Raw genomic sequence first — 226,791 nt, forward strand, 5'->3', positions numbered from 1 at the left:
TGCCGGCACTATGCGCGGCTCGCTATTGGCTGATTATCGCAATCTGTGGCTTCCGTCCGACATGACCGATCTCGATCTGACTTATCTCAGCATTGGCCGCCCCACCATCCACCATGCCAGCGGGACCGCGATGGTGGCGAAACCGGCGGCGCGTAAGGTCGAGCGCTCGATCGCGGCCGGTTCTTCCGCAGGCTGAGCAGCATGTCCAAGAACGAACAAGCCGCAGCATCGCGCGGCACGATGAAGGCCGCTGTCGTGACCGGCGCCGGCCAGATGCAGGTGGATCAGGTCGCCATCCCCGAGCCGAAGGTCGGCGAGATCCTCATCCGGCTGGAGGGTACAGGCGTCTGCGCATCCAATCTCGGCCCTTGGAGCGGTCCGGACTGGATGCAGTTTCCGACCGAACCCGGCGGTCTCGGCCATGAAGGCTGGGGCGTGGTCGAAGCGCTTGGCGCGGACGTCACTGGCTTTGCCGTCGGTGACCGCGTGGCCGCGCTGTCGCAGCACGCTTATGCCGCCTACGACACGGTGCCGGCCGAGATGGCAGTTCATTTGCCGGATTCGCTTTCCGGACAACCATTCCCAGGCGAGCCGCTGGGCTGCGCCATGAACATCTTCCGCCGTGCTGAGATCGAGGCCGGGCAGACGGTGGCGATCATCGGCATCGGCTTTCTTGGCGCATTGCTGACGCAGCTGGCTTCCAAGGCCGGCGCGCGCGTCATTGCCATCTCGCGCAGACCGTTCTCGCTGGAGTTCGCAAAAGCGATGGGGGCGGCCGAGGTAATTCCTATGGAGGATCATTGGGCGATCATCGAACAGGTGAAGCAGCTGACGGATGGCCGTTTCTGCGACCGCGCGATCGAGGCCGTCGGGAAGCAGTGGCCACTTGATTTAGCCGGCGAATTAACGATGGAGCGCGGCCGCTTGATTGTCGCAGGGTATCATCAGGATGGACCCCGTCAGGTCAACATGCAGATGTGGAACTGGCGCGGGCTGGACGTGATCAATGCGCATGAGCGCGATCCCGCGATCTATATGCGCGGCATGCGCGAGGCGGTGGATGCGGTGGTCAGCGGCCGCCTCGATCCGACGCCGCTTTATACGCATACCTATCCCCTCGAAGAGCTCGGCACGGCGCTGAACGCGACACGCGACCGTCCGGAAGGCTTCCTCAAGGCACTGGTGGTGCCGCGATGAATGCTGCCAAGCAACGCGTCGGCTTCCTTGGCGTCGGCTGGATTGGCCGGCAACGGATGCAGGGGATCATTGATACGGGCGTCGTTGAGGTTGTGGCCCTCGCTGATCCTTCGCCGGAGATGACGGACGAAGCCGCCAAGCTCGTGCCAGGAGCCGCCATCGGCGCTATGCTGGACGACGTGCTGGCGCAGGATCTCGACGGGCTGGTGATCGCCACGCCCAGCGCCTTGCATGCGGATCAATCCATTGCGGCGCTGAAGGCCGGCGTCGCCGTGTTCTGCCAGAAGCCGCTTGGGCGTTCAGCCCGCGAAGTGCAGGCGGTGATCGATGCGGCGCGGGATGCCGATCGGCTGCTTGGCGTCGACTTCTCCTATCGCTTCACCGCCGGCGTTCAGGCGATCCGAGAACTGGTGCAAGGCGGCGAACTCGGCGACATCCGCGCGATCGATCTCACCTTCCACAACGCCTACGGTCCGGGTAAGCCGTGGTTTTATGACCGCAGTCTCTCCGGTGGCGGCTGTTTGATCGATCTCGGCGTGCACCTCATCGATCTGGCGCTTTGGGTGCTCGACTTTCCTGAGGTCAGCGACGTTAGCGGGCATCTTCTGTCCGACGGCAAGCTGCTCCATGCCAACCCGGAAGCCGTCGAGGATTACGCCGTGGCTTCGTTCCGCTTGGGCACCAGCACGATCGTGCGGATTGCCTGTTCGTGGCAATTGCAGGCGGGGCAGGAAGCGGTGATTTCGGCTGCGTTCTATGGTGCGCAAGGTGGGGCGGAACTGCGTAACGTCGACGGCTCGTTCTATGATTTCACGGCCAAACGCTTCCGCGGCACATCGAGCGAGACGCTGGTGTCGCCGCCTGACGAGTGGGGCGTACGAGCGGCTCAGGATTGGGCGGAGCGGCTTGCGCGCAGCAAAAGCTTCGACCACCAAGCCGAGCGGATCGTGGATGTGTCCAGGGTTCTCGACCGCATCTACGGCATCACATGAAAAAGGAGCGCGCTGCGCTCCCTTTTCTTTGTAGCTCGCTGCCCGGATCAAACCAGAGCGGGCATAGGGGCCGGTGTCGGCTCGCTGCGCTTGGAGGCGCCGGCGTAGCGGCGTGTCATGGCCGCGCAGAATTCGGCGAACTCTTCCGGCACCTGCGGCGCGCTGGAATGATGCGGGGCGATGCCGCGATGTTCGGGCGTGAAGCAGTAGGTCACCGTCACGTCGAAATCGGCGAGCGCTTCCATCTGCTTGTCGAACCAGTCGAGCGCGTTGGGGCGGAAGCTGTCAGCCCAGGAAATACCGGTGCGCAGATAGGTCACGCCCAGACGCTTCATCCAGGCCACGGCGTCTTCCAGGCGGTGGTCATGATAATGGAACCACTGCACGACGCCCATGTCAGGCGTGAGCTCGGCAAAAGCTTCAGCGGCTGGCTTCGGTGTGCCGTCCTGGCGCAGAAGGCCCATGTAGAAGTGGCGGTAGTAGGAGGAGCCCTCCGCTTCGCGATGACGCGTGGTCGCTTCCCATTCGCGCGGCAGATCGTAGAGCGAATACCAGTGAATGCGCGGCGCCTGACCTTTAAGAAGCTCGGCCGTGCGCTTGATGCCCCAATGCTGCACTTCCTCGGCGCCAAAGGTCGAGATGCCGACCTCGCTGACCCAAACCGGCAAATGGGTCAGCGCCCGAATTTCCTGCACCTTCTGCGGCCATTCGCCGATCTGCCACAGGTTCCAGTCGAGCGGGAAACCGTGCACGGCAACCGCGTCGACATGGTCGAGCACGCCAAAATCCTTCATTCGGTTGATGAAGATCGGATCGATCGGCGAGATGCCGCCCAGCACGCGTGTCAGGCCCGGCGCTTCGGCGGCGATCGCCTGGCCTGCGAGCTTGGCCATGTCAGCAAATTTCGACCAATCCGGATCGACTTCGGGATCCCAATGCGACTTGTTGTTGGGTTCGTTCCAGATCATCGCCGCTTCGATCACGCGCGGTCTCCTTTTGCGGGGTACACCGCTTCTGCGCCATAAGGGCGATCAGTCGTGCGGCAGATATAAACTTCCTGTTCCGGATGCGCCTCGATCCGAAAACCGGCGCTGCGCAGCATGGCTTCCATGCCGGCGCGGTTGGGCACCCACCAGTTGGTGGGATCATCAGCATAGCGATGCTCGATAAAAGACATGTGCGGAAAAGCGGGATCGTCGAACAGCTTGGTGTTCTCGAAAGGATAGTTTTCCGCCACCTCGGCCACATCCTTGCTGCCGCGCTGCATGGATTGAAACACCAGCAGATCATCGGCAACATGCTCGCGGATCAGGTCGAGCGCGAGCAGTGGGTGGCGCAGATGATAGAGCACGCCCATGAACAGCACGACATCGAACTTTTCGCCGAGCTTGCCGACATCATAAACCGACAGCTGACGGAACTCGATATCGGCGCCCTCGACCTCGGCCACGAAGCGCGCCTGCGCCAGATAGGCGTCGTCGAAATCGACACCCAACACGCGCTCAGCGCCGCGGCGTTTCATTTCGAGCGAGTAGAAGCCGCCATTGCAGCCAATATCGAGCACCGTCTTGCCGGTCAGATCGGCCGGGATCGCATCGGCGAACTTGCGGAATTTCTGTCGGGGATAATTTCCCAGGAAATGATCGGGCGCCGTCAGTTGTCCCTGAAGATCGATATTGTGAAACCAAGGGCCGAGCTCTCTGATGCGGCCCTCTATTTCGCTGCTTGAAAGCGACAAACCCAATCTCCTTTTCGCGCCTGTTTCACTCAAGAAAAGGCTAGGCGCTTCATTTTAGGTGGCAAGTTCGCCTCATGCGATCGTCTCGTTCAGCCATAGAAGCCTGGCACCCCAATCCCCCCATACGATCGGGGTGATGGAGGCTGGGCTGATATCAAAGCGATGGACATGGCCAAGCGGCAGATCCAGCACGTGGCAAACAACGGCTTTGATGATGTCGGCGTGGGTGACGAGCACCACCGCACCGTCTGCGCGGAGGGACGCCGCGTCAGACAAAGCCGCAACCGCCCGCGCTTGAACCTCGCTCATGCTTTCGCCGCCGGCCGTTCTCGCCGTTCCGCGCTGCTCGTTCCATTGAACCCAGGCAGGGTCGCAGTTGAGCGCGTCCCAGGTCTTGCCAGACCAGGCATCGCCAAAATCGATCTCGTCCAGCCGCTCGTCGGTCCTAACGGTCAAACCATAGGCCAACGCTACGGCTGAAGCCGTTTCCTGCGTGCGCTCGCGCGGGCTGGCGATCACCGCATCGAAGCGCTCGCGACCCATGCGCTGTCCCAGACGCTCTGCCTGCGCCCTGCCCTCCACGCCCAGCCGGATACCGGGGGTGCGACCGGCTAGAAAACTGCCGACATTGTCATGCGCGGCATGACGGACGAGGAAGATCGTCGTGGTCACTGGGGCGAACCGGCTGCTGATCCAGCTCCGGCAGGCTCATTCTCACCGCCGATGAAGGCAAGCGTGCGCTCGCGTGCCTCGGCATCCGTGAACTGCTGCGGCGGCGACTTCATGAAGTAGCTGGACGGCCCCGTCAGCGTGCCGCCGATGCCGCGATCCATCGCGAGCTTGGCGCAACGCACGGCATCGATCACCACGCCGGCGGAATTGGGCGAATCCCACACTTCCAGCTTGAGCTCGGCATTGAGTGGAACGCCGCCGAAAGTGGTGCCTTCCAGACGGATATAGGCCCATTTACGATCGGTGAGCCATGGCACGTGGTCGCTGGGGCCGACGTGAACATTGCCGGGTTCGAGCGGCACGTCGATCTGGCTGGTGACGGCTTGGGTCTTGGAAATCTTCTTCGATTCCAGCCGCTCCCGCTCCAGCATGTTGAGGAAGTCGGTGTTGCCGCCGAAATTCAGCTGGTATGTGCGGTCCAGCCTCACGCCGCGCTCGCGGAACAGATTGGCCAGCATGCGGTGCACGATTGTGGCGCCCACCTGGCTCTTGATGTCGTCGCCGATGATCGGCACGCCCTTGTCGGCAAAACGCTGCTGCCAATCCGGCTGCGAGGCGATGAAGACGGGGATGCAGTTGACCAGCGCGACGCCGGCTTCCAGCGCCTGCTCGGCATAGAACTCGCTGGCCTTCTGCGAGCCGACCGGCAGATAGGACACCAGAACGTCGGCGCCGCTCTGGCGCAGGATTTCCGCCACGTCGACAACAGGTTCGGACGACTCTGTGACCGTGTCTTCGAGATAACGGCCGATCCCATCCATGGTCGGGCCACGCTGAACCGTTACGCCGGTTTTTTCGACGCCGGCAAACTTGAATGTGTTGTTGGGCTCCGCGAAAATCGCATCCGAAACGTCCCGGCCGACCTTGGTGTCCGCGACATCAAAGGCGCAGCAAATCTCCACATCGCCGACATGGTATCCCCCGAGGTCGACATTCATCAGGCCAGGAACGGGTTCGTTGCCGCTCGCTTCACGATAATAGTTCAGACCCTGAACGAGAGAGGACGCACAATTGCCGACGCCGACGATTGCGACACGGACTTTTCTGGAACCCATACAATTCCCGATCACCGGAGCTAAGTACATGGCTCAACATTGTAGGGCCCTGGATTGTTCCTTCCAGCCGCCCAGCAAATCGCACTGACATTGCCCGTCACGATGAGACGGCAGAAGGCTTGACCATGTGGGTTTATGGCGACGCGCAACGAGCCGGCAAAACGCATGATCTGGCAGCGCGGATCGCCGGGACGCTCGATCATCTGGGAGATTGCCCTCAAGGGATCGTGCGTCATGCCGAGATCGTCACGGCCTTCGTGGATGCGTCGGAACTCATCCAGGGTTTGATCGATGCTGCGTTCCACGAACGCGGCTTCGATGCCGAAACGCCGGAGCAGGAGCGACTGACCGGGCTGCTGTTCGACCTCGCCAAGCTCGTGGAAAGCAGCTGGCGAACGGGCTTTGTTGAACAGGATGTGCCAGCCGCACTTGTCAGCGCGATGGCAGATTTCGCGCGTGATCAACCTGGTGAAGTCACCACGCGCAGTGCGGAAGGCTACAGCATCTATGCGCTTTATCCGGAAACCTACCTGGAGGCGGCTCGTGCCTCTGGCCTGGGTGCCGACACGATCGTCATCGGTATCCGCAGCATAGGGCTCAGCCTGTCATGCCTCGTGGCTGCGGCAATGAATGCGCAAGCGCCGATCAGCCTGCGACCGGTGGGTGATCCGTTTGCGCGTAGGATCGAGGCCGATCCGCAGCTTCTCCAAGCCGTGCTCGCTCGTGGAGAAGCGCCGATCGCGATCGTGGATGAAGGGCCGGGCCTGTCGGGCAGTTCGTTTTTCGCGGTGGCGGACTGGCTGGAAGGTGGCGGAGTTGAGCGCGATCGCCTCCACTTCTTTCCCAGTCACGGCGGCGAGCCGGGCGGACAAGCGTCTGCGGATCATCGCAAACGCTGGCGCGCCGCGTCGCGTCATACGGGCGATTTTGACGAGACCCTTCTGCACGAAGGCAGGCTTCAAGAATGGATCACCGACCTCCTCGGGCCGCTCGATTGCCCGTTGCAGGATCTTTCCTGGGGCAACTGGAAAGGGGAAGGCGATAGGTCACCGGTAGATGCGCGACTGGAGCGACGGAAGTGCCTGGCGCATACGTCTGACGGATCGTTCCTGCTAAAATTTGCTGGTCTGGGATCAGAAGGGCAGCGGAAGTTCGATGTGGCGGAAACGCTCTTCGCGGCTGGTTTCGCCGTTGAACCGATCGCAACCCTGCACGGCATGATCGTCGAGCGATGGATCGACAGCGAGCCCCTCACCGACCGCTACGACCGCGCGGGCCTACTAGACACACTCGGACGCTACCTTGCCTTGCGCGCGACTTTGCCCGCGCATAACGAAGGGGCTTCTTTGACCCTGCTGGCGGACGTGGCTGCTTTCAATGCAGGCCAAGCTTTCGGTGAGGAGGCGGCCGAAAGTGTCCGACGTCTGACGAAAGATGCGGCCACCATGCAGCGGCTGGTTCATCCGGTCGATGCGGACAATCGTTTGCATCAATGGGAATGGCGGGTGACCGCTGATGGTCAGCTTATCAAGACGGATGCGCTTGACCACAGCAGTGCGCATGATCTTGTCGGATGTCAGGACATCGCCTGGGACCTTGCCGGCGCGATCGTCGAACATCATCTGACGGTGGAGGAAAGCAGCTTTCTTGCCAGCCAGGTCGGCAGCCTGAGTAAACGGGAGATAGAATGCGACCTCGTCGATCTGCTTGTGCCCTGCTATCTCGGCTTTCAAACCGGCTTGTGGAGCATGGCACTCGATGCGGCGTCTGACGATCGAAAGCCCGCGCTTCGCCATCTGCTCGAGCGCTACAAGCTGCGCCTGCGGTCACTGAAGTAGCAGTGCGCAACAAAAAAGGCCGCCCAGCGGACGGCCTCTTTTTAGTTCTGCCGGTCGATCAGAATACCGGGCAACCGCGGTCGCGGCCGAAGGTGATGGTGCGGCGGTCGCCACGACGGTCAGTGCCTCGCACCTTGATGGTACGACGGCCGGCATCGACGACACGCGCCCGGCGCAGACCCATGCGGTCAGCCTTGTCGAGGGCACGGCCTTCCGTGCAGCCACGCTCATCGCGGCGATCATCGCGGCGGTGATCACGACGCTCGATGACGCGCGGGCCGGACTGGCCGAGCTGGATACGCACATCCTGCGCCTGAGCGGGAACGGTGACCGTGAACAAGCCTGCGAACAAAGCGCCGGCCAAAGAAGCGGAGATAATCTTGCGCATAGTCTCTTCCTTATTCGAGCGCCCGAAGCGCTGGATGGATCAACAACGCCGAACCGGGCGAAGTGTTCACAGGCATGTGAAAGATCGTGTCACGCTTGTTGTGGGGCTGAAACAATGGCTTGAAACAAGCCGTTCAACGATCAGCCGAGATCCACGGGCGTCTTGGTCTGCAAACCGGGCTCGCGCGGATCGGTTGGCCGCACCACCATGCGATGGACCTTGGGCGGTTCGGTGCCGGCATGAAGCGCACGCACCGCATCATAGATGATCGCGTCGGCATGGGTGCGGCGCTGGTTGTGCCGGACGTAATCGTTCCAGGTAGGTACGTGGTAGGTCTCGATCCACTGCTCGGGATGCTGCGTGTCGCGCAACAGCTCCCAATGCCTGCCGCCATCCCGGCGGATGATGCGGCGGCGCTCATGCATGAGGTTCAGGAACCGCTCCGTATAGGTTTCGGGGATGATGTGCTCGATCATGATCGCCATCGGTCCGCTGCGTCCCTGAAGATCCAGCGCGAGATTGGGCATTTTCCAGCGGTTAAGCGGCTCGAGATTGTCTCGGGAAAGATTGGGCAGGGGCAAGCGCAGACCGACGGCCGCTCCCACGAGCATCACCACCACTGCCGATACAAGCGCGAACGACATGCCCTGGCTCTCGGCCAGCAGGCCCCACGCCCAGCTGCCCAGCGCCATGCCGCCGAAGGTGGCCGTCTGGTAGAGCGCCAGCGCGCGGCCGAGCACCCAGCGCGGTGTCGCAAGCTGGACGGTGACGTTGAACATCGACAGCGCCAGAACCCAACAGGCTCCGCCGATCAGCATGCCGAGCGCCACAAGCACTTCATTGCCGCCATAGGCGATCAAGGTTGCGCAGATCGCAAAGCCGATGAAGGAGCCGCGCGCAATGTTCTCGTTGGAGGTCATCTGCCGCACCTTGCCCCCGAGAAAAGCGCCGCCGACGGCACCGATGCCGTAGCAACCGAGCAGAAGGCCATAAAGCAGCGGACCGCCGCTGGGCAGATCGCGCGCCACGATCGGCAACAGCGCCAGCACGATGATCGCGGTGAAACCGAACAGAAAGCCGCGCAGCAGCACCTTCTCGATCTGCGGCGACATCGCGACATAGCGCAGGCCAGAAAACATCGCGCTGATCAGCGGCTCGCGCGGCAGGGTGCGCGGCGGGGTTTCCAGCTTCCAGCGTGAGATCACGAACAAAAGCGGCAGATAGCTGAACGCGTTCACCGCAAAAGCGGCCACCGCGCCGGCCGTAGCCACTATGATACCGCCGATCGCGGGGCCGACGCTGCGGGTAAGATTGAAGTTGACGCTGTTGAGCGCCACGGCATGCGGCAGGTCGCTGCGCGGCACCATTTCGCCCACGGAAGCCTGCCAGGACGGGTTGTTCAAAGCCGTGCCGCAGCCGATCAGAAAGGTGAAGCCGAGCAGCAGCCACGGCGTCATCCAGCCGAGATAGGTGAACAGCGCCAGAAACAGCGACACGACGAGCATAAAGGACTGCGCGGTCAGCATCACGCGGCGGCGATTGAAGTTGTCGGCCACCGCGCCTGAAGCCAGCGAAAAGATCATCACCGGCAGCGTGGTGGACGCCTGAACCAGAGCAATCATGTCGGCCGACGGCGCAATCGAGGTCATCAGCCAGGCCGCGCCCACCGACTGGATCAGCCCGCCAAGATTGGAAGCAAGGCTTGCGATCCAGACCATGCGGAAGATCGGGGACCGGAACGGAGACAAAGGCGAGCTTGGCAGCACCACGGGTTTTGCGGTTTCAACCTGGGCGCTGGTCGACGGTTCGACGCTGCTGCCTGTTGCTCGATCAGTCACACTACTTCCTCATGCGCTCGGCGCACTTAAAACCGCATCCGTGCTTCGGGCTACCTGTCACCTTTTGCCGGGAAAGCAAGTTCTTCCACAAGAGGCAGCTCAGCTGAAAACAGCTGTGCCAGGTCCCTCGTCAACGAAGCAAATTTCCTACTTTCTTGGCCAGAAAGAGGCCGTGAGTTCTCGTGCCGTCTGCAAAATCGTGCCGCGTGGCTCGGGATCGCCTTCCACGATCGCGCCCATGAAATTGCGCGCCTGTTCGAAGGTGATGTGCGGCGGGATCGGTCCGACATTGGGATCGGTGACCATGTCGAGCACGAAGGGCTTATTGGACGCGAGCGCTTCTTCCCAGGCCGGTCCGACCTCTTCAGGCCGCTCGACGCGGCGGCCGCCCAGGCCGATCAGCTTGGCGACTTCGGCATAAGGCACGTCGGGCAAGGTCTGGCTCGGCTCCCACTTCGGATCACCCGACTGAACGCGCTCTTCCCACGAGACGTAAGCGAGATCGCGATTGTTGAGTGCCATGACGATCAGGCGCGGGTCAGACCAGCGCTGCCAATATTTGGCGATCGTGATCAGCTCGGACATGCCGTTCATCTGCATCGCCCCGTCGCCCACGAGTGCGATCACCGGACGATCGGGATGAGCGAACTTGGCGGCGATTGCATAAGGCACTGCACAGCCCATCGTGGCCAGCATGCCGGACACCGACCCCATCATATCCTCGCGGAACTTCAGGTTGCGCGCATACCAGACGGAGGTCGTGCCGCTGTCGGCCACAACCACGCTGCGATCGGGCAGGCGTTCCGACAATTCGTGCACGACGCGCTGAGGATTGATGGGGTTGGCCTCGACCATGGCCGCTTCACGAGTTTGCGCCCAGGCTTCAGCCGTGGCGGCGCGGATCTTGTCTTGCCAGCTGCGATCCTGCTTGTGGTCGAGAAGCGGCAGCAGCGCTTCCAGCGTGGCGCGCGCATCGCTGAGGAGATTGACCTCCATCGGGTAGCGCAGGCCGAGCATGCCAGCCGAGATGTCGATCTGCACGCCGCGCGCCTGGCCCGGCTTGGGCAGGAACTCGGTATAAGGGAAGCCTGAGCCGACCATCAACAGCGTGTCGCATTCCTGCATCATCGTCCAGCTGGCCTTGGTGCCGAGCAGGCCGATCGATCCCGTGCAGAACGGAACGTCATCGGACAAAACGGCTTTGCCGAGCAGCGCCTTGGCCACGCCCGCGCCAAGCTTTTCGGCAACCGCCAGAACTTCTTCGCCAGCGCCAAGCGCGCCCGCGCCCACCAGCATGGCGACCTTGTTGCCGGCATTGAGGATGTCGGCGGCGCGACGCAGTTCCGCCTGATCCGGCACCACTGGCGAAAGGTCGATGCCGGGACCGGAATGGGTCATGCCGTGCGCCATCGCCGGCTGTTTCATGGGCTCCATCTGCAGATCGTTCGGCAGGATCACGCAAGTGACCTTCCGATCCGCCTTAGCGATGCGGTAAGCGCGGTCAATGAGATGCGGCACCTGTTCCGGCGTGAAGGCCGTCGCGACAAAGGCGCTGGCGACATCCTTGAAGAGGGATTGCAGGTCCATGTCCTGCTGGTAGTGCGATGCAATCGCGCTGCGAGCCTGCTGCCCAACCAAGGCCACGACAGGCTGGTGGTCGCCTTTGGCATCGTAAAGGCCGTTCAACAGATGGATCGCGCCAGGTCCAGAGGTCGCGATGCAGACGCCTACCTCTCCGGTGAACTTCGCCGTTGCAGTTGCCATCAAGCCGGCCATTTCCTCGTGCCGCACTTGCACGAAGTCGATGGCACCTTCCGTTCGCGCCAGAGCGCCGATCAAGCCGCCGATGCCGTCGCCTGGGTAGCCGAAAACGCGCCGAACGCCCCATGACTGCAAGCGCTTCCAGATAAAATCGGCAACGGTTTCGGCCATGGGAGCGCTCCTTTGATCGGGCGAGCTTGATTGTACAGCCAGCTTGGGCGGTGTTTGTGGCTAACCCAAAAGCTGCGCCGCTGTTCCATCAGCAACGAGGCATGTTCAGGCGGTTCGGTAAAGTTTTGCGTGATCGGGAACAGGTGTCCGCGCTGAGGCTTAGCCACCCGCCATCTCACACAAGATTGGAGACACTGATGACATCCGACAACGCCGATCGCTCCCGGCGTCTTCTTGTCGGCGGCATGTCCGCCGGCCTCGTCACGGCTTTCGCCAGCCGCGCAAGTGCCCAGGAAGGCGGCGCAGCTGCCAAGCCCGCAGCGGCAGCGGCTTCAACGCCGGCTGAAGCCTTGCAAGACCCCACGACGAAGTACCCCAAGCCGCCCTTCCCTGCACAAACGCAGGAGTGGCCAGGCCTTGCCAGCAAGATGGATCCGAAGCCGGATCATGGCGAGGAAAGCTACAAGGGTTCCGGACGGCTTGCCGGCCGCAAGGCGCTAATTACGGGTGGCGATTCCGGCATGGGCCGTGCCGCGGCAATTGCCTATGCCCGTGAGGGCGCTGATGTCGCCATCAACTACCTGCCGCAGGAAGAATCGGACGCCAAGGAAGTGGTCGCCCTGATCGAAGCGGAAGGCCGCAAGGCGGTCGCTATCCCGGGTGATCTGCGCGATCGCGACTTCTGCAACAAGCTGGTGGAAGATGCCGCGCGCGAACTCGGTGGCCTCGACATTCTCGTCAACAATGCCGGTCGCCAGCAGGCCAAGGAATCCTTGCTCGACATTTCCGACGAGTGGTTCGACTGGACCTTCAAGACCAATGTTTACGCCATGTTCTGGCTGACGAAGGCGGCTCTGCCGCATCTGAAGCCGGGCTCGTCCATCATCGTGACGACGTCGGTGCAGGCTTATGATCCGAGCGAGAACCTCGTCGACTATGCAATGACAAAGGCCTGCGGCCAGAGCTTCACCAAGAGCATGGCCAAGCAGCTGGCGCCGAAGGGCATTCGCGTGAATGGTGTGGCGCCAGGTCCGGTGTGGACGCCGTTGCAGCCTAGCGGCGGGCAGTTGCCGGAAGACATTCCGCAATTTGGCGCCGACGCACCACTGGGGCGCGCCGGTCATCCGGCCGAGCTTGCAGGCATTTATGTGCTGCTTGCGTCGAACGAAAACAGCTTCGCGACCGGCCAGGTGTATGGTGCCGTGGGCGGACATGGTGGTCCATAACCGCTACTTGGCAGCACAAAACAGCTATATGGCAGCCCAAAACGAAGGGAGCGCCGAGCATCGGCGCTCCTTTTCAGCCATTTGGCGACGCGATAAACGCAGCCCTCGGTGACGAGCGTCACGCGGCAGAATCCAGCAGCGATTTCACGAGGTCCAATCGCCCGGAACCGGGCTCGGATGGCTTGGCAAGAATCAAGCGATCTGCGCGACGCGAGATGTCGTCCCCCTTCAGCAAGGATTTCCATCGCCCTTCGTTCGGCGTCTTGCGGAAACTGATTGCGGTGGCTTTCGGACCGGCATCGACGCGCGCGATGCCACGGTAGCGGGCGAGCAGTTTCAGCCGCGTCAGGTCGAGCAAAGTGGTGACGGCTTCCGGCGGTTCGCCGAAGCGGTCGGCGATCTCTTCGGCAAAGGCGTCGAGTTCGTCGGCGCGCGTGATGCGCTGGAGGCGGGCATAGAGGTTGAGGCGGATCGTGGCTTCCGGCACATAGTCCTGCGGGATCGATCCCGCCATTTCCAGATTGATCTCCGGCTCGGTGCGATCGCCCGCCGCATCGCCGCGCGCGGCATCCACGGCTTGTGCGAGAAGACGCTGATACAAACTAACACCAATCAGCTTCATATGGCCGGCCTGTTCCTCGCCCATGAGATCACCAGCACCGCGCAGGTCTAGATCCCTGGCGCTGATGGCCAGGCCCGAGCCGAGGCGGTCGAAGGCAACCAGCGTCGAGAGACGGGAACGGGTGGCATCCGGAACTTGCTTGTCGGCTTCGGTGAGGAGATAGGTCACACCCTGAGTCCTGCCGCGACCGACGCGGCCGCGCAGCTGGTGGAGCTGGGCCAGGCCGAAGCGGTCGGCGCGCCAGACGATCATCGTGTTTGCGCGCGGTACGTCGAGACCGCTTTCGATGATGTTGGTGGATAGCAGAATGTCGCCATCACCGCCGGCAAAGCCGACCATGATCTCGTCCATGGCCTTAGCGTCCATCTTGCCGTGAGCCACGCGCAGATCGAGCTTGGGCACCAGGGTCTTGAGCAAGCCCTCGATCTCACCGAGATCCTCGATGCGGGGCGCGACGAAGAAGCTCTGGCCGCCGCGCCGCTTTTCGCGGATCAGCGCGGTCTTGAGCGAAGCCGCATCATAAGGCGCGAGGAAGGTTCGGATCGGACGGCGACGCGCCGGGGGGCTCGCCAGCACGCTGACATCCTGCACGCCGACCATCGCGGATTGCAGCGTGCGCGGAATGGGCGTCGCGCTCATGGTCAGCGTATGAAGGGCGGGTGCGAGAGAGCGCATCTGTTGCTTCAGCTTGGCACCGAAGCGATGTTCCTCATCGATCACCAGCAAGCCAAGATCTTTGAAGCCGACATCTTCCGCAACCACGGCCTGGGTGGCGACGACGATGCCGATCTCGCCTGATTTCAAGCCGTCCTTCACGGCGTCCATTTCCGCCCCGGCCGTAATACGGGAGAGATGGCCGACCTTGATGCCGCTTTCGGCAAAGCGGCGTTGAAACACCTCGAAATGCTGGCGCACCAGAACGGTGGTCGGCGCGATCATCGCGACCTGCTTGCCGGCGAGCGCCACGGCAGCTGCGGCGCGCAGGGCGATCTCCGTTTTGCCGAAACCGACATCGCCGCAGATCAGCCGGTTCATCACTTTGCCGGATTCCAGATCGTCCAGCACCGCCTCGATCGCCGCCGCCTGATCCGGCGTTTCGGGATAAGGGAAGCGTGACGCAAACTTGGCGTAAGCCGCACGCGGCGGCTTGATCTCTTCGGCGTTTTCTTCGGCGCGCGCCTTGGCGGCCGCGATCAGGTCGGCTGCCGCCTTGTCGATTTCGAGGCTGACAACGGCGCGACGCTTCAGCCAGGCATCCGTGTTGAGACGGTCGAGCTTCACGACCTCGGCTTCCGCGCCATAGCGCCAGATGCGGCCAAACTCCTCGACCGGGGACAGAACCGATGCTTCGCCGTGATATTCCAGCCGAACCGCGTCGCACTCGGCGCCATTAACGGTCACGCTTTCCAGCGCGCGCAAGATGCCAACGCCGCGATCTTCGTGGATCACGACATCGCCGACGCGCAGTTCCGGTTCCGAAAGGAGATCCTCGGTGGTGGCTTCGCTGTCGCTCAGCCGCGCGCCGAACAGGTCCGGGGCCGCGATAACCGTGATGTTGTTGTTTTCATCGATGAAGCCTGCATGAAGGTCGAACGAGCCTGTCAGCACACTGCCTTCCGGCGCATCGAGTGCTTCCTGCCAGCTGTCGACGCTGGTCACCTTGCCTTCGATGTTGCGCACCAGAATGCGCGACAGCCGCTTCAACTCGGTGGCAACGCCGGTTACCAGCACGCGCTTGTTTGCCTCGACCTGCTCCTTGACGAAGCGGCCGAACGCCTTTTGCGGCTGGCTTTCCAGGGTGAAGCGCCGCACGGGTTCGACGGCGCCAACATCGATCACAACCGGCTTGCGACTCTTGAGCGTTTTCTTCCAGGTCTTGGCGTCGAGGTAATAGGTGTCGCCGCCCCGCGTCTTGCCTTCACCGAATTCGCGGCGAGCCTGACGCGCATCGTCGATCAGGTCGAGGGCGGTGACGGCACGCTCTTCGGCTTCTTCCGACAGGCTGACGGCAAAGTCTGGCAGACGGTCAAACAGCGTGCCCATTTCGCCGTAAAGGGCTGACATGCGCGCTTCCATGCACTGGATGGACGCAGCATCGGCACTGTCTTCGTCGGCGGGGACTACCGCCTCACTGGCCGCGCCGATGGTAATGGTTTCGATCGAGTCGTCGGTGCGCTGCGTGGTCGGATCATAGGTGCGGATATCCTCGACTACCTCACCGTCGCCGAGGATGATGCGGACCGGAAAGGCGTCGGAGGCTGGGAAGATGTCGACGACATCGCCGAGCAATGCGGCTTCGCCCGCTTCATCGACGCGGTCGTCCAGGATGTAGCCGGTGCGGCTCAGGAAAGCGCCCAGCGCCTCGCGATCGAGCGTCTCGCCCGAGGTGATCGAGAAGCTGGCATCGAGCACGACTTCAGCTGGCGGCAGGCTTTGCAAGGTGGCTTCCGGCGAGGTCACCACCAGCCGGCGCCTGCCCGGCTCCGCATCGATTGCAGCCAGCACCGCCATGCGCCGCCCCATGCAGTCGCGCTGCGGCGGGGTGCGATCATAGGGCAGACAATCCCAGGGCGGCAGAACCAGCACCTCGATTGCGGGATCGAAGCAGCGCAGGGCCCGCGCGAGCTCGTCGGCATCGCGCTCGCTGCGCGCTATGTGAATGAGGCCGGGTGCATCGAGCTCGGCAAAAAAGGAAAGCAGGTGCGCCGCGACGGCAGCTGCCGGGGCATGGCGAACAACAAGATCGGTCGGCATCGGTAACGCGCCTGGAACAAGCTGCGGATCGGTGTCAGCCGCGGCTAAACGAGATGGCATGGAAGATCCTCAAGAAAAGCAGCATCCAAACCCGGTCGCCTTTGAACCGTTCCGGGCCAGCCAATAGCGTCCTGACAAACCTTGTCCGGGATGAGCCTGTTCCCCTTGAAGGCCCATCCGTGCGGTGACGGTTTGCCGCGCCGGTGAAATTTGGAAAATCTGACCGATTTCGGCGACTTTCGTCTAAGGACGTTCTCTTTGATGGAGGTTCCGCGAACCCGCGTTCCTCGACTTAAATGCTAGAAAACAAGTAGCTATACGCTCCAGATTTCGGACTACCTTGTGACCCTGAACCCCGCTTCCCATCCGCCTGCCTACCCCTCTGCCACGCCGCCCGCTTTGATCCAGCTGCGCGAGGTGGAAAAGACCTATGGCGGCCGTGCCGGCTCGAATGCTGTCACCGCACTGCATACGATCACCCTCGACGTGCCGAAAGGCGCGATCCTCGGCGTGATCGGACGGTCGGGCGCAGGTAAATCGACCTTGATCCGGCTGGTGAACGGGTTGGAACAGCCGACGCGTGGCCAGGTGATCGTGGACGGCGTCGAGATGTCGGCGCTGGATGAGCGCGCTCTGCGCCATGAGCGCCGCGCGATCGGCATGATCTTCCAGCATTTCAACCTGCTGGCGCGCCGAACCGCCTTCGACAATGTCGCCCTTCCGCTGGAGATCGCGGGCGCGAGCCGCGCCGAGATCAAGGCACGCGTCATGCCGCTGCTCGACCTCGTCGGTCTGGCCGACAAGGCGCGGCGTTATCCCGCCGAACTATCGGGCGGCCAGAAGCAGCGTGTCGGCATTGCGCGCGCTCTGGCGACCAACCCCAAGGTGCTGCTTTCGGATGAAGCAACCTCGGCGCTCGATCCTGAAACCACCGAACAGATCCTGACGCTGCTGCGCCGGGTCAATGCCGAGCTCGACCTGACGATCCTTCTGATCACGCATGAAATGTCGGTGATCAAGTCGGTGACGGACCGCGTCGCGGTGATCGATGGCGGGCGCATCGTGGAAGAAGGACCGACCTTCGACCTATTCACGCGGCCGCAGCATCCCACCACACGCTCCTTCGTGTCCTCCATCACCGGCAACGAGCTGCCCGCGCATCTGGCCAGCCGTTTGAGTGCCAAGCCACTGGCCGGAAGCCAGGTGCTGGTGCGCCTCACTTTCACCGGCGGCGATGCCAGCCAGCCCTTCCTGTCGGTGCTGACGCGCAAACTCGACATCGATCTCGGCATCATCCAGGGCAATGTCGATTATATCGGCGGCCATCCGTTCGGCACGCTGGTGGTCAGCACGCCGGCCGATCAGAACTGCCTGCAGGCGCTGACGGATGCGTCGCGCGACCTCGGCCTTCATGTGGAGGTGCTCGGCTATGTGGCCTGACGTCTTTTCCCCGCAGATCCTGAATCTGCTGATCTCCTCCTTCGGCCAAACGCTGTGGATGGTGGGCGTGTCCGGTTTGATCGGCTCGCTGATCGGCATTCCGCTCGGCGTGTTTCTGGCAACCAGCCGGTCCGGCGAGTTGTTTGCCGCACCCTGGGTCAACAGCGTGCTCGGCTTGATCGTGAATGCTGCGCGCTCGACACCCTTCATCATCCTCGTGGTGGCCATCGTGCCGCTGACGCGCTTTCTCGCGGGCACCTCGATCGGCACCAAGGCCGCGATCGTGCCGCTGACGATTGCCGCCGCGCCCTTTATCGCCCGCGTGATCGAGGGCGCCATTCGCGGTGTCGACCAAGGCCTGATCGAAGCCGCGCGGTCCATGGGCGCAACGCCGCTGCAGATCGTGCGCAAGGTTTTGCTGCCGGAAGCCCTGCCTGCGATCACGCTCGCCCTGACGCTGACCGTAGTCAGCTTAATCGGCTATTCGGCGATGGTGGGTGCGGTTGGCGGCGGCGGCCTCGGCGATCTCGGCATTCGTTTCGGTTACCAGCGCTTCATGCCCGACGTCATGCTGACGGTGGTGCTGGTGCTGATCATCCTCGTGCAGGGCGTGCAAAGCCTTGGCGATTTTCTTGCGCGGCGCTTCGACAAGCGTTCGCGGTTCTAAACCCTCCCAACCAAGGATCCATCGAAATGACGCTCAAAACCCTCATTGCCGGCCTGGCGCTTGGCCTCAGCCTGACCGCCGCTGCATCGGCCGAAACGATCAAGATCGGTGTGACGCCCGGACCGCATGCCCAGATTCTGGAAGCCGTGAAACCGCTTCTGGCGCCCAAGGGCATCGATCTCGAAATCATCGAGTTCTCGGATTACATCGTGCCGAACGAAGCGCTGTCTTCGGGCGAGTTGAACGCCAACTCCTTCCAGCACCAGCCTTACCTGGACAATCAGGTGAAGGATCGCGGCTACAAGATCGAGTCGGTTGCCACCACGGTGAACTTCCCGATCGGCGTGTATTCCAACAAGGTCAAGAAGATCGCCGACCTGCCCGATGGCGCTTCGGTTGCGATCCCCAACGACCCGACCAATGGAGGCCGCGTTCTACTGCTTCTAGCCGATGACGGCGTCATCAAGCTCAAGGACGGCGTGGGCACCACCGCCAGCATCGCCGACATCACCGAGAACCCGAAGAACCTGAAGATCGTCGAAATCGACGCCGCCCAGCTGCCGCGCGCTCTGCCGGACGTCGATGCCGCCGGCATCAACACCAACTATGCCGAACAGGCCGGCCTCGACCCGGTGAAGGATCCGATCCTGCGCGAAAGCCCGAAGGGTCCTTATGTCAACGTGATTGCGGTTCGCAGCGAAGACAAGGACAAGCCCTGGGTGAAGGAGCTGGTCGCCGCTTATCATTCGGCCGAGATCAAGGACTTTGTCGAGAAGACCTTCAAGGGCTCGGTTCTCGCCAGCTGGTAAAACCAGCCTGCCTTTGAGTGCTTGGCAAGCTCATGCCTTCTCTTGGGATGCATGAGCTTGTCCCTTCTAGGTATCGGTGCCGTCGTCTCCCGTTACCATTTTCGATGGCTCTTCCGATGTAAGCCGGTTTTCGCCGAGCTTCACGCCGCTCAGCCTCGCATTGAAGATCCGGCCGGCCAGCGCAGCGATCGCTTCGGCCGCCCGGGGCAGCGGCATTCCGTGTTCGCGGATGTTGGAAATACAATTGCGGCTCGCGTCCGGCGTGCCGCAAACGGGCGCATAGGTCAGGTAGGCGCCGAGACTGTCGGCGGCGGACAGGCCCGGACGCTCTCCGATCAGCGTGATGGTGACGCGGGCACCCAGGGTTTCGCCGATCGCATCGCCGAGTGCCACTCTGGCGCGGCGTGCCATCACGATCGGCGCCAGGGACAAGCCGGCCGACTGCAGCCTTTGGACAAGACTGGCTACAAGAGCCGCCGCGTTGAGGTTGATTGCCGTCGCCGACAGCCCATCCGCAATGATGATCACCACGTCAAAGCGCCCGCTTCGATCGGCTAGGGTCTGGCGGGAAGCAGGTGCAAGCAGGCGGCCTTTGTCGGGTCGGCGCACGTAATCGGCACGATCGACGGCCTGGCTCTCCACGGTGACGATCGGCAGGCCGAGCGGTTCGAGATGCGCCAACAGCGTGTCCTCGTCGACCTGCGACCAGACGGCGGCGCGTGCCCGCGCATGATCGAGTTGGAACCGTTGTTCATGCGCCGTCGGCGTGCTGGACCCGGCTCGCCCCAGCGCAATGCGCGCCTGCGTCAGGTCAGCGAAATCGGCGAGCTCCGTTTGTGCAGGCTCGGAAGCGGGATGGGCGGTGAGTTTGCTCATGCGGCAGCATCCGCGCTGGTCCGCATCGCTTCGATCAGCGCGGGCGGCATGTGGTCTCTCAACCGGCCCGCTTCATCCGCGAGGCCGACGTCAACCATCCAGGCCTCGAATTCGGGTGCCGGCCGCAAGCCCAGCGTTTCGCGGGCGAAGATCCCGTCGTGATGTGACAGCGACTGGTAGTTCAGCATGATGTCATCGGCGCCCGGTACGGTGATGACGAAGTTGACGCCGGCCGCGCAGAGCAGCGTCAACAGCGTATCCATGTCTTCCTGGTCGGCATCGCAATGGTTGGTGTAACAGACATCCACCCCCATCGGCAGGCCAAGCAGCTTGCCGCAGAAATGGTCCTCAAGCCCGGCGCGGATGATCTGCTTGCCGTTGAAGAGATATTCCGGGCCGATAAAACCGACGACGGTATTGACCATAAAGGGATCAAAGGCGCGCGCGACAGCATAGGCGCGCGCTTCCATGGTCTGCTGATCGACACTGAAATGCCCGTCAGACGACAAGGCCGAGCCCTGCCCTGTCTCGAAATACATGACGTTGCGGCCAATCGTGCCGCGATTCAGCGACAAGGCCGCGTCCTGCGCTTCGCGCAGCATCTCCAGACTGACGCCAAAGCCGTCATTGGCCTTTTGCGAGCCGGCGACGGACTGGAAAACGAGATCCACGGGAGCGCGCTTTTCCATCGCCCGCAAGGCGACCGATACGTGACCAAGACAGCAGGTCTGGGTGGGGATGGACAGGCGCTGGCGCAGGTCATCGAGCAGCGTCACGATGCGCATGTAATCAGCAAGACCGTCGGTCGCGGGATTGACGCCGATCACCGCATCGCCCGATCCCATCATCAGACCGTCAACGGCCGACAGGGCGATACCGAACGAATCGTCGGTGGGATGATTGGGCTGATTGCGCAAGGACAGTCGCCCCGGCAGGCCAAGCGTATTGCGAAAGCGGGTGACGACGCGCCGCTTGGCGGCCACCGCAATCAGGTCCTTGACCCGCATGATCTTGGAAACGGCCGCGACCATCTCCGGCGTCAGCCCGTAAGTCACGGCTTCCAACTCGGTCTGACCAACCGACGATGACAGCAGCCATTCGCGGAATGCCCCGACGGTCAGGCTGGCGACAGGTGAAAAGGCGTCGGGGTCATGCTGCCTGGCGATCAGCTCCGACACATCGTCATGCTCGCCATCGATCAGCTGCTGTTCAAGGAAAGCGCGCAAAGGCAGATCGGCCAGCGCCATCTGAGCAGCGAGCCGTTCAATCGGTCCGTCTGCCGCGATGCCTGCAAGCTCATCACCCGAGCGCTGCGGCGTCGCCTTCGCCATCAGTTCGGCAAGCGTGCTGAACCTGTAAACCGTCTGGTCGATCACGGCACGATAGGACATGGAAAGCCCGCCACAGTCTGGTTGACGCCGAACATCGCCGCCGCCGACGATGCGACAGGCTGCCTATACATCAACCCGCCGACGCGGTTCCATCAAGCTATCAGCGGCTTTCTCGGCGAAGAAATCGGATATCAACCGCAAGACATCGCCCTGCGCGCGCAAAATGCATCCAGGCGTGCGGAACCAAGGGAGCTGGTTTGGACAGGTGATCATCATGGAGGAAATGGTGCCGCTTGCGTGACTCGAACACGCGACCCCCGCATTACGAATGCGATGCTCTACCAACTGAGCTAAAGCGGCGTCGCCAAGCGGACGGAAGATGTCTCAAAGCGATCGTGCGCGGCTCATAGCTGGATTGGAGGCTGAGATCAAGCGAAAGCGTGCGAGGCTCTCGTTCACGCGATGTCGATGGGTGAGGCGGTGCGCGGCGAGGTGTTGCGTCCTATGTGACGGGTCAACGGCGCAGCTATCTGGTTTGGAGTTTTTCATGGCAGGACGATCCTCTTTCGGCTTTCTCGGCCGGTTCGGGCGCTCGGCCGATCTGCGCGCCTTCGACGAGGGCTTGCGGCGCTGCGATGTGCATCCCGCGCAAGTGGTGGATGGCGTGAAGCTCGCGGCCGTTCGGCTGGTGCAAAAGCACGGAAAGGCCGACAGCCTGCCGGACCGGGCCTATGAGGATGCCGCAGCACTCGTCGCTTTCACCGTCTTAGGCGAAGGGCGGATGGCTGAATTGTTGGGGCAAGATCTGGCGGAAACGCTGGCCGCGCGTGTCGAGCGGGCGGCGGACTGTCCGGATGGGCTCGATGCCGAACTCATCCTGCTGGCGCTGCACACGGGACTGGTTGCGCCCCATGTGGCTGATGCGTTCGGCCTGTCGATCGACGAAGGCTGACAGGTCCAGTCATCAGGCATTCGTGCGCGGGTTGCAGGATCGTGGCACAGCTGCGATTGAACCCGTTGCCGCTCTGCGTTAACGATTCGAACACGGCAAGGCTCAAGAGGACCCGGTGGACACACTCGAACGCGCCATTCGATCAGCGCTCGAAAAGGGCGATGCTGGGGATCGTGCATACCGAGAAAAGGTGTACCAATCCGCCTTCGCGGCGCTCGAACGCGCCTTGAACAATCCCAACGTGTCGGAAGAAAGTGCATTGGCGCGCCGTTCCAGCCTGCAGCAAACCATCGCCCGCGTGGAAGGCGAGCATCTTGCCGTGTCCCGGCCAGTGCCGGTTCAACCTCAGGACGAACGGCGTGTCGCACCTGAGGCTCCGCGCGTCCAAGCGCGCAACGAAGCGCCGCGCGTTGCGGAACCCGACCTACGCGCCGAACCGCGCCATCCTCCGCAGGCTCGCCCTTATCCGACCGAGCGCCGTGAGCCGGTTCTCGGCGGCGAACACCGTGCGCCGGTGCTGGACGAGTACCGGATTGACGCCGATCTCGATGAAACGGTGCGGGGCGAGCCGCGCAGCGTGCGGCGCAAGCGCCGGCCGTTTGCCATGCTGTTCGTGGCCATCACCGCTCTTGCCTTGATCGCGCTTGCCGCCTGGTGGGTGGTGGGCAGCGGCCTCCTTATTCCCGCGGAACAACGCGACGGTTCGGTGCCGAACCCCTCGCCGGTTCGCGAAGCCGAAGGGTTCAATCCCGCCGCCGGCACTGCGCCTGGCAACACGGGGGCGCCACGGCTTGGCGCCGAGGCCGCCGATCCCAACGCGATCGCGCTCTTTACGCCGGGCGAACAGGACGACTTCACCACGCCCAGCGATGCGGTTGCCGAGTTAACGGGCGAAGGCGAGGCCCGCGCGCTGCGCATCCATTCCGGCCGCTCCGGTTCGGCCATCGCCTTCAACGTGCCGCAGGACGTGTTGAAGCAGTTGGCGGGGCGGCGCGCTTTGTTCGTGGTGGAAGCGCAGGCGGAAGACGGCGAGGCCACCCAGATTTCGATCAGTTGTTCCTTCGGAGAACTGGGCGATTGCGGCGGGCGGCGGCGCTTCGACCTGACCGGCGAGCGCGGCGACGTGATCTTCGATGTCGATCTGCCGACGGTGGAGCCGGGATCCGATGGCACGATCGCCATCGTCAGCGATGTCTCCAACAACGGCAAGGCCGTGGACATCTATTCGATCCGCGTGTCTGGAAATTAAAAGCGGCTAAGCGTCCAGCATCGACTGCAGCGTTTCGATACGGTCAGCTTCTGCCGTCGGCTTGTCCCAGCGCAGGCGATTGATGCGGGGAAAGCGCATGGCGACGCCGGATTTGTGGCGGGTCGAGCGGTTGAGGCCTTCGAAGGCGACCTCGAACACCAGACCGGTGGTGCGGTCCGCGCGCACGGAGCGCACCGGGCCGAAGCGGTCGATCGTGTTGTCGCGCACAAATTTGTCGATCTGCTTCAACTCCTCGTCGGTGAAGCCGAAATAGGCCTTGCCGACCGGCACGAGCTCGGGCGCATCTTCCGGGCCGGACCAGACGCCGAACGTGTAATCGGAATAGAAGCTGGAGCGCTTGCCGTGGCCGCGCTGCGCATACATCAGAACGGCATCAACCGTGTAGGGATCGCGCTTCCACTTGAACCACGGACCTTTCGGTCGGCCGGGCACATAAGTTGAATCCCACCGCTTCACCATCACACCCTCGATAATGGGATGCGGCGGATGCTTGCGCATCTCGTCGAGCTGCGCCCAGCTGTCGAAGGACACAAAGCGGGATACGTCGAAGCGGGCGGGATCGAGCGTGGAAACAAAGGCCTTGAGATGCTTGCGGCGCTCGACGAAGGTAAGGCCGCGCAGGTCCTCTTCGCCGCGCTGAAGAATGTCGTAGACCCGCACGAAGACCGGAAATTCCGCCTGGACCTTGGGCGAAACGCTCTTGCGATTGAGCCGCTGTTGCAGATCGGAAAAGGTGGCGGTTCTGCCTTGCGGGTCGCCGACCAGCAATTCGCCGTCGATCACGCCATCGAAGGTGACGGCCTGCATCAGGTCGGGGAAGGAGCCGCTGATATCGTCGCCGGTGCGCGAATACATGCGATAGGTGCCGTTGTTGGCAACGACCTGAACGCGGATGCCGTCCCATTTCCATTCGGCCGCGTAATCCGACGGTTCAAGCTTGGTATGGTCGGTGTCGCCCATCGGCGTCGACAGCATGACCGGCCGGAACAAAGCCTGTGCCTGCGGCACCGGCTTGTCCGCCGTGCCTTCCAGCCAGGCAAACAAATCCGCGTAAGGCGCATGCAACCCGTGCCACAGCTCCTCGATCTCGTTGACCGGCTTGCTCCCGAAATCCGCGAGCGCCTGTTTGGCAAGGCGGGCCGACACGCCGATGCGCAACGTGCCGGTGACGAGCTTGAGGATCGCAAAGCGCTCGGAAGCGGCGGAATGATCCAGCAGATCGGTCAGCACCTTACCCGCATCGGAGCGGCTGACGGCCATCAGCCGTGCCGCCACATCCGCCAGACGCAGTTCGGTGCCTGCGCCGTCGTCGCCGGTCGGCCAAACCAGGCTGATCGTTTCGGCGAGATCGCCGACATAATCATAGGAATAGCCGAACAGAACAGGGTCCATACGCTCGCTCATCAGCGCCCGCAGCAGCGCCGGCTTCACGGCGGGAAAATCGAGGTCACCGATCAAGGCAGCAAGCGCCAGACCACGATCGGGATCGGGTGCGGCGCGGAAATAATCCACCATCAGCTGGAGCTTGCGGTTGCGCGACGGCGTAAGCACGAGACGGTCGAGGAGTTCGGCGAAGGCCCTCATTCCGACTCGTCCTCATAGCCCACGAGATGCAGCGGCTGGGCGCGCAGCTGCTTGAGCTCGCAATACCGCACCAGCGCTTCCTCGCGGCCGTGCGTGACCCAGATCTCACCCGCGCCCACTTCGTCGATCGTGTCGCACAGCTCGTCCCAGTCGCAATGGTCGGAGATGATCAGCGGCAGTTCGACGCCGCGCTGGCGGGCGCGCTGGCGCACCTGCATCCAGCCGGATGCGAAGGCTGCAACCGGATCAGCGAAGCGACGCGCCCAGCGATCCGCGAAGGACGACGGTGTGCCGACCACGATGGCGCCGGCGAAATCGGTCTTGGCGCCTTTTTCCAGCGTCGCAGGCTTCAGCTCGCCGAGATCGATGCCTTGCGTCTGGTAATAATCGCACAGCTTCTGCAGCGCGCCGTGGATAAAGATCGGCCGATCATAGCCGGCGTCGCGCAGTTCCTTGATGACGCGCTGCGCCTTGCCCAGCGCGTAAGCGCCGACCATGTGGGTACGGTCGGGGAATTGCGATACCGAACGCAGCAGCTTGGCTACTTCCGCCTTTGAATCCGGGTGGCGGAACACCGGCAAGCCGAAGGTCGCTTCGGTGATGAAGATATCGCAGGGCACCAGTTCGAACGCCTGGCAGCTCGGATCATGACGGCGCTTGTAGTCGCCCGATGCCACAATGCGCAGTCCGCCACATTCCACCGCGATCTGTGCCGAGCCAAGAACATGGCCGGCCGGATGAAAGGTCACCGTGCAATCGCCGAAGCTGATCGGTTTACCCCATTCGGCCGCCTGACTGCTTTGTGCGAAAGTGGCGCCATAGCGGATCGCCATGATGTCGAGCGTTTGCTGCGTGGCGAGCACGGCCGTGTTGCCGGGGCGCGCATGATCGGCATGGCCATGCGTAATCAGCGCGCGCGCAACCGGGCGCACCGGATCGATGAAGAAATCGCCGGGCGGGCAGTAAAGGCCTTCGGGGCGGGGATGAAGCAGGTCTTGGCCGCGCATGGTCTTCTAGATAGGTGCGCGAGCCCAAGCGGGAAGTCTGCCTTGCGCAGGCTCTTGCCAAGGGCCGGTTCTGGCGTCATACGCGTCCACCTTCTCCCTTTTCAACGCGGTGGCCGATGGCCTTTACGACCCTGTCTTCTGGACTGTCCTCCGGCGACTTTCTTGCCGACCGCCGCGCGGACTATGCCGAAATGCTGGCGGAAGGCAGTGACTGGACCGCCGCCGCGGAGCTGATGACAGGGGCTCTGGAGATCGCACCGAACTGGGCCGCCGGCTGGTTTCGCCTCGGTGAGCTGCGCGAGAAGGCAGACGACACGGCGGGCGCGGAACAAGCCTGGCGCGAGGCCCTGCGCTTGGAACCGACCGACCGCTTCGGCGCCACACTGAAGCTTGCTTTGCTGGGCGCCACTCCTATTCCCGAGACACCACCGGCCGACTTCGTGGAAGCCTTGTTCGACGATTATGCCGACCGTTTCGATCATGCGCTGGTCGACAAGCTCGGCTACCGCGTGCCCGAACTGCTGGAAGCTGCCCTCCACGCAACCGGTCGCACCCACTTCGACAAGGCGGTCGACCTCGGCTGCGGCACAGGCCTGATGGGCGAAAGGCTGCGGCCGCTTTGCGGCGGTCTGGAAGGCATCGACCTTTCAGCCGAAATGCTGCGCAAGGCCGACGCTCGCAGCGTGTATGACCGGCTGATCAAGGGCGACATCGCGGAACTGGACATCGCACCGAGCATCGACCTCGTCACGGCGGCCGACGTCTTCATGTATGTTGGCACGCTGGAAGCCGTGTTCGCCAAAGTGGCCGCGATGCTGGAAACCAGCGGGCTATTCGCCTTTTCGGTGGAAGCGTCCGATGGCGACGATCTCGTGCTGCGCGAATCCCGCCGCTATGCGCATGGGCGGGCCTATGTGGAGCGGGAATTGGCGAGAGCGGGGTTTGTGCTGGTGTCGCTAACGGAGGACACGATCAGGAGGGATCGCGGCGAGGCGATCAGGGGGCTGGTGGTGGTGGCGGCGAGACCGACTTGAAATATCCGATAGAACGCGTACCATATTTATGTACACAATGATTTTGAGTGCTTATGGAATTCGAATGGGATGAAAACAAGCGTGATGAGACATTGCAGTCTCGACGCGTTGACATCCTTTATGCTGCCGGCATCTTCGAAGGAGATGTGGTCACCAGCGTAGATCAGCGGTCCGATTATGGAGAGGTCCGACTGATTTCAGTAGGTATGATCGAGGACGAGTGTTTCGTTGTGCTTCATACGCAGCGTGGCCACGTCACCCGGCTGATCACTGCCTGGAAAGGAGGGCGAAATGCCCGAAGAAAATATCAAGCGTGCTACCCTGGCAGAACTCACCAGGATGAGAAAGGCGGGTGAACTCTACTACTCGCCCGATGCGCCGGAAGGCGAAGACCTTGGCCCGGAATTTTGGGCAAACGCGAAAATCGTACAACCATCCTCCCGGTCTGTGCATCTGCGGCTTGATCAGGAGGTCTTCGACTTCTTTTACAAGCAGGCGGCCGGCAAGGGTCATTTGACCAAGATGCAGAATGTGCTGCGGGCCTATGTGGCTGCTCAAAAAGGTGCTCGGTAGCGCCGCTTGCCTTTGCCACCTGAGAGTTGGCGCAGTGCCTTTCACCGCCCTATCTTGATGGTGTGACAAAGCTCATCCTCCCTCCTTCCCCCGACACCACCCTGCCCGCCCGGCTACCGGAACCGTTTCTACGATGGTTCGGCAAGAAGGGGTGGGCGCCGCGGCCGCATCAGGTGGATTTGCTGGGGCGGGCGCAGGCGGGAAAGTCGGTGCTGCTGATTGCGCCGACCGGTGCGGGCAAGACGCTGGCGGGGTTTTTGCCGAGCCTGACGGACCTGGCGGAACGGCCGAAGAAGAAGCCGGGTGAAGCGCATCGCGGCGTGCATACGCTGTATATCAGCCCGCTGAAGGCGCTCGCGGTGGACATCGAGCGCAACCTGACCACGCCCGTCAATGAAATTGGCCTTAAGGTTACGCTGGAAACGCGAACGGGCGACACGCCGGCATCGAAGCGCCAGCGTCAAAAACTATCGCCGCCCGATATTCTTCTCACCACCCCCGAACAGCTGGCCCTGCTGATCGCCAGCAACGAGCCTGAGCGCTTCTTTGCCGATCTTCGCTATGTCGTGCTCGATGAGTTGCATGCGCTCGTCACCTCCAAGCGCGGGCATCTTCTTGCGCTGGGTCTTGCGCGACTGCGCAGCTTTTGCCCTGATCTGCAGGTCATCGGCCTGTCCGCAACGGTTGCCGAACCCGACGAGCTTCGCCGCTGGCTGGTGAGCCAGGCGGAACCCGGCGCTATGTCGGACCTCATCACGGTCGATGGCGGCGCCAAGCCTGACATTTCCATCCTGAAGTCGGAAGAGCGCGTGCCGTGGGCGGGCCATACGAGCCGCTACGCCATTCCGGAAATTTATCAGGCGGTCAAGGATCACAAGACGACGCTGTTATTCGTCAACACACGCTTCCAGGCCGAACTGCTGTTTTCGGAACTGTGGCGCGTCAACGAGGATACGCTGCCGATCGCGCTCCATCATGGCTCGCTGGATGTCGGCCAGCGCCGTCGCGTCGAAAAGGCGATGGAAGCGAATGCGCTGCGGGCGATCGTCGCGACCTCGACGCTCGATCTCGGGATCGATTGGGGCGATGTCGATCTCGTCGTGCATGTCGGCGCGCCCAAGGGTGCCAGCCGATTGGCACAACGCATCGGCCGTTCCAATCACCGCATGGATGAACCCTCCAAGGCGATCCTCATTCCCGCCAACCGGTTCGAAGTGCTGGAATGCGAGGCCGCGCTGGAAGCCAACTATCTCGGCGCGCAAGACACGCCGCCGCTCCTCTCAGGTGCGATCGATGTGTTGGCGCAGCATGTGCTGGGAACGGCCTGCGGTTCACCCTTCCATCCCGACGCGCTTTATGCCGAGGTGCGCACGGCAGCACCTTATGCCGACCTCGACCGCACCACCTTCGATCGCATCATCGATTTCGTCGCCACAGGCGGTTATGCGCTGCGGGCCTATGAGCGCTATGCCAAGATCCGCAAGACCAAGGAGGGTCTCTGGCGCATCAGCCATCCGCGCTATGCGCAGCAATATCGCCTGAATGTCGGCACGATCGTCGAGGCGCCGTCGCTCAACATTCGCTATGTAGGCAAAGGTCGCGGCACAGCTTCGCGTGGCGGCATGACACTGGGCAAGATCGAGGAAAGCTTCCTTGAACAGCTCGAATATCATGACACGTTCATGTTCGCCGGCAAGATTCTGCGCTTCGAAGGCATTCGCGACAATGAGTGCTTCGTGTCGAACGCGCCGGATTCAGAACCGAAAGTTCCTTACTGGGGCGGCTCGAAGTTTCCGCTGACCACCTATCTCGCCGAGGTTGTGCGCGGCATGCTGGCCGATCCGGAGCGCTGGAAGGCATTGCCAAGCCAAGTGGCTGACTGGCTGCGCATGCAGGCCGACAGGTCCGTCCTACCCAATCCCCACGATCTGCTGGTGGAAACATTTCCGCGCGGCAACCGCTTCTACATGGTGGCCTATCCGTTCGAGGGCAGGCTCGCGCATCAGACGCTCGGCATGCTCTTGACCAAGCGACTGGAGCGCGCCCGTCTTCATCCCCTAGGCTTCGTGGCGACTGATTATTCGCTGGCAGTCTGGGGTATGGAAGACATGGGACATGCCTTCAAAACGGGAAAGCATCGTCTTTCGGACCTGTTCGACGAAGACATGCTGGGCGACGATCTCGAAGAGTGGCTGAATTCCTCTTATCTCCTCAAGCGCACGTTCCGGAACTGTTCGGTGATTGCGGGGCTGATCGAAAAGCGCTTTCCAGGACAGGAAAAGACCGGAAAGCAGGTCACCGTCTCGGCCGACCTCATTTACGACGTCTTGCGCTCTCACGAGCCGGATCACATCCTCCTGCAGGCGACCCGTCAGGATGCCGCAGCGGGACTGCTCGACATTCGCCGCTTGAGCGAAATGCTTGGGCGCATCCGGGGTCGAATCATGCATAAGGATCTTCAGCGGATTTCGCCGCTGGCAGTGCCGATCATGATGGAGATCGGCAAAGAGCGCGTTCATGGCGATGTTCATGATGCTCTGCTCGCCGAAGCCGAAGACAGCCTCATGGTTGAAGAGGCGATGGGACCGAATTGGACACAAACGCACGAGACATGATGCCGCTTGGCATTAACGGACGCATTCGCATCGCCGGGCGAGAAGCGCTGTGCGACCGCTCGGGCGCGCTCTGGTTCGCCGATCATTCTCTCCTTGTCGTTTCCGACCTCCACCTTGAGAAGGGTTCAGCCTTTGCCCGGCGCGGCTCGTTCCTGCCGCCTTACGATACGGCCACAACCCTTCTGCGTCTCGCCGTCGCGATTGAGCAGTACCAGCCGAAAGTGGTGGTCAGCCTTGGCGACAGTTTCCACGATGGCTGGGGCTCCGAGCGCATGCCGGATCCTTTCCGCGCTCAACTTGCCGATCTGCAGAAGGGTCGCGACTGGTACTGGATCACCGGCAATCACGATCCCGACGCGCCGAAGGGGGTTTGCGGCGAGAGTGTCACTGAGATTGCGCTGGCCGGCCTTATCTTCCGTCATGAACCAACGCTTGTCTCGATCGCGGGCGAGATCGCCGGCCATCTGCATCCCGGCGCGCGCATCGTACAGCGCGGCCGCTCCGTGCGCCGCCGCTGTTTTGCCGGTGATGGCCGTCGGCTGGTGATGCCCGCCTTTGGCGCCTTTACCGGCACGCTCAACGTGCTCGACCGCGCTTACCGCAACCTGTTCGACTGGTCGAGTTTTCGCGCTCACATGATGGGCGATGCGCGCATCTACACGATCGCGCCGACCAATCTGCATCCGGGTTGATCAGCCCACGGCTCGTCGCGATCTAGGCGCGTACCCGAACGGGTCCTCAGTCCCGATTGAAGATCATGCGGCCGAGCCAGCCGGTGATGATCGCGAGGGCGACGGCAAAGATGCCGTAAAACAGACTGTATTCGTGTGCTGCCTGGAAGATCGACTGTTCCACGCCCGACTTTTGGATCGCCAGCTGCGCCGAGGTTTCGCGGATAAACAACCCGTTCTTGAATAGAAAGGCGCGGGCGCGATGCGTGCCGATCGGCACATTGGGCGCGAGCTCCAGCGTGGCGCGGAACAGGTTGGGCGACAGGAACTGCACGCCGCCGATCAGCTCGGAGTAAAGCCCGGTCATCTGCTTGCGCTCACGCAAGGCTGCGGTGAATTCCTCGATCGTCTGCGGATCGTCGTCGCGATCTTTCGGCTGCAGATACATATAGGCGCTGCCGAGCGAGAGCCGTCCATAGGTCGAGGGCTGCGCCATGTCCTGCAGCGCGCGCGTCGTCGACACTGAGTAGGAGATCGGCACGTTCACGAAGGTCTCGGACTGGGTGTTGATCCACATGCCGAGCACGCGATCCTTGCGGCGCACCACCACCGGCCGCGCAGGTCCTTCCAGCACGACAACCACATCATAGCGGTTCTGCCGCGCGATCTGCGGATCGACGTCGTTCAAGGCGCCGAAGATGGTAAGATCGGTACCGGAAAAATCCGTGGTGATGGTGATCCGGTCGGTCGACAGGCCGATCTGGATCGACTCGTTGTATTGCGGCGCGGCCTGTTCGGCTTCGGGTTGCGGCTCGCTCTGGGCGAGCGCCGGTCCGACCAGCGCCAGCAGGATCATGACGGGAAGGAACATGCGCTTCATCGCTCAGAACTCCCCGAGAGGCCCGAGCGAATACAGATTGTCCGGCTGGACGAAGAGGTCGAAGGCAAGCCGGAGTGCGACGGATACGACCATCAGCGCCAAGAGCAGCCGCAGCTGTTCGCCGCGCAGCTTCTGGCCGGCCTTTGCGCCATATTGCGCGCCGGCCACGCCGCCGATCATCAGCAGAAAGGCCAGCACGACATCCACGGTCTGGTTGGTGGCGGCATGGACGATGGTGGTGAAGGCGGCGGTGAAGATGATCTGGAACAGCGAGGTGCCGACAACGACATTGGTCGGCACTTTCAGAAGATAGATCAGCGCCGGCACCATGATAAATCCGCCCCCGACACCCATGATGGCCGCCAGAAAGCCGATGCCGGCGCCCAGCGCCAGAACTGGAATGACGCTGACGAACAGCTTGGAGGTGCGAAACCGCATCTTCAGCGGCAGCTTGTGGATCCAGTGATGCTGGCCGGCCCGCTTGAGCGACACCGCGCCGCCGCGCGATTTGCGTAGCGTGTTGACGCTTTCCACCAGCATCAGGCCGCCGACCGCACCCAGGAACACGACGTAAAGCAGCGAAATGAACAGGTCCAACTGGCCAAGCGCGCGCAGCCAGGCAAACACGACGATGCCCAGGCTGGAGCCGGCGATACCGCCGAGCAGCAGCACGAAGCCGAGCTTGAAATCAAGCGTGCGGCGCTTGAAGTGCGCCAGCGCGCCCGACATTGAGGAGGCGATGACCTGATTGGCGCCGGTCGCCACCGCGATGGCCGGAGGGATATTGTAGAAGATCAACAGCGGCGTGATGAGAAAGCCGCCGCCCACGCCGAACAAACCGGAAAGAAAGCCGACGGCAGCGCCCATGATCAGGACAACGAGGCCGTTGACCGACATTTCGGCTATGGGGAGATAGATGTTCACCCCGTCACACTCAGCTTCTCACCCGTTGAAATAAAAGCGGTCCCGGCAAAGCGGGACCGCAATTTCGTTCAACGCGAATATAGTGGATAAAGCAAGGCGAGATGTTCGTGTTGCGACGCGGTTAGCCACGCGGACGGCGAAGACGCTTACTTCTTCGCCAACAGCGCGCGCACCAGAGGCTCGTTGACCTCGCCGTCCGCCGTCAGTCCATTGGCTTTCTGGAAGGCGATGATCGCGGTCTTGGTCTTCCCGCCCATCAGCCCGTCCGGCTGGCCGGCATCGAAGCCGTTCTTGTTCAGAATGAGCTGAATGTTACGCACGGCCTGCTTCATGTCGATGCTGGCGGTGACGTCGTTGCTTTCCTGCCATTCCGGCGGAACGGTGACATCGTTGGCCGCGGGATCGGCCGGCTTGGCGCGCCACAATTCGGTGTCGGCGCGGGCGCGGGTGAGTTCCTCGGGCTTCATGGCCTTGGCGATTTCATCGCGCTTGGCTTCGGCATCCTTGTCGCCGGATTTGGCCACGAGGGCAAACCACTTGTAGGAAGCTTCAAGGTCCTGGGTCATGCCGACGCCCTTGGCGGCCAGAATGCCCAGATTGAACTGGCTGTCCTTGATGCCGCGCTCGGCCGCTTCCGTGAACCAGCGAACCGCCGCCTTATTGTCGGTCGTGCCATCGGCGCCCATGGCATAAAGCACGGCCAGATTGTGCATGGCGCTGGCGTTGCCCTGCGCGGCACTTTTCTCGTAAAGCGCCTTGGCTTTGGTCAGGTCGCGTTCGACGCCGACGCCCTTTTCGTAGAAATTGCCGATGCGGTACTGGGCGGGCGCAAAGCCACGGTCTGCGGCGCGCACATACCAGTCGGCGGCCGACTTCATGTCCGGTTCGCCGTTGCGGCCCTCCGCATAGCGGGTGCCGATTTCGAAGAATGCCTTGATGTCGCCGGCCTGGGCCGCTTCGCGCAGCGCGACCGGCCCTGCGTTGAGCGGCACGGAGCCGATTTCAAGTGCGGTAGAGGCTTGAATATTCCCTTCCACCGTCGGTCGAACGATGGCCGAGGCAACCGGGTCTTGTGGTTGGGCCGAGGCGACGACCGCAGGCTCGGCTTCCCATCCTTCGGACGCGGTTCTTTCGGGAGCGATCGGCTCGGGATCGGACGCTTCGCCTGTTCCCGGCTCTTGGGCCACGTCTGCTTCGAGTGGAGTTGTGGCCTGCGTCGGCTTGGATGCGGTGTCGGCAGGCGTCCGGCTTACGCTATTTGCAACACCGGGCAGCGCCTGTTCAGCAACAGGAGCGGGTTGTTCTGAAGCGGGCGTCGTCTGGCGGGCTGGTTCGGCCGTATCGGGTGCAGCCGGTGCGCTCGGCGCAGCCGCGATCATCGGCGCAGAGGCTTCATTGCGTGCGGGCTCGTTGGAGGCGACGAACAGTGAGGGTTCGTCTGCCAGGAAGGCGCGCGTCAGCTGGAAGCCGCCTACGCCCACCACCATCGCGGCAGTGGCCATCAGCACGGTTTTGCGGCGCAGACCGAGGATGCGGCCGATCTTGCCGCGCCCGGAAGCGTCCTCGGCATTGCTGCCGGTCTTCTTGCCATTGGCTTCGGCGGCAGCGGCTTGTGCTGCGCGGCGTGCGGCGGCGATGAAGTCCGATTTCGCGGTTTCCGCTTCGTCCTTGGTGTCAGCCGGTCCGCGCTCGTCGCGCACCCGCTTCATGATGGTGTTGAGATCCGGCGCGCCGCTGCCGGGTTCGAGCGGCTGGTTGGCAATGCGTGGATCGAGCGGCTGGTCGAGCGACGGGAAATCCGGCTCTTCGACGACCGGCTTGGCCGGAACCGGCTGTTCGGTGATCTCCGGCTGCTTGTCCTTGCGGTTGCGCAAGGCGCGGGTGAAACCGCCGAGCTTCGAAGCACGGACCTGCGCGTCGTCGATTTCGCTCGCGGGATCGCCCGCCAAAGGCTTGTTCTGCGTGTCGCGCTGGCCGAACGGCACCTCGGCTATGGAAAGATCGTCGAGCGCGTAGGGATCGAACGCGTCATCCGCGGCGATCGAGGGCGCGTCCGCCACGATGGGCTTGGGCGCCGGTCGGGCCTGCTCGCCTTGCTCCATCATGCTCAAACGGTCGACGATCTTGATCAGCGTGTCATGGATCGCTTCGAACGTCTTGGAATTGCGCTCGTCGGACTGGCGCGTCAGCACTTCAAGCGAACGCAACTCGCCCGACAGGCTGGCGACCGCCTGACTGTCGCCTTCGCGTTCGGCGAGTTCACGCACGGCGTCGGCAGCGGCATTGCGCGCGGCTTCAATCAGCGCATCATGCTGGCCGGCGATCGAGCGCTCGATCTGGTCGAAGCGCGGCGCGAAATTCTCGAGCTCAGGCAGAACCCGTGGCGGATTGGACAAGCGCACGGAGAGTTCGGCAACCTGCGCTTCCAAACGGCCGATTACGGCTTCATCGACCGACGAGACCTGACGCGCGGACGTATCCAGCCGGGATGCGATGTCGCCCAAACGCAGTTCGAGTTCGCGGATCGTAGCGGCTTCCGGACCATAAGCGACGCGCTCGTCGAGGCGGGCCGCGAGTGCGGCGAAGCGCTCATCCATGACCGACAGGATTTCGCCGCGATCGCTGGGCTTTTCGGCCTGAACGTCGAGACGCTGGACGATGGTGTCGAGGCGCGTTTCCATGTCGCGCAGCAGCTTGTTGCCCTGCTCGGTGGAATCGGCCTGACGCCGGTCGAGCGCATCCGACAAAACGGCGAAGCGGTGTTCCAGCCCATCGAAGATGGTGGATACGTCTGGCGCTGCCGGTTCCTTTTCCAACCGCTCGGCGATCTGCCCAAGCTGCTGACCGAGACGCTCCACCGCCTTTTCCGGCAGGGCGGCACGGGCTGCGAGCTCATCGACACGGGTCGAAAGGGCCGCGATCTGGCCGAGCACCTCATGCGCCGGGCGCTCGTCGATCAATTCCTCGATCTGCGAGGCCAGTGAGGCCATGCGCGCTTCGATGCGCTGGAAGGGGGCCGGGTCGAAGCTCGAGTTGACGGGTGCGTGGCTGAGCGAAGCGGCGATGGCGCGCGAAATCTCGTCGAGACGCTCGGCGATCATCTCGAAGGTTTGTTCGCTTTGCGCATCCTGCTTGCGGGCAAAATGATCCAGCGCGCCGGCCAGCGTGCGCACCTTGTCTTCCAGGGTGCGGATGGACAGCGATTCCGGCAGAACGTCGACCGCGGCTGCGATCTGCTCCAGGCGGTGCGTCAGGGCATCGATGGCGGCATCGTCACGTGGCTGCGGCGACTGGGCTGCGACGCGCTCTTCGAAGCGCGACATGCGGTCATCAAAGGCGTCCCAGCGATTGCCGACGGCACGCAGCGTGTCTTCGCGGGCAAGCGCTCCAATCGAATTCTTGACCTGATCGAGTTCGAGGCGAAGCAGGGAAACATTCTTGTCGTCGCTGCGGTGAGACAGATCGGCGATCGCGCCGGATAGCCGCTCGACTTCGCCCAGCAGTGTTTCGCTGGAACCGCTGCCGCGCTGGGCTTCGGTGCCCAGGCGATGCACTTCGCTGCGCAGCGTGTCGAATTCACGCGTGAGAGACGCGGCCATCTGCTGGCGCATGTCTTCGCGCAACGCCTGCAACTCGGCCGCGATCTGGCCCACGGCCGCGACATTGTCGCCTTCCCGTCGCGTGCGTTCGAGGTCGCGCGCAACGGATTGAAGGGCCGTGCGCGGCGCGGGGCGGTCGCTGCGCATTTCGCGGGAAAGGTTCGGGCGTGGCTCGAAGGATGATTCGGCGCGCTGCTCGGCGCGTACGGAGGTGTGCGACGGGGCTTGCAGATTCGGCCCGCGTTCGGCGTGGCTCACCGATCGTGCGAGTTCGGTTGCTTCGCGGCGGCGCAGATTGGCAAAGGGCGAAGGGCGCTCCAGCTGGGTTTCCAGCGCTTCCAGGGTGCGTGTCAGCTCGTCGAGCGACGAAGTTCCGCGGCGTTGCCGCCCGGAATTCAAAGTCTCGAGGTAAGATCGCCTGCTGGTCATCGAAACCGCCCGCCGCCGCTGAAACTGGTGTGCCACCGCGCATGGTAAACACGAGGAGGATTGCCGGGACCTTGCGTGACCGCGTGGCTGGTGCGGAACTTTCGGTTCGATCCGGGCTTCAACAAGCACCCGGAAACACGCCGTGAAGAGATTCGGTACGAGCGGTTCACGAAACGCCGACATCCGTAAAGGTCTCAGGAGGTGGTAAAGAACGCGTTAACCATGTTGAATCGCTGATCTTTCCCGCCAAATGCATAGCAGCCCTGTTTTCATCTGCGTTGCATGTCCGTGGGGAAGGCCTATATAGGCGGGTATCAGGACCGCCCCCACATCGGCATCAGAAACACGCGTATCCAGCAGAAGCCTGTCGGAACGATGCCGCACGGTTTTGCCCGCGAACCCACAGCAAGAAGAACAAAAACAATGGCTTATCATTTCAACCGCGCTCCCGCGGAGAAAGAGTCTCACATCGACATGTCGAGCCCTGACGAAGCGGCGAGCATGGAGGAAGACGCCCGCCGTATCGGCGATCTGGCCAAGGAATACGGCGTTTCCCTGCGCACGCTCCGCTTCTACGAAGACAAGGGACTGCTAACGCCCGAACGCGTCGGAAGCACGCGGCTTTATCATCGCCGCGATGTCAGCCGGCTGGAATTGATTCTGCTCGGCCGTAAGGTTGGTTTCTCCTTGCGCGAAGTGAAGCAACTGATGGATCTTTACGATCCGAATGGCACCAATATCCGCCAGTTCAAGGCCGTGGTGGATCGCTCCACCCGTCAGCTCGGCCGCTTGGAAAAGCAGCGCGCCGAACTTGATTCGGCCATCGAAGCCATCAGCGATCTGATTTCGACCACGAAGGACAAGCTGGCTTCGATCCCGACAGGCAAGCCGAACTGATCCACCCCGTGCACTTTGACTTTGACGTTTACGCAAACGTCAAAGTTTGATAGTCGATCCTCCAAGCGCCGGTCCCCCGCCCGGCGTTTTCGTGTTGAATGCGCTGAAGCGCCCTCCGCTTCGCGCTTGACCTGGAGGACAGCATGCCCGTTTTCCGCGCGCCCGTTGAAGATACCCGCTTCATCCTGAACGAGGTTCTCCGGCTCGATCGCTTTAGCAATCTGAATGGCTTCGCCGATGCCTCCCCCGATGTGGTAGATGCGATCCTGGATGAAGGCGCCAAGCTTTCCGAAGGCGTACTCCAGCCGCTCAACCGCATCGGCGACACCGAAGGCTGCGCGCGTGCGGCCGACGGTTCGGTAACCACGCCGAAGGGCTTCAAGCAGGGCTTCGACCAGTATCGCCAGGGCGGCTGGATGGGTTTGGCGGTGCCGGAAGAGTTCGGCGGCCAAGGTCTCCCCTACACGCTGCATACCGCCGTTGCCGAATATATGTCGGCCGCCAACATGGCGCTGATGATGTATCCCGGCCTGACGCAAGGGGCGATTGCGGCCATCGTCGCACATGGCTCGGACGAGCAGAAGCAGCTTTATCTGCCCAAGATGGTGGATGGCACCTGGACCGGCACGATGAACCTGACCGAACCGCATTGCGGCACGGATCTCGGCCTGTTGCGCACCAAGGCGGTTCCATCAGGCGATGGCACCTACAGGATTTCCGGCCAGAAGATCTTCATCTCGGCCGGCGAGCACGACATGGCCGAAAACATCATCCATCTGGTGATCGCCCGCATCGAGGGCGCGCCGGAAGGCGTGAAGGGCATTTCGCTCTTCATCGTGCCGAAGTTCAAGCTCACCGCCGATGGCGGCGTGGGCGAGCGCAACACCGTGTCCTGCGGCTCGCTTGAAGAAAAGATGGGCATCCACGGCAATGCCACCTGCGTCATGAACTATGACGAGGCGGAAGGCTTTCTGATCGGCGCCGAGAACGGTGGTCTGAAGGCCATGTTCGTGATGATGAACGAGGCGCGCCTGGGTGTCGCCTTGCAGGGTCTGGCCGTCGGCGAAGCGGCTTACCAGAACGCTGTGTCTTATGCCCGTGAGCGCATTCAGGGCCGTTCGCTGTCGGGTGCCAAGGCGCCGGACAGACAAGCCGACCCGATCATCGTTCATCCCGACATTCGCCGCACGCTGCTGACCATCCGCGCCTTTACCGAAGGCGGACGGGCGCTGCAGCTCTGGACCGCCCTGCAATCCGATCTCGCCGCGCGCGCGGGCGATGAGAAGGAGCGGCAGGCGGCCGATGACCTGCTCGGTTTGATGACGCCGGTGGTCAAGGGCGTGCTCACCGACAAGGGTTTCGACCACGCTGTTGCCGCGCAGCAGGTGTTCGGCGGCCATGGCTATATCGAAGAACATGGCATGAGCCAGTTCGTGCGCGACGCCCGTATCGCCATGATCTATGAGGGCGCCAATGGCATCCAGGCGCTCGATCTCGTCGGCCGCAAGCTCGCGCTGAATAGCGGCCGCGCCGTGCAGGCCTTCTTCAAGGAGGTGGGCGCCTTCTGCGAGGACAACCGCGGCGACGAGGCCCTGGCGCCCTTCACTAAGGCGCTGAAGAAGGGCCTAAACGACCTTCAGGCGGCCACGATGTGGCTGGTGCAGAACGCGATGCAGAAGCCTGATAATGCGGGTGCGGCGTCCACCGACTACATGCACCTCTTCGGCCTCGTTGCGATCGGCTATATGTGGGGCCAGATGGCCAAGGCCGCGCAAACCAAGATTGCCGATGGATCGGGCGACACGGCGTTCTATGAGACCAAGCTGGTTACCGCCCGCTTCTTCATGGAACGCGCAATGCCGGAAACCGCAACACGCCTTGCGCGCATCTCGGCCGGCGCCGATACTCTGATGGCTTTGCCGGCGGAGGCGTTCTGATCGCGCCATTGCCCGCGCAACCTAACACTTGATAGGCTGCACCGGGCGACCCCATATCCGCCGACGAGACTGAAGGAAGGAGGATCCGATGTCGAACCCCGCTGCCATTCTCGGTTTACCCAAGCCGCAATGGGCGCGTGACGATGTCGAGATGCTTTATGACATGTCGGTGCGGTTCCTCGGCGAGGAAATCGCCCCGCACTACGATAGGTTCGAGAAAAACGAGATCGTCGACAAGGATGCGTGGCGCAAGGCGGGTGCTGCCGGTCTGCTCTGCGCCTCGATGCCGGAAGAGTACGGCGGCGCGGGCGGCACTTACGCGCATGAAAGCGCGATTGCGGAAGCGATCGGCCATGTCGGCGTGGATGGCTTCGGCATCGCGCTGCATAACGCGATCGTCGCGCCTTACATCCTGCATTACGGCTCGGAAGAGCAGAAGCAGCGCTGGCTGCCAAGGATGGCGACCGGCGAGCTGATCGGCGCGATCGCCATGACCGAGCCCGGCGCCGGTTCCGATTTGCAGGGCGTGAAGACCACGGCGCAGAAGACCGGCAACCAGTATACGCTCAACGGCTCTAAGACCTTCATCACCAACGGCCAGAACGCCAATCTGATTATCGTCGTCGCCAAGACCGACCCGTCGCAGGGCGCCAAGGGCACGTCGCTGATCGTGGTGGAAACGGACGAGGTCGAGAGCGGCTTTGAGCGCGGGCGCAACTTGGACAAGGTGGGCCTCAAGGCCAACGACACGTCGGAACTCTTCTTCAACGATGTGCGCGTGCCCACCTCAAACCTGCTTGGTGCCGACGAGGGCCAGGGCTTCATCCAGTTAATGCAGCAGCTCGGCCAGGAGCGGCTTCTGATCGGCGCGCAATCCATCGCCATGATCGAGCGCGCGCTCACCGTGACCATCGACTACGTCAAGGAACGCAAGGCCTTCGGCAAGGCGATTCTCGACTTCCAGAACACCCAGTTCAAGCTGGCGGAACTCAAGACCGAAGCCACCGTCGGCCGCGTCTTCTATAATGACTGCGTGCAGCGCCATATCGACAGCGGGATCGACGCCACCACCGCCTCCATGGCGAAGTATTGGCTGAGCGACCTGCAATGCAAGATCGTGGATGAATGCCTGCAGCTGCATGGCGGCTATGGCTACATGAACGAATATCCGATCGCGCGCATGTTCCGCGACGCGAGGGTGCAGCGCATTTATGGCGGCACCAATGAGATCATGAAGCTTTTGATTGCGCGGAGTCTGTGACCATGTCGACCCACACAGCCACCATCCGCTGGCGCCAGGACGAGGACGATCATTTCTCGCTGGGTCGCTATACGCGCGTGCATGAGATCAGCTTCGATGGCGGCACCACGATCCAGGCGTCGGGCGCGCCCGGCAATGTGCCGGCACAGTTCTCCAGCGAAAACTCGGTCGATCCCGAAGAACTCTTCGTCGCCTCCTTGTCGTCCTGCCACATGCTGTGGTTCCTCGATCTGGCGCGGCGCGCCGGCGTCGAAATCCTGTCTTATGAGGATCAGGCCGAGGGCGTAATGGAGAAGGACGCCGAGGGTCGCACATCCATCACAAGGGTGACGTTGCGCCCGCGCGTCGATGGCACTGCCGCGCCCGAAAAGCTCGCCGAGTTGCACAAACAAGCGCATGACGCTTGTTTCATCGCCAATTCCGTCAAGACGGCCGTGACCGTCGAACCCGCTTCCTAAAGGAGACATCGATCATGGCCGACGCCTATATCTATGACGCCGTTCGCACCCCGCGCGGGCGCGGCAAGAAAGACGGCTCGCTGCATGAAGTGCCGGCCGTGCGGCTCGGCGCGCGGATGCTGGAAGCCGTGCGTGACCGCAACGGACTGGACACCGCCCAGGTCGACGACATCATCTTCGGTTGCGTCGATCCCGTCGGCGAAGCCGGTTCGGTGATCCCGCGCTCGGCCGCTTTCGAAGCCGGCTACGACATCAAGGCGCCGGGCATGCAGATTTCGCGCTTCTGCGCATCGGGTCTCGACGCCATCAATCTGGGCGCGGCCAAGATCGCGCAGGGAGCCGATGACATCGTGATCGCCGGCGGCGTGGAATCCATGTCGCGCGTCGGCATGGGCATGTCGGGCGGCGCCTGGTTCATGGATCCCTCCGTCGGCCTGCCCGCCTGGTTTATGCCGCAGGGCGTGTCCGCCGACCTGATCGCCACGCGCTACGGCTTTTCGCGCGACGATGTGGACGCTTATGCGGTGGAAAGCCAAAAGCGCGCGGCGAAGGCCTGGGAAGATGGCCGCTTCAAGAACTCCGTCATTCCGGTCAAGGACCAGAACGGCATGACCATCCTCGACCATGACGAGCATATGCGGCCGACCACCGACATGCAGTCACTGGCTTCGCTCAACCCGTCCTTCGTCATGCCCGGCGAAATGGGCGGCTTCGATGCGGTGGCCGTTCAGCGTTATCCGGAACTCGAGGGCATCAACCACGTCCACCATGCCGGCAATTCCTCCGGCATCGTGGATGGCGCGGCCGCCGTGCTGCTCGGCTCCAAAAAGGCCGGCAAGGCGATGGGCGTGAAGCCCCGCGCCCGCATCCGTGCTTTCTCCAACATCGGTTCGGAGCCTGCGATGATGCTGACTGGCCCGGTCGACGTGACCGAAAAGCTGCTCAAGCGCGCCGGCATGAAGCTGTCGGACATCGACCTGTTCGAGCTCAACGAAGCCTTCGCTGCCGTGGTGCTCCGTTATATGCAGGCCTTCGACATCGACCACAAAGACATCAACGTAAATGGCGGCGCGATTGCCATGGGCCATCCGCTGGGTGCCACCGGCGCGATGATCTTGGGCACGTTGCTCGACGAAATGGAACGCCGCGACGTCAATGTCGGCCTCGTCACCCTGTGCATCGGCGCCGGCATGGGCACCGCCACCATCATCGAGCGCGTGTAAGCTCCGATGTTGGCACCCAACAGCACGGCCCTTATCCTGGTCGATGTGCAACAAGCCTTCGTGCAGTGGGAAGCGCAGGGACTGCGCCGCAACAATCCGGATGCGGTTTCCAATATCGCGAAGCTGCTGACGGCTTTCCGCGCCCGGGGCATGCCGGTCTTCCACATCCGCCACGCTTCTACGGAAGCAGACTCCGCGCTTCGGCCCGATCGTCCGGGCTTCGAGCCGATCGAGGTCGCGCGGGAGCATCCCGGCGAAGCCGTGATCGTCAAGCACGTCAACGCGTCCTTCATCGGCACCGATCTCGAAGAACAGTTGCGGGATGGCGGGATCAAGACTCTGGTTATCGCCGGCATCACGACCAACCATTGCGTGGAAACGACTACCCGCATGGGCGGCAATCTGGGCTTCGACGCACGGCTCGTGAGCGATGCCTATTACACATTCGACCGCATCGGCTTCGATGGCGCGCCCGAAAGCGCCGAGACGATCCATGCCATGACCCTCTCCAACCTCAGCGGCGAATTCGCCACAATCGAAACCACGGATACAGTGTTGGCCGCGCTGATCAGCGTAGCGGCGTGAGGAGCATCCGATGACCTACACCAACTTCACCGTTGAAACCGATGCCGAGGGCCTGGCGCTCGTTACCTGGGACATGCCGGATCGCTCGATGAACGTCTTCACCGAAGACGCGCTGCGCGAGCTTGACGCCATCATTGATGACGTCACCAAAGATGAGGCAATCAAGGGCGCGGTGTTCACGTCGGGCAAGGAGACCTTCTCCGGCGGCGCCGACCTCACCATGCTCAAAGGCATGACGGCCGAGTTCGCGCGCCTTGAGGCTGAGGATAAGGACAAGGCGGTCGCCTTCCTGTACGACCGCGCCGGCGCGATGAGCCGCATCTTCCGCAAGTTGGAAACCTCCGGCAAGCCTTGGGTGTCTGCCATCAACGGCACCTGCATGGGCGGCGCGTTCGAGCTGTCCTTGGCGTGCCACGGCCGTGTTGCAGCCGACTCCGATGCTGTAAAAATGGCGCTGCCGGAAGTGAAGGTCGGCATCTTCCCCGGTGCCGGCGGCACCCAGCGCGTGCCGCGCCTTGCCAACACGCAGGACGCGTTGCAGATGCTGACTTCGGGCCAGACGCTGGCGCCGAAAAAGGCAAAGAGCATGGGCCTGATTACGGAAATCGCCGCGCCCGATGCGCTGGTCGCCGTGGCCAAGAGCCTGATAAAGAACGGCCTCAAGCCGGTTCAGCTTTGGGACGAGAAGGGCTTCAAGTTGCCGGGCGGTCCGGTCTATTCCGCCGCCGGTGCGAACCTCTGGCCGCCGGCGATTGCGATTGCGCGGCGCGAAACTTCCGGCAACTATCCGGCGGTGATGGCGATCCTCAAGAGCGTGTATGAGGGCCTGCTGGTGCCCTTCGACACGGCGCTGCGCATCGAGCTGCGCTACTTCGTTGAGATCATGCAGACCACCGAAGCGGCGATGATGATCCGCTCGCTTTTCGTGTCCTTGCAGGAGCTGAACAAGGGCGCGCGGCGGCCGGCCGGCCAGCCAGAAACCAAGTTCACCAAGATCGGCGTGCTCGGTGCCGGCTTCATGGGCGCGGGCATCGCCTATGTCACGGCCAAGGCCGGCATTCCCGTGGTGCTTGTCGACCGCGACATGGACGCCGCCAACAAGGGCAAGGCACATTCGGAAAGTCTGGTCGACGGCCAGATCAAGAAGGGTCGCGCCACGGCCGAGGACAAGGGCAAGCTCCTGTCCCTCATCACGCCAACCGCCGATTATGCCGACCTCAAGGGTTGCGACCTGATCGTCGAAGCCGTGTTCGAGGATTCGGAAATCAAGAAGGGCGTGACGACCCAGGCGGAAGCCGTGATCGCCAAGGACGCGATCTTTGCGTCCAACACATCGACCATACCGATCACCGGTCTTGCCAAGAACTCGAAGCGGCCGGCCAACTTCATCGGCATCCACTTCTTCTCGCCGGTGGACAAGATGATGCTGGTGGAGATCATTCTCGGCAAGAAGACCGAGGACAAGGCAATTGCGGTGGCGATGGACTTCGTGCGCGCCATCAAGAAGACGCCGATCGTGGTCAACGACACACGCGGCTTCTACGTCAATCGCTGCGTGCTGCGTTACATGTCGGAAGCCTACAAGATGCTGATCGAGGGCATCCCGGCGCCGATGATCGAAAACGCCGCCAAGCTCGCCGGCATGCCGGTTGGACCCTTGGCGCTGACCGACGAGACGGCGGTCGACCTCGCGCAGAAGATCATGAAGCAGACGGTGCGCGATCTCGGCGAAAAGGCCGTCGATCCGGCCCAGCTCGACCTCATCAACACGATGGTCGACAAGCATGATCGCAAGGGCCGCAAGAACGGCAAGGGCTTCTATGATTATCCCGCCAAGCCCGCGAAGAAGTCGCTCTGGCCGGGTCTCAAGGATCTTTACAAGCAGAAGAAGCCTGAGGACGTCGACATCGAGGAGGTCAAGCAGCGCCTCTTGGTGACGATCGCGCTTGAAGCCGCCCGCGTCATGGAAGAAGGCATCGTGGTGGATCCGCGCGAAGCCGATGTCGGCTCCATCCTTGCTTTCGGCTTCGCGCCTTATACGGGCGGCGCTCTGTCTTATATCGACGGCATGGGCGTGAAGACCTTCGTGAAGCTCGCAAAAACCCTGCAGAAGAAATACGGCGCGGACTTCAAGGCGCCGAAGCTGTTGCAGGACATGGCCGACAAGGGCGAAACCTTCTACGAGCGGTTCGATCCCTACAACACCACGCCGCCGCAGAAGCAGGCGGCGTAAGGGGCTGAGCGATGTATGTCTGGGCGCGGCTAGCGCGGACGCTGGCCTCGTCCAACAAACGGGGTCCTTACCGGATGGGCGGCGAAAGCCGCCTCCGTTTCCGCTGTCTGCCATCCGACATCGACTTCAACCTGCATCTCAACAATGCCCGCTACATGATGCTGGCCGATGTCGGCCGCCTCGACATCTTCAATCGCAGCGGGTTGATCCAACTTGCCCGCGAGCGCGGCTGGGCGCCCATGCTCGGCAGCTTGCAGACCGTGTTCGTGCGCGAGATCAGGCTGTGGAAGCGCTTCGAACTTGTGTCCACTCTGGAAACCTGGGCCGACACGCAGATCATCGGACGCCATCGCTTCGTGATCGACGGCGATGTGACCGCCGCTATCGTGCTGACCACCGGTGGCATCTATGACGCAAGAGGCCGCGCTTTCGTGCCGATCCAGGATGCGGTCGCAGCGCTCGGCATCGACGCCACACCGCGTGAGCCGACGGAGGCTGAAGCGATCTTCATGGCCTCGCATACCGGTTTGCGGGCGATCGCCAAGTCGGGCGGCTGAGCGCGCAACGGACTGGACAAGCGCCGCCGACGCACTTACAACGAATCAGGACTTTTTTCCTCTTATCGGCAATGAGCAGAGCCATGCTCTCGCATGAAAAAGTATGGGCGGCGATCGATGCGCTGGCGGCGCGCCATGCGCTGTCGGCGTCCGGCCTAGCGAAGAAGGCGGGACTCGATTCCACCGCCTTCAACAAGTCAAAACGGCAGTCCGTCGATGGCCGGCCGCGCTGGCCTTCCACCGAGTCGCTCGCCAAGATCATGGCCGCGACTGGGTCGTCTTTGGACGAGTTCATGGGGTTCATCACGAAGACGGCCGACGTAGCCGCGACAAAACATAAGCCGGCTAAAGGCGTTCCATTAGTCGGATTCGCACAAGCGGGCGCGGGCGGCTACTTCACGGATGCGGGCTTTCCCGTTGGCCAAGGCTGGGAAACGGTTGAGGCGCCTGCGATCGTGCCGGAAGGTGGCTATGCTCTGGAGGTGCAAGGCGATTCCATGCTGCCGCTGTATCGCCACGGCGACCGGCTCATCGTCGATCCCAATGCAACGGCTCGCAAAGGGGACCGCGTGGTGGTGAAAACCACCGGCGGCGAGGTGACGGCCAAGATCCTGGTGCGCCGCACTCCCGACCTGGTGGAACTGCATTCGCTCAATCCCGAGCATCCTGACCGCACGATACCACTCAACGATGTCGAGTGGATTGCGCGTATCGTCTGGGCCAGCCAGTAGATCATGCAGCGGCGGCTCAGCACCACCGGTTTTACCGCACTTGTCGGCGGCGGGCTGATCTTGTTCTGCGCCGCGATCTTTGCGTCCGGCCTTCATATCAAGGCGCGTGAGGCATCGCCATCCGTGACCATGGAAGACGTGCCCTTCATGCCCGACCCGGCACTCGACGATGACGATGCTGCCGCCATGTCGGAAGCTGCCGGCATCGAGAGCCCGCCGGATGATGGCGGCGCGGTGTTGCCGCTCGAGCCGGAAACCGTGCCTGAGCAGCCCTCGCAAGCGGCGTCCGCGCCGGCTGCTGCCAACAATCCCGTTCCCGATGGATGGAAGCCAAAGCTGCTTTATCGCCCGACCGCCAGTGCTGCCGGCCGCATCGAAGCGCAGGGCTACCAGATCGCGATCAGCGGCATAGAGCCGGTGGATCCCGGCGAAAGCTGCGGTGAAGGCGCTAATGCCTGGCCCTGCGGAACCGCCGCGCGCACCCAGTTTCGCCAGCTGCTGCGCGGCCGCGCGCTGACCTGCACCGTGCCTGATGCGGCACCCGCCGAGCCGGTTGAAACGGCCTGCAGCGTCGGCGGCGAGGATGTCGGCACCTGGCTGGTTGCGCAAGGCTGGGCGCGGGCCAGCGAAGGTGGCGCGCTGGCTGATGCGGGCGATCAAGCGCGTGATGCCGGTCGCGGTATCTATGGCAGCAAGCCGGTTCTGCCGGCGATCGAGGTCAACACGCCGTCCGGCCTCGAACTCGCCGTGCCGCCCTCTGCGCCCAGCATCATCGCGCCAGCGCCCCAGGCCCAAGCGCCAGCGATCACCGATGATCGCGGCGCGTTTCCGCCCGCCCCGAGTTTGCCGGTCCAGTAAGTCCTCGCTTACTTCAACTCGCCTGCGAGTGCCTTGGCGATCAGCGCGCGCGTTTCTTCGATGCCGTAAAGTGCAGCAAACGAGCCGAAGCGCGGGCCGCGTTCCTGGCCGATCAGCACCTGATAGATCATCGCAAAGAAGGCGACCGATACGCCCGGCCCGCCTTCCGGGCTCTTCTTGGCATGATCCTGATAGCGCTCGATGCGGCGCGCGACGTTGAGCGCGGCGTTCTGGATCGCCTCGCCATCTGAACCCGCCGGCAGTTGACCGAGTGTGTCGGAAAGCGCAGCCAGCGCCTCACGCTCGACCTCGTCGGCAGCGCGGAAGGTTTTGGTCGGCTTCACGAAATCGTCGAAGTAGCGGATGGCGTAGCCGGTCAGCCGGTCGAGTTCCGGATGCGTCTCAGCTGTTACACCTGGCGCATAGCGCGAGATGAAGCCCCACAGCACATCCTTGTTCTGCGCGTTGGAAGCACTGACGAGATTGAGCAGCAGCGCAAACGGCACCGGCAGTTCAACCTCCGGCGGGCTGCCGCTGTGGATATGCCAGACGGGATTGTCGAGCTGCGCCTTGGCATCCTGCCGGCGATAGGCGGACAGATAGGTGTAATACTCGTCCACCGCCTTCGGGATGACGTCGAAGTACAATCGCTTCGCCGTGCGCGGCTTCTGGAACATGTAGAGCGACAGGCTTTCGGTTGGCGCGTAAGCCAGCCACTCGTCGATGGTGATGCCGTTGCCCTTGGACTTCGAGATCTTCTCGCCGTTCTCATCAAGAAACAGCTCGTACACGAAATGCTCCGGCGGCCGCCCTCCCAGGATGGAGCAGATGCGGTCATAGATCACCTGGTTGGTCTGGTGATCCTTGCCGAACATTTCGAAATCGACGTCGAGAGCTGCCCAGCGCATGCCAAAGTCCGGCTTCCATTGCAGCTTCACCCGTCCGCCGGTGATCGGCAGCGTGATTTCCTCGCCGTCCTCGTCGTCGAAGGTGATGGTGCCTTCTTTCGAGTCCACGTTCTTCATCGGCACGTAAAGCACGCGGCCGGACTTCGGCGAGATCGGCAGGAACGGGCTGTAGGTCGCCTGGCGCTCGGCACCGAGTGTCGGCAGCATCACCCTCATGATCTGGTCATAGCGCTCGGCAGCGAGGCGCAGCATCGCGTCGAAGCGGCCCTGCTTGTAGTATTCGGTCGCACTGGCGAAGGTGTAGTCGAAGCCGAAGGTGTCGAGGAAGCGCCGGAGCATCGCATTGTTGTGGTGCCCGAAGCTCTCGTAATCGCCGCCGAACGGGTTCGGCACCGAAGTCAACGGCTTGTGCAGATGCGGCTCGAGGAAGGCGCGATCCGGCACATTGTCCGGGATCTTGCGCATGCCGTCCATATCGTCGGAAAAGCACAGCAGCTTCGTTGCCACCTTGTTTTCGGTCAGCACATGAAAGGCGTGGCGCACCATCGTGGTGCGCGCGACTTCGCCGAACGTGCCGATATGCGGCAGACCGGACGGGCCGTAGCCCGTTTCAAACAGGATGGTTTGGGGGAGATCGCGCCCTTCATAGCGCTTGATGATCTTTTTCGCTTCCTCGAACGGCCAGGCTTTGCTCACGCCCGCGGCTTCCAGAACCTCGGGAGAAAGCTGCATGGACGTTGGCAAAGCGGAAGACATGGTGTTGATCCCTGGGAAGTGAGCGGAATGGGCCGTTGAACGGGCGGAAACCGCGACGTCCTTCGCTTAAGCGGCCTAAGCGCCAGCGTCAATCCAAGGTTTAGGCCGCGGCTTTTCAGCCATCGCGTTCAGAAGAAGCTGACGGGGAAGTAGCGCAGATAAAGCTCGGCGAAGATGCCCTTGGTGCCGATCTCGTGCAGCGCATAATCCAACGCCTGCGTGAGTTCGGGACGGTCGACGGGCACGCCGATCGCGAGGCCCTGTCCGAGATATTCGGGCGCCAGATAAGGACCACCAACAAAGGCGCAGCAATCGCCGGCCTCGCTTTCGGTGAGCCAGAAGCTCATGCGCATGCCGTCGCCGAAAGCGAGATCGATCATGCCGGTCTGCACCGCGGCGAGCATGGCGTCGAAATCGTCGAAGCTTTGTGCGGTGGCGTCGGGAAAATAATCGCGCAGCATACGCTCATGCGCGGAGTTGGCGATCACGCCAATGGTCTTGCCGGTGAGCGCGGCGCGCGTCGTTTCCGGCGCATCGCCTTGGCGCCCGACGAAGCGGGCCGGGAAGCTGAGGTAAGGCCGCGAGAACGCATACATCTCGCGGTTCTCACTATTAACCGCCAGACCCGACAACAGCGCCTCGCCCTCGCCATCAGCCAGCGCCTTCGCATGTTCGTTCCAGGGCAGCGCCTGGATCTGGCAGCGATCGGTGATGGCCAGTTGAGCGCAGATGGCGCGGGCGAGATCGACATGGAAGCCGCTCAACCGTCCGGATGCATCGATAAAGGAAAAGGGCGGAAAGTCGGTGGTGGTGATGAAGCGCAGCCGCTTCAACTCGCCCAGATCGGGCTTCACCAGCCGCTCGCGCGTGTCCCAGAAGCTGGGAATCACCGGATCGCCTTTTGCCGGTGCGGGCAAGAGCGGGAGAGCCGAAGCCACGAGCAGAAGGCAGGAAGCCAGATGGCGGCGCATGGGGAACTCCGGGCGGCGCGGCGAAGATGGCCGAGGGGTGCCCGCTCCCGCGCTGGCTGTCAATCGCGCGCTGAGTCTTGGTCGATCGGATCGAAAGCGAACACGAAGATCGAAGCCGACAGGCTGCCGCCGACATCGACCCGCACCCGGCTCGGCAGAAGCACGGCATCAAGTGCCTTCAGCTCGACCTTCTCGCCTCCTGTCACCAAGTCGATCTCACCCTCGTGGCAAAGCAGCATCGTCAGGTCGGCGTCGAGATCGCCGAGATCGTCAAGCGTGCCCCGGCGCACCGTATGGCGGAAGGCGCCGCGCCGGGTCATGACGTTGAGGTCGGTGATCGGCCCGTTGATCAGCCTGGCGCTCGTATGCGTGTCGGCCGGAAACGAGAACGGCTCACTGTCGCGGTCGAGGCGGACTTCCTTCAAACCGGACACGGCGAGCTCGATCCCCTCGCCCTGCAACACGCTCAACGTCCGGTCGATGTCGGGAAAAGTCGAGAATGGTCCGTCCTCCACGACATCGGCCATGGATACGCGCCACGCAAAGTCGTCGAGCCCTGCATTAGGAGGAAAGACCGCGATTTCCGTGGTTTCTCCTTTGCCGTTCTTCCAGGGCATGCGGCGGTAATCGGCGGCGCGTAGGATTTTCATGGCACGGAAACTAGCCGAGGATCCCCGGCAGGTTCAATCCATGCTCCCTGGCGCAGTCGATCGCCTCGTCATAGCCGGCATCGGCATGGCGCATCACGCCGGTGGCCGGATCGTTCCAAAGAACGCGCTCCAGCCGGCGATCGGCGTCTTCCGTGCCGTCACACACGATCACCATGCCGGAATGCTGCGAAAAGCCCATGCCGACGCCGCCGCCGTGATGCAAGGACACCCAGGTCGCGCCCGAAGCGGTGTTCAGCAGCGCGTTCAACAGCGGCCAATCGGACACCGCATCTGAGCCGTCCTTCATGGCTTCCGTTTCGCGGTTGGGCGACGCAACCGAGCCGGAATCGAGGTGATCGCGGCCGATCACCACCGGCGCCTTCAGCTCGCCGTTGCGCACCATTTCGTTGAAGGCGAGGCCGAGGCGGTGGCGATCGCCCAAGCCCACCCAGCAGATGCGCGCGGGCAGACCCTGGAAGTGGATGCGCTCGCGCGCCATGTCCAGCCAGTTGTGGAGATGGTGGTTGCCGGGCGTCAGCTCCTTCACCTTGGCATCGGTCTTGTAGATGTCTTCCGGATCGCCCGAGAGTGCTGCCCAGCGGAACGGCCCTATGCCGCGGCAAAACAGCGGCCGGATGTAAGCCGGCACGAAGCCTGGGAAGTCGAAGGCATTCACGACACCTTCTTCCAGCGCCATCTGGCGGATGTTGTTGCCGTAATCGACGGTCGGCACGCCCATCTTCCAGAATTCGAGCATGGCGCGCACATGGGTGGCCATCGATTCCTTGGCAGCATGTTCCACCGCTTTGGGGTCGCACTCGCGCTTGTTCTCCCATTCAGCCAGCGTCCAGCCCTTCGGCAGATAGCCGTTGATCGGGTCATGCGCCGAGGTCTGGTCGGTCACCGCATCGGGGCGCACGCCGCGGCGCACCAGTTCGGGGAAGATGTCGGCGGCATTGCCGAGCAGGCCGACGGATACGGCCTTCTTCGCCTTCACCGCTTCGTCGATGATCGCCAGCGCTTCGTCCAAATCCTGCGCCTGCCGGTCGAGATAACCGGTCTTCAAGCGCATTTCGATGCGGCTCGGCTGGCATTCCACGGCCAGACACGAAGCGCCGGCCATGGTTGCGGCCAGCGGCTGCGCGCCACCCATGCCGCCGAGGCCGGCGGTCAGGATCCAGCGGCCGGACAGGTCGCCATTATAATGCTGGCGGCCCATCTCCACGAAGGTCTCGTAGGTGCCCTGCACGATGCCCTGGCTGCCGATATAGATCCAGGACCCGGCGGTCATCTGGCCGTACATGGCCAAACCCTTCTTATCCAGCTCGTGGAAATGGTCCCAGGTCGCCCAATGCGGCACGAGGTTGGAGTTGGCGATCAGAACGCGCGGCGCATCCTTGTGCGTCTGGAACACGCCAACCGGCTTGCCGGACTGAACCAGCAGCGTCTGGTCATCTTCCAGCGTCTTCAGCGCCGCCACGATGCGATCAAAACTTTCCCAATCGCGCGCGGCACGGCCGATACCGCCATAAACCACGAGCTCGCCCGGCTTCTCGGCAACGCCTGGATCGAGGTTGTTCATCAGCATGCGCAAGGGCGCTTCGGTGAGCCAGCTCTTGGCGGAAAGCTCAGTGCCGGTGGCGGCGCGGATGACGCGCTGGTTGTCGATACGGGTGGTCATTTGGAAGCTCCGGTCTTGGCCCAGTCGAGCGCGGTTTGGAGGATGGTTTTCAGGGTTTCGCGGATCGGCGCGGCGTAGTCGGGATCAAACGGCACCGGCCAGTTGTCCGGCGTGCCCTTGGCCTCAGGCTCGCGCAGATAGCCGCGATTGGACAGTTCCATCTGGAGGCCATGCACACCGTGGTCCGGCTGGCCGTGATGGCGGGTAATATAGCCGCCCTTGAAGCGGCCATTCACGACGTAGCTTTCGCCGGTATTCGCGAGGATCTCCGCGACTTTCGTTTCCAACTCGGGATCGGCGGCCTTGCCATCATTGGTGCCAAGGTTGAACACCGGCAGCGTGCCTTCGAACAAGCGCGGCAGAACCGAGCGGATCGAATGACAATCATAGATCACCACTCGATGGTTGTGCCGACCCAAGCGCTCCAGCTCGGACGCGAGTGCTGCGTGAAAGGGCGCATGATAGGTTTCGAGCCGCCGCGCGACTTCCGCCGCATCCGGTTCACGGCCGGGCTTGTAGAGCGGGTCGCCGTCGAAGGTTTCGCGCGGGCAAAGATCGGTCGTGGTCTGGCCGGGATAAAGCGAGACGCCGGACGGGGCGCGATTGACGTCGATCACCGAACGCGAAATCGCGGTGTGAACGATCGTGGCGTCCAACTCCCTGGCGAAGTCGTAAAGCTGGTCGATCCACCAGTCGGTGTCGCGCTGCGCCAGCCAGGGCGAGACGAAATCATCATCCAAGCCGGCGAGGCTGGTCCCCGTATGCGGAAAGCTGACAAGAAGCGGCTCCTGGCCGCGGCGGATGGTGAGCCAGTCGCTCATGCGCTTACTCCCGGCAAGGACACGGTTGCCGCTGCTTCCACCACCGCACCGGAGCGCACCAGCCTATTGGCGGCTTCCATGTCGGGATAGAAGTGGCGGTCGTCATCGAGGTGCGGCACCTGCGCGCGCAGCAGCGTGCGGACGGCTTCCAACGGGGTGCTGGAAGCGAGCGGCTGGTGGAAGTCGCAGCCCTGAGCGGCGGCCAGAAGCTCGATGCCGATCACCGCCGTCGCATTCTCCACCATGCTTATCAGACGACGGGCGCCGTGGGCGGCCATCGACACGTGATCTTCCTGATTGGCGGAGGTCGGGATGGAATCGACGCTGGCCGGATAGGCCTTCTGCTTGTTTTCCGAAACGAGTGCGGCCGCCGTCACCTGCGGGATCATGAAGCCGGAGTTGAGGCCGGGCTTCGGCGTCAAAAAGGCCGGCATGCCAGACAAAGCGGGATCGACCAACATGGCGATGCGGCGCTCGGCGATCGAGCCGATTTCGCAAACGGCCAGCGCAATCATATCGGCTGCGAACGCCACCGGCTCGGCGTGGAAGTTGCCGCCCGATAGCGCGGTGTCGTCTTCAACGAAGATCAGCGGATTGTCGGACACGCCGTTGGCTTCGGTTTCGAGCGTATCGGCGGCCTTGCGCAGCACGTCAAGGGCAGCGCCCATCACCTGTGGCTGGCAGCGCAGGCAATAGGGGTCCTGCACACGCTCGTCGCCATGACGATGCGACTCGCGGATCGCACTGCCCTCCATCAGAGCGCGCAGGGCATCCGCCGTTTCGATCTGGCCGCGATGCTTGCGCAAGGCATGGATGCGGTGATCGAAGGGCGCATCCGAGCCACGGGCCGCGTCGGTCGACAGCGCGCCGGTGACCAGCGCGGTCTGGAACAGCGTCTCGGCTTCAAACAGGCCAGCCAGCGCATAGGCCGTGGAAAATTGGGTGCCGTTGAGGAGCGCGAGCCCCTCCTTGGCGCCGAGTACCGCCGGCTTCAAACCAGCGGCTTCCAGCGCCTGCGTCGCGGGCAAGTGGTTCTCGCCCTGCCAGATCTCACCGACGCCGATCATCGCCGCCGTCATATGCGACAGCGGCGCCAGATCGCCGGACGCACCGACCGAGCCCTGCGCCGGCACGACAGGAACCACATTTCTCGCCAGCATGGCTTCGAGCAGTTCCAGCGTCTTCAGCTGCACGCCGGACGCGCCCTGCGCCAGGCTCGCCAGCTTCAGCGCCATCATCAGCCGCGTGACAGCCACCGGCATCGGCGCGCCGGTTCCGGCGGAATGGCTCAGCACGATGTTGCGCTGGAGCGTCGCCAGATCGGCATCGGGGATGCGCACGGAAGCCAGCTTTCCGAAGCCGGTGTTGATGCCGTAGACAGGCTCTCCTTTGGCCAGAATGCGGGCGATCGCATCCGCGCTGGCCTGAACCTTCGGCTTGCAGGCCGGATCAAGCGCGACATCGGCGCCGCGCCAGATGGCGCGCCAGTCGGCCAGCGAGGCGGAGCCGGGAAGGATGGTGATGCTAGGCATGATGGTGCTCCGGGAACAGCGCGGACGGGGCAAGCCCCCCACCCCTTACCCCTCCCCTCAAGGGGGAGGGGAATTCTGAGATGTGGACGCTTGATGAGAGGGCATTACGGGCCAGCACAACGGCACGCGCATCCCTTACAATGAAGAGGAACGCGTCGGCGCTAGGCGGGAATGCAGTAGAAGGGAGCGCAGCGCGGACGTCCCCCTCCCCCTTGAGGGGAGGGATAAAGGGTGGGGGTAACACCATTGCCACCATCACCAGCCCCGCCAAACCCGCGCATGCAGCGGATTGAACCCGATGCGATAAACCAGTTCGGCCGGACGCTCGATGTCCCAGATCGCCAAGTCCGCCCACTTGTCGGTTTCCAGCGTTCCCACCTCGTCCTGCAGCCCCAGCGCCTGGGCAGCATGGCGGGTGACGCCAGCAATGCATTCCTCGACGGTCATCGAAAACAAGGTCGCGCCCATGTTCATGGTGAGCAGCAGCGAGGTCAGCGGCGAGGTGCCGGGATTGGAGTCGGTCGCCAGCGCCATCGGCACGTTGAACCGGCGGAACAGATCGATCGGCGGCTTTTTCGTTTCGCGAATGAAGTAGAACGCGCCAGGCAGGATCGTGGCCACCGTGCCGCTCCGGCTCATCGCCTCCGCGCCAAGTGCACTCGTATGTTCGAGATGGTCGGCCGACAAAGCGCCGTAGCGTGCGGCGAGCGCCGCACCATCTAGATCGCTGAGCTGGTCGGCATGCAGTTTGACCGGCAGGCCGAGCGCCTTTGCAGCATCGAACACCCGGGCGATCTGCTCGGGCGAAAAGGCGATGCCCTCGCAAAAGCCATCCACCGCATCGGCCAGACCATCGCGCGCAATCGCCGGCAGCATTTCGGATGCGACTTTCTCGATATAAGCGTCTTTGTCGCCCCCTGCTTCCACCGGCAAGGCATGAGCGCCGAGGAAGGTCGTGCGCACCGAAACCTTGCGCTCGGATGCCAGCCGGCGCGCCGCGCGCAGCGACTTGGCCTCGCTCTCACCATCGAGCCCGTAGCCCGACTTCACCTCGATTGTCGTGACGCCTTCCGCCAGCAACGCATCCAGCCGCGGCAGCGTTTCCTTGACCAACTGATCCTCGGAGGCCGCCCGCACGCCGCGCACCGACGACACGATGCCGCCGCCGGCCTTGGCGACCTCTTCATAGCTCGCGCCGGCCAGCCGCATCTCGAACTCGTTTGCGCGGTTGCCGGCATAAACCAGATGGGTGTGGCAATCGATGAGGCCCGGCGTGATCCAGCGGCCTTCGCAGTCGATCACCTGCGCGTCGCCAAGCCCCGTTGGCAGATCAGCTTCCGTGCCGGCATGCACGATCCGGCCATCCACGGCCGCAACCGCGCCGCTTTCGATCTCGCCCAAGCCGCCGAGATCAAGTCGCAATGTCGCGAGCCGAGCGTTGCGCCAGATGGTCGGTCGAGCGGCAGATCCGGCCATGATCACACTTCCCCGTCGGATGTTTGTTATGTATAGACATAATGAACAGACAGGCGCAGGCTTGGCAAGTGAGAAAACGAGATGTCAGTGATGACCACGATCCATGCTAGCCAAGCGCTGCTTTCCACCGGCTGGACCGATGATGTCAGGCTGAGCCTCGAAGGTGGGCGCATCACCAAGCTGGAAACCGGCGTTGACCGCCAAGCCGGCGACGAGCGCCACGCCATCCTCCTGCCGGCCATGCCAAACGTTCATAGCCACGCATTCCAGCGCGGCATGGCAGGTCTGGCCGAGGTGCGCGGGCCGGGCGCAGACAGTTTCTGGTCTTGGCGCGAGGTCATGTACCGCTTCGCGCTGACTATGACGCCCGAGGATGTCGAGGCCGTCGCCGCCCAGCTTTACGTCGAGATGCTGGAATCGGGCTTCGGTCGCGTCGGCGAGTTTCATTATCTGCACCACCAGCCGGACGGGCAGCCTAATGCCGATATCGGCGAGCTTGCCGCACGCATCGCGTCGGCCGCGAGCGAGACCGGCATCGCACTGACGCTGCTGCCCGTCTTCTACGCCCATTCCGGTTTTGGCGGCGGAGCGCCCAACGAAGGCCAGCGGCGCTTTATTAACACCCGCGATCAGTTCGCCGCCCTGCTGGAACGCTGCGAAACGCTTACGGACGCCCTGCCGAACGGCGTCACCGGCCTCGCACCGCACAGCCTGCGCGCCGTGACACCGGACGAACTCGACTGGCTGGCCACCCTGCGTCCGGACAAGCCCATCCACATCCACATCGCCGAACAGGTGAAGGAGGTGGAGGATTGTCTGGACTGGTCGAACCAGCGACCAGTGGAATGGCTGCTCGATCATCACGCCGTGGCCGACCGCTGGTGCCTGATCCACGCCACGCACATGACACCAGCCGAGACTCAAGCCTTTGCCAAGACCGGCGCGGTGGCTGGCCTGTGCCCGATCACCGAAGCTAATCTCGGCGACGGCATCTTCGAGGGCGTAGATTTTGCCGAAGCTGGCGGCGCGATTGCGATCGGCTCGGATTCCAACATCGAGATCGGCGTCGGGGCAGAGCTGCGGGCCATGGAATACGCACAGCGCCTGAAACATCGCGGTCGCAACATGCTGGTCGAGCCCGGCAAGTCCAACGGTGCGGCGCTGTTCAACCGCTCGCTGGATGGCGGCGCGCAGGCACTCGGCGTCCAAGGCGGCCTCCAGGAAGGTGCTGCGGCCGATTTCGTCAGCCTGCAGGCCGATGATGTCGCGCTGGCCGGCCGCGATGGCGATGCCATCCTCGATGCCTGGATCTTCTCCGGTCGTCCGCTCGTGGATTGCGTCTGGGTCAACGGCACCAAGCAGGTCGAAGCCGGCCGCCATGCCAAGCGCGAGGCCATCGCCCAGCGCTTCACCCGCACCATCGAGCGGCTGCTGTCCTGATGGAAAACCGTGCCATCCCGCTTCATCGCCGGATCCGCGCGGCGATCGAAGACAAAATCCTGTCGGGCGGCTGGCCGCCCGGCACGCGCATTCCCGCCGAAACCGAACTCGCCGCGACCTATAACTGCGCCCGCATGACCGTGAACAAGGCGCTGACCGAACTCGCCGCCGACGGGCTGATCGAGCGGCGCCGCAAATCCGGCAGCGTGGTAAAACGGCCCGTCCTGCAATCCGCCGTGCTGGAAATCCACGATATCAAGGCGGAAGTGGAAGCCGCGGGCTTCGCCTATCGCTACCGGGTGGAAAGGCAAAAGGTCCGCGAGGCCACCCGCGCCGACTGCGATCGGCTGCAACTGGATGCACCTGTGCCGGTTCTGGCCCTTACCTGCCTGCATCTGGCCGACAACCGCCCCTTCTGCTGGGAAGACCGCGTGATCAGCTTGTCCGCCGTGCCGCAGGCGCAGGACGCCAGCTTCGATCATCAATCGCCCGGCGCCTGGCTGATCGACGAAGTGCCCTGGAGTGCCGCCGAGCACCGCATCAGCGCGGTTGCCGCCGACGCCTCCCTTTCCGCCCTCGAACTCACCCCCAGCACCCCCTGCCTCGCCATCGAGCGCCGAACTTGGAACGCCGACAAGCCGGTTACCCATGTCCGCCTGATCTATCCCGGCGACGCTCATGCACTGGTGGCGCGCTTTGCGCCTTCTAAAGCCGGCTAATGATCAGGTTCTTCTAGCCATCGCTGGGTGGCTCAGCTACCCTCGTGGAGCTTGTTGAGCGGGAGGCTTTCATGAAGCGGTCGAGGGTTAATGCTATTCTGCGCGAGGGCGAAGCGTTTATTCGCTCGTTCAACTTTGCGATGCCGCCTTTCGCGTCGTGGTCGCCGCGTGAGCTTGTCGAGCGCTGGCCGGCTGGCATTGTCGATGCGCGGCTGGGATGGGACATCACCGATTATGGTCAGGGCCGGTTCGACCAGATGGGCCTGTTTCTGTTTACCGTCCGCAACGGCCGCGCCGAGGATCTGACGCGCGGCACCGGCATGCTTTATGCCGAAAAGATCATGATTTCGCGCCGCGACCAGCTTTCCCCCATGCACCGCCATGTCGTGAAGGCCGAGGACATCATCAATCGCGGCGGCGGCAAGCTGGTGATCGAGCTGTTCGCGGGCGCGCCGGATGGCTCTATCGACCGCGAAGCCGACGTCACCGTGCCGACCGACGGCGTATTGCGCACCTTCAAGCCCGGCGGCAAGCTCGTGCTCGAACCCGGCGAAAGCGTCACGCTGATGCCCGGCGTCTGGCATGCCTTCTGGGGTGAAGGCGCGGATGTGCTGATCGGCGAAGTGTCGACGGTGAACGACGATCTCACCGACAACATCTTTGCCGAACCGATCGGGCGCTTTTCCACGATCGAGGAAGACGAAGAGCCTTATCGCCTCCTGGTTTCCGATTACGATGCGGCACTTGGCAGCCCGGCCTAAGACCATGGGCTAGGCTTGCCAGATCGCATCCGAACGCGATTTAGTAGTCTCGTAAACAACAAGCGGCCGACAGAGCCGCCGGGGAACGAGAGACTGCATGGCGATCAAGGCTGCGATCCACCACCTCACGCATTACCGCTACGACCGGCCGGTCACGCTGGGACCGCAGATCATAAGGCTGAGACCGGCGCCGCATTCGCGCACAAGGGTGATCTCGCATTCCCTGAAGGTTTCGCCGGACAACCACTTCGTCAACCTGCAACAGGACCCTTACGGCAACTGGCAGGCACGCTTCGTGTTTCCCGAGCCGGTGCGCGAGCTGAAGATCGAGGTTGCTGTCGTCGCCGACATGACGGTCTACAACCCGTTCGACTTCTTCGTGGAGCCGGAAGCCGAGAGCGTCCCCTTCACCTATCCCTCCGACATTGTGGAAGACCTGTCGATCTACCGCACGCCGGAGGCAGCAGGGCCGAAGCTGCAGGCGTTCCTTGACACGATCGAGCGCGAGGCGCCGTCCACCGTCAACTTCCTGGTCGATCTCAACACCCGCATTTCGCGCGAAATCGCTTATCTCATCCGCATGGAAGCCGGCGTGCAAACGCCGGAGGAAACGCTGGAAAAGGCATCCGGCTCCTGCCGCGATTCCTCCTGGCTTCTCGTCCAGGTGCTGCGCCATCTCGGTTTTGCAGCCCGCTTCGTGTCCGGCTATCTCGTTCAGTTGAAGCCGGATCTCGTGTCGCTGGATGGACCGGCGGGTACCGCGGTCGACTTCACCGACCTGCACGCCTGGTGTGAAGTTTACCTTCCTGGCGCCGGTTGGATCGGCTTCGACCCGACGTCCGGCCTGCTCACCGGCGAAAGCCACATTCCGCTCGCCGCCACGCCGCATTACCGCAACGCAGCACCCATCAGCGGTTTGGCGAGCTTTGCTGAAGTCGATTTCGCCTTCGACATGCGCGTTGACCGCGTGGCCGAACATGCGCGCATCACCAAGCCCTTCTCCGACGAAGCCTGGGCCGAACTCGACGCGCTCGGCCACGCCATCGACGCCGAATTGCAAGCGGAGGACGTGCGCCTTACCATGGGCGGCGAGCCGACCTTTGTGTCGATCGACGACTTCGAATCGGCGGAATGGAACACGGCTGCCGTCGGCCCCACCAAGCGCGACAAGGCCGACCAGCTGATCCGCCGTTTGCGCGAAAAGTTCGCGCCGGGCGGCTTCCTCCATTACGGCCAGGGCAAGTGGTATCCCGGCGAAACCCTGCCGCGTTGGACCTTTTCGCTTTACTGGCGCAAGGACGGCGAGGCCATCTGGACCGATCCCGACCTCATCGCCACCGAAACAGCCCAAACCAAGGCCGGCCCCCGCGAAGCGGAAGCGCTTACTGCCGCCATCGCCGAACATCTCGATCTGCCGACTGACGCGGTCGCGCCCGCTTATGAAGACCCGGCAGAATGGGTTCTGCGCGAGGGCAACCTTCCTCGCAATGTCGATCCCAATAATTCGGAACTCGCCGATGCCGAAGCGCGCAATCGCATGGCGCGCGTCTTCGAGCGCGGTTTGAACAAGCCGTCCGGCTACGTCCTGCCGGTGCAGCGCTGGAACGCGCAGGCATCCGGCCATCGCTGGCAGACGGAAAAATGGAAGACGCGGCGCGGCAAGCTGTTCCTGGTGCCGGGTGACTCACCGGTCGGCTATCGCCTGCCCTTGAGCGCGTTGGAACACATCCCGCCAGCGCGTTTCCCATTCATCGTGCCGACCGATCCCTCCATCGACCGCGTGCCCTTGCCGCCGCGCAGCGCCCTTTCTGCACCCGCTTCGCAGAACCAACAGGGCGATGACCGCAATCTGCCGGAAGCCTCGTTCGAGGCAGGCACCACGACACAGAACCAGATTGAGCAGACCGCCTCCACCATTGAAGGCGTCGTGCGTACGGCGATCTCGGTGGAACCGCGCGATGGCCGTCTTTGCGTCTTCATGCCGCCAGTGGAAGCGCTTGAGGATTATCTCGAACTGATCGCCGCGGCCGAGGAGGCCGCGAAGAAGGTCGGCCTGCCCGTTCATATCGAAGGCTACGCCCCGCCGCAGGACCCCCGTCTGGAAGTGATCCGGGTGGCGCCCGATCCGGGCGTCATCGAGGTCAACATCCATCCGGCCGCGAACTGGCAGGACTGCGTCGACACTACTACCAAGCTTTACGAGGAAGCGCGGCAGACACGGCTCGGCGCCGACAAGTTCATGATCGACGGCCGCCACACCGGCACCGGCGGCGGCAACCATGTCGTGGTGGGCGGCGCAACGCCGATGGACAGCCCGTTCCTACGCCGGCCCGATCTGCTGAAGAGCCTGGTGCTGTATTGGCAGCGCCACCCCGCTTTGTCGTACCTGTTTTCAGGCCTGTTCATTGGCCCGACCAGCCAGGCGCCGCGCGTCGATGAAGCCCGCCACGATGCGCTGTACGAACTGGAAACCGCACTCGCCCAAGTGCCGAAGCCCGGCGAAGGTCTGGCGCCCGCGCCCTGGCTGGTGGACCGTCTGTTCCGCAACCTGCTGGTGGATGTCACCGGCAACACGCATCGCTCCGAAATCTGCATCGACAAGCTGTTTTCGCCCGATGGTCCGACCGGCCGGCTCGGCCTCGTTGAGTTCCGCGGCTTCGAGATGCCGCCCAGCCCCCGCATGAGCCTTGCCCAGCAATTGCTGGTGCGCGCCATCATTGCCCGTCTGTGGAAAGGGCCGCTCGACGGCAATTTCGTGCGCTGGGGCACCGCCCTGCATGACCGCTTCATGCTGCCGCATTATGTCTGGGCCGATTTCCGCGACGTGCTGGCCGATCTCACCCGCCATGGTTTTCCGGTCAAAGCCGAATGGTTCGAAGCCCTGCTCGAGTTCCGCTTCCCCTTCTGCGGCGAGGTGGAAACCGAAGGCCTGCGCCTCGAAATCCGGCAAGCGCTGGAGCCGTGGAACGTACTTGGAGAGACCGGCGCGATCGGCGGCACGGTGCGTTATGTCGACTCCTCGGTTGAACGCGTGCAGGTGCGCGCCGAAGGCTTCAACCCCGAGCGCCACGGCGTGCTGTGCAACGGCCGCGCTTTGCCTCTGCAGCCAACGGAAACGAACGGCACCTTCGTCGCCGGCGTGCGCTTCAAGGCCTGGCAGCCATCATCCGGCCTGCACCCCACACGCCCGGTGGATGCGCCGCTCACTTTCGACATCTTCGACCGCTGGTCAGGCCGCGCGATCGGTGGCTGCGTCTATCATGTCGCGCATCCCGGCGGGCGCAACTACGACACCTTCCCGGTCAACACCAACGAGGCCGAAGCACGCCGCCTTGCCCGCTTCATCCCCTATGGTCACACGCCGGGTTCGACCACGTTCCGGCCCGAACAACCGTCGCGTGAATTCCCGCACACGCTCGACTTACGCCGTCCGGCTGATATCTAAGCTTTTCCAGCAGAAGTGCGCAGCGGTTTTGCGTCCGGAAATGCTTGGAAATACAGGGGCTAGTGCATTGATGGTGAGACTTTTCCCGCGATCAGTGCTCTATCAGGCGGCATGACCACCGCCACGCTTAAAGCCAGCCCCAGACCGGGGCTTGCACGCTCTTATCGCCCATTTCCTGGCGTCTTTGACGAGATGATGGCGGCGGATGGAACCGTGCGCCCGGCGTGGCAGCCGCTGATGGACGCGCTGAACGGTCTCAAGGCAGACGAGATCAGCCGCCGCTTTGCAAGGGCCGACCGCTATCTCAGCGATGCCGGCGTGTTCTACCGGCTTTACAACGGCGGGGGCGCGACCGAGCGTCAGTGGCCTTTGTCGCATCTGCCGCTGATCCTCGACGAAGCGGAATGGCAGGCCATCGCTGCAGGCCTTGTCCAACGCGCCGACCTGTTGGAAGCGCTGTGCGCCGACATCTATGGCGACAACCGCATGGTGGCGGAGGGCCTGTTGCCGCCCGAACTGATCGCCGACAATCCCGAATGGCTGCGCCCGATGGTCGGCCACACGCCGTCAGGCGGCCACTTCCTCCACTTCGTGGGCTTCGAGCTCGGCCGCGACCGTGACGGACGTTGGCGCGTTCTCGGCGACCGCACGCAGGCGCCATCGGGTGCTGGCTTCGCGCTGGAAAACCGCGTCGCCATCACCCGTGCTTTCGGCGATACGCATAGCGCGATGAACGTGCATCGCTTAGCCGGCTTCTTCCGTGATTTCCGTGAGCATCTGTCCGGCTTGCGCCGCAGCGCGGATGAAGCGATCGCCATCATCACGCCTGGCCCGCTCAACGACACCTATTTCGAACACGCCTATATCGCCCGCTATCTCGGTTTCCCCCTTCTCGAAGGCGAAGACCTTGCGGTGGTGGATGGCAAGGTCAATGTGCGCACCGTATCGGGCTTAAAACCGCTCGGCGTGCTTTGGCGCCGCCTCGATGCGGCCTTCACCGATCCGCTGGAGTTCCGTGCCGATTCGCGCATCGGCACGCCGGGTCTGGCCGGCGCCTTGCGCGACAAGCAAGCCGCCATGGTCAACGCGCTTGGCTCCGGCATTTTGGAAACGCGCGCCCTGCTCGCTTTCCTGCCGGCTCTTGCCGAACGCCTAGTGGGGGAAGACCTGAAGCTTCCCAACATCGCGACGTGGTGGTGCGGTCAGCCGGCGGAAGCCAATTTCGTGCGAGAGCGCTTTGACGATCTCCTGATCGGCTCCGCCTTCGCCACCGGCCTTCCAGTCGAGGATGGCATCACGAAGCTCGGCGCTGCCATGACACCGACGACCCGTCAGGCCGCCTTGCGCGATCTGGCTTCGAACGGCAAAAGCACAGTCGGTCAGGAAGCTATCGCGCTCTCCACCATGCCGGTCAACCTGCGCAGCCGCCTGGTGCCGCGCCCAGTGGTTTTGCGTGTGTATGCGGCGCGAACGGCCGATGGCTGGACGATCATGCCCGGCGGTCTGGCGCGCATTGCCCAAACCACCGATCCCGCGGCAATCGCCCTGCAGCGCGGCGGCCGCGTGGCCGATGTCTGGGTGACGAGCCCGAAGCCCGTCGATCAGGTCACCCTGATGAGCCGCGAAGGCGACGAGGTCGTGCGCACGCCGCAGGGCCTGCTGCCCTCGCGCACCGCCGACAACCTGTTCTGGCTCGGCCGCTACGTCGAGCGCGCCGAAGACACGGTACGCATCTTGCGCGCCTACAACAGCCGCCTCGCCGAGCGCCCTGATGACCGCTCCGGTCTTCTTGCGATGACCGCAGGCTATCTCAAGCCTCTTGGCACCGATCCCACGCGCGGCATTCCAGTTTCGCTTGTGGATGCGATCGACGATGTCCAGCACACGGCAGCGCGCGTGCGCGACCGCTTTTCGCCCGATGGCTGGCTGGCTCTGCGCGATTTGTCCAAGGCGGTAGGTCAGTTCGCGCCCAAGATCCAGCCCGGCGACGATGCGGCGCGCGCCATGACCGTGATCCTGCGCAAGCTCACCGGCTTTTCCGGCCTGGTGCATGAAAACATGGTGCGCTTCACCGGCTGGCGCTTCCTGGAAATTGGCCGCCGCCTTGAACGCGCAATCCAGATGGCGCGCCTGATCGACACCTTTGCCGACAGGGACGCACCCGACGGCGCGCTCGATATGCTGCTGGAGATCGGCGACAGCACCATCACCCATCGCCGTCGTTATTCCATGACCTTCCGCGCACTGTCTCATATCGACCTTCTTGCGCTCGATCCGCTCAATCCTCGCTCGATCCTGTTCCAGCTGGCCGAGTTGAAAGCGCAGATCGAACTTCTGCCGCCACGTGGCGAAACCTCCGCCCGTTCGCCGTTGCGCCTCGAAGCCCTGCGCCTGCACACTTCGCTGGCCGTACGCGAACCCGCCGCAGTCGACCGCGCCGTGCTGGACACGCTGCGCAGCGATCTCGCCGGCCTGTCGAACCTCCTCACCGCGACCTATTTCCGCTGATGCTTTACGACATCCGTCTCAGCCTGCGTTATGATTATGGCTACCCCGTCGCCGGCGGACGCCATCTGCTGCGCGTCACGCCGCCTACCCTGCCCGGCATCCAGACGGTGACCGCCAATTCCCTATCGGTTTCGCCGGAACCCGGAGAGCGCCGCGACGCCACCGACTTCTTCGGCAATGCAAGCACGGCGCTCGGCTTCAACAAGCCGCATGACGATCTCGAGCTCGTCATGCGTGCGCGGGTCAAGGTGGAGCGCAAGACTGCGGCCTTCGACATGTCGCCCGACATCGAAGGACTGGCCGGGGAAGTCGCCGCTGTGCGCTCGCTCGGCGCCCACTCACCGCACCATTTTCGCAGCCAGACCGAGCGGCTGCCCCACGTGCCCGACATCGCCGCCTATGCGCAAGCGAGCCGCTCACCCGGCCGCTCGGTGCGCGCCATTATCGAAGATCTCGGCCGCCGCATCTACAGCGACTTCGCCTATGATCCCGATGCCACGCGCGTGGACACGCCCATCACGGAAGCCTTCGCGCTCAAACGCGGCGTGTGCCAGGACTTCGCCCACATCATGATCGCCGCCTGTCATACGCTCGGCATCCCCGCCGGCTATGTCAGCGGCTTCATCCGCACCATCCCGCCGGAAGGTCAGGAGCGGCTCGAAGGCGCTGACGCCATGCATGCCTGGGTGCGTGCCTGGTGCGGCCGCGAAGCCGGTTGGGTGGAGTTCGACCCAACCAACGACATGGCGGCGTCCGACGACCACATCATCGTCGCCACGGGGCGGGATTACCGCGACGTGTCTCCCATCATCGGCGTGCTGCAAGCCGGCGGCCGTCACAAGACTGACCAGAGCGTGGATGTGAAGCCGGTAACGGAAGGCTGAACGCGCTTCTGGCAGAAGCGGTGGAAATCCTCTTGGGTAGATTCACTCTGCCTAGGGATCGCCTAAAGATTGCGCCGCATCGCCTCCCAGCTAAATTTTGCCGCAAGGGTTGCGATTTTTCCCGTTTGGCCCTAGGTGAAGCGCATCTGTCGACCGTGTTGGATTCTTGTGGGTCCTGTTCCGGTCGCCTAGCCCGGAAAATTCGACCAAAAAGACCAAGGGGTCAGTCATTGCAGGTTCTCGTCCGTGACAACAATGTGGAGCAGGCGCTCCGCGTTCTGAAGAAGAAATTGCAGCGCGAAGGCGTGTTCCGCGAGATGAAGGCGCGCCGCTCCTTCGAGAAGCCGTCCGAGCGCCGTGCGCGCGAAAAGGCTGAAGCCGTGAGCCGCAGCCGCAAGGCCGCTCGCAAGCTCGCCCAGCGCGAAGGCCTGATTGCAGCGCCGAAGAAGAAGCTCCGCGAGCCCCGTCCGGGCCAGGGCGGTGCAGGCCAGGGTGCAGCACCGAGCGCCGGCCGCGCATAACGCGCTTCGTATCGTTGAATTGAAAACCGCGCCGTTGGATATCCAGCGGCGCGGTTTTTCTGCGTCTTCAGCGTCACAACAATCTGATCGCGCTCGCTCATCCGCTGTGATCGGCGCTCCTTCCACGCAAGCCACTCACCCCAAAAGCAAAAACCGCGCCGTTGGATCTCCCACGGCGCGGTTTTATTGCTTGGCTATGACCGGCGACTTCAGCCGATCACGAAGTCGAACAGCAGCTTCACGTTCAACAGCGCGATGATGATCGCGATCAGGTAGGCGCAGACGGACAACCAGCGCGGCGCCACCAGCGCGCCCATCTTGGTCTTGTCGGCTGTAAACATCACCAGCGGAAACACCGCAAATGACAGCTGCAGGCTGAGCACGACCTGGGTCAGGATCAGCAGTTCGGCCGTGCCCGCTTCGCCATACCACACCGTGACCAGAGCCGCCGGAACGATCGCGATGGCGCGCGTGATCAGGCGGCGCAGCCAGGGTGCGAATTTCAGTTGGAGAAAGCCTTCCATCACGATCTGACCGGCAATTGTCGCCGTCACCGTCGAGTTCAAGCCGCAGCATAAGAGCGCGATACCGAACAGGGTCGGCGCCAGCGCTGCTCCAAGCACCGGGTTCAGCAACGCATGGGCTTCGCCCAATTCGGCCACGTCGGTTCGACCGGTTGCATGAAACGCCGCTGCTGCCAGGATCAGGATCGACGCGTTGATCAACAGCGCGAACATCAAGGCGACCGTGGAATCAATCGTGGCAAAGCGGATCGCCTGCCGCTTCTCGGGCAACGTGTCGCCATAAGCGCGGGTCTGCACGATGCCGGAATGCAGATACAGATTATGCGGCATCACGGTCGCACCGAGAATGCCTAGCGCGAGGTAGAGCATTTCTGGGTTGGTCACGATCTCGGTGGTCGGCGCAAAGCCGCGGATCACCTCGCCCCAATTCGGGTCGGCCATGGCGATCTGAATCCCGAAACACACGGCGATGACGCCCAGCAGCGCGATGATAAAGGCTTCGACCCAGCGGAAGCCGAGCTTCTGCAGATACAGGATCAGGAACACGTCGAGCGCGGTGATGACGACACCAATTTCGAGCGGGATGCCGAAGATCAGGTTGAGGCCGATCGCCGTGCCGATCACTTCCGCGATGTCGGTGGCGATGATGGCGATTTCGGCCAGCGCCCAGAGCGTGAAGGCGACCGAGCGCGGAAAGGCATCGCGACAGGCCTGTGCGAGATCGCGACCGGAAGCGATGGCGAGACGCGCGCAGAGCGATTGCAGCACGATCGCCATGATGTTGGACACCAGCGCTACCGTCAGCAGCGTGTAACCGAACTTCGATCCGCCGGCGAGCGACGTCGCCCAGTTGCCGGGGTCCATGTAGCCGACCGCAACAAGATAGCCGGGACCAATGAACGCGAAGGCTCGTTTCCAGATCGGGCCATGCCGTCTGACAGGCACGCTGCCGTGAACATCGGAAAGCGAAAGCTCGCCGCCGGATTTGCGCCAGCCGGTTGCCGTGTTGGGTGCGTCCATGGAAGGTCTTCCAGTCAGAAGTGCCGTATTGCACTCCATCTAGATCAGGCCTTGCCATCCGTCAATGCAGTTGCAAATCATTTGCAAGAAGAGGCCAGATGACAATTTTTGCAACTGGCGTCGGAGTACCGCATAATGGCGGCATGACTGAAGCAGTGATTCACAAGCGGGACTATGAAGGCGAGTTGAAACGCGCCGGCGTGCGGTTGACCCGGCCGCGACGCGTCATAGTCGGCCTGCTCACGCAAACGGAGGATCATCCCGATGCGCTGGAGATCTTCCGCCGCGCTTCCGCGATCGATCCGAGCATTTCACTGTCGACGGTTTATCGCACGATGAAGCTGCTCGAAGGCCTCGGCGCCATCCACCGCCACGCCTTCGAAGGCGGCCCGTCCCGCTTCGAACAGGCGGGTGGCGATCACCACGACCACCTGATCGATCTCGACACGGGTGATGTCATCGAGTTCAAGTCGGAGCGGATCGAAGCCCTGCAGGCAGAAATCGCCGAGCGTCTCGGCTACGACATCGTGCATCACCGGCTCGAGCTTTACGGAAGAAAGCGGGGGTAGCAGTAGGCCACGGGCGGCTGAAACGACACCTTCCAAAACCTTCGATAGTAGTTAAGCGGGTAGAAGAGCGCCGGCGATTGGCTGCAAGGTCCTCTTAGGAAGGCTCGACAAGCTTGGGTCGAAAGCCGAACACTCACCCACCACGCCTGCGGGGCCGATGTCTGCGGTCTGCGGCATCAACCATTGCCGATCCAATCGCACCTAAGCCATGATGCACAAGGAGAATAATGCACCATGGTCCGTTCGCTTCCCCCGCTTCCGGCGCTTCGTGTTTTCGAGGCCGCGGCACGCCACCTCAGCTTCACCCGCGCTGCCGACGAACTGGGTATGACTCAGGCGGCCGTGAGCTACCAAATCAAGGTTTTGGAAGAGCGGATTGGCGCCGCCCTTTTCGTTCGAACCGGGCGAGCGGTCGAGCTTACGGTGGCAGCGCATATGTTGGCGGGTGAGACAACGCTGGCCTTCGACCGGATCGCTGCGGCCTATGGAGAAGTCCGAGGCGCAACCGCCAGCGTCCTGTCGATCAGCGCCATCCCTACCTTTGCGAGCCTGTGGCTGGCGCGCCATCTCGGCGAGTTTCAGGTGGCTCATCCTTCAATTGCGGTTCAACTCGCCTGCTCGCGAGATGTCGTCGACTTCGCACGTGACCCAGTCGACGCCGCTTTGCGGGCTGGCGACGGTAATTGGCCCGGTCTGTGTACCCATCTGCTCATTCGCGGCGACTTCTCGCCGATGCTCAGCCCAGCACTTCTGGAGCGCATCGGCCGCCCGCTTGAGGAGCCGGCCGATCTTCTGAACTATCCGCTCGTCGATTCAGACTATCCATGGTGGGATCTGTGGTTTGAAAGCGTTGGCGTGAGCCGGAAAAAGGCGATCGATCCGAATGGCTCCAAGTTGAGCAGCCAGGACCTTGAAGCGATCGCTGCTGTGGCAGGTCATGGCATCGCGATGCTGACACCCTTCTTTTACCGTGACCAAATAGCAAACGGCGCGCTTATCCAACCTTTCAGGCATCTCTACCCGATCAATCGTGCCTACTATCTTGTGTACCCGGAGTCGCGCCGCAACGTACCAAAGGTTCGCCTCTTCCGAGACTGGATCCTTTCCCACTTTCCTGAACCTTCGGCTTCAAAGTAAGCGGAAGGGGTGATGAACTTGCAGGAAGGACAATCTTTGGACCGGATTGCACGATGGCAAACCTGCTTGCTCATATACGCATAGCTCCTGCCCGATGCGGCTGGTTGACGCGGCCGTGTTGATGACCAACATCCGCTAACTCCGACCTCGACCCTTGCTGGCGTCCCCATTGCTGGCGTCCCTTGGCCGGAAACATAGGAGACAGCCATGGAAGCGGAAATCGGCCTGATCGGGCTCGGAACAATGGGCTCCAATCTCGCCCTCAACATTGCCGAAAAAGGTCACGACATCGCGGTGTTCAACCGCACGACGTCCAAGACCGGCGCATTCTTCGAAGCGGCCGGCGAGCTTCGCTCCAACATCATTCCCTGCACCAGCCTTGAAGAATTCGTCCAGGCGATCCGCCCGCCGCGCCCCATCATCCTGATGATCAATGCCGGCCAGCCGGTGGACGACCAGATCGAGGCGCTGAAGCCACTGCTGTCGCACGACGATATCGTGATCGATGCCGGCAACGCCAATTTCCGCGACACGATGCGCCGCAATGGCGTGCTCGATGGAACCGGCTTGAACTTCATCGGCATGGGCGTGTCCGGCGGTGAGGTCGGCGCGCGGCACGGGCCTTCGATCATGGTGGGCGGCGCGGAAGCCTCCTACAAGCGCATCGAACAGGTGCTGCTCGACATTTCCGCCCAGTATGAGGGGCAGGCTTGCTGCGCCTGGCTCGGCGAAAACGGCGCCGGTCATTTCGTGAAGACCATCCATAACGGCATCGAATATGCCGACATGCAGATGATCGCCGAAATCTACGGCATCATGCGCGATGGCCTGGGCATGGCGCCGAAGGACACGGCGCCGGTGTTTGCGGGCTGGAACGAAGGCCGGCTGAACTCCTACCTGATCGAGATCACAGCCGCCGTGCTCGACACCGAAGATGCCGAGACCGGCAAGCCGATCGTCGACATCATCCTCGACCGTGCCGGCCAAAAGGGTACCGGCCGCTGGTCGGCCATCGAAGCGCAGCAGCTCGGCATCCCCGCCACCGGCATCGAAGCGGCGGTGGCCGCCCGCAGCCTGTCGGCGCTGAAGGACGAACGCGAGGCCGCCGAAAAGGCTTACGGCTCGCTCGGTGAGGCGCTAAAGCGCGATGCCGCCCTGCTTGAAGATCTGGAACTGGCGCTGCTGGCCGGCAAAATCGCAGCCTATGCGCAGGGTTTTGCGGTGATGAGCGGCGCGTCCGCGGATTACAATTGGAACCTGCCCTTGCCGGAGATCGCCCGGATCTGGCGCGCGGGCTGCATCATCCGCTCGCAGTTCCTGTCCACGATCGCGGATGCATTTGAAGGCGCGGACAAGGAAACCAACCTTCTGGTCGTGCCGGCCTTCGTCGAGATGATGCGCGAAGCGCAGGCCGGTTTGCGCCGGGTCGTCGCCCGCGCCGCTGCCGCCGGATTGCCCGTCCCGGCACTCTCTTCGGCTTTGTCTTACTTCGACATGTATCGTCAGGGTCGCGGCACGGCCAACCTGATCCAGGGCCAGCGCGATTATTTCGGCGCCCATTCCTTCGAGCGTATCGACAAGCCCGGCGCCTTCCACGGACCTTGGGGCATCAGCGCAATTTAATTGCGCGGGGCATCGGCGCGATTTAAGGACCGCCCGGCTGGTCAATGCCGGACAAACGGCTACATGCGTGATCGACCGCTGGGAGATCGCGCATGACCTACAAGCCCGCTGAGACGCGTTACGACGCCATGATCTACAACCGGTGCGGCCGCTCCGGTTTGAAGCTGCCGGCCATTTCGCTGGGCCTGTGGCACAATTTTGGTGAGGACACGCCGCACCAGACCAAGCGCGCGATCTGCCAGCAGGCTTTTGATCTCGGCATCACCCATTTCGATCTCGCCAACAATTACGGCCCGCCGCCCGGTTCAGCTGAAACCGCGTTCGGCGAGATCCTGCGCACCGACTTCGCAGGCTTCCGCGACGAGCTGATCATTTCCTCCAAAGCCGGCTGGGACATGTGGCCCGGACCCTACGGCAATCTCGGCAGCCGCAAATATCTGCTGGCCAGCCTCGACCAGAGCCTCGCCCGCATGGGTCTCGATTACGTCGACATCTTTTATTCGCACCGCTTCGATCCCGACACGCCCTTGGAAGAAACGATGGGCGCGCTCGATCAGGCCGTGCGCTCCGGCAAGGCGCTTTATGCCGGCATCTCGTCCTACAACTCCAAGCGTACGCATGAAGCAGTCGCTATTCTGCGCGATCTCGGTACGCCCTTGCTGATCCATCAGCCCGCTTATTCCATGCTGAACCGCTGGGTGGAGGATGACGGGCTGCTGGATACGTTGGACGATGTCGGCGCCGGCTCGATCGTGTTCACGCCGCTGGCGCAAGGCATGCTGACGGACAAATATATCTCCGGCAAAGCCGAAGGCGGGCGGGCGACCCAAGGCAAGTCGCTCAATCCCAACACGCTGAGCGAAGAGAACCTCGCACATATCCGCGCGCTCAACGAGATCGCCCAGCGTCGAGGCCAGACGCTGGCGCAGATGGCGCTGGCCTGGGTGCTGCGCGGCGGCCGCGTCACGTCCGCACTGATCGGCGCCAGCCGGCCCGAACAGGTCGTCGACTGCGTCGGCGCGCTCGGCAATCTCGACTTTACCGCCGATGAACTGGCCGAGATCGACCGCTATGCGGTGGATGCCGGCATCAACCTTTGGGCAAAGTCGGCCGAGCTTTAAGCACTCGCCTTGGGCGACACGTAGATCCGCGTCAGGCTGCGCATGGGAATGGCGATTGCCATGCGCAGCCCGTCCGGTGCGAAGGTCGGGATCAGCGTCCCGCCCATCTGCGCATTGACGCTCAGCGCCATCAGCTTGGTGCCGAAGCCCGACGGCGTGGTGCGTTCCGCCACAACCGGCCCGCCGCTTTCGATCCAGTCCATGTGGTAGGTTTCGCTGTCCTGATCGACACGCGTTTCCAGCGTGATCGATCCGGTGTTGTTGGCGAGCGCCCCGTATTTCGCGGCATTGGTCGCCAGCTCGTGGAACAGCAGCGCCAGCGGCGTTGCGGCGCGGTCGTCGATCGGCACATCCTCGCCGCGGAAGATCAGCCGGGTTGCATCCGTGCGGTAAGGCGAAAGCAGGTCGGCCACCAACGCATGCATCGTAGTATCCACGCCGGCCACGCGCGACACATGGCTGTGCGGCCGCACGAAATCATGCGCGCGCCCAAGGGCTGCAATGCGCTGGCGCAACTCGCCGACAACCGGTGCCATTTCCGGATATTCGCGGCCCGACAAGGATACCAGTCCAGTCAACACCGCAAAGATGTTCTTGATACGATGGCTGAGTTCCTGCGCGACGATCTCGCGTTCTACCGCCGCGATCTTGCTTTCATGAATGTCGGTGCAGGTGCCGAACCAGCGCATGATCGTGCCGTCGGCTTCCCGGATCGGCAAAGCGCGCCCGAGCGTCCAGCGATATTGCCCGGAGCGATGGCGCAGCCGGTATTCGATCTCGTAGGGGTCGCCGGTCGCCAGGCAATGGCGCCATTGTTCCCAGGCGCGCTCCTGGTCCTCGGGATGGAACACGCCGTTCCACTCCTCGCCATCCGTCGAGCCTTCCGGCATGCCGGTGAACTCGTACCAGCGCGCGTTGTAATAATCGTGGTAGCCGTCGGGGCGCGTCGACCACACCATCTGCGGCATCGTATCGGCAATGGCGCGAAACCGCGCTTCGCTGTCGATCAGCGCCATTTCCGTCGATTTGCGCTCGGTAATGTCGACCGTGACACCCGGCAGCCGCTCTGCCTTCCCGTCCTCGCCCGGGAACACCCGACCGACTGCCAGCACCCAGCGCTCGATGCCCTGGCGGTCCTGAACGCGATATTCCACGCGCACTGGGCCAAGCTCCTGGATGGCACCGTCGATTGCCTGTTGGAGGAGCGGCCGGTCAGCGGCATTCACGCCGGCAGTGAAATCGCCAAGCGGTGCGCCGCGCGCGGCTGCTGCGGGATCGACGCCATAAAGCTCGGCAAAGTTGCGGTTGGCGACAACTTGATCCCTGCGGATATCCCAGTCCCAGGTGCCGACAATGCCGGCTGCATCGAGCGCAAAGGACATGGTTTCGCGACTGGCGGCGAGCTGCTGCTCGGCTTCCACCCGCTCGGTGATCTCATTGACCATCACAAGGCCGCCAAGCACCTCGCCGGAGCGTTCGGTGATCGGGATATATTCCAGGTCGAGCCAGAGATCCTTCAACTCGCCAGTGCGGTTGAGCTGGAGCTTCATGCCCTTGTAGCCGAAGGTCTCGCCCTGGCTCAGCCGCCGGACATTCTCCCGGTTGAAGTCGGCGATTTCCGGAAACGCGTCCGCGGCAGGAATGCCAATCAGGCTCTTGTAACGCGGCCCGGCAAAGGCGGCATAAGCGTCGTTGAAGATCAGCAGGCCTTCGGGCCCGATCAGCAGCACCATCGGCGTGTCGGAAGACAACATCAGGCGCACCGTGGTGCCGATCGTTTCCGGCCATGTTCCAATCGGGCCCAAGCTCGTTGTCGACCAATCGAAACGGTCGATCAGGTCATGCATGAAGCTGGTTGCGAGATGCTGCGGCAGCTTGGTGCGGTCGTTGGCGATGATGCGGTTATGCATGAAGTCTCATCGAACGGGTTGCGGCTTCGGGCTCAAAAGGATCATGCGCGAGAGCCACGCCGTCCGGGGTCACGATGAACGCCCAAGCGGGTGTCGCGTTCCGGCAGGCAATTGCCGCGTTTTCCTCCTTCTGATCCTCCTCCTGCCACAGGATAGAGCCGGCTGTGCGAAAGTCCCGTCTCCATTTGGAAAAAGCCGCACGAAACCCTATATATTCATGACATTCAGGAGCGATTCGCCACACGAATTTGCGATGCGCGCATTGCGCCGAGTTCCGACGGCCCCGAAGCGGAAGTATGCATGTCTGACCAGCCCGAAACAAACGGCGTCACAGCCGAATATGGCGCCGATTCCATCAAGGTCCTGAAGGGCCTGGATGCCGTGCGCAAACGGCCGGGCATGTATATCGGCGACACCGATGACGGCTCGGGCCTGCATCACATGGTTTATGAGGTCGTGGATAACGCGATCGACGAGGCACTGGCCGGTCATGCCACGCTGGTCACCGTAACGCTGAACGCGGATGGCTCCTGCACGGTCACCGACAACGGCCGCGGTATCCCGACCGACATGCATGAGGAAGGCGTTTCGGCCGCCGAAGTCATCATGACCCAGCTTCATGCCGGCGGTAAGTTCGATCAGAACTCCTATAAGGTCTCTGGCGGTCTGCACGGCGTTGGCGTTTCGGTGGTCAACGCGCTTTCGGTCTGGCTGAAGCTCAAGGTCCGCCGCAAGGGCAAGATCCACGACATCAGCTTCACCCATGGCGTGGCCGATGCGCCGCTGGAAGTGACCGGTGACGCTGGCGACGAGACCGGCACGGAAGTCACCTTCCTGCCCTCGTCCGAAACCTTCACCATGGTGGAGTTCGATTACAACACGCTGGAACACCGGTTGCGCGAACTCGCCTTCCTGAATTCCGGCGTCCGGATTCTGCTGACCGACCGTCGTCCGGCCGACGTGAAAACCACCGAGCTGATTTACGAAGGCGGTCTGGAAGAGTTCGTCAAATATCTCGACCGCGCCAAGAAGGCGCTGATCCCCGCGCCGATCGCCATCAAGGCCGAGCGCGACGGCATCACGGTGGAAGTCGCGATGTGGTGGAACGACAGCTACCACGAAAACGTGCTGTGCTTCACCAACAACATTCCGCAGCGCGATGGCGGCACGCACCTAGCCGGCTTCCGTGGCGCGCTGACGCGCCAGGTGACCGGCTATGGCGACAGTTCCGGTCTGACCAAGAAGGAAAAGGTTTCGCTCACTGGCGACGATTGCCGCGAAGGCTTGACCGCCGTGCTTTCCGTCAAGGTGCCGGATCCGAAATTCTCATCGCAGACCAAAGACAAGCTGGTTTCCTCGGAAGTGCGCCCGGTGGTGGAAAGTCTCGTCAACGAAGCGCTCGGCACTTGGCTGGAAGAGCATCCGACCGAAGGCAAGGTGCTGATCGACAAGGTGATCCAGGCTGCGGCAGCGCGTGAAGCGGCCCGCAAGGCGCGCGAAATGACGCGCAAGAGCACTCTGTCGATCACGTCGCTTCCGGGCAAGCTGGCCGACTGCCAGGAGCGCGATCCCGCCAAGTCCGAAATCTTCATCGTCGAGGGTGACTCGGCAGGCGGTTCGGCCAAGGGTGGCCGTTCGCGCCAGAACCAGGCGATCCTGCCCCTGCGCGGCAAGATCCTCAATGTCGAGCGCGCCCGCTTCGACCGCATGCTGTCGTCCGAAATGATCGGCACGATGATCACCGCGCTGGGCACCGGCATCGGCAAGGACGAGTTCAACGCCGACAAGCTGCGTTATCACAAGATCATCATCATGACGGACGCCGACGTCGACGGCGCCCACATCCGCACCCTGCTCTTGACCTTCTTCTTCCGCCAGATGCCGGAACTGATCGAGCGCGGTCATCTCTACATCGCCCAGCCGCCGCTCTACAAAGTCACGCGCGGCAAGAGCTCGCAATATATTAAGGATCAGCCGGCCTTTGAGGACTACCTGATCGACAACGGTCTGGACGAAGCGACGCTGAACCTCGGTTCCGGCGAAGTGCGTGCCGGCGGCGATCTCGACTCCGTCGTGCATGACGCCTTGCAGGTGCGCGGCCTCATCAACGGTCTGCATTCCCGCTACAATCGCATGGTGGTTGAACAAGCAGCGATTGCGGGTGCCTTGAAGCCGGAACTGCTGGACGATCTCGGCCGCGCCAACGCGCTGGCCGAAGATGTCGCCAAGCGCCTCGATGCCGTTTCGGAAGAAACCGAACGCGGCTGGACCGGCCGCACCAACCCGTCCAACGAAGGCACCGGCGGTTTCGTCTTCGAGCGAACCGTGCGCGGCGTGAAGGAAGCAGCCGTGCTCGACGCCGGCCTGCTAAGCTCGGCCGATGCCCGCGCCATGGATCGCTTCGCCGAGCGTCTCGGCGAGATCTACAAGACCCCGCCGGTTCTGCGCCGCAAGGACATCAACGAGATGATCAGCGGCCCGCTGCATCTCCTCGACGTCGTGTTTGCATCCGGTCGCAAGGGCCTGACCATGCAGCGTTACAAGGGCTTGGGCGAAATGAACGCCGAGCAGCTGTGGGAAACCACGCTCGACCCGAACGTCCGCTCGCTGCTCCAGGTCAAGGTCAACGACGCCACCGACGCCGACTCCCTCTTCGCCCGCCTGATGGGCGACGACGTCGAACCCCGCCGCGACTTCATCCAGGACAACGCCCTGTCGGTGGCGAATCTGGACGTTTGATCTGGCTGCCGATCTCGATCTCAGCTTCTTCGCGCGCCCGGCTTTGCTGGTCGCGCCGGAACTGATCGGCTGCGTCTTCGGCGTCGGCGAGACCGCCGGCATCATCGTTGAAACGGAAGCCTATGAGCCGGACGATCCGGCGTCGCATTCCTTTCGCGGCCAGACTCTGCGCAACAAGGCGATGTTCGGGGCACCCGGCACCGCTTACATCTATCGCTCCTATGGCATTCATTGGTGCTTCAACATCACGTGCCTGCCCGGGAGCGCGGTGTTGCTGCGCGCGATCGAGCCCACTGAGGGTCTTCACCTCATGCGCGAGCGGCGCGGGATGGAGGCGGTGCGGCTGCTATGCTCGGGGCCCGGCAAGCTGTGCCAGGCGCTGGGCATCGACATCACGCTCGACGGTTTGGCTCTCGATGAAGCTCCCTTCACCTTCCGCCATCATGCGCCGACGGATTCGCTCATAGCCGGACCGCGCATAGGCATCACCAAGGCGGCCGAGCAACCCTGGCGCTTTGGCCTGAAGGGCTCGCCCTTCCTCAGCAAACGATTCTAGGGTTTCCCGCAACATCTTGGAACGATTCAACTTCTCCGTCTTTCTAGAAGGAAGACGCGTAGGAGTTTAGGCACGTGGCACCGCGGGCAAACTGGAAAGGCTTCCTCAAGGTCGGAGCGCTGAGCTGCCCGGTAGCGCTTTATACGGCGGTCTCCACCTCCGAGCGCATCGCCTTCCACACCCTCAACCGCAAGACCGGCAACCGCGTCCATCGCGAGTTCATCGATGCCGAGACCGGCAAACCGGTGGAGAAAGACGACCAGATCAAAGGGTACGAGGTCAATCAGGGCGACTACATCACGCTGGAACCGGACGAGGTCGCAAGTGCGGTGCCAGACAGCGACAAGACGCTCGCCGTCGAAGCGTTCGTCACCTGCAGCGACATTGACGATGTTTACCTCGACCGCCCCTATTACCTCGCCCCGGCCGACAAGGGCGCGCAGGAGGCCTTTGCCCTGATCCGCGAAGGCCTCGCCAAGTCCAAGTCTGCAGCCTTTGCCAACACCGTGTTGTTCCGCCGCGTCCGCAACCTCCTGATCCGCCCGCATAATGACGGCTTGATCGCGACAACGCTCAACTTTGACTACGAGGTGCGGTCTGCGAAGGAAGCCTTTGCAGATATGTCGGACACCAAGATCGCGGGCGAGATGCTCGATCTTGCCAAGCACATCATCAACACCAAGTCCGGCAAGTTCGACCCCAAGAGCTTTGACGACCGCTACGAGTCTGCCCTCGCCGAACTGGTAAAGGCCAAGATGGAAGGTCGCGACTTCAAGGCCGCCAAGCCGAAGGCGCCCGCCAAGGTGGTCGATCTCATGGACGCCCTGCGCCGCAGCGCCGAAGGTGCTGGCGCCAAGGCCGCGCCCAAGAAGACTGCCGCCAAGAAAGCCCCTGCCCGCAAACCTGCTGCGGCCAAGCGTGCCAAGGCTGAACCGCAGCGCAAGGCGTCCTGATCATGGCGCTCGAGGACTATCACAGCAAGCGCAACTTCGACCAAACCGCCGAACCGCGCGGCGGCAAGGTCAAGAAAGCGTCTGGCAACAGCTTCTGCATCCAGAAGCACGATGCGACCCGCCTGCATTACGACTTCCGCCTCGAACTCGACGGCGTGCTGAAAAGCTGGGCGGTGACGCGGGGTCCGAGCCTCGACACATCCGAGAAGCGCCTGGCCGTCCAGACCGAAGACCATCCGCTGGAATATGGCGACTTCGAAGGCACGATCCCGAAAGGCGAGTATGGCGGTGGGACGGTTCTACTTTGGGACCGTGGAACCTGGAAGCCGACTTACGATCCGCACAAAGGTCTCGCCAAGGGTCATCTCGAATTCGAGTTGGAAGGCGAGAAATTGTCCGGCCGATGGCACCTCGTGAAGATGCCGCGACGGGCCCGCGAGAAGCGGGACAACTGGTTGTTGATCAAAGCTGATGATGCTTTCGCCAGGTCGGCGGACGAGGGCGACATCCTCGAAGAGCGGGAAAAATCGGTAAAAACCGGGAGAAATCTGGACGAAATCGCCCGGGAAATGCCGGGATGGTCTTCCAAAACGGGAAAAATAGAGCGCAGAATTCCCGAAAAATCCGCCTCTCTGAAGCCAAAGCGGACACGTTCCACGAAGACAACGGAGCCATCGAGCACGCCTTCGATCAAAGGCGGAAAGCAGGCCGAACTCCCCGACTTCATCCCGCCGGGTTTGGCGACGCTGGTTGCGAAGGCACCGAGTGGAAAGCGCTGGATCCACGAGATCAAGTTCGACGGGTATCGTCTGCAAGCGCGGATCGATCACGGCGAGGTCAAGCTGATGACCCGCACCGGGCTCGACTGGACGGCCAAGTTCGGCGCGGCTGTAGTGGATGCTCTGAAAGCCTTGCCTGCCGAAACGGCCCTGCTCGATGGCGAGCTGGTAGTGGAAACGCAGAGCGGCACGTCGGATTTCTCGGCGCTGCAGGCAGATCTCAGCGAAGGCAAAAGCGACCGCTTCATCTATTATGCCTTTGATCTCATGCACTTGGACGGTCAGGACCTGACCGGCGCCAAGCTGATCGATCGCAAGGCTGAGCTTGAACGGATCGTCGGCTCGGAAGGCGGCGTGGTGCGCTATTCCAGCCACTTCACCGTGGAAGGCGAGGTGGTGAAGGCGCATGCGTGCAAGCTCAATCTCGAAGGCGTGATCTCCAAGATCGCGGATGATCCTTATCCTGCCGGACGCTCGAAAAGCTGGGTCAAATCAAAGTGTTCCAGCCGCCAGGAGTTCGTCATCGCCGGTTATGTCTCGTCTACCGTGGACAAGCGAATGATCGGCTCGTTGGTGCTCGGTGTTTATGAGGATGGCGACTTGCAGCATATCGGTCGCGTCGGAACGGGTTATAGCCGCAAGGTGGCGGGCGAATTGTTCAAAAGGCTCGATGCGCTGAAGATTGCCAAGAGCCCTTTCTCCGCCAAGCTGCCGGCGGAAGCGCGGCGTGACGTGGTGTTCGTGGAGCCGCAGCTTGTCGCCGAGATCGAGTTCCGCGGCTGGACCGGCGATCACAATCTGCGCCACGCCTCGTTCCGCGGTTTGCGCGAAGACAAGCCTGCGGCGGAGGTCGTCAAAGAGGAACCGATCGCGACTGTAAAGGCCGAGGAAACAACGGCTTCCCGCAAGCCTGCCGCGCTTCCTTCCAGTGTGAAGCTGACCCATCCCGAGCGCATCTATTGGCCCGAAGACGGCGTCACCAAAGAAGGCCTTGCCAACTACTACGCGGAAGTCTGGCGATCCATGGCGCCCTTCGTGCTGAACCGTCCGCTGGCCTTGCTGCGTTGCCCCGACACGATCCACGGCCAATGCTTCTTCCAGAAGCATGTCTGGCGCGGCGCCAACAAGGCGATCAAGCTGTTCAAGGATCCGAAGGATGGAGCCGACGAAGAACCGCTGGTGATGATCGACGGGCTGGATGGATTGATCGGACTGGTTCAGGCCGGCGCTCTGGAAATCCATCCCTGGGGCTCGACCGTCGAGGCACTGGAACAGCCGGATACGATCATCATGGATCTCGATCCCGGCGAAGGCGTGAGTTGGGAGCGGATCTGCGATGGTGCGCGCGCGATCAAGGAGCGGTTTGAGGCGGTTGGCCTGGCAGCCTTCGTGAAAACGTCTGGCGGCAAGGGCCTGCATGTCGTGTCGCCGCTGACGCCCAAGGCCGACTGGGACACGGTGAAGGCTTTTACCAAGCAGATGGCGGAAGCCATGGCGGCTGACAGTCCGGACGATTATGTCTCGGTGATCACCAAGTCCAAGCGCACCAACAAGATCCTGGTGGATTATTTGCGCAACGGCCGCAACGCCACGGCGGTAGCCGCTTATTCCTCGCGCGCAAGGACCGGTGCGGCGGTGTCGATGCCGATCGAGTGGGATGAGCTGGGACCGGAGATCAGCCCGGCCGGATTCACGGTCGAGAACGCGCCTGATCATGTCGCCAACCGAAAGCGGGATCCGTGGGGCGACTTCCTGAGTGCCGCGCGTCCGCTGCCGGCCACCAAGAAAAAGGCCAAGAAGCGCTAGCTTTCAGCGCTTCTTGGCCGGCTTCTTTTCGCCTTCGGCTTCCAGGCTCTTCTTCAGCGCGTCCATGATGGAGATGACGTTGGAACCGGATTCCTGCGGTTGCTCCGCCTTCTTCTTAGGCTTTGCCTTGCGGCCCTTCTTCTTGGCTTCGATGATGTCGAGCAGCTTGTCCTGCACGGGGTCTTCGGCGAATTTCGGCGTCCAGTCCTGGGTGCGCTCGCCGATGACCTTCTTGATCATCGTCAGTTCCTTGGTATCGACCTTCTTCTCGCCGATACCGCCGAAGTAAGCGTCTTCGTCGCGCACTTCGTCGCCGTAATGCAGGGTCCACAAGATGATGCCCTTGTCGCGGGCTTCCAGCATCACGGCGCGTTCGCGGCGATACATGACCAGGCGGGAAATGCCGACCTTGCCGGTTTCGGCCATGGCATCGCGGATGACGGAAAAGGCTTCTTCGCCGACCTCGTCATCGGGCACAAGGAAATGCGGCTTGTCGTAATAGATCCAGCCGATGTCCTCCTTCGGCACGAAGGTCTCGATGTCGATGGTGCGGGTGGAATCCAGCGCAACCGCATCGATCTCGTCATCTTCCAGCATGACGTAATCGTCTTCGCCGCGCGGATAGCCCTTCACCTCGTCTTCGTCCGCAACCGGCTTGTTGGTGACAGCATCGACATATTGCGTGGTGATGCGGTTGCCGGTCTGGCGATTGAGCGTGTGGAACTTGACCTTGGCGTTCTCGGTCGTGGCCGGCGTCATCGCCACCGGGCAGGTGACGAGCGAGAGCTTGAGATAGCCCTTCCAGAACGAACGCGGCGCCATGGTTGAACTCCAGACATGAACAACAAGGACATGAGTAACTCTGGGCAAGAACTAGCTGGCTTTGTTGCGGTTCCCTCAGCGCCATGGCGATCCGCAGCTAGGCGCAAAGCTCCCGACGACTGCGGCAGTTTGTGCGTTGACCTTCCCCTTACTGGAAACCTTAGCCTCCGCTGATCATCAACCCTGCCCGCGAAGGTTCGCCCATGAAAACGCTTCCTCTTTCCCTTGCCGCTCTCGGCCTCTTTTCGCTGTCCGGTCTTGCCATAGCTCAGGATCATTCCGGTCACGGCGCGCACATGTCGGGCCATGAAGGCCACACGATGAGCGAAGCGAGTGACGCCGATGCAGCCCCGTCCACGAAGGCATTCGAGGAGGCCAATGCGGCGATGCACGAGGCCATGGCGATCGACTTCACGGGCAATCCCGATGTGGACTTCGTGCGCTCGATGATCCCACATCATGAAGGGGCTGTGGCCATGGCAAAGGTCCAGCTGCAATACGGCAAAGATCCGGAACTGCGGAAGCTCGCCGAGGAAGTCGTGGCGGCGCAGGAACCGGAAATTGCGGCCATGAAAGCATGGCTGGCAAAGAACGCGAAGTAAGGTCGCGAACTACACTGCTGTTCTTGTTTTGTGCTGAATTCCCAGAGACTTATGGTGAATTCAGCATTTAAGTAAAATTTTACGCTGCCCCGCGCAAACTATGACTTGTCCGGCTTTTGCTGGAACCGTTCGAAAGTCATCGAGTTTCCCGAGTGTCAGGAGTAGCGGAATGATGACGCAGGCAAACACAAAGAAGGGCGTTGAGGTAGCGGGCGCTGCCAATCTGAGGCGGCAGATCCGCACAGAAACCAACAGCCGTTTTCTGCACAATCTCCCCGCCTTCAAGACGGAGCGCACGCTGCCGGACGATCTTGAAGTGCTGCTCGACCGCCTCGATCAGGCCGATCGTATGCGCCGCCTGAGCTAAGTTCGATTGCTGGCGGAAGCGACCCGCCGCCAGGAATAGCCGGCGCCTTTTTCTTCCGGCACAACGGCGGGCTGGTAGCGTTGCTCAATGCCGCCGACCCGTCCTTCGGCCAGACGCTTCAAGGCCGTGGGGTTCGACACTTCGAACTCGGTGAAGCCCAGCCGCAGCATATGCGGGACCTGATCGATCAGCACATCGCCCGTGGCGCGCAACACGCCTTCGAAATCATATCGAGCACGCAGCAGTTCCGCCTTAGAGAAGCTGCGGCCATCGCTGAACGCCGGGAACGACAGCGCCACAAGCTTCAGATCGGGCAGGAACGGCACGAGATCGTCCAGCGGCTCGCCGGGCTGAACGGAGACACCGAGGCGGCCCCGCAGGGAGGCACGGCGCTCCTCATCGAGATTGAGGAAGGTCAGCAGCGGCAGGATCACACCGGTATTGGTGTCGTCTGCTGCTCCGACATCGTCGCCATGGATCCAGGTGTCGTCATCGCGGAACCCTTGCGGGGTCCACAAACGCCAGGCCGGCTTTTCTGGGGCAGTCGCGTCGGTCATGTCAGTTCCGGAAGCAAGCGGTCAGAGCGTCGAAGAGGTCAGGGACGCATCGAGGCCGGAGAGGTGAATACCACATTCGGTCTTGGCCTGCCCTGCCCAGCGGCCCGAGCGCGGGTCTTCGCCGGGCGCCACAGGCTGGGTGCAAGGAAAGCAGCCGATCGACAGGTAGCCGTAGGCAACCAGCGGGTTCTCGCGCAAAGCATGGGCGCGCATATACGCGGCCTGGTCAGACGTGGTCCAGCTTGCCAGCGGATTGATGCGCACGCGGCTGCCGACGGCCTCAAACACGGGGATCGCGTTGCGGGTGGAGGCCTGATGGCGCTTGCGGCCGGTCAGCCAGGCCTTGAAGGGCGCAACACCCCGCGCCATCGGCTCGACCTTGCGGACATCGCAGCATGCGTCGGTGCTGGTCTTGTGAAGCAGGCCGGTGGGATCTTCGGCGGCGAGGCGGGTTTCGTCCGGCTGGACGATCTGCAGGTTGCTGAGGCCGAGATCGGCAGCAAGCGCATCGCGATATTGCAGGGTCTCGCCGAAGTGATGGCCGGTATCGAGAAAAAGCACCGGAACCGATGGATCAACGGTGGCGACGATGTGCAGGAGCGCAGCCGAATCCGCGCCGAAGGACGAAACAGCGGCCAGGCCATCCAGACCGAAGCGGTCGAGCGCGACCTGGATGATTTCTTCCGGCTCCAAACGACCGTAGCGGCTTTCCAGTTCGGCGGCGACGGCGAGCGCCGAAACGGCCTCGTCGCGCTGGCCAGCCTCACGCTGCTTTTGCGTCAGCTCCATAAAGGGCCTCCTTGAAGGGTGCGGAGCCGACCCGACGATAAGCATCCAGGAAGCGCTCCGACGGATCGGTGCGCAGGCCGAGATAGGTGTCGACGATGGTTTCCACGGCGTCGGTGACATCTTCCGGCGCAAAGCCGCGGCCGATGATCTCGCCGATCGACGTATGCTCGTCGCCCGAGCCACCCAGCGTGATCTGGTACAGCTCGGCGCCTTTCTTTTCCACGCCGAGAATGCCGATATGGCCGACATGATGATGGCCGCAGGCATTGATGCAGCCGGAAATCTTGAGCTTCAGCTCGCCGATCTCGCGCTGACGCTCGAGCGAGGCGAAGCGGCGGGAAACATCCTGAGCAACGGGAATCGAGCGGGCATTGGCGAGCGCGCAATAATCGAGGCCGGGGCAGGCGATGATGTCCGAGATCAGGTTGGAGTTGGCGGTCGCCAGACCGATCTCGACCAGCGCATCGAACACCGCCTTGAGATCGGCGCGGGCCACATGCGGCAGGATCAGGTTCTGCTCGTGGCTGACGCGCAGCTCATCAAAGGCGTAGCGCTCTACGATATCGGCCACCGCATCCATCTGCGCGTCGGTTGCGTCGCCGGGAATCTCACCGATGCCCTTCAACGAAATGGTGACGGCGGCATAATCGGGATTGTGATGGGTGATGACGTTCTGGTTGAGCCAGGCTGCGAAATCGCGGCTGTCGAGCTGCGACTGCTTGAGGATCGCCTCGCCTTCAGGACGGGCGACCAGCTCCGGCGGCGCGAAGTAGGTCTCGATGGCGCGGATGTCGCTTTCGGGCAGTTTCAGCTCGGTGTCGCGCAGGGCATCGAACTCGGCTTCGACCTGGCGGGTCAGCTCTTCCGTGCCGGTTTCATGCACGAGGATCTTGATGCGCGCCTTGTATTTGTTGTCGCGGCGGCCGTGCAGATTATACACGCGCATCACGGCGGTGATGTAGGACAGGAGGTCCTTTTCGGGCAGGAAGTCGCGGATCTTCTTGGCGATAATCGGCGTGCGGCCCTGACCGCCGCCGACATAAACGGCAAAGCCGAGTTCACCAGCTTCGTTCTTCTTCAAATGCAGGCCGATGTCGTGGACCTGGATCGCGGCGCGGTCGCGGGTCGAGCCGGTCACGGCAATCTTGAACTTGCGCGGCAGGAACGAGAATTCCGGATGCACCGACGACCATTGGCGCAGGATCTCGGCATAAGGACGGGGATCGGCGACCTCGTCGGCGGCCGCACCAGCGAAGTGGTCGGCAGTGACATTGCGGATGCAGTTTCCGGAGGTTTGGATCGCATGCATCTCGACGGTGGCGAGATCGCGCAGGATCGCCGGCATATCGGCCAGCGCCGGCCAGTTGAACTGGATGTTCTGGCGCGTGGTGAAGTGGCCGTAGCCCTTGTCATAGGTGCGCGCGACATGGGCGAGCATGCGCAACTGCTTCGACGACAGCGTGCCGTAGGGGATCGCGACGCGCAGCATATAAGCGTGGAGTTGCAGGTAAACGCCATTCATCAACCGCAGCGGCTTGAAGGCATCTTCGCTGATCTCACCGGCAAGGCGGCGCTGAACCTGGTCGCTGAACTCGGCGACTCGGTTGTTCACGAAGGACTGGTCGAACTCGTCGTAACGATACATGGCAGCGCGCTTTCGTGTGCGATCAGGCGGCATTCGCGCCGAAGCGCGCGGCCTTGCCGAACTGGAGATGCGTGGTCGGGCCGTTGGCGCGGATCTGTTCGCGCAGGCGGTTCGGGCGGATCGCGCCATCGACCAGCGCGACGTCGATCAGGTTGACGTCCACGACCTCGTTATTGGCGAGCGCGGCCTTGCCGGCGGCGTCCAGCCTGGCTTCGGTTTCCGCGTCAGATGCGCGCTCGGCCAGCTGGATATTCTCGACCCAGCTATTGTCGGCCGCCAGCCATACGGCTTCGCCATCAACAAGGCGGTTCGCGGTCAGGATCTTCATATCAGGTCCTTGATCGTCACGCCGCGACCGGCGCCGGGATATGGGCGCTGAGCGGGGTGGATTTGTTGAAGTTCGCACCGGCGACCGCATCGCCGATGATGGTCATCACGGGACCAGTCAGATCGGTTCGCGCCTGCAGGGACGGGAGGTCGGCGAGCGTGCCGTGGAACATGCGGCGTGCCGACTGGCTGGCGTTTTCTACGACAGCGACGGCCGTGTCGGAAGCCAGACCGGCGGCGATCAAGCGTTCGGCGACATCCGCGGCGATGGAGCGGCCCATGTAAACGGCGACGGTCGCGCCGCTGATGGCGAGCTTGGCCCAATCGGGCAGCACCTTGCCGCGCAGATCGTGGCCGGTGGTGAAGACGATCGAGGAGGACACGCCGCGCAGGGTCAGCGGCAGTTCGAAATCGGCAGCGGCGGCAAAAGCGGAGGTGACGCCCGGCACGACTTCATAGGACACGCCGGCATCGCGCATCGCCTGCATTTCCTCGCCCGCGCGGCCGAAGATCAGCGGATCACCGCATTTCAGCCGCACGACGCGCTTGCCGCCTTTCGCCAGTTCGACAAGCAGATCGTTGATCTCACCCTGGCTCTTGGAATGGCAGCCCTTGCGCTTGCCCGCGGCGATGCGCTCGGCATCGCGGCGGCCCATGGCAACCACGGCTTCCGGCACCAGCGCATCATGCACGATCACGTCGGCCTGCATAAGAAGGCGCTGGGCGCGCAGGGTAAGCAGGTCCTCGGCACCCGGTCCGGCGCCGACCAATGCAACATGGCCGGCTGTTTCGCGGCGCTCGGAAATGAGCGAGTCAACGGCGGCATGGGACGCATCGACTTGGTTGCGCTCCATGAGCTTGGCAGGCTTGCCTTCGAAGAAGTCGGACCAGAACCGGCGGCGGGCGTTGCCCTTGGGCACGACGCGCTCGACGCGGTGACGGTAGCTTGCCGCCATTGTCGCCAGACGGCCGAGCGAGGGCGGCAGCAGGGCGTCGATCTTGGCGCGGATAATCTGCGCCAGCACGGGGCCGGCGCCTTCGGTGCCGATGGCCACGGCGACGGGCGCGCGGTTGATCAAAGCGGGCGTGAAGAAGTCGCAGAGATCCGGGCGATCCACGGCGTTGACCGGCACGCCGAGTGCGCGCGCAAGATCAACCACGGCTCGGTCAGCCTCTTCCTCGCCGGTCGCCGCGAACACCACGACGGCATCGCGCAGGTGATCGGCGGTCGGCTGAAGCGCCAGATGCCTGACGGAGTTTTGTGCGATCCAGGCGCCAAAAATGGCTTCGAGATGAGGCGCGATGATCAGAAGCTCGGCGCTCGACTGCACCATCAAACGGGCTTTCGCAAAAGCCTCATCCCCGCCGCCGGCGATCACCACGCAACGGCCGGCGACCTTCAGGAAAAAGGGGAAGGCATTCAGCTTTGTCGATTGGCTGGCAAAAGGCATGGCTTGGACTGCGCTGTTGATCTCTTATCATGCCAAACGAGCGATCGAGATTGAAGGAACGGCCAGGCGGTGAAATCGGATAATGTGGCAGTTCTTTCTAGACACAAGGCGTTTCGCGCAAACTTCATCCAGAAACCAGGCATAGCTTCTTAGGTGAGCGGAACTTCATACTCCAAAGGCGGCTTGTTGGAATAAATATGCCGCGTGCAGGCATGTTGATGGCATGTCGTTGCTCAGCCAGCCACCAAGCGGTCAGCTGGCACGCTGGAAGTCAGCCGAAGCCTGGCGTCAACTCAAGCCACGATCGATCAGACGTGCTGACCGCCGTTGATGTGGATTTCCGAGCCGGTGACGTAAGATGCCTGGCCGGAACACAGGAAGAAGATGATATCCGCCACTTCCGCCGTGGTGCCGAGACGGCGCATCGGGATCTGCTCGACGATCTTGTCGGTGCCCGGCGACAGGATCGAGGTGTCGATTTCGCCCGGTGCGATTGCGTTGACACGGATGCCATGCGGGCCGAAGTCGGCAGCCATTTCGCGCGTCAGCGAGCCAAGGGCGGCCTTCGAAGTCGCATAGGCCGTGCCGGCGAAGGGATGGACGCGGCTGCCGGCGATGGAGCTGACATTGACGATCGAGCCCTTTGCCGCCGACAATTCGCGAAACAGGCCGCGCGCCAGCATGATCGGCGCGAAGAAGTTGACCTGGAACACGTCGCGCCAAACATGCATCGGCGTTTCGATAGAGTTCATCCGCGCCCCGTCTTTCAGCTTGGGCGAGATGGCGGCGTTGTTGACGAGGGCGTGAAGCTCACCGCCATTGTCTTCCAGACGGTGACGGATTTCGGCCACTGCGCTGCCGACATCCTCGGGATCGCTGAGGTCGATCTTGATGTGATCCTCGGGCCCAGACGGCCAAGGGCAATCTTCCGAGAAATCCTGACGCGAGCAGGTGATGACCCGCCAGCCTTCGCGCGAAAAGCGCTTCACGGTGGCATGGCCGATGCCGCGGCTCGCGCCGGTCAGCACAAGGGTCTTACGGGTGTCATTCTCGGCCATGAACGGAATCTCCAGCAGGCGCTATGTAGCGAATGACTGATCGTATTGCGAGATGGCGCAGTGCGGCTTCCGCATGAACCTTCGTCGCAGACCTCACTTGCCGAGAATGATCGACAGGATGCTCTTGCTGGAAGCCGTTCCGCCCACCTCTGCCTGCGGCCGACGGATCGCACCGGTTGCCGGGTTTTCCTGATCGTCGGCCCGCACGCTGACGGGCTGAGTGGCCGGCTGCGATGGCGGCATCGGCAAAGCCGGTTGCTGTTGTTCAGGCGCGGCCGGGTCCTCGGACGAGCTGATGATGGCATCAAGCTGCGGCTGGGCACGGTAGAACTCGACGCCCGGCAGCTTGACCGGCTGCAGGCCTTCGTGGGCTGCGGCCATGAAGTCGTGCCAGGCTATGGTGGCCAGCGAGCCGCCGGTCGCGTTCTTCATCGGCGACCCGTTGTCATTGCCGAACCACACGCCCGTGGTGAGATTGGCGGTGTAGCCGACGAACCAGGCGTCACGCGAGTTCTGCGTCGTGCCGGTCTTACCCGCGGCCGGCCAGCCGAAGCCTGCGCGCTTGCCGGTGCCGGCTTCGATGGTGCGCGACATCATGGAATTCATCATGCCGACGATATCGGCGCGCACCACACGCGGCGTGTCGGTGGCGCGGAAGTCGTAGAGCACCTCGCCCTTGGGCGTGGTGATGCGCTTGACGACATGAAGGTCGGCCTTGAAGCCGCCATTGGCATAGGGAACGTAAGCCGCCGTCAGTTCGAGCGGCGTGACGTCTGACGTGCCGAGCGCGATGGAGGCGTTGCGGTCGAGCTTGGAGTTGATGCCCATGCGGTGCGCGACTTCGATGACATTGTCGACGCCAGCTTCACGGGCGAGCTGCGCGGCTACCGAATTCAGCGACTTCGACAGGGCTTCGGTGAGCGTGACGCGGCCGAAATACTTGCCGTCATAGTTTTCCGGCTTCCATTTACCGATCGTGATCGGCGCATCGTTGCGCACGGAATCCGGCCGGGCACCCTGTTCCAGAGCGGCCTGATAAACGAAGGGCTTGAAGGCCGAACCGGGTTGACGCCGTGCGGCGGAGGCGCGGTCGAACTGGCTCGTGGCATAATCGCGGCCGCCGACCATGGCGCGGATCGCGCCGGAATTGTCGATCGACACCAGCGCGCCCTGGCTGACCTTGTTCTTGGCGCCGTTCTCATCGATCAGCGTGCGGATCGAGAGTTCGGCGAAATGCTGCAGCGTCTGGTCGATCGTGGTTTCCACCACGATGTCGCTGTTCACTTCGCCGACCAGTTCGGGCAGCGCATCCATGACGCGGTCGGCGACGTAGTTTTCCGAGCCGGTCCAATAAGAGGCAGCGCGCGCGGCCGGCGTGCTTATGGCGGTGGCCAGTTCCTTGTCGGCAATGACGCCCTGATCGCGCATGGCGGTGAGCACGACCTGGGCACGGTCTTCGGCCGCTTGCGGATCACGCGCCGGCGACAAACGCGACGGCGCTTTCAGCAGGCCGGCGAGCAAGGCTGCCTGCGAAAGGCTCACATCCTTTGCCGACACGCCGAAATATCGACGCGACGCGGCTTCCACGCCATAGGAACCGGAGCCGAAATAGACCCGGTTGAGATACATTTCGAGGATCTCGTCCTTGGTGTGTTCATGCTCCAGCCAAAGGGCCAGCATGACTTCCTGCACCTTGCGCTCCAACGTGCGCTCGGGCTTGAGGAACAGGTTCTTGGCGAGCTGCTGCGTCAGCGTGGAGCCGCCTTGCGCGACCCGGCCGCGCACGAGGTTCTGGAACACCGCGCGTCCCAGACCCAGCGGATCGACGCCGAAATGCTGGTAGAAACGTCGATCCTCGATCGCCACCACCGCTTGCGGAATATAGGGCGACATTCGGCTAAGACTGACCGCCTCGCCGCCGGTGGCGCCGCGATTGGCGATCAGCATGCCATCCACGGCAACGATCTTCACATTGGGCGGACGGTCCGGGATTTCCCAGGTCGTGGCGCTGGGCATGCGCGCGGCATAATAGGCCATGAGGCCGACACCGGCGATGCCGCCCCACAGGCACAGAACGAGGCCCCAATAGATGGCGCGGCCAAACAGGCCGAGGCCGCCGCGACGACGTTTCGCACCGCGTGCGGATTTCCCGCGCGGCTCGGCCGCATTCTTGGCTCCTCTGGCTTTGGCTTTGGCAGGACGGACGATGCGGTCATCCGAACTCACCGACAGCCCGTCACCGCTAGACGGCGCGCCAAAGCTCGGTTCGATCCGTTTGCCGCCCCCACGTTTTGCCGCCATGCCTACACGCCCCCAAAGTCCTTGCCGTGCTCAACGGCGTCGCTGCAGGGTAAATGCGGCGCCTTTAGGGGCGGTTAACCCTCCCGCGATGTGAGGCCTGGCGCGGGCTGCCCCTTAATCGCCCCTTCAGGGCCTTCGCTTAAGCAGGAAGCTGTCATGGAGGAAGCGCTGGAAATGGCGGCTACGGGGACGGAGCGGGTCGACTGGGTCGATACGGCAAAGGGCCTGTGCATCATCTTCGTGGTGATGGTGCATGCGGTGCTGGGCGTGGAACTGGCGGCCGGCGAGCAAGGCTGGATGCATCACGTCGTAACCTGGGCACGGCCTTTCCGCATGCCCGACTTCTTCATGATTTCAGGGCTGTTTCTCAGCCTCACCATCGACCGGCCGTGGCGGCGTTATCTCGACCGCAAGGTCGTGCACTTCGCCTATTTCTACGTGCTGTGGCTCGCGATTCAGTTTGCCTTCAAGGCGCCGGGCATGGCGATGGAAGAAGGCGCGGGTTCCGCGCTAACCAACTTCCTCCTGTCCTTCGTGCAGCCCTTCGGCACGCTGTGGTTCATCTATGTGCTGCCGATCTTCTTCGTGGTCGCGCGCTTGCTGAAGGGCGTGCCGGTGGCGATCGTGCTGCTCGCCGCGGCAGTGCTCGAAATCCTGCCGATCTATACGGGCTGGCTGGTGCTGGACGAGTTCTGCTCGCGCTTCGTGTATTTCTATGCCGGCTATGCGCTGGCGCCGTGGATCTTTGCGCTGGCCGACAAGGTGCGGGCAAAGCCGGCCACGGTGCTGGGCTTCCTAGCGGTCTGGGCGGGAATGGAAGCCGTGCTTGTTTTCACACCGGTGCCGGCTCGCCTTTATCCGCTCGTGGCGCATGAGATCGGGCATACCGGTGCGATCGGCGGGGTGGCCGAACTGCCGGTGGTGAGCTTGATCCTTGGCTTCCTGGGTGCCTGTGCCGTGGCGGCGGTGGGTACGCTGTTGTCGCGGCTGGCGGTGATGCGCTGGCTGACCTGGCTCGGCGCCCACTCGATCGTGGTTTATCTCGCCTTCTTCCTGCCGATGGCGACAACGCGGGCCGTGCTGTTGAAGCTCGGCGTTATCGGCGATGTCGGCACGATGGGCGTGCTGGTCACCGCAGCCGGCGTCCTTGGCCCGGTGATCCTGTATCTGCTTGTGCAGTGGAGCGGCTTCGGCCGCTGGCTGTTCAAGCGGCCGGCCTGGGCTTCGATCGAGCACACCTCCGCAAAGGCGGAGCGCCCGATCGCTGTGGCGGAATAAGCTCGCTCAGGAGTGGGAGAAGATGTCCTGCTCTTCCCAGCCCATCAGATCGAGCTTGGCGCGGACGGGAAGGAACTGGAAGCAGGCCGCGGCCTCACCCGTCCGGTTTTCACGCGCGAGCCGTCCCGCCAGCACATCGCGCAGGCGGTGGAGGTAAAGCACGTCCGACGCGGCATAATCGAGCTGTTCGGGTGACAGTTCGGGCGCGCCCCAGTCGGACGACTGCTGCTGCTTGGAAATGCCGACGCCGAGCAGCTCGTTGCAGATGTCCTTGAGCCCATGCCGATCCGTGTAGGTGCGGGTCAGGCGCGAGGCGATCTTGGTGCAGAACACCGGCTCCGGCATCACACCGAAGGCATGATAAAGCACGGCGAGGTCGAAGCGGCCGAAGTGGAACAGCTTGGTGATGGCGGCATCGCCAAGCAGCTTCACGAGGTTGGGCGCTTGCTTCTGGCCGGCCGCGATCTGGATTACATCGGCCGTGCCGTCGCCCGGCGAAATCTGCACTACGCAAAGGCGGTCGCGATGCGGGTTGAGGCCAAGCGTCTCGGTGTCGATCGCAACGGCGTCGACCTGGTAGTGCTCGAGATCCGGCAGGTCGCCCTGGTGGAAGCGGATGGTGGGCTTGGTGTTCATTTGGCAAGCGCGTCCAGGATACGGGCCCAGGATCGCTGGCCCTTGCGGAAGGATTCGACGTCGTATTTTTCGTTCGGCGAATGGATGCGGTCGTCTGAAAGGCCGAAGCCGACCAGCAAAGATTCCATGCCGAGATAGGTCTGGAAGTCGCCGACGATGGGGATCGAGCCGCCCATGGCGATCATCACGGCAGGCTTGGGCCATTCGTCCGAAAGTGCTGCCTGCGCCTTCGACAGGAAGGGCGCGTCGTAAGACAGCTGGATGGCCGGCGAGCCGCCATGTTCCTTGCCCCATTCGGCACGGCAATCGGCCGGCAGACGTTCTTCCACGAAAGCGTGGAACGCCTCGCGGATCTTTTGCGGGTCCTGCTTGTGGACGAGGCGGAAAGACACCTTGGAAGACGCCTGCGCCGGAATCACCGTCTTGAAGCCGGGACCGGTATAGCCGCCGGTGATGCCGTTGAACTCGGCGGTTGGGCGCGCCCAAACCAGCTCCAACACGGAACGGCCCTGCTCACCGGATGGCTGCGACAGGCCAATCGGCGACAACATGCTTTCAGCCGTCTCGCCGAGATTTTCCCAGCTCTTCAGGATCTCGGTTGGGGTTTCTTCCACGCCGTCATAAAAGCCGGGAATGGTGACGCGGCCGGTCTCGTCATGCATGTCGGCGAAGATCTTCGCCAGAACGCGGATCGGGTTGGCAGCGGCACCGCCGTAAGAACCGGAATGCAGGTCGCGATTGGCGGCGTGGATGGTCAGTTCTTCGCCAACCAGACCACGAAGACCGGTCGAGATCGCCGGCGTTTCGCGGTCCCACATGCCGGTATCGCAAACCAGGGCAAAGTCGGCCTTGAGCTCTTGCTTGTATTCTTCGAGGAACGGTTTCAGCGACGGCGAGCCGCTTTCTTCCTCGCCCTCGAACAGGATGGAGATGCGGCAGGGAAGCTGATCATGCGCTGCCTTATAGGCGCGGCAGGCTTCCACGAAGGTCATGATCTGCCCCTTGTCATCGGACGATCCGCGCGCGCGGATCACCTTGACGCCGGTTTCGTCCGTATCAATCGCCGGATCAAACGGATCACGGTCCCACAAATTCAGCGGATCGACCGGCTGTACGTCGTAATGGCCGTAGAACAGGACGTGCGGGCTGCCGGCCGGGCCGTCATGATGAGCGACGACCATCGGATGGCCGGGCGTGTCGCGGACACTCGCCTCGAAGCCGATGGCGGTGAGGTCTGCCACCAGCCATTCGGCGGCCTTGCGGCATTCGGCGGAAAAGGACGGATCGGTGGAGATCGACTGGATGCGCAGGAGATCGAACAGGCGATCGAGGCTGGTGTCGAAATTGCTGTCGAGAGAATCGAGAACGGGGGCGAGCGTGGCCAAGAAACGGCTCCGATGCTTTTGGAAAGTGCGGCGAACCTAGTGGATCGAACCCGCAAAGCAAAGGTGGCAGATCGCCTCAAAGAAGCGGCCACCGTGGTGGAGGGGGAAACCACGGTGGCCGTATCAGAATGCGGCAGCCCGGAGAGGGGGATGAGGCTACCGCATTTAATCCGGTTGGAGGCGGGGGACGGGCCTTGGCCGGATCCGGCAACGTTGTGCCGACCCGCTGTATTTGTGATGCACAAGGTGTCCAATCAAGGGCAGCAAGATTACATCTTCGTAACGTCGTCGTTACTTATGATGAGAGCGGTTGAACTGCTTTGCAGCTGCTTGCGAACCAACAACGCGGCCGCGCGTTCACCCGCTGAGCGAAGCGGAGTTTACCCATGAAACCCGAACAAGCGAAGCCAGCCGATCCGAGCCGTACCGGGCCTGCAGTGGATGACGAAGATCCCGACAAGAGCCCGATGGCGCCGGGCGTGATGCCGACCGGGCCGGCGCAGCCTTTCGATGTCGAGCATGTCGAAAGCGATCGCGCCAAGAGCCAGGGCCCGCGCCTCGGCGAGGGTTCCAGCTCATAGGCTTTGGCAGGATCGGTTGCCGGTGTTCTGGCGTGACTTCGCGATGGACAGGGTTCGCGCCCGGCGGTAGGCGTTAGCCCATGAAAAAAGGCGATCATCTCTTTCTCGTCGACGGCTCCGGCTACATCTTCCGCGCTTATCATGCGCTGCCGCCGCTTACCCGCAAGTCCGACGGGCTGCCGGTGGGTGCGGTATCCGGCTTCTGCAACATGCTGTGGAAGCTGGTTCGCGATGCGCGCGATACCGATGTCGGCATCGTGCCGACGCATTTCGCCGTCATTTTCGATTATTCCTCGAAGACGTTCCGCAACGAGCTGTTTTCCGAATACAAGGCCAACCGCTCCGCGCCGCCGGACGATTTGATCCCGCAATTCGGTCTGATCCGTCAGGCGACGCGCGCCTTCGACCTGCCCTGCATCGAGATGGAAGGCTTCGAGGCCGACGACATCATCGCAACCTATTGCCGGATGGCCTGTGAGGCCGGCGCAGACACAACGATCGTCTCGTCCGACAAGGATCTGATGCAGCTGGTCGGCGCGTCCGTGCAGATGTACGATCCGATGAAGGACAAGCAGATCGGCGTGGCCGAGGTCATCGAGAAATGGGGCGTACCACCTGAAAAGATGATCGACCTGCAGGCGCTGACCGGCGATTCCGTCGACAACGTGCCAGGTGTGCCGGGCATCGGACCGAAAACGGCAGCGCAGCTCCTGGAAGAGTTCGGCGATCTCGACACGCTGCTGGCGCGTGCTTCCGAGATCAAGCAGAACAAGCGCCGCGAAACCATCATCGCCAATGCCGACAATGCCCGCGTTTCACGCGAACTGGTGAAGCTGCGCAATGATGCGCCCTTGCCCGAGACGCTGGATGAACTGACGCTTCGGCCAGTCAACGGTCCGATGCTGATCTCCTATCTCAAGGCCATGGAGTTCACCTCGCTGACGCGCCGCGTGGCGGAAACCACCGGCACGGACGCCAATGCGATCACGGCCGGCACGGTGACGCTGGAGGGTTTTGAGACCGCGCATGGGCCGGACCTCGACGCCAAGCCGGCCGCAGCATCGACCAACGCAAAAGCGGACACCGGTGCAGCTTCGGGCCAAAAGACGCCGGCTGCTCTTGCCGAACGCCGAGCGCAGGCTGGCGCCGGGCAGACGATCGACCTTTCCGCCTATCGCACCATCCGCGACCAGGCCGGGCTCGATACGCTGATCGCGGAAGCCTATGCGGCCGGTGTCGTCGGCTTCGATCTGCAGATGACCTCGATCGACCCGATGCTGGCGGAGATTACCGGCATCACGCTCGGCACTGGCGCCGGCCAGGCCGGTTACATCCCCGCCGGGCACAAAGCGCAGGACAGTGATCTGCTCGGCTCGGGCCGGATGGATGGCCAACTTTCGCTTGAGGCGGCACTAGAGGCGCTCGGGCCGCTTTTGTCCGATCCGTCGGTGCTGAAGGTTGGCCATAATCTCAAGGCCGAATATCTTCTCCTGTCGCGCCACAACATTGCGCTGGAAGCCTTCGACGACATCATGCTGATGTCCTATGTGCTCGATGCCGGTTCTGGCAACCACACGCTGGATGCGCTGGCGCAGCGCTGGCTCGGCCATGCCGCCACGACGGTCAAGGACCTGCTTGGTTCGGGCCGCTCCGGCATCAGCTTCGACCGGCTGGAACTCGAACGCGCGACGCAGGCCGCCGGCGAGCAGGCCGATCTGTCCTTGAGGCTGTGGTCGATCCTCAAGCCGCGACTGGTCGCGGAAGGTCTCGTTTCGATTTATGAGCGGCTCGAACGCCCATTGGTTTCCACGCTGGCGCGGATGGAAAGCCGGGGCATCGCGATCGACCGCCAGATGCTGTCGCGCCTGTCCGGCGAATTGGCGCAAAAGGCCGCCGGTCTCGAAGACGAGATCTACAAGGCCGCCGGCGAGAGTTTTACCATCGGCTCGCCCAAGCAGCTTGGCGACATCCTGTTCGGCAAGCTTGGGCTTCCAGGCGGCGCCAAAACCAAGACCGGCCAGTGGTCGACCTCTGCCCAGGTGCTGGAAGAACTGGCAGCTGAAGGGCACGATCTGCCGCGCAAGATCGTCGATTGGCGCCAGCTGACCAAGCTGAAATCGACCTATACCGACGCCCTGCCCGGTTATGTGCATCCCGAAACGCGGCGCGTGCACACCTCCTATTCGATGGCGTCGACCTCAACCGGCCGTTTGTCGTCGACCGAGCCGAACCTGCAGAACATCCCCATCCGCACGGCGGAAGGGCGCAAGATTCGCACGGCCTTTATCGCCGAAGAGGGCAACCGCCTGATCTCGGCCGACTACAGCCAGATCGAGCTGCGCATCCTCGCCCATGTCGCGGATATTCCGCAGTTGAAGGCGGCCTTCGCAAATGGGGACGACATTCATGCCATCACTGCGTCCGAAATGTTCGGCGTGCCGGTGGAAGGCATGCCGCGCGATGTGCGAAGCCGGGCCAAGGCGATCAATTTCGGCATCGTCTATGGCATCTCGGCCTTTGGGCTGGCCAACCAGCTGTCGATCCCTCGGGAAGAAGCCGGCGCTTACATCAAGCGCTATTTTGAGCGCTTCCCCGGCATCCGCGACTACATGGACGCCACGAAGGCCTTCTGCCGCGACAAGGGTTATGTCGAGACGATCTTCGGCCGCCGCGCACATTATCCTGATATCCGCGCATCCAATCCCTCGATCCGCGCCAACTCGGAGCGCGCGGCCATCAATGCGCCGATCCAGGGTTCGGCGGCCGATATCATCCGCCGTGCGATGGTGAAAATGGATGGTGCGTTGGAAGCAGCAGGGCTGGGCGGTGTCCGCATGCTCCTGCAGGTACATGACGAATTGGTGTTCGAAGCAGCCGAAGGGGATGTCGAGAAGGCCATTCCCATCATCCGCAAGGTGATGGAAGACGCGGCAATGCCGGCCGTCGCGCTATCTGTGCCGCTACAGGTCGATGCGCGCGCAGCCCATAACTGGGATGAGGCGCACTAAAGCAATTCCAGAAAAAAGTAAGAAGCGGTTTTGCGTCCGGAAAATTGCGTCTAACTAAAGAGCTGCAGCATTTTCGGCGATCCTTCTTTCGCCGGAAATGCTCTAGGCCTGCATCACTGCCTGGGCGCCGTAATTTTGGTTGCAGCTGAAGAGCTGCAGCCGCTTCGGCGGCTGGGCCTGCGCCTTGCGATGGCACGCGGTTGCGTATTCGATAGCCTGCTTCAGTTCATCGTCCGCACAGGGCTTGGACAAAACGCCAAGCGTGCCCGGAATACCCTCGCCAAGCTGCGACGGATTGGCAGTCATGAAAAGAACGGTGATGCCGTGTTTTTCGGCCAGTGCACGGCCGATCTCGGGGCCGGTCGCACCATCACGGAGATTCAGGTCGACAAGGGCGACTTCGGCTTCGGCAGCCAGCTTGAGAGCTGTTTCGCTATCAGCCGCGATACCGACAGGCTTGTAACCGAGTTCTTCAACGACATGCTCGATCTCGATTGCGACGAAAATCTCGTCCTCAACCACAAGTACCTTGCATGCCATTTCGGTCGTCATCCCTATCGCACGGTCCCCAACTCGGGAGTTCGGCTTTGGTTGCAGCATACGTAAACTTTTTTAACAACAGGCTTGAGCGACGCCGCGTAAAGCCGGCTGCGGCAAAGGCAACCGTCCCTCACGCATTGAGGACCTGGTTTGTCGCGCCCATATCATCGGCATGACCGGAGTTCGTTCCATGGATGCCAAGCCCTCTCCTTTCGTGCCGCCAGCGCCGAAGCCGCGCACCGTGCCCCCGTCGACCTTGCAGATGATCGGCATCGTGTACCGCAACCCGTTGGAACTGTGGGGTGAGCCGTCCTACAACGAGCCCTGGATCAGCGTGTCGGGCGTCGGCGGGCCGCTCCTGATTGCCAACGATCCCGGTCTGATCCGCCATGTGCTGGTGGACAATGCCAAGAACTACAAGATGGCGACAGTGCGCCAGAACATCCTGCGGCCGATCCTGCGCGACGGACTGCTGACGGCTGAAGGCGCGGTATGGAAGCGCTCGCGCAAGGCCATGGCGCCGGTGTTCACACCGCGTCACAACAAGAATTTCGCGCAGCCGATGCTGAAATGCTCGGTCCACTTTGCCGAGAAGTATGCCGAACAGAGCGCGCCGGTGGATGTCGCACGCGACATGACCACCCTGACCTACGAGATCCTGGCCGAAACGCTGTTTTCAGGCGAGATCGCCGGTGAGCCGGGTTCGTTCGAAACGCAGATCGACCGCTTGTTCGAAACGATGGGTCGCGTCGATCCGCTGGATCTGCTGCGCGCGCCAAAATGGCTGCCACGTTTCACGCAGATCCGCGGCCGCAAAGCGATGGCGTATTTCCGCCAGATCGTGGCAGACACGATGGATCTGAGACGAAAGCGCATGCAGCGAACGCCCGACGACGTGCCGGAAGATTTTCTCACCCTGCTTCTGCGCGCGGAAGGTCCGGACGGGCTGACGCGCAGCGAGGTCGAAGACAATATCATCACCTTTATCGGTGCCGGCCACGAGACCACGGCACGCGCGCTCGGCTGGACGCTGTATTGCCTCGCCAATGCGCCTTGGGAGCGCGAGAAGATCGAGGCCGAGATTGACCAGGTGGTGGCGACGGTGCCCGATCCGGTCGACTGGTTGGACGCGATGCCGCTGACACGCGCGGCCTTTGAGGAAGCGATGCGGCTTTATCCGCCGGCACCCTCGCTCAACCGCGAGCCGATCGAGGACGACCGTTACGGCGATCTCGTGATCAAAAAGGGCACGCAAGTTCTGATGATGCCGTGGACCGTGCATCGCCACCGCAAGTTCTGGGATCAGCCGGATGCCTTCATGCCGGAGCGCTTTCATCCCGAGAACCGCGACAGAATAGACCGCTACCAGTATTTGCCGTTCGGCGGCGGCCCGCGCACCTGTATCGGCGCGAGCTTTGCCATGCAGGAAGCAGCGATTGCACTGGGCGTGCTGATGTCGCGCTACCAGTTCAACACGACCGCGCAGACCAACCCCTGGCCGGTGCAGAAGCTGACGACGCAGCCGGAAGGCGGGTTGTGGATGACGGTGACGAAGCGGGGTTAGCGGTGGGCGCGGCTAGTTCCGTGCCTGGTAGATGTTCGGCACATGGATCGGCCAGCGCCAGGGAAGCACGGCCACCATGTCGAAGCGCAGGGACAGGCGGGCGTAGTCCGGCTGTCTGGCGAGCCACAGATCGGCGGCGGCTTCGATGCGGCGCTGGGCCGACGGGCTGATCGCGTCCATGGCCTGAGACAAGTTTGCGCGCGCTTTGACCTCAACGATCAGCACCAAGTTACCTCGTCGAGCGATGAGGTCGATCTCTCCGCCTTTGGTGCGATAGCGGCGCGCGACAATACGGTAGCCTTTCAGCATCAGCGCCAAAGCGGCCAGCCCTTCGCTGGTATGGCCGCGCTTGTAAGCCTTGAGCTTGGCCTTGGCCGGCGTTTTCAAGCTTGCGCGTCCTTCAGGGCCAGCAAGCGCTTATAGAGGTCGCCCTTTGCAAGCCCGGTTTGCTTGGCCGCTTCCCCGGCAGCTTTGGCCGTCGACATCTCCCCGGCAAGCGAAAGCAGCAGGGCGTCGACGTCGGCTTCTTGCGGGGTGTCGGGCGCGATCGGCGGAGCGACGCAGATGACGATCTCGCCCTTTGGTGTGTCGGCCTCTGCATAATGCGCGGCTAGTTCGGCGAGCGTTCCCCGTCTTACTTCCTCGAAGGTCTTGGTCAGTTCGCGTGAGACGGTTGATTGGCGGTCGGCGCCGAGTTCATCGGCCATAGCAGCCAAGCTGACGGCGAGACGGCGCGGTGATTCATAGAAAATCAGCGTGCCCGGGATGGCTTTCACCTCGTTCAAGCGGGTGCGCTTTGCGCCATCTTTCGACGAAAGGAAGCCGGCAAAAAAAAATGAATCCGTGGCAAGGCCGGATACTGCGAGGGCCGATAGGACCGCCGATGCGCCGGGGATCGGGACGACGCGCAAGCCTGCTTCCGCCATCGCGCCGACCAGGCGATAGCCGGGATCGGAGATCAGCGGCGTGCCGGCATCGCTGACAAGCGCGACGCTCTTGCCGCTTGCAATCGCTTCAACGAGGCGCGGTGTCGCCTCGCTTTCATTGTGCTCGTGATACGCGAAAGCGCGGCGGCGGATGCCGTAGCGGTCCAGCAGCACGCGCGTAACGCGGGTGTCTTCGCAGGCGAGGATGTCGGCGGCAGCCAGAGTTTCCAGCGCGCGCAAGGTGATGTCGCCAAGGTTGCCGATCGGCGTCGACACGATATACAGCGCGGGCTCGAGCGGACGGGTCGGCATGGCGGTCTGGCCGATCATGAAGCTCTTCGGCGCTTCCACTTCGTCCTGCACGGCGTGTTCCTTCAGGGTCATTTCAGCCCGAGCTTTGACACGGCGCGCGCAAGCTTGCAAAGTCCCGCGCGATTTTTAAGAGCCGGCATCAAGGCCGGAAAGGATTGTTGTGACGCGTTTGTTGTTCCGTCAACTTGGAATGCTTTTCGGGCTCGGCCTGCTCAGCGCCTGCCAGACCAATGTCCCGGCGGGTTTGCCGAGCCAGACCGCGGTGCAGGCGCCTGCCGATGTTCAGGTGCCAACGCAAAGCGCGCTGCCGCAGGCCAATGGCGAGGTGCTGGGTCAGGGATCGGTGCGCGTCGCGCTTCTTCTGCCCCTGTCTGCCGAGGGCACGAGCGCGCAGGTCGGGCGCGAGTTCCGCAATGCGGCGGCGCTTGCGATGGAAGATGTGGGCGCCAACACGCTGCAGCTGGTGATCAAGGACACCGGCCGGGATGCGACGCGCGTGCAGGCAGCGGCCAGCGAAGCCGTGCTGGAAGGCTCGTCCCTGGTGCTCGGCCCGATCTTTGCAGCTGATGTTTCGGCAGCTGCCGGCGTGACGCGGCCGGCAGGCAAGACGATGATTGCCTTTTCTTCCGACCGCAACGTCGCGGGCTCGCGCGTTTACCTGAACTCCTTCCTCCCCGGCGGCGTGGTGACACGCACCGTGTCTTACGCTTCGCAGAACGGGGTTCGTTCGGTTCTCGGCTTCTTCGCCAACGGTCCGGCCGGCGACATCGCGGAACAGGCGGCGCGTGCGGCGATCCAGGCCAATGGCGGCGTGATGGCGGCTTCAGTGCGCTATGACGGCAACGAGGCGTCGATCCAGCAGGCTGCGGCCGCTGCCGTTCCGGTTCTGATGCAGGCTGACGGCATTCTCATTCCCGAAGGCGGGCCGACGCCGACGGCGATCCTCGGCGCATTGCGCTCCAATGGCGGCGATCTTACGGGCAAGCGCCTGCTCGGCACCGGTCAATGGACGACGGCGAACCTGAGCGATCCGGCACTGCAAGGCGCTTGGTTTGCCGATAGCGACCAGCAGCGGCTGACGGCTTTCAAGGCGCGTTACCAGGGCAAGTTCGGAACCGCACCCACGGCCAATGCAGCGCTTGCCTATGACACGGTCGTGATGGCCGGCAGCGTGGTCAAACGCTTCGGCCCAGCGGCCTTCGCCAACAGCGTGATCGAGGCTGACTCTGGCTATGCCGGTTATGCCGGTGTGTTCCGCTTCGAGCCGGATGGTACGACACAGCGCGGCTACGCTATCTATGAAGTCAGCGCCGGCGGTGCGACCCGCGTCGTCAACCCTTCGCCAAGGAGCTTCAGCGGCAGCTAGTCAGCCATCATTGCGCCATAACGCTGCTTAAGAAATTTCCCGTCTGCCCAAGAAGAAGGCGGAACATGCAAGCGCTTTAAGCGTTTACGCGGGTCGGGAGAGTGTCATGAGCAAGCTGCAGGTTCAAAACAGTTTCGAGCCTTATTATGCTGGCCGGAACACGGATGTTTCCAAGTGGACGGTTCGCAAGAAGACCGGTGACCGGATTGACCGTGTCAAGGTCGAGCATGGTGCGGACGATGAATCCGCGGTGACCTCGCGCGAAGCCACCAACCGAGCCTGATCGATCTACTGCGCGAGATCGGCGACCAGCGCATCCAGCACGCTCATGCCGGCGGGCGTGGCGCGCAGACGGCTGTTGCCGATCGATTCCACCAGACCTTGCCCTTGCAGGAAGCTGAGGCGTTCCGGCTCGAAGCCGCGACCGGCCAGCGCCTCATAGCGATGCACTTCGATGCCTTCGCGCAGGCGCAGGCCCATCAGCAGAAGCTCGTCGGCTTCTTCCCAGGGCGTGAGTTGCTCGCCTGACGTGACGCCGGTGCCGTTCTGCTCGACGGCGGCCAGCCAGTTCTCAGGGTGGCGCTCGGCAATGGTGACGATCCGCTGACGGCCTTCCACGAAGCGGCCATGGGCGCCCGGCCCGACACCGACATATTCGCCATAGCGCCAGTAGGTCAGGTTGTGCCGGCTTTCAGCGCCTGGAACGGCGTGGTTCGAGACTTCATAGGCCGGAAGCCCAGCCTGCTCCGTGACCACCTGCGTCAGTTCATAGAGATCGGCCGCGTGATCGGGATCGGGGATGGCGAACTTCTTGGCGCGATGCAGCGCATAGAACGGCGTGCCTTCTTCGATGGTCAGCTGGTAAAGCGATAGATGGTCGGCGGCATAGCCGATCGCCTCGCGCAACTCCGCTTCCCAGGCATCCAGCGTCTGGTTGGGCCGGGCATAGATCAGGTCGAAAGACAGGCGCGGAAAAATCTCGCGCGCCAGTTCGATGGCGCCCAGCGCATCGGCGACATTGTGCATGCGGCCGAGGAAGCGCAGATCGGTGTTGTTCAGAGCTTGAACGCCGAGCGAGACGCGATTGACGCCCGCTGCGCGGTAGCCCCGGAACCGCTCGGCTTCAACGGAGGTGGGGTTGGCTTCCAGCGTGATCTCGATACCGTCCGGCACAGTCCAGTTCGCGGCCACCGCATCAAGTACGGCACCCACCGTTTCCGGCTTCATCAGCGAGGGCGTGCCGCCCCCTAGGAAGATCGAGGTGACTTCGCGCGGGCCGGTGCGCTGGCGCATTCCGGCCATCTCGCGCCTAAATGCCTCGGCGAAGCGTTCCTGGTCCACCGGCTGGTGGCGGACATGGCTGTTGAAGTCGCAATACGGGCATTTGGCCGCGCAAAATGGCCAATGAAGGTAAACGCCGAAACCCGGCGAGCCGTCGTCGCGCTTCACTCAGCCGAGACCACTGGAACAACGCCCAGCCGGGCGTGGGCAAATTTCTGGAAAGCGCGGGCACGATGCGACAAGGCATCGGCCTGTCCCGGCTTCCAGCCGTGCTTTTCCTCTGCGGTCATTTCACCGAAGCTGAGCTCGAAACCATTCGGCACGAACACCGGATCATAACCGAAGCCGGTATCACCACGCGGCGGCCAGATCAGCTTTCCTTCGGCTTCGCCCCGGTAATATTCCGCTTCGCCATCGGGGAAAGCCAGGCAGATCACGGCCACGAAACGGCCCGTCCGCTTGTCAGGATCGCTGGCGTCCACCGCCTGCAACCGATCCTCGACCTTGCGCATGGCCAGGCCGAAGTCACGCGTTCCATCCTCGGTTTCCGCCCAGTTGGCGGTGTAAACACCGGGCTCGCCACCCAGCGCATCGACGCACAGGCCGGAATCGTCGGACATCGCCGGCAGGCCGGTAGCCTTGGCGGCAGCGAGTGCCTTGATCAGGGCGTTCTGCTCGAAGGTCGTGCCGGTTTCATCCGGCTCGGGCAGGTTGTAATCGGCGGCCGATTTCGCTTCGAGACCAAAGGGCGCGATGAGATCGGCAAATTCACGCAGCTTGCCCGCATTGTGGCTGGCCACCACGATGCGGTTGCCGATCGGGCGCAAGGTGTCGGCCATCAGGTAACTCCCCAAATCTCCGGGTTTGCGAATTCCAGCGAGTTGCCCGCCGGATCGCGGAGATAAATCGAGCGTCCGCCTTCCGGCCAGGCGAACTCGCTTTCGATAGCGATGCCAGCTCGGCGCAGCCGCTCCTTCCAAGCGTCGATCTCAGCTTCCGAAGCGCGGAAGCAGAGATGCCCCGGCCCCTTCGCGCCATGCGGCGGTATGGGAAAGCGGGAGTCGGGCGCCGGCGGCTCGATCGTGGCATCCGGATTGAAAAGGAGCAGCACGCCCTCCCCGCAGCGCAAAAAGACGTGGCGGCCTTCCACCTTGCGGATCACCGACAGCCCGAGCACACCCGTATAGAATGCTTCCGCCGCGTCGAGATCATCGACGTAGAGAGCAGATTCCAGGATGGCGGCGGGCTGCATCGGTCTGCCTCAGCCGATCGCCATCTGCTGCAGGCTGACGAGGCGGGCGATGCCAGTCTTGGCAAGGCCCATCAACGCGCTGAACTCTTCTTCCGAGAAAGGCGCTCCTTCGGCCGTGCCCTGGATCTCGACGATGCCGCCCTTGCCGGTCATCACGAAATTGGCGTCGGTCTGAGCAGCCGAGTCTTCGAGGTAATCGAGGTCGATTACCGGCTGGCCCTCATAGATGCCGCAAGAAATCGCCGCGACATGATCCTTCAGCACCTTGTTGACGCTGATCATCTTGCGCGCTTCCATCCAGGACAGGCACTGATGCAGCGCCACGAAACCGCCGGTAATGGCCGCCGTGCGCGTGCCGCCATCGGCCTGGATAACATCGCAATCCACCGTGATCTGCACTTCGCCGAGGGCTGCCATATCCACCACCGAGCGCAGCGAACGGCCGATCAGGCGCTGAATTTCCTGCGTGCGGCCACCCTGCTTGCCGGCCGCTGCTTCACGGCGCATGCGGTCACCCGTGGCACGCGGCAGCATGCCATACTCCGCCGTCACCCAGCCCTTGCCGGTGTTGCGCATCCAGCCTGGCACGCGCTCTTCAAGGCTTGCCGTGCACAGCACATGCGTGTCGCCGAACTTGACGAGGCAGGAGCCCTCCGCATGCTTGGACACGCCACGCTCAAAAGAGATGGCGCGCATTTCATCGGGCTGGCGCTTGGAAGGTCGCATGCAAAGGTCCGGTCATGACTGGAGAACTGAGTTGCCGGCTTGTAACGGTGCCAGCGCCGCCTTGCAAAGAAAAAGGCGGCCTTGGCCGCTTATCCCGGGAGTTGCAGCGATCATCGCTGTTGTGCCGTTGCCGCTTCGCCATATATTTCGTGGATCATGATCCCGACCATCCATAGCGCAGCTTTCAAGCGATGACCTTTCCGCTGACCGATCCGGCATTGGCCGCGCTCGATGCGCGCTCGCGCGACATCTTCCGGCTGATCGTCGATGCTTACATGCGCGACGGCGAGCCGCTGGGGTCGCGCAACCTGTCGCGCATGCTGCCGGTGAACCTGTCGGCTGCCACCGTGCGCAATGTGATGAGCGACCTCGAACATCTCGGCCTCATCTATTCGCCGCACACTTCCGCCGGCCGTTTGCCGACGCAGCGCGGCCTCCGCTTCTTCGTCGACGCCTTCATGGAGCTGGGCGATCTTGGCGAAGACGAACGCCGCGTGATCGACGCGCAGGTGAAGGCATCGGGTGCGGGCTCCAGCGTGGAAACCATGCTGACCGAAGCCAGCCAGATGCTGTCCGGCATGTCGCGCGGGGCCGGCCTTGTGGTGGCGGCAAAGAGCGAAATTGCCCTGAAGCACGTCGAATTCATCCAGTTGGAGCCGACCAAGGCGCTGGCGATCCTCGTGTCGCAAGGGGGCGAGGTCGAAAACCGCATTCTCGATCTGCCGGCGGGCATCGCGCCGTCGCAGTTGCAGGAAGCCTCCAACTTCCTCAACGCCCATATACGCGGACGCACGATTTCCGAGGCGCGCTCCGACATCGCCCGTCTCGTGGAAGAAACCAGGGGAGCACTGGACGCGCTGTCGCAGGATCTGGTGACGCGCGGTCTCGCGGTTTGGGCGGGGTCCGAAGGCGGCTTGCCGGCAAGACTGATCGTGCGCGGGCGCGCCAACCTGCTCGACAACCTCAACGCGGCCGCCGACATCGAGTTGTTGAAGCACCTGTTCGAGGATCTCGAAGCGCAGGAAGGTCTGGTGCAGTTGCTCGACCTTGCCGACGAGGGTTCGGGCGTGCGCATCTTCATTGGTTCGGAAAACAAGCTGTTTTCCTTGTCCGGCTCTTCGCTGGTTGTGGCACCCTATCGCGACAAGGATTCGCGGGTGATCGGCGCGCTTGGGGTAATCGGGCCGACGCGGCTGAACTATGCGCGCATCGTGCCGATGGTGGATTACACCGCGCAACTGATTAGCCGCATGCTGCGCTAAGAAACCCGCGACCATCACATGCACTTGATTTTAGCGGTCCGGCACTCGATATCGGGCGCAAATCACAACTCGCAAATATTACGAACGACGGGATGAGCCATGACTGACGAGGCAAACCAGAATCGCGAACCGGAAGAGGCCGAAGCCCCCGCTGTTGAAGCGCCTGAATTTGCTGCCGACACCGAAGCTTTCCTGCGCTTGGCTGCGGAAAACGAAGAGCTGAAAGACCGCTCGCTTCGCATCGCTGCCGAAATGGAAAATCTGCGCCGCCGCACCGCGCGTGACGTGGCTGATGGGCGGACTTATGCCGTAACCAACTTCGCCCGAGACATGCTGGCCGTCTCCGACAATCTGCGCCGTGCGCTGGACGCCATTCCCGCCGATGCGTTGGAAAGCGGCGATGCCGGCTTCAAGGCCCTGGCCGAGGGCGTCGAGATGACCGAGCGCGCCATGCTTTCGACGCTTGAGCGTCACGGCGTGAAGAAGCTCGAGCCACAGGGCGAGAAGTTCGACCCGAACTTCCACCAGGCGATGTTCGAAGTGCCGAACCCGGACGTGCCGAACAACACGGTCGTGCAGGTCGTTCAGAGCGGCTATGTGATTGGTGACCGCGTGCTGCGCCCGGCCATGGTGGGCGTGGCGAAGGGTGGTCCAAAGGAAATGCCGGCCGAGCCTGCCGCCGCCGCGCCGCAAGCCGACACGCAAGCCTAAAGCCGCGTCCTCATTAAACCCGGCGCCGTTCCTTGCGCGTCGGGTCGCCTGATCGTTCGGGGGAACGGTTTATGGATCTTATCCAGGTGCTGGATTATGCCGGCGTGGCTGTTTTTGCCGCGACCGGCGCTTTGGCTGCGTCACGCAAGGAACTCGACCTGATCGGGTTCCTGTTTCTCGCCGCCCTAACCGGTGTCGGCGGCGGCACGGTGCGCGATGTGATCCTCGGACTTCCGGTGTTCTGGATCGTGCAGCCGCTTTACATGATCATCTGCGCCGGCGTGGCGCTGCTGACCTACTTGACCGCTCACCTCGTGGAATCCCGTTACAAGCTCCTTTTGTGGCTCGATGCGCTGGGGTTGAGCGCTTATTGCGTGCTTGGCGCGTTCAAGGGCTTGGCCAGCACCGGCTCGATCACCGTGGCCATCATCATGGGCATGCTGACGGCGGCCTTCGGCGGCATCATGCGCGACACGCTGGCTGGCGAGCCTTCCGTGCTGCTGCGGCCGGAAATATATGTTTCGGCGGCCATGGCGGGGGCGGTTGTTTATACGCTTGTCGCGACACTTGGACTGCCGACCACCGCCGCTGCCCTGCTCGGCATGGGCACAGCCTTCCTGATCCGGGCGGGCGCGATCCGGTTTGGCTGGACCATTCCGACCTATCGCTCACGGCCGGGACGACGGCCCGAAGACATCCAGTAGCTTACAGCAATCCGGCTTCGCGCGCGGCATTGCCCAGGTTCTTGTGCGGGCGCGGCCCGACCTGCTGGATCACCAGCCCGGCGGCCAGCGAACCGAGATTGCCACAGGTCGGCAGATCGCGGCCTGCCGTATAGCCGAACAAGAAACCGGCCGCGTAAAGATCTCCGGCGCCCGTCGTATCCACAAGCTCTGCGATCTCGATCGCCTTCACGGCGACCGTGTCCGCACCCCGCACGATCACCGACCCCTGTTCGGAACGCGTGACGGCCGCTAGCTTGCAGTCGCGGCGTACCGCGTCGAGAGCGGCCTCGAATGAGGCGGTCTGGTAGAGCGACTTCAGCTCGCTTTCATTGGCAAATACGATGTCGACCGTGCCCGAGCGCATCAGATCGAGGAACTCGTCGCGATAGCGATCGACGCAGAACGGGTCGGACAGCGTCATCGCGACTTCGTTGCCCGCGGCATGCGCCAGGCGAGCCGTTTCGCGGATGGCATCCTTAGCGAGCGGCGGGTCCCACAGATAGCCCTCGAAATACGTGACCTTGGCGCCTTCGGCTTTCTCCGGTTCCACGTCATCGGGCCCGAGCTCGACGCAGGCGCCGAGATAGGTGTTCATCGAGCGCTCGCCATCCTCCGTTACGAAGATCATGGATCGCGCCGTCGGCGTTTCGCCACTCAGGGGCTTGGTGTCGAAGGCAACCCCTTGGGCGCGGATGTCATGGGTGAAGATCCGGCCGAGATGATCGTCCCGCACCTTGCCGAAATAGGCCGAGCGCGCGCCGAAGCTGGCAATACCGGCCGCAGTATTGCCGGCGCTGCCGCCCGAGGCTTCGATTGCCGGTCCCATGCGGCTGTAAAGCAGTTCGGCGCGCTCCGCGTCGATCAGGTTCATCGCGCCCTTGATGATACCGTTCTCGACCAGGAAATCGTCTTCGCAGCGGGCAATGATGTCGACAATCGCGTTGCCGATGCAAAGTACGTCGTACTGGGTCATGAAAACTGAGGGTCCGGTCGATCGAAAAACAGAAGACCGGAGCGATCCTCAGGTCCGGTTCCGTTTAACGCGGGTGATGCGCATTGCCTAGCTTGGCCGCGCATCTTATCTGCGGAGCGACTTGGATCAGGAGCTTTCCACATCATGATCATCGACAGCGCGCGCGCAGCCGCCGGTCATCTGTTCAGCGCCCCGTTCCGTGCCGTGCTGTTCAAGTCGCTGGGCTTGAGCATCCTCGTGCTGATCGCGCTATGGTTCGGCCTGACGCGGTTGTTCGACTGGATGGCGCTGCCGCTGCTCGAAGGCCTGTTCACCGGCGCGCCTGCCTGGGGCGAATGGGTCGGCTTCTTCACCGCCATCCTGGCCGGCCTTGCCGTTGCCGCCGGGCTGGCGCTGCTGATTGCACCGGTCACGGCCCTGATCGCCGGGTTGTTCATCGACGACGTTGCGGAACGCGTCGAGCAAATCGACTTTCCCCAGGACGCACCCGGCCGCGCCATGCCGATCGTTCAGGGCGCCTGGTTGTCGATCAAGTTTTTCGGCGTGGTGATCCTCGGCAACCTGCTGGCTCTCGCGCTGCTGCTTATACCCGGCGTCAACATCGTCGCCTTCTTCGTGGTCAACGCCTATCTGCTCAGCCGCGAATTCTTCGAGTTCGCCGCCATGCGCTTTCGGCCCGAGGCGGAAGCCAAGGCGCTGCGCCGCAAACATGCCGCGACCGTGTTTACCGCCGGTCTGGTGATCGCCGGCCTTTTGGCCGTGCCGCTGCTCAACCTGCTGACGCCGCTGTTTGCCGCCGCCATGATGGTGCATCTGCATAAGCGCATTTCCCAACGCGAGCAGTTGCCAGTCCGCTAGCGATCCGCCGCGATTTCGGCCTGAACGGGGTCAAGCACCTCGATCGGCACCAAAGGTGCGGGAATGTCCGTCGTCTTCTCGTCGGCCTTGCACAGGTCGGCGATCACACAGGCCGGACATTCCGGCTTGCGCGCCTTGCAGACATAGCGACCATGTAGGATCAGCCAGTGATGGGCGTGGCGCAGATAGTGTTCGGGAATGACCCGGACGAGCTTGTCCTCGACCTCTTCCGGCGTCTTGCCCGGCGCAAATTTCAGACGGTTGCCGAGCCGGAACAGGTGTGTATCCACGGCCATGGTGAGCTGACCGAAGGCTGAGTTCAGCACGACATTGGCGGTTTTGCGGCCGACGCCCGGCAGTGCGACCAGCGCCTCGCGCGTATCCGGCACCTCACCGTTGTGGTCGCGCAGCAGGGCTTCCGATAGCAGCGCGACATTCTTGGCCTTGGCCCGCCAGAGGCCGATGGTGCGGATGTATTCGGCAATCCTGGCTTCGCCCAAAGCAGCCATCTTGGCCGGCGTGTCGGCCACCGCAAACAAGGCACGCGTCGCCTTGTTGACACCGGCGTCGGTGGCTTGTGCCGAGAGCACCACGGCAACGAGCAAAGTGAACGCGTTGACGTGCTCCAGCTCACCTTTGGGCTCCGGCCGCTGCACGGCAAAGCGGCGGAAGATCTCCTCTATCTCGGCTTCCGCGTAGGGTGACTTCCAGCGCGGCTTGGCGCGCTTTACGCCCTTCGCCACGGGCTTGCCGGTCAACTTTTTTGGCGCAGGCGCGTTGCCAGCAATTTCAGGCTTGGGCTTTGTCATCGGCTCTCTATAATCCCCGCAATGGCCGAGACCAACGCTGCCGACACGCCAATCTTCCGCGCCTTGTTGACGCCGCATCGCTCACTGGGGCCGCGCGGTTTTCGCGTGCTGATGGGCATCATGGTCGCGGGAAGCCTGATCTGCGGTCTGTTCTGCATAGCGATCGGCGCTTGGCCGATCTTCGGCTTCTTCGGCCTCGATGTCCTCATCCTCTACATCGCCTTCAAGCTGAATTATCGCTCGGGCCGCGCGCGCGAAGAAGTTTCGGTGTCGCGCACCTCGCTCGATATCCGGCAGGTCGCGCCCTCGGGCCTAGCGCGCGAACACCACTTCAACCCGTTCTGGGCGCGCTTTGCCGTGTCGCGGCATGAGGAGATCGGCATCACGCGCATGGACGTGGAAGCACAAGGGCAGCAGGTGCAGATCGGCAGCTTCCTCAATCCCGACGATCGCGAAAGCTTCGCGAAGGCCTTTGGGCGCGCGCTGGCAACGGCAAAGGCCGGCTGATCAACGCAACAGGAAACCCGCCGCCAGCGGATCGTCCGCTTCGACGCTGAAGCGCGCCGTGCCCGAATAGAAGGCTCGCCCCGATACCCGGGCCACCACGGCATCGAATTCGCCGAGTTTCTCGCGTCTCACGACTGCGCCGGTGAAGTCCGCGCCCGTAATGCTGCGGAAGGTTCGCATTTCATCCTGTGGCAAAGGCTTCTTGGCATGCATGGCGGCAAGACGAGCCGTAACGCCCGACCCCGTCGGCGAGCGATCGACCTGGGCATCGGCAAAGACACAGACATTGGTGGAGGGCCGTGTCGATCCATCACCGCCATCCGTCAGGATCGAGCCGTACAGGAAAGCGAGGTCGGCGTGATCGGGATGTGAAAGCGGCACTGCGATCTTGGCGGCTTCGGTCAGGGCTGTCGCGGCATCCACGAAGTCGCGGATGCGCGAGCGGCCGAATTCCAGATCGAACTGGCCGGCATCGGCAAGCGCATAGAAGGCGCCGCCGTAAGCGATGTCGCAGGTGATCGCCCCATAGCCCGGCACCTCGACCGTCTGGTCTGCGGCAAACAGAAAAGCCGGAACGCTCTCGAACGAAACCGCGCCCGCCTTGCCATCCGCCACTTCGACATGCGCGACCACCATGCCGCACGGACATTCGATGTTCACGACGGTGACCGGCTCGACGGCTTCCACCAGCCCCTGATCAACGGCATAACGGCCCAGCGCGATCACCGCATGGCCGCACATGGTGGAATAGCCTTCATTGTGCATGAAGAGCACGGCAAGATCGGCGCCGGGCAGGTTCGGCTCAACCAGAAGCGCGCCATACATATCGAAATGACCGCGCGGCTCGAACATTAGCATGCGCCGGTAGTCATCGAGCCGATCGCGGACATAGGCGCGTTTCTCGAGGATCGTCCCGGATGGGATCGGCGGATAGCCTGATGTGATGATCCGAACCGGCTCGCCGCCGGTATGCATGTCGACGACGTCGATGGCGTTGAAAGGCATTGTCATGCCCTAGACTGAGGCCGATGTCCGGCGATCGTCAAGAGGGCGTTCATCCCACGAAAAAGGCCGGCGCCATTTGGACGCCGGCCCTGAATTCGAAAGCGGCGCGGCTGCTCTTGCAAGCGCCGGCGCCGCTTCCGTCAGCTGCGGAACCTGATCCGCTACTCCGCAGCCGACCTCTGCGCCACGCCGCCTTCGACAGCCTCGATGATGGTCGAGACGAAGGAGTCCAGATCGTCCGGCTTGCGCGCGGTGATCAGGTTTCCGTCCTGAACCGTCATCTTGTCTTCCCAGTTGGCGCCGGCATTGATCATGTCGGTCTTGATCGACTTGTAGGAGGTCGCGCGCTTGCCCTTCACCAGGCCGGCTTCGATCAACAGCCACGGCGCATGGCAGATCGCCGCAAGCGGCTTGCCCGTGCCATAAAAGCTCTTGATGAAGTCGACGGCCGACTTTTCGGCGCGCAACGTGTCGGGATTGATCTGACCGCCCGGCAGAACAAGGGCGTCATATTGGTCCGGAGCGACCTCAATCAGAGTCTTGTCGACGGGGACCTTGCTGCCCCAGTCCTTCTCATCCCAGCCCTTGATCTCGCCTGCTTCCAGCGAGACCACATCAACCGCTGCGCCAGCGCCACGCAATTTCTTCAGCGGCACTTCCAGTTCCGACTGTTCGAAGCCGTCGGTGGCGAGAATGGCGATGCGTGCCTGTTTTATCGAAGGCATGACAAATCTCCTGCTTAGGCGGCACGAATATCGGGCATGCGCCCGCTTCCGTGCTCGGGTTTTGCTCCCTCAACGCACCGGAAAAAGATTCGTTCACCGCATTTTGCAGGAGGATGCTGACCTTTGTCAGGCGCCGGTGGAGCCGAAGCCGCCTGTTCCGCGTGCGGTCGTGCCAGTCGCCTCGCGCAGTTCGAAGCGTGCCTGCACAACGGGCGCAACAACCATCTGCGCGATGCGCATGCCGCGCGTGATGGCGAAATCATCCTGGCCAAGATTGATCAGCAGCACTTGGATCTCGCCACGATAATCGCTGTCGATCGTGCCGGGCGTGTTCAAGCAGGTGATGCCATGCTTGAGCGCAAGACCCGAACGCGGCCGGATCTGCCCCTCGAAACCGTCCGGCAGTTCCATGATGAAACCGGTTGGGATCAAGGACCGACGTCCCGGCGTGAGGATGATGCGGGCATCGGCATGAACCGCCGCACGCAAATCCATGCCGGCAGCACCCGCCGTTTCGTAAGCAGGGATCTTGAGGTCTTCGCCATGGGTCAAGCGAACGAGGCCAATGGTGGGGATGGCGGAAAGTGTTGTCATGGAGCGGCGCCATAGCCGATCCAACGGTCCACGCCAAGCCAGGGTCGACTTTCCCTCGCGTGATCGCTATATGCGCGCAACCGAACGGATTCCCTTGTCATGCCAGAACCCATCCAGGAGGCGGTTGCCCGCCGCCGCACTTTCGCGATTATTGCGCATCCCGACGCCGGCAAAACCACGCTGACCGAAAAGCTGCTGCTGTTCGGCGGCGCCATTCAGCTTGCCGGTGAGGTGAAGGCCAAGAAGGACAAGATCCAGACGCGCTCCGACTGGATGAAGATCGAGCGCGAGCGCGGCATCTCCGTCGTCACTTCGGTGATGACCTTCGAATATGGCGACAACGTCTACAATCTGCTCGACACGCCGGGCCACGAGGACTTCGCCGACGATACCTATCGCACGCTGTCGGCCGTCGACAGCGCGGTGATGGTGATCGACGCCGCGAAAGGTATCGAACCGCGTACGCTAAAACTGTTCGAAGTCTGCCGTTTGCGCGACATTCCGATCGTCACCTTCGTCAACAAGATGGACCGCGAAGCGCGCAACACGTTCGAGATCCTGGACGAGATCGAGCAGAAGCTCGCGCTGGATACCGCGCCGATGACCTGGCCGATCGGCCAGGGCAAGACGTTTTCGGGCACGTATCACCTGTCGGAAAACGCCATGCGTCGCTCCGACACGGAAGCCGAGCGCACCAAGGTCAACGGGCCGAACTCGGCACATGTCGCCGGCTTGTTGCCGGAAAACGAGCGTGACACGCTGATCGAGGAACTGGAACTGGCGCGCGAGGCCTGCCGCCCGTTCGACATGAAGGCGTTTCGCGAAGGGCATCTGACGCCGGTTTATTTCGGCTCGGCGCTACGCAATTACGGCGTGCGCGATCTGATCGAGGCGCTTGGCGAGTTCGCTCCGCCGCCGCGCGCGCAGGAAGGCGACAGCCGCACCGTGCAGGCGACGGAAGAGAAGATGACGTCTTTCGTCTTCAAGATCCAGGCCAACATGGACCCGAACCATCGTGACCGCATCGCCTTTGTGCGGGTGTGCTCGGGCACGCTTCAGCGCGGCATGAAGGCCAAGCTGGTGCGCACCGGCAAGCCGATGTCGCTCACCGCGCCGCAATTCTTCTTCGCCCGTTCGCGCATCACCGCCGACGAGGCCTATGCCGGCGACGTGGTGGGTATCCCCAACCACGGCACGCTGCGCATCGGCGATACGCTGACCGAGGGCGAGGAAATCCTGTTCCGCGGCGTGCCGAACTTCGCGCCGGAAATCCTGCGCCGTGTTCGTCTTGGCGATGCGATGAAGGCCAAGAAGCTCAAGGAAGCCCTGCAGCAGATGGCGGAAGAAGGCGTGGTGCAGCTGTTTTCGCCCGAAGACGGCTCGCCGGCCATCGTCGGCGTGGTGGGCGCGCTGCAGCTCGACGTTCTCAAGGAGCGCCTGTCGGTGGAATATACGCTGCCGGTCGACTTCGAGATCGCGCGCTTTTCCGTGTGCCGCTGGATCTCGGCCGACAGTCCGGTGGAACTCAACCGCTTCATCGAGGCGCATCGCGGCGATATTGCCAGGGATCTCGACGACGACCCCGTTTTTCTCGCCCAGCACGAATTCGGTCTCAACTACGAGGCGGAACGCTGGAAGGCGATCAAGTTCGACGCCATCAAGGATTACCAGGTGCGCGAAGCGGCTTGAGCGCCGCAGCACCCAAACGAAAGCGACTAACCCATGACTGATTTCCCCGGCGTGCTCGCGCCTCTTGCGCAAGCATTGACCGAGCGCGGCTATTCCGCCCTCACCCCCGTGCAGGATGCTGTGTTGGCCCTCGAACCGGCCGGCGCAGACGCCCTTGTTTCGGCTCAGACCGGCTCCGGCAAGACGGTGGCCTTCGGCCTGGCCCTGGCGCCGACACTGTTGGAAGATGCCGAGCGCTTCGACGAGCCATCCCAGCCGCTGGCACTCGCCATTGCACCGACGCGCGAACTGGCCTTGCAGGTCAAGCGCGAGCTGGAATGGCTGTACGCCAAGACCGGCGCCGTGGTCGTTTCCTGCGTCGGCGGTATGGATATGCGCTCCGAGCGCCGTGCGCTGGATCGCGGCTGCCATATCGTTGTCGGCACGCCCGGCCGTTTGCGCGACCATATCACCCGCCATGGGCTCGATATGAGCGAACTGCGCGCCGTCGTGCTCGATGAAGCCGACGAGATGCTCGACCTCGGTTTCCGCGAAGATCTCGAATTCATCCTGGGCTCCGCACCTGCCGATCGCCGCACCCTGATGTTCTCGGCAACCGTGTCGCGCCCGATCGCCGAACTCGCCAAAAGCTACCAGCGCGATGCGGTCCGTCTCGCAACCACGTCTGAGCGGACGCAGCATGTCGACATCGAATATCGGGCGCTGACCGTGGCGCAGGCCGATCGTGAAAACGCGATCATCAACGTTCTGCGCTATTATGAAGCGCCGAATGCCCTCGTGTTCTGCTCGACCCGCGCGGCGGTGAACCATCTGACCGCGCGCTTCAACAATCGCGGCTTCTCGGTTGTCGCCATGTCCGGCGAACTCAGCCAGAACGAGCGCACCCATGCGCTGCAGGCCATGCGCGACGGCCGCGCCCGCGTCTGTATCGCGACCGACGTTGCCGCGCGCGGTATCGATCTGCCCGGCCTGGAACTCGTGATCCACGCCGATACGCCGACCAACCGCGAAACGCTGCTGCACCGCAGCGGCCGTACGGGTCGTGCTGGTCGCAAGGGCGTGTCGGTGCTGATCGTGCCGCAGTCCGGGCGCAAGCGCGTCGAGCGGCTGCTGAGTTCGGCCAATGTCCAGGCCAACTGGGCGCGTCCGCCATCGGCCGACGAAGTTCTGGCGCGCGACAATGAGCGCATCCTCCAAGACCCGGTCTTCACCGAGCCGCTGAGCGAGGACGAGACGCCCTTCGTCACCGAACTGCTCGCAAAGCATGGCGCCGAGGCGATTGCCGCAGCCTATGTCCGCACCTTCCGCGCCAAGAATTCGGCACCGGAAGATTTGATGGAAATCGCCGTCACCGGCGCGCCTGTTCCGTCCGAAAAGCGCGTTGAGCGCCGCGACGAGTTTGGTGAAAGCATCTGGATCTCGCTGTCGGTTGGCCGCAAGCAGAATGCCGAGCCGCGCTGGCTGATCCCGATGCTGTGCAAGGCCGGCAAGCTGTCGAAAAGCGATATCGGCCAAATCAAGCTGCAACAGGACGAGAGCCTGGTTCAGCTGGAGGCGCAGGCCGGTAACCGCTTCCTGCAAGCGCTGGGCAATCGCACGCTGGAACGCGGCATCACCGCTCGCGCCATCGAGGGCACGCCGGACTTCGGCGCGCCATCGGGCGGTTACGACAAGCCTCGCGGGCCGAAGAAGCCGCATCGCGGCCAAGGTCCTAAGCCGGAAGGTAACTGGAGCAAGCCCGCCGGCAAAAAGCCTTATGCCAAGAAGGAAGGCGGCTTCGACAAGCCGTGGGCTGACAAAGGACCGAGGAAGAGCAAGCCCTTCGGCGACAAGCCTCATGCGCCCGGCGGCAAGAAGTCCAAGCGCAAGCCGGACTGAGTTCGCCTAGACCTCGATGCCGTCGCCTGCTTCGATCAGCGAATGGAAGGCGATGCCATCGCGCGCCAGGAACTTGGCATAAGTCTGATGCCGCGCCTTGATGAAGAAGTCGCGGCAATAGCCTTCATGAACGCCAAGCACCGCCTTCGGCTTCAGGTCGCGGGCGAACGCATAAGCGCTTGTTTCGGTCAGGAAGGGCGCGGTGACCGGCAGGATCAGCAGGTCCATGCCCTTGTAATCAGCCAGCCGCGGATCGAAGGAATCGACGACATGCAGGATGCGGTCGTCGATTACGAAGGCCGTCACTTCCGGCAGGCTGTCGTCCAGAATATCCTCATGCTTGACGGTTATCGCCTCGAAGCCGATCGCACCGAGTGAGAAGCGGTCGCCGTCGCCGATCACCCGCGCTACCACCATACCCTCTTCCGCAAGCCTGGCGGCGACCTCAGCGTTGCCCGTAACCTCCGCCCCGCTCAGCCGCACGATCGCCTTCAAGGCGGCGACATCGAGATGATCGGGATGCGTGTGGGTGATCAGGATCTGCCTGACATCCTCGAAGTCGGCGACATTCACGCGGTCTTCGATAAAGGACAGGAAGCCCGGATCGATCAGGACCTTCGTGCCGTCCTTTTCCAGAACCAGACAGGAATGAATGAATTTGCGGATCAACATGCGACCTCCGGGGGTTAGGACCAGAGCGCTCTCACGAAGCAGCGCGCCCATACCTATCTAAGGTGACACCTAGCGCGGAACCGGGAAGCGACGATGACTCTGCCCTTCGACAATTCTTATGCCCGTTTGCCCGAGCGCTTTTTCGCGCCGTTTCAGCCAAGCACGGTGTCGGCGCCGCTTCTGATTCAGCTCAACGAGCCGCTGGCGCGTGAACTCAGGCTTGATGCCGAATGGCTGAAAAGCCCGGATGGCTTGCAGATGCTGGCCGGCAACAGCTTTCCGGAAGGCGCGCAGCCCATTGCCATGGCTTACGCCGGCCACCAGTTCGGGCAGTTCTCACCGCAGCTGGGTGATGGCCGCGCCACCTTGCTGGGCGAAGTGGTCGATATCAAAGGCCGCCGCCGCGACATCCAGCTGAAGGGATCAGGTCCGACACCGTTTTCGCGGCGCGGTGATGGTCGTGCGGCGATCGGGCCGGTTTTGCGCGAATATATTGTCAGCGAGGCTATGGCCGCGATGGGCATTCCCACGACGCGCGCGCTGGCCGCTGTATCGACCGGCGATCCGGTTTATCGCGAAACCGTGCTGCCGGGTGCCGTGTTGACCCGCGTCGGGGCGAGCCATATCCGCGTCGGCACGTTCCAGTTCTTTGCCGCGCGCAGCGACGAGGAAGCGGTAAAGCTGCTCGCCGATCATGCCATTGTGCGCCATTACCCGGATGCGGCAGAGGCTGAAAGCCCCTATCGCGCGTTGCTGGAAGCCGTGATCGCGGCGCAGGCCTCATTGGTTGCGCGATGGATGGGCGTTGGCTTCATCCATGGCGTGATGAACACCGACAATATGGCAATCTCCGGCGAAACGATCGATTACGGCCCGTGCGCCTTTCTCGATACCTATGATCCCGCCAAGGTGTTTTCCTCGATCGACCAGTTCGGTCGCTACGCCTATGCCAATCAGCCCGGCATCGCTCAGTGGAACCTGGCGCGGCTCGCCGAAGCGCTCTTGCCACTCCTGCATGAGAACCGAGACGAAGGCGTGAAGATCGCGCAAGAGTTGATTGCCGGTTTCCGCGCTCATTTCGAGCAAGCCTATATGGCCGTTCTGCGCGCGAAATTCGGACTGCTGACGGAAGAAGAGGCAGACGGCGACCTGATGCAGGGCTTCCTCGACCGGATGGCGGAAGGCGGTGCGGATTTCACCCGCACCTTCCGCGCCCTGAATGCTGCGTTTGGCGATCCGGAACAAGATCGCGATGTGCGTGCCGAATTCATCGACCCGATGCTCTACGAGACTTGGGCACCGGACTGGCGCGCGCGTCTCGCCCGCGAGCCGGGACAGGATGGCGCGCCTTCTGAGCTGATGCGGCTGGCCAATCCCGCCTTCATCCCGCGCAACCACCGCATTGAGGAAGCGATCAGGGCGGCGATTGAAAATGCCGACTTCACGCTGTTCCACCGCCTCAACACCGTCTTGGCGCGGCCCTTCGACGATCAGCCGGAGCAGGCTGATCTTGCGATTGCACCGCATCCGGATCAGCGGGTCATGCGCACCTTCTGCGGCACGTGATCAGCCGAGCACACGGCGGGTAAGATCGATCAACAGGCGCGGCAGGATGTCGAAGCCATAGGGCACATGGATGCGCTCGAGCGGCGTGTGATAATCGCGGCCCCATGGTCCGAGATTGATGGTCGGAACACCTGCAACGCCGCCTTGGTCTGGCCAGCGAATGCCGGCCTTCCACATCGGGGTGTTGGCGGCAACGACTGCCAGATCCGCCTCGTCGGCTTCGCCAAAGAAGCTCATGTCGGAAATGCCGGCAAAATGGCCGGTGGTTTGGAGCGAAACGCCATATTTGCTTTGTGCCGCCTTAGCGAGCGCTTCCGCTGCCTGATGCAGCTTGCGTGCCGCCGGTGCCTCAGACAGGTTGGTGGGAAGATAGGGTATCGAGCCGAAGCCCAGCACGATTGCCGGGCCTGAAAACCCGCTCAGCATCCAGGTGCGTTCCGTCAAGCGGCGGCATTGTTCGGGCAAGGACAAAGCGCTTGCCGCCAACTCACCAGCGAACTGTTCGATCAGGGAGGCGTGGTTGGGATCGACCGCGACCGCTTTTTTCAGCAGCGTTTCATAGCGGTAAAGGGTAATTCGCCGATCGAGAACAGTCTCGCGATCCTGGCTTCGGGTTCCGGCCAGCCGCTTCTTCAGACCTTCGAGAAACGTGTCTGCGGCTTCGCGGCAAAGCGCCTCGAAGCTGTTCATCACCGTTTCGGGCGAGCGGCGATAGCTCAGCACGTTGAAACTCGCAAAGGCTGTGCCTGGCGTGGTCACGTCATAGCCGGGCTTGCCGTCGCTGAGGCTGAGCAGGCTCGGCAAGGTTCCCGGCGTTTCACCCGCGCTATCATCGGTGAGTTCCGGCGCCCATTCCACCCGCGCCGCGATCGCACCTGCCAGGGCAGCGGCATTGATGCCAGCCAGCGGAAAGCCGCTATGAGCGGGAACGCCGACGACATAAGCAGTCGGCAGCACCTTGCCGATCGTACCCAGTGCGATCACCCGCCCGCGATGACCATCTTCGCTATCGTCCGAAATCGCATCCAGATTGACCGCACCGACGAGATCCAGATTCTTGTCTCGCGCAATCTGCGGCAGCATCGCAGCGGCAGCGCGCGCGCCGACCGAGTTCACCTCTTCATCCGGAACGGCCAGAAACAGAAGGTTGCCGCTGCGGTTCTGGTCGGCAGCGTAATCCGCACAAACAGCGAGGCCTGCTGCAAGCCCGGCCTTCATGTCGAGGAGCCCACGGCCAGGCATGAAATCGCCGCTTGCAAGATCCGCCTTTGCGCGCTGCTCGGCTGCGGTGTGGGCGGCGGTTTCCAGCCGCAATTTCAACCGCTCGGCAAGGGCATCAGGCTGGGTGGCCAGCGGACGCAGTTCGCCATAATCCTCGATGCTCACCGTATCGAAATGGCCGGTCAGGATCAGCGTTTCGCGCCCGCTGCCGCGCAGCAGCATGGCGACGCAATGCCGACCATCCCCTTCTCGAACCGGGAAGCTCCAGCATTCTGCACCACCAAAAGCCGGATCGGCGGCCAGCGCATCGCGCAGCCAAGGTCCGAGTGCTGCTTCGCCCGCACCGCCGCTGACACTCTCGATCTCCGTCAGCGCCAGCGCCCACTGGCGCGTGATCGCGGCTGTTTGTTCCCGTCCAAGCACCATGTCGTCCCTCCGTTCAGCCAGCTTGGAAGGCGCCGTGATCCAAGGCAAGCGGCATTTGGTAAAACCTCAAGAATGCGGACACACTATCTACAAACAGATGTTGACGTTCTAGTCATATGTTGTAAATGGCTTGCGGGGACACGATTGAACCCGCCTTGCTGAAGGATACAAGCGGATCGATGGACGACCTTGGCGCGCAGGAACAGGCCGTTCTCCAACTGATTACGGCGAACCCATTCCTTGGTCAGCAGGAGATCGCCACCTCGCTCGGTCTGGCTCGCTCCACCGTGGCCGCGCATATCGCTGCGCTGGTGAACAAGGGCTATGTTCTCGGTCGCGGCTATGTTCTGCCGGCCTCGCAACGCATGGTCTGTCTGGGCGGCGCTGTGTTCGACCGCAAATATCACGCCAAGCGTCCGCTGATCTTCGAGACCTCCAATCCCGTCAACAGTCATCGCTCCTTCGGCGGCGTCGCGCGCAACGTTGCGGAGAACCTGGCGCGGCTTGGCGTGGATCTGGGCTTCGTGTCGATCGTTGGCGATGACGAAACCGGCCGCGCCCTGACGCGCCACCTCGCCGATCTCGGCGCCGATGTCAGCCAGGTCATCACGACTTCCGAACGTCCCACCGCCGAATATGCCGCCATCCTCGGCGTCGAAAACGAGCTGGTGCTCGGCATCGCCGATATGGACGTGTTCGACCTGTTCTCATCCGCGCATCTCGACCGTATCTGGCCGCATCTCGCTTCGGCGGCCTGGGTGTTCATGGACTGCAACATGCCGGCCGCGACGATTTGTACGCTGCTGGAACGCAAGGCCGGCGCGCGCTTCAAACTGGCAGTGGATACGGTGTCGACCCCGAAGGCGGCGCGGCTGCCGAAGGATCTGTCCGGCATCGACCTGCTGTTCACCAACTACGACGAGGCGAACACGCTGTTGGGCCTCACAGACGACGCCCGGTTGCAGCCACGCGATGCTGCAGAAGCCCTGCAGAGCGCTGGTGTCGGCGAGGTGATCGTGACCATGGGTGCGCAAGGCTATGCGGTGGCGACAAGCGCCGGTGTCGAGATGATGCAGCCTGTGCCGGCCCAGCCCGTTGATGTCACCGGCGCGGGTGACGCCATGATCGCCGGCACGCTCTACCGCGTTCTAGCCGGCGATCCCCTCCCGCTTGCCGCCCGAACCGGCGCCCTGCTCGCGAGCCTCACCACCGAGAGCGAAGCCAGTGTTCGCCCCGACCTTTCCGCCCGCTTCCTCGAGGCCGGCATGCACCGCGTTTCCGCTTGAGGTGAATGAACCAGCGGGACCAACAAAGAAGGCAGATCTCATGAAAGACCTCATCAAGCTCAGCGCGGAAGTGGCCGATGCCCTCCAAGCCGGCGCACCGATCGTGGCGCTGGAATCCACCATCATCACCCACGGCATGCCTTATCCCGCCAATCTGGAAATGGCGCGCGGCGTGGAAGCGCTGATCCGTGCTGAGGGCGCAATTCCCGCCACCATCGCCGTGATCGACGGCGAGTTGCGCGTCGGATTGGACGATGCCGACCTGGAAGCGCTGGCGCAGGCCACGACCGTCGTGAAGGCGTCCGGCCGCGATCTCGCCGCCGTGATGGTGCGCAAGCAGACGGCGGGCACCACCGTTTCGGCCACGATGCGGCTGGCCGAACTCGCCGGCATCGAAATCTTCGCGACCGGCGGTGTCGGCGGCGTGCATCGCGGCGCCGAACAGAGCTTTGACATTTCGGCCGACCTCACCGAACTCGGCCAGACCGGCACAACGGTGGTCTGCGCCGGCGTCAAGTCGATCCTGGATATCCCGAAGACGCTGGAAGTGCTGGAAACCCAGCGTGTGCCAGTCATCGCCTACGGGTCCGACGACTTCCCCGCCTTCTTCACCCGTTCCAGCGGCTTGAAGGCCGATCATCGCCTCGACTCCGTGGAGGAGATCGCTCAGGCCATGATCCTGCACCGCGCCCTGGGCTCTCAGACCGGCATCCTGATCGCCAATCCCATTCCAGAAGCTGATGCGCTCGATCCGTCCTTCATCGACGGCACGATCGATGATGCGGTTGCGGAAGCCGATGCAAGCGGCGTGACCCGCAAGGAGCTGACACCGTTCCTGCTCGCCAAGATCAACGAGCTCTCGGAAGGCCGCAGCTTGAAGGCCAACATCGCGCTCGTGCGGAACAATGCGGCAATTGCGGCGAAAATTGCGGTCGCTCACGCCCGTTTTCGAGCTGAAAAGGGCTGATTGAGCTGGTATTTCCGGCCGGAATGACCGGAAAAAATCCGAGAAATTTCGGTTACGCACAATTAACAATTGCGGCGGACCGCCGCCGCAATCTCGCTAGAGGTGCCACCCGCACAGCTAGCCATCTAAGCGGCTCCGGGTGCAAACCTCGCATCTGCATCACGCCGGTCGCCTCGACTTGCAGGCCAAGAAATCGAGGCGACAACAACTTGTCGCTCAAGTCGAGATGGCGAAAGGCAGAATAAAGATCACTCGATAGATACTTTTACAAACCAGCAGCTACGTTGATGATCAAAGCCCTCTATACTGCAAGAAAGGCCATCCTCATCATCATGGTAGCCGGCCTGAAATTTGTTCACTGTCCATGAGTCAACCCGTTCAAGCTTTACCTTTATAACAAATTCACACGCATTGATTCAAAGTGTGACAGCGCGTGATCGGAACCGAACGCGCCGCCGCCACTTTTCACCGGCAATTCACCTCCCGTCCGACCAACGGGAATTCCCCAAACGATGAAGAAGACCGTCCTTGCCAGCATGATGCTGGTTACCGGCCTTTGCCTGCCCACGATCGCCAATGCCCAATGTGGTGGCGCCTCGTGGTATGCTCTGACATCCAAGACCGCTTCCGGCGAGCGCATGAATGCCGCGGCCATGACAGCCGCCCATCGCAGCCTGCCTTTCGGCACCAAGATCAAGGTCACCAACAGCTCAAACGGCAAGGCCGTGGTTGTTCGGATCAATGATCGCGGTCCCTTCATCAAGGGTCGCATGCTCGACCTCTCGAAGGCCGCAGCCGGCAAACTCGGCTTCATCGGCAAGGGTCACACCAAGATCTGCATCGAAAAGGCTTGATACGTCCCAGCGAAGCTGCGGATAGTCGAGCTATCTCGCCGGCTGTCTTTTCTCCTCGATCGCCCACCGACAGCTGTGAACTTCAGGGGGCCACCCTGTAGATATCAAGCTTGCCGTTGGCCGCCTTGGTTGGCTGCAGCCAGGCTGGCGCCGCTTTGCGCTCCAGCTCGGCGGCCAGGCTTTCGGGTGCCCTGGTGACGAGCGATGCGGATTCCGGGTTACCGGAACACCACACAACCAGCGTGACACCGGAGCCCTGCAGCATGGTGCGTGCGGCTTCCGGCTCGGCCATCAACGCTTGCAGCGCGAGGCGATTGCCGTCGTGGTTGCGATGATACGGCCCCGCAAACGCGCTGTGCTTTGTGTATAAGAGAATGGCGGAACCGAGGTTCGTGGGCGCAAGCACCCTACCCGTCGGTTCCTGCACCAGTCCGGCATAATCGCGATTGTCGTAACAGGAGGTCGAGTTGTCCGGCATCATCGCCGAGGCCTCGCCCTTGATGGCGCTAAGCGCGGCATTGATGCCGACGCTGAGCGCAATCCAGCTGACGATAAACGATCCGATCCAGCTTCCGGCCATGACCAACATATGCCGCGTCGTCGGCATAGCGCTTGCTTTGCGTTGTGCATCGGCAATCCAGGATGCAAGCGCGATGGCGGTCAGCGGGAACACGAATAGCGAGCCCCGGACCTGCCAGAGCGTCACAAGATAGGCCGCGAGCAGCATGGCCAGCATAAACAGGTCCGTCCGGCGCGGTTGGCGCCGGAGCCGACCAAGCAGCACGGCGATCCCAAGCAGGGGGTAAGCGTAATAGGTCACCAGTTCCGCCGGCTTGTTCTGCAAGAGATCCCAAGCCGATTGCGCCTCGGAAACGCCTGCCAACCAATTCGCCTTCAGCCACGGATCGACCATGGCATAGGGATCGGCAAGGCATTGTGGAAAGGCGAACACCAGCAAACTAGCGGCTGCAGCGCCTAGAACCGCCAACGCAACAGCACGCCTTATTATGGTGCGTGCCACGGGCTTGATCGCAGCGATCGCGGCGAGACCGAAGCCGGCAAGCGTCGCCAAGGTCCATTGAACGACGGAAAAGGCGTCGCAGGCCGACTGCATCCAACTGGAAGCCGGTATTGTGGCAACGAAGACGGCGCCGGCGATAATGGCAAAGCCCGGCCCAAAGCCCATTGCCGTCGGGACCTCGTCTTCCCCGCGCCAAAGAAACGCAAGGGCAGCGCATAGCCCTCCAACCGCGACATAGGGCGCGGTCTCCATGCCGATCGCCAGCATCAGCGCAGCCGACGCGCCGGCACCCGCCGCCGGCCACAAACTTTGCTGGCTTCCGACAAGTCCAGCCAGCATCGCCAGCGTCAGGGTCAGTTGGGCATTGTGGTGATCCAGCGCGCCGGGCGCGAAGATGCCGACGTAATAGAGGCTGGTCGTGGCAATCACGGCAGCCGGCAACAAAGCGGCATCGCCCGCCAGGCGTCGGGCAACAAACAGGATTGAACTCAGCGCCGCAAAGAATAGCAACAAGGGCCAGACCGTTGCCGCGATGTGCTCGGCGCGCTCGGGCCCAGCGCCCAGTGCGGTACCAAGCCAGATAAGGGCGGCAATCGGCGCATCGATGAGCCGCGACCAATGCATAACAAAGCCGCCGGCCAAGCCCATGCGAAGCTGATGCAGGTCGAACCAGCCTTGCCCGCCAAGCAGGTCGCGCACCTCGACGAGGCGCAACATGCTGTCATTGTCGCCGCGCCCAACATAAAGCGTGGAGAAGCCGGAGCTGGCATAAAGGAGAAGGAGCACAAACGTGGCGAGTGCCGCCGCTGCAAAAATGAGTTTAGGCCCCGCCGTGGTCGATGCCGGGGATGGTTGAGCGACCGAAGACGTGATGGTCATACGAAAGCGCTTACTCTCACCTGCATAGGCCTTAAACGTTGTTTTCGGAGCCCGGTGGCTTCGCGCGCAAGGCGGGAATTTCCAGTACGCCGAGTAGAAAGGCGGAGAAGAAGACCTGGAAGGCAGTGGCGATCAGCATCAATCCAAGAAGCACGACACGCGGGATACTAGGATCATTGAGCGGTCCAAAACTCATCGCCGCCCATGATCCAAATGCCGAACCAAACAAGGTAAGACCCACGAGGAGACATGCCCCTGCCCCCAAAGCCAAACGATCGGTGCTGATATGAGCCTTCAACCAGCGCGACGCCGCATTCGGCGGGAGAAGGCCGATGCGGTCGGCGTACAGGCGTGACAGCATTCCAAACGTAACAAGTTGCACCCCGGTGACGACCATGAAGCACGCGGCCATGAACGTGTTCAGATCAAGCGTCAGGCTGTTGCTGAGCTGAACCGGACCTGCCGACAGCCCAGCCGTCAGCGTCAGACCCACAGCGCAGAGAAGCAAGCCAGGTATGACGAACAACCAGCGCGGGTTGTACATCAGCAGGAATTTCAGGTGGCGCCAGCCGTCGCGCCAGGTTTTCAGATGCGGGCCACGGCTTCTACCATCCGGTTTCAGCGTAGTCGGCACTTCGGCAATCGTCAGGCCAGCCAAGGCACTGCGCACCACCATTTCGCTGGCAAATTCCATGCCGGTCGTACGCAGGTCCAGCTTGCGGATACTATCCGCTCTGAAACCGCGCAGCCCGCAATGGAAATCCCTTGCTTTCACATGGAAGAAGACACGACCGAGCAGACTGAGGACCGAGTTGCCGAGGTAACGGTGCAGGAACGGCATGGCGCCCGGCTCGATCCCGCCCTTAAAGCGGTTCCCCATGACGAGATCGGCGCCGCCGCCGCGTAGCGCCTCAACGAAGGGATCAAGGGTACCGAAATCATAGCTGTCATCGGCGTCGCCCATGATGATGTAACGCCCGTGCGCTGCGGCAATGCCGCCAAGAAGTGCTGCGCCATACCCCTTCTGCGAGACAGGAACGACGCGCGCGCCCAATCCTGATGCGATGTCCTGCGATCCATCCGTACTGCCATTATCAGCGATCACGATCTCGCCGACCACACCGCTGCGATCGAGGTAGGCTTTTGCCTTGTTGATGCAGGCAGCCAGTGTTTCCGCCTCGTTAAGGCAAGGCATCAGAACCGTCAGTTCGATGGCGCCTCCCTGGAGGCGACTGGCTTGCGTGACTGCATTCATCTGGCCACTCCGAGCTGTGCTGAGGCAGCACAAGCAAACACAACACTGCGCCCGATCGGTCGCGTCACGGTTGTAGCGCAGCAAAGCTTCGAGCGCGTTAACGCATCGGGCTGTTCTGTGGCAGCTGCACTTGTGCTGGATTGGCAGGCCGGGTGGAAAGGTCTAGAGCTTGCCCCACCTTCCCGCCCTGCCTCCGGAGTTCGAACCGATGTCCCTGAAGATCGCCGTCCAGATGGATCATGTGTCCACCGTGCAGATCGCCGGAGACACCAGTTTTGCGCTTTCGCTGGAAGCGCAGCAGCGGGGCCATCAGCTGTTCCATTACACGCCGGACCGGCTTTCGCTCAGCGATGGTAAGGTTGTCGCGCGGGTGGAGGCGATGAAGCTTGCGGACGAAAAGGGCCGGCATTTCGAGCTTGGCGAGCCGGTCCGCACCGACTTGTCAGAAATGGACGTGATCCTGCTGCGCCAGGATCCGCCCTTCGACATGAACTACATCACGACGACCCACATCCTGGAGCGCATCCATCCCGGCACGTTGGTGGTCAACGATCCGGCTTGGGTGCGCAACAGCCCGGAAAAGATCTTCGTGACAGAGTTCGCAGATCTCATGCCGGAAACCCTGATCACCAAGGATCCCATGGAGGTCGCCGACTTCCGCCGCAAGCATGGCGACATCATCGTGAAGCCGCTTTACGGCAATGGCGGCGCCGGCATCTTCCATCTGCTCGAGGCCGACCGCAATTTGGCGTCCTTGCTTGAGATGTTCGGGCAGATATTCCGCGAACCCTATATCGTGCAACGCTATCTCAAGGATGTGCGCAAGGGCGACAAGCGCATCATCCTGATCGACGGCGAGCCGGTCGGTGCCATCAACCGCGTTCCATCGGACACGGACTCGCGCTCAAACATGCATGTTGGAGGTCGCGCTGAGAAAACCGAGCTGACCGATCGCGAACGCGAGATCTGTGCGCGGATCGGGCCGGCTTTGCGCGAGCGCGGTTTTATCCTGGTCGGCATCGATGTCATAGGCGACTACATGACGGAGATCAACGTGACGTCGCCGACCGGCATCCGCGAAGTCAAACGCTTTGGCGGCCAAGACATCGCCGGTTTGTTCTGGGACGTGGTGGAAGCCAAACGCCGCTAAGCCACATCGGCGACGCGCTTTGTTCTGGACGCACAACCTCCTGCAACCAAAATACATCTTATTGGCTTGATTGTTCCCTTCTTGTTCTTGATTTGAGCTTGTTCTTGTGCTTTCCTTGACTTAAGGGAAGCACATTGAAGCAGGGGCATGCGGCGCCCCTCGGGAAGCAGGGGCACATGGTTTCGCGCGTAAGAACGGTCGCCTTCCAGGGCGTGGAAGCTGTGCCCGTGGATGTTCAGGTGATGATCGCGCCCGGCAAGATGGGCATGCAGATTGTCGGTTTGCCGGACAAGGCGGTGGCGGAAAGCCGTGAGCGGGTGCAGGCCGCGCTGCATGCCTCCGGCCTATCGATGCCGCCGAAGAAGGTCACGATCAATCTGGCACCGGCCGACCTTCCGAAAGAGGGCAGCCACTACGATCTGCCCATCGCGCTGGGGCTGATGGCCGCGCTTGGCGCCATTCCGGCCGAAGCGCTAGGCGCTTTCGTGGTTCTGGGCGAACTCTCGCTCGATGGCACGATCACACCCGTTGCCGGAGCATTACCGGCTGCGATCGGTGCACATGCCGACAATAAGGGGCTGATTTGCCCGCATGGCTGCGGCCCGGAAGCGGCCTGGGCGGGTTCGGACATCGAGATCCTGGCACCGCGCAGTCTGATCGCGCTGGCCAATCACTTCCGGGGAACGCAGCTCCTGTCGCGACCCGAAGCGCGCATCCGCCCGCCCGCTTTGTCCACGCTTGATCTGGCTGACATCAAGGGCCAGGAAACCGCCAAGCGCGCGCTGGAAGTCGCTGCGGCCGGCGGGCACAACCTTCTTATGGTCGGGCCGCCCGGATCGGGCAAATCGATGCTTGCGCAGCGCATTCCCTCGATCCTGCCACCACTGCATCCACGCGAGCTTCTCGAAGTCTCCATGATCGCGTCCATCGCAGGCGAGCTTGCGGATGGTCAGTTGACAGATCGCCGACCATTTCGCGCTCCGCATCATTCCGCATCCATGGCGGCAATGGTGGGCGGCGGCTTGCGGGTGCGACCGGGCGAAGCGTCCATGGCGCATCACGGCATCCTGTTCCTCGATGAGTTCCCAGAATTCTCGCCCGCCGTGCTGGACTCGCTGCGCCAGCCGCTGGAAAGCGGGGAGTGCGTCATCGCGCGCGCCAACAACCGGGTCAGCTATCCCGCTCGCGTGCAACTGGTGGCCGCTATGAATCCATGCCGCTGCGGCATGGCCGGCGAGCCAGGTTTCCAGTGTGCGAGAGGCCCACGCTGCCAGAGCGATTATCAGGCGCGGATCTCCGGGCCGCTGCTCGACCGTATCGATCTGCGCATCAACGTGCCGGCCGTCTCCGCCGCTGATCTGATCCGCCCATCGGCAGGCGCGGAAACGAGTGCCAGCGTGGCGGTGCGGGTTGCGCGCGCCCGCGAGATCCAGCAAGCGCGCTTTGCAGCGCTTGGGCAAAGCTCGACCACCACCAACGCGCATTGCGCAGCCTCCATCGTCGATACGATCGCGGCCCTGGATGCGCGTGGCAGTTCCCTGCTGCGGGACGCGAGCGAGAAGCTGCAGTTTTCGGCCCGCGCCTACCACAGGGTTTTGCGGGTGGCGCGCACGCTGGCGGATCTTGAGGGGTCGGACGCGGTCAACCGCATTCATCTGGCCGAGGCCATTTCCTACCGGATGGCCGGAGAAGGCCAGATGCGGGCCGCTGCCTGAGGAAATCGGCGGCGCTTGGCTCGTCCTAGCCGCGCTGACGGCGCGGAAGAGGAGTGTCTCGTTCGGTTGCTCGATCAGCCAAGCCTAGGGCCGGCCGAAGCGCTAGAGCGGCCTAACTTGCGCGCAAAAAGAAGGAGCTGTGCAAGCACAGCTCCTCAAGGCCTCACCCAAGCTTGCTTAATTCGTCGTGGAGCGCACCGCACCCACCAACGGCGACGTGCTGCCGCCGCGAATGCTGTTCCAGCGCCCGGAATGGTTTTCGGCCTGCCGTTTGAGAAAACGGTAGCCGGTCTGTTCCCAGGCGAGAACCTGATCGTTCAGGTTGTCGAGGATGTAATCGCCATGATCGGTGCGGACCGTCAGCACGGCATGGCCTTCGCCGTCCGGCTTGCGCACCACGGTCATCAGCAGGTTTGCGGAGGAAATCCCGCGCTGCATCAGAACCCGACGCTTTTGCAGGGCGAAATCCTCGCAATCACCGCGCTGGCCGCCTTCGCTGGGATAGGCCCACCATTCCTGACGCCCGTAAAGGTCATTGTCGCTGACCGGCTCGACGCTGCGATTGACGGTCTGGTTGACCCGAGCGATCAGGCCAAAGGTAGCGTCTGTCAAAGCGACGGGCTTCACATTGCTGCTGCGAATGGCGCAGTCGCCAGGATAGCGCTTGCAGAATTCGTAGTGACCGATGGGCTGCGAGGTGATGCCGCCCACGTCCATTGCGGCTGCCTTGGCCTGCCCCCCGGCCGACACTGAAACCGCTGAAAACACAAGAGCGCCTGCCAGCAGGATCGCCTGTGTCCATCCGCGCGCGACCTTCATGGTGCCCTCGCCCCGCTTCCCCTCGTTAAGGAAAAATTAAGAGGAGTTACCAGGAAGAGTCAATTCACAGGGTCAAGAAGCTTCTTCTTTTGGTTAAAGGCGCGAAGCTTTCCCTGGGATAACGCGGAAAATTAGGCCTGGGCTGATCGTGCGATCTAGCTATCCTGGCTATGAACGACCTGCGGTTTAGCTCTACCGGCTGATGGTCCGCCGTAAGCGCGCATGAAGTCGACGATACGGGGTACGATCTCGGCGCGGAAGCGCGAGCCGTTGAAGACGCCGTAGTGTCCAACGGTTGGCTGCACGTAGTGGCTCTTCTTCTCCGAAGCCAGGTTCGTGCAGAGGTCATGCGCGGCCTGCGTTTGACCGAGACCCGAAATGTCGTCGTTCTCGCCTTCGATCGTCAGCAGCGCGGTGTTGCGGATGGCGGACGGGTCGACGCGGGTGCCGCGATGTTTCATCGTCCCCTTCGGCAGGCGATGTTCGATGAAGACGGTTTCCACCGTTTGCAGGTAGAACTCAGCCGTAAGATCCATGACGGCCAGGTACTCGTCATAGAAATCGCGGTGCTTTTCCGCTGAATCGCCGTCGTTCTTCACCAGGTGCATGAAGAAGTCCTTATGCGCGCCGATATGGCGGTCGAGGTTCATGCTCATGAAGCCGGTGAGCTGCAGAAAGCCGGGATACACATCGCGCATGAAGCCGGGTTCGGGGAACGGCACCTGCATGATGACATTGCTGCGGAACCAGTCGAGATCATGCTCGGCGGCGAGGTTGTTGACGGCCGTCGGATTGCGGCGGGTGTCGATCGGACCACCCATCAGGGTCATGCTGGCCGGAGCAAACGGGTCGCCGCGCTGTTCCATGATGGCGACGGCCGCGAGCACGGGAACGGAGGGCTGGCAGACGGCCATGACATGCGTGTCTGGACCAAGTTCATGCAGCATTTCAATGACATAGTCGATGTAATCATCAAGGTCGAAGCGCCCTTCGGACTGCGGCACCATGCGGGCGTCGGTCCAGTCCGTGATGTAGACTTCGGCATGGCTCATCATGGATTCCACCGTGCCGCGCAACAGCGTAGCGTAGTGGCCGGACATGGGGGCAACGATCAGCAGCTTGGGGTCGGGAGCACGTTCGGCGGGCAGGTCGCGCTCGAAATGTATCAATTTACAGAAGGGCTTAGCCCAAACAATCTTTTCTGTGACGGCAACGGTTTGGGTGCCGACTTTCGCGGTGGGAAGATCGAAGGCAGGCTTGCCGTATTGGCGGGTGGTGCGCTCGAATAGCTCGGCGCTGGCAGCGATCGTGCGGCCGAAAACCGTTTCGGTAAAAGGGTTTAGCGGATTGGTGTAGAGCGTGCGGACAGCCTCGGCCACAGCACGCGACGGCTGGAGGGCCGCATGCTGCAAAGCATAGAACTGATAGAACATGAGGTTTCCTAGTCGCGACACGGCTCACCCGAGCCTGAGAAAGGCGTCAGGATAAACTAGGACTCACAATGCTGCGTTGCAATAGGGGTGCGTGACAGCGCAAAACGGGCATATGGCAGCACAAAATACCCGAATTAAGTGGCTGCGCCCTCCACAATGATCATCTCAGCGTCGGCGCATTCCTGTCGGATCGCCTTGGCCGCTTGATACTCGGGCGAGTCGTAACATTGGCGCGCGATATCCACCGTTTCGAATTCGATGACGACATTTCGTCCACGGGCCTTACCCTCGAGTTCGGTCACTTCGCCGCCGCGTGCGAGGAACTTTGCGCCGTAGCGTTCGAAGGCCGGCTTGGCAGTGGAAACGTAATCCTTGTAGCGTTCAGGGTCGCGGACATCGACGCGCGCAATCCAGTATCCTTTAGCCATGATCTCCTCCTTCAGGCTTGCATGTCGGCCAGAATGGCAAGTGCTGCTGCTTTGCGATCGGCAGCTTTCACGATCGGGCGGCCGACCACAAGATGAGTGGCGCCTGAACGCAGAGCGTCGGCCGGGGTCATCACACGCTTCTGGTCGCCGTGATCGGACCCGGCGGGGCGAATGCCTGGGGTCACGATCGCGAGATCGGGTCCCACGACGTCGCGCACGCTGGCGGCTTCAGCCGCCGAACAGACGATGCCGCCCATGCCGGCCTGGCGGGCCTGTTCGGCGCGGCGCAGAACGAGCGCTTGCGGGTCGATGTCGTAGCCGGCTTCGCGCAGATCCTCGGCGTCCATGGAGGTGAGGACGGTGACGCCGAGCAGGCAGAGATCGGTGCCGCGGGCAGCTTCCACGGCCGCACGCATGGCCTTCGGATAGGCGTGCAGGGTCAGCATGGAAGCGCCGATGCCGAGTACGCTTTCCACGCCTTTGGCAACGGTGTTGTCGATGTCGAGCAGCTTGAGGTCGAGGAAGACCTGCTTGCCGTCCCGAACCAGTTCACGCGCGAGATCGAGCCCGCCGGCAAAGGCCAGCTGATAGCCGATCTTGTAGAAGGATACGGTGTCGCCGAGTTCGCTGACGACGGCGGACGCGATCGCCAAATCCGGCACGTCGAGCCCTACGATCAGCCGGTCGCGCGCATTGGTCATGGTTCCACTCTCTTCGACAATTGGATCGCGCGTTCTATTAAAACGCGGCAGGTGGTTTCCATTTGCCTGCTCGAGCGCTCATCGACAAGGGCGCCGTTCTCGTCGAACGCCTTGGACGCATGGGCGATGGAGCATTGCGGCGTGATGACTTCGGCACCCACCGCCATGAGGACGGCGCGCAGGTGATACAGACCGCGCATGCCGGCGAAGGCGCTGTCGGAGGAGGAGCAGAGCGCGACCGCCTTGTCGCTGAACGGACGGACGTCGCGGTTGCCGTCGCGGCGGATGCGGCTGACCCAATCCAGTGCGTTTTTCAGGAGCGGCGGGATCGAGGCATTGTATTCGGGGCTGGCGATCAGCAGACCATCATGGGCAAGGATCTGCCGTCCGAGCTGAAGGGCGGGATGCGGAATGCCCTTCTCGCGCTCCAGGTCTTCATCCATCAACGGTAGCGGATAATCGCCGAGCGAGATGCGCGTGACCTCTGCGCCGGCCAGCGCCAGTTCACGCTGCGCCACATCGGCGGTCTTGCCGCTGAAAGCGCCGGTCCGAACGGAGCCGGCGAAAACCAGGATGCGCGGGATCAGCATTGCGCCTTGGCTCAGATCTTCCAGGGCCGGCGATAGATCCAGAGCTGCGCGGGTGGAATGTTGCGCAGCATGAAGTCGAAATGCTCGACCGTGTAATTGCCCTTGCCGGGCGGTACCGGCGACAGCGTGCCATAGGTGATCTGCACGATCGGGCGACCGGCCGGCATGCGATCGAGCAGGTTTTCGACATAGCGGATGCGCTGCGGGACCTTGAAGCTCAGCAGGGGAACGGCCGAGATGATGCTGTCGAAGCTGGTATTGGCTTTGTCGCCCAGCGTCTTGTCGAGGTCGAAGGCGTCGCCATGGATGACGTTCACGTCCGGATACTGGGCGCGCAGATGCGAAACGAAATCCTCCGAATATTCGATCGACCAGAGATCGGCGGGCTTCACGCCGCGTGCCAGGATCGCCTTGGTGATGACGCCGGTGCCTGGCCCGAGTTCGAGGACCGGCAGGCCGGAGGCCGGCTGCACGACGGAGGCCATGCGCTTTGCGGTGAAGGAACTGGTGGGAATGATCGCGCCGACGGCTTTCGGCTTGTCGATCCAGCCCTTGAAGAACTTGAGTTCCTCGTCGAACCGCTCGGTGATCGACTTCTTCCTACCAGCACCAACCATGCAGTCGTCCTTCCCAATCCAACTGCGCCAGATAAATGTCAGATTGCGGCGTTTTCAATGCCGCAACGTCATGACTGCATTCCTCAGTCTCCGAAGGACTCAAAGAAGTCCTTCATGCGGGAAAAGAAGCCGCTGGAATTGGGCGAGTTTTCCTTTGAGGACAGCTGCTCGAACTCTTCCAGCAACTCGCGCTGGCGGCGCGTGAGGTTCTGCGGCGTTTCAATGTCGACCTGGATGTAGAGGTCACCCACCGTCGCCTGGCGCAGCACCGGCATGCCCTTTGAGCGCAGCCGGAACTGGCGTCCGTTCTGCGTGCCTTCCGGCACTTTGACGCGGGTCTGCGTGCCATCCAGCGTGGTCACCTCGAACTGGCCGCCAAGGGCTGCCGTAGTCATCGAGATTGGCACCTTGCAGTAGAGATCGGCGCCGTCGCGCTGGAAGAACTCGTGCGGCTTGACCGACAGGAAGATGTAGAGATCGCCGGCCGGGCCGCCGCGCATGCCGGCCTCGCCCTCGCCCGACAAGCGGATGCGGGTGCCGTCTTCAATGCCGGCCGGAATGTTGACCGACAGCGAGCGCTCTTCGGTGAGACGGCCCTGTCCCGCGCATTTCGGGCACGGATCCTTGATGATCTGGCCGCGACCCTGACATTGCGGGCAGGTGCGCTCGACCGAGAAGAAGCCTTGTGCTGCGCGCACACGACCGGTGCCCGAGCACATTGAGCAGGTGACGGGCTGCGTACCAGGCTTGGCGCCGCTGCCGCCGCATTCGTCACAAGTGATGGAAGACGGAACCCGAACCTCGGCGGTCTTGCCCGTAAAGGCTTCGCCGAGCGAGATTTCCATGTTGTAGCGAAGATCGCTGCCGCGCTCGCGGCCATTGGCGGAGCGACGCTGGCGACCGCCGCCCATCATCTCGCCGAAAATGTCTTCGAAAATATCCGAGAATCCGCCAGCCGAACTGAACCCACCACCGCGACCGCCGCCCATGCCGTTTTCAAAGGCTGCATGGCCGAAGCGATCATAGGCCGCGCGCTTTTGCGGGTCCTTCAGGCACTCATAGGCTTCGCCGATTTCCTTGAACTTGCGTTCGGCTTCCGCGTCCCCCGGATTGCGGTCGGGATGGTACTGCATCGCGAGTTTGCGGAAGGCTGATTTCAGCTCTTTCTCATCGGCGCCCTTTTGGACGCCGAGCATCTCGTAGTAATCGGCCTTGCTCATATCGCGCTGTCGGGACCCTGGGATTGATGTGTCGGAGGGCGAAATCGCCGGAGCGGGTTCGGCTTCAAGTAATGAAGCACGGCCCGCTATGCCATAGCGGCATCCACACACCCATCATTTTTTATCAATTGATGATCGGCTCAGCTCAGGCCGAGCCTGCTTCCGTCAAGACAAAGCCCGGCGCTTTGCGGCACCGGGCTTCGTTTCACGTGAGTCGTGCAGAAGCTCGCGATCAGGCGGTCTTCTTCTTGTCGTCTTCGTCGATCTCTTCGAAGTCGGCATCCACCACGTCTTCACCAGCCTTGCGGGCATCAGCCTGAGCGTCCGCTTCCGCGGCTTCAGACTGGCTGGCCTCGTACATGGCCTGGCCGAGCTTCATCGACACTTCAGCCAGAGCATTGCTCTTGGCCTTGATGTCTTCGGCATCGTCGCCTTCAACAGCGGTCTTCAGCGCGGCGATAGCATCGGCGATTGCGGTGCGATCGGCTTCCGAAACCTTATCGCCATACTCGGCCAGCGACTTCTCGGACGAGTGAATCAGACCTTCAGCCTGGTTCTTGGCTTCAACCGCAGCACGACGCTTCTTGTCGGCATCGGCATTGGCCTCGGCGTCCTTCACCATTTTCTCGATATCGGCATCCGACAAACCGCCGGAAGCCTGGATGCGGATCTGGTGCTCCTTGCCGGTGCCCTTATCCTTGGCCGACACGTTGACGATGCCGTTGGCGTCGATGTCGAAGGTCACTTCGATCTGCGGCACGCCGCGCGGTGCCGGCGGAATGCCGACGAGATCGAACTGGCCCAGCGCCTTGTTGTCGGCAGCCATTTCACGCTCGCCCTGGAACACCCGGATCGTCACGGCGCCCTGGTTGTCCTCGGCGGTCGAGAAGACCTGGCTCTTCTTGGTCGGGATCGTGGTGTTGCGATCGATCAGGCGGGTGAACACGCCACCCAGCGTTTCAATGCCGAGCGACAGCGGGGTCACGTCGAGCAGCAGCACGTCCTTGACGTCGCCCTGAAGAACGCCAGCCTGGATGGCGGCGCCGAGTGCGACGACCTCATCCGGATTCACGCCCTTATGCGGCTCCTTGCCGAAGAACTGCTTCACGATCTCCTGGATCTTGGGCATGCGGGTCATGCCGCCGACCAGAACCACTTCGTCGATCTCGCCAGCCTTGAGCGACGCATCCTTGAGGGCGGCCTTGCAGGGCTCGATCGTGCGCTGAACGAGATCGTCCACCAGTTGCTCGAACTTCGAGCGGGTGAGCTTCATCGTCAGATGCTTCGGGCCGGAAGCATCCGCGGTGATGAAGGGCAGGTTGATCTCGGTCTGCTGAGCCGAAGACAGCTCGATCTTGGCCTTTTCAGCGGCCTCCTTGAGGCGCTGAAGAGCGAGCTTGTCGTTCTTCAGGTCGATGCCCTGTTCCTTCTTGAACTCGGCAGCGAGGTATTCGACCAGACGCAGGTCGAAATCTTCACCGCCAAGGAAGGTGTCGCCGTTGGTCGACTTCACTTCGAACACGCCGTCGCCGATTTCCAGCACGGAGATATCGAAGGTGCCGCCGCCAAGATCGTAAACGGCGATGGTCTTGCCGTCCTTTTTGTCCAGGCCATAGGCAAGAGCAGCTGCGGTCGGCTCGTTGATAATGCGCAGGACTTCAAGACCGGCGATCTTGCCGGCATCCTTGGTTGCCTGACGCTGCGCGTCGTTGAAGTAGGCGGGAACGGTGATAACGGCCTTCTCGACCTTTTCGCCGAGATAAGATTCAGCCGTTTCCTTCATCTTCTGAAGGATCATGGCCGAGATCTGAGCCGGCGACTGCTTGTTGCCGCGCGTCTCGACCCAGGCATCGCCATTGTCGCCCTTGGCGATCGTGTAGGGAACGAGGCCCTGGTCCTTCTTGGTCACCGGATCATCGAAGCGGCGGCCGATCAGGCGCTTCACTGCGAAGATGGTGTTTTCCGGATTGGTGACGCCCTGACGCTTGGCCGGCTGGCCAACGAGGCGCTCGTCGGAATCGGTGAAAGCGACGATAGACGGCGTGGTGCGCGCGCCTTCCGCATTCTCGATGACCTTCGCATCCTTGCCGTCCATGACGGCGACGCAGGAATTGGTCGTTCCCAGATCGATACCAATGACTTTAGCCATGTTGTCTCTCCATTTAGCGAACAGCGATGGGACCCGGAAACGGCGTTCCCTTTGCTGCCCCTGTCACACGAAATTCCCCGGTCAGGGTTCGATCACGAACCCGTCACCGTGGCGTTGCGGCGTATATAAGAAGGGCAGTTTTTGCGCGCAAGTCGAGTGTGCGCCGCGATTGTATCTTTATGACACGATCAAACGCAGGCGCGCCGACCTCGTCAGCTGACGGCGTAGCGCAGATGGACGACGCCGTTGTCGAGCTGCTCGCAGGCTTTGAGCGACAGCTGCACCTTGCCAGCGAGGCCATCCGCGCCGGCATCGATGAAGGCTTGGCGCTCCGGGTTGCCATCCACGGCCGGTGCAATCAGCAGGCTGATTTCGTCAACCAGACCAGCTGCAAGGAACGATCCGTTAATGCCGGCACCGCCTTCCAACAGCAGGTGCTTGATGCCGAGTTCGCGGTTCAGCACTCCGAGCGCTTCGGCCAAGTCGATGTCGGACTGTTCGGCAACGATATAGGAGACGCCGTCGCTGGCGAGTTCGGCCAGATGGGTGTCGGGCACATCGGCGCCGAGGAGAACCACGACATGGTCGCCGCCGACATCCGGCTTGTCGAAATGGAGCTTACCGGAGCGATCGAGTGCGATGGCGTAGGTGTCGGCTTCGCGTTTGGCGAAGTGGAACGGACGCTCGACCTGACCGGCTTCAGCGGGCAGGTGGGCCTGCGCCTTGCTCATTTCGGCCATGGTGACACGGCCGACGATCCAGGCATCGCCGTTCAGTTGATCGTGGATCGTCTCGTAGGCACCGGTCCAATCGCTACGCTCCCCGTCCGGGCTTTCCGTCCAGCGGCTGGGGTGAAGGCGTCCGTCGATGGAGGACACCATTAGGCAGGTCACATGCGGCTTCATACGCGGGTTCCTTGCTGTTGTCGTGGGATGCGGCTCAGGCGGACCTGCCGAGATAATCGTCGTCCGCGACCTTGTGCAGCCAAGACACGGAAGCGCCGTCCTTGACCTCGGCGATCGCGATATGGGTCATCGCGCAATCGGGTGAAGCGCCATGCCAATGCACCTCATCGGGCGCAAAAAACACGATGTCACCGGGGCGGATCTCTTCGACCGGACCGCCTTCTCGTTGAGCGCGGCCGAGACCTGAGACAACCAGAAGTGTTTGGCCGAGGGGATGGGTGTGCCAGGCGGTGCGCGCGCCGGGTTCGAATGTCACGGTTGCGCTGTTTAATCCGCCGCTGCCGGTGAAGGGTGCGTCGAGACGCACCCTTCCCGTGAAATACTCCTCCGGGCCCTTCTTCGAAGGCACGATTCCGCTGCGCTTGATCTCCACGGTTAAATCCTTTCCCGGCTGCGAGCCAATAAGCTCTTCAGCCGGGGAGATAGGATCAACCGTCGCGGAAACCAGTTTTCAGCCGCGCAGCACGCCGCCGGTCTGCTTGCTGACATTGGCGACGATCTTGGCGGCGAGCGCCTCGAAGTCCTCTTCGGTGAGCGTCTTGTCGGTCGGCTGGATCGCCACTTCGATCGCCACCGACTTCTTGCCATCCCCGAGCGAGGCGCCTTCGAAGATGTCGAAGACGGACACGCCAGTGATCAGCTTCTTGTCCGCGCCGAGTGCTGCCTTGGTGAGCGAACCGGCTTCCACCGTGCGATCCACCACGAAGGCGAAATCGCGTTTTACGGCCTGGAAGTTGGACAGTTCCAGCTTCGGCTTGGTGCGGGTCGGCTTCTGCTTTGCTTCCGGGATCGCGTCCACGAAGATCTCAAAGCCGGCAAGCGGGCCTGAAGCGTCGAGGAGATCGAGCGTGTCGGGGTGGAACTCGCCGAAGGTGCCGAGCACGGTCTTCGGGCCGAGCTTGATCGTGCCTGAGCGGCCCGGATGATACCATGAGGGACCGCCAGCCTCGACCTGCAGCTTGTCGACCGGTGCCCCGCAGGCTTCGAGGGCCGCGAACGCATCGGCCTTGGCGTCGAACACGCCGACGGACTTGGCAGTACCGGACCAATGACGGCCGGCGCCTTCCAGCGTCGCGGTGCCGCGGCGGATGCCGGCTGCCACGCGGCGCTGCTTGTCCGGCGTGTTGCCTTCATAGGTGCCGGACACCTCGAACAAAGCCACATCACCGATGCCACGATCGGCATTGCGCTGCGCGGCGGCAATCAGGCCGGGCAACAACGACGGGCGCATGTCAGACATATCGGCAGCAATCGGATTGGCGAGCTTCAGGCCGATCTCGCCGCCGCCGAATGCCTTGGCCTGCGCTTCCGGAATGAAGGACCAGGTGATCGCTTCCATCATGCCACGCACGGCCAGCGCACGACGGGCGTTGCGGGTGCGGATCTGCAGCGTGGTGAGGATGCGGCCGTTCACGGCATCCAGGCTCGCCAGCGGGGTGGAGGCGATCTTGTCGACGCCCACCATGCGCATGACTTCTTCCACGAGGTCGGCCTTGCCGTCCACATCCGGGCGCCAGGAGGGCACGGTGACATCGACGACATAGCCGGCGCCGTTGATGCCGAAGCCCAGGCGCTGGAGGATTTCGAGGCTCTGCTCGCCCGGCACATCAAGGCCGGTCAGCCGCTTCACTTCCGTGACCGGGAAGGTGATGAGCTTGGGCGTATAACCGGCATAACCGACGACACGGCTTTCCGTCGGCTGGCCGCCGCAGAGATCAAGCACGAGTTCGGTGGCGCGCTCAAGACCCGGCACCATATATTCGGGATCCACGCCGCGCTCGAAGCGATAGCGCGCATCGGTGATGATTCCCAACGAGCGGCCGGTGCGGGCGATGTTCAGCGGCTCCCACAGCGCAGACTCAATCAGCACGTCGGTGGTGTTTTCATCGCAGCCAGAATGCTCGCCGCCCATGACGCCGGCGATAGATTCGACGCCGTTTTCATCCCCGATGACGCAGATTTCCGGGTTCAGCTTGTAATCGCGCCCGTCCAGCGCCAGCACGGTCTCGCCTTCTGCCGCGCGGCGCACGGTAAGGTTGCCCTTCACCTTGGCGGCGTCGAAGACGTGCAGCGGGCGGCCCTGATCGAAGGTCATGTAGTTGGTGATGTCGACCAGCGCATTGATGGGGCGCAGGCCGATGCTGAGTAGACGCTGCTGCATCCACTTGGGCGACGGGCCGTTCTTGACGCCACGCACCAGCCTCAGCGCGAAGCCGGGGCAAAGCGACGGCGTATCAGCGAAATCAAGGCTGACATCGACCGGGCACTCGCCCGAGGCTTCGAAGGCAGGTGAGGCCGGCACCTTGAGCGTGCCGAGGCCGGATGCCGCAAGATCCCTGGCAATGCCGTAAACGCCGGTGGCGTCGGGATGGTTGGGCGTCAGGTTGATGTCGATGACGGGATCGTCGAGGTGGGCCCAGCTCGCATAAGACTGACCGACCGGCGCGTCCTCCGGCAGTTCGATGATGCCGTTATGCTCGTCGGAGAGTTCCAACTCGCGCTCCGAGCACATCATGCCGCGGCTTTCGACACCGCGAATGTTGCCGACCGACAGGGTCACGTCGATGCCGGGCACATAGGTGCCGGGCGCGGCGAAAGCACCAACGAGGCCGGCACGGGCATTGGGCGCACCGCAAACCACCTGGATCGGAGCGCCCTGCCCGACGTCCACAGAGAGGACCTGCAGCTTGTCGGCATCGGGATGACGCTCAGCGGTCAAAACCCTGGCGATCGTAAACGGGCGCAGGCCAGCCTTGTCATCGACGGATTCGACTTCAAGACCGATGGCGGTCAGCCGCTCGACGATCTGTTCGAGCGAGGCGTCGGTTTCCAGATGGTCTTTCAGCCAGGATAAAGTGAGCTTCATTCAATCAATCCTCGTCCCGCATCTTCGCCCATTTCAGGCCGGCATCGCCGGAGCTGGCTCCGACCCAGGCGCGCGATTTTGGCGCGGCGTCCACCAGAAACTCGACCGCATCATCGCCGTCGCCGGAGGCTTTGCGGTAGCCGACGATCTTGCCCTGCCGATAGGAGGGCTGGGCCTTGGAAACATGCAGAGCGAGATAAGCGCCCGCCGTCAGGCTCTGGTCGACATTGGCTTCCGGAACGGTCCATGATCCCGTCCAGAACCGGCCGTCGCCGAGATCGATGACGCCGTAATCCCTCTCGCCCACAAAGTGGTAGCCACTGACCACCATGTTGGTGCGCGACGGGCTCGTGCCTGCGCCGATGCGCGCAGTCGAGCGCGCGGATGCGCGGGTCGTGCTGGTGCTTCTGCTGGCACCGATCGCCGGCTTGCGCTCGGCAAGATCAAGATCGCACATCGCGATGAGATCGTCGGCACGCAGACGCACGGCATTCTCGCGGATGATCTCGACCTTCTTCTTGTCGAGCGCCGCCAGGGCTTCAGGCGTGAATTTGTGTTTAACCGGAGTAGCCAAGATAATTCCTTAAGAGCTCAAGCCGCCGAACAAGGTCGGCATGTCGAGCGGGCGGAAGCCGTAGTGCTGGAGCCAGCGGACGTCGGCGTCGAAGAAGGCACGCAGATCCGGCATGCCGTATTTCAGCATGGCGATGCGGTCGATGCCCATGCCCCAGGCAAAGCCCTGATACTCGTCTGGATCGAGACCACCGGCACGCAGGACGTTTGGGTGAACCATGCCGCAACCCAGGATCTCCATCCAGTCATTGCCTTCGCCGAAGCGCACTTCGCCCGGACGCGAGCGGTCGCACTGGATGTCGACTTCCATCGACGGCTCGGTGAAGGGGAAGAAGCTGGGGCGGAAGCGCATGGTGACCGAGGGCACTTCGAAGAAGGCCTTGCAGAACTCTTCAAGCACCCATTTAAGGTTGCCAATATTGGCGGATTTGTCGACCACCAGACCTTCGACCTGATGGAACATCGGCGAATGGGTGGCGTCGGAATCCTGGCGATAGGTCTTGCCGGGAATGACGATGCGGATCGGCGGCTTCTGCATTTCCATCGTGCGGATCTGCACCGGCGAAGTGTGGGTGCGCAGCAGCTTGCGCTCGCCGTTTTCATCCGGCTGGAAAAAGAAGGTGTCGTGCATTTCGCGTGCCGGATGACCTTCGGGGAAATTCAGCGCCGTGAAGTTGTAGTAGTCGCTTTCGACATCCGGCCCTTCGGCAATCGAGAAGCCGAGATCGCCGAAAATCGCGGCAATCTCGTCAATCACCTGGCTGATCGGATGGATGCGACCGCGTTCGGCCGGCGACTGGCGCACAGGCAGGGTCACATCGAGCTTTTCCGATGCGAGACGGGCCGCAACGGCAACCTGGCGCAGTTCGGCCTTGCGGGCGGCGAGCGCTTCGGTGACCCGGTTCTTCAAGCCGTTGATGGCAGGTCCCTGAACCTGACGCTCTTCGGCCGACATCTTGCCGAGCGTTTTCAGCAGTTCCGAGATCGAGCCCTTCTTGCCGAGTGCTGCGACCCGGACATTTTCCAGCGCGGCTTCGTCGGATGCCGCTGCGATGTCGGCGACGACGCCGCTTTCGAGAGTTTCCAGATCGTTGCTCATCTCAGGCTCATGCTGCGACGGTGGTTGTCGCGTTTCGACATAAGAAAAACCCGCGCCAGCCCTGCCAGCGCGGGTTTCCCAAATCAGAATAGAATGTGCTTGGGAAGCGCTAGCAGTTAAGCAACAGCGCGTTCAAAAGCACCCGGCGTGGTGTCCTTGAGGTATTCCAGCGCAACCTTGGCCTTTTCGACCAGAGCAGCGAAGGCCACCGGCTCATGGATCGCCATGTCCGACAGGATCTTGCGATCGATCTCGATGCCAGCCTTGTTCAGACCGTCGATGAAACGGCCATAGGTCAGGCCATGCTCGCGGGTGGCGGCATTGATACGCTGAACCCACAGGGCGCGGAAGTTGCGCTTGCGATTCTTGCGATCGCGGTAAGCATATTGCAGCGACTTTTCGACTGCCTGCTTGGCGATGCGGATGGTGTTCTTGCGACGGCCATAGAAGCCCTTGGCGGCGTCCAGAACCTTCTTGTGCTTGGCGTGGGACGTTACGCCCCGTTTGACACGTGCCATGTCATGATCTCCTTAAAACGCGCTGTTTTTTGTTCGCCTCGGTCCTAATCCGAAAAGTCTGCAACTTTTCGGGGCCGAGCCTGCCGACGACTTAGAGGCCGTTCGGGAGGAAATTCGTGATGACCTTCTTGGCATCCGGTTCAGCAAGAACCATCGTGCCGCGGGCATCGCGAATGAACTTGTTGGAGCGCTTGATCATGCCGTGGCGCTTGCCAGCAGCAGCTGCCAGCACCTTGCCGGTGCCAGTGATCTTGAACCGCTTCTTTGCAGCGGACTTGGTCTTCATCTTGGGCATTTTGCTTTATACTCCGTTCTTATTGCGCCAATCGGCGCTCTTATCGGTTCGAGCCTTGGTTGAAGACCGGTGGCTCAAACAGCATTGAGAGCCGCCACGGCATGCCCTGCCGGACGGCTCCTTTAACGGGGCGCTCTGTAACAGCAAGAACGCCTGAGCGCAAGCACCGCGCTTAATCAGGGGACCCGGAAAAGAACCGGGATCCACCCGCTGGCCTGCGCGATTTCGATGAATTCGAAGAACGGGATGGATGCGAAGAAAACCAGGCCGTCGATCAGGGTGTTGTTGAGGATCTTCGGCCGAAACGTCACAGTTTCCTGATCGCGATAGATCAGGGGATTGGGAAAAAAGCGCGGCACGCGCGCCAGGTAGTCGGTATACGGCGCACCCAGAACGCAGGTGAGATAACGCTCCTCGCGCCTGGCAACGACATGGAAGGATACCGCGCAGATCACGCCGCAAGCCAAGGCCACCAGAAGGCTGCCGGTTTGCGCCCCGACACCGAGGGCAGCTATGCTCGAGAAGAAATAGAGCGGATTGCGGGTGACCGAATAGGGTCCGGTTTCAACAACCGACTTCGATTTATGGCCATCGATATAGAGGATCGACCACAAACGCCCGGCGATGCCAACCAGCATCAGGGCCAGGCCATAGGCCTCGATCTGCTCATGCCAGATTTCCGGCTGGCTCGATGCGCTGAACACCAGCAGCAAACAGATCAGCAGGATCATGCAGCCCAGAACCATACGGCGCGCCGACTGATAGCGCGCCATGGACTGGGAATTTTCATTGCTCATGATGAAGACGTCCGGACCAGCGGTTGAACCGCTGATCCGCCGCTTCAATCATGGCTATCTCGGGGCGAGAACCATCATCATCTGACGGCCTTCGAGCTTCGGCTCGGCCTCGACCTTGGCGATGGTCTCCGTTTCCGCCTTGACGCGGTTCAGGAGGGCCATGCCGAGTTCCATATGCGCCATTTCGCGACCGCGGAAGCGCAGGGTCAGCTTGACCTTGTCGCCTTCCTCGAAGAAGCGGTGAACGGCGCGCATCTTCACGTCATAATCATGCGTGTCGATGTTGGGACGCATCTTGATCTCCTTGATCTCGATGGTCTTCTGATTCTTGCGCGCTTCGGCAGCCTTCTTCTGGCTGGCATATTTCAGCTTGCCGAGATCGAGGATCTTGCAGACCGGCGGCTCGGCATTGGGGGAAATTTCCACGAGATCAAGCCCAGCCTGCTCGGCGATCTCAAGCGCTTCCTGAATAGAGACGTTGCCGCGATTGGCGCCCGTGTCGTCGATCAGCTGGACACGCGGAACCCGGATATCCCGGTTGGACCGTGGGCCGTCCTTGGTTGCCGGCGCGGCTTTGAATGGTCTGCGAATGGTCGTACTCTCCTGACTATTGAACGGACAGATGGATATCGGCTTGCCGCCATACCAGACACGCGGCACAACACGATGTGGGGGAATGTCGTTCACCCGCACGATGTGTCAATAGCATGCCAGCGGGCGAAAATCACCTGCTGCGATCAGAAACCTGTTTTTCAGCCGTCCAGCCGAACAAGCAGTTCAATGAAGGATTGATGGATGGGCGAAACGGGAGAGATGGCGGCAGCCACCGGTGAGGTCGCGGGCAGGCTCGATGTGGGTGATGTAAGCATCGCCTATCGTCACGCCAAGGGCGCCGCGCCGGGCTTGATGTGGCTGGGCGGCTATCGCTCCGACATGACCGGCACGAAGGCAGAGGTTCTTGCGGCTTACGCGGCCGAACAGGGGCTGCAATTTACAAGGCACGATTATTCCGGTCATGGCGCTTCCGGTGGAGCGTTCGCTGATGGCACGATTTCGCTGTGGCTCGAACAGTCACTGGCCGTGATGGATCAGATCACCGAAGGTCCGCAGATCCTGGTCGGCTCCTCCATGGGCGGCTGGATCGCGCTGCGCATGGTGCAGGAAATGAACAAGCGCGGCGACAAAGGCCGCATCGCCGGCTTGCTGCTGATTGCGCCGGCGCCCGATTTCACGGCTGAACTGATGCAGCCGCTTTTGACCAAGAAACAGAAGCAGCAAATCGAAACGCTCGGCTATCTGGAAGAGGTATCGCAATATTCCGACCAGCCCAACATCTATACGCGCGCGCTGTTCGAGGACGGCGAGCGGAACCGCGTGCTGACCGGGCTGATCGACACGCATTGCCCGGTGACGATCCTGCAAGGGATGGCGGATCCCGATGTGCCGCACAGCCACGCGCTGAAGCTCGTCGAGCATCTGCCGGCCGACAATGTCACGTTGTCGCTGATCCCCGATGGCGATCACCGTTTGTCGCGGCCGCAGGATCTCGATCTCATCACCCGCAGCGTTTCCAGCCTGGTTGAACAGGTTCGGTAGGGAAAACCGCATGCGCCTGTCGATTCCGGTTTCGGGCTTTGTTGCGGCGATCGTCGGCTTCGGCGGTACGCTGGCACTGGTGATCGCGGCAGCGCAGGCCGTGGGCGCGAACCAGGCGCAGATGGCGAGTGCGGTCACGGCGCTCTGCCTGGCGATGGCGCTTGAAACCGCGGTTCTGTCCTGGCGCTTTCGCATGCCGATCGTGACGGCCTGGTCGACACCGGGTGCGGCGCTGATTGCCGCCAGCACCGGCTTTACGATCAACGAGGCGGTGGGCGCCTTTCTGCTCACCGCGCTGCTTCTGATCGCGACCGGCCTGTTCAAGCCGCTGACGAGGCTGATCGCGCGCATTCCGGCTTCCATTGCATCCGGCATGCTGGCCGGCATCGTGGTTGGTCTGGTGACACGCGCCTTTGCGGCCATTCCAACGGACCCGGTCTTTATTCTCGGTTTGATCGCCGTGTTTTTCCTGGTGCGCTTGTGGAACCCGGCGATGTCCGTGCTGGCGATCCTGGTTGGCGGCAGTCTGCTCGCCTTTTTTACCGGACGCGTCGGCGTTTTGCCCACGCCTGAACTTTCGACCCTGACGCTGATTGCGCCTGCATTCTCATGGCAGGCGGCGATCGGCATTTCCTTGCCGCTTTATCTCGTGACCATGGCCTCGCAGAACCTGTCCGGTGTCGCAGTCTTGCGCGCGGCCGGCTACGAGCCCCCAGCCGGCCCGGCTATCGCCGCCACCGGTCTGATGTCGCTGCTGACGGCACCATTCGGCGCGCTGACGACCTGCCTTGCCGCCATCTCGGCTGCGATCTGCACAGGAGCCGATGTTCATCCCGATCCGGCCGAGCGCTGGAAGACCGGTCTGTTCTACGCACTGTCTTATCTGGTCTTCGCGATCTTTGGTGCGTCTCTGGTGGCGCTGTTTGCCGTGCTGCCGACGAGCTTCATTGCGCTTGTCGCCGGCCTGGCGCTGCTTGCTTCGCTGGCCAACGCGCTGACCATCGCGATGCGCGAGGAAGGGCATCGCACCGCTGCCATCACCGCGTTTGCCGTGACGGCTTCCGGGCTCGTTCTGGGCGGGATTGGGGCGGCGTTCTGGGGGCTCCTTGCCGGGCTGATCGTGCACGGGCTCGAAACTTGGAAAAGTACATGGAAGATCTGATACTTATTAGGTTTTCAACAAAGCTGTCTTGTATTGCCTGAAATGCTCTCCCATCTGTTTTTCAAGCAGCCGATGTCGGTTGTTTCCTAACTGAAGGAACGCAAGCAAATGCACACGACTGCACTGATCCGACCGGCTTGGACGCCGGCGACCATTGCGCTCATGGTAGTCGGCTTCGTGGTCTTTTGGCCTCTCGGCCTGGCCATGCTGGCCTACATCCTGTGGGGCGACCGGCTTGACGGTTTCAAGCGCACGATGAACGGCGAAGGCTGGTTCAAGAACTGCTCGGCCAAGCGGTCGAGTCATTTCGGCGGCGGCTTCAACTCGACCGGCAATGTGGCATTCGACGATTGGCGTTCGGCTGAGCTGACGCGCCTCGAAGAAGAGCGCCGCAAGCTGGACGAAGCACGCGACGAATTCGACGCCTATGTCCGCGAACTGCGCCGCGCCAAGGACCAGGACGAGTTCGACCGTTTCATGAACAACCGCAAGAGCCGTCCGGCTTCGAGCGAAGGTTCGACGGAGATCCGCGATCCGGGCGTCTGATCCCGCCCCGATCAACCAAACCATGGAACGGCGCCTTTCGAGGCGCCGTTTTTTATGCGCCGCGCCTTCTTCATTGTCCGCGAATCGCGCTAGCTCACCGCATGGGTCTTCTTTCCGCCTTTTCCCGTCCGCGCAAACCGGCCATCGCGCCGCCAGTGGATCGTGCGTTCACGGTGGCGGGGCGCACCTTGCCGCTCAAGATCGTTCAGAACCAGCGCTCGACGCGGCTGACGCTGCGCATCGATGTCGGCGGACGCGGGCTTCGGGTCACCACGCCGCCCGGCATCTCCCAGCGCGACGTCGACCGCTTCATCGAGCGCCATACCGGCTGGCTGGAAACGCGGCTGGCGAAGTATCCCGACCGGCCGGCAGTGCGCGCTGGCGTGCGCATCCCCATCCGCGGCGTGCCGCATCTCATCCTGCACGAGACCGGCAAACGCGGCTCTGTTTCGATCGGTGACGTTGATGGCAGCCCGGTTCTGCACGTGCACGGCGATGAGCAGCATCTGCCCCGCCGGATCAGCGACTTCCTGAAGCGCGAAGCCAAGCGCGATATCGAGGCGCTGGTGGCCAAGCATACGGAAACCGTCGGCCGCAAGGCGAAGTCGATCCGCTTCAAGGACACGACGAGCCGTTGGGGCTCCTGCACGGCAGATGGCGGCCTGTCCTTTTCGTGGCGCATCATGATGGCGCCGCCTGCCGTGATCGACTACCTCGTGGCGCATGAGGTCGCGCATCTCAAGGAAATGAACCACGGGCCGCACTTCTGGGCGCTGTGCAAGGCGCTTTGCCCCGAGACCGAGCGCTGCAAGGCCTGGCTGAAGAAGAATGGCGGCGCTTTGCAGGCGATTGCATTTGAATAGACGGGGTCTCGCCGCTATCTCCTTTCCCATGGACATCAAGATCTGCGGGCTCTCGACGCCCGAAACCGTCAATGCCGCGCTGGACGGCGGAGCGAGCCATATCGGCTTCATCTTCTTCACGAAGAGCCCGCGCAATGTGTCGGCCGAGACCGCTGGTGCGTTGCGGCAGGCGGCGCGTGGGCGGGCGCAGGCTGTTGTCGTCACGGTCAACGCGGATGATGACGCGCTGGACGACATCGTGTCTGCCGTCGAGCCGGATGTGTTGCAACTGCATGGCAGCGAAACGCCGGAGCGCGTGTCAGCAGTGAAAGCGCGCTATGGTTTGCCGGTCATGAAGGCGCTGTCGATCTCGACGGCCGACGATCTTGTGCGCGCACAGAGTTTTGCCGGCATTGCCGATCGCCTCCTGTTCGATGCCAAGCCGCCCAAGGGTGCGGAGCTTCCGGGCGGCAATGGCATCACGTTCGATTGGTCGCTGCTCGCAACCCTTGACGGTTCGCTGCCTTACATGCTTTCCGGAGGGCTCAACGCGTCGAATGTCGGCGACGCCTTGGCGCGCGTTCATCCATCCGGACTGGACATCTCGTCGGGTGTCGAGAGCGCGCCGGGCATCAAGGATGTCGCGCTGATCAAAGCTTTCTTTGCAGCCATCCGCAGCGCTCAACAGCGCGCGGCTTGAACTCAATCTTTCAGGAGGACGGCATGAACAAGCCGATCGAGCCGAATTCCTTCCGCACAGGACCAGACGAACAGGGCATGTTCGGCATTTTCGGCGGCCGCTTCGTCGCGGAAACGCTGATGCCGCTGATCCTCGACCTGCAACAGCATTGGGACGAGGCCAAGACCGATCCGGAATTCCAGGCCGAGCTGAAGTCGCTCTCTACCTATTATGCGGGCCGGCCCTCCAAACTGTATTTTGCCGAAGGTTTGACGCGGCATCTCGGCGGCGCCAAGATCTATCTAAAGCGCGAAGACCTGAACCACACCGGCTCGCACAAGATCAACAACTGCCTTGGCCAGATTCTGCTCGCCAAGCGCATGGGCAAGACGCGAATTATCGCCGAAACCGGCGCCGGCCAGCACGGCGTGGCGTCGGCCACCGTTTCGGCGCGCTTCAACCTGCCCTGCGTCGTTTACATGGGCGCCACCGATGTGGAGCGGCAGAAGCCGAACGTGTTCCGCATGAAGCTGCTCGGTGCGCAGGTCAATCCGGTATCGGCCGGCCACGGCACGCTGAAGGACGCCATGAACGAGGCCCTGCGCGATTGGGTCACGAATGTTCATGATACCTATTATCTGATCGGCACCGCCGCCGGCCCGCACCCCTATCCGGAAATGGTGCGCGACTTCCAGGCCGTGATCGGCACGGAAGCGCGTGAGCAGATCCAGGAACAGGAAGGCCGTTTGCCGGATGCGATCATCGCCGCCGTCGGTGGCGGTTCCAACGCGATCGGCCTGTTTCACCCCTTCCTCGATGATCGCGACGTGCGCATCATCGGCGTGGAAGCCGGCGGACGCGGGCTCGACGGCGTCGAGCATTGCGCCTCCATGAGCGCCGGTCAGCCCGGCGTTCTGCATGGCAACCGCACCTATCTCCTGCAGGACAAGGACGGCCAGATCATCGAAGGCCATTCGATCTCGGCTGGCCTCGATTATCCCGGCGTCGGCCCCGAGCACAGCTTCCTGCGCGACACCAAGCGCGTCGAATATATGCCGATCCTCGACGACGAGGCGCTGGAAGCCTTCCAGCTCACCACTCGCGTCGAAGGCATCATCCCGGCGCTGGAATCCGCCCACGCCATTGCCCAGGCCGTGAAGCTCGCGCCCACCATGGGCAAGGACCAGGTCATCATCGTCAACCTGTCCGGCCGCGGCGATAAGGACGTGCATACGGTTGCCGGCATGATGGGCATGGAGATCTGAGGCTTACATTGGCGCGGGTTCATGGCCTGTGCTAGCCTGCGATGCCTGTGTTGAAGGAGTGCGAAATGGGTGAAGTCCCGCTTTCACTGCACATTGAGGCCGAAACCTATCGCCGCCTCGAAGAGGAAGCGCAGCGGCAGGATGTGTCACCTGCACACATCGCCGAGCAGGCGCTCACTTGGTATCTCGAAAGCCGTAAGCATCAGCGCCAGCTCCTAAGCGAGCATGCGGCAGAAGCAAACGCCGTCCTCTCGTAGATGCTCCTGAACGGATAACCATACAGAAATATTGCGCGTCTTCGATGGTCGCGCTAACCCAGCGAGACTTGAGGCTGAAGGAGCCGACGAAACGTGACCGCCTACATCGACAAGCCCATGCGTCATGTCGATGACGGCAACATGACGCTGGATACCTACCGCCCGCGCCGCGCCCGGTTTCAGGAGGTGATGCGGGTCGGCTCGATGTCCATCAAGGTCAACGCGATCTGCGCCGATGGCAAAGCGATCGACGATGGGGTTCTGAACAAGGCGAAAGCCCGTATTATAGACGCCGAGCCGGAGATGATGCGAACGCCGCAACTGGGTGCGGGCTTCGCGATCCTGCATGAAGGTGAGGAAGGGCGCTGGCTGCTGCTTCATTGGTGGCTCGGAGGCGGCATCTGTGCCCGAAAACTTTGGCGCGCCGATCTGGCTCCCGATGCGGAATTCGAAGATGCCCCGCCTCATCTGTTTGCCTGCGTTTGGGAATTGGCGATTATCGATTTCGAGCGATGCGCCTGGACGGAAACAGCGATGTCGCACAAACCCGTTTCGGACTATATCGCGAGACGATTTTCCGGAGAGACTGTATGACCACCCGCATCGACGCCCGCTTCGCCAAGCTGAAGGACGAAGGCCGTCCCGCGCTTGTGACCTATTTCATGGGCGGTGATCCGGATTACGCGACATCGCTCAAGATCATGAAGGCGATGCCAGGGGCGGGCACGGATGTGATCGAGCTCGGCATGCCGTTTTCCGATCCGATGGCCGATGGTCCCGCGATCCAGGCAGCAGGTTTGCGCTCGTTGAAGGGCGGCCAGACGCTCGCCAAGACGGTGCAGATGGTGCGCGACTTCCGGGTGGACGACAATGAAACACCCATCGTGATGATGGGCTATTACAACCCGATCTATATCTACGGCGTTGAGCGCTTTCTCCAGGAGGCCGGCGAAGTCGGTGTCGATGGGTTGATCGTGGTCGATCTGCCGCCGGAAATGGACGAGGAGCTTTGCGTTCCAGCCCTTCGCGCGGGCATTAACTTCATCCGCCTGGCGACGCCCACCACCGACGAGAAGCGCCTGCCGAAGGTGCTCGAGAACACGTCCGGCTTTGTATATTACGTGTCAATGAACGGTATTACCGGGTCGGCGCTCGCCAATACCGGCGATGTGACGGAAGCGGTGAAGCGCATCAAGAGCCATACGGATCTGCCGGTTTGCGTCGGCTTCGGCGTCAAGACGGCCGAGCAGGCGCGGGTGATCGGCGCTTCGGCCGATGGCGTTGTGGTCGGCACGGCGATCGTCAATGCGGTCGCCAATGTGCTTGGACCGGACGGCCAGATGACGGCCGATCCCGCGGATGCCGTTGCCACCCTGATCAGCGGCCTTGCACAAGGAGTGCGGCAGGCGCGCCTTGCCCATGCCGGCTGATCGCCCCATTTTGTTTGCTCAGATAACGGAGAGCCAGCCATGAACTGGATCACCAACTACGTTCGCCCGAAGATCAACTCCATGCTCGGCCGGCGCGACATGCCGGAAAACCTCTGGATCAAGGATCCGGATTCCGGCGAGATGATCTTCCACAAGGACCTGGAAGAAAATCAGTTCGTGGTGCCGTCGTCGGGCCACCACATGAAGATCAAGGGCAAGGAGCGCCTGCGCTTCCTGTTCGATGAAGGCCATTACGACACCCTGGAGAACCCCAAGGTCGCCGTGGATCCGCTGCGTTTCCGCGACGAGAAGCGCTACATCGACCGCCTCAAGGAAAACCGTGCCAAGACCGGCATGGAAGACACGATCATCAATGCCACCGGTGAGATCGATGGCCTGCCGATCGCAGTCACCGTTCAGGATTTCTCCTTCATGGGCGGATCGCTTGGCATGGCCGCGGGCGACGCGATCATTCGCGGCTTTGAAAACGCGGTCGAGAAGAAGCTGCCGCTGGTGCTGTTTGCGGCGTCCGGCGGGGCGCGCATGCAGGAAGGCATCCTGTCCCTGATGCAGCTGGCGCGCACCACGGTGGCCGTGGACCGGCTGAAGGAAGCCGGCCTGCCTTACATCGTCGTGCTGACCAACCCGACAACCGGCGGTGTGACCGCTTCCTATGCTATGCTGGGTGACATCCATATTGCCGAACCCGGCGCCTTGATCGGCTTTGCCGGACCACGGGTGATCGAGCAGACCATTCGCGAAAAGCTGCCAGAGGGGTTCCAGCGCGCGGAATACCTGATGGAACACGGCATGGTGGACATGGTGGTGTCGCGCCTCGAACTGAAGGCGACGCTTGCCCGCCTGCTGCGGCTTTTAATGAAGCAGCCGCCGGGTGCGCTAATCGACCCTGAAGCCTTGCCGCCAGTGGCGAGCGACGAAGCGCCTGTTCCGGCGCACGCTTGACGATCAGACCGGCTTCCGCATGAGCGCCGCCACACAGGAAAGTCAGGCTGCCCGCGCGATCGAGCGGCTGATGACGCTTCATCCCAAGGGCTTCGACCTGTCCTTGGACCGGGTCACGCGCCTGCTCGAGCGGCTCGGCAATCCGCAGGATCATGTGCCGCCGGTGATCCATATCGCCGGCACCAATGGCAAGGGCTCCTGCGCGGCCTTTTCGCGCGCGCTTCTGGAAGCGGATGGGCGGATCGTGCACGTGCATACGTCCCCGCATCTCGTGAACTGGCATGAGCGCTATCGTCTAGGCGCGCCCGGCGGCGGCAGGCTGGTCGATGACGATGTGCTGACCGACGCGATCAACCGCGTTGCGGACGCCAACAATGGCGAAACGATCACCGTCTTCGAGATCCTGACGGCGGTGATGTTCGTGCTGTTTTCCGAGCATCCCGCCGACGTCGCGATCGTCGAAGTGGGATTGGGCGGGCGGTTCGACGCCACCAACGTGATCAAGCGCCCGGCGACCAGCGTGATCATGCCGGTGTCGCTCGACCATGAAGCCTATCTCGGAGACCGGGCCGAGCTGATCGCGGCGGAAAAGGCCGGTATCATCAAGCGGGGCGCGCCGGTGGTGATCGGTGCGCAGGAAAGCGAAGCCGCGCGCGAGGTGCTGGAATCGACCGCCGAGCGGCTTGGTGCACCGGCCGCCATCTATGGTCAGGACTTCTTTGCTTTCGAGGAAAACGGCCGGATGATCTATCAGGACGACACCGGCCTGATGGATCTGACCCGACCAAAACTGCCGGGCCGCCACCAATACGCCAATGCCGCCGCAGCCATTGCCGCCGTGCGGGCTGCCGGTTTCAACGTGACGCCCGACATCGCTGACCGCGCGCTGGAAGCTGTTTCTTGGCCCGGCCGCATGCAGAAGCTGACAACAGGCAGGCTGGTGGAACTCGCACCGGTTGGGGCCGAAATCTGGCTCGACGGCGGGCATAATCCCGGTGCCGGCGCGGTGATCGCGGAAGCCCTGGCGGATCAGGAAGACCGCAACCCGCGTCCGTTGTTCCTGATTGCCGGTATGATCAACACCAAGGATCAAACCAACTATTTCCGAGCGTTCAAGGGCATGGTGCGCCATGTCTTCACCGTGCCCGTCGCTTCGAGCGAAGCCGGCGTGCCGAATGACGAGCTGGCGGTACGCGCGGAAGAAGCCGGCTTGTCGGCCGAGCCGATCGCATCGGTGGGCAATGCGCTCAGCCTGTTGCGCGAAACCTGGGACGACACGGAAGTGGCGCCGCGCATCCTGATCGGCGGATCGCTTTACCTTGCCGGTCAGGTGCTGGCGGAAAACGGCACGCCGCCAGCTTGAGCTCTTCTAGGGGGCGTCAGACTTTGCGGACTGTCGCCGTTTCAGACTCAGGTGGAACACCTACCACCTTCTGGCGGTGGAAGATGAACAGGCCAGCTATGATGATGACGGCCGAGCCGATCAGAATCTGGCTGTCGGGCACATCGCCGAAGAAGATCCAGCCCATCATAATCGCCCAAAGCAGCAATGTATATTGCAAAGGCGCCAGCAGGGCCGCGGACGCGAGCTTGAGCGAGCGCGTCATCATCATGTGTGCAATGCAGGACACAACGCCGAGCATCAGCAGCGCGTAGAGGTTCGGCAGGTCGGGCATTTTCCACGCTCCTATCGACAGAACAGCGCCGATCAACAACGAGCCTATAAACTGCCAGGTGACGAGTACACTGTCGGATGTGGTCCGCAAGAGCCGGCTAAGGATCAACGTCAAGGCGAGCGACAGGCTACCGAGCAGCCCGAAGAGTGAGGGCCAGGTCAAGGACGCACTCGATGGGCGAAGCACGATGATCACGCCGATGAAGCCCACAAAAATCGCGCACCAGCGCCTCCATCCAACCCGCTCGCCAAGCAGAAAATGCGACAGCGCGGCGACATAGATCGGCCCGGCCATGTAGAAAGTCATGACGTCGGCCAGCGGCAGATAAGCGACGGCGGCGTAGAAGAACCCGGTGTCGGCCGCAGCAAAAATAACGCGCAGGACCTGGAGCATCGGCCGCTCGGGATAAAGCAGCGCGGACATGCCGCCGCGACGCGTCATCAGGGGGCCGAGAACAATGAAGGCGCCGATCGAACGCACCAGCAGGATCTGGCCGACGGAAAAGCTCGCCACCAGCCATTTGCCCATGGCGTCGTTGAGCGAGAACATGAACAGGCCGACCAGCATGATGATCACGCCGGCTGCTGCCGTGTTCGATGAAGTCAGCCGCCTGCTCAACGCGCTCATGGTCGTTTCCTCATGAAAAAAGCCCGGCTTGTTTGCCGGGCTTTCGCATAGTCTGATAGAAAATGTCAGACGTTGCCGTTGATCCAGGACGACAAAGCAGTCTTGGGCGCGGCGCCGACCTTCATGTCGGCCACTTCGCCGGCCTTGAACATCATGAGCGTGGGGATCGAGCGGACGCCGAACTGGGCGGCCAGTTCCGGGTTCTCGTCGATGTTGAGCTTGGCGATCTTCACCTTGCCGCCCATCTCCTGCGAAATCTCTTCCAGCGCGGGCGCAATCATCTTGCACGGGCCGCACCATTCCGCCCAGAAGTCGACAACGACCGGCTCGTTGGACTGGAGCACGTCGGCATCGAAATTGTTCTTGTCGACCTTGACGGTAGCCATTGCGAAAGTCCTTCAGATGTTGATGGGCCCGCTCAAAGGGGAGGATGCAGCGAGCCGTTCGGGCGAGATGTGGGCCTTTGGGTTAACGGCGTCAAGCGTGTTGCGTTGATGCTCTGTTCAATCCCGCCAATGCTGCATTCAGGCGCTCGGCCGGCAGCGCAATTAGGCGCGGCGCTTCGGTGAAAAGCAGTGCGGCTTCGATTCGACGACCGGGATAGAGATCAGCGAGAAGGGCTCGGTAAAGCGCGAGCTGCAGGATGTAGGTGTCGGGGACGGCGTCGAGATCAGCAGGCGGTGGGCGGTTGGTCTTGTAATCGAGGATCAGCACGCCTTCGCCTGTGACGGCTAGCCGGTCGATCGTTCCGGCAATGGCACGCGGCGTGCCGCCGAGGTCCAGCGTGCCCATGACGGAGACTTCCGCGCGCGAGCCCGGAGCAAACAGGCAGCCGAAGCGCTCGTCGTCCAGCACGGCGAAGACGGAACGCAATGCGGCTTCCCGTTCGTTCGGCTGCCATGCCGCACCGATGCGGTTCAGGTAGCGCTCCGCTGCAGCAGGGCGCTCCTCCGGCTGCATGTCCGGCAGGATCTGAAGCAGACGGTGGATGGCGTTGCCGCGCGCGATGGCGAAGGAGGGTTCGAGCTGCTGATCGAGCACAGGCGAGCGCGGCGTCGGCGCATCCGCTGCCGTCGTTTCGATCAACGCCGCAGCCCGCGACGGTGCCAGCGGCCTCGGCAGTCGCGGGGCGGAGGGAGCCTTGCCACGCAGGAAGGCGGGGAAGGCCGGCGGCTGGATCGCGGCGGCTTGTGTGGCTTCCTTCAACAGGACGGGCTGCTTCGTCACCTGATAATGCAGCACGGAGCCGCGATCGTCCGGCAAGGCGGTTACGGTCGTTTCCGGCTGATCTTCCAGCCCTTCGCGCACCATGGTGAGCCAGGTCGGGTTGGTCGGGCCGCGCTTGCCATGATAGCCGCAGACAATGAGCTGGTCCTCGGCGCGCGTCATGCCGACATAAAGCAGGCGGCGATATTCGTCCTCGGCCTTGTCCTTCAGTTGCGCTTCGATCGCGGCGGCAACGCTGTTGTTCAGGTCCTTGCCGGCGCGCCACAGAAAGCGTTTGCGGCGGGCGCGATCCGGCGTCTCGTAAGCCAGCAGGCGCGGCAGATGGCTGGCGATGAAGGGCTCGCCGCCGCTGTCCACCAGAAACACGATCGGTGCTTCCAGGCCCTTGGCGGCATGCACCGTCATGATGCGGATCTCGTTGCGCGTTTGGTCCATCTCGCGCTTGATGTCCGGGCCGGACTGGTCGAGCAGCGACAAGACACTTTCGAGATCGGGCGGCCCGGCGCGCTCGGCGCCCAGCAGGAAGTTCAGGAACTCGTCCAGGATTTCGCCGGCTTCATGGCCCAACCGCGAGATCATCTTTTGCCGGATTCCATCACGACCCAGTACGGCGGCATAGAACTCGAAGGCCGGTTTGAAGCCGGCTTCGTTGCGCCAGGTGGTGAGCTGGTCGAGCACGGATTTCAGGATCAGGTCGTCGCCGGCCGCTCGCCGTAGACTTTGGTAGAGCGACACGCCGTCCGGACGGCCATGCGAGAGCGCGAACAACGTTTCCTCGTCCAGCCCCAAGATCGGGCTTTTCAGCAGAGCGGCGAGAGACAGGTCGTCTTCCGGCTGTAGCACGACGCGGCCGAGCGCCACCAGATCCTGCACCGCGATGTGGCCGGGCAGGCTGAGACGATCGGCGCCCGCTACATCGATCCGGCGATTCTTCAGCGCGCGCGACAGCGCGTGAATGAAGCTGTCGCGCTTGCGCACCAGCACCATGACGTCGCCGGGGCGGATCGGGCGGCCCTTGCCGGGCAGGATCGTGTTGTTTTTCAGCCAGCCATCGACACGGGTCGCGATCTGTTCGGCCACCTGAACGGCGGGTGCGGAGGCATGGTCGATGGCGATCGTCCAGTCGTCCGGTTCCTCGACGCTGGTCGCGCCGACGAAGGGCCAGGCTTCCACCGAACCGGGCTCGATCCGGATCGCCTTGTGCTCGAAGGCCACGCCATCCTGCGTCAGCCCGCGCCGGCGCTCAGCCGTCGAGAAAACGAGATCGACGGCGGACAGAACGTCCCAGGTCGAGCGGAAGGAGCGTTGCAGCTTTACGGTTTCGAAGCGCTTTTCGGCCCCTTCGACATGCGTCTTGAACGCACGCCGATTGAGATCGAAGCTTTCCGGCTCCGCGCCCTGGAAGGAGTAGATCGACTGCTTCTCGTCGCCCACGGCGAAGATGGTGCGTTCGGCCTCTGCCCGCGCCCCTTCGCCGACGAAGAACTCGCCGGACAAAGCGCGGATTACCTCCCACTGTTGCGGGCTCGTATCCTGCGCCTCGTCCACCAGAATGTGGTCGATGCCCTGATCCAGCCGATAGCGCACCCAGGGACCGGCGTCCGAGCGGGCAAGCAGCGCGATGGTGCGGCGGATCAGGTCCTCGAAATCAAGGAAGCCGCCGGCATGTTTGAGGCGCGAATAGTTGCCGATCAGGCGGTCGGCAATGGTGAGCGCGGCCTGTGTCGCCCTGAGCATCTCCAGGAGCGCGATGCGGTCGCGGCAGGCGACCAGCGCTTCGGCTAGCCGAGTGAATTCCTCGGCGAAGTCGGGGAAGAGCGCGACCACCTCTTTCGCCGCGATCTGGCCGGGCTTGCGCGGCTCGCCAGATGCAGTGAGGAAAAGCTTGGAAAGCAGCACGAAACAGTCAGATGGCTCAGCCTTGCAGACCGCGCTCAGACCGGCAGCGAAATCCGCCGCGCGGACCTTATTCGCCGCACATTGGGCGACCGTCTCGGCCAGAGCGGCATCGAAGTAAGCGTCGGGCCACAAGGCTTCGCTCAGCGTCTCGGCCGTCTCATCCGTACCGAAACCATGCTCGGCCAGGAGGTCGCCGACATCCAGATCGGTGATCGCGGCTTGCAGGTCATCGCGCTTGGCGACGATCTCGTCCAGCAGCCGGTCGAGCCCGCTCTCGCCGCCGCGCTGGAGAACGGTCGCAAAGGCATCGGCCAGATCCGGTTCGTTGCGGGTGCCGAGCAGCAGTTCGCGCCGCGCCTGCGCCAGGAGTGCGGTGGCCGCCTGACCTTCCAGCAGCTCGAAATGGCCGGCGATGTTGGCTTCCAGCGGAAACTGATGCAGCAGCGCTTCGCAGAAGGCGTGGATGGTCTGGATCTTCAGCCCGCCCGGCGTTTCCAGCGCCTGCGCAAACAGCCGCCGCGCCCGCCTGACCGTACCGGCATTGGCGCTGCCTTCGATAGCGGCGATTTCCTTGGCGAGCGACGCATCATCCAGCATCGTCCAGCGACCGAGATCGCGGAAAATGCGGTTCGCCATATTGGCGGCGGCGGCCTTGGTGTAGGTCAGGCAAAGGATGCGCGAGGGATCGGTGCCGGACAAAAGCAGCCGCACCACGCGCTGCGACAGCACATGCGTCTTGCCCGAACCGGCATGGGCCGACACCCAAACGGAGATACCGGGGTCGGACGCCAGCTTCTGGTCGCGCAGCGTGTCTTCGGGAACGATGAAGCGCGCGCTCATTCCTCGCCCCCCTCGCCGCTTTCCGCACCCGCCGACCATTCGAGCACGCGCGCGAGATGGTCGTAATCGCCTGACGTTTCGGTTTCGCGGAAGGGCAGCGCACGGGACAGGTAGCCGCTGTGGGGATCGGCATAATGCTTGATGAGCGTTTCCAGCCGCGCCCAGGCGTCTTCCGCCAGATCGGCGGCGCTGCGCAGGGAGGCGTTGGCGCCCTTGATTTCCAGGATCGACTCCGGCTCCACCGCGCCGTTCGGCTTAAGGCGGATGTAAGCGAGTTCGGCGGGCTCGGCCTTGTCCAGATCGGCAAAGGCGCCGCGCCGCAGAAGAGCGGCTTCCAGCGCAAGCTGCGGCGCGACTAGCATATGCGCCTGCCGCTTGGAGGGCGAAGAACCGGTCTTGTAGTCGAGAATATCGGCCATGCCGCCGGGCAGCAGGTCAATGCGGTCGGCGCGTCCGCCGAGTGTCACGCTGGTGCTGCCGACCGTGGTGCCGCCTGCTACCAGCTCGGAATGGCGCGTGGGGTGCTTTTCGGCCTGCTCCTGTTCCCAGGCGATGATGTTGACGGCCATCGCCTCGAAGCGCGGCCACCAGACGACGCGGAGATCATCCGGCAGCGCCGCTTCGTCGAACGCTGCGTTGCCGATCCCGATCAGTCGGTCGAGCGCGTCAGGTGCGTGCGGATCGATCCTGGCTGCCGTAAAACCGTGCAGGATGTCGTGGAAGAGATTGCCGCGCTCGGCCACGCTCGGGTCGCGCAGCACTTCATCGAGCGGCTGAAGTTTCAGCACGCGCTTGGCATAGATCGCGTAAGGATCGCGACGCAGCGTTTCGATCTCGGTGACGGAAAAGTGCTTCGGGCGCGCAGGAAGGGGCGGCTTCGGATTGGGGCGGGGCGCGAAGGGCACGTCCTGTCGCTCGTCCAGCTTCTGCGCCCAGCCAAGCAGGATGCGTCCGCGCGCGCGCGCGGTTTCCGCGACCTCTTCGCCAAGGAAAGTCGTCAGCCGTTGCAGCCAGCGCGAGGGCACGGCGGGCGCGTCGCCGGAGCGGGCGGCACGCGACAGGATCACCCGCTCGCCGCCCAGCGCCATCATGAAATCATGCGCTGCCTGGCCGATGCGCCGTTCCGGCGGTTCCAGTGACAGGCCGCTCTTCATGCCGCGCGACAGGAAGCGATCCGGCTCGGCGCGACGCGGCCAGGTGCCTTCGTTAAGCCCGCCGACCACCAGAAGGTCGACCGTTTGCAGCCGTGCTTCGAGCGCGCCCCAGATCGCAATGCGGCCATCGCCGGCAATCGACGGCTTAACCGCTTCCGGCGCGATCAGCGCATCCAACACGCCCGGCCACTCGCCGGCCAAGATTTCGTAGCCGGCTTGTGTGCCGATCAGCGCGCGCAGGAAATCGGCGATGCCTGCTCCGGCGTCGCCTGCATAAAGCTCGGTCAGCGAGCCGTCGGCGGAGCGGCCGAGCGCTTCCAGCACCTCGACGGAGATCCGCGCCGCCGTCTCCGTGGCGAAGCGGCCGCCTTCGCGCAGCGCCACCAGCGGCACCAATGCTTGTTCGAGCGCGACCAAGACGCTGCGGGCGGCCTCGAGCTTGGCACCGTCGATGCGCGGCAGCCAGAAGGGTTTGCGCTCAGACGCACCGAGGTCGGAGAAACGGTCTTCGAACAGGGTGGCGAGCGTCGCGATGTCCGGTCGGCCAGTGCCGCCGCGCAACGCGACCAGCTCGATCATCTCTGCCGCGCGCCGCACGGTGGTGCGTTCCAGCCCGAGCGACAGCAACGGGTGTTTCAGCAGAGACAGGATCGCGACGGGATCGCCAGGCGAAAACACCGCGCGCACAGCCTGCAACAGAAGCGTTGCGGGTGGCGTCTTGAACAGGGGCGTACCGCCGGAGTCATCGGCCGTGATGCCGAAGCGGCGCAGTTCCGCGCTCACCCGGCGTGCCAAAATGCGGTCGCCGGTGACCAACGCGGCTGTCTGGCCGGGCTCCTCGATGGCCTGGCGCAGCGCGATCGCGATTGCCAGCGCCTCGTCGCGCTCGGTGGGCGCATCCAGCAGGGTGACGCCGGCGAAGGCGGCATCGAGATCGCTCTGGCTATAGGCGCTGCGGTGCTCGGCCCAGGCATCGGTCGTGTCGGCCGGGCGCAGCGCTTCGGACAGGGCCGCGAGACGCAGCGTGCGGTGAGCCGGCGCATCGGCGATCGCTTCGACATCACCGCGCAGCACGCGCAGGTGCGCGATCAGCTTGCGCAGCTGGTATTGCGGATGGCCGTAGACGCTGGGGTCTTCAGCCGATCGGCCGATCGCGTTCCACGCCGCATTGTCCAGGCTCTGGTCGAGGCCGGGAAGCACGATCGCTCCGTTCGGTAAGCGCGCGATGACACTTAGAAGCTCGGCGGTTGCGGGGATCGAACCGGTGGATCCGGCGACGATCACCGGACCGGCGGGCGGATTGCGTTGCAGGCGGGCGGCCTCAGTGCGGATCAGGGCGTTGCGATGGGCGGCGGGATTGCTGCGGCCCAGTTCAGCCAGCATCGCCGGCCATTGCTCGGAAACGATCGACAAAAAGGCCAGCGTCACCTGCCACCAGTTGGCGAGGCCTTCCGGCACGAGGTCGCCGAGCTTCGACCAGTCGGCGCCTTCCGTTTCGATCTCGTCCATAAGGTCGGTGAGATCGCGCGCCAGCCACAGCGCATCGGCGGACGAGGCCGGCACCACGACGTCCTCGCCGTACAACGCGGCAAGGTGGCCGGGCAGGCGCTCGATCCAGCGGCGCACAAGCGGAGCGAGATGCAGCAGGCGGTCGAGCGCGGCGACCGGCGGATCAAGATCGACAGTGGAATGATCCGCGCTTTCGAAAAGGACGCGGTCTTCCTCGAACTCGCCAAGCGGGCGGATGGTGGGCAGGATCGAGGCGCGGCCCTCGCCCATTTCCACGAACAGGCTGCGCAATTCGCGCGCGGCACGGCGGGTCGGCACGAAGATCGTGGTGGCGGACAGCGCCAGCGGATCATCGCCGCGCCAGTTCGCCTCCTCGTGGAAGCGCCCGCTGCGGACAGCTTCAACCAGCGTGGGCAGAAACGGCAGGCCGGCGGGAATGTTGAAGACGCGCGGCCCGGCGGCGCGCGGCGTCATTGCGCCTGCTGCCGCCATGCAGCAACGGTGGCTTCGGCGGGAGCGATCGCGTCCGGCGTGCCGACGGTGATCCAGCGCCCGCGCATGACCATGCCATGAAGGCGGCCGTCAGTGATGGCGCGGTCGAAATAGGCGTTGAGCGAATGCGGGGTGGCTTCCGCGCCGGCGAAGATGCGGGGGTGGACGATGCCGGCGCCGGCATAAACGAGGCCGGCCGGATCCTTGGCGCGTGCTAGTTGCCCTTCCCCATCGATGAGGAAATCGGTCGAACCAGAATGGCCGGTTACATCATCCATGGAAGCCAACATCAGCAGGATATCCATCCGCGCTTCGTCCCACAGCCCAGCCAGACGGGACAGGCTTGAGGGCTGTTGGTCCAGCCAAAACGTGTCGGCATTGAGGATATAGAAGGGCTTTTCCCCAAGCTGCGGCAGCGCGTTGACGATGCCGCCGGCGGAATCCAGCAGTTCGGTGCGTTCGTCGGAGATCGTGATGCGCGGCGATTGGCGCGAGGCCACATGCGCCTCGATCAGGTCGGCAAGATAATGCACGTTGACGACGGCCCGCTCGACGCCCTCGGCCTGCAGCGCGTTCAGCCCCCAATCGAGCAGCGTCTTGCCGGCCACCGGCACCAACGGCTTGGGGATCGTGTCGGTAATCGGCCGCATACGCTTGCCGAGACCGGCGGCGAGCACCATGGCCGTGCGGGGTGTTTCACCTTGCATCGGCAGGTGCCAGAATGCCGTTGTCCTCGACGAAGCGGCGGACGGGATCAAGCGCGGGATGCGCAATCGCGCGCGCGAAATAGCTGCGGATGCGCGGCAGGTGCTTGAGATAGACCGGCTTGCTGTCGCGCTCGTTCAACCGCACGAAAATGCCGAGGATTTTGGCGTTGCGTTGCGCGGCCATGATCGCATAGGCACGCTCGAAGCCTTCCACGTCGAAGGTGCCTTGAGCCTTTCGCGCGGCGACGTAGGCAGCCTTGGTCCATGCTTCCAGCGCCGGATCGATGTCGACTCGGGCGTCCATGGCGAGCGAGGCGACGTCGTAGGCAGATGGGCCGATCAAGGCGTCCTGGAAGTCGATCACGCCGATGCGGTTCAAGCCGCTTTCTTCAGGGCGCCAGATCAGGTTCGGGGAATGGTAATCGCGGATCACGAGATGCTTTTCGGCCGTGTCCAGCTGGTCGCAGACTTGGTTCCAGGCGGCGCCATAGGCAGCGCGCAGAGTGTCCGAAGCCGGCTTGCCGGTGAAATAAGGCAGATACCAGTCGCTCAACAGCTCGGCTTCGATCGTGAGGGCATCGCGATCATAGGCGGGCACGACGTAGGTGCCGCCGCCGACCGGCAGCGTGGCAGGGAACGGCTGAGCATGGAAGGCGGCGAGCACCTCGGCGGCGAGGTGGTAGCGCTCGGCGACCGGCTTACCATCATCGAGAAAATTGCCGTGGCCGAGATGCTCGATCAACAGCAGGCCCTGGTCGAGATCCTCCGCATGGATCGCCGGCGCGGCCAGGCCACGCTGCCGCAAGGCATTGCCGATCGCCACGAAAGGCGTGACGCTTTCGGCGAGATGGGCGATCTGGCTGTAGGGCTTGTTGTTGCGGATCGGCGGACCGTCCGGGCGCTTCGGCGCGTCCATCAGGATGCGGATCGGCGTGTCGGGCTGCGTGATCGTTTCGTAAGCGCGGGTTGACGCATCACCGAACATGAAAATGCGGTCGGCTTCCCCTTGCCCTGCTTCCGCGAGAAAGTCGCGAATGGCGAGAGAGCGCTGGATGCGCGCCAACGTGAAAGCAGGTCCGTCGAACGTAATCCGGCGGCCCTTACCGGATGGCTCGATCGTAACGGCCACAGGATTGCCCGGCAGATTGCCCTCCGCACGCTCCGGCCATTCCACCAGCACCACACCACGTTCGGCCGCTTCATCAAGGCCGAGTTCGTCGAGTTCATCAGGCGAGCCAATGCGGTAAAGATCGGCATGGAGAACGGGCAGCCGCGCTTGGTACTCCTGCACCAGCGTGAAGGTCGGGCTCGGCACATCAAGGTCGGGATTACCAGCCAATGCACAGATCATCGCCCGTGCCAATGTCGACTTGCCCGCGCCAAGATCGCCCGACAGCGCCAGCACGTCGCCGGCTTTCAGCGCCAACGCGAGATCGGCGCCCAGCCTGCTCATCGCGGTTTCGCCATCCACCTGCAAGGTGATGTTTTCAGAGGTCACTCGGCCGCCTCGCGCATGCGGGCCGGGCGGCTGGGAAAACGGCAGATCACGGTGGTGCCGCGGTCGCGGCCGGTTTCAATGTCGATCACGCCGCCATGCAGCTCGACGAAGCTCTTCACGATGGAAAGGCCAAGGCCGGCGCCGCGTCGGCGGCCGCCATTGGCACGCGGTTCGAAACGGCGAAAGACGGTGTCCAGCACATCGTCCGGCATGCCGGGGCCGTCGTCATGCACGCTGAACACCACGCTGTCGGCTTCTTCGACACAGGCCAGCGTCACGGTCGAGCCTTCCGGCGCGAAGTTGCCGGCATTGCTCAGGAGATTGACCAGAATCTGTTTGATGCGGTGCTCGTCGGCCAAAAGCGTGCGTGGCGCATGCGTGAGGTCGGCGCGCAGCGCGATCGCATGTTCCTTGAGCCGATCCTCCACCAGCTCCACCGCCGCCTGCACCGTTTCGGCAACCGGCACTTCCGCGATGTCGAGTGCGACCATGCCGGCATCCACCGTCGCGAGGTCGAGGATATCGTTGACGATGGTAAGCAGCACCGAGGACGACGAGCCAATATGGTCTAGGTAATCGCGCTGCTTTTCGTTCAACGGTCCGGTGGTCGGCTGTGTCAGGAGTTCGGTGAAGCCGATGATATTGGTAAGTGGCGACCGCAACTCGTAAGAGACGTGCTGCACGAAGTCGTTTTTCAGCTGCTCGGAGCGAAGGAGGGCCTCGTTCTTGTCGGTCAGCGCACGCTCGATATTGGCGCTGTCGGTGACATCGACGAAGGTAATCATCGACTGACCATTCGGCAGATGGATCAGCGCATGGCGCAGGATCGTGCCGGACAGAAGCTCGACCTGTCCCTGGCGATCGCGGCGCTCCTCGTCGAAGCCGGTCACGGACGCGACGAAGTCGTTCCAGGGATTGTCTGAGGTGCGGGCGTCAGCCGCTTCGCGCAGCACCGCGATATGTGTGCCGGGGGCGGCGAGATCGGTGGGGAGAGCCCAAAGCTGATGAAAGGCGGGATTGGACAGGCGCACGCGCCCGTCAGGGCCGAACACCGCGACGCCTTCCGCTAGATTGTCGAGCGTTTCGCCCTGCACGCGCACGGCCGTGCGGTAGCGGCTTTCGAGATCGATCTGTTCGGTGAGGTTTTCGAACACCCAGGTTGCGCCGCCGCGCGGCTGCGGATTGCCGACGACGCGCAGCGTGCGGCCATCCGGCAGATACCACTGGTCGGCGATCGGCTCGACGGCGCGGTAGGCCGAAAGCACGTTTTCCTTCCAGCGGCGCCATTCCGGCTGTTCGGCGAGCTTGCGCTCAGAGCGCAGCCGGTCGAGCATCAAGGCGTGGTCCGGCGCGCTTTCCAGGAAGCCGAGATCGAGATCCCACAGCCGCTGGAAGGCCTGGTTGAAGAAGCGCAGTTTCTGATCGGCGTCGAAGATCGCGATCGCCGTGTTGATCTGGTCGAGCGTGTCGGAATGGCTTTTCACCGTGCGCTCGTGCTCAGCGCGCATGGCCTCGATCTCGCTGACGTCGCAGGCGATGCCGGCCGAACCCTGCGGTGTCGCAGCGTCGGTCACGGCCACCATGCGGCGGTCGCCACCGATCACGGTGGAGACGGTCTGCTGGAAGGCGCGGCCTTGCGCGACTTCCGCCGCAATCGCCGAGCGCACCGGTGTACCGAGCAGTTCGCGACTTTCGCGCACGGCGGTGGCAGCATCTGAGGCGTCGACTGCTTTGGCGTAGGCGCGGTTCACCCACTGCATGCGGCCGCCCGCATCGCGCAGCCAGAACGGCAGGTTGAGCGTATCGAGCAAGGTCAAGAGGGCTGTGCGCTCACCTTCCAGACGCTGGTGCTCCAGCCGAAGGGCGGCATGGGAACGCTGCGCCTGGGTGAGCGAGGTAAAGCGCAGCAGCGCCAGGCTCGGCGAGCGGCGCCCCTGAACGTCCAGCAGCGCGCCGTTCTGCGTTTCCACCGCGAGATCGAATGGCGTCGCGTGATCGCGCAAACCGGACACGGCATGATCGAGTGCTGCGGCGGAGCGTGGCGTCAGCCAGCGGCCGAACGCCAGAAAGGCGGCGCGTTCTTCCGGCGCGCCGGCCTCAGTCGGCAGGCCGCCGACCAGATCCGGACGCTTGCCTTCGGTGTCCCACACCACGATGCGCTGGTCGCGCATGTTGAGCAGCGCATCGGCGCGCTGGGCCTGGGTGCCGAGCTCGGCGACACGAGTGCGCAACTCGACATTTTCGGCAGCCGTGCGGCCGCGCTCGCGGATCAGCCAAACGGCGGAAATCATGGCGGCAAACAGAATGCCGCAAAAGGTGGCGAACTGGATGACTTCCGGCGTGCTCATTGAAAAGCCGGGGCTTTGCGCCAAAGCAGGCGTGGCTGCGAGAAGCGCGACAGAAGCGGATCCCGTTGCAAGCACCGTTAAACGGCGGCCTGCACGCAACAAGCCGGCAAGCGCTTTGCCGCACTTGGAATCGAGCATCCCCGCTTGAAGCGGGTCGTTGGATGGCATGTCTTGTAACCCTCTCGCCGCCTGCCAAGACCGCCTGGCTGCGATACCGGGTGGGCTCTAAGCCCCGCGCCCCAGCGTCCGATATCGCGAATCATGACACTGTACAGACATCACGATTCTGCGGGAAGAATCCCGCCGCGAAAAAGTGAGGCGCGGCGAAAAGTCAATCGCCGCGCCTCAATATCTTGTGGTTATTAACTGAGTTATCAGTAGCGGTAGTGTTCGGCCTTATACGGTCCCTGTGGCGTCACGCCGATATAAGCGGCCTGTTCGTCCGAGAGCGTCGTGAGCTTTGCGCCGAGCTTGTCCAAGTGCAGACGGGCGACCTTCTCGTCCAAGTGCTTGGGCAGCGTGTAAACTTCGTTGCGGTAGTCCGACCCCTTCGTCCAAAGCTCGATCTGCGCCAGCACCTGGTTGGTGAAGGATGCCGACATCACGAAGGATGGATGACCGGTCGCGTTGCCGAGATTGAGCAAACGGCCTTCCGACAGGAGGATCAGCCGCTTGCCATCGGGGAATTCGACCATGTCGACCTGCGGCTTCACATTGGTCCATTTCAGGTAGCGCAGCGCTGCGACCTGGATCTCGTTGTCGAAGTGGCCGATATTGCCGACGATCGTCATGTCCTTCATCAGGCGCATGTGGTCGAGGGTGATGACGTCCTTGTTGCCGGTTGTAGTGATCACGATGTCGGCGGTCGGTGCGGCATCTTCCAGCGTGACGACTTCATAGCCGTCCATCGCGGCTTGCAAGGCGCAGATCGGATCGACTTCCGTGACCTTTACGCGGGCACCGGCGCCGCGCAGCGACGCGGACGAGCCTTTGCCGACATCGCCATAGCCGCAGACAACCGCGACTTTGCCGGCCATCATCACGTCGGTGCCGCGACGAATCCCATCCACCAGCGACTCCTTGCAGCCATACTTGTTGTCGAACTTCGACTTGGTAACGCTGTCATTGACGTTGATGGCCGGGAACGGCAGGAGGCCGCGCTTCTGCAGCTGGTAGAGCCGGTTCACGCCCGTCGTGGTTTCCTCGCTGACGCCCTTCAGGGCGTCGCGCGTGCGGGTGAAGAAGCCAGGCGATGACGCCATGCGGGTCTTGATCTGCGCGAAGAGGATTTCCTCTTCTTCGTTGCCCGGATTGGACAGCACGTCCTCGCCGGCCTCGGCCCGCGCGCCGATCAGGATATACATCGTAGCGTCGCCGCCATCGTCGAGGATGAGGTTGCTCGGCTGGCCATCCGGCCACTGGAAGATCTGGTCAGTGTAGCGCCAGTAGTCCCCGAGCGTTTCGCCCTTGATCGCGAAAACCGGCGTGCCGGTCGCGGCGATCGCGGCAGCCGCATGATCCTGCGTGGAGAAGATGTTGCAGGAGGCCCAGCGCACTTCGGCGCCAACGGCCTGCAGCGTTTCGATCAGCACCGCGGTTTGCACCGTCATATGGAGCGAACCGGAAATGCGCGCGCCCTTCAACGGCTTGGAGGTGCCGAACTCTTCGCGCGTGGCCATCAGGCCGGGCATCTCGGTTTCGGCTATGTCGAGTTCCTTGCGGCCCCAGTCCGCGAGGTTGATGTCGGCAATAATATAATCGGTGGTCATGAAGCTTCCTTCCGGAGGGCAGCAGCGCGCGAGACGAGGGATCTGCCCGCGCAAAAAGATGCCGCTGTCCTATCAGAGGAAGTACCGTTCGACAACATACACATAAAGACGTCTTTATGTCGTTATGAAGCTTAGTGCTCCTCGCCGAAGCGGTCGGCGATCAGTGCTTCAAGCGCAGCGATCACTTCCGCCGCATCGTCGCCCTTGGCGCTGACACGGATTGAGCAACCGGGGCTGGCTGCCAGCATCATCAGGCCCATGATGGAGGTGCCGCCGACGCTCACTCCGTCCTTTTCCACCCGCACATCCGCATTGAAGCTGCCGGCAACCTGCACGAATTTGGCGGAAGCGCGGGCATGCAGGCCACGCTGGTTGACGATGGTGAGTTCTCTGGAAAGCGCGGCGTTCTGGGTTGGGCTCATTTACAGGTCAGCAGCTGGCTGGCGACGTTGATGTATTTGCGGCCGGCCATCTGGGCGTAATCCAGAGCCTGCTGCATGGAATGGGTGACGCGCACGCTGGTGAGCTTGATCAGCATCGGCAGGTTGGTTCCGGCAATCACTTCCACCCGTCCCGTTTCCATCACGGAAATAGCGAGGTTGGAGGGCGTGCCGCCGAACATGTCGGTCAGGATGATCACACCCTTGCCAGTATCGACCTCGGCCACCGCATCCACGATGTCTTGCCGCCGCTGTTCCATATTGTCGTCCGCACCGATGCACACAGTCATGAACTGTGTTTGCGCGCCGACGACATGTTCGACGGCTAAGCGGAATTCTTCGGCCAGGCGACCGTGCGTCACCAGCACGAGTCCGATCATTCTTGAGCGACTCCCGTCAGATCCGCCTGATAGTGGATGGCGGCCGCGCCTTCGCAGGTGCGGGACGGCCATCTTGTCGAGCCCGATCCCGTTGACAAGCCATTATCTGCGCTTTGCATGGTCACAATGCCGCAGTTTGCGCCTCAGACCGGTAAATTTCCAGGCAAAACTTTGTCACCGAGGATTTTGAGCAACGGCGTAACGGCGGTTTCCGTGCTGCGCTGCGGCAGGTTCAGCAAAGGCAGGGTCACCTGCTCGAGCTCGACAGTGCGCCCTTCCACCATCCGCTCGATGGTTTCCGCCGCCACTAGATCGACCACCCAATCCACTTGAGCCCTTCCTTCAAAGACCATTGGCATGGGACCAAGCGGCGGCAGTTCCGCCAGGCCGGCAAGCGGCTGCGGCACCCATCCGATCAGCCTTCCATGATGGTGTTCGAGATAGACCTGGTCGTCCGCCACCAGGCGCGCGAAGACGCCAAGTTGTCGGCCAGCCGCAATGAGCGCCAAGGCGAGCGTGCTTTTGCCGGCGCCCGACGCGCCGCGGATCAGGACACCCTTGTCGCCGACAACAACCAGAGTGCCATGATGATTGGCGGCCACCCTGCTGATCAGCTTTCAGCCGGCAGGCTGACCACGAAGCGCGCGCCTTGGTAATCGTCGGGCTCGGGCCCAATGATGTTCTCCGCGCTCAGCGTGCCGCCATGCGCTTCCACAATCTGCCGGCTGATCGACAGGCCCAGCCCGGAATTCTGACCGAAGGCTTCGCTCGACGGGCGGTCGGTGTAAAAGCGCTCGAAGATGCGCTCGATATCTTCCACCCGGATGCCCGGCCCATTGTCCGACACGGTGATCACGAAGCGCTTGTTCTGTCGCGCAAGATTGATGTCGATCGCCCCGCCCTCATCCGGCACGAAGGATCGCGCATTCTCGATCAGGTTGGTCAGCACCTGGCCCAGGCGCAGGTCATGGCCGATCACATGGTAGGCCTTCACACCCTGCGGCAGCTTCTCGGCCGTAAAGCTGATCGCCACCGGCTTCTTGTGCCGTCCAGGCTCGGCCGAGATCGCGACGATGTCGGTAATCAGTTTCTTCAGATCGACCTTGGCCGCATCGTCGCGCGCCAGTTCGGCATCAAGGCGCGAGGCATCGGAAATGTCAGTGATCAGGCGGTCGAGGCGCCGCACGTCGTGCTGGATCACCTCCATCAGGCGATCACGCGCTTCCGGCTTCTTGGCGAGCGGCAGCGTTTCGACTGCGCTGCGCAAGCTCGTTAGCGGGTTCTTCAGCTCATGCGCGACATCGGCCGCGAAACTCTCGATCGCCTCAATGCGGGCATAAAGGGCGTTGGTCATGTCGCGCACGGCAATCGACAGGTTGCCGATCTCGTCGCCGCGATCGGAAAAATCCGGAATTTCTTCGCGCGTCGAAGAGCCCCGGCGCACGCGCACGGCGGCGGCAGCCAAACGGCGCAACGGCTGGGCGATGGTGGATGCGAGCAGCATCGACAGGATGGCGACGACAAGTGCTGCCACGCCGAACACGCGGTAGATCGCCTTGCGCTCTTCAGCGACGATCTTGTCGATATCGCCGCCCTGCGTCGACAGCATCAGCACGCCAAGCACAGCGCGAAAACGCTGCACGGGCACGGCGACCGAGACAACCAGTTCGCCCTGCTCGCCGGAACGCACGGTGGTGGACGGACCTCCGTTCAAGGCGTTCATGACTTCCGGAAAGGCCGTGCCGCTGCCGCCGGGCGCTTCCTTGTAAACGGGAAGATCGGTGCGGCGGAAAAAGCTGATCACATAATCTTCCGCCTGTTCGAACCAGTTCGACTCTTCGGTGACCGGCGGAAGGTTGTAGCGCAGGATCTGGCCGCGCGAATAAAGCCGGCTGGAATCCAAAAGCAGATTGGCGTCGCGATCATAGATGCGCGCCCGCGTTTTCGTTGGCGAGATCAGGCGCCGCAGCAGCGGTGCAACGCGCTCGGGATTGATCGGGAAGTCCAGGCTGTCGAGCTGGTCGGCGCCCGGTGCCACGCTTTCACCAGCCTGCAACTCCAGCAGCGCTTCCGGATCGATGCTGATGGAATCCGTGTCGACCGTTGCCGAGGCTGCCACGGCGCTGGCGATGATCTCGCCCTGCGTCATCAGGCTTTCGACCTTGGCGTCGATCAGCCCGTCGCGGAACTGGTTGAGATAGGAGATGCCGACAACCAGCACGCCGAGGGCTGCCAGGTTCAGGATCAGGATGCGGCGCGTGAGGCTAGAAAAGACGTAATGGCCGAGGAAGCGCTGCAGGGTGCGGTTGAAGCGGCTCCAACCGATGCGCAAGCGCCGGCGCGATTGGCGCAGCGGGGCGCCAACCGTTTTGACGAAACCGGTATTCGGCTCGTCCAGTTGCGTCATTGCGGATCCCCGCTCTGAATTGGATTACGCCTCCTTGAAGCGATATCCGACGCCATACAGCGTTTCGATCATCTCGAAGTCGTCATCGACCTGCTTGAACTTCTTGCGCAACCGCTTGATGTGGCTGTCGATGGTGCGGTCGTCGACATAGACCTGCTCATCATAGGCCGAATCCATCAGAGCATCGCGGCTTTTCACGACGCCCGGACGCTGCGCCAGGGAATGCAGGATCAAAAATTCAGTCACTGTCAGCGTCACCGGCTCGCCCTTCCAGGTGCAGGTATGGCGCTCCTGGTCCATAACGAGCTGGCCGCGCTCCAACGAACGCGCTGCTTTCTCCGGCGATTTGCCCGGCAGGTCCTTGGCGCTGACGCGGCGCAGAACGGCGCGTACGCGCTCCACCAGAAGGCGCTGCGAAAACGGTTTGCGGATGAAATCGTCGGCGCCCATCTTGAGACCGAACAGCTCGTCGATCTCGTCATCCTTCGAAGTGAGAAAAATGACTGGGAGATCGGTTTTCTGCCGCAAACGGCGCAGCAGTTCCATGCCATCCATGCGCGGCATCTTGATATCGAGGATTGCGAGATTCGGCGGACGCGCCGCCAGACCTTCGAGCGCGGAAGCGCCATCGGTGTAGGTCTCGACGCGGTAGCCTTCGGACTCCAGTGCGATCGACACGGAAGTCAGGATATTGCGGTCGTCGTCGACCAAAGCGATCGTAGCCATCTCCGGCTGCTCCCTCATAGGCTAGACTGTCCCTTTCCAGTCGCAGGAGCGCGCTGTCTGGAGGACAAATTGGGTACAAAATGTGGCAACCCGGCTCCTTCCGTAACGTCTGGCTGCTGCCAAGGCAAGCGGAGCCGGGCATCAGACAGGTGCGACGAAAACACGTTCGCTTGCCCCGCAAGATAGTCAGCAACCAACCTCATACAACCGATTTAGGTAAGTTTTAAATTCTTTAAATCGATTAATGATTTGATATTGCTAGGCTTTTCTGATTTCCGAACAAAGATGAGCGAAGGCTTAGATTTTGTCCCCGTTACTGCTTTGGAGGCGTAATGAACGAGACCGGTACGCGCAATCCGCAACATGGACTGCCCGAAAGCGGGCTGCGGAACCCCGGCCATGTCTTTTACAATCTCGGCGCGGCTGAGCTCGCCGAGCTTGCCATCCAGCGCAACGAAGCCCGCTTTACGGCTCACGGCGCACTGGTCGCCGACACCGGTGAGCACACCGGCCGCTCGCCCAAGGACAAGTTCGTGGTGCGCGACGCCGACACCGAAGCGCATGTCTGGTGGGACAACAACAAGCCTATCAGCCGCGAGCAGTTCGAACATCTTCACCGCGACTTCCTTACCCATGCCGAAGGCCTCGATCTGTTCGTTCAGGATCTCGAAGGCGGCGCCGACCCCGTGCATCGCCTGCCCACGCGCGTGATCACCGAATATGCCTGGCATTCCCTGTTCATCCGCAACCTGCTGATCCGGCCGACCGCCGAGGAGGTTGCCAGTTTCGTGCCGGGTCTCACGATCATCGACCTACCCTCCTTCAAGGCCGATCCGGCGCGCCATGGTGCGCGCACCGAAACGATCATCGCGGTCGACTTCACCAACATGATCGTTCTGATCGGCGGCACGTCCTATGCCGGCGAGATGAAGAAGTCGGTTTTCACGGCGCTGAACTACCTGCTGCCCGCCAAGGGCGTGATGCCGATGCATTGCTCGGCCAATGAAAGCCACGAAGGCGAGACCGCCGTGTTCTTCGGCCTATCGGGCACCGGCAAGACCACGCTGTCGGCCGATCCTTCGCGCATCCTGATCGGCGACGACGAGCATGGCTGGGGCCCGGATGGCGTCTTCAATTTCGAGGGCGGCTGTTACGCCAAGACGATCCGACTTTCAGAAGAGGCCGAGCCGGAGATCTTCTCAACCACCCGCCGCTTCGGCACGGTGCTGGAAAATGTCGTGCTCGACCAAAACCGCATGCCGGATTTCGACGACGGTTCGCGCACGGAAAACACGCGCTGCGCTTATCCGCTCGACTTCATCCCGAATGCGAGCAAGACCGGCCGCGGCCATCACCCCAAGAACATCATCATGCTGACGGCCGACGCATTCGGCGTGATGCCGCCCATCGCCAAGCTGACGCCGGCGCAGGCCATGTATCATTTCCTATCCGGCTACACCGCCAAGGTGGCCGGCACGGAAAAGGGCGTGAACGAGCCGGAAGCGACCTTCTCCACCTGCTTCGGCGCCCCCTTCATGCCGCGCCATCCGAGCGAATACGGCAACCTGCTGCGCGAGCTGATCGCCGAGCATGATGTGGATTGCTGGCTGGTCAACACCGGCTGGACCGGCGGCGCCTTCGGTGTCGGCAAGCGCATGCCGATCAAGGCGACGCGCGCGCTGCTTAGCTGTGCTCTCGATGGCTCCCTGCACAATGCCGAGTTCCGCACCGATGCAAATTTCGGCTTCGCGGTTCCGGTAGCGGTCAACGGCGTCGACAGCGCGATCCTCGACCCGCGCTCCACCTGGGCCGACAAGACAGCCTATGACAAGCAGGCGCGCCGGCTGGCGGGCATGTTCATCGATAACTTCGCCAAGTTCGAAGACCATGTCGACGGCGCCGTGCGCGAAGCAGCACCCCGCGTTGCCGAAGCGGCCGAATAAACCGCTCCGCTGCAGTAGACACAAAGGCCCGGCATCAAACCGGGCCTTTTCTTTTTGCGCGTGCCGCTGCATCTGAATTGATATGAGCGACGAGCGCATCCCCATCGGCCACGGCCTCAGCATCGATCCCGACACGTTGTCGGAAGTGTTCATCCGTGCGAGCGGCCCCGGCGGCCAGAACGTCAACAAGGTCGCGACGGCCGTTCAGCTGCGCTTCGACCTCCTCGCTTCCGAGCTACCGGAAGCGGTGCAGGCACGTGCGCTGCGCTTAGCCGGACAGCGCGGCACGAAAGACGGCGAGATCCTGATCGAAGCCAACCGCTTCCGCACCCAGGAGCGCAACCGCGCCGATGCCCGCGAGCGGCTGGTTGACCTCCTCACCAAAGCCGCCGACCCCCCGCCCCCGCCGCGCAAGAAGACGCGGCCGACGAAGGGCTCGGTGGAACGCCGCCTGAAAGCCAAGGCCGGCCGATCCACGGTCAAGCGCATGCGCGGCCGCATAGGGGACGATTGATGGCGAACCAACCTCCTCCCGGCTTCCGCCATTTGCCTGGCTACCTGAACCTTGAAGCACAGAAGGCCCTCCTCGACGAGATCCGCACCATCGTCGCCGCCGCCCCGCTCTACCAACCCGCCATGCCGCGAACCGGTAAGCCGCTCAGCGTGCGCATGACCAATTGCGGTTCGCTCGGCTGGGTCACCGACAGGGAACACGGCTACCGCTACCAGCCCCGCCACCCCCTGACGAACGAACCCTGGCCGCCAATCCCCCAGCGCCTGCTCAACCTCTGGAACACCCTCGCCGACTACCCACACGAGCCGGAAGCCTGCCTCATCAACTTCTACTCAGCCGACGCAAAAATGGGCTTGCACCAAGACAAGGACGAAGCCGACCTAGACGCGCCCGTCCTGTCCGTCTCGCTTGGCGACACCTGCCTCTTCCGCATCGGCGGCACAACACGCGAAGCCGGCACCGGCTCCTTCAAACTCGCCAGCGGCGATGTGGTGGTCCTCGGCGGGACCAGCCGCCTCGCCTTCCACGGCGTCGACCGCATCTATCCCGGCACCTCGACGCTGCTGAAGAACGGCGGGCGGGTCAATCTGACGCTGCGGCGGGTGATGAAGGGGTGATTGTTAAGATCATCCGCATTTCTTAGCGGAATCGAGACTCTTTGCACGCAAGATGGATTTCGTCATGCGGATCGAGTCAGATGAATGTACGCCGTGGTGCGGCCAACACAGGGTCCTTCTTCAGCAGTCTTGTTGCCTATGCTTTAGCGGACAAGTGGCTCTATCTTGCCATAGCTGCCTACAGCCTTGCCGGATCGCTTTTCCTGCTTCACGTCGGCCTGTTCGACTGGGCGTCATTCGGCATCTATCCAGGCAAATGGTTCTTCCTTTTCGCGGTCTTCATGCCGATCGTCACTGTCTTGTGGGATGCGGCAACCATCATCCACCGCTTCAATCATCGGCGCAGGCTGGTGTTTCGCCGCGTGTTTTCGCAAGGGCGCCTTGCTTACATGGGTGCCGGTATTCTCTGCCTTATGGCACTGAGCCTGTTTCAATCGGTTTTCACGGCCGTAAAGACCGCCTTTCCGATTATCGAAGGCGGCTTTCCCTATGATGCTACGCACGCAGCTCTTGATCGCTTGATCCACTTCAACACCGATCCCTGGCGTATTCTCCAGCCGCTTCTCGGCTTCGATACAATGCGTCTTTTGATCGAGTGGAACTACAACGTCTTGTGGTTCGTGATCTGCTTCGCCGTCTTGTTCTTCATGATGACCTCTCCAAAAGCAGCTGGAATGCGGACGCGCTACTTCCTGTGCTTCTGTCTGGTTTGGACAATCATCGGCACGCTTCTGGCTGGCTTCTTTCTTTCAGCGGACCCTGCCTATTACGGCTTTGTCACAGGCGATGCCGATCGTTTCGCGGATCAACTCGCGCTCTTGGCGCGAAGCGGCGATAGTGCCCACTCGGCCACAGCATATCAGCATTACCTTTGGACGGTTTATACCCAGAAAAGTCTCGGCTTCGGATCAGGCATATCCGCCTTTCCGAGCGTTCATGTCGGACTAATAACGTTGACGGCGCTCTTTCTCGCAGAATTCAACCGGAAGCTTGCCATCCCGCTCGTCGCTTATGTCGCCTTCGTCATGCTTAGTTCGGTGTACCTTGGCTGGCATTACGCAATTGATGGCTATGTTTCTGCGGCAGTAACGCTGTTGATCTATGCGGGCGTGAATAAGGCTTCGGAATTGATCGAAACTCGGCGCATGGGTCAGCGCCCCGATCTTGCCCCGGACGCGGCGAGCACTGCGCCGGCCTGATCAAATCTTCCGCAGCGCAACTTCCTCGATCAGGTGATCCGCGCCTTTGCGCAAGATCAGATCTGCCCTCGGCCGCGTCGGCAGGATGTTGTCCTGGAGGTTGCGCAGGTTGATGTTCTGCCACAGGCCTTCGGCGATGCCGCGTGCTGCCTCCTCGGTCACTTCCGCATATTTGTGGAAGAAGCTCTCCGGATTGGTGAAAGCGGTCTGGCGCAGGCGCATGAAGCGGTTGATGTACCAGCGGTGGATCAGCGCTTCGTCGGCGTCGATATAGATCGAGAAGTCGAAGAAGTCGGACACGAAGGGCACCGCCTTGCCGTCGCGCGGCAGGTCGCGCGATTGCAGGACGTTGATGCCCTCGAAGATCAGGATGTCCGGGCGGTCGACTTCCACAAAGGCGTCGGGCAGCACGTCGTAGGTCAGGTGCGAGTAGACCGGCGCGTGGACGTTGCGCTGGCCTGATTTGATGCTGGACAGGAACCGCAGCAGCTTACCGAAATCATAGCTTTCGGGAAAACCCTTGCGCTCCATCAGGTTGTCGCGCCGAAGCACCGCGTTGGGCAACAGAAAGCCGTCGGTGGTGACGAGATCGACCTTTGGGCTTGATGGCCAGCGCGCCAACAGCTCCTTCAGCACACGCGCCGTGGTGGATTTGCCCACCGCGACCGAACCGGCGATACCGATGATATAGGGCGTCTTGCCCACGCCATCGCCGTTAAAGAAGGCTTGGCGCTGGCGGTAAAGCAGCTGGCTTGCTTCCACATGGGCCGACAACAGGCGCGACAGCGAGAGGTAAATGCGCCGGACTTCGTTGAGGTCGATCGGATCGTTCAGCGAGCGCAGCCGCTGGACTTCGTCTTCATCCAGCGTCAGCGGCGTGTCGGCGCGAAAATGCGCCCATTCTTCGGCTGAAAAGAAACGATAGGGCGAATAGCGTTCCGCCTCGCTCAGAAGCTCCGCCAGCTGGATGGATGGGGCAGCTTCCGCGATCGTCATGCGACGCTCCGTGCCGCCTTTTCGGCGAGGCCGGATTGCGCGGTGCGGCGCTCGAGTTCGGCCATGACATCGCTCAGCGGTATGTCGGCCACGGCCAGCACGACCAGCCAATGGTAAAGCAGGTCGGCGCTTTCCGAAACGAGCGCCGCCTTGTCCGACCCGACCGCGGCGATCACGGTTTCCATCGCCTCCTCGCCGAACTTCTTGGCCGCCCGCTCCATGCCGGCCTGGTAGAGCTTGGCCGTCCAGGAATCCGAGGCGCCCGATCGCGCGCGGGTCGCGACGATCGTTTCAAGGTCGGCGAGTGTAAAGTCGCTCATGGCAAATCCCCGTTTAGAGGTCAGCCGGATCGAGACGCACGGCCAAGCCGGCTTTTGCCATGTGCGCTTTGGCTTCGGCAATCGAAAACGTTCCGAAGTGGAAGATCGAGGCGGCCAACACCGCGCCTGCATGCCCGTCGCGAATGCCATCCACGAGGTGGTCCAGCGTGCCGACGCCGCCGGACGCAATCACCGGCGCGCGTACGGCATCGGCAATCGTGCGCGTGAGGGCGATGTCGTAGCCGGCCTTGGTGCCGTCGCGGTCCATGGAAGTCAGCAGGATTTCGCCTGCGCCGAGATCCACGACTTTGCGCGCGAATTCTACGGCGTCGAGGCCGGTCCGTCTGCGGCCGCCATGGGTGAAGATTTCCCAGCGGTCTGTCTCGCCGCTGGCTGACACTTTCTTCGCGTCGATCGCCACCACGATGCACTGGTTGCCGAACTTGTCGGCGGCTTCCGCCACGAAATCCGGGTTCTTCACCGCCGCCGTGTTGATCGACACCTTATCTGCGCCGGCCAACAGGAGCTTGCGAATATCGCCAACCGCCCGCACGCCGCCACCCACCGTCAGCGGCATGAAACAATGTTCGGCCGTTCTCGCAACAATGTCGAAGATCGTGTCGCGATTGTCTGAAGATGCAGTGATATCCAGAAAGCAGAGCTCGTCCGCGCCGGCCGCATCATAGGCCTTTGCAGCTTCCACCGGGTCACCGGCATCGATCAGATCGACGAAGTTGACGCCCTTGACGACACGGCCGTCCTTGACGTCGAGGCAGGGAATGATGCGGGCTTTGAGGGTCATGGGCGTGATCTGCTTCGGCGATAGAAGATAACGCCTGCCGCAATGCACCAGATAAGAAGGAAGATCAAACCGAGAGGCACGGTGTAGATGAGGAAGAAGCCCATCAAGGCCAGCACAGTCAACGGCCCGCCGAAATCCACTCCAGCAATGACGCAGGGCGCGGTCCCGGCTTCATTGATGGCACAGCCGAGCGGCATTGCGACGGCGGCTGCAAGCAAGGTTCCAAGCAACGGCCCGGCGGCAAAGAGCAGGATCGCGAAAAGGGCACCGAACAGCCTGCGGACTGGTGAGCGGGTATCAGGCGGCAATGTCACGCGCGTGCCCGGTACCGGCGGAAGAGATGGATCAGGGCAACCGCCAGCCAGACCACCAGCAGGAACAAGCCTGTCGGCACGGTGATCAGCATGAACCAGCCCATCACGCCGAACTGGTAGAGCGTTTCGCCGTAATCAGTGCCGTTGATCACACAGGGATGGATCGACCCTTCGTCCAGCTGGCAGCCATGGGCGCTGGCGATCGATCCGGCTGTAAGGGCGGAAATGATGGGTGCAGCTGCAAAGAGCAGGATCGCAACCAAGGAAAACAGGAACCAGAAGATCGTCCAAGCCTTGCTGCGCCCTGCTGCCATGTTCAGGTCCGGCCTACGCCTGAACTGCCAAGGATCGCCAGCGCTTCAGCCGGATCGATGCGGCCATCATAAAGGGCGCGGCCGGAAATCGCGCCTTCGAGCTTGGCGGCGTCCGGCTGGGTCATGCGGCGAATGTCGTCCAACGAGGCAAGGCCCCCTGACGCAATAACCGGGATCGAAACAGCCTCGGCTAGCGCAATCGTCGCATCCCAATTGATGCCGGCCAGCACCCCATCGCGGTCGATATCGGTATAGATAATGGCCGCGACACCCGCGCCCTCGAACTTGCGAGCGAGTTCGATCACCTCCAGCGAAGAGGCTTCCGCCCAGCCTTCCACCGCAACCTTGCCGCCCTTGGCGTCGATGCCGACGGCGATCTTGCCCGGAAACCGCTGGCACGCTTCGCGCACAAGATCCGGATCGCGCACGGCCACTGTGCCTAGGATGACGCGTGCCAGGCCCTTGTCCAGCCAGGCGTCGATTTGTGCCAAGGTGCGGATGCCACCGCCGAGCTGAACCGGGTTGGTCGTAGCTTGAAGGATCGCCTCGACCGCCGCGCCATTGCGGCTTTCGCCAGCAAAGGCGCCGTCGAGATCGACGACATGCAGCCACTCGAAACCCTGCTCCTGGAAAGCGCGTGCCTGATCTGCCGGGTCTTCATTATAGACCGTCGCACTGGCCATCTTGCCCAGCTTCAAGCGAACGCAACGACCTTCCTTGAGGTCGATGGCGGGGAATAGGATCATGGCTTCCACTTCAGGAAATTGCCGACAAGAGCCAACCCAAGCGTCTGGCTCTTTTCGGGATGGAACTGCGTGCCGGCCATGTTATCGCGCGCGACGATCGCCGTGACTGCGCCGCCGTAGTCGGTGGTAGCGACGAGCTGGTCATCGCGGGCGGTGGCCAGGTGGTAGGAATGCACGAAATAAGCGTGCAGGCCTGCCTCGCCGGTCTGGATATCAGCTAATAGCGGATGCTGATGTTTCACGTGAATCGTGTTCCAGCCGATATGCGGGATCTTCAGGGTCGGATCGGATGGCGTCATCTCAACCACTTCACCGGCGATCCAGCCCAGCCCTTGCGTGACCGTCTTTTCCAGTCCGCGCTCGGCCATCAGTTGCATGCCGACGCAGATGCCGATGAAGGGCTTTCCACCTCTTAGCACCGTTTCTTCCAGCACCTCGACCATCCCCGGAACCGCGTCGAGGCCAGCGCGGCAGTCGGCATAAGCGCCGACGCCCGGCAGCACGATGCGATCGGCGCTTCGTACGACCTCTGCGTTGTCCGTCAGGGTAATTTCAGCATCGATGCCGCTTTCCCGCGCAGCACGCTCGAAGGCTTTGGTCGCCGAATGCAGGTTGCCGGAGCCGTAGTCGATGATCGCGACGCGCATCAGCGTTTCCATGGAAAGGTGGTGGTAGCCGTCTGCATAGACGCGCGAAGAGTCGGCCGGACGGCGTTCGTCCGCTGCGGCCAAGGCGTGTCCTCAAGCACGACATCGCGCTCGTCCGCCGAAGCGGCGTAACGCAATTCGGCCTCTCGGCTGTTGACCGCTTCCACCGGACCCCAAACGCGCCAGCCACAACGGCGCATGGCATTGATGCGGAGGTTGCGGGCTTCGAGGCCGAAGTAGAGCTGGGTCAGCAGCGACAAGGAAAGCCCAAGCAGAGGATGGCCGCCGAACTGCGTTGCAAGAGCGCCAGCCGCCACCATCAGCGCAAGCGCCGCCAGCGCCTCGATCCAAAGCCAATGGAACAGCAGCCAGACCACCGGCAGCAGGAAGGCCCAGAAGGAGAAGCCATCGCGCACCAAGACGGCGCGGTCCTGCGCTTGGGACAGGTCGGACACATCGGGTTCGAGGACGACGAAAACGGCCATATCAGCCCTTCAGCGAACCCTTGGTGGACGGAACGATGCCGGCCTGGCGCGGATCGGCTTCGGTCGCCGCCCGCAAGACGCGCGCCACTGCCTTGAAGCAGGTTTCTGCGATATGGTGCGAGTTAGCGCCATAGTGGTTGGTGATATGCAGTGTGATCCCAGCATTTTGCGCCAAAGCGTGGAAGAACTCCCTGAACAGCTCGGTGTCGAACGTGCCGATCTTCTGCGAGGGGAACTGGACGTTCCAGATGAGGTAGGGCCGCCCCGAAACATCCACTGCCGCGCGGGTCAGCGTTTCGTCCATCGCGAGATCGAGCGAGGCATAGCGGGTGATGCCGCGACGGTCGCCCAAGGCCTTATCGAGCGCCTGACCGATCGCGATGCCGACATCTTCCACCGTATGGTGGTCGTCGATATGCAGATCGCCGTCGGCCTTGATGTTCATGTCGATCAGCGAATGGCGCGATAGCTGTTCCAGCATGTGGTCGAAGAAGCCGACCCCGGTGGCGATATCGAACTGGCCGGTGCCGTCGACCGAAAGCGACACGGCGATCGCGGTTTCCTTGGTCTTGCGCTCGACGCTTGCGCTACGCTGTGCCTCGGCCATGAGTGTGGTCCTGCTTCACTGTGTATGCGCTCCATAACAGCCGCCTCCACCCGTGACCAGAACCGGGCTTTGCAAATGCGGGCGCAGCTTCATACATAGCCGGCGAGACCAAAGGGGTTTGCATGATCGCCAGATACGGATCGTGCGAGCCGCCAATCCGGAGTTTTCCATGCCAAACGAAATCATCATGCACGGCACGACCATCGTCACCGTGCGCAAGGGCAACAAGGTCGTGATCGCCGGCGACGGGCAGGTCAGCCTTGGCCAGACCGTCATGAAGGGCAACGCCAAGAAGGTGCGCCGGCTCGGCAAGGGCAATGTGATCGCGGGCTTTGCGGGCGCCACCGCCGACGCCTTCACGCTGCTGGAGCGCCTGGAAGCCAAGCTCGAACAATATCCCGACCAGCTGACGCGCGCCTGCGTCGATCTCGCCAAGGACTGGCGCACCGATCGCTATCTGCGCCGGCTGGAAGCCATGATGCTGGTGGCCGACAAGAACGTGTCGCTGGCACTCACCGGCACCGGCGACGTGCTGGAGCCCGAGCACGGCGTCATGGCGATCGGCTCCGGCGGCAATTATGCGCTTGCCGCGGCGCGCGCTTTGTTTGACACCGATCAGGATGCCGAAGCCATCGCGCGCAAGGCCATGCAGATCGCGGGCGAAATCTGCGTTTACACCAACAACAGCGTAATCCTGGAGAGCGTCGATCTTGACTGATCCCGAAGCCACCTACGACCTCCGCCCGGTTGTTCCGGAAGATCTGCCGCTTCTGGAAAGCTGGCTGCGCCAGCCGCATGCCCTGGAATGGTGGGGCGACGACGTGACGGGCTCGCTGGAAGAAATCATCGAGGCGGCCGAAGGCGTCGATACCGAGCCGTTGATCGTGGAGCTCGACGGCACGCCGATCGCCTATCTCGAGATCTATGATCCGCATCTCGAAGACGACCATCCCTACCAGGATCAGCCCTTCGGCACGCTGGGCCTCGATCTTACCATCGGCGATCCGGCCTTGCTCGGCCAGGGTCACGGCACGGCTATTCTCACCCAAGTCAGCGACCAGTTGTTTGAAGAAGGCGCGCCGCAGCTGATCGTCGATCCGCATCCGGATAATGCCAGAGCGATCCGCGCCTCGGCGAAAGCAGGCTTTGAAGAGATCGGACGCCGGACCTCCGTGGAAGGCGCCGTTGTGCTGATGGCGCGGATTTCCGACGTGGATGCCGACATGCAGGATGGTAGCTGACGAACAGGCTCCAGCCATGCCATGAAGGACGTTCTAGTTCTTCGGCATCTGGAGCCATGATGACCACGCAGATCGCGAACCCCCTGCCTCGTTCCGCCTGGAAAACGGGTGTGCTCCTCGTTCTGGGCCTGATCGTCATCCAGGCGATCACCCTTTACGCCATGGGGCGCGTGCCGATCTGCGAGTGCGGATATGTCAAGCTGTGGCATGGCGTGGTGAACAGTTCGGAGAATTCGCAGCATCTTTCGGACTGGTACACCTTCTCCCACATCATCCACGGCTTCCTGTTCTATGCGCTGATGCGCTTCCTGTTTCCGCGCGCTTCGCTCGGCACAAGGCTGGCACTGGCAGCCGGTCTGGAGATTGCCTGGGAGATCGTGGAAAACACCAACTGGGTCATCAACCGCTACCGCGAAGGCACCATCTCGCTGGATTATGACGGCGACTCCATCATCAACTCGGTGATGGATACGGTGTTCATGGTCGTAGGCTTCGTGATGGCCTGGCGGCTGCCGGTCTGGACGACGATCACACTCGCCATCATCGCGGAGCTGGTGGTCGGCACTCTGATCCGGGATAATCTCACCCTCAACGTCCTGATGCTGGTTTATCCCCTTGAAGCGGTGAAAGCCTGGCAAGGCGCGCTCTGAACCATGGCGACGGCGAACGACACGCGCCCGGCTTCGATCAGCCTCGAAACCCTTGATGCCGCCCTTGCCTCCGGCGTCATCTCGCTTGATCAGCGTGAGCGCCTGCTCGCGATGGAAGCCGGGCCGGAGAGCGTGGCCACGGCCGGAGGCGACGAGGAAAACCTGCGTCTCATCGGTGGCGGCAACGACCTGTTCGTGACAGTCGGCACCGTGCTGCTCACGGCTGGCTTCTACTTCGTTCTCAACACGATGCTTGTTGGGCGTCCTCTGTGGATCGCTGCCGCCCTTGCCGCCTTCGCCTGGCTCGTTGCGGAAGTGGTGACGCGCCAGCACCGCATGAAGCTGTCGTCGACCGTCCTCGCTTTGGTCTTCGCGGCGTCCGGCACCGTTTTGCTGGTCCTGCTCGTGCAGGCCATTCTCGATATTCAGCTGCCGGATTCCCTTTGGGAGTTGATCGCCATGCGCGGGCCGGTTTCCCAGGCGGGCTATGCCGTGCTTGGCGGCATCATCCTTGCTGCCATCCTTTACTTCTGGCGCTTCCGTGTTCCCATTCTCGCCGGCGTGGTGGCGATCGCGGCAACGCTGCTCGCCTTCTTCCAGACAGCACTGTTCCTTTACGACGGCGTCACCCAGGGCACGGTTGCACCTCCCAGCCTGCAGGACGGGCCCGAACTCGTGCGAGCCGCCCTCTACATGCCGCTGGTTTGCGGTCTGATCATCTTCGCCACGGCTGTGGCGCTCGATCTTCATGACCGTGAGCGCCGCACGATCTGGTCCGATTGTGCGTTCTGGCTGCATGTCGTGTCCGCACCGATGCTGGTGCATCCACTCTTCATCATGGCAACGGGCCAAGACATCGCCTTCGGCCGCATCGAGCCGGGTGCGGACGCCACCGTCATGCTCGCCATCCTCATCATCGGCTTCGTTTATGTGGCACTCGCCATCGACCGCCGCTCGCTGCTGGTTCCGACGCTGGCCTACTTCGGCACGCTCGGCATCTATTACCTCGTGAACTCGGCCGCCAACACCACGGGCGTACCGCCTTTCGCGCTGATCCTGCTGGTGGTCGGTGCGCTGGTGATCCTGTTCGGCGCGGGCTGGCAGCGCATCCGGCGCTTGATCATCGGTTCCACCCTCCCCACATCCGTGCTCAGCAAACTCCCTCCTTTCAGAATTTAAGCATCCTCCATGACCAATTTTTCTCCCCGCGAGATCGTTTCCGAGCTCGACCGCTTCATCATCGGCCAGAAGGACGCTAAGCGCGCCGTGGCCATCGCCCTGCGCAACCGCTGGCGCCGTCAGCAGCTCGAAGGCTCGATGCGCGAAGAGGTGATGCCGAAGAACATCCTGATGATCGGGCCGACCGGGGTCGGCAAGACCGAGATTTCGCGTCGCCTGGCCAAGCTCGCCGGCGCGCCCTTTATCAAGGTGGAAGCCACCAAGTTCACCGAAGTCGGCTATGTCGGCCGCGATGTCGAGCAGATCATCCGCGATCTCGTTGAAGTCGCCATCGGCTTGCAGCGCGAAAAGATGCGCGAAAACGTCAAGGCGCGCGCCCATGTCAACGCCGAGGAACGCGTGCTGGAAGCCCTTGTCGGCAAGACCGCCAGCCCGGCGACCCGTGACAGCTTCCGCAAGAAGCTGCGCGACGGCGAGATGGACGACAAGGAAATCGAGATCGAGGTGGCCGATACCGGCGCACCCGGTGGTTTCGAGGTTCCGGGCATGCCCAATATCGGCGTTCTCAACATCAACGACCTGATGTCGAAGATGGGTGGCGGCCGCACCAAGACGCGCCGTACGACCGTGAAGGAAAGCTACGATTTCCTGATCAATGACGAGAGCGACAAGCTGCTCGACCAGGAAGAAGTCACCCAGCGCGCCATCGAGTCCACCCAGAACGACGGCATCGTCTTCCTGGACGAGATCGACAAGGTGGCCGGCAGCGACAGCCGCACCGGTCCTTCGCGTGAAGGCGTGCAGCGCGATCTGCTGCCGCTGGTGGAAGGCACCACGGTTGCGACCAAGTACGGGCCGGTAAAGACCGACCATATCCTGTTCATCGCATCCGGCGCTTTCCATGTCGCCAAGCCGTCGGACCTGCTGCCGGAATTGCAGGGCCGCCTGCCGATCCGCGTCGAGTTGCGGGCTTTGGAAAAGGACGACTTCCGCCGCATCCTCACCGAAACGGAAGCCAGCCTCATCAAGCAGTATATTGCCCTGATGAACACGGAAGGCGTGGCCCTCGACTTCACCGACGACGCAATCGACCAGCTGGCAGGCATTGCCGTCGACCTCAATGCCACTGTCGAGAATATCGGCGCACGCCGGTTGTCGACCGTCATGGAACGCGTGCTGGACGAGATCTCCTATACCGCGCCGGATCAGGGTGGCACGTCGCTCACCATCGATGCGGAATATGTGAAGAAGCACGTCGGCGATCTTGCCAAGAACACCGACCTGTCGCGCTTCATTCTTTGATTTGGCAGGGCCGGTTCTCAACCGGCCCTTTCCTTTTTGGCGAGCCTGATGCAAAGGCTCAGCTGATCAACAGGCCTGATACCGGGGAATGAGCATGCCCATGCGCCGCTTCTGCATTGTTATGCTCAGCCTTCTTCTTGCCACGCCCGCTTTCGCCATCACGCAAGTGCCTCCTGGCAACCGCAATGCCGAACAGCCCGGCGTGCCCGGTGGTTCGGCCCGGCGCACGGCAGCGCTCAGCACGACCTATGAGAACAAGTATCGCAAGGTCCTGAAGCTGCTTCAGACCGACAAGGCTCTGCGGACCAAGATCATCCAGACCGCACGTGCCTATGGCATTGCGCCCATCCATATCGCCGGCGCGATCGTTGGCGAGCATACCTACAATGTCGATGCCTATGACCGGCTACAGACCTATTACGTGAAGGCGACGTCTTATCTGGGCTCGAGCTTTGCCTTCAAATATGACGGCGAAACGGTGGATCGCTTCGTACAGCGTCCGGAGTTTGCATCGTGCGAGTCCGTGCAGGAAAGCTATGCACTTTGGACCTGCCGCGAGCGCGTGTGGAATGCCAAGTTCGCCGGCAAAAGCGTGGACGGAACGAAGTTCCCCAGCGATCGATTCGGAGCCGTTTTCTTTCAGCCTTTTTATGCTGGTCAAACCTTCGGCCTGGGGCAACTCAATCCGCTGACCGCCTTGCAGATGAGCGACCTGGTTCATCGCGTCTCAGGCTTCCCGAAGCTCGATGCGGCAGACCCGGCCAAGGTTTATGAGACGATCATGGATCCCGACAAGACGCTGCCTTACGTCGCGGCGACGCTGAAGAAGTCGATCGATGCCTATCGCCGCGTCGGCTTCGACATCTCGAACAATCCCGGCATCACCGCCACGCTCTACAATATCGGCCAGCCGGAAGCGCGGGCTTCTGCGTTGAAGGCGGAAAATGCGCAGCGTCGTGCGCGCGGTGAAGCCGAACGCTTGCCGGAAGAGAACTATTACGGCTGGCTGGTCAACGACCGGATCGCCGATCTCCAAGTGCTGTTCTAGGGCGTCGTTCGACGCTCCTATTATGGCAAACCGCTTATTCCTGCTTCGAAGCGGCCTTCGCCGGCTGATCGATCACTGCCTGCATTGCCGCGATCTGCTCCGGAGACAGGTGCCGGATGCGTTCGGCTAAGCGGTTGGCGAGAGCGGTCGCTTCTGGCGCGAGGTTCACCGTGTCGACGACCACGCGCGGGTCTGAAATTTCGGCCAGCCGTTGCAGGTCTTCCGCTTCATCCCAGATCACGTTGAAATAGCCGATGATCTTCTGGATCATCGCCCAGGTCGGTTTGCCGCGACGGCCGTGTTCGAGGGCTGACAGGTAGGAGGCGGAGACGCCGAGTGCGGCGGCCATGGCCTTCTGCTCGACTCCGCGCGCTTGCCTGAGTTGCCGAAGCTTGGCGCCGAACGGCGTCATGAAGTACGCCGCCGCAACCGCACATAAAGCGCGCCAGTTCCGCCATGATGGCGCGCGGCATCATGATATCCGCTGACCAGTACACGGAATGGCGGCGTCGCGAACCATGCCGGCACGGCGCGCTTCAAAATTCCCTCGCTGCCGAAGGACGCGCCCTTGCCCGTCACCACCAACACATGGCGGCGGTCATGGGCGTAGGCTTGATGCAGGAAGCCGAGCAGCATGGAATGCGCTTCGCTCTGGGTCAGGCCGTGCAGATCGATCTTGCCGTCGATGACCACTCTGCCCTTCGCAATCTTGTCGCGAGTCGGGCGATCGATGGTCTGACGAGGAGCGGTCATCGTGACGGTCGGCCGTTTGACCTCGGGTGCTCGGTCGAGGTCGGCGGCAAAGCGATCGGCGGAATTTACTTTGCTTTCAGTGAGTTGCGCGTCCTTGATCGGCGCCGACTCCAGCGGAAGCGCTTTGCCCTTCAGCGGGGTCGTGGTCACTGCCACGGTGTGCCAGAGGATGCGGTCTTCTTCGGTGAGCTGCTTGCCGCGCTTCATGAGCCGAACCGCTCCGCCGCCGGTGTCGGGATGAGGATGGTGAAATGCGCTAAGTGTTTGATGACGCCAGCGATTTCGCCGGCTGCATCGCCGGAGCCAATGAACAGATCGCCGCGAGCGGGACCGAGGATGGCGGAGCCGGTATCCTGAGCAATCATCAATCTTGCCAAGGGCTTGCCGGCTTCCGTCAGGTCGGGAGCCTGGATGAAGAACGGCGTTCCGAAAGTATGGATCAGGCGGTCGACCGCAAGCGAGCGGCCAGGGGTCAGCGGGACTTTGGCGGCAGCGATTGGACCGAGTTCGGGGTCGTCCACCGGGGCTTCGCGGAAGAAGATGAAGGAGCGATTTTGGTGCAAAATCTCGGAAAGTCGCTCCGGTTTTTCCTGAAACCAGCTGCGAATCTTCCGGATTGTCACCTCGGAACGGGAAATTTCTCTCGTTTCGACGAGGACTTTTCCGGGTCCCGTGAAAGGATGACCGGTCTTGGCCGCGTAGGTGACGCGCTGCTCACCGTCGGAAAATTGCAACCGTGCTGCACCCTGCACGTGGATAAGAAAAAGCGCGAACCGGTCTTCCAGCCACGCCATTTCCAATCCGCGACCATCCAGCGCTCCGTGCTCGATTTCCGCACGGTTGAAATATTCGACGATGCCTGCATCGGTCTGGCGGCCGAAGGCGAAGGTGGGGTCCATCTCAACGGGACGGTTTCCGTCGTCGAGATCGACCAGATCGTCGGGCCGTCGCAGGATGGGATAGCGGAAGGTTTCAGTTTGATGGCGTGACGCCTGGACGATCGGCTCGTAATAGCCCGTTACGAAACCGGCCTCGCCGGAAGAAGGCTGAATGCTGAACGGGACGAAGTGGGTTTCGAAGAAGGTGCGTGCGGCACCTTCATCAGCATCATTCAACGCAAGGACTACGTTGTAAGCCGGCGCAAAGTCGGCGGGCGTGAGACCGAGGCTTCCGGTCCGGTATGGCTTTGTCTGAGCATGAGATGCGGAGCGCCGAAAGGCGCTGAGCGCTTCAACAAACGTGTCCGCAGCCCATCCGCCGAGATTGGCGAAATCCGTGCGCTGAAGATGAGCGGCAGGTTGCATGGTCGGGCACGAAAACCGGCGCGCCGATTAGTCTTCGGCTTCGGTCGCAACCAGCTTCCAGTTCGGATCACGCGAACGCGTATCGCGGGCAAAGGTCCAGACGTCCTTGACCTCAGCCACAGCTTCCGGATCGCCATCGATGACTTCGCCGGCCGCATCGCGCGTGGCCGAGATCAACTCACTGATAATGCGCAGGGTGACATGGGCCTCCGAGCCCTTCATTTCCGCGCCGACGACATCGGCCTTGTTGATGCCGACGAAAGATGACTGAACCTTTTCGTTGCGCTTTTCACGCTCGGTTATGGCGGCAACGAAGCCGTCATAGACTTCCTTGGAAAGAAGGTTTTTCAACGCCTTGCGATCGCCTTCAGCAAAGGCGGTCACGATCATTTCATAAGCCATCTTGGCGCCATCAACGAAACCGCCGGCTTCAAAGGATGGATCGGCGTCGCGGATCGTGCGCAAGCCGGTGTTGACCTCACTGCCGGGCGTGGTCAGCGCATCAATGGCGGCATAGTTTTCGGCAGCAGTCTCGGCGGCCGGCTTCTGCTTGCGGGGAAGGGAAACAACGTTCTCCGAACCTTGTGCCGGATCAGCACTGCGCTTGCGCGCGGCGGTATAAGGATCGAACGGCGGGCGCTCGTTGCCGGTGCGGCGTCCGAGCACGTTGCGCAGCTGGTAGAAAATCACGGCAGCCGCGACGATGAAGAGGATCGTGCCCAGATCGAAATATTCCATCGCTGACGCCTGTCGGCTCCTGTTCTCACGCGTCGGCCTGACGCCGAACGCTCATCTCACCGGATGCTGTCCCACATCCATTCCTTCCTTTCCATATAGAATGCGCTGCGGCATCATTCAAATTCCCGAGGGGAGTTCCCATCTGTTCGGGATCATCCCGCCCGGGATGGTAACCTTGTCCTTGAGCAAAAGGGTCGACGCCACAGTGCGCCTGTCCATTATTCCCCTGATCTTCCTCGGCTACATCCTTCTGGAAATTGCCGTCTTCATTCTCGTTGGCGACGCAATCGGCGTATTGCCGACATTGGGCCTCATTCTTCTGTCCGGCGTGGTCGGCGTCGGCTTGATGCGCGTGCAGGGCTTCGGCGTCATCGCCCGCATCCGCTCAGAACAGGCAGCCGGACGGGTTCCCGGACGCGAAGTGCTGCATGGCTTCATGATCCTGCTGGCTGGCATTCTGCTTTTGCTGCCCGGCTTCGTCACGGATGTGCTGGGCCTGCTGCTGTTCATTCCGGCGGTGCGCGACGGCGCCTGGAACCTCCTCAAGAACCGCCTGACTGTCGTCACCAATGTCCGCGGCTTTCGCGGGCGTCGCGCGCCGGCCGACCGGGTGGTGGATCTGGATGACGCCGACTTTCACCGCACCGACCAGCGCGCACCGGATGCCAAGCCAGGCTCGAGCCCCTGGATCAGGCACGAGGATCCTCGCGACTGAACGTGCCGCCGCGCTTGTCACCCAAACGGCAATCATGGTAGCCACGCGCCACATGCTAAAGCGGGTGTGTGATCGCCCGAGCTCGTTAGGGAAATGATATGTCCGACAAGCCTTTCGCGCCGACCGGTGCTCCTGCCAATGGCGCTGCAGCGCCTTCGCTGAACATCCTGACGCAGTATGTGAAGGATCTGTCCTTCGAAAATCCAGGCGCCCCGAACTCGCTGCGCGGACGCAGCCAGTCGCCGAACATCGGCATCAACGTGAATGTCGGCGCCAACCCAATCGGCGAGCATGAATATGACGTCACCCTGACCCTGTCGGCCAAGGCCGGCGAGGACAAGGAAGTGCTGTTCAACGTGGAACTGGTTTATGGCGGCGTGTTCCGCATCGAGGGTTTCCCGCAGGAGCACATGCTGCCGGTGCTGTTTATCGAATGCCCGCGCCTGCTGTTCCCCTTCGCGCGCCAGATCCTGGCCGACGCCACGCGCAATGGCGGCTTCCCGCCGCTGATGCTCGATCCGATCGATTTCGGTCAGATGTTCCAGCAGAAGATGGCCGAGGAACAGGCCAAGAGCAAAATCCAGGTCAGCTAGTGCCGTTCGGCACGCCACTGATAGATACAAGAAAGCCCGCATCGTAGCGGGCTTTTTCATGTCGTTCGAAGTGCAGGAGATCATGCACCGGGAAGCGTGCTCCAGATCGCCTTTTCGCCAAGGCTGGCCACGAGGGCGGCATGGGCGGCACGTTCTTCGTCACTGAGCCGCGGCGTGAGCGCCCTTGGGCGCGGCATGGTTTCGATGACGATGGTTGTTTCCGAATAGCCACCGCCGTTCGACAAGGACACTTCGAAGCCAAGCGCGGCCTGCTTGCCGCCGATCAGCTCGATATAGACTTCGGCCAACAGTTCTGAATCGAGCAGCGCGCCGTGTTTGGTGCGGCGTGTGTTGTCGATGCCGTATCGACGGCACAGGGCATCGAGCGAGTTCGGCCCCATGGGATGCTTGCGCTTAGCCATGGCCAGCGTGTCCACCACGCGGATCGGCTCAACCGGCGGGTGGCCGAGACGCGCAAACTCCGCATTGATGAAGTTGATATCGAAGGTGGCATTATGCGCCACCAGCTTGGCACCTTCGATGAAAGACAGGAACTCGTCGCAGATATGCGGGAAATGCGGCTTGTCGGCGAGATGCTCGACGGTGATGCCATGCACGGCAAGCGCTTCGGGATGGATCTCGCGACCCTGCGGATTAATGTAAAAGTGGATCGTACGACCGGTCGGAAAGCGATTATCGAGCTCGATGCCGCCGATTTCGATCACCCGGTCTTCGCGATGATCGAGGCCGGTGGTTTCGGTATCGAAGATGATTTCACGCATCGATTCGGATCCGTTTTCTTTCGTTCACTTGTTAACGCAGCCACGTGTTCAGCGAGAAGTGCCAAGCGCTGTCGCTTTGCCGAGGTCTTTCAGGATCGCCTGCACGGCAGCACGCGCAGGCTCGAGACCGGCACCCGTGTCGACGACGTAATCGGCGCGTCGACGCTTTTCAGCATCCGGCAGCTGCTTCGCCAGAATAGACGCAAACTTGTCTTCCGTCATGTTCGGACGTGACAAAACCCGTTCACGTTGGATGTCGGGTGAAGCACTGACCACGACGATCTTGTGGACCCGATCTTCGCCATGGGTTTCGAACAGCAGGGGGATGTCGAGCACGACGACCGGTGTTCCCGCCTTTCGATGGGTGTCCAGGAAGTTTTCGCTTTCAGCCCGCACCAGCGGATGGATGATGGCTTCCAGCCGCTTGAGCTCAGGCGGATTGTTGAGCACCGCAGCGGCCAGTCTGGTTCGGTCGACAACGCCATCCACGACGGTTCCGGGAAAGGCCGCGTCGATCAGCGGCACGGCCTTGCCGGCATAAAGACGATGCACGGTTTCATCGGAATCATGAACCGGCACGCCCTCGTCGCGAAACATCTGGGCTGTCGTGGATTTGCCCATGCCGATGGAGCCGGTGAGGCCAAGAATGATCATGCGGCTTTTTCCACATCGGCGGCGATGAGGTCATAAAGCGCCTGATCGACCGTCGGACGATTTCCGAACCAGCGTTCGAAGCCGGGAACAGCCTGATGCAGAAGCATGCCGAGCCCATCGACCGTGCGCAAACCACGCTGTTTGGCTTCTCGCAACAACGGCGTTTGCAGCGGCACGTAAACGATGTCGGAAATGACGGCGGTTTTCGGTAGGCGGTCGAGATCGAGCACCGGGCCGGGTGTTCCCTTCATGCCCAGCGAGGTCGTGTTGACCACAAGGCCGGCATCTTCCAGCAGACCGTCAGTTTCATCCTCGCCATGGGCAGACACGCCGTTGCCGAAATGATCGGCGAGAGTCTGAGCTCGTGCAACAGTTCGATTGACCACGCGGATCGCCGGCACCTTGCGTGTTTGCAGGGCATGGATGATGGCCCGTGCGGCACCACCTGCACCGAGCACGACGGCTGCCTCGCATTCATACCAGCCGGGCGCTTGCGCATCCATGTTGGCGGCGTAGCCGTAAGCATCGGTGTTGCCGCCCCACAGCGTTTCGCCATCCATCCACAGTGTGTTGACGGCGCCGATGGCTTCGGCCGCTTCATCGCGCCGGTCAACCAGCTGGAACGCGGCTTCCTTGTGGGGAATGGTGACATTGCCGCCAACAAAGGCGCCGGCGCGCAGCTGCGCGATGAAGGTGCCGAAGGTCTCGGGGGCGACTTCGACGCGTTCGTAAGAGCCGGGAAGGCCGAGCGCCTTAAGCCAATGATTGTGGATCATCGGCGAGCGAGAATGGGCGATCGGAAACCCGCAAACAAAAGCTTTGGGATCAGCCATCGATAGCCCCCTGCTCCCGCAAAGCGCCGAGGAGTGGCAGAAGCGGCAGGCCGACGATGGTGAAATGATCGCCTTCGATCTTTTCGAACAGCTGAATGCCCTCGCCTTCGATCTGGTAGGCGCCAACGCTTTGCAGAGCCTTGGCTCCGACATGGCTGAGATGGCGACCGATGAAAGCCGGATCAAGCTTGCGCATCGTCATGCGCGCCACCGAAACGGTGCGCCAAATGGGAACGCCGGCGCGCGCGATCACCACCGCGCTGTTCAGCTCATGGGTCTTGCCCGACAAGGCCAGGAGATGCCGACGCGCGCCTTCCATGTCGGCCGGCTTGTGAAAAACCTCGTCGTCAAGGGAAAGGGTCTGGTCGGCACCGATGACGACGGCATCCGGATGATTTTCGCTGACGGACACGGCCTTGGCTTCAGCCAGAATGTCGGCGACTTCGGCGGGGGCGACACCGGTATCTTTCAGCGTGGCATCGACAGCGCGTTCATCGATATCCGAGGGAACGGCGTCGACGGTGAGACCCGCGTCGCGCAACATCTTCAGGCGAAACGGGCTGGTGGAAGCGAGAATGATCTGGGTCACGGCTAAGTCCTGAGTTCCGGGCGGGCTATCGGTTCTTGCCGCGCAAGGCAACTATGGCGGCCGCCGTCTCTTCAATCGACCGCCGGCTGACATCGATCATCGGCCAGCCATGCCGGCCGCAGATCTGGCGGGCATAAGCGAGCTCGGCCGAAATCTGCGAGCGGTCCGTATAAGAAGAAATGTCGAAGCTTGGCGTGGAGCCGAGCAGGCGGTTTTCGCGAACCTGCGAAATGCGTTCGGCCGACGCGATCAGGCCGACGATCAGCGGCTTGGTGGCAGCAGCCAGGCTGTAAGGCATCGGCACGCCCAACACGATCGGGATGTTGACGGTCTTGATGCCGCGATTGGCGAGATAAATGCTGGTCGGCGTTTTCGACGTACGGGAAATGCCAATGAGGACGATATCCGCATCGTTCATATCCGGCGGCAACTGGCCGTCATCATGCTCCATGGTGAAGTTCAGCGCATCGATGCGGCGGAAATAATCGGCATCCAGCACGTGCTGCGCGCCAACGCGGCGTCCGGCTGGCGTTCCGAGGTAAGACTGGAACACGGTCAGCACCGGTTCCAGCACCGACACGTAAGGCAGCCCCATGGCAGCACAGCGCGCATCAATGATCGCCGCCAGTTCCTGATCCACCATGGTGTAGAGGATAATGCCGGGCTCGGCCTCAATCTCTTCCAGCACCTTTTCGACCTGCTTGGTCGTGCGGATCAGCGGATAGATGTGCTCGATGGCGCGCGCATCCTTGTATTGCGAGGCAGCCGCTCGACCCGCCGCAAGGAGAGTCTCGCCGGTCGCATCAGAAATCAGATGCAAATGGAAGTAGCTTTGCGGCTTGCTCACACTCTTTAGCCTGTCCTGTGGGGTTCTGTGGAAAAGGCGGGACGGTTCAAAGGCCTGTGGAAGACGGGCCGGGATAGCAGCCGATTTGTCCACAATTCACGACGGTTCGGCAATGGTTTCGTGACGGCTGGGGAGATCGGGGAGGCCAGGAGGTTGTTCAACGGCGTCATTCCTGGCAGTCTCATTTTTGAAGCCCGCAAGCACCTGATCTGAAATGGTCTTTTCGGGTTATCCCCGCGATTGACATCGTCTCCGCCTTCCTGTCCCGCGATCCACCGGCAGTGACGCATCGACGCGGGAACTGTGGGTAATGTTGAACTCCCGTTACGAACAGAGTCATAGAAACAAAAGACTCTTAGATAAGAAATCTTCTTTATTAGGGATGGCAGGAATGGAAGCGCCGCGACGCGTGGTAGTCGAGGTACTGAAGGGTTCGACTGCCTTTCCGCCTCCGATCTGGATGATGCGCCAGGCAGGCCGCTATCTTCCCGAATACCGAGAGCTGCGCCAGAAGGCAGGGAGCTTCCTCGATCTCTGCTACAATCCCGACTTTGCCGTGGAAGTGACGCTCCAGCCGATCCGCCGCTTTGGCTTCGATGCATCGATCCTGTTTTCCGACATCCTCGTCGTGCCGCATGCGCTGGGCCGCGACCTGCGCTTCGAGGAAGGCCGCGGGCCGCTGATGACGCCGATCCAGCCGGACGAGATCGCAGGCCTCGATGGCTCGCGCTTCCACGACCACCTCGTGCCCGTCTACGAGACCGTTCGGCGCCTGCGCGGTGCCCTGCCGCCTGAAACCACGCTGATCGGCTTCTGCGGAGCTCCCTGGACGATTGCGACCTATATGATCGCCGGACATGGCACGACCGATCAGGCCCCGGCGCGATTGTTCTCGTTCCAGTATCCCGATCTGTTCGAGCAGATGTTGAACACGGTCGCCGATCATTCCGCCGAATATCTCATCCGCCAGATCGAAGAAGGCGCGGATGTCGTGCAGATCTTCGATTCCTGGTCAGGCGTGCTGGACGAAGCTTCGTTCGAGCGCTGGTGCGTGAAGCCGGTGGCGCGGATTGTTGCGAAAGTGCGGGCGCGTTTCCCGGATGTGCCGATCATCGGTTTCCCGAAAGGGGCTGGCACGCTGTATGAGCAATACCGGCAAAAGACCGGCGTTACCGCGCTCGGCCTCGACTGGTCTGTCCCGCTCAGCCAGGCGGCCGGCCTGCAGCGCGACGGCGCCGTTCAGGGTAATCTCGATCCGATGCGACTTGTGGCCGGCGGTGAGGCGCTGCGTGAGGGCGTTGCAGCCATTTTCCAGCAACTCGGCTCTGGTCCGCTGATCTTCAATCTCGGCCACGGCATCACGCCGCAAACGCCGATCCCCCATGTTCAGGCCATGGTGGATCAGGTGCGCGCGGCGGGCGCGTAAGCAGGATTTTTCGTCATGCGCGCGATCGTTTCAATTGTTGTTCTGGTTGTGGGTGCCGCGCTTCTGTTCGCGGTCGCCGGCGACGGGTTCTACCCTTGGGCCAAGGCGATCCATGTGATGGCAGTCATTTCCTGGATGGCCGGGATGTTCTACCTGCCGCGGCTGTTCGTGTATCATGCGGACACCGGTACCGGCACGCCGCAGTCCGAAACCTTCAAGATCATGGAACGGCGTTTGCTGCGGGCGATCATCAACCCCGCGATGATCGTGACCTGGATCTTCGGCCTTTGGCTCGCCTGGTACGGCTTTGCGTTTTCCGGCGGCTGGCTGCATGCCAAGATCACGTTGGTGCTGATCCTGTCGGCCCTGCACGGCTATCTCACCACTGCGCAGCGGCGGTTCGAAGAGGACCGCAACGTCCATCCTTCCCGTCATTGGCGCATCGTCAACGAGATCCCAACCGTTCTGATGGTGCTGATCGTGATCCTGGTGATCGTGAAGCCGTTCTAGGACAGCAGGAAACCAGTCAGACCATCTTGCGTGAAGGGCCAGACACAGCTATGTGGAGGCCCTCCCTCCTTTGTAAGCGCCGATTGTTCTCCGTTCGGCGCCGCAGGCTGCATTCCACTGAAAGCGCCGGCCCTTCACTCCCCCTATCTGATCCCCCACTAGGTTCCCCATGCAGGAAATGAAACTCCAGGAGCTCAAGAGCAAGAAGCCGGCGGAACTCGTCGCTTTTGCTGAAACGCTCGAAGTCGAGAATGCCAGCGTTCTGCGCAAGCAAGAGCTGATGTTCGCCATTCTGAAGAAGCTCGCGGCGCAGGAAGTCGAGATCATCGGCGAAGGCGTGGTGGAAGTTCTGCAGGACGGCTTCGGCTTTCTGCGCTCCGCCAATGCCAACTATCTTCCAGGTCCGGACGATATTTACATCTCGCCTTCGCAAATCCGCCGCTTCTCCTTGAAGACCGGCGATACGGTTGAAGGGCCGATCCGCAGTCCGAAGGAAGGCGAACGTTACTTCGCGCTCCTCAAGGTTAGCACGATCAATTTCGACGATCCGGAAAAGATCCGGCACAAGATCCACTTCGACAACCTGACGCCGCTTTATCCCAACCAGCGGTTGAAGATGGAGATCGACAATCCGACGACGAAAGATATTTCGCCGCGCGTGATCGATCTGGTGGCCCCGATCGGCAAGGGCCAGCGCGCTCTCATCACCGCGCCGCCGCGCACGGGTAAGACCGTGCTGATGCAGAACATTGCCCATTCTATCACGACCAATCATCCGGAATGCTACCTGATCGTTCTTCTGATCGATGAGCGGCCGGAAGAAGTGACGGACATGCAGCGTTCGGTAAAGGGCGAGGTTGTGTCCTCCACCTTTGATGAACCGGCGGTGCGCCACGTTCAGGTCGCTGAGATCGTTATCGAAAAAGCTAAGCGCCTGGTCGAACACGGCCGCGACGTCGTTATCCTGCTGGATTCGATCACCCGCCTGGGTCGCGCCTACAACACCGTCGTGCCGTCGTCCGGTAAGGTCCTGACCGGCGGTGTGGATGCGAACGCTTTGCAGCGCCCGAAACGGTTCTTCGGCGCCGCGCGCAATATCGAAGAAGGCGGTTCGTTGACGATCATTGCAACTGCTCTGATCGACACCGGCAGCCGCATGGACGAAGTGATCTTCGAAGAGTTCAAGGGCACCGGTAACTCCGAAATCGTGCTCGATCGCAAGGTCGCCGACAAGCGCATCTTCCCCTCCATGGATATCCTGAAGTCCGGTACGCGTAAGGAAGACCTGCTGATTGCGCGTCAGGACTTGCAGAAGATCTTCGTGCTTCGCCGTATCCTTGCTCCGATGGGCACAACGGATGCGATCGAGTTCCTGATCGACAAGCTGAAGCAGACGAAGACCAATTCCGAGTTCTTTGAGTCGATGAACACTTGATCGATTCGGTCCCGCAACAAAGATGAGGAAGAAGGCCGGGTCGAACCGGCCTTTTCCATTCTGATGGCCAATTCAAGCGACACGATTTACGCTTTGTCCTCGGGTGCTTTGCCGGCCGGGATTGCCGTTGTTCGCATTTCAGGTCCGGCCGCTGAGACAATCCTGAAGCGATTGACTGGCAAGGCGGTTGAACCTCGAATAGCCCGTTTGCTGGTCCTGAGGGATGAGCAAGGCGGGATACTCGATCAAGCTCTTACCTTGTTTTTTCCCGAGGGCATGAGCTTCACGGGGGAAGCTGTCGTCGAGCTTCATCTCCACGGTGGCAAGGCGGTCTTACGCGCCGTTTTGGATGCCATCGCTGTTTTTCCCAATACGCGCCCCGCGGAAGCAGGCGAGTTTACGCGGCGCGCGTTCATCAACGGACGCATGGATCTCACCTCGGCTGAAGGTGTTGCCGATCTCATCTCCGCCGAGACGGACGCGCAACGTCGCTTCGCGCTCAGCAATGCAGTCGGTGATCAGGAAAGGCTTTATTCCAGTTGGCGTGAGAAGCTGATCGAAGCCAGAGCCCTCATCGAGGCCGATCTCGACTTTTCCGATGAAGGCGATGTCCCGGGTTCGGTGGCGGACGCAGTGATGGAGCAGGTTCATGCATTGCGTGTGGCAGTCAAAGACCATCTGAGCCAAACACGGAGAGGCGAAATCCTGCGAGACGGATTTCGCATAGCCATTATCGGTGAGCCTAATGTTGGCAAGTCGAGCTTGCTCAATGCGCTTGCACGGCGTGATGTGGCGATTGTGTCGGATGAAGCTGGCACCACACGCGACCTGATTGAAGTGGCTCTCGACCTCGGTGGCTACAAGGTTGTTTTGATTGATACGGCTGGCCTTCGCGAGACCGAGAATAAGGTCGAGCGCATCGGCATCGAACGCGCTCGTAATGCCGCACAGCAAGCTGATCTGGTTTTGCTGCTTCATGTAGCCGGAACGGAGAAGCCATCTCTAGATTTGCCTGTACAAACGCTTTCGATCGCGACGAAGGCCGATCTTCAGGCCGATAGCGTCACCACAGAAGCAATCTTACTATCCACGGAGACCGGGGTCGGCATCTCGGAATTACTTACAGGGATCAAACACTGCGTATCAGTAGCGGCATCAGGCGCCTCTCTGCTGCTACCGAGCAGAGAGCGTCATGTTCAGCATCTTCGCCAAGCCCACCATGCTCTGGAACGATCGGAGTGGTCAAACTTACCGATTGAGCTTCTTGCGGAGGAGTTGCGAATTGCGGCGGATCATCTTGGTCATATAACCGGCGCTATTGGCGTTGATGATTTGCTGGATGTTATCTTTACGCGGTTCTGCATTGGAAAATGACTCACGTGAAACACACAGTCATGACAAACACCTTGTATGACGTTGTTGTCGTCGGCGGGGGGCATGCCGGATGTGAAGCTGCAGCGGCCTCAGCACGGATGGGCGCTCGGACTGCCCTCATCACCATGGATGTCAGCACGATCGGCGTTATGTCCTGCAACCCAGCCATCGGCGGTCTTGGAAAAGGCCATCTGGTTCGAGAAGTAGACGCACTGGACGGGTTGATGGGTCGCGCGGCTGACGCGTCAGGTATCCAGTTCAGGATGCTCAACCGCCGAAAGGGACCGGCCGTTCGTGGGCCGCGGACACAGGCCGACCGCAAGCTCTACCGGAAAGCGGTCCAAGGACTTCTGAGCGAGCAGCAGAACCTCGACTTGATCTCAGGTGAAGTCGCTGATCTGCTACTGAACGGCAAGAGAGTAGCAGGTGTTCACCTTACTGATGGTACGACCATAACATGCGGTGGGGTCGTCCTTACCACGGGAACTTTTCTCGGCGGCATCATCCACTTGGGTGATCGAACCTGGCCAGCTGGCCGCGTTGGCGAGGAGCCGTCAACGGCACTTGCAGCGCGACTGCGCCAACACCTTCAACTCGGGAGATTGAAGACGGGGACCCCCCCCCGGCTAGATGGGAAAACGATCGATTGGAACGCAGTCGGCAAACAAGACGCTGATTCCAATCCGCAACCATTCTCCTTGCTGACTGGTCGTATCGAGGTTCCACAAATTGCCTGTGGTATTACGCGCACCACATTGGCTACGCACGCCGTGATCCGTGACAACTTGCATCGTTCGGCGATGTATTCGGGATCAATTACCGGCGTCGGGCCGCGCTATTGCCCGTCGATCGAGGATAAGGTCGTGCGCTTCGGCGATCGTGATGGTCACCAAGTCTTTCTTGAACCGGAAGGGCTGGATGACGATACGGTTTATCCAAATGGCATCAGCACGTCCCTCCCCGAGGAGGTTCAGGCGGCAATCATTCAGTCGATGCCGGGTCTCGAAAACACGCGCATCTTACAACCAGGTTATGCGATCGAGTACGACTATGCCGATCCCCGGCAGCTCGATCACTCACTGGAAAGCAAGCAAATACCTGGCCTGTTCCTAGCAGGTCAAATCGATGGAACGACCGGCTATGAGGAAGCAGCCGCGCAAGGGTTGCTTGCCGGACTGAACGCCGCTCGGTTGGCTGCTGGCAGCGACTGTGTTCGGATGAGCCGGACAGAGAGCTACCTTGGCGTCATGGTGGACGATCTCGTCACGCGAGGTGTAAGCGAGCCCTATCGCATGTTTACATCGCGCGCGGAGTTTCGCCTGTCGCTTCGGCCTGATAATGCTGACGAACGCCTTACGCCCAAGGCAATTGAATTTGGTCTCGCGTCTACGAAGCGGGCGAAGGCATTCCGCGCGTACCAAGAAGAGGTCGAGCTTGGTCTAGGCATGCTTTCGTCTCTGAAAGCTTCCCCCAACCAGCTTCGATCGTTCGGCTTGTCCGTCAATTTGGACGGGCGCGTGAGAACAGCGTTCGACGTTCTTGCGAGCAGCGACACAAGCTTGGACGACATTGTTCGTATTTGGCCTGAGGTCGATGGGCTGAGCGTGGGCGCAAAGGAGGCGTTGGAAATCAAGGCTAAGTACTCGGTCTATCTTGACCGCCAGGAGACCGATGCTGCGATGTTAAGGAAGGAAGAAGCTAGGTCGCTTCGCGTGGATTTGAACTATGCCGGTATCTCGGGTTTGTCGAATGAGCTCAAGGCAAAACTCGCTGCCGCCCAACCCTCATCACTGGCTGATGCTCAAAAGATCGAAGGGATGACCCCCTCCGCCCTGGCTCTTGTGTTGGCGCACGCTCACAGAAAACAAGTTGCTGCATGACGCCGTCAGAAAAGATCGAGTCACTGCAAGCCGTTGCACCTGACGTTTCACGTGAAACAGCCGAAAAGATGCTGGGACTGGAGAGCTTCTTTCTGAAATGGGCAAAGACCATCAATCTGGTCTCTCCCACTACCTTGAACGAAGCTTGGAAGCGGCATTTTCTTGACAGTGCACAGCTGTGGAGTTGGCGTGGCGAGACCAAAGCGTGGCTTGATCTTGGCTCCGGCAGTGGGTTTCCAGCGCTTGTTATAGCGCTGTTAGAACGCGACAGCGGTGCCAAGGTCACGCTTGTTGAAAGCAACGTCAAAAAGTCGGCTTATCTTCGACAGGCTATCGCAGCACTTGACCTCGACGCGCATGTTCTCACCCGCAGGGTAGAAGAACTGGAAGACGCTGTTTTCAATGTTTCATCCACCACAATCACAGCAAGAGCCTTCGCACCTCTGGACCGTATGCTGGAGTGGACCAACGGTCTTGGCGGTGCCTCGTCGCGAGCTCTTTTGCACAAAGGTCGTGGATTTCAGGCGGAGCTGGATGATGCGCGTAGGCGTTGGGCGTTCGATCTGGTAGAACGCACCAGCCTGGTTGATTCCGACAGCGTGATTTTGGATATCACTGCCGTCCGAAGGCTGTAGGCGCTGAACTCAATGTGGTTAGCCAATGCGCATTATAACTCTGGCCAATCAAAAAGGCGGGGTCGGTAAGACAACCACCGCCATCAACCTCGCCACCGCGCTTGCTGCGATTGGTGAGCGGGTGCTGATCGTCGATCTTGATCCGCAGGGGAATGCCAGCACAGGCTTAGGGATCGACAAGGAAGAGCGGACGCTTTCGTCCTATGACGTGCTTGCCGACAAGATCCCTTTGTCTGAAGTGGCCATTCAGACGGTTGTTCCCAATCTTTGGATTGTCCCTTCCACGATGGATCTGTTGGGCGTGGAGATGGAAATCGCCGCCCTCCCCGATCGTACCACTCGTTTGAAATCAGCTTTGGGCGACGCCCAAGACCTCTTTTCGTATGTGCTTGTTGATTGCCCACCATCGCTGAACTTGCTGACCATCAACGCGATGGCTGCGGCTGACTCCGTGCTGGTTCCGCTGCAATGCGAGTTCTTCGCGCTGGAAGGTCTCAGCCAGCTTCTTCGCACAGTGGAAATGGTGCGGCAGACGATCAATCCGCAACTGATCATTCAGGGCATCGTGCTGACCATGTATGATGGTCGCAACAACCTCGCGAACCAGGTCGTCGATGATGTGCGGGCGCATATGGGGGACAAGGTCTATGAGACCGTAATCCCCCGCAATGTGCGGATTTCAGAAGCGCCATCGCATGGAAAGCCGGCAATCCTGTATGATCTGAAATGCTCGGGCAGCCAGGCTTATTTGCAGTTGGCCACCGAGGTCATCCGGCGCGAGCGGCGTTTGAAGGCAGCTTGATATGAGTGAAGAAACCGGAAAGCGCCGCCTCGGTCGCGGCTTGGCTGCACTGATCGGCGAGATTGATCGTCCTGCCGAGCAGCAAGCACCGAAAGCGCGCGCAGATGGCGTCGTGCCGATTGAGATGGTGGTCGCTAATCCCCGTAATCCGCGCCGGACGTTCGGCGAGAATGATTTGACCGATCTCGCGCAGTCGATTCGCGAACACGGCGTTGTGCAGCCGGTGATCGTGCGGCCGGGCCGTATGGATGGTACGTATGAGATCATCGCCGGTGAGCGTCGTTGGCGCGCAGCGCAACGCGCCGGCATTACGCAGCTTCCGGTTCTGATCCGTGAGGTCGATGATCGTGTCGCGCTTGAGCTTGCGATTGTTGAGAACGTTCAGCGTGCCGATCTCAATCCTGTTGAAGAAGCAATGGGTTATCAGCAGCTGATCGACGAACACAGCTATACTCAGGCTGATCTGGGACAGGTGATCGGCAAGAGCCGTAGCCATGTTGCGAATACATTGCGCTTGCTGAAGCTGCCGACGATCATCCAGGATATGCTGACCAGCGGAACGCTCTCGGCTGGTCATGCGCGCACCTTGGTGACGGCAGCTGATCCATCCGGTCTCGCGAAGCGGATCGTGGAAGAGGGTCTTTCGGTGCGTCAGGCAGAGGCGCTTGCCCAAGCGCCCAAGACAGAGACGCCGGCGCAGACCCGCGCTAACGACAATGCCAAGGACGCGGATACGCTGGCGTTGGAGAAGCTGCTATCGGATCAGACCGGCTTGCGCGTGACGATCCTGCACAAGGAAAAGGGTGGCGAGATCAAGATTGCTTATCGCTCGCTCGATCAGCTCGATGAGCTGTGTCGCCGCCTTCAGGCTTGATCAGGCTTCCTTACGGACGGTGCAGGGTCAGTCCTAGCAGACAGCGCTCGATGATCGCATCGCTGAGGTCGGGGTAACGCCGGCTTTCCAGCACGGCCGCCTGCACGCGCTGCAAGGCGCTTGAGGCTTGTGGCAGGGAGAAGCGGGTCAGGGCACGTTCCACTGCCGCCTTCCGATCGAAGTAAAGCGGCGGGCGAGCCATGCCGATGACCGCTCCCGCAGGCCGGTTGGACGCTTGCATTTCAGCGCGCAGAGTCTGCACGATCTGTAACTGGCGAAGTGCAGACAGGAGCAGGGTCGTTCTGTTGCCGCCGGCCGATTTGAACCGTAGGAGCGCCTGCTGAAAGCCGAACACGTCACCCTTGAGCGCGGCGTTCAGGGCATCATCGGCAGAGGTCGCGGACACGTCACCGATCAGCAAAGCGACATCGTCTTCCTCGACTTCCGACTTGCCATGGCAATACAGCGCCAGCTTTTCGATCTCGCCACGGGAAGCCAGCCGGTCGCCGCCGAGCAGGGCCTTCAAACGGGATCGGGCGGGCAGGCCGATGCGCAAACCGTATGGCTGCAGGCCTTCATCAATCAGGGCATCGATGGCGCGTGGATCGTCGCTGTAGCAAGGCAACGCCATGCCGCTGAACGCCGTTTCTACGACGCCACGCACGCCGGCGCCCTTCTTCAAATCGCCGCCCTCGATAAGCACCAGGGCATCGGCAGGCGGGCATTTGGCGAGATCCTTGATGGCGTCCGCAAATGCCTTTTGCGCGCCGGCATTGCGGATCCAGATCAGGCGCTGGCTGCTGAACATGGAAAAGGTTTTCACCTCGTCGAACAGGCGGCCTGGATCGGACTCGATGTCGCCTGCGTCCAAACGCACGACGGAAAACGGATCATCCAGTGCGATGCCAGTTGAAAGCGCGAACTTGCGCGCACGCTCGGCAACAAGGCCGCGATCAGGGCCATAGACCAAGATGATGCGGGCGGTACGGTCCGGCCGGGCAAGCCAAGAGTCGACTTCGTGGTTCTTCTTTTGCGCCATGGGAACAATCAGTGTCTCACTCCGGGCAGGTGGTAACCGAACAACCCCAGGCCTGTCACGCGGCCAGACGCTACACGTTCTGCTTGCCGCAGCGGCAGCGACTCTGGTTTTACGGGTCGAACCCGGCTATCGGGTGAGTCGGGGTTGTATGTGGGGGATCGTATGGCAGAACAGGTGAACGAGCACGCGACGGCGGATCGCCGGCCTTTGGCGTCGCGGAGCACCGGCTGGGCACAAGGTCTGGCGAAGCTGCTTCTCAAGACGTCGGCCACCCCGAATGCCGTATCGGCCACCGGCATCGGCTTTGCGGCGCTCGGCGGCCTGGCTTTCGGCTACGGTCCTCAGCATCCCTGGTTGTTTCTCGTGGGTGCGCTGATGGTGCAGCTGCGCTTGTTGTGCAATCTTTTGGACGGCATGGTCGCGGTGGAAGGTGGCCGTGGATCGCCCACCGGCGCCTTGTTCAACGAAATCCCGGACCGCTTCGAAGACAGTTTTCTACTGATCGGCTTCGGCTATGGCTGTGGACATCCTGAAATGGGATATGTCGCTGCGATCCTGGCGGTCATGACCGCCTATCTTCGCGCCTTCGGCGCATCGCTCAGTTTCGGACAAGACTTTGGTGGACCCATGGCCAAGCCGCAGCGTATGGCGGCATTGACGATCGGTGGCGTGCTCGCCTTCTTTGAAGCCGTGTTGTTTGGTTCTTTGTACAGCCCGGTGATCGTGTTGGCGGTCGTGATCTTGGGCACGGCATGGACTTGTGCGCGCCGCATCGGCGCCATGAGCGCGCGTTTGAAGGACCGGGCATGATCGACCACATCCTGATCGGACTGGCGCGCTTTCTTGTTGGCGGGCGTCCCGAGTGGCGCGGCACGCAGCCATCCCTGCGCCAGCGGATCTACTTCGCCAATCACGGCAGTCACCTCGATACGATCCTGCTTTGGGCCGCGATCCCGACGCGCCTGCGGCCGACCACGCATCCGGTTGCGGCGGCGGACTACTGGGGCAAAGGGCGCCTGCGCCGCTCCGTTGCGCTCGATCTTCTGAATGCGGTTCTGGTTGATCGCAGCGGGGGCGGTGCAGCGTCCGGCCAGGATCCGCTCGCTCCCTTGGAAGAAACGCTGGAACGCGGCCATTCGCTGATCATCTTTCCGGAAGGAACGCGCGGCGGTGAAAAACTGCCGGCCGCGTTCAAGTCGGGGCTGTTTCGATTGGCGACGCGCTTTCCGCAGGTCGAACTCGTTCCTGTTTACCTCGAGAATATGTCGCGGGCTTTTCCGCGTGGTGCCTTTTTGCCGGTTCCGATCTCCTGCCATGTCCGCTTCGGCGCGCCTTTGTACATCGAAGGCGGCGAGACCAAGGAAGCATTCCTGGAGCGGGCACGTGAGGCGATCGTGGCCCTGGCGGAGGTGAACTGATGGATCCGACGCTCGTCACGCTCTTCATCGGCCTGATCACGGTTCTTGCAGCCGCAACCCTGATCGGCCAGATCCTGGGACGTCGTGCCGAAAGCACGGAAGCCCGCGCAACGGTCGACAATCTGAATGCGCGCATCCGGGCCTGGTGGCTGATGGTTGCGATCTTTGCCGTGGCCTTTGTGTTCGGCAAGATCGTTACGCTCGTGCTGTTTGCGCTGACCTCCTTTTACTGTCTGCGCGAGTTCATCTCGCTCACGCCGACCAAACCCGGCGATCATACCGCGCTTGCCTTCGCCTTTTATGTCTTCCTGCCGCTGCAATATGTGCTGATCGGGATCGACTGGCAGTCGCTGTTTTCGATCGCCATTCCCGTTTACGCCTTTCTTCTGCTGCCGGTTTTGGCGGTGCTGCGCCATGACACCGATGACTTCCTGTCGCGCACGGCTAAGCTGCAATGGGCCCTGCTTCTGACGGTCTATTGCATCAGCCACGCGCCCGCTTTGTTGCTGCTGAAGATACCCGGCTTCGAGAACAAGGGCGTGCTGCTGTTGTTCTTCCTGGTCACCGTGGTGCAGGCGAGCGACGTGCTGCAATACATTTTCGGTAAGCTGTTCGGCCGGCACAAAATTGCGCCGGTGGTCAGCCCCAACAAGACATGGGAAGGCTTCGTCGGGGGCGGTTTGGCCGCCACGCTGCTGGGGGCGGGCTTGTTCTGGATCACGCCATTCACACCGCTGCAGGCGGCGGGCATGGCGCTGGCCATCGTGCTTGCCGGCTTCAGCGGCGGGCTGGTTCTGTCAGCCGTGAAACGCTCGATGGGCGCAAAGGATTGGGGCCGCATGATCGAAGGCCATGGCGGCGCGCTCGACCGCATGGATTCCGTGACCTACGCGGCGCCTTTGTTCTTCCATCTGGTGAATTACTTCTTCGCAGCTTGAGCCTGTGCTTCCTTTTCTGAGTCGGGGCTGGTCTTTTCCTCACGGACAGGATCGGGGTAGCTGTCGGCGATGAACAGGATCACGGCCGTGACGAGGCCGACGATTACGCCCAGACCCCAGAAGGACGTACCGATCGCCAAGCCAAGCGCCCCGGTAATCCACACTGCGGCCGCGGCTTTGATGCCTTTTACGTCGAAGCCGCTCTTGAAGATCACGGCGCCGCCGAGGAAGCCGATGCCCGACAGAAAGCCTTGCAGCGTACGTGACAGGGAACTCGGATCGAGTTGCGCGAGGTGGACGCCAAGCAGCATGTAGGTGGTGGAACCGACGGCAATCAGGATCATGCCAGCGATGCCGATTGCCTTGTGGTGGACGCGCCGCTCAAAGCCGATAGCTGCGCCCAGGATCGCAGCTGCGCCAAGCCGCATCAGGATATCCAGCCCGTCCGACCACATCGATATCATCGTGGCTGCCTTTCCGTGTTTTCGCCTGCCTTTTGCCAAGGCCATCGATTCTCGATCTCTACGGTGAGCGAGATCGAGAGGAACGTTCTGATCAGCACGATCAAAGCCAGGATCAGGACGTTTTGCAATGTCGGTCGAATGGCGACCGTACCGATGATGTCGGCAGCCACCAGCAGTTCCAGGCCAAGCAGAATGGCACGGCCAAGCGTTTGGCGGAACTGGTGGTAAGGACTACTTGGCGCAGTGCTGCTGCGCGCCGCTGTGAAGGACCGGAAGAGCGCGTAAGCGGCCCCCAGAACAATAACGGCCACGCCGGTCCCTTCCAGGCCACGCGTTATGGCATGGAGTAGAAAGTCGAACCAGGATGTGGATGCTTCCGTCACCCGGGATCCTTTCGGCAGCGTCACTGGTCAAACGCGGAAGCATCAAGAATGTTGCCGCTCAGTCGTCAGTCACTGATGGAGGTGCTGGGAGACGAAGAGCCAGAAAACAAAAAAGCCGCCCGAAGGCGGCTTTTTGATCGCTTGAACTTCCCGAAGGAAGATTGGAGCGGGTGAGGCGATTCGAACGCCCGACCCCAACCTTGGCAAGGTTGTGCTCTACCCCTGAGCTACACCCGCTCACACGGCAACGCCGCAAGCCGCGCCTATATGGCCGAAAGCTTTTTCGATTGCAACAGGAATTTCGCGCGCTTGCGCAGCCTTTCCGCTGCCTTTACGGAACGCTGATTATCGTCGGTTTGTAATGCGAGTGAGGGTTCTATGCGTATTGATCGTGAGGGATTGCTGGCGAAGCTCGAGAGGCTGGGGATCCAGACAAGTACCGTCGATCATCCGCCGCTGCACACGGTGGAGGAATCGCAGCATCTGCGCGGCGAGATCCCGGGTGCGCATACGAAGAACCTCTTCGTGAAGGATCGTAAAGATCGCTATTTCCTGCTCGTGGTGGAAGAGATGGCTATCGTCGATCTCAAGACCGTGCATCATGTGATCGGTGCGTCGGGCAAGGTCTCGTTCGGCAAGCCGGAAGCGCTGATGGATCTGCTTGGTGTAGTGCCCGGATCGGTCTGCGTGTTCGGTGCGATCAACGACACCGAGAACAAGGTCACGGTGGTGCTCGACAGTACCTTGATGGAAAGCGCGGTGATCAACGCGCATCCATTGACCAACGAGGCAACGACATCAATCGGGAGGGACGACCTGCTGGCGTTTCTTCAAGCCGTCTCCCACCCGCCTCTTGTCTTGAAAATCACCGCCTGATCGCTCACATCGTGAGCCAAGTCGATGACGGCAGGCTGAAGTCTGGAAGGATGTTTCATGAGCGATAAAGCAAACAATCCCTACGCAAGCGGGGGCCAGCCTTACCAGACCGAAGTCACGCTTGGCGGCGGCATTGCAGGCAATGGGGCCGGCAATGGCGCGAGCGGCGCTGGCGACCTCATCAAGGATACGACGACATCAGGGTTTTCCGCCGACGTGATTCAGGCCTCGCGCACGCAGCCTGTGCTGGTGGATTTCTGGGCGCCGTGGTGCGGACCGTGCAAGCAGCTGACGCCGGTTCTGGAGCGCGTGGTTCAGGCAGCACGCGGCGCGGTGAAGCTTGTGAAGATGAATATCGACGAGCATCCCTCGATCGCAGGGCAGCTCGGCATCCAGTCCATTCCAGCCGTGATCGCGTTCAAGAACGGTCAGCCGGTCGACGGTTTCATGGGCGCGGTGCCCGAAACCCAGATCAAGGCTTTTATCGACAAGCTGACGGCCGACATGGCTGGAGGAACGGCTGATCTGCTGGCGCAGGCGGAAGAGGCGGTGGCACGTGGCGAAGCTGCGATTGCGGCTGATCTTTATGCCGCCGTTCTCGACGAAGACGAGACCAATGTAGATGCGCTGGCCGGGCTTGCGAACCTGTATTTCGATGCTGGACAGGCGGATACGGCGCGCGAGCTGCTTGAGCGTGTTCCCGAAGACAAGGCTGGTCATGCCGGTGTTGCCGGGTTGCGCGCCAAGTTCGCTTTGGCCGACCAGATTGCCGAGCTTGGCGATGAAGGCGAGTTGCAGCGCCGGCTGGGTGCTGATCCCGCCGATCATGCCGCGCGTTTCGATCTCGCTCTGATCGCCAATGCGCGCGGCAACCGCGAAGAGGCTGCCGATCAGTTGCTGGCGATCATGAAGGCTGACCGGGAATGGCGTGAGGACGGCGCGCGGCAGCAGCTTTTGAAGTTCTTCGAAGCCTGGGGGCTGACTGATCCTTCGACGCTCGCAGCACGCCGCAAGTTGTCTTCGCTTTTGTTTCGTTGATCGCGGCGCGTTAACAAACAGTCCTGAGAAAAGGCCGGCACTCTTGAGAAACGGCCGGCCCGCACCAGATCTTTCGCCAACAGCGAGGAGATTTCAGTGCAGGCCGGCAATGCCCATTATCGTGTCGCGGAGGATATTCCTCCGGTGGTCCCGATCTTTCCGCTCTCGGCAGCGCTGTTGCTGCCGGGCGGACGCATGCCGCTGAACATTTTCGAACCGCGCTATCTCAAGATGATCGATGCCGCTTGTGGCGGAGACCGGCTGATCGGCATGATCCAGCCGAGCCTCGACGGCGCGACGCTTGGTAATGGCGAACCAAGCCTATGCGCGGTGGGGTGCCTTGGGCGCCTCGTGTCCTTTGCGGAAACAGGCGACGGCCGCTACCTCATCGGTCTGCAGGGCATCTGCCGTTTTCGGGTATCCGAGGAGATCGAGCACAAGGCGCCTTATCGCCTCTGCCGCATCGCGCCTTTTGTCAGCGACCTCAACGAGGACGCAGGCAGTGGCGAAATCGACCGGCCGGCCCTGCTCAAGACGCTGAAAGCCTATCTCGAAGTCAACGAGTTGGACGCGGATTGGGAAGGCGTGAGCCGCGCGGAAAACGCCACGCTGGTGAATGCGCTGTCCATGATGTCGCCTTATGGCGCGGCGGAAAAGCAGGCGCTGCTGGAAGCGCCGGATCTGCGCACCCGCGCCGATACGCTGATCGCAATCACGGAAATGGCCTTGGCCCGCTCGCGCGACAGCTTTGGCTCAGGCCTGCAATGAGGGTGAGCCAGGTGGCTTTCCATGGTTGATGAACCGGCGAACAATCCGTCGGCTTCGCGCCGTGTGGCAAAGCTTGATGTGCGTATGCTCGAGCTCCTGGCTTGCCCGGTGACCAAGGGCCTGCTGCGCTATGATGCCGAACATGAGGAACTGATTTCGCCCGGCGCACGGCTGGCTTATCCCGTACGCGACGGCATTCCGATCCTGCTGCAATCGGAAGCGCGGGTGATCGAACTCGACTGAGCCGCCTCATTGAAAGTTGCGGCCGCGCGGCATGACCTTGGCCGACCGCTTGGCGAGTTCCTCGATATCTTCCTTGAACTCCGGCATGTCGCGCATGAGTTTGGCGACGCGTTTTTCAGAGTAGGGCCTGTTCGCGCTTTCGGGTAACGGCCGGCGCACATGGTCGCAATTGGCAAGGCCATGGATCGTGGGGCCATGTTCCGACAGTTCGGCCAGGCGCGGCGTCAGATCCTCGATCTTCTGCGCAATCACATGGATCACCTCGCCTTGATGCTGCAGCTTGCCTGAGACACGAATAAAACGGGCACCCAGCACGATCGGCCTGAATTTTTCGAACGTGTCTTTCCAGATGATGATGTTGGCGAGGCCTGTTTCGTCTTCCATCGACATGAAGATGACGCCCTTGGCCGAACCCGGCCGTTGACGCACCAGAACCAGACCCGCCACGGACACGAAACGGCCGCTCCGCGTCTTGCCGAGATCGGCGCAAGGCAGCGTGCGCTCGCGCATCAATCGACCCCGCAGGAAACTCACCGGATGCGCCTTCAGCGACAAAGTGAGGGTGCGGTAGTCATGGATTACATGTTCGCCTAGTGGCATTTCAGGTAGCTGGGTTGGCGGTTCTAGCTCACGCAGTTGAAGGCCGGCTTGGGTAAACAGCGGCAGCGTTTCGGGAGCAGTCCTAGCATCAAGTGCGCGTGCGGCCCATAAAGCGGCACGGCGGTCGAGCCCAATCGAGCGAAACGCGTCGGCTTCGGCCAAACGCACGATCGTGGATGGGGACAGACCGGTTTTCAGCCATAGATCGCGCACCGACGAAAAGCCTGAACCGCGAGCGGCAACCAGTTTTTCAAGCTCTGCCTGACTCAGCCCTTTCACCTGGCGGAAGCCGAGCCGCACCGCATGGCGGCTCTTTATGACTCCGCGCATGGAGCGATGCCGGTAGGCAATATGATCAGGCCGAAATGCTGCTTGTTCCAATGTGCAGTCCCAATCGGAATGGTTGATGTCCACCTCGCGAATATCCAGACCATGTTCGCGTGCATCCCGTACCAGCTGAGCCGGAGCATAGAAGCCCATTGGTTGTGCATTCAGAATCGCTGCGCAAAACACATCGGGATAATAAGTCTTGAACCAGCAGGAGGCATAAACCAGTAGGGCAAAGGACGCGGCGTGGCTTTCGGGAAAGCCGTACTCGCCAAAACCTTCGATCTGGCGGAAGCAGCGTACGGCAAAATCGCGCGGATAGCCGTTGTCGACCATGCCATCGATCAACTCGTTTTCCAGCTGCGAGATGATGCCGACGCGCCGGAATGTCGCCATGGCTCGGCGCATCTTATCGGCCTTCTGCGGTGAGAATCTGCCGCATTCTATTGCGATTCTCATTGCCTGTTCTTGGAAAAGCGGAACGCCAAGTGTTTTGCCGAGGATCGCTTTCAGTTGCGGCTTGATGTAGTCGACCTCTTCCTTGCCCTCACGGCGCCGCAGGTAAGGGTGAACCATATCGCCTTGGATCGGGCCTGGGCGCACGATCGCAACCTCGATCACCAAATCGTAGAATTCCTTTGGCTTAAGTCTGGGCAGCATCGACATTTGCGCACGGCTCTCGATCTGGAAGACGCCCAGCGTGTCGGCCCGGCAGATCATGTCATAGACGTCCTTCTCGCCTTCCCGGATGGTTGCAAGGCTATGAACCACCTCGTCTGGATAGTGCGCGCCAAGCAAATCGAAGCAGCGGCGAAGGCAGGACAGCATGCCTAGCGCTAAGATATCGACTTTGAACAAGCCGATGGAATCCAGATCTTCCTTGTCCCATTCGATCATCTTTCGATCGGGCATTGCCGTCTTCATGATGGGAACGATCTCGTCGAGTCGATCACGCGTAATGACGAAACCGCCAACATGTTGGCTTAAATGACGAGGAAACCCCTGGATCGCATTGGCGCAGTCAAAGAATTGGCGTGTCAGCGGGTCATTCATCTTGAGGCCTGCTACTTCAGCCTCCTGCTGTCCAAGAGCTTTCTGTCCCCAACGCCATGTGGATGCGGACAAGGCAGCAATCGTGTCTTCGGAGAAGCCGAGCGCTTTGCCGACTTCCCGCATGGCTGAGCGTGATCGATAAGAAATTACAGCCGCAGCGAGGGCAGTATTTTTATAGCTGTATTTCTTGTAAATATATTGGATCACGACTTCCCGCTTCTCATGTTCGAAGTCGACGTCGATATCCGGTGGCTCGCAGCGCTCTTCAGAAATGAAGCGCTCGAACAGAGTTTCCATTCGATGTGGCCCGATATCAGTGATGTTTAGGCAATAGCAGATCAATGAGTTGGCGGCTGAACCACGCCCTTGGCATAGAATTTTTTGAGAGCGCGCGTAACGAACGATATCGTGGACTGTTAAAAAGTAACCAGCATAGTCAAGCTTCGCCACCAAGGCGAGTTCCTTGCGCAGCGTTTCCAAAAGCTGGTCATCAGGAGAGACAAAGCGTTGCTTTGCTCCTTCCCAGGTTAGACGTTCCAGCTCTTCTTGTGCTGTTGCGCCAGCGCGTGTCGATTCAACGGGGTAGTTGTGTTTAAGTTCTTTAAGAGAAAATTTTAACGTGCCTGCAAAGCGCTGCGTCTCAGCTAATGCATTATCGTAGCCGGAAAATAGTTTTGCCAGCTGCGATGGCGACTTTAGATAGCGTTCCGAATTGGCTTGGCGGGCTAATCCGATTTCCGCAATTGGGCGGTTGAGGCGAATGGCAGTGACGACATCCTGCAGTTCCCGAAACTCTGGTCGATGGTATAGGACGTCGTTGACTGCCATCAACGGTAGGCCGGAATGCTTTGCGAAGGCGGCAGTTTGCGCCAACCGGAAAGCGTGGTCGCCTCCATATGTAGGCGCAAAAGCCACCCAGACTGAGCGGCCGAAGTGTCGGTAAAGATCTTTGAGAAAGCTGAGCGTTTCCTGCTCCTTCGCATAAGGATCAGCCAGAACGGCAAGAGAGATGTCCTCTCCCCATTCAAAAAGATCGCTTCGGTAAAGGTGTGATGCACCTTTTTCGCTTTCTTCCCGCAGGTTGGCCTGGCTAAGAAGCCGACAAAGATTTCCCCAACCTTTACGATTTTGCGGATAGGCCAGAACATCTGGCGTGCCGTCGCAGAACACCAGCCGGCTACCGGGATGAAACGAAAACCCGTTCGTTTTCGCCATGTTCCAGGCGCGTACAACACCAGCCACCGTGTTGCGATCAGCAAGGCCAATGGCCTTGTAGCCAAGCTCCAACGCGCCGCCGACCATCTGCTCGGGCGAGGCCGCGCCATGCAGAAAGGAGTAGTTCGACTGAACCGCAAATTCGGTATAGGCCGTTTCAGGTTTTCTCACGAGGTTCATGCAAAGATCCCATGCATGTACCAGCGCGGTAGAGGCGGAGAAGCCAAGCGCAAATCATCCTCGTTCTCCGTTGCAGGGTTTGTCGGCTGAGCTATTTTGCTTTCTATGCGCCGTGCTTCTTCATCGGCTTTTTCCTTCATCAAGGGCGCCAGTCGCGGCTCGCCTTCGTAAAGGCCTTCTCGAAACAGCCAGTAGCGATAACCCTCGCCGTCTTCGACACGGTAATAATCACGCGTTTCTCCTGTTTCGTCGCGCCACCATTCCGGTGTCAGCCGTTCCGGGCCTTCTGCGCGGACGATGCGGTGATGCATGCGGCGCCAACGGAAATGCGCCGGCGGTCCTTCTGGTATCTCTGCTGTGACTTCAACCGGTTCGGGCATTCTGAGGAGACGTAAAGGACGCGAAAAGGTGGAACGAGGGCCGCTCTCCTTCTCCTTACCTATAAGGGCTGTACCCGGTACGTGGGCAACAGCCCGTTCGGGTATATGGCTCGCAACTTCCATAGGGTGGACAACCACTTGCCGCCCTAGCCTTGCTTCTACCCGGTCAGCCAGAAGCGCGATGTTTTGCACTTCGCTATTGCCTTCTTCAATCATGTCATTCTGGACTTCGACATAGGGCTGAGCTGTTAGAACGGACAAGCGCAGGAGGTCGAAGCCATAGCCGGTATCCAGTTTTTCACTGACGGCAGCGAGTTTCTCGTGGAACAGAAGTTGGATCAGCTTTGCCTCGCGTAAGGGGCGGGCGGTATGAACACGCAGGCAAAATACTGTGCCATCGACACGAAATAGTGCCAGTTCCAGGGATGTTACGCCTTCACCTCGCGCGGCCAAAGCGGGCTGCAGGGATGTAGACAAGGTAAGCACAAGCTGTTCGATGTCTTCCAGCGTGCCGATCGGTTCAAAGAAGCGGCGTTCGGCTGACAGGCTGGGAACAGCGCGACGAGGTCTAATGGATTCGTCCACCCGGCCCACGGCTTGGTCGAGGCGCAAAAGAAGGTCCTTGCCGAAGCGTTTGGCGAGTGGAGCACGGGGAGCGGATAAAACCGCGCCCACTACGCGCAGGCCTACGCTTTCCAAGCCTTGGCATGTATCAGGCGCAAGTCGCAAGGCAGACAACGGATAAGGTGCCAATGTCTCTGCCTCGGCGCCTTCGGCAATGATGGCGCCTGACTGAAAGTGAGCCAGCGCATAGGCTGCGCCGGGCGTTGCGGCGAGACCGGCTCGGACATCAAAGCCTTGGCCACGCATTCGCTTTAGTACATCCGCCATAAGAGCAGCTTCGCCGCCGAACAGATGCGCGCAGCCGGTGATGTCGAGATAAAGCCCGTCCGGCCAATCCATCGCAACGAGCGGCGTGTAGCGATCGCACCAGTCGGCCAGGGCTTCCAGCAGACGACGATCTGCTTCTGGATCCTCTTCAACGATATCGAGATCGGGATGCATCGCCCGTGCCTCGGCAATGCCTTGCCCAAGACGCAGCCTAGACTTCTCCGCCACAGGATCGAGCGCCGCAATGCGTTGTGCATTGTCCTGTCGACGGCTAACCACCAGCGGCGCGCCGCTCGGGCGCTGGGAAGCCCATGACTTTCCCAGGCGCTGGCGCCAAATCCTGTCGGTCAACAGATAAGGAAACCACAGAGCCAGGAACCGTTGGGTAAGCACGGGACGGCCGGTTTGCTGCTTGGTTCGAGAGAGGGTCGTTGCGCAGTTGGAGACGGCGTTCATGAGGGTTCCATTCCAGCGTGAAAGTGCCTGGACGTGCGATGCGGCTTTTGGCGACGGTCAGTTCCAAGCCCGGCGGCCCAAGCGAGCCTCGCAAGGGACCATCAAGCGTTTGCCTGAGAGCCGCGGGCGCAGGGGAAACAAGCAGCCTGACGGGTGCGGCGGTGGGTGTTTGTTCGGCTGATTGGCGCAGCAGGAACACCGGCCGACCGGCCGCTTGCGCCCGGCGATGCAGCCTTCGCGTGGCAGTCAGGTCCAGCATGCGGGGATTGCCGCGCAATTCCAGGATCACGCCGGCTAGATCCGGCAGCCTTGCCGCTTCCTCGCCGATCCACAGCGTGTCGCCGAGCTTGGGCGCTTCGGCAAAAAGAAGGCGCTGCGGCGCGATGCCGAAAGTTTCGCGGATGCCTGCGGCATAAGGCAGGCCGCCTTCGGAAAAAGCTTCCGTCGTGCCCAACCACAAAAGCGGCAGATGCTTTTGGGGCTCGCGCTGCAGGAGCCTGGAACCGAGCGCCAGAACAAAGGCCGCTGCGGCTCCGGCGGCGCGTGCGGTCGGCGCGTGGATTTCCGTGAGCGCACCCAAAGGCAAACCGCCGCCGAGCAGGGCATCGAGCGGCTCCACATGGCTCGGAAGAAGATCGCCATCCGGCAGACCCCGTCCGCTGCGCCGCATGAGGATGCCGTCGGCCGTTTGCCCGTCAGCTGAAGGCGCGGCCAAGCGCTCCGGCAAAACGCCTTCGATCCTGGCAATCTCATGACGCAAGGCGCAAAGCCTTTCCTGCGCCAAGGCTGATACCGCCATGACGTTCCACTCCGGTCGAGTTCGTTCCTGTTATGTTCTTATAGATTCCTGAGGGTGCTCTGAGAGTCAAGCACGCTCTGGAGAATTTATTCCTGACGCTGCGGCCGTAAGGGATGCCAATGCGAAAGCTCTCGAAAGCCGCTGTTTGACGCTCTATATGAGCCGGCCTAAGGAGACCGAATGGCTCGTCTTTATCAAACCCGGCAATGGCATGATCAGTTTTCGCCCTCGATCGAGGAGTTCGAGCTGCTGGCGCTGGAAACCTATGCCCATCTGCCGGAAGAGTTTCGCAAGCTAACCGGCGACATCATCATCCAGATCGCGGAATTTCCGACCGAAGAGATCATGGACGATCTGGCGCTGGAAACGCCGTTCGACCTGCTCGGCCTGTTTGAAGGCCGTGGCATTGCCGAGCGCTGGACGCCGCAAACCGGCGAGGAACCGAACAAGATCACACTCTATCGCCGCGCGATCCTCGATTACTGGTCGGAAAACGAGGAAACGCTGGGCGACATCGTCAGCCACGTGCTGATCCACGAAGTCGGCCACCATTTCGGCCTGTCGGACGACGACATGGAAAAAATCGAGGAAGCGGCGGAATAGGGCCTACTGTTCGCCGAGCTTCATGTCGGGATGGTAGTCCTTGCCAGCCACCTCCTTCACTACGGCCTGGCCGCAGCGCATGGTGCCGGTTGCGGCATCGAAGGCGTAGGTCGGGCTGCCGGAGAGTTCCCAGCCCTTGTTCAGCGCTGCTGTTACCTTGTGGCAGAAGCTCGAATCATCGGGGCCTGACAGGAAGCGGTAGAGTTTCATCGCTGTAATCCTTCAAAGACGCGCGGCCAGAAGCTTTTCAGCTTGCGCGAGATGCAGCCGCTCGATCATGCGGCCGTTGATCTGAATGACGCCTTGGGCAGGATCGGCAGCGAACGCTTGGACGATGGCTTCCGCTTCCGCCACATCCTCCTCGCTTGGTGCGAAAGCGCGGTTGGCAGGCTCGATTTGTGCTGGATGGATCAGCGTCTTGCCGTCGAAACCCATGTTGCGGCCTTCGCTGCACTCGGCAGAAAAGGCATCGAGATCGCGGAAATCATTGCTGACGCCATCAAGCACGGTGAGGTTTCCTGCCCGCGCCGCCATCACCATCTGTGAAAGAGCCGGCATGAGATAGCGGCGATCCGGCGTCATGCGGATGCCGGTGTCCTTGGCGAGATCGTTGGTGCCGGCCACCAGGCAAGCAAGGCGCGCGGCACGATCGCGTCCGAGCGCGGCAATGGCGCCGATATTCATCATCGCCTTCGGTGTTTCGATCATCGCCCAGAGCCGGATGCGCTTGGGCGCGTCACCCTCGTCCAGCGCGTCGTCGGTCTCGAGGATGTCGCGCGGGGAATCGACCTTGGGCAGGAGAATGGCGTTGGGCTTGCAGGCTTTTGCAGCTGCCAGATCGTCAGCGCCCCATTCCGTAGACATCGCATTGATGCGGATGATCAGGCGTTTGTCCGGCCGCTTCTCGAAGAACCGGGCGAGGTTGTTTCGCGCCGTTGCCTTTTGATCTGGCGCAACGGCATCTTCCAGATCGAGGATGATCGCGTCGGCGGCGAGATCGGCGATCTTGGCCAGCGCTTTCTGGTTGGCAGCCGGCACATAAAGCACGGAGCGGGTGGGATGCGGGGTGGTCATACCCATTCATTGCCGGGCCTCAGTGAACGCGCAAGAGCTTATCGGACTTTGTGCTGAGGCCAGTGGCGCAAATGCCGCTTGCGCAGGGCGCATGAACCTGATTGCGTTCGCCCGCTTTCACGGAACGAACATCCTCATGTCTGGCTACGATATTCTCATCATCGGCGGCGCCATCGTCGGCAGCGCTAGCGCCTACTTCCTGCGCGATCAAGGCTTCACCGGCACGATCGGCGTGGTGGAACGCGATCCAAGCTTTGCCACATCGGCCACGACCCTGTCGGCGGCATCGATCCGCCAGCAGTTCTCGATTGCCGAGAATATCCGCCTGTCCCGCTTCACGCTGAACCTGTTTCGAGAGCTGACCGACCGTTTCGGTGCGGATGCCGACATCGCATTTCGTGAAAAGGGCTATCTGATCCTGGCAAGCGAAGCAGGCCTGCCGATCCTCAAGACCAACCATGCCGTGCAGCTTGCCGAAGGCGCGGAGATCGTGCTGGAAGACGCCGAAGCCTTGGCGAAGCGCTTTTCCTGGTTGTCGACCGAAGACATTGCGGGTGGCGCTTATGGTGTCAGCGGCGAGGGCTGGTTCGATGCCCACGCGCTGCTCGGCCTGTTCCGCAAGGCCTTGAAGAGCATGAAGGTCGACCTGATTACGGATACGGTCACCGGCATTGCGCGCGAAGGTGACACGATCACCGGCGTGACGCTGGAACAGGGCGGTGCGGTATCTGCCGGTCTCATCATCAATGCTGCCGGGCCGAACGGCGGCAAGGTCGCTGCCATGGCGGGCATCGATCTGCCGGTGGAGCCGCGCAAGCGCAACGTGTTCGTGTTCGAAGCGCGCGACCGCTTCGAGGACATGCCGCTCATGGTCGATCCATCAGGGATCTATGTCAGGCCAGAGGGCCAGGTTTACATCACCGGCGGGGCGGAACATCCCGACACGGACGGCCCGGCCGACCCGCGCGACTTCGATCCCGACTGGAGCCTGTTCGAGGACGTGATCTGGCCGGTCCTGGCCACCCGTGTCCCCGCCTTCGAGGCGATCAAGCCGACGCGGGCCTGGGCCGGGCACTACGACTACAACACGTTCGACCAGAACGCTGTGGTCGGTCCGCATCCCCAGGTGAAGAACTTCCTCTTCGCCAACGGGTTTTCCGGCCACGGCCTGCAGCAGGCCGCCGCAGTCGGCAAAGCACTCGCCGAGCTGGTGACGTTTGGCGGTTATCGCAGCGTCGATTGCAGCGCCTTTGCATGGGAGCGCATTCCCGAAAACAGGCCGTTCGTGGAACTGAACGTCATTTGAGTTTACCAAGACTCGACAGAAATCTGCAGTCATCCTATTAGCTAAGTTAGCTAATATGGAGGCGCGAATGCAGGTCACGGTTCATGCCGCAAAGACGAACCTTTCGAAACTGATCGAGGCGGCGCTGTCGGGCGAAGAAGTCATTATTGCCAAGGGCAAGCTGCCGGTGGTCAAGATCGTGCCCGTTGCGCAGGGCCAGTTCAAAGTAGGGCTCCTAAAGGACCAACTCACCGGAACCGGTCCTGACTTCTTCGAGCCCATGAGCGACGATGAACTGGCGCTATGGGAATGCAAAGGTTGACCCGTATCATGCGCGAAACGCATGGTTGGGATTGGATCTGGTGGACGCCAAGTGGCCTGACGCTGATTTCGGCGGATACGGCGTTCGATGGATTGGCCGCTGAACCGAAATGGCCTGGCCGGATCTGGTGATTGTGGCCAACAAGAAGCCGGCCCGCCAAAAGCGAACCGGCTTCTTCGTAAGTCTACCAGCGCGGTTTAGGCGAGCTTGGCGTCTAGGCTGACCTTGATGGCGCCGAGAGCCTTGGAGACCGGGCAGCCTTCCTTGGCCTTGGTGGCGAGTTCCTGGAACTTGGCGTCGTCGATGCCCGGAACCGTGCCGGTCAGCGCGATGGCGCTTTCGGTGATCTCGAAGCCGCCGCCGGAAGCCGGACCGTAATGCACGGTTGCAACTGCATCCAGCTTCTCGGCCGGGGTGCCGTTTTCGGCCAGGAAGTGCGACAGCTGCATGGCGAAGCAGCCTGCATGGGCGGCTGCGATCAGCTCTTCCGGATTGGTTCCGGACTTGCCGCTTTCGTCTTGGAACCGGCCCTTGAAGGAGTAGGGCGCGCCGGTGAAGGCGCCGCTCTGGGTGTCGAGCGTGCCGGTGCCTTCGGTGAGCGTGCCCTTCCAGACGGCTGTTGCTGTGCGCTTCATGGTGATCATCCTCGTCTTCGTGACGTTGTTATGGTGCGAATCCGTCCGGCATCAGGCGATGCCGGTAGCCCATATCTAGGATGCGAAAAGGCTGGCACCAGAGGGTGCGCCCTTTCGTGGCTATGCGGTTGGTGCTTGGTAAAGGCCTGGCTTACCGGCTTGTCAGATCGGCTGCCCTTGCAGAAGCTTGGGCGAGGGGCCTGCCATGCCGGCGGCCTGGCCGATGAAGAAGTCCTTCAAGCGCGGCATGCGGTCCACGAGGCCGAGGCCGAGATCACGGATGGCGCGGATCGGCGCGATGTCGTTGGAAAACAGGCGGTTCAGCACATCGGTGGTGATGCCCATCTGCAGCGTGTCGAAGCGGCGCCAGCGCTGATAGGTTTCCAGAACGTCGAGCATGCCGATGTCGCGTCCCATGCGATCGGCTTCCACGATCACCTGCGCAAGGGCTGCGGCATCCTTGAAGCCGAGATTGAGACCCTGGCCGGAGATTGGATGAATGCCGTGCGCAGCGTCCCCCGCCAGGGCGAAGCGGTGGCCGACGAAGTCGCGCGCAAGGGTCAATCCGAGCGGCCAGGCCTTGCGCGGACCTTCGACGCGGATTTCGCCGAGCTTCAGGCCGAAGCGGCGTTCCAGCTCGAGTTCGAAGATCAGATCGTCTTCCGCCACGAGGCGGTTGGCGTCTTCGGTGCGCTCTGTCCAAACGATGGAAGACCGGTTTCCTGTGAGCGGCAGGGTGGCGAAGGGGCCGGCGGGCAGGAAATGCTCTTCGGCGCGGCCTTCATGCGGGCGTTCATGCTTGACCGTGCAAACAATGCCGGATTGGCCGTAGTCCCATCTGTTGACCTTGATGCCGGCGAGATCGCGCAACTTGGAACGCCCGCCGTCGGCAGCGACCAGCAAACGGCTGGTCAGGGTCCGACCGTCGCTCAAGGTGATCGTGACGCCTGCGGTATCGCGTTCGAAACCGCTCACACCGGCACCTTCGATCAAAACGATACCGAGCTCGTCGACACGTCGACGCAAAGCGCCGTTCATGTGCACATTGGCGATCATATGCGCGAAAGGCTCGCCTGCGCCGACCGTGCCGTCGAAGGTCAGGAACACAGGCCGCACGGGATCGGCAGTGCGCGAATCCGTAATGATCATCTCGTTGATGGGCTGGGCTTCCCCAACCAGTTCGTCCCAGCAACCCAGCGTATCCAGCATGCGCCGGGCAGCCGCCGCGATCGCCGACGCACGACCGTCCTTCTCCCAAACGCCCGCCGGGGCTGCATCGACAACCGCGATTTCAAGCGAAGGGCGCGCCTGCTTGATGGCGACTGCCGTGGCTAGACCGACGTAATTGCCGCCGCCGATCACTAGGTCGAAGCTCGTTCGCGTGGTCGCGTCCGACATGTTCGGCTCGGGCAGATCGATCGTGGGGGAAGGCGCCATGCTCGGCTTCTCCGTGGTTCAGGGGTCTGCCTTGACTTGCACGCGGCGAACTGTTCGTAAACCGGGCGCCACCAAGCAGTGATAAGGATAGAAGGCCATGTCTGAGGCCATGCGGGACTTGTTGGATATACTTGATCTTGAAACGCTGGAACTCAACCTGTTTCGTGGTCGCAGCCCCCAGGTCGGCTGGCAGCGCGTTTTCGGCGGACAGGTGGTGGGCCAGGCGCTCGTTGCGGCTCAACGCACGGTGAGTGCGGATCGCCACACCCATTCGCTGCATGGCTATTTCATGCGTCCGGGCGATCCGGCCGTGCCGATCATCTATGAGGTCGACCGCATCCGCGACGGCGGCAGTTTCACGACGCGGCGCGTCGTGGCCATTCAGCATGGGCATGCGATCTTTTCGCTGGAGGCTTCCTTCCAGAAGGACGAGCCGGGCTTGGACCACCAGGTGCCGATGCCGCTCGATGTGCCTGCGCCGGAAACGCTGATGACGCAGATGGAGCTGATCGAGCGCTACGGGCAGAACCTGCCGGATGCGATCCGCCGCTTTTGGGCGCGCGAACGGCCGTTACAGATCCGGCCGGTCAATATCGAGCATTATGCCTCGCGCGATCCCTTGCCGCCGCAACAGAAGGTGTGGATGCGCATCAACGGCGTCAGATCCGCGACACAGGCGCTGAATGCAGCGATGCTGGCTTACATCTCGGACATGACGCTGCTCGACACCGCGACCTTTCCGCATGGACGCTGGGGTTTCGAGCCCGACATACAGATGGCCAGCCTCGATCATGCGATCTGGTTTCATCGCGAGCCGCCGAACGGCATGGATGACTGGCTCCTGTATAGCCAGGATACGCCGTCGACGATGGGTGCGCGGGGTTTTGCGCGCGGGCAGATCTTCAGCCGCGATGGCACCCTGATCGCTTCCGTCGCGCAGGAAGGCCTGATCCGCCTACGAACGAAGCAGTCTGCTTGATCTCTGGATTTTTGCCTAAATAAAAGGCAAAAACTTTCCAGCGAACAAACGCCAGCCGTTCGTTTCGACAGCGTACAACCTGCTTTTTCACCAATCATAGCCGCTTCATCCCAATTGGCATGAAGCTTGATTCTCGTCGTCCACGGGCCGCGTTCGCGCGGCGATGATGGGGCAGCGGGCTCAACCCGCGAAACGAAGGGGTATGGTTGCGAATGAAAATCGTCATGGCTGTTATCAAGCCGTTCAAGCTCGACGAAGTCCGTGAAGCGCTGACGGCCGTCGGCATTCAGGGTCTCACCGTTACCGAGGTCAAAGGCTACGGACGTCAGAAGGGACACACCGAAATCTATCGCGGCGCCGAATATGCCGTGAGCTTCCTGCCGAAGATCAAGATCGAAGTCGCGGTTGCGGCCGAGCTCGTTGATCGCGCGGTGGAAGCCATCACCGCTGCGGCCAAGACCGGGCAGATCGGCGACGGAAAGATCTTCGTTTACGCGCTCGATCAGGCTGTCCGTATCCGGACCGGCGAAACCGACAGCGACGCGCTGTGATCGCCCGACGCGAACCTCAGGAGATTTCGATGACAGTTTCTACTCTTCTCCCCGGTCGCCTGCTGCCGATGGCGCGCACCGGTTTGGCAACGGCACTTGGGCTTGGCGCTTTCGGCGTGCTCAGCGCCGTGGCGCAGGAAACGGCCCCGGTTGCGGCCGATGCCGCAGCACCGGTGGTTGCCACGATCGACAAGGGCGATGTCGCCTGGATGCTGGTTTCCACCATCCTCGTTCTGTTCATGATCCTGCCAGGTCTGGCTCTTTTCTATGGCGGCCTGGTGCGCGCCAAGAACATGCTGTCGGTGCTGATGCAGTGCACGATGATCACCGCCGTGGTGATCGTGATCTGGGTTCTGTGGGGCTATTCCTTCGCCTTTGGCGGTTCCACCAGCCCGTATTGGGGCGGTCTCGGCAAGCTGTTCCTGGCAGGCGTCACGCCGGACTCGCAGTCCGCCACCTTTTCCGAAGGCGTGATGATCCCGGAATTCGTGTTCATCTGCTTCCAGATGACCTTTGCCTGCATCACGCCGGCGCTGATCGTCGGTGCCTTTGCCGAGCGCATCAAGTTCTCGGCGGTGATCCTGTTCGTGGTTCTGTGGGTGACGCTGGTTTACT

214 protein-coding genes and 2 tRNA genes (2 of these 216 cut by a window edge) are annotated in these 226,791 nt (G+C 62.2%); 106 read left to right on the forward strand and 110 right to left on the reverse strand.

Annotated features, from left to right (window positions below; genetic code table 11):
* The 3 genes in view from IE166_RS12325 to IE166_RS12335 are tightly spaced (at most 5 nt apart) and all read left to right on the forward strand, a layout consistent with a single transcriptional unit that may run on beyond the window.
* Positions 1-196 carry the 3' end of a UDP-glucose dehydrogenase family protein gene (locus IE166_RS12325; protein ID WP_189504248.1) on the forward strand. 1,196 nt of this gene lie to the left of the window's left edge, so 196 of the gene's 1,392 nt are visible here — the last part of the coding sequence; its start codon lies off the left edge, out of view; the stop codon is at positions 194-196.
* 5 nt (positions 197-201) lie between these two features.
* Positions 202-1,197 (forward strand): MDR/zinc-dependent alcohol dehydrogenase-like family protein, encoded by a 996-nt coding sequence (locus tag IE166_RS12330; protein WP_244641454.1) that lies wholly within the window; start codon positions 202-204, stop codon positions 1,195-1,197.
* Positions 1,194-2,189, forward strand: coding sequence for a Gfo/Idh/MocA family protein (locus IE166_RS12335; protein WP_189504250.1), 996 nt, complete (start codon positions 1,194-1,196; stop codon positions 2,187-2,189). The genes IE166_RS12330 and IE166_RS12335 overlap by 4 nt, the downstream gene beginning before the upstream one ends.
* 47 nt (positions 2,190-2,236) lie before the next feature.
* Here IE166_RS12335 and IE166_RS12340 read toward each other — a convergent pair whose 3' ends face one another.
* From IE166_RS12340 to IE166_RS12355, 4 genes are all read right to left on the reverse strand, one after another.
* The gene (locus IE166_RS12340) at positions 2,237-3,172 is read right to left on the reverse strand and encodes a beta-xylosidase (RefSeq protein WP_189504252.1); all 936 of its coding nucleotides are present in this window, start codon (positions 3,170-3,172) and stop codon (positions 2,237-2,239) included.
* Entirely contained in the window at positions 3,169-3,927 is a 759-nt protein-coding gene (locus IE166_RS12345; RefSeq protein WP_189504254.1) for a TIGR04290 family methyltransferase, read from the reverse strand. Before IE166_RS12345 ends, IE166_RS12340 begins: the two co-directional genes overlap by 4 nt.
* A 72-nt stretch (positions 3,928-3,999) precedes the next feature.
* Entirely contained in the window at positions 4,000-4,599 is a 600-nt protein-coding gene (locus IE166_RS12350; RefSeq protein ID WP_189504256.1) for a histidine phosphatase family protein, read from the reverse strand.
* Entirely contained in the window at positions 4,596-5,714 is a 1,119-nt protein-coding gene (locus tag IE166_RS12355; protein WP_189504258.1) for an inositol-3-phosphate synthase, read from the reverse strand. Before IE166_RS12355 ends, IE166_RS12350 begins: the two co-directional genes overlap by 4 nt.
* 119 nt (positions 5,715-5,833) lie before the next feature.
* On the opposite strand from IE166_RS12355, the gene IE166_RS12360 reads away from it, so the two are divergent.
* Positions 5,834-7,552 (forward strand): hypothetical protein, encoded by a 1,719-nt coding sequence (locus IE166_RS12360; RefSeq protein WP_189504260.1) that lies wholly within the window; start codon positions 5,834-5,836, stop codon positions 7,550-7,552.
* Between the two features lie 58 nt (positions 7,553-7,610).
* On the opposite strand, the gene IE166_RS12365 is transcribed toward IE166_RS12360, so the two are convergent.
* From IE166_RS12365 to IE166_RS12375, 3 genes are all read right to left on the reverse strand, one after another.
* Positions 7,611-7,940 (reverse strand): hypothetical protein, encoded by a 330-nt coding sequence (locus IE166_RS12365; RefSeq protein WP_189504262.1) that lies wholly within the window; start codon positions 7,938-7,940, stop codon positions 7,611-7,613.
* A 140-nt stretch (positions 7,941-8,080) separates the two neighbouring features.
* Entirely contained in the window at positions 8,081-9,658 is a 1,578-nt protein-coding gene (locus IE166_RS12370; protein WP_189505908.1) for an MFS transporter, read from the reverse strand.
* A gap of 267 nt (positions 9,659-9,925) precedes the next feature.
* Entirely contained in the window at positions 9,926-11,710 is a 1,785-nt protein-coding gene (locus tag IE166_RS12375; RefSeq protein ID WP_189504264.1) for a thiamine pyrophosphate-requiring protein, read from the reverse strand.
* Between the two features lie 197 nt (positions 11,711-11,907).
* Here IE166_RS12375 and IE166_RS12380 point away from each other — a divergent pair, with 197 nt between their 5' ends.
* A complete protein-coding gene (locus IE166_RS12380; protein WP_189504265.1) occupies positions 11,908-12,936 on the forward strand; it encodes an SDR family oxidoreductase in 1,029 nt (342 codons plus the stop codon).
* A gap of 118 nt (positions 12,937-13,054) precedes the next feature.
* On the opposite strand, the gene IE166_RS12385 is transcribed toward IE166_RS12380, so the two are convergent.
* Positions 13,055-16,312: a DEAD/DEAH box helicase gene (locus IE166_RS12385; RefSeq protein ID WP_189504267.1), complete on the reverse strand. Its 3,258-nt coding sequence runs from the start codon at positions 16,310-16,312 to the stop codon at positions 13,055-13,057.
* 342 nt (positions 16,313-16,654) lie between these two features.
* Between IE166_RS12385 and IE166_RS12390 the strand changes: the two genes are divergently transcribed.
* The 3 genes from IE166_RS12390 to IE166_RS12400 are packed head-to-tail and all read left to right on the forward strand — an operon-like array spanning position 16,655 to position 19,228.
* The gene (locus IE166_RS12390; RefSeq protein WP_189504268.1) at positions 16,655-17,752 is read left to right on the forward strand and encodes a methionine ABC transporter ATP-binding protein; all 1,098 of its coding nucleotides are present in this window, start codon (positions 16,655-16,657) and stop codon (positions 17,750-17,752) included.
* Positions 17,742-18,419 carry a methionine ABC transporter permease gene (locus tag IE166_RS12395; protein WP_189504270.1) on the forward strand — a complete coding sequence of 226 codons (678 nt, stop codon included), beginning with the start codon at positions 17,742-17,744 and terminating at the stop codon, positions 18,417-18,419. Before IE166_RS12390 ends, IE166_RS12395 begins: the two co-directional genes overlap by 11 nt.
* 26 nt (positions 18,420-18,445) lie before the next feature.
* On the forward strand, positions 18,446-19,228 hold the full coding sequence (locus tag IE166_RS12400; RefSeq protein WP_189504272.1) for a MetQ/NlpA family ABC transporter substrate-binding protein: 783 nt from the start codon (positions 18,446-18,448) through the stop codon (positions 19,226-19,228).
* A gap of 66 nt (positions 19,229-19,294) precedes the next feature.
* On the opposite strand, the gene eutC is transcribed toward IE166_RS12400, so the two are convergent.
* The 3 genes from eutC to IE166_RS12415 form a co-directional block, all read right to left on the reverse strand.
* Positions 19,295-20,104: an ethanolamine ammonia-lyase subunit EutC gene (eutC, locus tag IE166_RS12405; RefSeq protein WP_189504274.1), complete on the reverse strand. Its 810-nt coding sequence runs from the start codon at positions 20,102-20,104 to the stop codon at positions 19,295-19,297.
* Positions 20,101-21,495 carry an ethanolamine ammonia-lyase subunit EutB gene (locus tag IE166_RS12410; RefSeq protein ID WP_189504276.1) on the reverse strand — a complete coding sequence of 465 codons (1,395 nt, stop codon included), beginning with the start codon at positions 21,493-21,495 and terminating at the stop codon, positions 20,101-20,103. Before IE166_RS12410 ends, eutC begins: the two co-directional genes overlap by 4 nt.
* 224 nt (positions 21,496-21,719) lie before the next feature.
* Positions 21,720-21,795: transfer RNA gene (locus tag IE166_RS12415), tRNA-Thr, on the reverse strand.
* Between the two features lie 187 nt (positions 21,796-21,982).
* Here IE166_RS12415 and IE166_RS12420 point away from each other — a divergent pair.
* Together IE166_RS12420 and IE166_RS12425 are read left to right on the forward strand one after the other, a co-directional pair.
* A complete protein-coding gene (locus IE166_RS12420) occupies positions 21,983-22,387 on the forward strand; it encodes a hypothetical protein (RefSeq protein ID WP_189504278.1) in 405 nt (134 codons plus the stop codon).
* A gap of 115 nt (positions 22,388-22,502) precedes the next feature.
* On the forward strand, positions 22,503-23,636 hold the full coding sequence (locus IE166_RS12425) for a hypothetical protein (protein WP_189504280.1): 1,134 nt from the start codon (positions 22,503-22,505) through the stop codon (positions 23,634-23,636).
* A 6-nt stretch (positions 23,637-23,642) separates the two neighbouring features.
* On the opposite strand, the gene IE166_RS12430 is transcribed toward IE166_RS12425, so the two are convergent.
* Both IE166_RS12430 and IE166_RS12435 read right to left on the reverse strand, forming a co-directional pair.
* Positions 23,643-25,241 carry a cisplatin damage response ATP-dependent DNA ligase gene (locus IE166_RS12430; RefSeq protein WP_189504282.1) on the reverse strand — a complete coding sequence of 533 codons (1,599 nt, stop codon included), beginning with the start codon at positions 25,239-25,241 and terminating at the stop codon, positions 23,643-23,645.
* Entirely contained in the window at positions 25,238-26,248 is a 1,011-nt protein-coding gene (locus IE166_RS12435; protein WP_189504284.1) for a ligase-associated DNA damage response exonuclease, read from the reverse strand. The genes IE166_RS12430 and IE166_RS12435 overlap by 4 nt, the downstream gene beginning before the upstream one ends.
* 116 nt (positions 26,249-26,364) lie before the next feature.
* On the opposite strand from IE166_RS12435, the gene IE166_RS12440 reads away from it, so the two are divergent.
* The 5 genes from IE166_RS12440 (at position 26,365) to pdeM (ending at position 31,162) form a co-directional block, all read left to right on the forward strand.
* A complete protein-coding gene (locus IE166_RS12440; RefSeq protein ID WP_189504286.1) occupies positions 26,365-27,282 on the forward strand; it encodes a methyltransferase domain-containing protein in 918 nt (305 codons plus the stop codon).
* Between the two features lie 53 nt (positions 27,283-27,335).
* Complete coding sequence (locus IE166_RS12445; RefSeq protein ID WP_189504288.1) at positions 27,336-27,638, forward strand: BrnT family toxin; 303 nt, start codon at positions 27,336-27,338, stop codon at positions 27,636-27,638.
* Positions 27,574-27,855, forward strand: a complete 282-nt coding sequence (locus tag IE166_RS12450; RefSeq protein ID WP_210312966.1) for a hypothetical protein — start codon at positions 27,574-27,576, stop codon at positions 27,853-27,855. The genes IE166_RS12445 and IE166_RS12450 overlap by 65 nt, the downstream gene beginning before the upstream one ends.
* Positions 27,856-27,929: 74 nt before the next feature.
* Positions 27,930-30,470: a ligase-associated DNA damage response DEXH box helicase gene (locus tag IE166_RS12455; RefSeq protein ID WP_189505912.1), complete on the forward strand. Its 2,541-nt coding sequence runs from the start codon at positions 27,930-27,932 to the stop codon at positions 30,468-30,470.
* Positions 30,467-31,162: a ligase-associated DNA damage response endonuclease PdeM gene (pdeM, locus tag IE166_RS12460; protein WP_189504290.1), complete on the forward strand. Its 696-nt coding sequence runs from the start codon at positions 30,467-30,469 to the stop codon at positions 31,160-31,162. Before IE166_RS12455 ends, pdeM begins: the two co-directional genes overlap by 4 nt.
* 46 nt (positions 31,163-31,208) lie before the next feature.
* Here the strand turns inward: pdeM and IE166_RS12465 are convergent, their stop codons facing one another.
* The 3 genes from IE166_RS12465 to IE166_RS12475 form a co-directional block, all read right to left on the reverse strand.
* Complete coding sequence (locus tag IE166_RS12465) at positions 31,209-32,021, reverse strand: TIGR02186 family protein (RefSeq protein ID WP_244641455.1); 813 nt, start codon at positions 32,019-32,021, stop codon at positions 31,209-31,211.
* 3 nt (positions 32,022-32,024) lie between these two features.
* On the reverse strand, positions 32,025-32,945 hold the full coding sequence (locus IE166_RS12470) for a sulfite exporter TauE/SafE family protein (protein WP_189504292.1): 921 nt from the start codon (positions 32,943-32,945) through the stop codon (positions 32,025-32,027).
* A gap of 146 nt (positions 32,946-33,091) precedes the next feature.
* Positions 33,092-36,973, reverse strand: a complete 3,882-nt coding sequence (locus IE166_RS12475; RefSeq protein ID WP_189504294.1) for a peptidoglycan-binding protein — start codon at positions 36,971-36,973, stop codon at positions 33,092-33,094.
* Between the two features lie 474 nt (positions 36,974-37,447).
* Here IE166_RS12475 and IE166_RS12480 point away from each other — a divergent pair, with 474 nt between their 5' ends.
* The 10 genes from IE166_RS12480 (at position 37,448) to IE166_RS12525 (ending at position 47,713) form a co-directional block, all read left to right on the forward strand.
* Positions 37,448-37,870 carry a MerR family transcriptional regulator gene (locus tag IE166_RS12480; RefSeq protein ID WP_189505915.1) on the forward strand — a complete coding sequence of 141 codons (423 nt, stop codon included), beginning with the start codon at positions 37,448-37,450 and terminating at the stop codon, positions 37,868-37,870.
* A 143-nt stretch (positions 37,871-38,013) separates the two neighbouring features.
* Positions 38,014-39,807: an acyl-CoA dehydrogenase C-terminal domain-containing protein gene (locus IE166_RS12485; RefSeq protein WP_189504296.1), complete on the forward strand. Its 1,794-nt coding sequence runs from the start codon at positions 38,014-38,016 to the stop codon at positions 39,805-39,807.
* A gap of 88 nt (positions 39,808-39,895) precedes the next feature.
* The gene (locus tag IE166_RS12490; protein WP_189504298.1) at positions 39,896-41,068 is read left to right on the forward strand and encodes an acyl-CoA dehydrogenase family protein; all 1,173 of its coding nucleotides are present in this window, start codon (positions 39,896-39,898) and stop codon (positions 41,066-41,068) included.
* Between the two features lie 2 nt (positions 41,069-41,070).
* Entirely contained in the window at positions 41,071-41,526 is a 456-nt protein-coding gene (locus IE166_RS12495; RefSeq protein ID WP_189504300.1) for an OsmC family protein, read from the forward strand.
* 14 nt (positions 41,527-41,540) lie between these two features.
* Positions 41,541-42,749 (forward strand): acetyl-CoA C-acetyltransferase, encoded by a 1,209-nt coding sequence (locus tag IE166_RS12500; protein WP_189504302.1) that lies wholly within the window; start codon positions 41,541-41,543, stop codon positions 42,747-42,749.
* 6 nt (positions 42,750-42,755) lie between these two features.
* Entirely contained in the window at positions 42,756-43,334 is a 579-nt protein-coding gene (locus IE166_RS12505) for a cysteine hydrolase family protein (protein ID WP_189504304.1), read from the forward strand.
* 10 nt (positions 43,335-43,344) lie between these two features.
* On the forward strand, positions 43,345-45,567 hold the full coding sequence (locus IE166_RS12510) for a 3-hydroxyacyl-CoA dehydrogenase NAD-binding domain-containing protein (protein WP_189504306.1): 2,223 nt from the start codon (positions 43,345-43,347) through the stop codon (positions 45,565-45,567).
* An 11-nt stretch (positions 45,568-45,578) separates the two neighbouring features.
* A complete protein-coding gene (locus IE166_RS12515; RefSeq protein WP_189504308.1) occupies positions 45,579-46,124 on the forward strand; it encodes a thioesterase family protein in 546 nt (181 codons plus the stop codon).
* Between the two features lie 83 nt (positions 46,125-46,207).
* On the forward strand, positions 46,208-46,855 hold the full coding sequence (locus IE166_RS12520; RefSeq protein ID WP_189505917.1) for a S24 family peptidase: 648 nt from the start codon (positions 46,208-46,210) through the stop codon (positions 46,853-46,855).
* A gap of 3 nt (positions 46,856-46,858) precedes the next feature.
* Positions 46,859-47,713: a thermonuclease family protein gene (locus IE166_RS12525; RefSeq protein WP_189504310.1), complete on the forward strand. Its 855-nt coding sequence runs from the start codon at positions 46,859-46,861 to the stop codon at positions 47,711-47,713.
* Between the two features lie 8 nt (positions 47,714-47,721).
* Here the strand turns inward: IE166_RS12525 and IE166_RS12530 are convergent, their stop codons facing one another.
* From IE166_RS12530 to hutI, 7 genes are all read right to left on the reverse strand, one after another.
* Positions 47,722-49,377, reverse strand: a complete 1,656-nt coding sequence (locus IE166_RS12530) for a lysine--tRNA ligase (RefSeq protein WP_189504312.1) — start codon at positions 49,375-49,377, stop codon at positions 47,722-47,724.
* A gap of 128 nt (positions 49,378-49,505) precedes the next feature.
* Positions 49,506-50,348: a transporter substrate-binding domain-containing protein gene (locus tag IE166_RS12535; protein ID WP_189504314.1), complete on the reverse strand. Its 843-nt coding sequence runs from the start codon at positions 50,346-50,348 to the stop codon at positions 49,506-49,508.
* Between the two features lie 59 nt (positions 50,349-50,407).
* A complete protein-coding gene (locus IE166_RS12540; RefSeq protein ID WP_189504316.1) occupies positions 50,408-50,998 on the reverse strand; it encodes a HutD family protein in 591 nt (196 codons plus the stop codon).
* Positions 50,999-51,008: 10 nt separating this feature from the next.
* Complete coding sequence (hutU, locus tag IE166_RS12545) at positions 51,009-52,679, reverse strand: urocanate hydratase (protein WP_189504318.1); 1,671 nt, start codon at positions 52,677-52,679, stop codon at positions 51,009-51,011.
* On the reverse strand, positions 52,676-53,500 hold the full coding sequence (gene hutG, locus IE166_RS12550; RefSeq protein ID WP_189504319.1) for an N-formylglutamate deformylase: 825 nt from the start codon (positions 53,498-53,500) through the stop codon (positions 52,676-52,678). The genes hutU and hutG overlap by 4 nt, the downstream gene beginning before the upstream one ends.
* A complete protein-coding gene (gene hutH, locus IE166_RS12555) occupies positions 53,497-55,032 on the reverse strand; it encodes a histidine ammonia-lyase (RefSeq protein ID WP_189504321.1) in 1,536 nt (511 codons plus the stop codon). The genes hutG and hutH overlap by 4 nt, the downstream gene beginning before the upstream one ends.
* Before the next feature lie 255 nt (positions 55,033-55,287).
* Positions 55,288-56,508 carry an imidazolonepropionase gene (gene hutI, locus IE166_RS12560; protein WP_189504323.1) on the reverse strand — a complete coding sequence of 407 codons (1,221 nt, stop codon included), beginning with the start codon at positions 56,506-56,508 and terminating at the stop codon, positions 55,288-55,290.
* 90 nt (positions 56,509-56,598) lie between these two features.
* Here hutI and IE166_RS12565 point away from each other — a divergent pair, with 90 nt between their 5' ends.
* From IE166_RS12565 to rpsU, 7 genes are all read left to right on the forward strand, one after another.
* Entirely contained in the window at positions 56,599-57,948 is a 1,350-nt protein-coding gene (locus IE166_RS12565) for a formimidoylglutamate deiminase (RefSeq protein WP_189504325.1), read from the forward strand.
* Positions 57,945-58,667 carry a histidine utilization repressor gene (gene hutC / locus IE166_RS12570; protein ID WP_189505919.1) on the forward strand — a complete coding sequence of 241 codons (723 nt, stop codon included), beginning with the start codon at positions 57,945-57,947 and terminating at the stop codon, positions 58,665-58,667. Before IE166_RS12565 ends, hutC begins: the two co-directional genes overlap by 4 nt.
* Before the next feature lie 71 nt (positions 58,668-58,738).
* A complete protein-coding gene (locus IE166_RS12575; protein ID WP_189504326.1) occupies positions 58,739-59,428 on the forward strand; it encodes a D-lyxose/D-mannose family sugar isomerase in 690 nt (229 codons plus the stop codon).
* Positions 59,429-59,525: 97 nt separating this feature from the next.
* Positions 59,526-62,873 carry a transglutaminase family protein gene (locus tag IE166_RS12580; protein ID WP_189504328.1) on the forward strand — a complete coding sequence of 1,116 codons (3,348 nt, stop codon included), beginning with the start codon at positions 59,526-59,528 and terminating at the stop codon, positions 62,871-62,873.
* A gap of 111 nt (positions 62,874-62,984) precedes the next feature.
* Positions 62,985-65,381 (forward strand): circularly permuted type 2 ATP-grasp protein, encoded by a 2,397-nt coding sequence (locus IE166_RS12585; protein WP_189504330.1) that lies wholly within the window; start codon positions 62,985-62,987, stop codon positions 65,379-65,381.
* Positions 65,381-66,265 (forward strand): transglutaminase family protein, encoded by an 885-nt coding sequence (locus IE166_RS12590; protein WP_189504332.1) that lies wholly within the window; start codon positions 65,381-65,383, stop codon positions 66,263-66,265. The genes IE166_RS12585 and IE166_RS12590 overlap by 1 nt, the downstream gene beginning before the upstream one ends.
* 230 nt (positions 66,266-66,495) lie before the next feature.
* Positions 66,496-66,786: a 30S ribosomal protein S21 gene (rpsU, locus tag IE166_RS12595; RefSeq protein WP_189504334.1), complete on the forward strand. Its 291-nt coding sequence runs from the start codon at positions 66,496-66,498 to the stop codon at positions 66,784-66,786.
* Positions 66,787-66,995: 209 nt separating this feature from the next.
* On the opposite strand, the gene IE166_RS12600 is transcribed toward rpsU, so the two are convergent.
* Positions 66,996-68,330 carry an Nramp family divalent metal transporter gene (locus IE166_RS12600; protein WP_189504337.1) on the reverse strand — a complete coding sequence of 445 codons (1,335 nt, stop codon included), beginning with the start codon at positions 68,328-68,330 and terminating at the stop codon, positions 66,996-66,998.
* A 143-nt stretch (positions 68,331-68,473) separates the two neighbouring features.
* Between IE166_RS12600 and IE166_RS12605 the strand changes: the two genes are divergently transcribed.
* The 4 genes from IE166_RS12605 (at position 68,474) to mgrA (ending at position 72,780) form a co-directional block, all read left to right on the forward strand.
* The gene (locus tag IE166_RS12605) at positions 68,474-68,899 is read left to right on the forward strand and encodes a Fur family transcriptional regulator (RefSeq protein WP_189505921.1); all 426 of its coding nucleotides are present in this window, start codon (positions 68,474-68,476) and stop codon (positions 68,897-68,899) included.
* 234 nt (positions 68,900-69,133) lie between these two features.
* Positions 69,134-70,036: a LysR substrate-binding domain-containing protein gene (locus IE166_RS12610; protein WP_189504339.1), complete on the forward strand. Its 903-nt coding sequence runs from the start codon at positions 69,134-69,136 to the stop codon at positions 70,034-70,036.
* Positions 70,037-70,243: 207 nt separating this feature from the next.
* Positions 70,244-71,659: an NADP-dependent phosphogluconate dehydrogenase gene (gndA, locus tag IE166_RS12615; RefSeq protein WP_189504341.1), complete on the forward strand. Its 1,416-nt coding sequence runs from the start codon at positions 70,244-70,246 to the stop codon at positions 71,657-71,659.
* A 92-nt stretch (positions 71,660-71,751) separates the two neighbouring features.
* On the forward strand, positions 71,752-72,780 hold the full coding sequence (gene mgrA, locus IE166_RS12620; RefSeq protein ID WP_189504343.1) for an L-glyceraldehyde 3-phosphate reductase: 1,029 nt from the start codon (positions 71,752-71,754) through the stop codon (positions 72,778-72,780).
* Here mgrA and IE166_RS12625 read toward each other — a convergent pair.
* Positions 72,777-74,690 (reverse strand): PAS domain-containing protein, encoded by a 1,914-nt coding sequence (locus tag IE166_RS12625; protein ID WP_210312967.1) that lies wholly within the window; start codon positions 74,688-74,690, stop codon positions 72,777-72,779. The genes mgrA and IE166_RS12625 overlap by 4 nt on opposite strands.
* A 300-nt stretch (positions 74,691-74,990) precedes the next feature.
* Between IE166_RS12625 and gyrB the strand changes: the two genes are divergently transcribed.
* From gyrB to ligD, 4 genes are all read left to right on the forward strand, one after another.
* The gene (gene gyrB / locus IE166_RS12630) at positions 74,991-77,429 is read left to right on the forward strand and encodes a DNA topoisomerase (ATP-hydrolyzing) subunit B (protein WP_189504345.1); all 2,439 of its coding nucleotides are present in this window, start codon (positions 74,991-74,993) and stop codon (positions 77,427-77,429) included.
* 1 nt (position 77,430) lies between these two features.
* Positions 77,431-77,985, forward strand: coding sequence for a DNA-3-methyladenine glycosylase (locus IE166_RS12635; protein WP_189505924.1), 555 nt, complete (start codon positions 77,431-77,433; stop codon positions 77,983-77,985).
* A 74-nt stretch (positions 77,986-78,059) separates the two neighbouring features.
* Positions 78,060-78,938, forward strand: a complete 879-nt coding sequence (gene ku, locus IE166_RS12640) for a non-homologous end joining protein Ku (protein ID WP_189504352.1) — start codon at positions 78,060-78,062, stop codon at positions 78,936-78,938.
* Between the two features lie 2 nt (positions 78,939-78,940).
* Positions 78,941-81,523: a DNA ligase D gene (gene ligD, locus IE166_RS12645; RefSeq protein WP_189504354.1), complete on the forward strand. Its 2,583-nt coding sequence runs from the start codon at positions 78,941-78,943 to the stop codon at positions 81,521-81,523.
* A 3-nt stretch (positions 81,524-81,526) separates the two neighbouring features.
* Here the strand turns inward: ligD and ku (IE166_RS12650) are convergent, their stop codons facing one another.
* A complete protein-coding gene (gene ku / locus IE166_RS12650; RefSeq protein WP_189504356.1) occupies positions 81,527-82,345 on the reverse strand; it encodes a non-homologous end joining protein Ku in 819 nt (272 codons plus the stop codon).
* A 203-nt stretch (positions 82,346-82,548) separates the two neighbouring features.
* Here ku (IE166_RS12650) and copM point away from each other — a divergent pair, with 203 nt between their 5' ends.
* On the forward strand, positions 82,549-82,947 hold the full coding sequence (gene copM, locus IE166_RS12655) for a CopM family metallochaperone (RefSeq protein ID WP_189504358.1): 399 nt from the start codon (positions 82,549-82,551) through the stop codon (positions 82,945-82,947).
* A 169-nt stretch (positions 82,948-83,116) separates the two neighbouring features.
* Positions 83,117-83,314, forward strand: a complete 198-nt coding sequence (locus IE166_RS12660; RefSeq protein ID WP_189504359.1) for a hypothetical protein — start codon at positions 83,117-83,119, stop codon at positions 83,312-83,314.
* Here the strand turns inward: IE166_RS12660 and IE166_RS12665 are convergent.
* The 7 genes from IE166_RS12665 to IE166_RS12695 all read right to left on the reverse strand — a co-directional run bounded on the left by IE166_RS12665 (position 83,311) and on the right by IE166_RS12695 (position 91,442).
* Positions 83,311-83,871, reverse strand: a complete 561-nt coding sequence (locus IE166_RS12665; RefSeq protein ID WP_189504361.1) for a DUF934 domain-containing protein — start codon at positions 83,869-83,871, stop codon at positions 83,311-83,313. The two genes, IE166_RS12660 and IE166_RS12665, sit on opposite strands and share 4 nt — an antisense overlap.
* 21 nt (positions 83,872-83,892) lie before the next feature.
* Positions 83,893-84,660 carry a phosphoadenylyl-sulfate reductase gene (locus tag IE166_RS12670; RefSeq protein WP_189504363.1) on the reverse strand — a complete coding sequence of 256 codons (768 nt, stop codon included), beginning with the start codon at positions 84,658-84,660 and terminating at the stop codon, positions 83,893-83,895.
* Complete coding sequence (locus tag IE166_RS12675; RefSeq protein WP_189504365.1) at positions 84,635-86,305, reverse strand: nitrite/sulfite reductase; 1,671 nt, start codon at positions 86,303-86,305, stop codon at positions 84,635-84,637. The genes IE166_RS12670 and IE166_RS12675 overlap by 26 nt, the downstream gene beginning before the upstream one ends.
* A 22-nt stretch (positions 86,306-86,327) precedes the next feature.
* Entirely contained in the window at positions 86,328-86,633 is a 306-nt protein-coding gene (locus tag IE166_RS12680) for a DUF2849 domain-containing protein (RefSeq protein WP_189504367.1), read from the reverse strand.
* Between the two features lie 16 nt (positions 86,634-86,649).
* Positions 86,650-88,083, reverse strand: a complete 1,434-nt coding sequence (gene cysG / locus IE166_RS12685; RefSeq protein WP_189504369.1) for a siroheme synthase CysG — start codon at positions 88,081-88,083, stop codon at positions 86,650-86,652.
* Between the two features lie 308 nt (positions 88,084-88,391).
* Positions 88,392-89,141, reverse strand: a complete 750-nt coding sequence (locus IE166_RS12690) for an SDR family NAD(P)-dependent oxidoreductase (protein ID WP_189504370.1) — start codon at positions 89,139-89,141, stop codon at positions 88,392-88,394.
* A gap of 93 nt (positions 89,142-89,234) precedes the next feature.
* Positions 89,235-91,442, reverse strand: coding sequence for a transglycosylase domain-containing protein (locus IE166_RS12695; RefSeq protein WP_189504372.1), 2,208 nt, complete (start codon positions 91,440-91,442; stop codon positions 89,235-89,237).
* Positions 91,443-91,598: 156 nt separating this feature from the next.
* Between IE166_RS12695 and IE166_RS12700 the strand changes: the two genes are divergently transcribed.
* The gene (locus IE166_RS12700) at positions 91,599-92,720 is read left to right on the forward strand and encodes an acyltransferase family protein (RefSeq protein WP_244641456.1); all 1,122 of its coding nucleotides are present in this window, start codon (positions 91,599-91,601) and stop codon (positions 92,718-92,720) included.
* Positions 92,721-92,726: 6 nt separating this feature from the next.
* Here IE166_RS12700 and IE166_RS12705 read toward each other — a convergent pair whose 3' ends face one another.
* Both IE166_RS12705 and IE166_RS12710 read right to left on the reverse strand, forming a co-directional pair.
* On the reverse strand, positions 92,727-93,356 hold the full coding sequence (locus IE166_RS12705; RefSeq protein ID WP_189504374.1) for a ribonuclease D: 630 nt from the start codon (positions 93,354-93,356) through the stop codon (positions 92,727-92,729).
* Positions 93,353-94,741, reverse strand: a complete 1,389-nt coding sequence (locus tag IE166_RS12710; RefSeq protein ID WP_189504376.1) for a M20/M25/M40 family metallo-hydrolase — start codon at positions 94,739-94,741, stop codon at positions 93,353-93,355. Before IE166_RS12710 ends, IE166_RS12705 begins: the two co-directional genes overlap by 4 nt.
* A gap of 386 nt (positions 94,742-95,127) precedes the next feature.
* Here IE166_RS12710 and IE166_RS12715 point away from each other — a divergent pair, with 386 nt between their 5' ends.
* Positions 95,128-95,322, forward strand: coding sequence for a hypothetical protein (locus tag IE166_RS12715; protein WP_189504378.1), 195 nt, complete (start codon positions 95,128-95,130; stop codon positions 95,320-95,322).
* A gap of 80 nt (positions 95,323-95,402) precedes the next feature.
* A complete protein-coding gene (gene polA / locus IE166_RS12720) occupies positions 95,403-98,330 on the forward strand; it encodes a DNA polymerase I (protein ID WP_189504380.1) in 2,928 nt (975 codons plus the stop codon).
* Positions 98,331-98,432: 102 nt separating this feature from the next.
* Here the strand turns inward: polA and IE166_RS12725 are convergent, their stop codons facing one another.
* Positions 98,433-98,870, reverse strand: a complete 438-nt coding sequence (locus IE166_RS12725; RefSeq protein WP_244641457.1) for a response regulator — start codon at positions 98,868-98,870, stop codon at positions 98,433-98,435.
* Positions 98,871-99,060: 190 nt separating this feature from the next.
* Here IE166_RS12725 and IE166_RS12730 point away from each other — a divergent pair, with 190 nt between their 5' ends.
* A complete protein-coding gene (locus IE166_RS12730; RefSeq protein ID WP_189504384.1) occupies positions 99,061-100,434 on the forward strand; it encodes a cytochrome P450 in 1,374 nt (457 codons plus the stop codon).
* Between the two features lie 12 nt (positions 100,435-100,446).
* On the opposite strand, the gene IE166_RS12735 is transcribed toward IE166_RS12730, so the two are convergent.
* Entirely contained in the window at positions 100,447-100,821 is a 375-nt protein-coding gene (locus IE166_RS12735) for a YraN family protein (protein ID WP_189504387.1), read from the reverse strand.
* Positions 100,818-101,744, reverse strand: a complete 927-nt coding sequence (rsmI, locus tag IE166_RS12740) for a 16S rRNA (cytidine(1402)-2'-O)-methyltransferase (RefSeq protein ID WP_385965735.1) — start codon at positions 101,742-101,744, stop codon at positions 100,818-100,820. Before rsmI ends, IE166_RS12735 begins: the two co-directional genes overlap by 4 nt.
* A gap of 88 nt (positions 101,745-101,832) precedes the next feature.
* Between rsmI and IE166_RS12745 the strand changes: the two genes are divergently transcribed.
* Both IE166_RS12745 and IE166_RS12750 read left to right on the forward strand, forming a co-directional pair.
* Positions 101,833-103,038, forward strand: a complete 1,206-nt coding sequence (locus IE166_RS12745; RefSeq protein WP_189504389.1) for a penicillin-binding protein activator — start codon at positions 101,833-101,835, stop codon at positions 103,036-103,038.
* 106 nt (positions 103,039-103,144) lie between these two features.
* Complete coding sequence (locus IE166_RS12750; RefSeq protein WP_189504391.1) at positions 103,145-103,321, forward strand: hypothetical protein; 177 nt, start codon at positions 103,145-103,147, stop codon at positions 103,319-103,321.
* A gap of 5 nt (positions 103,322-103,326) precedes the next feature.
* On the opposite strand, the gene hemW is transcribed toward IE166_RS12750, so the two are convergent.
* Genes hemW through rph form a run of 4 tightly spaced genes read right to left on the reverse strand, consistent with a single transcriptional unit; the run spans position 103,327 to position 106,297 of the window.
* Positions 103,327-104,487 carry a radical SAM family heme chaperone HemW gene (gene hemW / locus IE166_RS12755; protein WP_189504393.1) on the reverse strand — a complete coding sequence of 387 codons (1,161 nt, stop codon included), beginning with the start codon at positions 104,485-104,487 and terminating at the stop codon, positions 103,327-103,329.
* Positions 104,484-105,158, reverse strand: a complete 675-nt coding sequence (gene rdgB / locus IE166_RS12760; protein WP_189504395.1) for an RdgB/HAM1 family non-canonical purine NTP pyrophosphatase — start codon at positions 105,156-105,158, stop codon at positions 104,484-104,486. Before rdgB ends, hemW begins: the two co-directional genes overlap by 4 nt.
* Entirely contained in the window at positions 105,158-105,571 is a 414-nt protein-coding gene (locus tag IE166_RS12765) for a VOC family protein (RefSeq protein ID WP_189504397.1), read from the reverse strand. The genes rdgB and IE166_RS12765 overlap by 1 nt, the downstream gene beginning before the upstream one ends.
* Before the next feature lie 9 nt (positions 105,572-105,580).
* On the reverse strand, positions 105,581-106,297 hold the full coding sequence (gene rph / locus IE166_RS12770; RefSeq protein ID WP_189504399.1) for a ribonuclease PH: 717 nt from the start codon (positions 106,295-106,297) through the stop codon (positions 105,581-105,583).
* Between the two features lie 191 nt (positions 106,298-106,488).
* Here rph and hrcA point away from each other — a divergent pair, with 191 nt between their 5' ends.
* The 3 genes from hrcA to IE166_RS12785 all read left to right on the forward strand — a co-directional run bounded on the left by hrcA (position 106,489) and on the right by IE166_RS12785 (position 108,974).
* The gene (gene hrcA, locus IE166_RS12775) at positions 106,489-107,559 is read left to right on the forward strand and encodes a heat-inducible transcriptional repressor HrcA (protein ID WP_189504401.1); all 1,071 of its coding nucleotides are present in this window, start codon (positions 106,489-106,491) and stop codon (positions 107,557-107,559) included.
* A gap of 99 nt (positions 107,560-107,658) precedes the next feature.
* On the forward strand, positions 107,659-108,270 hold the full coding sequence (gene grpE, locus IE166_RS12780; RefSeq protein WP_189504403.1) for a nucleotide exchange factor GrpE: 612 nt from the start codon (positions 107,659-107,661) through the stop codon (positions 108,268-108,270).
* Positions 108,271-108,341: 71 nt separating this feature from the next.
* Positions 108,342-108,974, forward strand: a complete 633-nt coding sequence (locus tag IE166_RS12785) for a trimeric intracellular cation channel family protein (RefSeq protein WP_189504406.1) — start codon at positions 108,342-108,344, stop codon at positions 108,972-108,974.
* Position 108,975: 1 nt separating this feature from the next.
* Here the strand turns inward: IE166_RS12785 and IE166_RS12790 are convergent, their stop codons facing one another.
* Positions 108,976-109,968 carry an adenosine kinase gene (locus IE166_RS12790; protein ID WP_189504408.1) on the reverse strand — a complete coding sequence of 331 codons (993 nt, stop codon included), beginning with the start codon at positions 109,966-109,968 and terminating at the stop codon, positions 108,976-108,978.
* Positions 109,969-110,112: 144 nt separating this feature from the next.
* On the opposite strand from IE166_RS12790, the gene IE166_RS12795 reads away from it, so the two are divergent.
* A complete protein-coding gene (locus IE166_RS12795; RefSeq protein ID WP_189504410.1) occupies positions 110,113-110,826 on the forward strand; it encodes a sulfate transporter family protein in 714 nt (237 codons plus the stop codon).
* Here the strand turns inward: IE166_RS12795 and nth are convergent.
* A complete protein-coding gene (gene nth / locus IE166_RS12800; protein ID WP_189504411.1) occupies positions 110,823-111,635 on the reverse strand; it encodes an endonuclease III in 813 nt (270 codons plus the stop codon). The two genes, IE166_RS12795 and nth, sit on opposite strands and share 4 nt — an antisense overlap.
* 21 nt (positions 111,636-111,656) lie before the next feature.
* On the opposite strand from nth, the gene IE166_RS12805 reads away from it, so the two are divergent.
* Positions 111,657-112,142 carry a DUF2244 domain-containing protein gene (locus IE166_RS12805; RefSeq protein WP_189504413.1) on the forward strand — a complete coding sequence of 162 codons (486 nt, stop codon included), beginning with the start codon at positions 111,657-111,659 and terminating at the stop codon, positions 112,140-112,142.
* Here the strand turns inward: IE166_RS12805 and IE166_RS12810 are convergent, their stop codons facing one another.
* The 3 genes from IE166_RS12810 to dut form a co-directional block, all read right to left on the reverse strand.
* Positions 112,143-113,153, reverse strand: a complete 1,011-nt coding sequence (locus IE166_RS12810) for a proline racemase family protein (RefSeq protein WP_385965726.1) — start codon at positions 113,151-113,153, stop codon at positions 112,143-112,145.
* A gap of 155 nt (positions 113,154-113,308) precedes the next feature.
* Entirely contained in the window at positions 113,309-113,872 is a 564-nt protein-coding gene (locus tag IE166_RS12815; protein ID WP_189504415.1) for a type 1 glutamine amidotransferase domain-containing protein, read from the reverse strand.
* Positions 113,873-113,998: 126 nt separating this feature from the next.
* Entirely contained in the window at positions 113,999-114,466 is a 468-nt protein-coding gene (dut, locus tag IE166_RS12820) for a dUTP diphosphatase (RefSeq protein WP_189504416.1), read from the reverse strand.
* 99 nt (positions 114,467-114,565) lie between these two features.
* On the opposite strand from dut, the gene IE166_RS12825 reads away from it, so the two are divergent.
* Together IE166_RS12825 and IE166_RS12830 are read left to right on the forward strand one after the other, a co-directional pair.
* The gene (locus IE166_RS12825; protein WP_189504419.1) at positions 114,566-116,155 is read left to right on the forward strand and encodes a peptide chain release factor 3; all 1,590 of its coding nucleotides are present in this window, start codon (positions 114,566-114,568) and stop codon (positions 116,153-116,155) included.
* A 33-nt stretch (positions 116,156-116,188) separates the two neighbouring features.
* On the forward strand, positions 116,189-118,033 hold the full coding sequence (locus IE166_RS12830) for a DEAD/DEAH box helicase (RefSeq protein WP_189504421.1): 1,845 nt from the start codon (positions 116,189-116,191) through the stop codon (positions 118,031-118,033).
* A gap of 6 nt (positions 118,034-118,039) precedes the next feature.
* On the opposite strand, the gene IE166_RS12835 is transcribed toward IE166_RS12830, so the two are convergent.
* Positions 118,040-118,705: an MBL fold metallo-hydrolase gene (locus tag IE166_RS12835; RefSeq protein ID WP_189504423.1), complete on the reverse strand. Its 666-nt coding sequence runs from the start codon at positions 118,703-118,705 to the stop codon at positions 118,040-118,042.
* 93 nt (positions 118,706-118,798) lie between these two features.
* On the opposite strand from IE166_RS12835, the gene IE166_RS12840 reads away from it, so the two are divergent.
* Positions 118,799-120,271, forward strand: a complete 1,473-nt coding sequence (locus tag IE166_RS12840) for a protein adenylyltransferase SelO (RefSeq protein ID WP_189504425.1) — start codon at positions 118,799-118,801, stop codon at positions 120,269-120,271.
* Here IE166_RS12840 and IE166_RS12845 read toward each other — a convergent pair whose 3' ends face one another.
* Entirely contained in the window at positions 120,272-121,918 is a 1,647-nt protein-coding gene (locus IE166_RS12845; RefSeq protein ID WP_189504427.1) for a M20/M25/M40 family metallo-hydrolase, read from the reverse strand.
* Between the two features lie 179 nt (positions 121,919-122,097).
* Here IE166_RS12845 and IE166_RS12850 point away from each other — a divergent pair, with 179 nt between their 5' ends.
* From IE166_RS12850 to IE166_RS12860, 3 genes are all read left to right on the forward strand, one after another.
* Positions 122,098-123,204, forward strand: a complete 1,107-nt coding sequence (locus tag IE166_RS12850; RefSeq protein WP_189504429.1) for a carbohydrate kinase — start codon at positions 122,098-122,100, stop codon at positions 123,202-123,204.
* Positions 123,205-123,244: 40 nt separating this feature from the next.
* A complete protein-coding gene (locus IE166_RS12855; RefSeq protein ID WP_189504430.1) occupies positions 123,245-124,171 on the forward strand; it encodes a pseudouridine-5'-phosphate glycosidase in 927 nt (308 codons plus the stop codon).
* A gap of 512 nt (positions 124,172-124,683) precedes the next feature.
* Positions 124,684-125,025, forward strand: a complete 342-nt coding sequence (locus tag IE166_RS12860) for a septal ring lytic transglycosylase RlpA family protein (RefSeq protein WP_189504432.1) — start codon at positions 124,684-124,686, stop codon at positions 125,023-125,025.
* Positions 125,026-125,107: 82 nt separating this feature from the next.
* On the opposite strand, the gene IE166_RS12865 is transcribed toward IE166_RS12860, so the two are convergent.
* Positions 125,108-126,832 (reverse strand): GtrA family protein, encoded by a 1,725-nt coding sequence (locus tag IE166_RS12865; protein ID WP_189504434.1) that lies wholly within the window; start codon positions 126,830-126,832, stop codon positions 125,108-125,110.
* Between the two features lie 124 nt (positions 126,833-126,956).
* Positions 126,957-128,264: a glycosyltransferase family 2 protein gene (locus IE166_RS12870; RefSeq protein ID WP_244641458.1), complete on the reverse strand. Its 1,308-nt coding sequence runs from the start codon at positions 128,262-128,264 to the stop codon at positions 126,957-126,959.
* A gap of 124 nt (positions 128,265-128,388) precedes the next feature.
* Here IE166_RS12870 and gshB point away from each other — a divergent pair, with 124 nt between their 5' ends.
* The gene (gshB, locus tag IE166_RS12875; RefSeq protein ID WP_189504436.1) at positions 128,389-129,330 is read left to right on the forward strand and encodes a glutathione synthase; all 942 of its coding nucleotides are present in this window, start codon (positions 128,389-128,391) and stop codon (positions 129,328-129,330) included.
* A 176-nt stretch (positions 129,331-129,506) separates the two neighbouring features.
* Positions 129,507-131,045 carry a YifB family Mg chelatase-like AAA ATPase gene (locus tag IE166_RS12880; RefSeq protein WP_189504438.1) on the forward strand — a complete coding sequence of 513 codons (1,539 nt, stop codon included), beginning with the start codon at positions 129,507-129,509 and terminating at the stop codon, positions 131,043-131,045.
* A 177-nt stretch (positions 131,046-131,222) separates the two neighbouring features.
* Here IE166_RS12880 and IE166_RS12885 read toward each other — a convergent pair whose 3' ends face one another.
* The 17 genes from IE166_RS12885 to infC form a co-directional block, all read right to left on the reverse strand.
* On the reverse strand, positions 131,223-131,864 hold the full coding sequence (locus IE166_RS12885; protein WP_189504440.1) for a transglutaminase-like cysteine peptidase: 642 nt from the start codon (positions 131,862-131,864) through the stop codon (positions 131,223-131,225).
* 155 nt (positions 131,865-132,019) lie between these two features.
* Positions 132,020-133,297: a polyhydroxyalkanoate depolymerase gene (locus tag IE166_RS12890; RefSeq protein ID WP_189504442.1), complete on the reverse strand. Its 1,278-nt coding sequence runs from the start codon at positions 133,295-133,297 to the stop codon at positions 132,020-132,022.
* Positions 133,298-133,431: 134 nt separating this feature from the next.
* Complete coding sequence (locus IE166_RS12895; protein WP_189504444.1) at positions 133,432-133,725, reverse strand: DUF1330 domain-containing protein; 294 nt, start codon at positions 133,723-133,725, stop codon at positions 133,432-133,434.
* 11 nt (positions 133,726-133,736) lie between these two features.
* The gene (pyrF, locus tag IE166_RS12900) at positions 133,737-134,426 is read right to left on the reverse strand and encodes an orotidine-5'-phosphate decarboxylase (protein ID WP_189504446.1); all 690 of its coding nucleotides are present in this window, start codon (positions 134,424-134,426) and stop codon (positions 133,737-133,739) included.
* On the reverse strand, positions 134,423-135,016 hold the full coding sequence (locus tag IE166_RS12905; protein ID WP_189504448.1) for an NADPH-dependent FMN reductase: 594 nt from the start codon (positions 135,014-135,016) through the stop codon (positions 134,423-134,425). The genes pyrF and IE166_RS12905 overlap by 4 nt, the downstream gene beginning before the upstream one ends.
* An 11-nt stretch (positions 135,017-135,027) precedes the next feature.
* Positions 135,028-135,633, reverse strand: coding sequence for a phospholipid N-methyltransferase PmtA (pmtA, locus tag IE166_RS12910; RefSeq protein WP_189504450.1), 606 nt, complete (start codon positions 135,631-135,633; stop codon positions 135,028-135,030).
* Between the two features lie 83 nt (positions 135,634-135,716).
* Entirely contained in the window at positions 135,717-136,853 is a 1,137-nt protein-coding gene (gene dnaJ / locus IE166_RS12915; protein WP_189504452.1) for a molecular chaperone DnaJ, read from the reverse strand.
* A 232-nt stretch (positions 136,854-137,085) separates the two neighbouring features.
* Positions 137,086-139,002 (reverse strand): molecular chaperone DnaK, encoded by a 1,917-nt coding sequence (dnaK, locus tag IE166_RS12920; RefSeq protein WP_189504454.1) that lies wholly within the window; start codon positions 139,000-139,002, stop codon positions 137,086-137,088.
* A 212-nt stretch (positions 139,003-139,214) separates the two neighbouring features.
* Positions 139,215-139,907: a RibD family protein gene (locus IE166_RS12925; RefSeq protein ID WP_189504456.1), complete on the reverse strand. Its 693-nt coding sequence runs from the start codon at positions 139,905-139,907 to the stop codon at positions 139,215-139,217.
* A gap of 34 nt (positions 139,908-139,941) precedes the next feature.
* Positions 139,942-140,340, reverse strand: a complete 399-nt coding sequence (locus IE166_RS12930; protein ID WP_189504458.1) for a (R)-mandelonitrile lyase — start codon at positions 140,338-140,340, stop codon at positions 139,942-139,944.
* A gap of 78 nt (positions 140,341-140,418) precedes the next feature.
* Positions 140,419-142,833 carry a phenylalanine--tRNA ligase subunit beta gene (gene pheT / locus IE166_RS12935; protein ID WP_189504460.1) on the reverse strand — a complete coding sequence of 805 codons (2,415 nt, stop codon included), beginning with the start codon at positions 142,831-142,833 and terminating at the stop codon, positions 140,419-140,421.
* A gap of 4 nt (positions 142,834-142,837) precedes the next feature.
* Entirely contained in the window at positions 142,838-143,407 is a 570-nt protein-coding gene (locus IE166_RS12940; RefSeq protein ID WP_189504462.1) for a hypothetical protein, read from the reverse strand.
* A 9-nt stretch (positions 143,408-143,416) separates the two neighbouring features.
* Entirely contained in the window at positions 143,417-144,505 is a 1,089-nt protein-coding gene (gene pheS, locus IE166_RS12945) for a phenylalanine--tRNA ligase subunit alpha (RefSeq protein ID WP_189504464.1), read from the reverse strand.
* A gap of 116 nt (positions 144,506-144,621) precedes the next feature.
* A complete protein-coding gene (gene rplT / locus IE166_RS12950) occupies positions 144,622-145,023 on the reverse strand; it encodes a 50S ribosomal protein L20 (protein ID WP_189504466.1) in 402 nt (133 codons plus the stop codon).
* A 91-nt stretch (positions 145,024-145,114) separates the two neighbouring features.
* Positions 145,115-145,318 carry a 50S ribosomal protein L35 gene (gene rpmI, locus IE166_RS12955; RefSeq protein ID WP_189504468.1) on the reverse strand — a complete coding sequence of 68 codons (204 nt, stop codon included), beginning with the start codon at positions 145,316-145,318 and terminating at the stop codon, positions 145,115-145,117.
* Between the two features lie 176 nt (positions 145,319-145,494).
* The gene (locus IE166_RS12960) at positions 145,495-146,115 is read right to left on the reverse strand and encodes a methyltransferase family protein (RefSeq protein ID WP_189504470.1); all 621 of its coding nucleotides are present in this window, start codon (positions 146,113-146,115) and stop codon (positions 145,495-145,497) included.
* A gap of 54 nt (positions 146,116-146,169) precedes the next feature.
* Positions 146,170-146,706 carry a translation initiation factor IF-3 gene (infC, locus tag IE166_RS12965; RefSeq protein WP_189505934.1) on the reverse strand — a complete coding sequence of 179 codons (537 nt, stop codon included), beginning with the start codon at positions 146,704-146,706 and terminating at the stop codon, positions 146,170-146,172.
* Between the two features lie 204 nt (positions 146,707-146,910).
* On the opposite strand from infC, the gene IE166_RS12970 reads away from it, so the two are divergent.
* The 11 genes from IE166_RS12970 to IE166_RS13020 all read left to right on the forward strand — a co-directional run bounded on the left by IE166_RS12970 (position 146,911) and on the right by IE166_RS13020 (position 156,218).
* A complete protein-coding gene (locus IE166_RS12970) occupies positions 146,911-147,711 on the forward strand; it encodes an alpha/beta hydrolase (RefSeq protein WP_244641459.1) in 801 nt (266 codons plus the stop codon).
* Positions 147,712-147,721: 10 nt separating this feature from the next.
* Positions 147,722-148,873: a benzoate/H(+) symporter BenE family transporter gene (locus IE166_RS12975; protein WP_189504472.1), complete on the forward strand. Its 1,152-nt coding sequence runs from the start codon at positions 147,722-147,724 to the stop codon at positions 148,871-148,873.
* Positions 148,874-148,981: 108 nt separating this feature from the next.
* A complete protein-coding gene (locus IE166_RS12980) occupies positions 148,982-149,419 on the forward strand; it encodes a DUF2852 domain-containing protein (RefSeq protein ID WP_189504474.1) in 438 nt (145 codons plus the stop codon).
* Positions 149,420-149,520: 101 nt separating this feature from the next.
* The gene (locus IE166_RS12985) at positions 149,521-150,282 is read left to right on the forward strand and encodes a M48 family metallopeptidase (protein WP_189504476.1); all 762 of its coding nucleotides are present in this window, start codon (positions 149,521-149,523) and stop codon (positions 150,280-150,282) included.
* Positions 150,283-150,310: 28 nt separating this feature from the next.
* Positions 150,311-150,961: a phosphoribosylanthranilate isomerase gene (locus tag IE166_RS12990; protein WP_189504478.1), complete on the forward strand. Its 651-nt coding sequence runs from the start codon at positions 150,311-150,313 to the stop codon at positions 150,959-150,961.
* Between the two features lie 23 nt (positions 150,962-150,984).
* A complete protein-coding gene (trpB, locus tag IE166_RS12995; RefSeq protein ID WP_189504480.1) occupies positions 150,985-152,205 on the forward strand; it encodes a tryptophan synthase subunit beta in 1,221 nt (406 codons plus the stop codon).
* A gap of 65 nt (positions 152,206-152,270) precedes the next feature.
* Positions 152,271-152,462: a ribbon-helix-helix domain-containing protein gene (locus tag IE166_RS13000; protein ID WP_189504482.1), complete on the forward strand. Its 192-nt coding sequence runs from the start codon at positions 152,271-152,273 to the stop codon at positions 152,460-152,462.
* 93 nt (positions 152,463-152,555) lie between these two features.
* Positions 152,556-153,056: a hypothetical protein gene (locus IE166_RS20685; protein ID WP_244641460.1), complete on the forward strand. Its 501-nt coding sequence runs from the start codon at positions 152,556-152,558 to the stop codon at positions 153,054-153,056.
* Complete coding sequence (gene trpA / locus IE166_RS13010; RefSeq protein WP_189504484.1) at positions 153,053-153,892, forward strand: tryptophan synthase subunit alpha; 840 nt, start codon at positions 153,053-153,055, stop codon at positions 153,890-153,892. Before IE166_RS20685 ends, trpA begins: the two co-directional genes overlap by 4 nt.
* A 39-nt stretch (positions 153,893-153,931) precedes the next feature.
* Positions 153,932-154,855 carry an acetyl-CoA carboxylase, carboxyltransferase subunit beta gene (accD, locus tag IE166_RS13015; RefSeq protein ID WP_189504486.1) on the forward strand — a complete coding sequence of 308 codons (924 nt, stop codon included), beginning with the start codon at positions 153,932-153,934 and terminating at the stop codon, positions 154,853-154,855.
* 19 nt (positions 154,856-154,874) lie between these two features.
* Complete coding sequence (locus IE166_RS13020; RefSeq protein WP_189504488.1) at positions 154,875-156,218, forward strand: bifunctional folylpolyglutamate synthase/dihydrofolate synthase; 1,344 nt, start codon at positions 154,875-154,877, stop codon at positions 156,216-156,218.
* Between the two features lie 16 nt (positions 156,219-156,234).
* Here the strand turns inward: IE166_RS13020 and IE166_RS13025 are convergent, their stop codons facing one another.
* From IE166_RS13025 to IE166_RS13085, 13 genes are all read right to left on the reverse strand, one after another.
* Positions 156,235-157,158 carry a DMT family transporter gene (locus IE166_RS13025; RefSeq protein WP_189504490.1) on the reverse strand — a complete coding sequence of 308 codons (924 nt, stop codon included), beginning with the start codon at positions 157,156-157,158 and terminating at the stop codon, positions 156,235-156,237.
* A gap of 65 nt (positions 157,159-157,223) precedes the next feature.
* Positions 157,224-157,544, reverse strand: a complete 321-nt coding sequence (trxA, locus tag IE166_RS13030) for a thioredoxin (protein ID WP_189504492.1) — start codon at positions 157,542-157,544, stop codon at positions 157,224-157,226.
* 91 nt (positions 157,545-157,635) lie between these two features.
* Complete coding sequence (addA, locus tag IE166_RS13035; RefSeq protein ID WP_189504494.1) at positions 157,636-161,124, reverse strand: double-strand break repair helicase AddA; 3,489 nt, start codon at positions 161,122-161,124, stop codon at positions 157,636-157,638.
* The gene (gene addB, locus IE166_RS13040) at positions 161,121-164,261 is read right to left on the reverse strand and encodes a double-strand break repair protein AddB (RefSeq protein WP_189504495.1); all 3,141 of its coding nucleotides are present in this window, start codon (positions 164,259-164,261) and stop codon (positions 161,121-161,123) included. Before addB ends, addA begins: the two co-directional genes overlap by 4 nt.
* Entirely contained in the window at positions 164,258-164,986 is a 729-nt protein-coding gene (locus IE166_RS13045) for a nucleotidyltransferase family protein (RefSeq protein ID WP_244641461.1), read from the reverse strand. The genes addB and IE166_RS13045 overlap by 4 nt, the downstream gene beginning before the upstream one ends.
* Positions 164,976-166,439: a tRNA (adenosine(37)-N6)-threonylcarbamoyltransferase complex ATPase subunit type 1 TsaE gene (tsaE, locus tag IE166_RS13050; RefSeq protein ID WP_189505948.1), complete on the reverse strand. Its 1,464-nt coding sequence runs from the start codon at positions 166,437-166,439 to the stop codon at positions 164,976-164,978. The genes IE166_RS13045 and tsaE overlap by 11 nt, the downstream gene beginning before the upstream one ends.
* Before the next feature lie 41 nt (positions 166,440-166,480).
* Positions 166,481-169,000, reverse strand: a complete 2,520-nt coding sequence (locus tag IE166_RS13055; protein WP_189504497.1) for a PAS domain-containing sensor histidine kinase — start codon at positions 168,998-169,000, stop codon at positions 166,481-166,483.
* 206 nt (positions 169,001-169,206) lie between these two features.
* Positions 169,207-170,601: an adenosylhomocysteinase gene (gene ahcY / locus IE166_RS13060; RefSeq protein ID WP_189504499.1), complete on the reverse strand. Its 1,395-nt coding sequence runs from the start codon at positions 170,599-170,601 to the stop codon at positions 169,207-169,209.
* A gap of 131 nt (positions 170,602-170,732) precedes the next feature.
* On the reverse strand, positions 170,733-171,023 hold the full coding sequence (locus IE166_RS13065) for an HPr family phosphocarrier protein (RefSeq protein WP_189504501.1): 291 nt from the start codon (positions 171,021-171,023) through the stop codon (positions 170,733-170,735).
* Positions 171,020-171,421, reverse strand: a complete 402-nt coding sequence (locus IE166_RS13070; protein ID WP_189504503.1) for a PTS sugar transporter subunit IIA — start codon at positions 171,419-171,421, stop codon at positions 171,020-171,022. Before IE166_RS13070 ends, IE166_RS13065 begins: the two co-directional genes overlap by 4 nt.
* A 143-nt stretch (positions 171,422-171,564) precedes the next feature.
* Positions 171,565-172,023, reverse strand: a complete 459-nt coding sequence (locus IE166_RS13075; RefSeq protein ID WP_189504505.1) for an HPr kinase/phosphorylase — start codon at positions 172,021-172,023, stop codon at positions 171,565-171,567.
* Positions 172,024-172,031: 8 nt separating this feature from the next.
* The gene (locus IE166_RS13080; protein WP_189504507.1) at positions 172,032-173,828 is read right to left on the reverse strand and encodes a sensor histidine kinase; all 1,797 of its coding nucleotides are present in this window, start codon (positions 173,826-173,828) and stop codon (positions 172,032-172,034) included.
* Between the two features lie 24 nt (positions 173,829-173,852).
* Positions 173,853-174,554 carry a response regulator transcription factor gene (locus IE166_RS13085; protein WP_189504509.1) on the reverse strand — a complete coding sequence of 234 codons (702 nt, stop codon included), beginning with the start codon at positions 174,552-174,554 and terminating at the stop codon, positions 173,853-173,855.
* A 332-nt stretch (positions 174,555-174,886) separates the two neighbouring features.
* Here IE166_RS13085 and IE166_RS13090 point away from each other — a divergent pair, with 332 nt between their 5' ends.
* From IE166_RS13090 to IE166_RS13105, 4 genes are all read left to right on the forward strand, one after another.
* Complete coding sequence (locus IE166_RS13090) at positions 174,887-176,497, forward strand: phosphoenolpyruvate carboxykinase (RefSeq protein WP_189504511.1); 1,611 nt, start codon at positions 174,887-174,889, stop codon at positions 176,495-176,497.
* 82 nt (positions 176,498-176,579) lie between these two features.
* On the forward strand, positions 176,580-177,011 hold the full coding sequence (gene arfB / locus IE166_RS13095; RefSeq protein WP_189504513.1) for an alternative ribosome rescue aminoacyl-tRNA hydrolase ArfB: 432 nt from the start codon (positions 176,580-176,582) through the stop codon (positions 177,009-177,011).
* A complete protein-coding gene (locus tag IE166_RS13100; RefSeq protein WP_189504515.1) occupies positions 177,011-177,628 on the forward strand; it encodes an alpha-ketoglutarate-dependent dioxygenase AlkB family protein in 618 nt (205 codons plus the stop codon). Before arfB ends, IE166_RS13100 begins: the two co-directional genes overlap by 1 nt.
* Before the next feature lie 80 nt (positions 177,629-177,708).
* A complete protein-coding gene (locus IE166_RS13105; protein ID WP_189504517.1) occupies positions 177,709-178,827 on the forward strand; it encodes a phosphatase PAP2 family protein in 1,119 nt (372 codons plus the stop codon).
* On the opposite strand, the gene coaA is transcribed toward IE166_RS13105, so the two are convergent.
* From coaA to hisB, 9 genes are read right to left on the reverse strand one after another with little or no spacing between them, the layout of a single operon-like run.
* The gene (coaA, locus tag IE166_RS13110; protein WP_189504519.1) at positions 178,828-179,823 is read right to left on the reverse strand and encodes a type I pantothenate kinase; all 996 of its coding nucleotides are present in this window, start codon (positions 179,821-179,823) and stop codon (positions 178,828-178,830) included. It lies immediately after the preceding gene.
* Entirely contained in the window at positions 179,820-180,143 is a 324-nt protein-coding gene (locus IE166_RS13115; RefSeq protein WP_189504521.1) for a phosphoribosyl-ATP diphosphatase, read from the reverse strand. Before IE166_RS13115 ends, coaA begins: the two co-directional genes overlap by 4 nt.
* 13 nt (positions 180,144-180,156) lie before the next feature.
* The gene (hisF, locus tag IE166_RS13120; RefSeq protein ID WP_189504523.1) at positions 180,157-180,945 is read right to left on the reverse strand and encodes an imidazole glycerol phosphate synthase subunit HisF; all 789 of its coding nucleotides are present in this window, start codon (positions 180,943-180,945) and stop codon (positions 180,157-180,159) included.
* The gene (locus IE166_RS13125) at positions 180,942-181,259 is read right to left on the reverse strand and encodes a hypothetical protein (RefSeq protein ID WP_189504525.1); all 318 of its coding nucleotides are present in this window, start codon (positions 181,257-181,259) and stop codon (positions 180,942-180,944) included. The genes hisF and IE166_RS13125 overlap by 4 nt, the downstream gene beginning before the upstream one ends.
* Positions 181,256-181,573, reverse strand: a complete 318-nt coding sequence (locus IE166_RS13130; protein ID WP_189504527.1) for a hypothetical protein — start codon at positions 181,571-181,573, stop codon at positions 181,256-181,258. The genes IE166_RS13125 and IE166_RS13130 overlap by 4 nt, the downstream gene beginning before the upstream one ends.
* 2 nt (positions 181,574-181,575) lie before the next feature.
* Positions 181,576-182,319, reverse strand: coding sequence for a 1-(5-phosphoribosyl)-5-[(5-phosphoribosylamino)methylideneamino]imidazole-4-carboxamide isomerase (gene hisA, locus IE166_RS13135; protein ID WP_189504529.1), 744 nt, complete (start codon positions 182,317-182,319; stop codon positions 181,576-181,578).
* Complete coding sequence (gene hisH, locus IE166_RS13140; protein ID WP_189505950.1) at positions 182,316-182,966, reverse strand: imidazole glycerol phosphate synthase subunit HisH; 651 nt, start codon at positions 182,964-182,966, stop codon at positions 182,316-182,318. Before hisH ends, hisA begins: the two co-directional genes overlap by 4 nt.
* Complete coding sequence (locus IE166_RS13145) at positions 182,966-183,451, reverse strand: DUF2628 domain-containing protein (RefSeq protein ID WP_189504532.1); 486 nt, start codon at positions 183,449-183,451, stop codon at positions 182,966-182,968. The genes hisH and IE166_RS13145 overlap by 1 nt, the downstream gene beginning before the upstream one ends.
* 1 nt (position 183,452) lies before the next feature.
* Positions 183,453-184,058, reverse strand: coding sequence for an imidazoleglycerol-phosphate dehydratase HisB (gene hisB / locus IE166_RS13150; protein WP_189504534.1), 606 nt, complete (start codon positions 184,056-184,058; stop codon positions 183,453-183,455).
* A 169-nt stretch (positions 184,059-184,227) separates the two neighbouring features.
* Here hisB and hslV point away from each other — a divergent pair, with 169 nt between their 5' ends.
* From hslV to IE166_RS13180, 6 genes are all read left to right on the forward strand, one after another.
* On the forward strand, positions 184,228-184,776 hold the full coding sequence (gene hslV / locus IE166_RS13155) for an ATP-dependent protease subunit HslV (RefSeq protein ID WP_280514875.1): 549 nt from the start codon (positions 184,228-184,230) through the stop codon (positions 184,774-184,776).
* A complete protein-coding gene (locus IE166_RS13160) occupies positions 184,769-185,299 on the forward strand; it encodes a GNAT family N-acetyltransferase (protein WP_189504536.1) in 531 nt (176 codons plus the stop codon). The genes hslV and IE166_RS13160 overlap by 8 nt, the downstream gene beginning before the upstream one ends.
* 56 nt (positions 185,300-185,355) lie before the next feature.
* The gene (locus tag IE166_RS13165) at positions 185,356-185,949 is read left to right on the forward strand and encodes a DUF2585 domain-containing protein (RefSeq protein ID WP_189504538.1); all 594 of its coding nucleotides are present in this window, start codon (positions 185,356-185,358) and stop codon (positions 185,947-185,949) included.
* A 3-nt stretch (positions 185,950-185,952) separates the two neighbouring features.
* A complete protein-coding gene (locus IE166_RS13170; RefSeq protein WP_189504540.1) occupies positions 185,953-187,128 on the forward strand; it encodes a hypothetical protein in 1,176 nt (391 codons plus the stop codon).
* Between the two features lie 9 nt (positions 187,129-187,137).
* The gene (hslU, locus tag IE166_RS13175; protein WP_189504542.1) at positions 187,138-188,430 is read left to right on the forward strand and encodes an ATP-dependent protease ATPase subunit HslU; all 1,293 of its coding nucleotides are present in this window, start codon (positions 187,138-187,140) and stop codon (positions 188,428-188,430) included.
* An 88-nt stretch (positions 188,431-188,518) separates the two neighbouring features.
* Positions 188,519-189,478, forward strand: a complete 960-nt coding sequence (locus IE166_RS13180) for a DUF1402 family protein (protein WP_385965679.1) — start codon at positions 188,519-188,521, stop codon at positions 189,476-189,478.
* A gap of 34 nt (positions 189,479-189,512) precedes the next feature.
* On the opposite strand, the gene IE166_RS13185 is transcribed toward IE166_RS13180, so the two are convergent.
* The 4 genes from IE166_RS13185 to IE166_RS13200 are packed head-to-tail and all read right to left on the reverse strand — an operon-like array spanning position 189,513 to position 192,273.
* Positions 189,513-189,890: a helix-turn-helix domain-containing protein gene (locus IE166_RS13185; RefSeq protein ID WP_189504545.1), complete on the reverse strand. Its 378-nt coding sequence runs from the start codon at positions 189,888-189,890 to the stop codon at positions 189,513-189,515.
* On the reverse strand, positions 189,887-190,438 hold the full coding sequence (locus IE166_RS13190) for a Smr/MutS family protein (RefSeq protein ID WP_189504547.1): 552 nt from the start codon (positions 190,436-190,438) through the stop codon (positions 189,887-189,889). Before IE166_RS13190 ends, IE166_RS13185 begins: the two co-directional genes overlap by 4 nt.
* The gene (gene mltA, locus IE166_RS13195; protein WP_189504549.1) at positions 190,435-191,535 is read right to left on the reverse strand and encodes a murein transglycosylase A; all 1,101 of its coding nucleotides are present in this window, start codon (positions 191,533-191,535) and stop codon (positions 190,435-190,437) included. Before mltA ends, IE166_RS13190 begins: the two co-directional genes overlap by 4 nt.
* A gap of 27 nt (positions 191,536-191,562) precedes the next feature.
* Positions 191,563-192,273, reverse strand: a complete 711-nt coding sequence (locus tag IE166_RS13200) for a Tim44/TimA family putative adaptor protein (RefSeq protein ID WP_189504551.1) — start codon at positions 192,271-192,273, stop codon at positions 191,563-191,565.
* Between the two features lie 175 nt (positions 192,274-192,448).
* Here IE166_RS13200 and IE166_RS13205 point away from each other — a divergent pair, with 175 nt between their 5' ends.
* Together IE166_RS13205 and secB are read left to right on the forward strand one after the other, a co-directional pair.
* On the forward strand, positions 192,449-192,988 hold the full coding sequence (locus IE166_RS13205) for an FxsA family protein (protein WP_244641462.1): 540 nt from the start codon (positions 192,449-192,451) through the stop codon (positions 192,986-192,988).
* A gap of 98 nt (positions 192,989-193,086) precedes the next feature.
* Entirely contained in the window at positions 193,087-193,581 is a 495-nt protein-coding gene (secB, locus tag IE166_RS13210) for a protein-export chaperone SecB (RefSeq protein ID WP_189504553.1), read from the forward strand.
* Positions 193,582-193,661: 80 nt separating this feature from the next.
* Here the strand turns inward: secB and dnaQ are convergent, their stop codons facing one another.
* Genes dnaQ through IE166_RS13235 form a run of 5 tightly spaced genes read right to left on the reverse strand, consistent with a single transcriptional unit; the run spans position 193,662 to position 197,286 of the window.
* Complete coding sequence (gene dnaQ / locus IE166_RS13215) at positions 193,662-194,363, reverse strand: DNA polymerase III subunit epsilon (protein ID WP_189504554.1); 702 nt, start codon at positions 194,361-194,363, stop codon at positions 193,662-193,664.
* A gap of 48 nt (positions 194,364-194,411) precedes the next feature.
* On the reverse strand, positions 194,412-195,017 hold the full coding sequence (gene coaE / locus IE166_RS13220) for a dephospho-CoA kinase (RefSeq protein WP_189504556.1): 606 nt from the start codon (positions 195,015-195,017) through the stop codon (positions 194,412-194,414).
* A complete protein-coding gene (locus IE166_RS13225; protein WP_189504558.1) occupies positions 195,014-195,850 on the reverse strand; it encodes a shikimate dehydrogenase in 837 nt (278 codons plus the stop codon). Before IE166_RS13225 ends, coaE begins: the two co-directional genes overlap by 4 nt.
* Positions 195,843-196,439 (reverse strand): Maf-like protein, encoded by a 597-nt coding sequence (locus tag IE166_RS13230; protein WP_189504560.1) that lies wholly within the window; start codon positions 196,437-196,439, stop codon positions 195,843-195,845. The genes IE166_RS13225 and IE166_RS13230 overlap by 8 nt, the downstream gene beginning before the upstream one ends.
* A 25-nt stretch (positions 196,440-196,464) precedes the next feature.
* A complete protein-coding gene (locus tag IE166_RS13235) occupies positions 196,465-197,286 on the reverse strand; it encodes a pyruvate, water dikinase regulatory protein (RefSeq protein ID WP_189504562.1) in 822 nt (273 codons plus the stop codon).
* Between the two features lie 391 nt (positions 197,287-197,677).
* Between IE166_RS13235 and hemE the strand changes: the two genes are divergently transcribed.
* From hemE to IE166_RS13275, 8 genes are all read left to right on the forward strand, one after another.
* Positions 197,678-198,712, forward strand: coding sequence for a uroporphyrinogen decarboxylase (gene hemE, locus IE166_RS13240; RefSeq protein WP_189504564.1), 1,035 nt, complete (start codon positions 197,678-197,680; stop codon positions 198,710-198,712).
* Positions 198,713-198,727: 15 nt separating this feature from the next.
* On the forward strand, positions 198,728-199,222 hold the full coding sequence (gene hemJ / locus IE166_RS13245; RefSeq protein WP_189504566.1) for a protoporphyrinogen oxidase HemJ: 495 nt from the start codon (positions 198,728-198,730) through the stop codon (positions 199,220-199,222).
* A 169-nt stretch (positions 199,223-199,391) separates the two neighbouring features.
* A complete protein-coding gene (gene rho, locus IE166_RS13250; protein WP_189504568.1) occupies positions 199,392-200,657 on the forward strand; it encodes a transcription termination factor Rho in 1,266 nt (421 codons plus the stop codon).
* A 63-nt stretch (positions 200,658-200,720) separates the two neighbouring features.
* Positions 200,721-202,031 (forward strand): tRNA uridine-5-carboxymethylaminomethyl(34) synthesis GTPase MnmE, encoded by a 1,311-nt coding sequence (gene mnmE, locus IE166_RS13255; RefSeq protein WP_189504570.1) that lies wholly within the window; start codon positions 200,721-200,723, stop codon positions 202,029-202,031.
* 20 nt (positions 202,032-202,051) lie between these two features.
* Positions 202,052-203,911, forward strand: a complete 1,860-nt coding sequence (gene mnmG / locus IE166_RS13260) for a tRNA uridine-5-carboxymethylaminomethyl(34) synthesis enzyme MnmG (protein WP_189504572.1) — start codon at positions 202,052-202,054, stop codon at positions 203,909-203,911.
* Positions 203,908-204,546 (forward strand): 16S rRNA (guanine(527)-N(7))-methyltransferase RsmG, encoded by a 639-nt coding sequence (rsmG, locus tag IE166_RS13265; RefSeq protein WP_189504574.1) that lies wholly within the window; start codon positions 203,908-203,910, stop codon positions 204,544-204,546. Before mnmG ends, rsmG begins: the two co-directional genes overlap by 4 nt.
* A gap of 25 nt (positions 204,547-204,571) precedes the next feature.
* Positions 204,572-205,348: a ParA family protein gene (locus IE166_RS13270; RefSeq protein ID WP_189504576.1), complete on the forward strand. Its 777-nt coding sequence runs from the start codon at positions 204,572-204,574 to the stop codon at positions 205,346-205,348.
* Between the two features lies 1 nt (position 205,349).
* Complete coding sequence (locus tag IE166_RS13275) at positions 205,350-206,222, forward strand: ParB/RepB/Spo0J family partition protein (protein ID WP_189504578.1); 873 nt, start codon at positions 205,350-205,352, stop codon at positions 206,220-206,222.
* A gap of 10 nt (positions 206,223-206,232) precedes the next feature.
* On the opposite strand, the gene holA is transcribed toward IE166_RS13275, so the two are convergent.
* Positions 206,233-207,261, reverse strand: a complete 1,029-nt coding sequence (gene holA, locus IE166_RS13280) for a DNA polymerase III subunit delta (protein ID WP_189504580.1) — start codon at positions 207,259-207,261, stop codon at positions 206,233-206,235.
* A gap of 162 nt (positions 207,262-207,423) precedes the next feature.
* On the opposite strand from holA, the gene IE166_RS13285 reads away from it, so the two are divergent.
* From IE166_RS13285 to IE166_RS13295, 3 genes are read left to right on the forward strand one after another with little or no spacing between them, the layout of a single operon-like run.
* Positions 207,424-208,071: a CDP-alcohol phosphatidyltransferase family protein gene (locus IE166_RS13285; protein ID WP_189504581.1), complete on the forward strand. Its 648-nt coding sequence runs from the start codon at positions 207,424-207,426 to the stop codon at positions 208,069-208,071.
* Positions 208,068-208,679, forward strand: coding sequence for a lysophospholipid acyltransferase family protein (locus tag IE166_RS13290; RefSeq protein WP_189504584.1), 612 nt, complete (start codon positions 208,068-208,070; stop codon positions 208,677-208,679). Before IE166_RS13285 ends, IE166_RS13290 begins: the two co-directional genes overlap by 4 nt.
* A complete protein-coding gene (locus IE166_RS13295; RefSeq protein ID WP_189504586.1) occupies positions 208,679-209,617 on the forward strand; it encodes a phosphatidate cytidylyltransferase in 939 nt (312 codons plus the stop codon). Before IE166_RS13290 ends, IE166_RS13295 begins: the two co-directional genes overlap by 1 nt.
* Here the strand turns inward: IE166_RS13295 and IE166_RS13300 are convergent.
* The 3 genes from IE166_RS13300 to IE166_RS13310 all read right to left on the reverse strand — a co-directional run bounded on the left by IE166_RS13300 (position 209,599) and on the right by IE166_RS13310 (position 210,701).
* Positions 209,599-210,081, reverse strand: coding sequence for an MgtC/SapB family protein (locus IE166_RS13300; RefSeq protein ID WP_189504589.1), 483 nt, complete (start codon positions 210,079-210,081; stop codon positions 209,599-209,601). The two genes, IE166_RS13295 and IE166_RS13300, sit on opposite strands and share 19 nt — an antisense overlap.
* A complete protein-coding gene (locus IE166_RS13305) occupies positions 210,078-210,464 on the reverse strand; it encodes a DUF1622 domain-containing protein (protein ID WP_244641463.1) in 387 nt (128 codons plus the stop codon). Before IE166_RS13305 ends, IE166_RS13300 begins: the two co-directional genes overlap by 4 nt.
* A gap of 162 nt (positions 210,465-210,626) precedes the next feature.
* Positions 210,627-210,701, reverse strand: a tRNA-Gly gene (locus tag IE166_RS13310).
* Positions 210,702-210,842: 141 nt separating this feature from the next.
* On the opposite strand from IE166_RS13310, the gene IE166_RS13315 reads away from it, so the two are divergent.
* The 4 genes from IE166_RS13315 (at position 210,843) to IE166_RS13330 (ending at position 213,389) form a co-directional block, all read left to right on the forward strand.
* Entirely contained in the window at positions 210,843-211,340 is a 498-nt protein-coding gene (locus IE166_RS13315) for a prolyl-tRNA synthetase associated domain-containing protein (protein ID WP_189504591.1), read from the forward strand.
* A 57-nt stretch (positions 211,341-211,397) separates the two neighbouring features.
* On the forward strand, positions 211,398-212,378 hold the full coding sequence (gene trxA, locus IE166_RS13320; protein ID WP_189504593.1) for a thioredoxin: 981 nt from the start codon (positions 211,398-211,400) through the stop codon (positions 212,376-212,378).
* A 96-nt stretch (positions 212,379-212,474) separates the two neighbouring features.
* Entirely contained in the window at positions 212,475-213,146 is a 672-nt protein-coding gene (locus IE166_RS13325; protein WP_189504595.1) for an LON peptidase substrate-binding domain-containing protein, read from the forward strand.
* A gap of 21 nt (positions 213,147-213,167) precedes the next feature.
* Positions 213,168-213,389 (forward strand): Trm112 family protein, encoded by a 222-nt coding sequence (locus tag IE166_RS13330; RefSeq protein ID WP_189504596.1) that lies wholly within the window; start codon positions 213,168-213,170, stop codon positions 213,387-213,389.
* 6 nt (positions 213,390-213,395) lie between these two features.
* Here the strand turns inward: IE166_RS13330 and IE166_RS13335 are convergent, their stop codons facing one another.
* The 3 genes from IE166_RS13335 to IE166_RS20690 are packed head-to-tail and all read right to left on the reverse strand — an operon-like array spanning position 213,396 to position 219,290.
* Complete coding sequence (locus IE166_RS13335; RefSeq protein WP_189504598.1) at positions 213,396-216,764, reverse strand: error-prone DNA polymerase; 3,369 nt, start codon at positions 216,762-216,764, stop codon at positions 213,396-213,398.
* Positions 216,761-218,314 carry a Y-family DNA polymerase gene (locus IE166_RS13340; protein WP_385965655.1) on the reverse strand — a complete coding sequence of 518 codons (1,554 nt, stop codon included), beginning with the start codon at positions 218,312-218,314 and terminating at the stop codon, positions 216,761-216,763. The genes IE166_RS13335 and IE166_RS13340 overlap by 4 nt, the downstream gene beginning before the upstream one ends.
* Entirely contained in the window at positions 218,307-219,290 is a 984-nt protein-coding gene (locus IE166_RS20690) for an ImuA family protein (RefSeq protein WP_244641464.1), read from the reverse strand. The genes IE166_RS13340 and IE166_RS20690 overlap by 8 nt, the downstream gene beginning before the upstream one ends.
* 180 nt (positions 219,291-219,470) lie before the next feature.
* Between IE166_RS20690 and IE166_RS13345 the strand changes: the two genes are divergently transcribed.
* Positions 219,471-219,893: a metallopeptidase family protein gene (locus IE166_RS13345; protein WP_189504601.1), complete on the forward strand. Its 423-nt coding sequence runs from the start codon at positions 219,471-219,473 to the stop codon at positions 219,891-219,893.
* A gap of 3 nt (positions 219,894-219,896) precedes the next feature.
* Here the strand turns inward: IE166_RS13345 and IE166_RS13350 are convergent, their stop codons facing one another.
* The gene (locus IE166_RS13350; RefSeq protein ID WP_189504603.1) at positions 219,897-220,103 is read right to left on the reverse strand and encodes a DUF1737 domain-containing protein; all 207 of its coding nucleotides are present in this window, start codon (positions 220,101-220,103) and stop codon (positions 219,897-219,899) included.
* A gap of 12 nt (positions 220,104-220,115) precedes the next feature.
* Entirely contained in the window at positions 220,116-220,967 is an 852-nt protein-coding gene (locus tag IE166_RS13355; RefSeq protein WP_189505959.1) for an HpcH/HpaI aldolase/citrate lyase family protein, read from the reverse strand.
* Positions 220,968-221,103: 136 nt separating this feature from the next.
* Between IE166_RS13355 and IE166_RS13360 the strand changes: the two genes are divergently transcribed.
* The 3 genes from IE166_RS13360 to IE166_RS20820 all read left to right on the forward strand — a co-directional run bounded on the left by IE166_RS13360 (position 221,104) and on the right by IE166_RS20820 (position 222,705).
* Positions 221,104-222,273, forward strand: coding sequence for an NAD(P)/FAD-dependent oxidoreductase (locus tag IE166_RS13360; RefSeq protein WP_189504606.1), 1,170 nt, complete (start codon positions 221,104-221,106; stop codon positions 222,271-222,273).
* Between the two features lie 67 nt (positions 222,274-222,340).
* A complete protein-coding gene (locus tag IE166_RS13365; protein ID WP_189504608.1) occupies positions 222,341-222,574 on the forward strand; it encodes a type II toxin-antitoxin system Phd/YefM family antitoxin in 234 nt (77 codons plus the stop codon).
* Complete coding sequence (locus tag IE166_RS20820; protein ID WP_280514876.1) at positions 222,571-222,705, forward strand: hypothetical protein; 135 nt, start codon at positions 222,571-222,573, stop codon at positions 222,703-222,705. The genes IE166_RS13365 and IE166_RS20820 overlap by 4 nt, the downstream gene beginning before the upstream one ends.
* Before the next feature lie 66 nt (positions 222,706-222,771).
* Here IE166_RS20820 and IE166_RS13370 read toward each other — a convergent pair whose 3' ends face one another.
* Positions 222,772-223,209, reverse strand: coding sequence for an OsmC family protein (locus tag IE166_RS13370; protein ID WP_189504610.1), 438 nt, complete (start codon positions 223,207-223,209; stop codon positions 222,772-222,774).
* 162 nt (positions 223,210-223,371) lie between these two features.
* Positions 223,372-224,607 (reverse strand): ubiquinone biosynthesis hydroxylase, encoded by a 1,236-nt coding sequence (locus tag IE166_RS13375; RefSeq protein ID WP_189505961.1) that lies wholly within the window; start codon positions 224,605-224,607, stop codon positions 223,372-223,374.
* Positions 224,608-224,743: 136 nt separating this feature from the next.
* On the opposite strand from IE166_RS13375, the gene IE166_RS13380 reads away from it, so the two are divergent.
* From IE166_RS13380 to IE166_RS13390, 3 genes are all read left to right on the forward strand, one after another.
* A complete protein-coding gene (locus IE166_RS13380) occupies positions 224,744-225,625 on the forward strand; it encodes an acyl-CoA thioesterase (RefSeq protein WP_189504612.1) in 882 nt (293 codons plus the stop codon).
* Positions 225,626-225,837: 212 nt separating this feature from the next.
* Positions 225,838-226,176, forward strand: coding sequence for a P-II family nitrogen regulator (locus IE166_RS13385; RefSeq protein ID WP_189504613.1), 339 nt, complete (start codon positions 225,838-225,840; stop codon positions 226,174-226,176).
* A gap of 29 nt (positions 226,177-226,205) precedes the next feature.
* Positions 226,206-226,791: the beginning of an ammonium transporter gene (locus IE166_RS13390; protein WP_385965647.1), read on the forward strand. The gene runs 803 nt beyond the window's last position; 586 of the gene's 1,389 nt are visible here — the first part of the coding sequence; the start codon lies at positions 226,206-226,208; its stop codon lies beyond the right edge, outside the window.

Origin of the sequence: Tianweitania populi (genome assembly GCF_014652875.1) — a bacterium.
Classification (GTDB): domain Bacteria; phylum Pseudomonadota; class Alphaproteobacteria; order Rhizobiales; family Rhizobiaceae; genus Tianweitania; species Tianweitania populi.

What these genes read in the sequence shown, in the direction of transcription:
- IE166_RS12330 (WP_244641454.1), top strand. Translation starts at nt 202, where the DNA reads ATGTCCAAGAACGAACAAGCCGCAGCATCGCGCGGCACGATGAAGGCC.
- IE166_RS12335 (WP_189504250.1), top strand. Translation starts at nt 1,194, where the DNA reads ATGAATGCTGCCAAGCAACGCGTCGGCTTCCTTGGCGTCGGCTGGATT.
- IE166_RS12355 (WP_189504258.1), bottom strand. Translation starts at nt 5,714, where the DNA reads ATGGGTTCCAGAAAAGTCCGTGTCGCAATCGTCGGCGTCGGCAATTGT.
- IE166_RS12365 (WP_189504262.1), bottom strand. Translation starts at nt 7,940, where the DNA reads ATGCGCAAGATTATCTCCGCTTCTTTGGCCGGCGCTTTGTTCGCAGGC.
- IE166_RS12370 (WP_189505908.1), bottom strand. Translation starts at nt 9,658, where the DNA reads ATGGTCTGGATCGCAAGCCTTGCTTCCAATCTTGGCGGGCTGATCCAG.
- IE166_RS12375 (WP_189504264.1), bottom strand. Translation starts at nt 11,710, where the DNA reads ATGGCCGAAACCGTTGCCGATTTTATCTGGAAGCGCTTGCAGTCATGG.
- IE166_RS12380 (WP_189504265.1), top strand. Translation starts at nt 11,908, where the DNA reads ATGACATCCGACAACGCCGATCGCTCCCGGCGTCTTCTTGTCGGCGGC.
- IE166_RS12385 (WP_189504267.1), bottom strand. Translation starts at nt 16,312, where the DNA reads ATGCCGACCGATCTTGTTGTTCGCCATGCCCCGGCAGCTGCCGTCGCG.
- IE166_RS12395 (WP_189504270.1), top strand. Translation starts at nt 17,742, where the DNA reads ATGTGGCCTGACGTCTTTTCCCCGCAGATCCTGAATCTGCTGATCTCC.
- IE166_RS12400 (WP_189504272.1), top strand. Translation starts at nt 18,446, where the DNA reads ATGACGCTCAAAACCCTCATTGCCGGCCTGGCGCTTGGCCTCAGCCTG.
- eutC (WP_189504274.1), bottom strand. Translation starts at nt 20,104, where the DNA reads ATGAGCAAACTCACCGCCCATCCCGCTTCCGAGCCTGCACAAACGGAG.
- IE166_RS12410 (WP_189504276.1), bottom strand. Translation starts at nt 21,495, where the DNA reads ATGTCCTATCGTGCCGTGATCGACCAGACGGTTTACAGGTTCAGCACG.
- IE166_RS12420 (WP_189504278.1), top strand. Translation starts at nt 21,983, where the DNA reads ATGGCAGGACGATCCTCTTTCGGCTTTCTCGGCCGGTTCGGGCGCTCG.
- IE166_RS12430 (WP_189504282.1), bottom strand. Translation starts at nt 25,241, where the DNA reads ATGAGGGCCTTCGCCGAACTCCTCGACCGTCTCGTGCTTACGCCGTCG.
- IE166_RS12435 (WP_189504284.1), bottom strand. Translation starts at nt 26,248, where the DNA reads ATGCGCGGCCAAGACCTGCTTCATCCCCGCCCCGAAGGCCTTTACTGC.
- IE166_RS12440 (WP_189504286.1), top strand. Translation starts at nt 26,365, where the DNA reads ATGGCCTTTACGACCCTGTCTTCTGGACTGTCCTCCGGCGACTTTCTT.
- IE166_RS12445 (WP_189504288.1), top strand. Translation starts at nt 27,336, where the DNA reads ATGGAATTCGAATGGGATGAAAACAAGCGTGATGAGACATTGCAGTCT.
- IE166_RS12450 (WP_210312966.1), top strand. Translation starts at nt 27,574, where the DNA reads ATGCCCGAAGAAAATATCAAGCGTGCTACCCTGGCAGAACTCACCAGG.
- pdeM (WP_189504290.1), top strand. Translation starts at nt 30,467, where the DNA reads ATGATGCCGCTTGGCATTAACGGACGCATTCGCATCGCCGGGCGAGAA.
- IE166_RS12465 (WP_244641455.1), bottom strand. Translation starts at nt 32,021, where the DNA reads ATGAAGCGCATGTTCCTTCCCGTCATGATCCTGCTGGCGCTGGTCGGA.
- IE166_RS12475 (WP_189504294.1), bottom strand. Translation starts at nt 36,973, where the DNA reads ATGACCAGCAGGCGATCTTACCTCGAGACTTTGAATTCCGGGCGGCAA.
- IE166_RS12480 (WP_189505915.1), top strand. Translation starts at nt 37,448, where the DNA reads ATGTCGAGCCCTGACGAAGCGGCGAGCATGGAGGAAGACGCCCGCCGT.
- IE166_RS12485 (WP_189504296.1), top strand. Translation starts at nt 38,014, where the DNA reads ATGCCCGTTTTCCGCGCGCCCGTTGAAGATACCCGCTTCATCCTGAAC.
- IE166_RS12490 (WP_189504298.1), top strand. Translation starts at nt 39,896, where the DNA reads ATGTCGAACCCCGCTGCCATTCTCGGTTTACCCAAGCCGCAATGGGCG.
- IE166_RS12495 (WP_189504300.1), top strand. Translation starts at nt 41,071, where the DNA reads ATGTCGACCCACACAGCCACCATCCGCTGGCGCCAGGACGAGGACGAT.
- IE166_RS12500 (WP_189504302.1), top strand. Translation starts at nt 41,541, where the DNA reads ATGGCCGACGCCTATATCTATGACGCCGTTCGCACCCCGCGCGGGCGC.
- IE166_RS12505 (WP_189504304.1), top strand. Translation starts at nt 42,756, where the DNA reads ATGTTGGCACCCAACAGCACGGCCCTTATCCTGGTCGATGTGCAACAA.
- IE166_RS12510 (WP_189504306.1), top strand. Translation starts at nt 43,345, where the DNA reads ATGACCTACACCAACTTCACCGTTGAAACCGATGCCGAGGGCCTGGCG.
- IE166_RS12515 (WP_189504308.1), top strand. Translation starts at nt 45,579, where the DNA reads ATGTATGTCTGGGCGCGGCTAGCGCGGACGCTGGCCTCGTCCAACAAA.
- IE166_RS12520 (WP_189505917.1), top strand. Translation starts at nt 46,208, where the DNA reads ATGCTCTCGCATGAAAAAGTATGGGCGGCGATCGATGCGCTGGCGGCG.
- IE166_RS12525 (WP_189504310.1), top strand. Translation starts at nt 46,859, where the DNA reads ATGCAGCGGCGGCTCAGCACCACCGGTTTTACCGCACTTGTCGGCGGC.
- IE166_RS12530 (WP_189504312.1), bottom strand. Translation starts at nt 49,377, where the DNA reads ATGTCTTCCGCTTTGCCAACGTCCATGCAGCTTTCTCCCGAGGTTCTG.
- IE166_RS12535 (WP_189504314.1), bottom strand. Translation starts at nt 50,348, where the DNA reads ATGCGCCGCCATCTGGCTTCCTGCCTTCTGCTCGTGGCTTCGGCTCTC.
- IE166_RS12540 (WP_189504316.1), bottom strand. Translation starts at nt 50,998, where the DNA reads ATGAAAATCCTACGCGCCGCCGATTACCGCCGCATGCCCTGGAAGAAC.
- hutU (WP_189504318.1), bottom strand. Translation starts at nt 52,679, where the DNA reads ATGACCACCCGTATCGACAACCAGCGCGTCATCCGCGCCGCCACCGGC.
- hutG (WP_189504319.1), bottom strand. Translation starts at nt 53,500, where the DNA reads ATGAGCGACTGGCTCACCATCCGCCGCGGCCAGGAGCCGCTTCTTGTC.
- hutH (WP_189504321.1), bottom strand. Translation starts at nt 55,032, where the DNA reads ATGCCTAGCATCACCATCCTTCCCGGCTCCGCCTCGCTGGCCGACTGG.
- hutI (WP_189504323.1), bottom strand. Translation starts at nt 56,508, where the DNA reads ATGGCCGGATCTGCCGCTCGACCGACCATCTGGCGCAACGCTCGGCTC.
- IE166_RS12565 (WP_189504325.1), top strand. Translation starts at nt 56,599, where the DNA reads ATGACCACGATCCATGCTAGCCAAGCGCTGCTTTCCACCGGCTGGACC.
- IE166_RS12575 (WP_189504326.1), top strand. Translation starts at nt 58,739, where the DNA reads ATGAAGCGGTCGAGGGTTAATGCTATTCTGCGCGAGGGCGAAGCGTTT.
- IE166_RS12580 (WP_189504328.1), top strand. Translation starts at nt 59,526, where the DNA reads ATGGCGATCAAGGCTGCGATCCACCACCTCACGCATTACCGCTACGAC.
- IE166_RS12585 (WP_189504330.1), top strand. Translation starts at nt 62,985, where the DNA reads ATGACCACCGCCACGCTTAAAGCCAGCCCCAGACCGGGGCTTGCACGC.
- IE166_RS12590 (WP_189504332.1), top strand. Translation starts at nt 65,381, where the DNA reads ATGCTTTACGACATCCGTCTCAGCCTGCGTTATGATTATGGCTACCCC.
- IE166_RS12600 (WP_189504337.1), bottom strand. Translation starts at nt 68,330, where the DNA reads ATGGACGCACCCAACACGGCAACCGGCTGGCGCAAATCCGGCGGCGAG.
- IE166_RS12605 (WP_189505921.1), top strand. Translation starts at nt 68,474, where the DNA reads ATGACTGAAGCAGTGATTCACAAGCGGGACTATGAAGGCGAGTTGAAA.
- IE166_RS12610 (WP_189504339.1), top strand. Translation starts at nt 69,134, where the DNA reads ATGGTCCGTTCGCTTCCCCCGCTTCCGGCGCTTCGTGTTTTCGAGGCC.
- gndA (WP_189504341.1), top strand. Translation starts at nt 70,244, where the DNA reads ATGGAAGCGGAAATCGGCCTGATCGGGCTCGGAACAATGGGCTCCAAT.
- mgrA (WP_189504343.1), top strand. Translation starts at nt 71,752, where the DNA reads ATGACCTACAAGCCCGCTGAGACGCGTTACGACGCCATGATCTACAAC.
- IE166_RS12625 (WP_210312967.1), bottom strand. Translation starts at nt 74,690, where the DNA reads ATGCATAACCGCATCATCGCCAACGACCGCACCAAGCTGCCGCAGCAT.
- gyrB (WP_189504345.1), top strand. Translation starts at nt 74,991, where the DNA reads ATGTCTGACCAGCCCGAAACAAACGGCGTCACAGCCGAATATGGCGCC.
- ligD (WP_189504354.1), top strand. Translation starts at nt 78,941, where the DNA reads ATGGCGCTCGAGGACTATCACAGCAAGCGCAACTTCGACCAAACCGCC.
- ku (WP_189504356.1), bottom strand. Translation starts at nt 82,345, where the DNA reads ATGGCGCCGCGTTCGTTCTGGAAGGGCTATCTCAAGCTCTCGCTCGTC.
- copM (WP_189504358.1), top strand. Translation starts at nt 82,549, where the DNA reads ATGAAAACGCTTCCTCTTTCCCTTGCCGCTCTCGGCCTCTTTTCGCTG.
- IE166_RS12660 (WP_189504359.1), top strand. Translation starts at nt 83,117, where the DNA reads ATGATGACGCAGGCAAACACAAAGAAGGGCGTTGAGGTAGCGGGCGCT.
- IE166_RS12665 (WP_189504361.1), bottom strand. Translation starts at nt 83,871, where the DNA reads ATGACCGACGCGACTGCCCCAGAAAAGCCGGCCTGGCGTTTGTGGACC.
- IE166_RS12670 (WP_189504363.1), bottom strand. Translation starts at nt 84,660, where the DNA reads ATGGAGCTGACGCAAAAGCAGCGTGAGGCTGGCCAGCGCGACGAGGCC.
- IE166_RS12675 (WP_189504365.1), bottom strand. Translation starts at nt 86,305, where the DNA reads ATGTATCGTTACGACGAGTTCGACCAGTCCTTCGTGAACAACCGAGTC.
- IE166_RS12680 (WP_189504367.1), bottom strand. Translation starts at nt 86,633, where the DNA reads ATGAAGATCCTGACCGCGAACCGCCTTGTTGATGGCGAAGCCGTATGG.
- cysG (WP_189504369.1), bottom strand. Translation starts at nt 88,083, where the DNA reads ATGCCTTTTGCCAGCCAATCGACAAAGCTGAATGCCTTCCCCTTTTTC.
- IE166_RS12690 (WP_189504370.1), bottom strand. Translation starts at nt 89,141, where the DNA reads ATGGCCGAGAATGACACCCGTAAGACCCTTGTGCTGACCGGCGCGAGC.
- IE166_RS12695 (WP_189504372.1), bottom strand. Translation starts at nt 91,442, where the DNA reads ATGGCGGCAAAACGTGGGGGCGGCAAACGGATCGAACCGAGCTTTGGC.
- IE166_RS12700 (WP_244641456.1), top strand. Translation starts at nt 91,599, where the DNA reads ATGGAGGAAGCGCTGGAAATGGCGGCTACGGGGACGGAGCGGGTCGAC.
- IE166_RS12705 (WP_189504374.1), bottom strand. Translation starts at nt 93,356, where the DNA reads ATGAACACCAAGCCCACCATCCGCTTCCACCAGGGCGACCTGCCGGAT.
- IE166_RS12715 (WP_189504378.1), top strand. Translation starts at nt 95,128, where the DNA reads ATGAAACCCGAACAAGCGAAGCCAGCCGATCCGAGCCGTACCGGGCCT.
- polA (WP_189504380.1), top strand. Translation starts at nt 95,403, where the DNA reads ATGAAAAAAGGCGATCATCTCTTTCTCGTCGACGGCTCCGGCTACATC.
- IE166_RS12725 (WP_244641457.1), bottom strand. Translation starts at nt 98,870, where the DNA reads ATGGCATGCAAGGTACTTGTGGTTGAGGACGAGATTTTCGTCGCAATC.
- IE166_RS12730 (WP_189504384.1), top strand. Translation starts at nt 99,061, where the DNA reads ATGGATGCCAAGCCCTCTCCTTTCGTGCCGCCAGCGCCGAAGCCGCGC.
- rsmI (WP_385965735.1), bottom strand. Translation starts at nt 101,744, where the DNA reads ATGACCCTGAAGGAACACGCCGTGCAGGACGAAGTGGAAGCGCCGAAG.
- IE166_RS12750 (WP_189504391.1), top strand. Translation starts at nt 103,145, where the DNA reads ATGAGCAAGCTGCAGGTTCAAAACAGTTTCGAGCCTTATTATGCTGGC.
- rdgB (WP_189504395.1), bottom strand. Translation starts at nt 105,158, where the DNA reads ATGGCCGACACCTTGCGCCCGATCGGCAACCGCATCGTGGTGGCCAGC.
- IE166_RS12765 (WP_189504397.1), bottom strand. Translation starts at nt 105,571, where the DNA reads ATGCAGCCCGCCGCCATCCTGGAATCTGCTCTCTACGTCGATGATCTC.
- rph (WP_189504399.1), bottom strand. Translation starts at nt 106,297, where the DNA reads ATGCGACCTTCCAAGCGCCAGCCCGATGAAATGCGCGCCATCTCTTTT.
- hrcA (WP_189504401.1), top strand. Translation starts at nt 106,489, where the DNA reads ATGACCTTTCCGCTGACCGATCCGGCATTGGCCGCGCTCGATGCGCGC.
- grpE (WP_189504403.1), top strand. Translation starts at nt 107,659, where the DNA reads ATGACTGACGAGGCAAACCAGAATCGCGAACCGGAAGAGGCCGAAGCC.
- IE166_RS12785 (WP_189504406.1), top strand. Translation starts at nt 108,342, where the DNA reads ATGGATCTTATCCAGGTGCTGGATTATGCCGGCGTGGCTGTTTTTGCC.
- IE166_RS12790 (WP_189504408.1), bottom strand. Translation starts at nt 109,968, where the DNA reads ATGACCCAGTACGACGTACTTTGCATCGGCAACGCGATTGTCGACATC.
- IE166_RS12795 (WP_189504410.1), top strand. Translation starts at nt 110,113, where the DNA reads ATGATCATCGACAGCGCGCGCGCAGCCGCCGGTCATCTGTTCAGCGCC.
- nth (WP_189504411.1), bottom strand. Translation starts at nt 111,635, where the DNA reads ATGACAAAGCCCAAGCCTGAAATTGCTGGCAACGCGCCTGCGCCAAAA.
- IE166_RS12805 (WP_189504413.1), top strand. Translation starts at nt 111,657, where the DNA reads ATGGCCGAGACCAACGCTGCCGACACGCCAATCTTCCGCGCCTTGTTG.
- IE166_RS12810 (WP_385965726.1), bottom strand. Translation starts at nt 113,153, where the DNA reads ATGACAATGCCTTTCAACGCCATCGACGTCGTCGACATGCATACCGGC.
- IE166_RS12815 (WP_189504415.1), bottom strand. Translation starts at nt 113,872, where the DNA reads ATGCCTTCGATAAAACAGGCACGCATCGCCATTCTCGCCACCGACGGC.
- dut (WP_189504416.1), bottom strand. Translation starts at nt 114,466, where the DNA reads ATGACAACACTTTCCGCCATCCCCACCATTGGCCTCGTTCGCTTGACC.
- IE166_RS12825 (WP_189504419.1), top strand. Translation starts at nt 114,566, where the DNA reads ATGCCAGAACCCATCCAGGAGGCGGTTGCCCGCCGCCGCACTTTCGCG.
- IE166_RS12830 (WP_189504421.1), top strand. Translation starts at nt 116,189, where the DNA reads ATGACTGATTTCCCCGGCGTGCTCGCGCCTCTTGCGCAAGCATTGACC.
- IE166_RS12835 (WP_189504423.1), bottom strand. Translation starts at nt 118,705, where the DNA reads ATGTTGATCCGCAAATTCATTCATTCCTGTCTGGTTCTGGAAAAGGAC.
- IE166_RS12840 (WP_189504425.1), top strand. Translation starts at nt 118,799, where the DNA reads ATGACTCTGCCCTTCGACAATTCTTATGCCCGTTTGCCCGAGCGCTTT.
- IE166_RS12845 (WP_189504427.1), bottom strand. Translation starts at nt 121,918, where the DNA reads ATGGTGCTTGGACGGGAACAAACAGCCGCGATCACGCGCCAGTGGGCG.
- IE166_RS12850 (WP_189504429.1), top strand. Translation starts at nt 122,098, where the DNA reads ATGGACGACCTTGGCGCGCAGGAACAGGCCGTTCTCCAACTGATTACG.
- IE166_RS12855 (WP_189504430.1), top strand. Translation starts at nt 123,245, where the DNA reads ATGAAAGACCTCATCAAGCTCAGCGCGGAAGTGGCCGATGCCCTCCAA.
- IE166_RS12860 (WP_189504432.1), top strand. Translation starts at nt 124,684, where the DNA reads ATGAAGAAGACCGTCCTTGCCAGCATGATGCTGGTTACCGGCCTTTGC.
- gshB (WP_189504436.1), top strand. Translation starts at nt 128,389, where the DNA reads ATGTCCCTGAAGATCGCCGTCCAGATGGATCATGTGTCCACCGTGCAG.
- IE166_RS12880 (WP_189504438.1), top strand. Translation starts at nt 129,507, where the DNA reads ATGGTTTCGCGCGTAAGAACGGTCGCCTTCCAGGGCGTGGAAGCTGTG.
- IE166_RS12885 (WP_189504440.1), bottom strand. Translation starts at nt 131,864, where the DNA reads ATGAAGGTCGCGCGCGGATGGACACAGGCGATCCTGCTGGCAGGCGCT.
- IE166_RS12890 (WP_189504442.1), bottom strand. Translation starts at nt 133,297, where the DNA reads ATGTTCTATCAGTTCTATGCTTTGCAGCATGCGGCCCTCCAGCCGTCG.
- IE166_RS12895 (WP_189504444.1), bottom strand. Translation starts at nt 133,725, where the DNA reads ATGGCTAAAGGATACTGGATTGCGCGCGTCGATGTCCGCGACCCTGAA.
- pyrF (WP_189504446.1), bottom strand. Translation starts at nt 134,426, where the DNA reads ATGACCAATGCGCGCGACCGGCTGATCGTAGGGCTCGACGTGCCGGAT.
- IE166_RS12905 (WP_189504448.1), bottom strand. Translation starts at nt 135,016, where the DNA reads ATGCTGATCCCGCGCATCCTGGTTTTCGCCGGCTCCGTTCGGACCGGC.
- pmtA (WP_189504450.1), bottom strand. Translation starts at nt 135,633, where the DNA reads ATGGTTGGTGCTGGTAGGAAGAAGTCGATCACCGAGCGGTTCGACGAG.
- dnaJ (WP_189504452.1), bottom strand. Translation starts at nt 136,853, where the DNA reads ATGAGCAAGGCCGATTACTACGAGATGCTCGGCGTCCAAAAGGGCGCC.
- dnaK (WP_189504454.1), bottom strand. Translation starts at nt 139,002, where the DNA reads ATGGCTAAAGTCATTGGTATCGATCTGGGAACGACCAATTCCTGCGTC.
- IE166_RS12925 (WP_189504456.1), bottom strand. Translation starts at nt 139,907, where the DNA reads ATGAAGCCGCATGTGACCTGCCTAATGGTGTCCTCCATCGACGGACGC.
- pheT (WP_189504460.1), bottom strand. Translation starts at nt 142,833, where the DNA reads ATGAAGCTCACTTTATCCTGGCTGAAAGACCATCTGGAAACCGACGCC.
- pheS (WP_189504464.1), bottom strand. Translation starts at nt 144,505, where the DNA reads ATGAGCAACGATCTGGAAACTCTCGAAAGCGGCGTCGTCGCCGACATC.
- rplT (WP_189504466.1), bottom strand. Translation starts at nt 145,023, where the DNA reads ATGGCACGTGTCAAACGGGGCGTAACGTCCCACGCCAAGCACAAGAAG.
- rpmI (WP_189504468.1), bottom strand. Translation starts at nt 145,318, where the DNA reads ATGCCCAAGATGAAGACCAAGTCCGCTGCAAAGAAGCGGTTCAAGATC.
- IE166_RS12960 (WP_189504470.1), bottom strand. Translation starts at nt 146,115, where the DNA reads ATGAGCAATGAAAATTCCCAGTCCATGGCGCGCTATCAGTCGGCGCGC.
- IE166_RS12970 (WP_244641459.1), top strand. Translation starts at nt 146,911, where the DNA reads ATGGGCGAAACGGGAGAGATGGCGGCAGCCACCGGTGAGGTCGCGGGC.
- IE166_RS12975 (WP_189504472.1), top strand. Translation starts at nt 147,722, where the DNA reads ATGCGCCTGTCGATTCCGGTTTCGGGCTTTGTTGCGGCGATCGTCGGC.
- IE166_RS12980 (WP_189504474.1), top strand. Translation starts at nt 148,982, where the DNA reads ATGCACACGACTGCACTGATCCGACCGGCTTGGACGCCGGCGACCATT.
- IE166_RS12985 (WP_189504476.1), top strand. Translation starts at nt 149,521, where the DNA reads ATGGGTCTTCTTTCCGCCTTTTCCCGTCCGCGCAAACCGGCCATCGCG.
- IE166_RS12990 (WP_189504478.1), top strand. Translation starts at nt 150,311, where the DNA reads ATGGACATCAAGATCTGCGGGCTCTCGACGCCCGAAACCGTCAATGCC.
- trpB (WP_189504480.1), top strand. Translation starts at nt 150,985, where the DNA reads ATGAACAAGCCGATCGAGCCGAATTCCTTCCGCACAGGACCAGACGAA.
- IE166_RS13000 (WP_189504482.1), top strand. Translation starts at nt 152,271, where the DNA reads ATGGGTGAAGTCCCGCTTTCACTGCACATTGAGGCCGAAACCTATCGC.
- trpA (WP_189504484.1), top strand. Translation starts at nt 153,053, where the DNA reads ATGACCACCCGCATCGACGCCCGCTTCGCCAAGCTGAAGGACGAAGGC.
- accD (WP_189504486.1), top strand. Translation starts at nt 153,932, where the DNA reads ATGAACTGGATCACCAACTACGTTCGCCCGAAGATCAACTCCATGCTC.
- IE166_RS13020 (WP_189504488.1), top strand. Translation starts at nt 154,875, where the DNA reads ATGAGCGCCGCCACACAGGAAAGTCAGGCTGCCCGCGCGATCGAGCGG.
- IE166_RS13025 (WP_189504490.1), bottom strand. Translation starts at nt 157,158, where the DNA reads ATGAGCGCGTTGAGCAGGCGGCTGACTTCATCGAACACGGCAGCAGCC.
- trxA (WP_189504492.1), bottom strand. Translation starts at nt 157,544, where the DNA reads ATGGCTACCGTCAAGGTCGACAAGAACAATTTCGATGCCGACGTGCTC.
- addA (WP_189504494.1), bottom strand. Translation starts at nt 161,124, where the DNA reads ATGAGCGCGCGCTTCATCGTTCCCGAAGACACGCTGCGCGACCAGAAG.
- addB (WP_189504495.1), bottom strand. Translation starts at nt 164,261, where the DNA reads ATGACGCCGCGCGCCGCCGGGCCGCGCGTCTTCAACATTCCCGCCGGC.
- IE166_RS13045 (WP_244641461.1), bottom strand. Translation starts at nt 164,986, where the DNA reads ATGCAAGGTGAAACACCCCGCACGGCCATGGTGCTCGCCGCCGGTCTC.
- tsaE (WP_189505948.1), bottom strand. Translation starts at nt 166,439, where the DNA reads ATGAGCAGGCTGGGCGCCGATCTCGCGTTGGCGCTGAAAGCCGGCGAC.
- IE166_RS13055 (WP_189504497.1), bottom strand. Translation starts at nt 169,000, where the DNA reads ATGCCATCCAACGACCCGCTTCAAGCGGGGATGCTCGATTCCAAGTGC.
- ahcY (WP_189504499.1), bottom strand. Translation starts at nt 170,601, where the DNA reads ATGACCACCGATTATATTATTGCCGACATCAACCTCGCGGACTGGGGC.
- IE166_RS13065 (WP_189504501.1), bottom strand. Translation starts at nt 171,023, where the DNA reads ATGAGCCCAACCCAGAACGCCGCGCTTTCCAGAGAACTCACCATCGTC.
- IE166_RS13070 (WP_189504503.1), bottom strand. Translation starts at nt 171,421, where the DNA reads ATGATCGGACTCGTGCTGGTGACGCACGGTCGCCTGGCCGAAGAATTC.
- IE166_RS13080 (WP_189504507.1), bottom strand. Translation starts at nt 173,828, where the DNA reads ATGACGCAACTGGACGAGCCGAATACCGGTTTCGTCAAAACGGTTGGC.
- IE166_RS13085 (WP_189504509.1), bottom strand. Translation starts at nt 174,554, where the DNA reads ATGGCTACGATCGCTTTGGTCGACGACGACCGCAATATCCTGACTTCC.
- IE166_RS13090 (WP_189504511.1), top strand. Translation starts at nt 174,887, where the DNA reads ATGAACGAGACCGGTACGCGCAATCCGCAACATGGACTGCCCGAAAGC.
- arfB (WP_189504513.1), top strand. Translation starts at nt 176,580, where the DNA reads ATGAGCGACGAGCGCATCCCCATCGGCCACGGCCTCAGCATCGATCCC.
- IE166_RS13100 (WP_189504515.1), top strand. Translation starts at nt 177,011, where the DNA reads ATGGCGAACCAACCTCCTCCCGGCTTCCGCCATTTGCCTGGCTACCTG.
- IE166_RS13105 (WP_189504517.1), top strand. Translation starts at nt 177,709, where the DNA reads ATGAATGTACGCCGTGGTGCGGCCAACACAGGGTCCTTCTTCAGCAGT.
- coaA (WP_189504519.1), bottom strand. Translation starts at nt 179,823, where the DNA reads ATGACGATCGCGGAAGCTGCCCCATCCATCCAGCTGGCGGAGCTTCTG.
- IE166_RS13115 (WP_189504521.1), bottom strand. Translation starts at nt 180,143, where the DNA reads ATGAGCGACTTTACACTCGCCGACCTTGAAACGATCGTCGCGACCCGC.
- hisF (WP_189504523.1), bottom strand. Translation starts at nt 180,945, where the DNA reads ATGACCCTCAAAGCCCGCATCATTCCCTGCCTCGACGTCAAGGACGGC.
- IE166_RS13130 (WP_189504527.1), bottom strand. Translation starts at nt 181,573, where the DNA reads ATGGCAGCAGGGCGCAGCAAGGCTTGGACGATCTTCTGGTTCCTGTTT.
- hisA (WP_189504529.1), bottom strand. Translation starts at nt 182,319, where the DNA reads ATGATCCTATTCCCCGCCATCGACCTCAAGGAAGGTCGTTGCGTTCGC.
- hisH (WP_189505950.1), bottom strand. Translation starts at nt 182,966, where the DNA reads ATGCGCGTCGCGATCATCGACTACGGCTCCGGCAACCTGCATTCGGCG.
- IE166_RS13145 (WP_189504532.1), bottom strand. Translation starts at nt 183,451, where the DNA reads ATGGCCGTTTTCGTCGTCCTCGAACCCGATGTGTCCGACCTGTCCCAA.
- hisB (WP_189504534.1), bottom strand. Translation starts at nt 184,058, where the DNA reads ATGGCCGAGGCACAGCGTAGCGCAAGCGTCGAGCGCAAGACCAAGGAA.
- hslV (WP_280514875.1), top strand. Translation starts at nt 184,228, where the DNA reads ATGCCAAACGAAATCATCATGCACGGCACGACCATCGTCACCGTGCGC.
- IE166_RS13165 (WP_189504538.1), top strand. Translation starts at nt 185,356, where the DNA reads ATGATGACCACGCAGATCGCGAACCCCCTGCCTCGTTCCGCCTGGAAA.
- IE166_RS13170 (WP_189504540.1), top strand. Translation starts at nt 185,953, where the DNA reads ATGGCGACGGCGAACGACACGCGCCCGGCTTCGATCAGCCTCGAAACC.
- hslU (WP_189504542.1), top strand. Translation starts at nt 187,138, where the DNA reads ATGACCAATTTTTCTCCCCGCGAGATCGTTTCCGAGCTCGACCGCTTC.
- IE166_RS13180 (WP_385965679.1), top strand. Translation starts at nt 188,519, where the DNA reads ATGAGCATGCCCATGCGCCGCTTCTGCATTGTTATGCTCAGCCTTCTT.
- IE166_RS13185 (WP_189504545.1), bottom strand. Translation starts at nt 189,890, where the DNA reads ATGACGCCGTTCGGCGCCAAGCTTCGGCAACTCAGGCAAGCGCGCGGA.
- IE166_RS13190 (WP_189504547.1), bottom strand. Translation starts at nt 190,438, where the DNA reads ATGAAGCGCGGCAAGCAGCTCACCGAAGAAGACCGCATCCTCTGGCAC.
- mltA (WP_189504549.1), bottom strand. Translation starts at nt 191,535, where the DNA reads ATGCAACCTGCCGCTCATCTTCAGCGCACGGATTTCGCCAATCTCGGC.
- IE166_RS13200 (WP_189504551.1), bottom strand. Translation starts at nt 192,273, where the DNA reads ATGGAATATTTCGATCTGGGCACGATCCTCTTCATCGTCGCGGCTGCC.
- secB (WP_189504553.1), top strand. Translation starts at nt 193,087, where the DNA reads ATGTCCGACAAGCCTTTCGCGCCGACCGGTGCTCCTGCCAATGGCGCT.
- dnaQ (WP_189504554.1), bottom strand. Translation starts at nt 194,363, where the DNA reads ATGCGTGAAATCATCTTCGATACCGAAACCACCGGCCTCGATCATCGC.
- coaE (WP_189504556.1), bottom strand. Translation starts at nt 195,017, where the DNA reads ATGATCATTCTTGGCCTCACCGGCTCCATCGGCATGGGCAAATCCACG.
- IE166_RS13225 (WP_189504558.1), bottom strand. Translation starts at nt 195,850, where the DNA reads ATGGCTGATCCCAAAGCTTTTGTTTGCGGGTTTCCGATCGCCCATTCT.
- hemE (WP_189504564.1), top strand. Translation starts at nt 197,678, where the DNA reads ATGGAAGCGCCGCGACGCGTGGTAGTCGAGGTACTGAAGGGTTCGACT.
- hemJ (WP_189504566.1), top strand. Translation starts at nt 198,728, where the DNA reads ATGCGCGCGATCGTTTCAATTGTTGTTCTGGTTGTGGGTGCCGCGCTT.
- rho (WP_189504568.1), top strand. Translation starts at nt 199,392, where the DNA reads ATGCAGGAAATGAAACTCCAGGAGCTCAAGAGCAAGAAGCCGGCGGAA.
- mnmE (WP_189504570.1), top strand. Translation starts at nt 200,721, where the DNA reads ATGGCCAATTCAAGCGACACGATTTACGCTTTGTCCTCGGGTGCTTTG.
- mnmG (WP_189504572.1), top strand. Translation starts at nt 202,052, where the DNA reads ATGACAAACACCTTGTATGACGTTGTTGTCGTCGGCGGGGGGCATGCC.
- rsmG (WP_189504574.1), top strand. Translation starts at nt 203,908, where the DNA reads ATGACGCCGTCAGAAAAGATCGAGTCACTGCAAGCCGTTGCACCTGAC.
- IE166_RS13270 (WP_189504576.1), top strand. Translation starts at nt 204,572, where the DNA reads ATGCGCATTATAACTCTGGCCAATCAAAAAGGCGGGGTCGGTAAGACA.
- IE166_RS13275 (WP_189504578.1), top strand. Translation starts at nt 205,350, where the DNA reads ATGAGTGAAGAAACCGGAAAGCGCCGCCTCGGTCGCGGCTTGGCTGCA.
- holA (WP_189504580.1), bottom strand. Translation starts at nt 207,261, where the DNA reads ATGGCGCAAAAGAAGAACCACGAAGTCGACTCTTGGCTTGCCCGGCCG.
- IE166_RS13285 (WP_189504581.1), top strand. Translation starts at nt 207,424, where the DNA reads ATGGCAGAACAGGTGAACGAGCACGCGACGGCGGATCGCCGGCCTTTG.
- IE166_RS13290 (WP_189504584.1), top strand. Translation starts at nt 208,068, where the DNA reads ATGATCGACCACATCCTGATCGGACTGGCGCGCTTTCTTGTTGGCGGG.
- IE166_RS13295 (WP_189504586.1), top strand. Translation starts at nt 208,679, where the DNA reads ATGGATCCGACGCTCGTCACGCTCTTCATCGGCCTGATCACGGTTCTT.
- IE166_RS13300 (WP_189504589.1), bottom strand. Translation starts at nt 210,081, where the DNA reads ATGATATCGATGTGGTCGGACGGGCTGGATATCCTGATGCGGCTTGGC.
- IE166_RS13315 (WP_189504591.1), top strand. Translation starts at nt 210,843, where the DNA reads ATGCGTATTGATCGTGAGGGATTGCTGGCGAAGCTCGAGAGGCTGGGG.
- trxA (WP_189504593.1), top strand. Translation starts at nt 211,398, where the DNA reads ATGAGCGATAAAGCAAACAATCCCTACGCAAGCGGGGGCCAGCCTTAC.
- IE166_RS13330 (WP_189504596.1), top strand. Translation starts at nt 213,168, where the DNA reads ATGGTTGATGAACCGGCGAACAATCCGTCGGCTTCGCGCCGTGTGGCA.
- IE166_RS13335 (WP_189504598.1), bottom strand. Translation starts at nt 216,764, where the DNA reads ATGAACCTCGTGAGAAAACCTGAAACGGCCTATACCGAATTTGCGGTT.
- IE166_RS20690 (WP_244641464.1), bottom strand. Translation starts at nt 219,290, where the DNA reads ATGGCGGTATCAGCCTTGGCGCAGGAAAGGCTTTGCGCCTTGCGTCAT.
- IE166_RS13345 (WP_189504601.1), top strand. Translation starts at nt 219,471, where the DNA reads ATGGCTCGTCTTTATCAAACCCGGCAATGGCATGATCAGTTTTCGCCC.
- IE166_RS13350 (WP_189504603.1), bottom strand. Translation starts at nt 220,103, where the DNA reads ATGAAACTCTACCGCTTCCTGTCAGGCCCCGATGATTCGAGCTTCTGC.
- IE166_RS13355 (WP_189505959.1), bottom strand. Translation starts at nt 220,967, where the DNA reads ATGACCACCCCGCATCCCACCCGCTCCGTGCTTTATGTGCCGGCTGCC.
- IE166_RS13360 (WP_189504606.1), top strand. Translation starts at nt 221,104, where the DNA reads ATGTCTGGCTACGATATTCTCATCATCGGCGGCGCCATCGTCGGCAGC.
- IE166_RS13365 (WP_189504608.1), top strand. Translation starts at nt 222,341, where the DNA reads ATGCAGGTCACGGTTCATGCCGCAAAGACGAACCTTTCGAAACTGATC.
- IE166_RS13370 (WP_189504610.1), bottom strand. Translation starts at nt 223,209, where the DNA reads ATGAAGCGCACAGCAACAGCCGTCTGGAAGGGCACGCTCACCGAAGGC.
- IE166_RS13375 (WP_189505961.1), bottom strand. Translation starts at nt 224,607, where the DNA reads ATGTCGGACGCGACCACGCGAACGAGCTTCGACCTAGTGATCGGCGGC.
- IE166_RS13380 (WP_189504612.1), top strand. Translation starts at nt 224,744, where the DNA reads ATGTCTGAGGCCATGCGGGACTTGTTGGATATACTTGATCTTGAAACG.
- IE166_RS13385 (WP_189504613.1), top strand. Translation starts at nt 225,838, where the DNA reads ATGAAAATCGTCATGGCTGTTATCAAGCCGTTCAAGCTCGACGAAGTC.